The organism is Bacillus sp. FSL K6-2944 (assembly GCF_038005385.1).
Classification (GTDB): domain Bacteria; phylum Bacillota; class Bacilli; order Bacillales; family Bacillaceae_G; genus Bacillus_A; species Bacillus_A cereus.
Map to the genome: position 1 here is coordinate 401,868 of NZ_JBBOTE010000001.1, position 230,686 is coordinate 632,553.

The window sequence follows — 230,686 nt, forward strand, 5'->3', positions numbered from 1 at the left end:
CCGACAGCGGTAAACCATTTTTGGAAGGATGGAATGTTGCAATCAGGACAATTTAAGAATGGAGCTGGGCAACAAGAACGCTTCCAAAATCTTTCGAAAGATAAGGAAACCATTGTATATTGTGGTTCTGGTGTTACAGCGTGCCCAAATATCGTTGCATTAAAATTAGCTGGATTCCAAAATGTTAAATTGTATGCAGGTAGCTGGAGTGATTGGATTTCTTATCCAGAAAATCAAATTGCAAAAGAAGAAGATTAATCACTTGCATGCAAAAATAATTTGTATTAAAATAAGGTCACAAGCAAGAGATTGCTCGAAAAACTTTGTATTTTACACATTGGAAACAATGTGATAATATAACGACAAGTAAATAATACATCCTGCGGTGTACGTAACTTATTTATGTCTAAAACCGATGTTAGTTATACGGAAGCTCAATATTTAGCGACCATCATCAAGCCTTCCTTGTGGAGGAAGATGTACGGTAACTGTGAGGGCATCCACCTGCGAGTAGCGGGTTTTTGGACATTTACGAGGAACGGCACGTGCGGGGGTCTTATTTCAACTAACCTTATATAAAATTCCTACGGTGTACGTAGCTTATGCATGTCTTAAACCAATAAGTTTAATATGGAAGTTCAATATTTAAATGTAGCTAACATGCCATCTTTTTAAGAAGGAAGTTACAAACATTTGTGAGAGCATCCACCTGTGAGAGCAGGTTTATGGACATCTAGAGAGAACGGCATATGTGGGGCTATATAAAAACCTTACGTTTTATACGTAAGGTTTTTTTGTTGCATAGATATATCAATATTATCTTGATTCACCTGTGAAGTTTCCGTAATAAATGTAGCACTTTCTGTCTTCATCAATCTCTCTTGAATCTAAGGAGAACTCCATAGACATGCCGTCTCGCTGAATATATATAATATCTGAATGAAGAGATGGTAAAATTTCTTCATAGTTCCATACATCTTGACTATCTACTATGTTTGAACTCGTTTCACTTAGTTCTCTAATTTCAAAACCGATGTAGGAGTATGTAGGGTCTGAAGGGTCATTTGCGAAAACTTCTTTTTGAATATAAATAACTGCTGTTCCGTCTGGATCAACCGAAGTTGCAGTAACAACATAAGTATTTTTCTCTTTAATAAAATATTCACAAGTCATGCGTGCAATAATTTCAGAATTAGAAATATTGGCGTAGTTCCATAAAGCAGGATACCCTTTCGTTTCATCATTAAGTCGATATTCTAAGCGCATTTAATCCCTCTTCTTCCTTTTTCTTCTACTTTATCATGCCATCCTATATAATAGGAATAGAATTTAAAAAGGGGAGTGCGAAGGTGACAAAAACGAAATGGCTAGTAGGTGGTGTCGTAACGTCTTTAATGACTGGCACTTTATTTGGTTGCGCACAAGATCTTCCCCCAAAACCAAATGATAATAGTTGTTCTGATTGGGATTGGGATGATGAACTTGGGGTATGGCAGTGTGATGATAGTAGTTCAGGTTATCGTGGGCATTATTTCTATGGTGGGCGATACTATCAAAATAAATCCACTTTTAAAAATTCATCGGCGTTTAAATCGTATCAATCGTCTGCTGAATTTAAAGGTGGAATTGGAAGCGGTTCAAAGGGAGGATTTGGGGGCTAAAATATGTCGCAATACATAAGGGATCGAAAAGAATTTTATTTAAAATATCCGGATTTTTGGTCGGATTTATATGAATGTGAGTATAGTTTGTTTCATGTTTTTTCTATAACAAATCAGACTTTGGACCAATTACACTTAGCGACTGAACGAATGGGGAAAATATTTTTTAAGACTGCTAGACTGCTGCGTAATTTAAGTGACGAACAGCTTCTAGATCTTGGCTTTCCATCCGCGAGTTTATCTTTCATTAGAATGAAAGGGCTCTATCCTGAATCTGTAATTTCGCGATTTGATTTTGCTGTAACAGAGGATAACAAAATCAAAATGCTTGAGTTTAATAGTGATACACCAACTTTTATTGTGGAATGTTTTCAAATGAATGGGAAAGTATGTGGAAATCTAGGCTATGATGATCCAAACTCGGATCAAGAACGATTGCTATCTTCTGGTGTAACGAAAGCAGTAATGGAAGCGACAAAGGGATTAGATAATCCAAATGTTGTTTTTACAGCACATCATGAACATATCGAGGATTGGAATACCACTATGTATTTAAGTCAGCTATGCCATGTTGAAAATAAAGTAGTGCCAATGTCAGAACTTAGAATTACAAAGGATGCTCTAGTCGATAAAGATGGGGCGAAGATTGATGTTTTATATCGCCAAACATATCCGATAGAAGATTTAATTGAGGATCAAGATCCTGAAACAGGAGATTTGGTAGGTGTGGAATTGTTACAACTTGTAAAAGCCGGAAAGCTTTTTATAATAAATCCTTTGTCAGCATTTTTACTTCAGCCAAAATCAATTCAGTGTCTTATTTGGGGGTTAGCAGAAGAAGAGGCCTTTTATACAAATGAGGAACAACAGTGGATTAAAGAATATATGTTACCTACATATTTAGAACCAGATTTATTTTTAGGAAAAGGTTCTTTCGTTCAAAAACCTTCATTTGGGAGAGAAGGAGATACAATTACGATTCGCGATAAAGACGAAAATATTATGCTTCAAAATGCACACCAAACATATAAAGCGTCACTGCCGATATTTCAAAAGTATATCGAACTGCCAGTCGTATCCTTGGAAACAGAAAAAGGGATCGAGAAACTGTCATATGTGTTTGGTTCGTTTTTAATTGCTGGAAAAGCGAGTAGTATCGGTATTCGCGCGGGAGAAAAGATTACAGGAAATGAATCGTACTATTTACCGGTAGGTATAAAAAGGAGGGGGAAAAATGATTAATTTTTTATTATATTTAGCAGTAACACTTGGACTTTTATGTATTGGTCTGTTCTTGATGGAAGTGACAACGAAAGTTAAGGAATTTAAGTTAATGGCTCAAGGTAATAAGGCGGTAAGCTATGTGCTTGGAGGGCGATTACTTGGGTTAGCTATCGTTTTATATTCGACAGCAGCTAATTCAATTTCACTTCTTGATATGATTTCGTGGGGAGCAGTTGGGATTTTGGCTCAAATTATCGTCTTTTATTTAGCTGAGTGGCTTACACCACGCTTTAATATAAACAAAAGTCTCGAAGAAGATAATCAAGCAGTCGGTCTTTTTCTTATGTTTTTATCGCTTTCAATTGGGATTGTAATTGCTGGTTGTATAACTTATTAAAAACTTTACGTTTAAACGTAAAGTTTTTTATTTTATTCCGTAAAAGCCCGATTGGTGAGGGCTAATAATCAGTGGGGGATGAACAAAACCCCCACTGATTAAAGTTTCACTTTATATACGTTAGTTTGCCATACCATTTGAAAAAATTGTAGGCTACGGTTGACATCTATTTTAAATAAGAGTAACATTTTCAATGTAATGAAAATAAGTCTCTGTTAGGTGAGGCTCCTGTATAGAGAAATGCTACTGCCCAAAAATGTCGAGAGACGCCAATGGGTCAACAGGAATGATCGAATTAAGGTTTTTCTTAACGTAGCTGGTAATGTACCTATGCTATACAGTGCTAAAACTCGGTGAGGGAGAGGTCCGTAGATTTCTAATTATATTAGAAATCGTTTATTTGTGTATGTAATGGCCGCTACTCTCTTAAGGGTAGGGGTCTTTTTTGTTACCAAGCTATGAGTAATTTCATATTATAAACTATAAAATTAAACAAGGAGGTGAGGAGCATGTCAAATTCTGACTCGGTTCCGTTACCCATATACTTCAAATCAAAAATATATGATGTAGGCAGGAAACGATTTGTTCCTCCCTCTATATTTATCACAATATAGCGTTTATAAAGCGCGAGACACTTTCACAGTAAAGTGGATAAATTGAGAAACAAAGCGTTTCTTCCTATGTTGTAAAGGAGGAGACGATAATATGTTATATGCAAACAAAACTGTGGGTAACACGTCATATAAACTAAGTAAAAAATCAATAAAAGAACAAACAATGCTCCAAAAAAATAAAGATTTATTAATTGAAATTGCAACAAGAGATGTAAAATCTGTATTTGCATATTTTAAAACAACAAGAGACGGACTATCAATGAAAGAGGCACAAAAACGTATTCAAGTATATGGCCGAAATGAACTAACTTCAAAAAGAGCACTTCTTGCAGAAGTAATGATGAAGCTAGGTGGCATGATTCCAGGTTTTTCAAAACAACGTGTGTGTGATGAATTACAACGTGAAACGATTACTGTATCTAGAGTAGAATGTTCTAGTAGTACAGGGCTAAATAGTGAACTGAAAATGATGGAGATACCTGTGCAAGAACTTGTACCTGGAGATATGATTTTTCTTTCGGCTGGAGATGCTGTGCCAGCTGATGTACGTATTATTTATGCAGATGATTTATTAGTGAATGAGTCTGTGTTAACGGGAAACGAAGCGAATATAGAGAAGTTTGAGAGCTGCTATCACCTTGAACGTAAACGGTTTATTCCATTAAAACGGATGAAAGATTATAATCCACTTGAGCTTGAAAATGTATGTTTTAAAGGTTCGCATATTGTTAGTGGAAATGCAAAAGCTATCGTTGTTTCTACTGGAAAAAATACGTATTCAGGCATCTTGCATACTTGTTGTAGTAGAACGTCTTAATGTGTTAATGATGCTAAATATACAAAAACAATGTATAATAGACAAAGTTGAGCAAAAACGTAGAATGGTAATCTATTTATATAACCTTACGTGATAACGTAAGGTTATTATTTTTTTAATAGGAGAGGAATTATGAAAAAAGTATTATTAGTTGATGGTATGGCACTATTATTTCGTGCTTTTTACGCAACAAGTGTCTACGGACAATTTATGAAACGACAAGATGGAACCCCTACGAACGGGATTCATGGTTATATGAAACACTTATTAACAGCTACGCAAGCGATCGAACCAACACATATCGTTACATGCTGGGATATGGGAAGTACGACATTTAGAACAGAATCGTTCTCGAATTATAAAGCAAATCGTGCAGCGCCACCAGAAGAATTAATTCCTCAATTTGATTTAGTGCAAGAAATGACTGCAAAATTATCCATTCCAGTTATCGGTATGAAAGGCTACGAAGCCGATGATTGTATCGGTACGCTTGCAAAACAATATTGCAATGAAGCTGAAGTTTATATTTTAACAGGTGATACGGATTTACTTCAACTTGTTGATAAGAGCGTTACAGTCATGCTTCTGCGTAAAGGAATTGGAAATTACGAATATTACACACCGGAGAAAATCATGGAAGAAAAAGGTGTAGAGCCGTGGCAAATCGTCCATGCAAAAGCTTTCATGGGAGATACAAGTGATAATTATCCAGGGGTAAAAGGTATCGGTGAAAAAACAGCGTATAAGCTTATTCAAGAGCACGGAACAGTATCCGCTGTACTAGAAAATGTAGAATCATTAACAAAAGCGCAGCGTACGAAGATTGAAAGTGATTTAGAGAACTTAAATATTTCGTTACAATTAGCCCAAATTCACTGTGAAGTTCCAATTTCATGTTCACTAGAAGAAGGATTACACACAATGGATGAAGAAAAACTTAGATTTGTTTGTGAAGAAATGAATTGGGGAAGACCTGAAATATTAATAAATATGCTATAAATAGTTTGGGAAGAGGGATGTTGCATAAGTCGAACTTTGACTTGGTGACACCTTCTTTTTGTTTTTGTAAACAGTATGATAATAAATAAAATTATGTCGAACTCAATTTTAAATATATAAATATTTCGACAAGATATAATGATAAAAGTTGATGAAAATAATAACTTTTATCATGAAGTGAATTAATTTCAACATAGTTTTAGATAATCATTTTTTCGTGTTCACAAAGTTGTCAGAAAATAAACGAGATTTTCATATGAAGTTCAAATAGAATTCACAACAATCAATTATTATAAGAACACACAGATAATTCTTTATCTTTTATATAAACCATCCCCCAAGGAGGACAATGAAAATGAGAAAAAAAGTGAGAAAATCGTTTAAACAATTATTAATTGAAAATAAACAATCACTATTAAATAATAAAGAAAATATGAAAGAAATTGAAGAGAGAATTGAGAAACGACATGTAGCATATAGTGGTGCCAGTAATTAAATAAAATAAAAAAGATAGCCTATGTAGGCTATCTTTTTTATTTTATATTGAAAAAACGCTATTCAGCTCTTTAATTTTGTAAATATGCAAGATATTTTTATAGCGTTTTTCTATCAATATTACTCATTTTTCGAGGTTGAAATTGGTATATACCAATTTTTGAGATTTTCTATTCAAAATATTACAAAAAATGTTACAATACACTCAAATTTATACTATAAAATCATTTTAATATGAAAAATTGGAATGAAAAGAAAGGAGAGGAATATGAATAAAGATGTCGCTTTGAAATGATTATTATCATTTCATTAGGAGTTGAGGTAAAAAGATGAAAAGATACGAAGAATTGGACTCTATAAGAGGGATTTCTTCATTAGTAGTAATGATTGGTCATCATTTAATGATTTTTTCAGCATTTCAAAATTACAGTTATGAAGATAATAAACCATTTGTTGTGTATCTATTAAAAGAAACGCCTGCTCGTCTAATTTTTAGTAGTGGTAACGAATCAGTTATTATCTTTTTTGTTTTGAGCGGATTTGTTTTGTATGAATCTATTCAAAAAAACTATAGTAGCTATGGGTCATACCTTTTAAAACGTATATGCAGAATATATATTCCTTATATTGTGGCAATAATTATAGCTATTGTATGCCAGATTACAATTAGTGAATATGGTATTTCTTATTTAAGTGAATGGTTTAATCGCTCATGGACGATTGAAAGTTCTTCAAGCTTAATCGCACAACATATTTTATTGGTTGGGAAATATAATACAGATGCATATAACGGTGTGATTTGGTCACTTGTCCATGAAATGCGAATATCAATAATTTTCCCGTTAATTTTGATGATTTGCTTACGAAAAACGTTAAGGTGTTCATTACTATTATTGTTTAGTTTTAGTATATGTTCTGTCGTAATATTATTTTTGTTTCGCTCGGGCTTAACATTAACAAGCTATGCATTAACATTGCATTACACAGTACTGTTTTTACTAGGAGCACTAGTTGCGAAGTATAAAAATAATTTAATAGTTTTTTATAGTAATTGTACTAAAAACACAAAAATTGCATGGTTTTTATTTGCGATTTTACTTTTTATGTATGAAGGGCTTATAGGAGAAATTAAAGTGCTCAATAATTTTATATTTCGAGACTACGTAGTGGCGATAAGTGCATGTTTATTTGTCATATTAAGTTTGTCAATATCAACTTTGTCGTCCTTGCTACATAATAAATATTTGTTATATTTGGGGAAGATTTCTTACAGTCTTTATTTATACCATATTATATCGTTGTTTTCCCTTATATACATGCTCCATGAAATATTACCGTTGCCTATTATTTTAATTTTTTCACTTGTTTTTTCGTTTATACTTGCAATGCTTTCGTATGTATATGTAGAAAAATTTGCATTCGGAGTCGGAAAGTATGTAACAAAACAAGTGGATAGAAGAGAGAAAGGGTTATCTGTAAAGAGTGAATTGCAGGATGTTATTCAGAAAAGGGCGGTGAAATAATTGAAGCAAGAAATGAGTATAAAAGATTTTCAACAATTACTGAAAAGAAGATTCGTAACGATTATTTTAACGATGTGTTGTTTAACCGCTTCTTTAGTTCTTATCTCTATGTATGTTTTAAAGCCGTCATATCAATATTCAACGCAAATTCTTGTTGGGAATTTAGATGAGTTTAATAAGGAAAATTCAACAAATAAAACACAAGAAAATAAGCAACTAGTAACATCGTATGTTGATATTTTAAAAAGCCCATTAATTATTTCAACAGTCAAAAAAACTTTGAAATTAGAGCAATCAAGTTATGAATTAGCACAAAAAATCTCGGTTGTGAATACGGACAACTCACAAATTGTAACTGTTACAGTAAAAGATTCCAATCCGAAAATCGTGAAAGACATTGTAAAGACATTGGCAGAGCAATCACAAAAAAGCTTTCAACAGTACACAAATGTACAAGGGGTGAAAGTATTAACTGATCCTGAGTTACAGGAACAGGCTGAAAAATTGTTTCCGAAATTTCAACTGATCATTCCTATTTCTTTAATTGTTAGTTTTTTTGTTGGGATAGGTTTAGCTGTATTTCAAGATTATTTTGATGAACGTATATACACGGAACAAGATTTAGAGAAAATAACAACAGTCTCTGTTATTGGTCACATAAATATGGAACCAAATAGAAAAAAGAAACCTGCAGAGGTTGATAAAAAATCATCTATATATCGAGGTGAACATGTCGATGTTTAGGACAAAGAAGCAGCTTCCATTCAATTTGCATGATGATCTGATGAAAGAGCAGTTTTATACGGTGTATCACGAGCTGAAAAAATCCGGAAAACAACTGTTCACAGTTAGTTCAACGAAGGACAGAGGTGTTGTTGCCTCGCTTATAGTAAATATGGGTCTAGTGTTTGCGGAAATGAAAAAAAAGGTGTTACTTATTGATGTGAATTTTTCTGACCCTAAACTACATGTATTATTACAAAGTGATCACATGATAACAGTAAACGATATAATAAGCTCTTCCTCCTGCAATTATGAATCTTTTTCTAGTAATTTGTCTAATTACTTATATTGTATTCCTGCAAAAAAAACAGTACATACAGGGACGCCTTTAGTTGCTATGGATGAATTTGATAATGCGATTGCTAAGTGGAAAGAAGATTTTGATTACATTTTCGTTTATTCTTCTGAAGTATTTGAACTTCCTGCTACGCACATTATTGCAGGGAAATGCGATGGAGTGGTTTTAGCAGTTAAAAAGCAAAAAGATTCATTACGTACAGTGCAAAAAGTAATAGCGGATATTAATAGGAAAGAATGTGAATTAATAGGTATAATTTTATATTCTTGAATGTGGGGGTAACGATCCATGATTCGTGAAACAAATCAAGCCAAGTTGTATACGATTCCGGCTCAAGAAAAGCCTAGCATATTGAATCGAAGTGTAAAACGCTTGTTTGATATTATATTTTCAATCATATTGTTACTATTAACAATACCAATTATGTTGTTCTTTTGTATTATGATTACCTTAGAAACATCAGGGGCTCCAATATACTTTCAAGAACGTTTAGGTATAAACGGGAAGAAGTTTAATGTATTTAAATTAAGGTCGATGGTAAAGGATGCTGAAATGAACGGACCACAATGGGCAAAAGAACATGATCAAAGAATTACAAAAGTTGGATTGTTTATAAGAAAAACGAGAATTGATGAATTACCACAGCTCTTAAACATTTTAAGAGGAGATATGTCTTTTGTAGGCCCTAGACCAGAGAGAGAGTTTTTTTATAATGAGTTTGATGCGTATATTCCAGAATTTAAGGAACGTTTAATAGTAAAACCAGGATTAACAGGATGGGCACAAATAAATGGAGGGTATAATCTTGATCCAAAGGAAAAGTTGAGGCTGGACATGGAGTATATTGAAATGAAAACATTTCGGATGGACATCCGTATTTTATGTAAAACCGTTTTAATTGTATTGAACGGTAATGGTGCAAGATAAATATATATGTAAACAAACAACATATGTAAGTAGGTTACTTGCAAAGGAGAACTTGTATGGGTAGATCTATTCTAAGCAATATTATCCATCTACTTTATAGTACGATTTTAGCTAACCTTCTTCAGGCCGTCAGTTTAATTGTTTTAGCAAACTTTTTTAACGCACAACATTATGGGATGTTTAGTGTTGCCATAGCAGTGACGTTTGTTATGTTATTTTTTACAGACTTAGGACTTAGTAATACGTTTCTTCGAGAAGGGGCAAAGGATGGAGCAGATTTAGAGAAGATTTTATCATCGTATATAAAAATAAGGATGATTCTACTTATTCTTATTTCTATAATCGGTTATATTGCTATTCATTATATGTATGCGGATAAAAATTTAATTTATATGATGATAAACGTAATGTTTTTCATGTTAATAGGATTAACTTGGCAAAACATAGGGATTGCCTATTTTCAACTGACGGAACGTATGAAGTATATAGCGCTCATAAAAGTTGTATCAGCATCAGTTGTCATTATAATTACATGTTTTTGTATTTTCGGAGAGTTACCGGTGTATGTAACAGCTCGCTTATATGCTTTTGGGTATATGATTGGTGGTTTATTCAGTATATATATCATGAGAAGAAAGACGAAAATGAATATGAAAGTCGTAATTCATAAAGCGTTATTTTGGCAATTAACTCCCTTTATTATTAGCGGTTTTTTAATAATGAGTACGCCACAATTAGCGCCTATCTTGCTTAACTATACATTGCCATTAAGTATGGTAGGTGTTTTTGCAGTGGCGTACCGGATGCCGGCAGCTTTATATCAAGTACCAGGGGTAATTGCAGGTGCATTTTTTCCGGTGCTCTTTAAGCATTATAACCAGAATAATATAGAAGAGCATACGAAATTAAATTTACTTCAAATTAAATCAATGGCGATTGTAGGAATATGTATGACGATCGGTTTATATCATTTAGCACCATACTTTATTTCTATATTTTTTCATGAAGAATGGAGGAATGCAGTAGAGCCACTCCAAATATTATCATTTCTTATTGTGCTACAAAGTTTAAATATTGCCATTGCTGACGGTTTAACGACGAGTGGATGTCAAAATAAGAGAACTGTTGTGCAGTGTGTAGCATTGGTGATAGGTGGGGTTATGCTTTATAGCTTTAGTAGTCTTGGTGAAGTGATAGGAGCAGCATACGCTATGGTTTTATTTGAAATAGTCGCTTTAGTGGGATATATAGCAGTGAGTGTAGTGAAGAAAAAGATTGTATTCCAAATTGTAATACCGTATACAATTTATTTTGGTGTAACCTTTATTGGAGTGCAATATATATTGCATACATATCATTTAATTGCGCTTGTTCTTAATATACTAATTGTACTAGCTGCCATATTCCTATATGATTATGAGCTAAAAAAACTTCTTCTTTCTTTTATAAGAAAAATACGCAAAAAGGATTATATTACGAAACAGGGGATATAGCCTATGGAAAATAATATGAAAGTATCGATGGGATGGATTATTCTTCTAATATTATTTGTTATGTTAAGTAAATACAATTTATATATTGGATTTTCATTGAAGATATATATGATTTTTTTAGTCATATATTTTTGTTTAACAATTAAAGACTTTCATATTCAAAAATTATATTTTCATGAAGTTATATTTTTACTGTTTTATTTCATTTATTGTTTAAGTGGAATTCTTTCTATGTATTTAAATGCTAGTATTCGTATGATTTTTGGCGTGCTACTCGTTTTAGGATGCTATTTTATAATGAGAAATTTATTGGGGAATACTGAAATAGTGGTACTTGAATCATCTATTGCTTATGTAGGAGTAGTATTTAATGTTGTAAGTCTAATACTCTATATAATCGGTTTACAATACTTTAGTTTATACGGTGGAGAAGAGAGAGAAATTTTTGCTGGTTTATTAGTGGATAGAGGATATCCACGGTTAATTGGATTGCTAGATGATCCTAACATCTTTATTTTCTATAATACAATATTTTTTATGTACTATATGACGAATTTACAAAATATCACTAACATTCTAGGGTTAATTTTATGTGTTACGACGAGTTTATTAACTTTTTCAAGGGGTGGTATACTAGCGCTTGTGCTTGTCGTTTTTGTATATATATGTATGTCTAGTTTCGCTAAAAAAATAAAAATAATTATAAGTTTAGTATTGTTTAGTGTAGTTATTTTTAGTTTATCGAATAGTGTAATGGGGGGGCAATTAGATGACATATTAAATAAACGAATTTCTGATTTTTCCCATGATAATGGAAGTGGTAGATTTACATTATGGGAAGCTGCTTTTAAATATTATTTATCCAATCCATATATCGGAATCGGTGCTTTTAACTTTTCGAATTATTATGAGTATCAATTTAATGAAAAATTATATGTACACAATACATTTTTAGAAATCTTGTCTGAATCGGGTACAATTGGTTTTCTTCTATATAGCGCGTTTTTATTCATATTAATGTTCAAGCTAGCGCAGCATACTTTGTTTCGTGAAAAACCATATCTTCTATTGACTATGATTGCATTTATATTTCAGATGATGTCATTGTCACTCATTATTAACGAAGCATTCTTTTTATTTTTAGCAGTTGTTGTGAAGTATATTTCAATATATGAAGGAAGGGGAAAGATAGATGGTAAAATGTCTATCAGCACATAATGAGCCGCCTTATGTTTCTGTAATAACACCTTCTTATAATAGTATGCGATTTATAGGTGAGACAATTTTATCTGTACAGAATCAATCGTATGAAAACTGGGAAATGCTTATCGTTGATGACGGTTCAACCGACCAATCTGCCACAAAAATTAAAGATATAATAGAAGGAGACTCACGTATTAGGTTATTATCATTAAAACAAAATGTTGGTGCTGCTAAAGCTCGGAATTTAGCGATCCAAGAGGCGAGAGGAAGGTACATTGCCTTTTTAGATAGCGATGATATATGGTTGCCGCATAAATTGAAGACACAATTGTTATTTATGGAAGAAATGAATATTGCTTTTTCATATGCGTCGTATAGTTTAATTGATGAAAACGGTAATGAATTAAATCGTGAAGTGAGTGCACCAAAATCTGTTGACTATCATTATTTAGTAGGAAATACAATTATCGGTTGTTTAACAGTGATGATTGATCGTGAAAAAATTCCATATGTCGAAATGCCTAGTATACAGCCGGAAGATACAGCGTTATGGCTGAACTTATTACATGAAGGGTATGAAGCAAAAGGGATACAGCAAGTGTTAGCAAAATATAGAATTGTTACAAATTCTGTTTCTAGAAATAAAATTAGAGCAGCTTTCCGGTATTGGAAATTGTTAAGGGAACAAGAACGACTGAATTCGGTGCAAATTTTTTACTATTTTAGTAAGTATGCTTATCATGCTTATAAAAAAAATAAAATCAATGTAGTTGGGAAGACGCAATTATGAATATACTGTTGATGACAGATAAATTGATAACTGGCGGAGCCGAGAGCTATTTTTGTAAATTGGAAAGTAATTTGCGTTATGATGATTTTAAGATTTATACAGCTGCAGGTGATGGAGAACTATATGAATCTCTTACTAGAAAAGAAAATTTTATATTACTTAGTCGATGGAATCATTTGAGAAATATTTATTATTTACGAAACGAAATTTGTAAACGAAAGATAGAACTTATTCATGCAAATAGTTTGCGAATGGTATTATATGCTTTTCTAATTCAAAAGTTTATTAAAAAAAAGATGAAAATTGTTTATACGAAACATAATGTAACGATATTAGAAAAGAAAATGCCAACGCTTTTTCGTTATTTCATGAATAAATATGTGAACAATATTATTACAGTAAGTGAGTTTGAGAAGAATAATTTAATTTCAATTCATGTAGCAGAAGAAAAAATAAATACAATTTATAACGGTGTCGATATTGAAAAGTTTTTATTCCAGCAGAAAAAGAAAGAATCTACATATAAAATAGGGATATTAGCTAGATTATCCAAAGAGAAAAACCATCAACTATTTGTCAAAATTGCAAATGTGTTGAAAAAGAGAAATGATTTTATGTTTTATATTGCTGGTGATGGACCAGAGAAAGAATCGATTATGAAAGAAATAGAAAAATATGGATTACAGCAAAGGGTGAAGATGCTAGGGAATATTTCAGAGCCGCATGAGTTTATAGGGAATATGGATGCTTTACTTTTATTATCTTTTCGTGAAGTGTTTCCAATGGTAGTAATTGAAGCGATGGCTACAGGGACACCAATTGTTTCAATAGATGTTGGTGGAATACATGAAGCGGTAATAGATGGAGAATCAGGTGTTTTAATATCTGAATATTGCGAATATGAATTCGCAAGTGCACTTGAAGAACTACAAGGGGATGAACAAAGGGTAAATGATATTAGATTGAAAGCCCGAGAGAAAGCAGTGAGGTATTTCTCGTTAGCTAAAATGATAGAAGAAACGAAAAATATATATGAGTTAAACAAATGACCGGGTAGGTCGTTTGTTTTTTTTATTATAGAAACTTTTAAGAGAGAACTCACATATTATATGAAAAAAGGTAATATGAGGAGTGAATTTATTTTGTCAGAATATATTTCTTCCCAAGAAGATTGTGCGCCAGAAAGTAGCGTTCACATTGATTGTTTTGGCGCAGTTCCAAACTCGGGAAATGATAGCTCATTAGCAATTCAGCAAGCTATTGATTATTGTGTAGCGAATCGAATTTCGACGGTTAGAATTACAGGGGTAAATACGTACAAAATTGTAAAGCCGATTGTTATTAAATCAAACGTAAGATTAGAGTTAGATCCTACCGTAACGCTGCAAATTGATGGGGATTTTAATGCATTTGAGCTACAAAGTAACGCTTCGATAGTTGGTGGTACTATTCAAGTTATAAATCCATTGTTTCAATCGGCTGTCATTTATGTTTCTGGTTCACAACAAATCGAAGTACCTAATCAATCTGTTATATCAAATATAAATATAATAAATACAACTCCATCGTATAAAGGAAAAGCTATACATTTTTATTGTCAAAAGGCATGGGATTATATTAGTTTCTTTCAAGTCAAATTTATTCAAATTAAAAACTTTCAAACTGCAATATATTTGAAAACAGAGTATATAGATGATATCAATACACCTTGCTGGATTAATGCCAATGTATTTCAATCAATATTTATTGATGGATGTGTGTATGGGATTGAAGTAGATGGAAATAGTGATTTGCCAAATGAAAGTTCAGGAAATACGTTTCATGATATTCAAGTGCAATGTAGACAACAAACGAAAAAAGCAATTCGTTGCTCAGGTGCGTATAATACATTTGATTGTATGATTTGGGATACGTACCGGATGAGTAGTGAACAAATTGTCATTGAATTTTCTTCTAATTCGCATCGTAACTACCTTTTTTCAAATTTACTTTCTACAACTATTGTAGATAAAGGACAATACAATGTTTGTAAGTCTACCTATGAAGAATCTCTTCGAATTCAGTTACCGATTACGTTAAATAAACCACATTTAATAGGGAATCAAGATGATATTTTAGTAAATGCTCAGCAGAAGTATACGATTAAGCAAGTAAGTGGGAAAGTGCCTTACGGGGGGAATCTCGCAAATTGCTTTAATTTAATAGATGAACAAAGTGTAAACTATATTGACGTTCCAGATAGTAATCCAGTTGTAATTGAACTGGATTTTACGAAAAAACCAATACAAATGTTAAATTGTTTTGGAATGTATTTTGGGTGGGGAGAGAGCCCAAAGAAAATTAAAATTGAATATGCATTAAGCGCAACTGGAAGTTGGGTTATCGCGTTGGATGTTCCATTAAATGTTGGCGATACAATTATATCGAATATGAAGGCGAGTCAGTTATATAAAGTTAGAATTACATTAAGTGGTTATTCTCAAGATCATAAGCGTTTTCGAATTAATCGTATTTTTGCAAGGTCTTCTATGGAAAATGGGAACGCTTGGTTAGCGACAACTGGCGGAAGAATGTTTGGAGATATTGAAATAGAGGCAAGTAAAGGTATAATCATGAAGACTGCTAGTGGAGTGAAATGGAAAGTTACTATTAATGAAGCTGGCCAACTTATTACGACTAAGATAACTTGAGATGTTGTTTAATTGTATATCCTTGGACGAGTTACAACGTAGTGGGATATAGGTAATGAAAAAGAGATTGTAAGTTGGTTTCAACCAAACTACAATCTCTTTTTTGTTTCAATTACTTCCACCAAATCCAAGTCCAAAGGTAATTTCGTACATTTCGAGGAGTAATGCGAATGAAGCGTTCACCGTCAAAGAAGCAATTTAAATTTGGAAGTGTTTCATCTGGATTTTCTGGAACAAAAGTGACGATGTTTTCGTTACTTGTAACGGTTACTGTAATTGGTGGGTCGGTAGGCGAGACTTGAAGTTGTAACGAAATATTGGCCGTATTTTTAAATTCATTATTAACAGGTGGACTTATTACTTGTACTGTGAATAATACGATAATTGTTTCGTTTGGTTCCAAATTAGTGGCAACTAGGAAACCGATATTCGGATTCGCTAGTGGAGAGCGTTCACCGTTAATAAAGACAGTGCCGTTTATAAATTGTAAACCTGCTGGAATGGTATCTTGTAAAGAAATATTTGAGAGTGAAATTTTGGAAGTATTTGTAATGCGTACCGTGTAATCAAAATATTGATTTAAATAAGCTGAGCTGACGGAAGCATTTTTCGTGACTGTTGCAGTTATAAATTGAACTGGTATACGAACGATATTTGAATTAACAATGAAAGTAATAATTGGATCCTGTGGTGTCAACTGAAAAGCAGCGGTAACTGTTGCAGAATTTATAATTGTACTGTTTGAAGGAATAGAAGTTGCGAGAACTTGAAATGTTATAGTTGCTACTGAATCTGCAGGTAAAGAGCCGATATTAATACCAGTGTCTGGACGAACATTTGTAACGGGAGTACCGTTAATTGTTACGCTGTTTTCTATAAATGTTGTACCAGCTGGAATGCTGTCTATAACAGAAGTACTGATTGTCGGAATTGGGGAGTGATTAAATACCGCTAATGTGAATGTAATGATATCTCCTATAACGATAATAGATTTGTCAGCTGTTTTTTCAATGTCAACCATCGGATCAACGACTGTCGTTGTAACGGTATTTGTTTGTTTTGTAACTGTATTTATTTGCTTTGTAATCGTAATAGGTGGTTGGATTAGACCGACAATAGGCGTATAGGAAATAGTAGCATCGTTATTGATTGTAGATTGAAGAGTAGAAGAAGAAATTGTCACTTGGAATGTAATAATAACAGATTCATTTGGAGCAAGATTTCCTAACGTAATACCATTTTCCGGATTCGCATTAGGTTGATTGATTCCGTTAATCGTAACACTACCAATAACAAATGTCGTATCTGCTGGTGCTGTGTCTACTAAAAGAAGGTCTTCGATAATGATATTACCATTATTAGTAATCGTGATGGTATACGTTAAAGTTTGACCGGGTAAGGCACTTGTGAAATCAACAGCTTTTATCGCAATGACATTATCATTTTGGACAGTAGTTGTGACGGTGTTTGTTGTAGTCGTATTTGTAACAGGTACGTTATTTGGGTTGACTATATAGTTAAAAGTAGTAATTGCGTTGTTGTTTAGTTCATTTGGTGTTGGAATAGAAGTTACAGTTACTTGGAATGAAACGATAGCATCTTCACCAATAGTTATAGTACCAATTGGTATGCCGCTTACTGGATTCACTCCTGGAAGAGTTTCTCTGTTTACAATGACGCTATTTTCTATAAACGTAGTACCTTGAGGAATAATATCTTGAATGATTACATCATTTACTGCAACATTACCGGTTTGATTTAGTGTAATCGTATACGTTAACGTATCACCAACCGTTGCAAATGCAAGGTCAACAGCTTTATTACTATTCAAATTTGCGTGATTAATTTCTGTTGCGGCAGCTGATGAAATAATAGTTTCGGTAATAGGTGGTCGATCTGGTACCGTGTATTCATATTCAATTGTACTCGTGTTAGAGATTGGATTTGTTTGTGGAATCGAAGTAACCCGTACTTGGAATAGAATGGTTGCTGTCGTATTAGGTGGAATAGTATCAATTTGTATACCGTTAAGAGGGTTGTCATTTGGCCGAGCGTTGCCGTTCACAATAACACTATTCTCTATAAAGCTCGTATTTGCCGGGATAATATCTGTAACAATAATGTTTTCGACTTGTATATTTCCGTTATTTATGATGGAAATTGTATAAGGGATGATAGTTTGTAAGTCAGCATATTGGATAGGTGTTGTTTTTGTCGCAATTACATTAGCGGAAATAACTTCAGTGAAGGTAATATTGCTAGTCGATATTTGTTCTTCCACGTTAATTGTATAACGAGAAGTTGATTGATTTTGAACATGACCGCTAGCAGGAAGAGCTACGACGGTAACAGAAAATGTGACTGGGATAGAAATGTTAGGAGCAATCGTTCCTACAAGTATACCTACACTTGGATTGGCGTTAAGCTGAGGAATGTTATTTACTAAAACGCTACCGTCAATAAAGGTTGTTCCATCAGGTATATTGTCTGTAAATACAACAGCAGTGGCATCCGTATTCCCTGTATTCGTTAAAGTTGTTGTATAAGTTAAAATGTCACCAATCGTTACAGAGGTTAAATCAACAGTTTTAAGTGAAACGATATCAGCATCATTAATTTGAACGAAAGTAGTATTGGAAGTAGTAGATTTTTGAATTGGTGCAAAGTCAGGATTGAAAATAAAGTCGTAGACAATGTTTGCAGTATTAGGTGTTGGATTTACAGTAGGTAAATTCGTAACGGAAACTTGGAATGTTATTGTAGTCATTTGACCTGCTGCGACATTAGGAATGGAAAAGCCGATATTCGGATCTGCTGCAGGAAGTACAGTATTATTAACTATTACACTTCCTGGAATAAATACTGTTCCATCTGCTATAGTATCTGTAAAAAAGATGGAATTAGTTGTAGCCGATCCATTATTTTGAATGAATACTGTATATTCAATGGTTTCATCAATAGTAGCTAATACAGTATTAGCAGATTTTGTAGCAATAAGAATAGCATCAATAAATTGTATGTTTGTAGCATTGGAAGAGGTCGTTTCTGAAATTGGTGGTGTGCTTGGTTCTGGTCGATACTCATAGTGAATGACGGCAATATTATTAATGTTATTTTGTGGCGGTATAGAAACTACGCTTACTTGGAACGTAACAATAATCGTATTATTTGGAAGAATTATATCAAGATTGATACCGGTAATTGGATTTTCGTTAGGTCTTGGTACGCCATCTACAAGAATGCTATTTGGAACGAATGTGGTGCCAGAAGCAATTGCGTCAAGTAGGAGAGTATTTGTAATAGGTATTGTACCGGCGTTTGTAACTGCGACTGTATATGTGATGATTTGACCGATACGTGTAATGGATCTGTTAGCGGATTTAATTGCACTAACATTTGCCGTTCGCACTTCAGTATTTACTGCATTTGATAACGATCTACGCTGAATAATTGGAGAACTAGGGTCAATTTGGTATTCGTACGAAGTGTCTGAAATATTAATGACTGTATTGCCCTCTGGTATATTTGTAAGTTGTACTTGGAATGAAATAGTGACTGTTTCATTTGGTTGTATCGTGCCGAGAGTTACTCCGTTTTCAGGATTCACGCCAGGCTGAATTACATTATTTATTGCTAAGCTATCTTCAATGAATATAGTATCTTCTGGAATGTTATCAATGAACACGATATTGTTAGCCGGAACGGTTCCTATATTTTGAAGTGTATTTGTGTAGGTAATCATTTGCCCGATTGATACGAAATTTACATCCGCACTTTTAACAGAAATAATATTTGCATTTTGAAGTGATGTTGTAACAATGTTAGAATTTGCAGAGCGATTTACTGGTGGGGCTGTAGGAATACTTACATATTGGTAAGTTGCTGAAGATTGATTTACAATTTCAGTTTCATTCGGTGGATTATTTGTTTGCACTTGAAATAGTATCGTTTTGGAACTGTTTGCTGGAATTGTTCCAATCGGTATTCCGTTTTCAGGATTTACACCTGGCTGAAGGACACCATTAATTGTGACACTATCGGGAACGAATGTAGTCCCAGCAGGGATAGAATCTGTGAAATTAATATTTATTGCGTCAACATTACCGATATTTTTCACTTCAGAAATATAAAGTATAGTTCCACCGATATCTACAGTTGTTGGATTGGATGTTTTTGTAATTGCCAATTGTGCTTGCACGAAATTTGTAATAACGATATTACTAGTAGATGTTTCAGTAATAGGCGGTTGCCCTGGGTCTGGTTGGATTGTATATGTTGTATTGGATTGATTTGTAATCGATTCTTGGGAGAATGAATCGTTAATAAGAATTTGGAACGAAATAAGGTGAGTAGCGTTTGCTGCTAAAGTAGGTAAAGTAACACCTACATTTGGATTGGCATCAAGTATAGTTGTTCCGTTAAGTGTAAAACTATTTTCTACGAATGTAGTATCTTGGGGGATCGTATCTGAAAATATGAGATTAGTAGCTGGAATATTTCCTGTATTTTCTAGTGTTATTGTGTAAGTCAAAATATCACCTGTTGTTGCTTGCTGTGCATTGACTGCTTTTAAAGAAAGGATAGTCGCATCCGAAATTTGTGTGAAAGCAGGATTAGACGTAATTGTTCGAGAGATGATAGGAGCAGTTGGATCGGCGATAAAAGTATAGTCAATACGGGCTGTATTAGAAATTGGGTTTACGCTTGGAATAGATTGAACGATAACCTGGAATGTTACAGTGACGATTTCTGACGGTGTGATGGAGTTTAATGGTATTCCTACGTTAGGATCAGCATCTGGAACGGAAACGCTATTAATAGTTACGCTATTCGGAATAAAGGCAGTTCCTTCGGGGACCAAATCTGTTAAAGTAACTGTATTTGCAGTAGTATTTCCGTTATTTTGAACGACTACTGTGTAAGTGATTGTACCGTCAGTAGATTGTACGAGAGAATCTGTACTTTTAATTACGGATAATGATGCATCAACAACAGCTGTATTAACCGTATTAGACGAGGATGTTGCTGTAACAGGAGGTTGACTTGGATCGACAATATACGTGTAACTTGTAAGTGCTTGATTTATAATTGCTCCTTGTGGTGGAATAGAACTTGCAAGAAATTGGAACGTAATAGTAGCGGAATCACCTGGTGCGATAATACCAACGGGAATACCGAGAGTTGGACTTGCATCTGGAAGTGAAATCCCGTTGAGCGTAACACTATTTGGAACAAATAATGCTCCTTCAGGAACTCCGTTAATGAGTAATACAGAGTTTGCAGGGAAGTTTCCAGTATTCGTTAATGTTGCTGTATACGTAATTACATCCCCGATAGACACAATTGAACGATTTGCTTGTAAAACAGTTGTAACAGTCGCGTTATTAATTTGTGTTGAAGCGCTATTAGAATTTATCGTGCCTGTAACAGGAGGAGAGGCCGGATCAACGATGAATGTGCATTGAATAGATGCTACGTTTGTAATCGGATTTGAAGGTGGAGTTGATGTAACTATGACTTGGAAAGTAACGGTTAAGGAACTATCCGAGCTAATTGTTCCGATATTCACTCCGTTATTTGGATTTGCACCTGGAATGGTACTTCCATTTACAGCAAAACTATTTTCAACAAAGGTTGTTCCTGCTGGAACTGGGTCTGAGAAATTTACATTCGTAGCGTTTGTATTGCCGCTATTTTGAATCAAAACTGTATAAGTGATCGTATCTCCAATATTTGCAAAGGCTGTATTAGCAGTTTTTACAGCTGAAAGTATTGCTGTATTAATAGAAGTAACGAAGACATTCGTTTCCACATTTCCAGGTTGAGCCAGTAATGCATTGCCTACGTTATATTGGAAGTTAACAAATCCTAAGTTTTGGAGTTCAGGTGTGAACGTTGTTGGATTACTTACGATTTGTACTTGGAATATGATTGTAACAGTTTGATTTGGATTGATTGTATTTATGCCAACACCGTTAATAATCGAAGCGGATGGTAATGGAGTGCCATCAACAATAACTGATCCTGCAACAAATTGTGTCCACGATGGTAAAGGGTCTGAGAATATAGCGTTGTTAGCAGGAATATTGCCTGTGTTCGTAATAGTCGTTGTATACGTAATCGTATCACCAATCGTTGCAAAAGTTTTATCTCCTATTTTAATAGTATTTAAAATAGCACTTTCAATTTTTGTTGTAACGTTGTTAGAAATAATGTTTTTTGAAACTGGGGGATTAGCTGGATTAACGATATGTTGAAAGCTAACGCTAGCTTGATTAGTAATTGGATTTATAGGCGGAATTTCATTGGCGATAATGTTAAATGCTACGATGACAGATTCGTTTGGCGCGATATCACCGATTGGAACGCCTGTAATGATATCTGCATTTGGGATGCTAGTTCCGTTCAGTGTAAAGCTATTCGGTTCAAAGGAAGTTCCGTCTGGAATAAGGTCGGTAAAAATAACATTCGTTGCACTTACATTTCCGCTATTTGTAATTGTAACGGTGTAGGTAATATCCTGCCCGATATCTACCGTAGATACATTTGAATTTTTTTGTGCAGTAAGGATAGCGCTATTAATTTGTGTTGTCGTTGTATTAGATTGATTGGAAGTTGTAATAAGTGGCTGGCTAGGATCAACGACATAATGATATGTGGTAGAAGCAGAGTTAGAAATGGGATTAAGTGTTGGAAGTGTAATAACAGTTGCTTGGAATGTAACGATTGCCGTATTACCAGCATTAATGGAACCAATATTTACACCAGTTGATAAATCGGCGTTTGGAATGATTTGCCCATTAGCTGTGAAACTATTTGGAACGAAACTTAAATTGCTATCAAGAATATCGATAATAGTTACATCAGTTGCGGTCACATTTCCGGTATTAGGAAGGTTAAGTGTAAATGTTATTGTATTACCAACATCCGCAAAAGTAAGATCTGCTGTTTTGGTGCTAATAATAGTTGCGTTGTTTATTTGAAGGAGTGTAGTGTTGGAAGTAGCTGCACTTGAAACGGGAGGATTAACAGGATCAACAGTAAATTCATACGTCGTTGATGCTGTATTTGGTGCTGGGTTACTAGGGGGAATATTGTTTACTGTAACTTGAAAGACGATACTATATATTTCATTTGGTGGAAGTGTTGCAAGTAATACACCTGTATTTGGATCCGCGTTAGGTTGTAAAACGCCATCGATAGTTAATGTGTTAGGAACAAATGTGAGTCCACTTGGTAATGCATCTGTGAATACAATATTAGTTGCATCGGTATTGCCTACATTGGTAATAGAAGTAGTATAAAAAGCAGTTTGCCCGATATCTGCAAAGGATACACTTTCATTTTTCGTCATAGACAATATTGCTTCGTTAATTTGGGTTGAAACAGGATTACTAATTGAAGTTTCTGCATCAGGCGGTGAGACTAATTGATACGATGTTGATGAGAAATTTACAATTGGGTTTTGGGTTGGTAATGATGTTACAGTAACTTGGAACGAAACTGTTACTGTAGTCCCGGCTGTTATTGTCCCAATATTCACACCGTTCGATGGATCCGCCCCACTTTGAGGAACTCCATTAATAGAAAATGTGTTTGCAATAAATGTAGTGACGCTTGGCACTGTATCTGTAAATATAACATTTTGTGCAGATGAGTTTCCATTGTTTGTTAAAACGACAGTATAAGTGAGTGTGTCTCCAATACGACTAAAGGATTTATCGACTTGTTTTAATGAAAGAATGTTAGCTGTATTAATCGTAGTAAACACTGTGTTTGAAGTAACGTTTCTTGAAACGATCGGTGCATTTGGATCAGCGATAAATGTGTAAGAAGCAGTAGCGGAATTGGCTACAGGATTTTGGTTTGGTGTAGAAGTAGCAGTAACTTGAAATGCGATAGATATTGAGTTGTTAGGAGCAATTGATCCGATTGTTATACCTGTATTAGGATCGAGTTCGATGTGTGTACTGCCATTGATTGTGACACTATTCGGAATGAACGTTGTGCCGTCTGGAATAAGATCAGTGAAAGTAATATTCGTTGCATTTGTATTGCCATTATTCGTTAGAATGGTTGTATAGGTAATGGTATCACCTAGTGTTACAATTGTTTGATCGACCGATTTTACCATCGTTATCATAGCATCTAGTACCGGGTTTGTAACAATATTCGTTGAAGTAGAAGTTGTAATAGGAGTTCCGTTTGGATCGACAGTATAAGAATATAAAATTGTGTCATTACCCATAATCGAACTTGAAGGGGGAACAGAAAGAACATTTGCTTGGAAAGTAACGGTTACTGTTTCACCAGGAGCGATATTTGGTATAGTTACTCCAAGTGCTGGTTGCGCACCAGATTGCTGAACCCCATTTATTTTGACTGAGTTTGGTATAAAGGTAGTGTTAGCTGGAATTGCGCTCGTGAAAGTAATATTCGTTGCAGTCGTATTTCCTGTATTTGTAATAGTTGTTGTATACGTAATCGTATCTCCAACAGAAATGATAGATTTATCAACGCTTTTTTGGGTCGTTAATATTGCACTATTAATTGTTGTCGAAACAGCATTAGATACGTTCGTTTGTGTTACGGCAGGTTGGCTAGGATCAACTACATGTGCAAATTGTACAGAACTAAAATTAGAAATTGGATTTATACTTGGAATGTTTGTAACAAGTACGTTGAGAGTAATCACGGCCGTTCCATTTGGGTTTATATTTCCAATCTGAATCCCGTTAGATGGATTTCCGATTTGCTGTGTACCAGAATCGTTTGTAAGAGTGCCAGATATGAATGTCGTCCCATCAGGTAAAGTATCCGTGAAAATTATATTTTGTGAAGTGACATTTCCAGGGTTACTTAATGTAATTGTATAAGAAATTGTATCACCAATCGTTGCGAAAGTTTTATCTACAGATTTGATTGCCACAATTTCCCCAGAATTTATTTGTGTCGAAACAGAATTAGATGTCGTATTTCGTGAAACAAGTGGTAAATTAGGTCCTGTCATAAATTTATAATCAATAGAAGCGCCGTTTACAACCGGTGAGTTTGGTCCGCCTGGTCCAATTGTGAAAATTGGATTTGGAATGCTAACTACTTGCACACGGAAGGTAACATTTATAAAATCTCCTGCAATAATATCTCCAATTGGTATCCCGTTAGCTGGATTTACTCCAGGTAATAAAACTCCGCCTACTCGAACGCTATCTTCTATAAATACTGTGTTATTTGGAATCGGATCTGTAAAAATGATATTCGTAGCAGTTGTGTTTCCTACATTTTCTAATAAAACTGTATACGTTAAAAATGAATTTCCAGGTGCTATGTCAGAAAATAGCCGATCCACACTTTTCGTTGCTTGAATAATCGCTTCGTTAATTTGAACTAAAGTTGGATTACTTGTAGCTGTTTCTGTCACCGGCGGCTGGGTAGGATCAACAATGATCGAGTATGTCGTGCTAGACTGGTTCAAAGTTGGATTTGTAACTGGTATTGAGCCAACGATAGCTTGAAAGCTAATTGTTGTCGTTCCTCCAACTGGAATTGAGTCTAAAGAAATCCCGCTATCTGGTCTAAATCCAAGTTGTGGGATGGTATTAATTTGTACGCTATCAGGAACGAATGAAAGTTCAGGTGGTAATATATCGATAAAAACAGGTGTGTTTGCGGCAGTATTTCCGCTATTGGTGAGGGTAGTTGTATACGTAATTGTATCTCCAACAGCAGCAAAAGCACTGCTTGCAGTTTTTGTTGCGATAACAGAAGCAGTATTTACTTGTGTAAAGGTTTTATTAGATTGAACTGTTCGTGAAACTGGCGGTTCATTTATATCTACAATAAAGCTATATTGAAGCGATGATTTATTCGGGATTGGATTAGGGTTTGGAAGTGTTGTAATGTTTACTTGAAAACTGAGTGTAGCAGATGCATTTGAATTTAAGTTACCAATATTGATACCGTTTTGTGGATTTGCATTCGGAACGGTTACACCATTTATCTTAAAGCTATTTGGGATAAAGGTAGTACCGTTTGGAATTGTATCAGTAAAAATAATGTTGTTCGCAGTAGTATTTCCGTTGTTTGTAACAGCTGAAGTGAATGTAATTGTATCACCAATTGTAGCGAAAGTTGTACTAGCGCTTTTATTTATTACTAAAGTAGCGTCAATAATTGGTGTAACTGTTGTATTTGTTACAGTGCTACCAACAGCAGGAGATTGGTTTGGATTTACGGTATATTCATAATTTACAAGAGCATTATTTGTTAATGTGCCACTAGGTGGTATCGCTAAAATTTGTGCTTGAAAAGTAATGAATACAGTATCTCCTGGCGAAATATCTGCCAAGTGAACACCAAGTGATGGATCTAATCCTAGTTGTGGAACATTATTGATCGTTACGGAGTTTTGGATAAATGAAGCTCCTGCGCCAAGCCCATCTGTTAAAACAGTTGCACTAGCAGGGATATTACCTGTATTTGTTACTGCAATCGTATAAGTAACAATATCACCAATTGCAGCTGTCGGTGTATTCACAGACTTAGTAGCGACAATAGTAGCGTTATTAATTTGAGTTGTTATTACGTTACTTAACGTATTGGCGGATGCTGGAGGTAAGTTAGGATCTACGACATACTGGTACGTTGTATTATTTTGGTTCGGGATTGGATTTGGATTCGGGATAGAATTTACTTGTACTTGGAATGAGATGATTGTATTTGCATTCGGATTTATTGGGTCGATTGCAATTCCGCTTGCTGGATTGACATTAGGCAGTGTATTCCCATTTACAGTAACACTATTAGGAATAAACGATGTTCCGTTTGGAATTACATCTGTAAATATTACATTTGATGCAAGTGTGTTCCCGTTATTCGTTAAAGTAGTCGTGTACGTAATAATATCATTTACGTTAGCAAACTGTTTATCTGCAGATTTAGTAGCGGCAATTGAGGCGTTATTAATAGTTGTCTGTACAGTGTTAGAAGCAACCATCTGCATCACAGCAGGTTTGGATGGATCATACGTATATTGGAATGTTGTGCTTGATTGATTTGTAATTAGGTTTACAGCAGGGATAGTTGGTACAAAAACTTGAAATGCAACGGTGCGTGATGAATTCGCTCCTATCGTACCAATTGAAATGCCAGTGGCAGGATTTGCGTTAGCTACAGGGACATTATTAATCGTTACAGTATTAGGAATGAAGAGGGTACCCGCTGGAATGATATCTGTAAACGTTACATTAGCAGCAGAGATATTCCCGTTATTTGTTAAAATAGTTGCATATAGTATGACATCACCAACATCAGCGAAGTTTGTGCTTGTGAGTTTTGTAGCAACGATATTAGCAGTATTAATTTGTGTAGTTACTATATTGCTAGCAGTGTTTCTAACGAGAGCAGGTAAGTTTGGATCAGCGATAAAGCTATATTGAAGTGAAGCAATGTTTTGAATTGGGTTTGGTGAAGGTAGCCCATTTGCACTTATTTGAAAAACAATCGTTGTAAAACCACCTGAAGGAATGGAGCCGACTTGAAGACCGGTACTAGGGTCTGCACTTTGTTGTAAAGTACCACCTATAAAAATACTATTTGGTACGATAGTGGAGCCATTAGGGATTATATCGGTAACAATAACATTATTTGCTGTAGTATTGCCAAGATTAGCTAAAGAAATTGTATATGTGATTGGTTGCCCGACATCGGCGATAGTTAAATCTACTTCTTTGACAATCACTACATTTGCTAAATTAATTTGTGTACTTACAGTATTACTTACAGATGTTTCTATAGTTGGTGGATCGCCCGGATTTAGAATAAAGCTATACTGTGTACTAGATGAATTTAATGTTGGGTTTTGTGTTGGTAAAGAGGTGACGGTTACTTGATAAGAGACAGTAAGTGAGCCATTAGCAGCAATGGAAGGTAGTGGAACACCTATATTTGGATCTGCGTTATTTTGGAGTACACCATTAATAAGAAAAGTGTTTGGGATAAAGGTAGTACCGTCTGGATTCGTATCTACGAAAGTAGGACTATCAGCAGAAACACTTCCTGCATTCGTCAAAGTAACAGTATAAGTTAATATATCCCCTACGGTAGCGAACGCTCGGTCCACTGTTTTGGCTGAAATGACATTTGCATCGTTTACTTGAGTAAATGTAGTAGTTGAAGTAGTGTTCTTACTTACAGGTGAAGCGTTTGGATCAACGATAAAGTTATAGGAGATGGAAGCGCTATTTGAAATAGGGTTTGGATTTGGAATGCTAGTTATTACTACTTGGAATGAAGCTGTAATTGTAGTATTAGCATTGATGCTACCAATATTGATGCTAGCTGGTGTAACGCCTGGCTGAGTAACACTGTTAACTATAACGCTGTTTGGGACAAAGGCGGTTCCATTCGCAATTGAATCAGATAGTAATACATTGTTTGCTGCAACATTCCCATCGTTCGTAAGAGCGAAGGTGTAAGTTAATACATCGCCAACTTCCGCAAACGTTTTATCTACAGATTTATTAGCACGGAGATTTGCTAGTCTAATTGTTGATGTAACAGAATTAGAATTTGCTGTTTTTGAAGTCGGTGGCAAACTTGGATTTACAGTATATAGATAAGAAGCGAAGGCGTTATTAATGATAGGATTTTGGGTCGTAATATTGATGACTGTTACTTGGAAAGAAAGGGTAACAGTAGCCCCACCAGGAATTGTGCCGATAGGTAAAGCAACGAGAGAATCTACATTTTGTAAAACTCCGTTTAGTGTTACAGTACCAGGAGTCAATATCGTTCCGTTTGGAAGTGGATCTGTTAGTTGCACGTTATTAGCGGCTGTATTTCCACTGTTTGTAATAAGGATTGTATAACTTATTGTTTCGCCAATTGTAGCAAATTGTTTATTTGTTGATTTTGTTAATGTTACATTCGCATTGTTAATTTGAGTGGAAACGAGATTCGAAGAAATATTTTTTGTAACAGGTGATTGGCTAGGATTGACAGTGTATTGATAAGAAGCGCTTGATCCGTTAGATACGACATTTGACGTGGGTATTGTGTTTACTACTACTTGAAATGCAACATTTTTTGTTGTGCCGCTTGTTATGGATCCAATGTTCACGCCGGTAGCGGGATTTGCACCCACTTGTGTCGTGCCATCTATTGTTAAACTGTTTAGAACGAAAGTTGTTCCAGTAGGGATGACATCTGTAAAAATAACATTGTTCGCATTTGTATTACCTGTACCTGTAAAGGAAACGGTGTACGTTAGTGTATCACCAATATCTGCAAAATTTTTATCTACTGCTTTTGTCATTGTTACAGTAGCATTATTCACTTGAGTGGAGACAATATTTGTCGTATCAGTCCCACTTACTGCTGGTTGATTAGGTACAGGAATGTATTGATATGTTGTTGTTCCACTATTTAATATTGGGTTTGTTTGAGGGATAGAAGGAACGAGCACTTGGAATGAAATAGTAGTAGTGGAATTTGCGGCAATTGAACCAATTGTTATACCATTAGCGGGATTTGCGCCAGCTTGAGTAACTCCGTTCACAGTTACACTCCCTGGAATGAAAGTAGTCCCGCTAGGAATCGGATCCGTATATATCACATTCGTTGCAGCGATATTTCCTATATTAGCTAAGGCAATACTGTAAGTTAATGTTTCACCAATATCGGTAAAAAGTTTGTTAACTGATTTTGTTCCATTAATATCTGCAAGGTTAATTTGTGTTCCAGCAGAGTTACTTGTTGCAAGACCATTAAAAGTTGTTCCTCCGGCGATTGGTGTATATTGAAATGTAATATTAGCAGTGTTAGAGATAGGATTTTGACTTGGAAGAGAAACGACAGTAGCTTGGAAAGTTACTATACGAGAAGCACCATTATTAATTGTTCCAAGAGATATACCAGCCGCAGGATTTGCATTTGTTTGTGGTACGTTATCTACTGTTACAGTGCCGGGTATAAAAGAAGTACCATTAGGGAGACTATCTATAAAAATAGCGTTATTGGCAGGAAGAAGCCCGGTGTTAGGGATAGTAACTGTATAAGTGAGAATATCTCCAATTGCAGCAACACTTTTATTTACGCTTTTCGTTGCTTGTATATTTGGGGAGTTTATATTAATTTGTAAGCCGACTGTATTTAACATATATGCATCTCCGTTAGTAGTTAAACGGATTGCAGCGGATACTTGTGAGTTTGTTAAATAAGGAGAAATATCAATAGAAGTAATATCCCAGCCCTGTCTTCCTGCGGAAATGTTTGTACCTGTAGAAGCACTTTGATTTCGCGTTCCAAATGTCCCAGTTGTATCTAAGTTTCCTGCAGCATTATTAACTTGAGAACCGAAGAAATTATTTATGGCATTATTTGGTCCAGATAAAGCATTTAATGAACTGAAATTTGGTCCAAATAAAGCTTGATCCCCGGTTAAATCTGCATCTCCTTCGGTAGAACTTAAAAATAATCTCCCACTTACTGGTCCTCCTGAAGGTGTTAAAAATCCAGAAACAGATACATCGGCACTACCAGTTTCTGCAGAAACACGGTTACCAGCTACATAAATGGTTAAGTTTCTTGCTGGCAATGTCCCGTTTTGATAAGCGACGATAAGCGTCCATCCAGCCGAATTAATTGTTCCATTAGAAGCATCTATAGGATCTACAAGTCCAGGAACCGCTCCTGTAGTATAGGAACCAGCACCTCCCGCTTGAATAAGAGTTGTTACGTCTGCTGAACGAGTGTAAAAGCCAAATGTAATAGAGTTTGAAACGAAAGTTTGATTTGAAGCCGTAACAGCTGAAGGAGTAATCGAGTATGTTGAAACAGGTGTTGTAAAAGAAACTGGGTTTCCTAATACACTCGTAATGTTTTGATCACGAGATAAATAGTTTCCACCCCAAACGAGTTCTGCGTAAAGAATAGTACTACCAGCAGGGATATTTAAAATAGCGGTAGAACTATTTTGTGTATAGTTTAATGTTGTACCAGCAGGAAAAGTAGTTACTTGTAAAGCAGTATTCGTAGTTGCGAATGCACCAATTGCCCCGATTGTACCAGCACGGTTTTGATTGCTGATTTTACTTAAGCCTAAAGTATTACCTGTAATAGCGAGTGCGCCGTTAGTGGTGGTAGAAAATCGATTCGTAATGGGCATGTTGTCACCTCATTTACAATATAGTCTTGGTCAAAATAACATATGTGTGTGACAAATAAAGGGAAACATGTACAAGTTGATTTCGTAATAATGATTTAAATGTCTAGATAAGGGGATGGAGTATGATTGAATTGGAAATTAGAGTGGAGCGTCTTCGGAAAGAACAAATAAGCGACATTGTAGCGCTATCTTCTTATATTGGTTGGGATTATAACAGAGAAGAAATTGAGACTATTTTTAACGCAGGGATTGTATACGGTGTTTGGAATGAGAAAGAGGAACTAATTGCTAGCGCAGCAATAATATTATATGGGGAGAAATTAGCATCTATCGGAATGGTGATTGTACATCCAGATTATAAGGGGAGAGGGATTGGAAAGATAATAACGGAAGCGTGCGTTAAAAGCGTATCAGCTCATACTCCAATTATGCTTATTGCTACGGATGAAGGGAAACCTTTATATGAAAAGTTAGGATTTAGGGCAGTAAGTTATGTTTCTAAATACATATGTAACTCATACAATGCGAAACATTATTGTGTAAGAAATGAAGATTATGTGATGAATTATGAAGAGGGTGATTTAGAAAAAATAATAAAAATAGATGAATATGCGTTTGGAACAAATAGAAAAGAGTTTTTAAAGAAAAGAATTATGCAAAGTGAACAGTGTATCGTTGTAAAGGACAAGGAACAAAATGTATTAGGTTACGGTTTAAGCATACAAACACCAGAAAATAAGATAATAGGGCCGGTTGTTGCTAAAAATGATGAGATGGCAATGAGAATTGTACATGATTTAGCAAAAGGGCATAATGGTAAATTAAGAATTGATGTACTAGAAGGAAAGAAAGATTTCATGAAAGTATTAGAGATTGCTGGTTTTAAAAAGGTGAATACACCACCAATTATGATGAAAAATAGCGATCAATTATTAAAAAGGAATAATGAGTTATATAGCATTGCAGCACAAATTTTTGGGTGAAAAAGAATCCTTCTGAATGAAGGATTCTTTTTCGCTAATCACGATATTGATCATGAGTCGGCTGAAAGAGGTCTTCCTCGATATCTCTCACCATAGAAAAATGATCAACGTTATAATGACCGTGTAAAGTTTTATTGTGATGACCAATAATTTGTTCTGCAGACAATACGTTAGAATCAGTTGTTGAATGACCGTTTTTAATTAAGGTAACGTCAAATCCTTGTACAGTTGCTGCTCTAACTGCAGTGTCAATGCAATGTTCTGTTTTACATCCGCCTATAACAATATGATTAATGTTTTCTTCTTTTAAAAGTTCAAGTAAAGAAGTGCCGTAGAATGAATTGGTTGCTGCTTTATTAATAAAGATTGCAGACTGGGGTACTTGAATTTGATTATGTACTTCAAATCCTTCGCCACTACCAGAAGCAACATCGATATCTCTTACGAAAACAATAAGAGCATTTGAATCTATTGCTTTCTGCAGGGCTATATTTAGTGTAGATAATAGCTCGGTTTTACGAAAAACTTCATTTTCTTGCTCATTTCCATCAATTAATTCTTGCTGAGCGTCAATAATTAATAGTGCTTGTTTCATCGTGTCTCCCCTTTAATATGAAATAAGTTCCACTGTACATATTCCTTCAGATTGTTAGAAAATCCTCCATTGTAAGAGAAGTAGAAGATTGATTTACAAAGTTGTCAAAGAAATTTCATTCTCATAGCGTGTAAAAACATGTATGATAGGAGATGGAGAATTTTTGAGTAGGTGGGAATAACATGCAAACAGTAGAAGATTATCTTTCATTCTTACATACGAAAGGATTTAAATTATCAGAGGAAGCACAAGGGTTTATTATGTTTGGACAAGGATATACTGGTGCGTCTGATGGGATTGTGAACGCAGCAATAGAAGCCACAATTAAACATCAATTGCAGTTTGATGGTAGTTATTTCGTTGCGTTATTAGAACGATTGAAAGAGGAAGAAATTACAGATAAAAAAAGCGCTAAGGCTTTTATGCGGAAGTTACAAGCGTAACTTCACGCAGCCTGCGCTTCTTTTTTTGTTTTGGAAGGTAATTCAACAAAAATCATGCCTAGAAAAATACATAGACATCCGATAATAGCAGAAATAGAAAGTTGTTCATTTGCAACGAGAACGCCTGTTAATGCAGCAAAAACGGGCTCCATTGCGAAAATAATTGCTACTCTCGTTGGAGAAGTGTGTTTTTGTGCCGATGTTTGAATGAAAAAAGCAATAGATGTTGCAAACAGGGCAGTTAGAAAGAGTGCGAATAAAAAGGATTGATTCGTCCATAGTGATACTGAAAATAACTTTTCCCAATCTTCAAACAAGAAAGCGCAAATAGAAGAAAATATACCAACAGCTAATACTTGAGATGTGCTTAATAATAAAGGTGATATTTTTTTAGAAAAGAAGCCGTTAATAAGAATATGGGCAGCGAAAGCGACTGCACAACCAAGAACAAGTATATCTCCTATATTTAATTGGAAAGAATTAGCAGCTGTTAATAAGTACAAACCTGTTGTAGCTACAGCAATACCAAGTATGATGAAAATGGTGGCTTTTTGTTTTAAAAAGATAAATGATAAGATTGGGACCATAACAATGCTTAGCCCAGTTAAGAAACCTGCTTTTGAAGAAGTTGTATAGAGTAAGCCAAATGTTTGTAATAAATAGCCGACAAATAAGAAGAACCCAACCATTAATCCAGCTAAACTACTATGTTTTAATTCTTGTTTTGAAGTTTTCTGTGAGAAAATAATTTGAACGAATAATAAAATAATTCCAGCGAATAAAAAGCGAATACCATTAAACGTAAATGGACCAACGAAAGACATAGCGTTTTGAACGACAACAAACGTAGCTCCCCAAATAAAAGAGACAAATAATAAAGCAAGAGGAGCAATCCACTCTTTTTTCACACTCATACCCCCGTTAATTTTGTAAGATAGCTTTTCTAGCTAATTCATCAGCTACTTTATTTTGACTACTTGGAATCCACTTAATAAAAAAGAGATCGAAGTTTTTTATGTACTGCAGCGCTTCATCTAAAAGAGGTGCAAATATTTTATTTTTTGCGTATTCCTTTTCAACAGCCCGTTCGACAAGCTGGGAATCTGTACGAAAAGAGACAGTGCTATAATTATGCTCGATGCAATATTTTAATGCTAGAAGTAAAGCGCGGTATTCTGCTTCATGATTGGACATTGTTCCAAGTGGTACTGATAATTGTACAGGTGGCTGAACGCCTTTAATAAACACTCCTGCACCAGAAGGACCAGGATTTCCTTTTGATGCACCATCAATATATACTTCAATCAAAATGAGAAACCTCCAAATTATAAGATGATCCCCTACTTAAATATTTTTTTGAAGTAGGGGATAGAGTAGTTATCCGATTGTGATGCTGTAACGACATGTAAATGTTTCATTCGCTTGTAAAGATTGAATTCCCTTTTTGTCCTTGAAATCTTTTGCTGGATTTACTTCATCAGCGATGCCATACCAAGGTTCAATACATAAGAAAGGTGCGTTATCCCCTGATGTCCATACGCCAACAAATGGGAATCCATCAAATTCTACTTTTACAAATTTATTATGTTTATGAGAACGAATAGAAATTTCATCCGTATTCATATTTTCAAAAATAAGCGCATCATTTTTGAATAAATCATATGTAAGTGGCAATTCAGTCGTATTTTCAGCGATTAATTGCTTTTTGTTTGAAAGATAAGGTCCTTCTAATACGCTTGTTTCTAAGCGTTCCGAACCATTAAACGATAAGTGATAATCTGTAAATGATTCACCGTCCAATAAAGGGAAGTTGAATCCAGGATGTGCTCCGATTGAGAAGAACATCTCTTTTGAAGTAGGATTGTTTACTTCATATGTTATATGAACGCTTTGTCCATTTAGCTCATAAGAAACGAGTAATTCGAATTCGTATGGGTATTTTTTTAATGTTTCTTCATTACTAGTAACGATATAAGTGATTTTTGTTTCGCTTTGTTCTTTCACAGAGAAAGTAAGATCACGAGCGAAACCGTGTTGTGTTAATGAATATGGTTTACCGTCTACGTAGTATGTATTATCTACTAATCGACCGACAATTGGGAACAAAATTGGTGCACGGCGTCCCCAATAAGTAGAATCACCTTGCCATAAATATTCTGTGTTGTCTTCTTTTAAGCGAACGCTCTGTAATTCTGCACCTTTGTCAGAAATGGAAACGATCACTTTTTCATTTTGAATTGTTGCTGTCATGAAGTGAAACCTCCTAAATCTTTCATATGTTTCATTATACGTTGTCTAAAAGGAAAAAGGTAGTTTATGATAGGAATCTATTGACGAAAGAGGGGCTACCACGTAAAATATAATCTTGTTGCTTAAAAAACGAATAACGTGGTTCGAAACCATCCCACGTAAAAAAACTAAGGAGATTTTGTCATGAATATTAGAACTTTAGTCGGTAATGGTATTTTAGCGGCATTATATATTGCTGTTTCTATGCTTATTCAGCCATTTGGCTTTACGAATGTACAATTTCGTATTTCAGAGATGTTTAATCATCTCGTTGTATTTAACAAGAAAGCAATTTACGGAATTGTATTAGGTGTATTTTTAACGAATCTCTTTTTTTCACCTATGATCGCTTACGATTTAGTATTTGGAGTAGGGCAATCTATTCTTGCGTTAGTTGCAACGATTATTTCTATGCGATTTATTAAAGGTGTTTGGGCTCGTATGATTTTTAATACAGTTATCTTTACAATTACAATGTTTATGATTGCAATTGAACTTCATCTTGCATTGGGTTTACCATTTATGTTGTCTTGGTTAACTTGTGCAATTGGTGAATTTGTTGTCATGGCGATCGGTATGCCTGTAATGTACTGGATTAATAAGCGAGTACAATTTGAAAGATTTATGTAATAGATGAAAGAGCTATTCCTATAGGGATAGCTCTTTTTGTATGTAATCATATTGAATATAATGCTGTGACTCTAGATAAAATATAATAAAATAAAGTGAGGCTTCAATTAGCCGGATATATATAAGAAGTCTTACATAAGGGGAATGTAGTATGAAATATAAAATTCATTGGTTGTATAAAACGAAGCGTGGATTGCAGACGGAATTAACAACAGAGTATATGAACATAGAAGAAGTACTTCAATTTGCAGAGGATTTTGAGAAAACAGGAAGAGCTAAGGAACTTTTATTTTACGATGAAATGGACGCAGAATGGTCATTAAAAGAGATGAAAAAGTTAAGTAAGCAAGTAGAGGAAGAGCCCCAAGAAATACTCGTTTATTTTGATGGGGGGTATGATGTGCAAACGAAAGAAGCTGGCGTTGGTATATGTGTGTATTATAAAAAAGGAAATACAAACTACCGCATTCGCCGCAATGCATATATAGAAGGTATATATGATAATAATGAAGCGGAATATGCATCATTATTATACGGTATGAATATACTCGAGGAACTAGGGATTAAGTATGAAGCAGTTACACTTCGCGGAGACTCACAAGTGGTACTGCAGCAATTAGCCGGAGAATGGCCTTGTTATGATGAACATTTAAATCATTATTTAGACCAAATTGAGCAAAAGGCGAAGCAAATGAAATTAAAACTTATATGTGAGCCGATATCTAGAAAACAAAATAAAGAAGCACATCAATTAGCTACGCAAGCATTAGAAGGAACAAGTATTGATAGTCATAAAGAAATAACCGAATAGAGAGGTGCAAAGGTGGATAAAAAGCAACTCATTACAGAGGTAAATGACTTATTAGAAACGTATTGTGAAGGATGTTTTTTGCGAGAACATAATCGAAAGACAAATAGTAAGTATTACGCTCATTCATTTTGTATAAGGCAATGTACAGTGGGAGAAACATTGAAAAAGTATGGGGAACAGTTGTCATGAAAAAACATCCAGAGAAAATTCTCTGGATGTTTTTTAGTGTCTTGCTTCGTTTAGTTGATGCTCACATTTATTTAATTTTTTTTCCTCATTCATTAAAAATGGCTCATCTAAATCAGTTGCAACAGATTTCATAATTTCAAGCTGAGAGCGAGCTGCTTCTACAGCAGTAGTAGCATGTTCTAATGTATCTGGATCCATTGAAATTGTTGCTGATCCTACCATTTTTTGTGCTGTTTCTACACGGAATTTCACTTCTTCAAAATCATTTACTTCTGATCCCATTAATAATTCCTCCTTTGTATAGTGCGCATTTCACATAGTTTTTGCTCTGTAAAACGGAAATATACAAAGGAATAACAAAGGAGGTTACCAAGTAAGGTAACCTCCTGTTATATGTTGGATTAAAGTTTTACTACGTTAGCAGCTTGAGGTCCGCGGTTACCTTCAGTAATGTCGAAAGATACTTCTTGACCTTCTTCTAAAGCTTTGTAGCCGTCGCCTTGAATAGCAGAGAAATGTACGAATACATCGTCAGCGCCTTCCATTTCGATAAATCCAAAACCTTTTTCGTTGTTAAACCATTTTACTTTTCCTTGCATGTTACAATTCCTCCTAAAAGCGTTTACTATTTTCATTTAGTGAAATTCATTTAAAAAAAATAATATAAACTAAAAATGCTATATTCTTGAATATTCTGCTAAATGATTAATTTAAATATACACGAATTGGGAGAATTTAGTCAAGTAAGCGATTTTATTTTTTTGTATTTTTAAATAATTTTTCAGTCAAATTTTTAAATAGGTATAGGACAGGCTGAGTATATAATATTCTTAATTGAATGCTATACATAATGAGGTGAAAGAATGAATAAGTCTTACTTATTAGATAATGAAGGAATGAGAACGAGAACCGACATACCGGATTGGGTTGCAAAAGAATTTGAGATTTTTTCAAATGTTGTGTTAGAACCAACTTTTCCATGTTATTTCGGTTTAACAGCTTTGAAAAAGAATGAACTTCGTTATTCATTTCTTTCTCATAATGATTGGAGTCATTTACCACATACAATGTTATCTTTTTTAGAGTTAATGAAAGAGAGGCCGATTGTAAGAAGGGGCTTTTTCCTTTTTGTAGAACCGGAATGTGAAGAACAGCCACTCGAATATTACCGTGATTCCTTTTGGAAAGTGTTACAGTATTTACATGAAAACGATAATCAAGCATGGCCAAAGCAAATTCCTGAAGATCCAGACCATTATTTATGGGAATTTTCATTTGGTGGTGAGCCAATATTCGCATTTGGAAATGCGCCAGCTTATAAACAACGAAAAACTAGACATTTAGGGAATTCTCTCGTTATTGGGTTTCAGCCACGCACTATTTTTGATGGATTAGAGGGAGATCGTCCTAAAGGAGCATATTCAAGACAAATGGTTCGTGAGCGAGTTGAAAAGTGGGATCAATTGCCGAAACATCCTAATATTAGTCATTATGGTGACCCAGAGCATCGTGAATGGAAACAATATTTCATAGGAGACGATGTAGAGCCAATAAAAGGGAAATGTCCTTTTCTTCATAGGATAGAAAAGTAAGAGCCATCACCTAGATGGCTCTTTTGTATATTTTGGATAAAAAAGGGTATTTTATTATGAAAGCTAGTCTATTTTTTCAAATTACATCATTAACTAGTAGTAAAGAGAGTAGAAAGGATAGAGCGATGTTTGGAGCAATTATACAGCAAATCGTATTAGGTATATCATTAGCTGCGCCAGTAGGGCCGATTAATATTGAAATGTTAAAACGAGGAATTGAACGTGGGTTTTGGCACGCTTGGGTTGTTGGAATTGGTGGAATGACTGCAGATGTTTTATTTATGCTTCTCATTTATTTCGGTTTATCTTCTGTGTTTATGTATACATATGTACAAGCCTTCATGTATTGCACGGGTTTTTTCTTGTTATTTTATTTAGGATTTCAAAGTGTAAAACAAGGAATTTTCGACTCGAATATGGAATATAAAAAAGAAGAGGTAGGTGGCCTTAAGCAATCGTTTATGGCAGGATTTTTAATTGCGATATCCAATCCATTAAATCTTGTTTTTTGGTTTGGTATATACGGAAGTACACTTAGCTCATTACTTACGAAGGTAACGAAACAAGAAGCTTTTTTGTACAGTCTTTGCATTATTGTTGGTATTATTTTATGGAATTTAAATATTGCTTTTTCTGTACATTTTGGAAGAACTTTATTAAAACCAAAAGCGCTTGGCTACATAACAGCCGGAGCAGGTATTATTTTAGTAGGTTACTCTATACATTTTGCATACAAAGCTTTACAGTTGTTCACATAAGATTGAAGGGGAGATTTTTATGTATCGAACCACTATTGACGGAAAAGAAATTATAATTACGTTAGCGCCAAAAATCCGAAAAGAAATTACTGATAGAAATCCACTATATGAAGCGGTATTTCATAATGCTGCAAGATTGTTACAAACAAAGCAACCGACGTTTGCAGTAAATCATGAAATATTTGGGCTCATTATTGGAGAAGTGCAAAGAGGAGAAGTAACAGTGTTTGCAGTGGAACATATTATTCCGAAGCAAAATATATTTGGACCAAACAATTTTTTCTCGACAATAGAACAGCAGGCAAATTTGTAAAGTGAATAGAATAAGAATAGAAAAGAAATAGTCGTAACAATATGTTGCGGCTGTTTTTTTGGAAAAGGGGGAAACAAGATGAAGAAAGTGGGAAAAGAGTTCTTTTTACAACATGATATCGTTATTATGTATAGCATTCTATTTGTTTTCATTATTATTTTAAAAATGCAATTTTTTACGTGGTTTGGCATGTTAGCATGTATGTTTGGGATTGTTTTCTATACACTTAATGAATATATGACACATCGTTTTTTATTCCATATAAAGCCACCTAAAAACACATTTCTATTAAAAATGTTAAGAAGGTTGCATTATGATCACCACGTATATCCAGATGATTTAAAACTTTTGTTTTTACCTGTATGGTTTAGTATACCTAGTTTTACTATATATTTACTTATAGCATATGGTATTACAAAAAGTGTTACTATTACACTTTCATTTGGAATCGGAATGATTATTATGCTGCTTGTTTACGAATGGAAACATTATATTGCTCATAGACCGATTCGTCCCGTCACTAAGTTTGGAAGATGGCTAAAAAAACAACATATATTACACCATTATAAAAATGAAAAGTTTTGGTTTGGTGTTTCAAATCCAGTATTCGATTTTATATTTGGAACACTGAAAGACGGAAAAGATGTTGAGCTAAGCGAAACGGCTCGTAATTTAGAAAAGGAAAAAAAGACAAAAGTAGTGCGTTAAGCACTGCTTTTGTCTTAATGAGGATAAATAAGTAAAGTGTCACTTTATTTTGAAAAAGTATATTAAAAATTTAGGGAAAATTGCCGAAAAATGTCTATCAAAAAATCTTTGCATGAATGCATGGATTGTCTAAAATGAATATAAGTTTCTGAATATTTATAAAATTTAGTCTTTAGGTATACAAGGGGGAAGTGTATTTCAAGTAAGAGAGGGGATCGGTTAATGAAACGAGACGATACGTCAGCACGTAAGTTGCAAAATGAGGTGAATTATACAGAGGTCGTTCAGTCGGAAGAATTTCAATTGTTATTAAATACGAAAAAGAAGTTTATCATTCCAATGAGTATTTTCTTTTTTAGTTTTTTTATCGCATTACCTATTCTAACATCGTATTCAAAGGTGCTTAATACACCTGCATTTGGAGACGTTACATGGGCGTGGGTATTTGCTTTTTCCCAATTTATCATGACATGGGCACTATGTATGATTTATAGCAAAAAAGCAGAATCATTTGATGAAATCTCCCGAAAAATTCTACAAGATATGCAAAAAGGGAGGGGCTGAACTTGAATACTACTGCATTTGCACTATTTTTAATTATTGTTCTTGGTACGCTCGTCATAACCTATTTTGCATCGAAAAAAACGAAAAATGCGAGTGAATTTTATACGGCTGGAGGGGGATTAACTGGTTGGCAAAATGGTCTGGCCATTGCTGGAGATTACATGTCTGCTGCTTCATTTCTCGGTATAGCTGGAGCAATCGCATTAACTGGGTTTGATGGATTCTTTTATAGTATCGGTTTTTTAGTTGCTTATCTAGTTGTACTATATCTTGTTGCAGAACCGCTTAGAAATTTAGGAAAGTACACTTTGGCGGATATGATTGCAGCACGCTTTGATGCGAAAAAAGTTCGCGGAGTTGCAGCTCTTAATACGATGACGATTTCTATCTTTTATATGATTGCACAATTAGTTGGCGCGGGTGCACTTATTAAATTATTATTAGGGATTGAATATACGACATCTGTATTAATCGTTGGAACACTTATGACGGTGTATGTTATTTTTGGAGGTATGACAGCAACGAGCTGGGTACAAATCGTAAAGGCTGTATTACTTATGGCTGGTACGTTTATTATTTCTGTTATCGTTTTCGCAAAATTCAACTTCAGCGTGACTGAAATGTTCGCTCAAATGAAAACAGCTACACCTTTAAAAGATTCATTTTTAAATCCAGGTGTAAAGTATAAGGATGGTCTTGATACACTTTCTTTAAATTTAGGACTAGTACTTGGTACAGCTGGATTACCACATATACTTGTCCGCTTTTTTACAGTACGTGATGCAAAAACTGCACGTCAATCTGTCGTATATGCGACGTGGTTAATTGGTGCATTTTATATTATGACGATTTTCTTAGGATTTGGTGCGGCAGCGTTTGTAGGAAATGAAGCGATTATTAAAGCAAACCCAGCTGGTAATATGGCGGCACCTTTATTAGCCAAAGCGTTAGGTGGAGACTTCTTATTTGCTTTCGTATCAGCAATTGCTTTTGCAACGATTTTGGCTGTAGTGGCAGGTCTTGTATTAACAGCAGCATCAGCATTCGCTCATGATTTTTATAATGAAATCATTCGTAAAGGAAAATCAACGGAAAAAGAGCAAGTATCCATGGCTCGTTATGCATCTATTGGAGTAGCGATACTATCTATCATACTTGCATTATTTGCCCAAACATTAAACGTAGCATTTTTAGTATCATTAGCATTTGCAGTTGCAGCGAGTGCAAATCTACCAGTAATTTTATTTACAATATATTGGAAGCGTTTTAATACAACGGGTGCTATTTCGGGTATGATTGTAGGTCTCGTATCAGCAATTGTTCTCGTAGCGTTGAGTCCGAATGTTTGGAACCCTGTAGCTGGAAAAGCTATTTTTGTTGGGGAAGCGTTATTCCCATATACGACACCAGGAATTATTTCAATTCCACTCGGATTTCTTGCAGCATATTTAGGAACGGTTTTATCTAGTAAGAAAGAAGATGAAGCGAAATTTGATGAAATTCTAGTGAAATCTAATACTGGTCATGGCATTAGCGATGCGTCTTCACATTAAATAAAAGAGGAGCTTTTCGATAGATAAGAAAAGCTCTTTTTTCTTTTGTCATTTTCTTGTAAATATTACTGATTTGTAAGTAGGATTTGTCTTAATTTTGTGGAATGAAAATAGCAGGGAGAAATTTAAGTCATCATGGCACCAGCGCAGCTTTTGTGAAAAATAAGTTGTTATGGAAGGTGGAAGTAATGATGAAAACGAAGCAAACTGATGAATTATTAGCAAAAGATGAGCAATATGTTTGGCACGGAATGCGTCCCTTTAGTCCAAATAGTACAATGGTAGGGGCAAAAGCTGAAGGGTGCTGGGTTGAAGATATACAAGGAAAAAGATATTTAGATGGTATGAGTGGCCTTTGGTGTGTCAATAGTGGATATGGAAGAAAAGAGCTCGCAGAAGCGGCTTATAAGCAATTACAAACATTATCATACTTTCCAATGTCACAATCCCATGAGCCAGCTATAAAGCTTGCTGAAAAGTTAAATGAGTGGCTTGGGGGAGAGTATGTTATTTTCTTCTCAAATAGTGGTTCAGAAGCGAACGAAACAGCTTTTAAAATAGCAAGGCAATACTATGCTCAAAAAGGTGAACCACATCGTTATAAATTTATGTCACGTTACCGTGGGTATCACGGGAATACAATGGCGACAATGGCAGCGACGGGACAAGCGCAGCGTAGATATCAGTATGAGCCGTTTGCTTCAGGTTTTTTACACGTAACACCACCGGATTGTTACCGTATGCCTGAAATTGAAGGGCAGCATATTTATGATGTAGAATGTGTGAAAGAAGTCGATCGTGTTATGACGTGGGAATTAAGTGAAACAATTGCCGCTTTTATTATGGAACCAATTATTACAGGCGGGGGCATATTAATGCCACCACAAGACTATATGAAAGCTATTCATGAGACGTGTCAAAAACACGGTGCCTTGCTTATTAGTGATGAAGTAATTTGCGGTTTCGGTCGTACAGGAAAAGCATTTGGGTTTATGAATTATGATGTGAAGCCAGATATTATTACAATGGCAAAGGGCATTACGAGCGCATATTTACCATTATCTGCAACAGCTGTGAAAAAAGAAATATATGAGGCTTTTAAAGGTAAAGGAGAATATGAATTTTTCCGCCACATTAATACATTTGGTGGAAATCCAGCAGCTTGTGCATTAGCACTTAAAAACTTAGAGATTATGGAAAATGAAAATTTAATCGAGCGATCTGCGCAAATGGGTTCCCTTTTATTAGAGCAACTAAAAGATGAAATTGGGGAACATCCGCTTGTTGGGAATATTAGAGGAAAAGGTCTATTAGTTGGAATTGAATTAGTAAATGATAAAGAGACGAAAGAGCCAATTGATAACGACAAAATTGCAAGTGTTGTAAATGCTTGTAAAGAAAAGGGCTTAATTATAGGACGAAACGGTATGACAACAGCAGGATATAATAACGTTTTAACATTAGCGCCGCCTCTTGTTATTTCAAGTGAAGAGATTGCTTTCGTTGTTGGAACGTTGAAGACAGCGATGGAGCGTATTTAATAAATAGAGAGAGGAGCGAGCTGTAATATAAGGCTCGCTCTTGTTTAGTAGGAGGGGACTTTTAATGGAGAAATATGATCCTAACAAACATTATCACATCGGATATTATGAAGACGGATATGATTTAGAGGTGACGGCGTACAAAAGAATAAATGAACCAGTTTGGGATGCTTATATTCCGCACTATGAGGCAGACGATTTTTATAAGAAAGTGGAGGAAATGAAATTGGGTGAATATATAGATGATTATGGTATTAAGGTGTATTCATTTAGTAATGATATTAATGATGATGAAGCACGAATTATTTTTGGAAAATGGTTAAAAAAGAACGGGATTGTTTAAAGATAAAACAAAAAGGAGATTGCTATCTTATAAAATAGCAATCTCCTTTTATTATAGTAAATTTATTTACTTGCTTTCATTGCTTTATCTTTTGCACCAAAAGTGTATTTTAACATTGGTGGTGTAATCATTGTAGTTAAAATAACGACAATAACGATTGCTGTAAAGTAATCTTGTGCCAATAGACCTGAAGAAAGTCCTGTTCCTGCGATGATAAGTGCAACTTCACCACGAGAAACCATTCCAGCACCGATAATTGCAGAAGACTTAGCGTCAAATCCAGTCATTCGTGCACCGAATCCACAGCCGATTAATTTCGTTAATACAGCGATAACAGTTAATGCTAAGATGAACCAAATTTGATTGCCGATACCGTCAAATGTAATATTCATACCGATACTAACGAAGAATACGGGAACGAACATAGCGTAAGCAATTGGTTCTACTTTCTTTTCTACTTCATGTTTGTAGTTTGTTTGAGAAATTGCAATACCAGCAGCGAAAGCACCGATAATACCAGCAATTCCTAATAATTCGCCGAAATATGCGAATGAGAAACAGATGATAAGAGCCGCGCTCACGATAGACTCAGATACGCGCAGTGGTGATAACCAGCGCATAATCGCAGGAACACCTTTCCATCCGATTAAAATAATAGAAGCGAAGAATACTACTTTCTTCAAGATAACCATTGTTAAGTTAACATCATCAGTACCTAAGAAGCTCATTGCAAATGCTAATAAAATAACGACAAGAATGTCATCAAATACAGCTGCGCCCAGCATAGTTGTACTTTCACGTGTTTTCATCTTTCCTAAATCGCGAAGTGTTTGAACGGAAATACTAACACTTGTCGCACATAGAAGTAATCCTAAGAATACAGCGTTTCCTTGTTCCATTCCCATAACAAGGCCGGAAACGTAACCACCTACGAATGGAAGAATGATACCTCCGAGTGCAACTGCTAAAGAAGAATTACGATTGGCGTTTAATTCTTCTAAGTCTGTTTCAAGTCCAGCCATAAACATTAAAATAATAACCCCGACATTACTTAATTGAGTTAGAAGCTCTGAATTTTCAATCCAACCTAATACAGCTGGACCGATAACGATACCGACAATTAATTTACCTAGTACAGAAGGTTGACCTAATCTAACACTAAGATCACCAGCAAGCTTTGTACTTAATAAAATAAGTGCAATTTGAAAGAAAAATTCGAATTCCATCTGATCCTCTCCTCGTCATTTTTAATTTTATCATACGATTTCTCGGAATTTGCCTAATGAAAATATGTAAAACCCATTAAACAAAAGGGTCTGATTACAAGTTCTTTTGAACTTGTAATTTGAACCTGTAATTAATATATAATAGATTTTATAAAAAATCAATGAAAAAATGGGAGCTTTTTGAGGAAGAAGCTGTCTTATTGGGATATAAGTGTAAGAGTAGTGTGTGAATTTTATATGTATAAAATAGTATGAAGTCCTTTTCCATTACAAATAATAAATTCTACATACTATTTCACGAACTATAACTGTGAAAGGGAGGATTTATAATTTGAAGGCATTAAAAAATAACTTGTCTATTGTTGCTTTAGGTGGAGTAAATGAAATAGGAAAAAATATGTATGCTATCCAATATGAAAATGATATTGTCGTCATTGATTGTGGATCTAAATTTCCAGATGAAAGTTTATTAGGGATTGATTTAATAATTCCAGACGTCACATATTTGCAAGAAAATAAAGAAAAAATTCGCGGTTTAATAGTAACGCACGGGCATGAGGACCATATTGGCGGAATACCATATTTTTTAAAACAACTAAATGTACCAATCTATGCAACAAAGTTAACGTTAGGTTTAATTGAAATTAAATTAAAGGAACACAATCTTCAAAATGATACGGAATTAATCGTTATTCATTCAGAATCAGAAATTGATTGTGGTTCTATTAAGGCAACTTTTTTTAAAACGAACCACAGTATTCCGGATTGTCTCGGTATTGTTTTTCATACACCAGAAGGTACTGTAGTACATACAGGTGATTTTAAATTTGATTTAACACCAGTAAATAATCAACATCCTGATATTCATAAAATGGCTAAAATAGGAAGTGAAGGTGTACTAGCTTTATTATCTGAAAGCACAAATGCAGAACGTCCAGGTTTTACTCCATCAGAAAGGTCAGTAGGAGAACGGATAGAGGAAATATTTATGAAAGCAAATAGAAAAGTAATTATTTCTACGTTTGCTTCTAATGTGAATCGTGTTCAGCAAATAGTTGAAGCATGTATAAAAACAAATCGAAAACTAGCTTTGCTAGGGAGAAGTATGGTAAATGTAGTAGAGGTTGCTCTAGAGAAAGGTTATTTACATATTCCAGAAGGTATGTTGATTGAAGCAAATGAGGTAAATCGTTTAGATCCAAAGCAGGTTGCAATACTTTGTACAGGAAGTCAAGGAGAACCAATGGCAGCTTTAGCGCGTTTAGCTAGTGGAAACTATAGACAAGTGGATATTTTACCAGAAGATACGGTTATTATAGCCGCGACCCCTATCCCAGGAAATGAACGTAACGTTTCTCGAATTATCGATAATTTATTTGCATTAGGAGCAAAGGTGATTTACGGATCAGGTAGTTCTACTGGAGTGCATGTATCCGGTCATGCATATCAAGAAGAGTTGAAGTTAATGCTTACATTAATGAAGCCAAAATATTTTATTCCAATTCATGGAGAGTTTAGAATGCTACACCACCATAGTTTGTTAGCAGAATCAATTGGTATTGAAAAGGAAAATATCTTTATTGTACGTAATGGAGATGTTGTAGATATAAGTAATGAAGTGGCAATTCAATCTAGAAGAATACAGGCAGGAAATATATATGTAGATGGATTAGGAATTGGAGATGTTGGAAATGCATTATTACGTGATCGTAAACAACTTTCAGAAGATGGAATGCTCGTTATAGTTATTACTTTTAATAAAGTGGATGGAGAAATAATTTCAGGTCCAGATATTATTTCTCGTGGATTTGTCTATGTCCGTGATTCAGAAGAATTTCTAAGAGAATTAAATAAATTAGCTGTTATTACGATTAATAATTTAAAGAAAGAGAATGTGAATAGCTGGGGTATTTTGAAAAGGGAGGTAAGAGAAGCATTAGGGAAGTATATATATACAAATACAAAACGAAAGCCGATGATTCTTCCTATAATAATAGAGGTTTAATAGTAAAAAAGAATTCTCGTATGGGAATTCTTTTTTGTTTTGAAGAGAAAATGAACATATAATGAAATAAATAGAAATGGAAGGAAATAAAAGATGTTATTAAATAAACGTTTTACAATTGGAGAAATGGCGAAAATGCATAATATCGCAGAATCTACATTAAGGTATTATGATGAAAAAGGAATTTTTCATCCGTCCATTGTGGATCCTCAAACGAATTATCGTTATTATACAATCGATCAATTTTCACTGTTAGATACGATTAAATTTTTACGCCAGTTAAATATTCCGTTAAAGGAAATTAAGAAATATATTGATGAAAGAAATCCAGCATACGCACTCAATTTACTGGAAAAACAACAAGAGATGATGCTGAAGAAACAAAGAGAAATTGAGTATGCTTTGGCGAAAATGGAGCATAGAATTCATTTAATTAAGAAAGCAACAAAAGCAAAAGCTGAACAAATGGTAATTAAAGAGATTCCGCAGCGAAAAATTACAGCAATTGCGGTTGCTCCAAATACGACGGATGATATGTTTGAGTACTACATTCATTCGTTACAAAAAAATATGAGGCAAATGGATGATAGTTTATTTTCTGGAGATATTGGTGTAACTGTTGCGAAAAAAGGATTAATGCAAAATGAGTTTCAAGCATATAGCAGTGTATTTATTCTTTTGGATTATATGCCGTATGAAGTGCATACTTCAGATGAAATTAAAGAAGGTTTATATGCTTGCTCTTATCATCATGGACCGTATGAAGAAACAGATGCAACGTACAAGGAGTTACTTACATACATTGATAAAGCAGGTTACGAAGTACATGGAGATTCGATTGAGATTGGATTGATTGATTGGTCTGTAACAGAAAATCCAGAGGAGCAAGTAACAGAAATTCAAATTCCTGTAGTAAAAAAATAAGATGAACACCTTTGAATGGATTACAAATTTACATTCATTAGTATAAGTCAGTTACCTGTTTTTTTAATTCTCTCTTGACCTTCAAGTTACTTGAAGGTTTAAACTAAGAAAAGAGAGTTGAAAAAAGGAGCATATTAGAGTATGGAAGCAACAGAAAAATTAAGAGAAAAACCGATAAAAAGCTTATTTATTTCTTATTTAATACCAGCCGTTCTTGGAATGGTATTAATGCCAGTGAATATTGTAATTGACGCGGTCATGATTAGTAGAGGAGTTGGGGCGAACGGTTTAGCAGGAGTGAACGTGGCTATTCCAGCATTTTCGATTTTCTTCTCTATTTCATTATGGATCGGAATGGGCGGGGCAACGTTATACTCCATTGCATTAGGCGAAAATAAACGAGAAAGAGCAAGGTCTATTTTTACTCAATCCATGACGGTAGCAGTTGTTATCGTAGGGATTTTAGCAGCGATTTGCTTATGGAGAATAGAAGATTTAGCATACTTATTTGGTGCAAATGAAGTGATTCTACCATATGCGTTAGACTATTTACACGTATTATTAACATTTGGAATGATATACGTTTTAGAAAATATTTTAAGTACATTCATACGGAATGATGGAAATCCTAATTTAGCAATGGCTGGTCTTGTTGTAACAGCTGTATTAAATATAGTGTTTGACTATATCTTTATTTTTATCTTTGGATGGGGCGTAACAGGTGCTGCTTCAGCGACTATTCTTTCGGCAGCGATTGGTTTCCTTGTATTATTAACTCATTTCTTTAGAAAAAGTAGTATTTTAAAGTGGACGAAATTCCATTTTGAATGGGATACTGTCAAACAAATTATGGTGATTGGTTTCCCAAGTTTTACAGCAGAAAGTACGGTTGCAATCGTAACGATTGGTTTTAATATCGCATTCGTCCAATATGCAGGAGAAGTAGGAGTAGCTTCCTATGCGATGGTGAATAGTATTCATGCAATGACATTACTATTATTCTTTGGTGTTGGAGCAGCATTACAGCCAATTGCTAGTTTCCATTATGGGGCAAATTTATCAGAGAGACTTCGTGAAGGATTGAAGTTTGCTGTGAAAATTGCAGTTGTCCTCGGAGGCATTGCGATAATTGTCGGATTATTCTTCGGGAAATATATCATTGGTTTATTTGATGTTCAATCTCCAGAATTATTGGAGTTAACCTTAACAGGTATTAGCTTATTCTTTATCCAATACGTATTTTTAGGTTATAACATTGTGTATGGAGAGTATTTCCAATCAGTGCGACAAACGAAGAAATCAGTACTTATTATAATGAGCCGAGGATTACTATTTATTATTCCATTGTTATGGATTATGCCGAAATTATTTGGGATAAACGGAATTTGGCTCGTTATGCCAGTTGCAGAAGTAATGACAGCGATTATCGTATTTACGATGAATCGTATGAAACATCCTGTTCCATTAAATATGGCAGGAGAGAAAGAAGCGATATGATGAAGAAAATCCCCTTAAGCAATTAAGGGGATTTTTTTATTCCTTTAAACTAATCGCAAAAGATCCATCCGTTTCTTGAACAGAAGCAAAGGCAACGTTTTTAATATTTGTAATTCCTTTTTCCTTTAATTCTTTATATAACCATTTTTCATCTTTATGTATTAACTTTAAGTTATCATATTGAATTTGTGAATCGACGATAAGTGCAATTGGTAATCCAGCATACTTAACTTCTATGTTTAAATCTTTTGGAGTTAATGGTACAAGTTCTCTTTTTGGTAAAATACTAATAGCGCCGTTCGCTTCTAAAATAGCGTATTCAATTTCATGAACACTTGGATATCCTGCAACGCGAAGATTAGAAAGTAGTTCTGCAATGGGGTATCTACTTTTTTGTAAGTTCTCAAAAATAATATCACCATGTTTAATTAAAATGATAGGGTGTCCAAGAATAAAACGATTTAGTTTGTTGAATAGGCTTAATTTTGTAAGAAGTAAATGTAAACATGTGATAACAACCATACCGAGAAATGCTTGTAAAGCACCAGAGACGGGTATGGCCTGGAAAGCTAAATAAGATAAAAAGATTATAGCCCCAAAATCATGAGGAGTTAGTTGTGCTAACGCGGATTTACCGAGTAACTTAAGCGATAGTAAAAATAAGATAAAAAAGAACGACACGTTACATAAAAAGAGAAGCAATAGAGACACTCCTTCGTGTAAAGTTGTACTTACTATTCCCGAAAGTAATATAAATATTACCTTTCAGAGGATAAATTAGGGTTTATTGGAATCTGTCTGTATACAAACAAATAAACGGATATTATCATGAAGGAAGTAAAAGAAAATAGGAGTATATGAATATGAGAAAGAAGAAAATAATGAAGGGCATTTTAGTTGTTATAATGATTTGCGCCGTGTATGCGGGGTTTTTACAATATCACATTTATAAGCATGGGCATATGAATGCAACCTACGATGCTGATTACATAATTGTACTAGGATCGAAAGTAAATGGGACGAAACCATCTTATTCATTGCAATATCGTATTGATAAAGCAGCTGAATATTTAAAATCACATGAGAAAACAATCGCTATCGTATCTGGAGGACAAGGAAAAGGCGAAGACATTTCAGAAGCATTAGCAATGAAACAAGGACTAATAAAACAAAATATCGCAGAAGACCGCATTATAATGGAGGACAAATCTACGAGTACAGATGAGAATATTACATTCTCAAAACCGTTAATTCCAGCCGATATGAAAAAAGGTATGATTGTAACAAACGATTTTCACATGTTTAGAGCGAAAAAAATAGCGGCAAAACAAGGTTTACAATTAGAAGGTCTTCCGGCAAAAACACCGAAACCAATCATCATTCCATCGAATGTACGAGAATATTTAGCAATCACACAGTACTGGTTTATGAATCGAATATAGTGAAAGTGATCCCGGCTGAAACTTCAGGCGGGATTTAGTTTGAGGAAAATCTTACAAATATGTCACGTTCGTGAAAGGTAAAGCGATAGTTTCTAGAATGGATTCCTGACATAATGAAGATAACAAAAACTATTTAGAGGTGAGTCGGATGAAAGGAAATAATATACTATCTTCACTATGTTACTTTAGTATCTTTTTTGCACCATTTTTACTACCAATTATCGTGTACTTCGTTGCGGAAGATGAAGTGAAATACCACGCGAAAAAAGCATTTTGGTCACATATTTTCCCGTACGCAATTTTATTCGGAGGATTAGCGATATCAGGAATATTCGGTTTAGGATTCAATCAATCTGACGGTGCTGGAATTGGAATGATGATCACATATGCAGTGTTCATTCTTGTAGGAATTTACTACTTCATTTGGAATATCGTAAAAGGTATTAAAGTTTTGAAAACGGCGTAATAAGATAAGAAATAATATGATGTAAATCTGTCGGTATAATTTCATTTACCGTATTAATAAACGTTTTAAAAAGAGCAATTCAAAAAGAATTGCTCTTTTTGTGCTTATAAGTTGTGAATATTGAAAAAGATATGTTAATTTTTCATTAGGAAGAGAAAAAGGAGTGATTTTCATGAATGAGATGATACATAAAATGGAGCAACACGTTTCAGTTCGTAAATATAAAGAAGAACCTATTCCGAAAGATGTAGTAGAAAGAATGGTGCAAGCTGCGCAGCATGCTGCGTCCTCGCATTTTGTACAGGCTTATTCTGTTATATATGTAACAGATCAAGACCTAAAGATTAAACTAGCAGAGCTATCCGGAAATCGTCACGTGAAAGACTGTGCAGCATTTTTTGTTTGTTGTGCAGATTTAAAACGACTTGAAATGGCATGTGAAAAACATGGTACCGAGATAAAGCATGAAGGAGTAGAAGATTTTATCGTTGCGACAGTAGATGCTTCACTTTTTGCGCAAAACTTAGCGCTAGCAGCAGAATCGTTAGGATACGGTATTTGTTATATTGGTGGTATTCGTAATAATCCGAGAGAAGTGAGTGAACTGCTTCATTTACCTGATAAAGTATATCCTGTATTCGGAATGACAGTCGGCGTACCAGATGAAGATCATGGAGTGAAACCACGTTTACCGGTAGCAGCAGTTCTTCATGAAAATGGATATGATGAACAAAAATATGATGAATTACTAAACGAATATGATGAAACGATGAACGCGTATTATAAAGAAAGATCATCAAACAAGAAAAACGTAACATGGACGGAATCAATGAGTTCGTTTATGTCTAAAGAAAAAAGAATGCATATGAAAGAGTTCTTAAGTGAAAAAGGATTAAATAAGAAGTGAGTAAAGAGGCAAACCTGTGATGTAGGTTTGTCTTTTTGGGAAGGAGAAATACCTAAGGCCAGAAAGTTGTTTATTCTTTCTGAACTTAGGTATTTTGCTTTTTATCATATACATAGAAATAAAAATTAATAATTTTTTACAAAAGTGATAGAAAATGAGAATGAAATGCCAATAGTAAGTAAAAGCGGCATAATAGCCGCTTTTTATCGTTTTATTTAGTATTTGATTTGAAATGTTTATCTTATGAAAGAAAGATTATTGCTAATTGTAAACTGTCAATAAAGTTATTTAAGTTTTGATATGGAATACCCTGCCGGAAAATACAGCAATAATTTTGTTTGAACATATCTGTTATGGCACAATCTAAAGCATCTTCTATAACAAGTTCAAACTTTCAATAAGAAGATAACCCCCTGTACAACTTAAAAGAATGTACGTAAATATTTTAAAAATCCGTTGATTAAGCCATTTAAAAATAATTTGACCTATAAACAAACCTAAAAATACAATTGGAATGGCATAAAAACTTGATTCCCAAATGGTTTTGTTTGTGCCAGTAAAGAGTATTTGAGTTACTAGGCTAATGAAATATATAAACAAATAAAAAGCTAATGTAGTTGCTCTTAACTTCTCTTTTTCAGTATCAGTTCCTGTAAAATAAAGTAACAGGGGTGGACCGGGCATACCGATACTTGTCGTTAAAAGACCAGATAATCCACCAACTATGAAATCTCTAGATTGTGTTGATCTAACCTTAACGTTGCATATTAGCAATAATGTTAATAGTAAGAGTAGGATGCTAACTGCTAATTTAAAAGTGTTTATGTTAACGGAAATGAAAATTAAAATGCCAAAAGGAACACCAACTATACTTCCAAAAATAAACCTTTTCAGTAGAACAAAATCAACGTCCATTCTTATTTTCCAAATGAGTGAAATGGAAATAATTAAAGATAAAATAATGTTTATTTGTATAGCTTCTTGTGGTAGAAATAACATAAGTAAGAAAGGGGTTGCCATTATGGAAAAGCCAAAACCTGTACTTGCTTGCAGAATAGAAGCCACTAATATAATACATACGAAAATGAATGTTATACCCAAAACAGCCCTCCTATTTAATCAAGTTTAACTAGTTAAAGTCTATTATTTAAGTGCAATATTTCACAAACTCATTTGTATTTTAACATAAATATCTAGTTTTTTCTCAAATAGTATTGCCATATAAGGCTCTTTAACTAAAAAATCCGACTTACATTTTGAAACAATTTTATTATGGGGAAACAAATAATGAATGGGATCAAAATGTATTGATTATCATTAATTTATTCACTGAGATCCCCGCGATAAAACAAGAACAGCCATATAAAACTTACAAAAATACAGCATGTAGCTAATAAACTGCCAATCATTTGAGGAGAAAGAATTTCTAACAGCCCTCCTGTAAAAAACATCGATAACTGAATAAGAGATCCGTAAATAGAATAATGGAATGAAAAAACTTTACCTATCATATTTTCGTGTGTGTAAGTTTGAAGTAATGTCGTATCAAGTGGAACGATGATTCCTCCTGCTATACGCATACAGAATAAAGTAATGATACCGATAATAAGTTGATCGGATAGAATGAATCCGAGAAAGAAAATTCCTTGTAATAAGTAGGCCCAACCGAATACTTTTTTCATTTTTTCTTTATTATGGGATATATAAAGATTAACGAGAAGGCTTCCTATCATAAGCCCAGCCCCTTGAACCGTATATAAAATCCCAATGTTCGTATGGAAAATTTTTTCGGCATAGATCGTTAGAAGTAGTTGATAAGCGCCTCCAATAATGCCCCATGAAATGCCGACAAGAATTAATGTTAAAATGATTTTTGTTTGTAATATGTATGTATAACCACCTTTTATATCAGTGAAAAATGCTTTGTTCTTGTTACAAGTATCATGAGCAGGAATACTCATGTTATAAATAAAATAGGCTGAAATAAAGTATGATAGGCTATTTACTAAAAAAGCGAACTCAATATGTAAAGATTGTGTAAGTATCCCGCCCAAAGAAGCACCTATAATAGACATAAAACCAGTAATTGTACTAGAAAGAGAGTTAGCAGTTACGAAATGGTTTTGGTGTACGATATTTTTTAAGGCTGCTTGTTTAGCCGGCTCAAATACACAAGAAAGTACGGATAAACATATATTGGCAATGAAAATAATCTCAATTTTATAGCCTGCGAGTAAGTATGTAAGAACTAGAATTCCCCGTGTAATATCGGTGAAAATCATAATATTCTTTTTAGAGAAACGATCTACAATTAAGCCTATGAATGGACTAAGAAGAAGCTGTGGTAAACCTTTACTTATAAAAGTAAGTGCGATCATAAACGGCGATTCCGTTATGCTGTAGACAAATGTTAATAAAGCTACCGTATGGAACCAATCCCCAAGTACACTTAATGTTTGCCCATAAAATAGTTTATTGAAGTTTTTATTTGTTTTAAGAAGTGTGGAATAAGAAACTGACATAAATAGATTACTCCTTATGTAATGACGATGTTTGAATTTGTTCTTTCCACTCACTTAAATACACTTTTTCCGCTGTAGGAAGTCCAACAGGTAATTGTGCAATCAATTCTAAACTATTTCCATCAGGGTCGTTAAAGTATACGGCTGCAGGTGCTAATTCCGGAAAAACAATCGGTTCAATTGGTTCCATTCCAAAGTTTTTTCGTGCTGAAATTCCTTTTTGATTTAGCCAATGAATCGCATTTTCTAAATTATGTAAACTTACTTGAAAGGCGATATGTCGTAAAGAGGGGTGATAATTCACTTTGTATTCTGTGCCTTCCCAAAGGCCGAGCCAACTCTCATTTTCTTTAATCCAAAAGAAAGCAATATTATCGCCTCTTTTATATAATTTTAGCCCTAGTGATTCATAAAAAGGTATTGATACTTTTAAGTTGCGGACAGGTAAATGTGCTTCGTAAAGACCTCTAATCATTGTAATCCCCCCTTAGTAAAAATGTTTCTTATTCCATAGTAAACAATATGTTGTTAGTTGAAATCGCAAATAAGAGGGATATAAATTCATACGAAAGTATGAAAAAAACAGCTCAAATATGAGCTGTTTTTTTATAGTTTTTCGTTCATTTGTCAAGGGTAGGATATATTAATATCCGTATCCGCCGCCACCCCAACAGCTACATCCGATGATGATTAGAAGGATGAATAGTACGATAAGCAAAGCAAATCCACCGCCGAAACCAGCGCAACTTCCACCATAACTCATATGTTTTCCTCCTTTTTAGTAAGTTAATCTATATGGTTCATGGACTACTATATACAGTATGTTTTTTGTATAGAAAACGAGCCAGTCTCATTTATAATTAGACAAATGCCTGTAGATTCATTAGGATTGCATGTTAGTGATTTGTAAATAAACCTTTACGTAATTCATAATTTAGGCATAAAAAATAAAAAATTGTAAAAAAAACCATTTTCTTATTTTTTTATGAGAGAATATGTACTATAATTTTACAAGTAATATTATGGGAAAAGGGAGTTTTAGTATAGAGATGGAGATGGGACAATTAAAAAATAAAATAGAAAACAAAAAGAAAGAGTTAATTCAACTTGTTGCGAGACACGGATTGGATCATGATAAAGTTTTGTTATTTAGTCGTGATTTAGATATACTTATTAATAAGTTTATGAACATAAAAGACAAAGTGCATAAATAAAAAATTTATAGTTTTTTATATTAAGATGTTTCACAGAAAGGAGAGGACAGTAATTGGAACATTTACAGGAAGAATTGTATAAACAAATAAAAGAAGAAAAAGGTACAGTTACAATTTTCTTAAAGAGTGGCGTTAGAATAATAGGAGAAGTTGTTGGAGTGAATAAATTTACAGTTTTAATCTTAGTGGATGGAAAACAACAGCTTATTTCATTATTGCTTGCATGCTTCAACATCAATGCCGGCAGCAATTAACTTCTTTTCTCCATCTTGTTCAATGATTTTTTGTAATTTAGATAGGAAAGAATCAAAGTTTGTATGCTTTGCTACTTGGAATGTCATTTTATGTTCAATTGGTAGCCACGTATCAATATCAGCTTCGTTATGCTGGATTTTCACCTCAAGTTTATCGAGTGCATTAGCAACTTTTGCTTCGTACGTTTCTTTCGCTTCAAACTCCATCCATAAGTCATATAATTCCTCACCGAGAGAACCTGTTAATGTTTGTTTAATATTTAAAATAGCTTCTAGTTCATTTTTTTGTTTTTGTAGCTGTAAGTCATGACTATTCATTGTATCAAATGCAGGGATATCACCAGCTTCGGCTTCGACTAGATCGTGAATAATAACCATTTTAAGTAATTTCTCAATATTTACTTTTTGATCCAAATAAGGTTCAACTAAAATGGCCATTAGAGACATGCGCCATGTATGTTCGGCAACACTTTCTTGACGTCCGTTGGAAAGCCAGCTATGTCGCATTTCATATTTTAGTTTTTCTGCTAATGCAATGACTTGTAAAATGTTGTGTTCCATCGTGATCCTCCTCACTTATTCATACCATAATTCTAATATAGAAATGAAATGTGTCAATTTCATGAGTATATTGCGATAAACAGATGATAAGCGTATAATACATGTTATATGTGAAAACGTATTATTAAAATAAAAAAATGTTATATAAAAATGGAAAGGAAAGGGCAGAAATATGGGAGAGAAAAATCAAGTATTAGCTAGACCACAAAGAAGAAAAAGGAAGTTTGATATTTCTAGCCCAGTGGGCATTATAGTAGGTTTCATTATAGTGATAGCGGCAATTATGCTTGGCGGCGGTGGAATAAAAGCTTTCAAAAACTTTTTAGATGTTTCATCTATTTTAATTGTCATAGGGGGAACAACAGCGACAATTGTTGTGGCATATCGATTTGGAGAAATAAAAAAATATACGAAAAGCATTTTTACTGTTTTACATAGAAGAGAAGAAGATTTAGAACAGTTAACGGATTTGTTTGTTGATTTTTCGAAAAAGTCTAAAAAGCACGGCTTGCTTTCTTTAGAGGTAGATGGAGAGCAAGTGGATAATCCTTTTATTCAAAAAGGAATTCGATTAATGTTAAGCGGTTACGATGAAGATGAATTAAAAGAAGTGTTATTGAAAGATATTGAAACGGAAGTGTATGAGTTAAGAAAAGGAGCAGCATTATTAGATAAAATTGGTGATTTTGCTCCAGCTTGGGGCATGATAGGGACTTTAATTGGTCTTATCATTATGCTCCAAAACTTACAAGATACATCGCAAATTGGTACAGGGATGGCAGTTGCGATGTTAACGACATTATATGGGTCTGTACTTGCGAATATGATTGCAATCCCTCTTGCGGAAAAAGTATATCGTGGTATTGAAGATTTATATACAGAGAAGAAGTTTGTAATAGAAGCAATTTCAGAATTGTATCGTGGACAAATCCCTTCTAAATTAAAGTTGAAACTGGATACATACGTATACGAAACAAAGGTAAAAAAGGTAAAAGGAGCAGCCTAATATTTCAAGGAGTGGTATGATGAGTAAAGGACCGCAAAAGGGATCGCCTCGTTGGATGACGACTTTTACAGATTTAACGATGTTATTATTAACTTTCTTTGTATTACTAGTTGCTACATCAAAGCAAGATGCAGTAAAATTGTCAAAGATGCTTGAAAAGTTTAGTGATACGGGGCAAGTAGATGCAAAAGTAATGGAAAATACAATACCAGATATTTCACATGAAAAAAATGATGAAAAAATGATCTCAAAAAAGAGAATGGATGAATTATATAAGAAGTTAAAAGCGTATGTAGATAATAACGGTATTAGTCAAGTGAATGTATATCGGGAGGATACAGGGGTAAGCGTCGTTATAGTAGATAATTTAATATTTGATACAGGCGATGCAAACGTTAAGCCCGAAGCGAAAGGGATAATAAGTCAATTAGTTGGATTTTTTCAATCCGTACCTAACCCAATTGTTGTAGAGGGACATACAGATAGTAGACCTATTCATAACGAGAAATTCCCTTCTAATTGGGAGTTATCTTCAGCACGAGCGGCAAATATGATTCACCATTTAATTGAAGTGTATAATGTGGATGATAAAAGGCTAGCTGCGGTAGGATATGCAGACACAAAGCCAATTGTACCAAATGATTCACCGCAAAACTGGGAAAAAAACCGTCGCGTTGTTATTTATATAAAAGAGTAGTATATTATTATTTTAATAATAAAATAATAAAAATACGAAAATTCTTTTAAAAAAATATTAAATTTTATCATTTTATTTTGTATAATGAGTGAGAATGATAAGGTGAAATATTAAGATATATTTATACATAGAAGGAGAGAATTAAAAAGAATGGCACATAAAATTTTAGTAGTAGACGATGCGATGTTTATGCGAACGATGATTAAAAACTTATTAAAAAGTAATGCTGACTTTGAAGTTATCGGCGAAGCAGAGAATGGGGTAGAAGCGATTCAAAAGTATAAAGAACTTCAACCTGATATTGTAACATTAGATATTACTATGCCAGAAATGGACGGGCTTGAAGCATTAAAAGAAATTATTAAAATTGATTCAAGTGCAAAGGTTGTTATTTGTTCTGCAATGGGACAACAAGGTATGGTATTAGATGCAATTAAGGGCGGGGCAAAAGACTTTATTGTAAAGCCATTCCAAGCCGATCGTGTAATTGAAGCTTTAACAAAAGTAGCAAATAGTTAATATAGAAGGGGTGCCACAAGGAATCAAAACAGTGATAGCAGATCGACGTGTGGCCCCCTTTTTTCTCATTGTAAAACACTAAATTGTTATACATAAATGAAATGTTTGTTAGACAGGTAGGGGATAAAAATGCAAACAGATCTATTAAATATATTTTTCGAAGAGTCAGAAGAACATTTACAGTCGCTAAATGAAAATGTGCTAGTGTTAGAGCAAAATCCTGCTGATATGGATGTTGTGGGAGAAATATTCCGCTCCGCTCATACATTCAAAGGTATGTCTGCGAGTATGGAATTTACGGAGATGGCTGATTTAACGCATAAGATGGAAAATGTGTTAGATGAAATTCGTCATGGAAATATAGTTGTAAATGCGGATATTATTGATGTGATTTTTGAGTGCATTGATAATTTGGAGAAGATGGTTGCAGATGTGCAACAAGGTGGAATGGGCAATATTGATGTAGCCTCAACTAAACAGAAATTAGAAGCGTTATTGAACGGCAATGTAGAAACTCCTACGGAACATATAGAGCAAAATCATATAGACAACGATGATGCAGTTTCGCATGAAGTGCATATAACAGTTGAACAGCAAGCGATTTTAAAAGCAGTACGTGCCATTATGTGTATTGAAGCATTGCAAAATGTAGGGAATATACAAAAAACAGCTCCGAGTATTGAAGAAATTGAAGCAGATGCTTTCGGATTTGAATTTACAGTATTTATGGATACGGATTGTAGTATAGAAGAATTGAAACAAGTAGTACTTCATGTTTCTGAAATTGAGAAAGTGGAAGTAAAGCAAGGAGAACCTATATCGAAGGAAGTAGCTTCTAAAAAAGTCGTTACACAAGAAGTTGTGCAAGTAGAAGAAAAGCTACAACCAGCTGTGGCTACGCAGGTAGAATCACCAATAGAGGCAACGAATCAACCTTCAAGTGCTATGCCAGCTAAAAGTACTACAAAAACGAAAAATGCTAAAGTGGAGAATCGTTCAATTCGTGTTCAATTAGAGAAAATCGAAAGATTAATGAATATGTTTGAAGAAAGTGTAATTGAACGTGGGCGCATTGATGAATTGGCTCAAACGATTCAAAACAAGGAGCTAATTGAACATTTAAATCGATTAGGCGATATTTCAAAAGATATTCAAAATGTACTATTAAATATGCGTATGGTGCCGATTGAAACTGTGTTCAATCGTTTCCCGCGTATGGTACGTATGTTAGCGAAAGATTTAGGGAAAAAAATCGATTTACAAATTACAGGTGAAGATACTGAAGTAGATAAAATTGTTATTGATGAAATCGGTGATCCGCTCGTTCATTTAATTCGAAATGCAATCGATCACGGTGTTGAAACTGTTGAAAAACGACGTGATGCAGGTAAAAATGAGACAGGTACGATTAAATTAGAAGCCTTTCATAGTGGAAATCATGTCGTTATTCAAATTACGGATGATGGAAACGGTATTAATAAAGGGAAAGTATTAGAAAAAGCGATTAAAAATGGCGTTGTAACTGAAGCAGATGCGAATAGATTAACAGATCGTGAAGTGTTTGATCTTATTTTCCAACCAGGATTTAGTACAGCTGAAGTTGTATCAGATCTTTCTGGACGCGGTGTCGGATTAGATGTTGTAAAACATACGATTCATAGTTTAGGTGGACATTTAATTATTGATTCTGAGGAAGGAAAGGGAAGTACATTTAGAATTGAACTTCCATTAACGTTGTCTATTATTCAATCTATGCTTGTTCAAACGAATGATAAGCGTTATGCTTTACCTCTTGGAAATATCGTTGAAGCAATTCGAATTAAGAGAGAAGACATCCAATCCTTACAAGGGAAAGATGTGTTAAATTATCGTAATCAAATTATTGAAGTGAAACATTTAAGTACTGTATTTGGTGAAAAAACAGTAGATGAGGCGTTTGCGTCATATGATGGTCAAATGGTTCCTGTGTTAATTGTTCGTAACACACATCGCAGCTATGGACTTATTGTAAACACAATTATCGGTCAAAGAGAAATAGTCTTAAAGTCATTAGGTGACTTCTTTGCAGAGAGTTCTAACTATTTCTCTGGTGCGACGATTCTCGGTGATGGACGAGTGGTCCTCATTTTAAACCCAGAAGGTTTATAATAGGAATGAAGGAAAGCTCCCCACTTGTATACAATTGGGGAGCTTTTTGGCTAATTGCTACGAATCTAATAATGGGATACATAGTAACGTTTTATACTAATGAGTTTGCTAAAATAAAATAAGAGTTTATATTATTTGATAGAAAAACAGAAATGAGGAGGCAGGGAAAATGCCTGAGCAACACACAAAAGGGGATACGAGCACGATTGTGCTAGAAAAAGAAAATGAGCATTTAACGCCTCAAGAATGCGATATTCTTGGCGAAATTGCAAATATATCATTTGGTTCAGCTTCGACTGTATTATCAACAATTTTAAATAGGCAAGTAAGCATTACTGCTCCTCGCATAGAGTTGGTAGATTTATATGATTCAAGAGATGTCGAAGTTCCACATGTTGTATTAAACATTCATTTTACAAAAGGATTGGATATGGAAAACCTTCTTGTCCTTAAGCAAGATGTTGCATTATCCATTGCTGATTTAATGATGATGGGAACAGGTGAAGTGGAGGACGGAAAAGAACTTGGCGAATTAGAGCTAAGTGCTGTACAAGAAGCGATGAATCAAATGATGGGATTCGCAGCTACATCTATGTCGGAATTCTTCCAAGATACAGTAGATATGTCTCCGCCGACGATTAAAGTTGTAAAGTTATCAGAAGAAATGGAGAAAATTTCTGAAATCGATGGGAATCATACGATTGTTAAAGTGTCGTTTGATTTAAAGATAGATAATCTTGTAAACTCTAAACTTGTACAAATTGTTTCAGTTGATCATGCGAAACAAATGGTAAATAAATTAATGCAATTATCTGGTGAAGTAGAAGAAACAGTCGAACCAGCAGAAGTAGTGGAAACTGAGATTGTAGAAGAACAAGTTGAAAAAGAGCATTTAACACAAGAAGAGAAAGATGTACTTGGTGAAATTGCAAATATTTCAATTGGTTCCGCTTCAACAGTATTGTCAACGCTTTTAAATCAGCCAGTTACAATTAGTACACCAAATGTGGAAGCAATCAATGTTCGTCATTATGATGGAGTACCAGTGCCATTTGTTATTTTAAATGTCGACTTTGTTGAAGGGCTAAAGAATGAGAATGTATTCGTATTTACGAAAGATGTCGCCTTAACAATGGTAGATTTAATGATGATGGGAACAGGGGAAGTTGATCCGGAAAAAGAGCTTACTGAATTAGAACTGAGCGGTCTTAAAGAAATTATGAACCAAATGATGGGTCATGCTGCTACGGCGATGTCAGAAATGTTCCAAGAAAAAATGGACATGACGCCGCCAAATGTTAAATTTGTAACGTTAAAAGAAGAAATGGAGTATTTGGGAGAGTCAATGGAAGTGGACGAACTCGTTCAAATTACGTTCAATCTTGAAATTGGTGATCTGCTTCAATCGAAAATGTATCAAATTTTGCCAATTTCTGAAGCGAAAGAAATGGTAAGGCGACTTCTGTATCCAATGGTGGAAGAAGAAGAGATTGCCACAGAAGAAATTGAAGAAGAAAAAATTGTAGAACCAGTTGTGCAACCTATTGAATTTAAAGAAGTAAAACAAATGGAACCAGTATATATGGACACGTCCATTCTACAAAATGTAGAAATGAATGTGAAATTTGTATTTGGAAGTACAGTGAAAACGATTCAAGATATATTAAGTTTACAAGAAAATGAAGCAGTTGTGCTAGATGAGGATATTGATGAACCAATTCGTATTTATGTAAATGATGTATTAGTGGCGTATGGTGAACTTGTAAATGTAGATGGATTTTTCGGAGTAAAAGTGACGAAATCACTATAAGGCATTGAAATAGGAGTTTGAACTAGTAGATGAAAAACGTAAAGTTTTTTCTAATGAGTTGGCTAAGCATACATGTATGCTTGTTCTTCCCCTTGCAAAGTCAGGCTGAGGAACAAATTGAGTCAGATCAAAAAATAAATGAAGTGAATGTACAAGAAGAAAATAAGGAATCTCAAGAATCGTCAGAGCAAGTGGAAACGAAGCAAGATGAAGAGAAACAAAAAGAAGCAGAACAACAAGAAGTAGTAAATAAACAATTGAGTGAAAGAAAGATAGAAACAGAACAGGGAATTATTACAGTAAATAAGCCGGAGCTTAAAGTTGGCGAAGAGGTGCGAATTGCTGTAGAACCAAATGGGAAAAACATTCAAAGTATGAAAGGTATATTGCAGTTACAAAAAAATGGGGAGCAATATGCGCAAGAAAGAATGTTATCTTTTGAGTATGATGAAGAAACGAAGAGCTGGGTTGCTAACTATAAAGCAGGGGATTTTGATTTGCAAGGTGATTGGAATCTTCAGCTCGTTCAAAGTTACAAAGAGAATGAGAAAGAAGAGCTCATAAAAAATGAAGTGAAAGTCCCGCTCATTCGTATTAAAAATGAAACGCCAACTATAGATAAAGAATTGCCAAAGTTACAGAAAGTTACTATTGATGAAGTAAAAGAGAACTTAGTTGAACGAAAACAGGGAGATTCTATACATATACGAGTAAAAGCATCAGATATAGAATCGGTTGTAAAAGAAGTGCGCGTTACATTAAAAGGGAAAGAAAATAAAGAGCTTTCGTTTTTATTAGACTACAACAAGCATGATATGGATTGGCAAAAAGTATTTGAAATAACAGAAGCATTGCCGGCTGGGCCATACGAATTACTTGTAGAGATAATAGATGCAGCAAGTAATAAACTTGTTGAGGAAAGTGAATATACCATTTCTGTTTTGGTGCCAAAAAATGAAGATGATAAAAAGATAGAAGAGAAAGAAGATAAATTAGATAATAAACTAGAAAATGAATTAGAAGAGAAGAAAGAAAATAAGAAGCAAGAAGATTCCAAAGTCAAAAACCCGGTTCCAGAAGAAAATTTGCCAGTTGTTCAAATTCCGAAGCGAGATGAGAAAGTAAATAAGTTTATAAAAGAACCGTTGGAAGAGAAAGAGGAATTTACTTACGTTATAAAAGAGCCGTTCGAAGACAACAAGGAAGTACATAAGGCGAAGGACCAAAAAGAGAAAAATAACAAACAAGTTGCCTCTAAAAAGAAAGAACAAAAAGAAGAACCGAAAGACAAGAAAGAAGAAAAAGGTGAACAGGGAGTGCAAGCTTCTGATGTGTTTACTATCATGTCAGGTTTATTCGTACTGTTTTTAGTTTTAAAGAGTAATAAAGAATGGGGCTAATTATTTCATAGTAGTGGAGGCGCTTAAATGGAGATTAAACGTACGACAATTGAAGATAAGGCGTTACAACCATTAAAACAGCCTGCAGCTATTTCGGAGCATGAAATCCAGAAAGAACGAAAGCGTAGCAATTTAGTGTTTACTGGACAGTCTAAAATTATTTCGAAAAATAATGAAATAGGTATTTTACTTGCAAGTTTAAGTGATGGAAAGATTATGAAGGAAATGCTTTCTAAAGAGATGGATACAGTGTTACAACTTTTTAAAAAGTTACACACGTTATCTGGAGAAGGAAAGCAAACAGAAAAAATATTTGAACAAGTAATTAGAAGCCTACAAGGGCTTGTTAAGCAGGCGCATATAAAAGAACTTCCTTTGTTAGATGGAACATATGATTTCGCTGAAGTACAACTATCATTTGGTAGAAAAGTACATATTCCGTTACTAGATGTGAGTGCACTTATCTCTAGAGTGGAAAGTGATTCTTCAGAAGGAAATATAAATTTGATGGTAACGGTTATTACTGCTTATATAACGAAATTGTCTAACGAAACAATTTTAATTAGTGTTACAGACCGCATTGCTAAAGATCGGGATGTAAGTGTATGGAGAGCGCTTGCGGAAATGAACATGACACAATTATCACAGGCATTGAAACAAACGATGCAAGAACATAAATGGTCTATGACGCTTCTTTTTCTCTTTGTATGGATTGTCGGTATTATTTTAATTCGAGTTATGTAAAAAGGTCGTCACTCCATTGTGACGACCTCTTTTATATTTTTTCGTAGAAGAATGTATCAAATCGCTGAAGATTGTAACGCTCGGGTGTTAAAATTTGTTCCGTACTACCAACAAATAGTACACCGCCTTTTCGTAAAGAACGACTAAATTTTTCGTAAAGTTTTACTCTTGCTTCTTCTGTGAAATATATCATTACATTGCGACAAATAATCAAATCATAATTTGTATCGAATGACTGCATTAAAAGGTCATGTTGTTTAAACGAGACGTTTTGTTTAATGTTTTGATGCAATGAATATAGATCATTCTCTTTTGTGAAATGACGTTCTTTCAAATCATTAGGTAATTCCTTTAACGAACGTTCTGTATATTGACCACGTTTTGCGATTTCTAAAATATGAAAATCAAGATCTGTTGCTTGAATTTCAAAACGAAATGGAGCAAGATGCTTCGATAAAATTAAAGAGAGTGTATACGGTTCTTCACCAGCAGCGCAAGCGGCACTCCATACCTTTAATTTTCCGCTATTTTGTTCGAGTAATTTTGGTAGTGCTTTCGACTCTAAAGTTTGCCATCGTTCTTTATTTCTAAAAAACTCTGAAACGTTAATTGTAATATAGTCAATAAAATTTAAAAATAAATTTTGATCAGCGCGTAATTTGTTTAAAAAATTAGTGTAGTTTTCGAAGCCTTTTCTCGAAATGAAAGCATCGATTCTACGGCGCATTCTATCTTGTTTATATGAAGCGATGTCCATATTGAATTGTTGTTTAAAACTCGCGATAAAATGATCATAATCTTGTTCAATTATCATATTTACAATGGGCACAATAATGATATTGTGCCTCCCCCTTTACATCATACGAATTTTTTGTTCAAAGCTTTTTTTCATTTGCTTTTCATGTAATCCTGGTAAATCATAAATGACAGCATCAATACCTGCTTCTTTTGCAACATCGACAGGGATGACAGATGTATGTTTGTCCCCATTATAAAAACAGAGAACTAAATCAGTGTCTTCAATAATTTGTTTAACAAAAAACATATAATCTGATCGGTAAATGGAGTCAGAAGGATGATCAAAAGCAACATATTCGGCTCCGTGTTTTTTTAAGTAATCAACGACTTCTTGGAATTCATCTGTAATTGCTTGCAATGGTTGCAGCGTGTAAAGGCATAAATTTTGAGCGAGTCTTTCATTCTCAACGAAAAAACGAAGAACCTCATTTTCAATAGATTTATAACATAATATGTAAATTTTATGTTTGTGAGCATAGTCAGTTAAAAATTTTTTAATTTCTTCTTGATCTAATGCTGTTAATTGATTTGAACCACAAAGGAAAATATTCATAGAATTGTGCCACCTCATGCTAAATTGTAACATATCTTTTATAAAAAATAACTGCAAAATATTACTGTTCAGAGTATAATTATAAATAACTGGATTTTACGATTAAGTTTAGGAAGAAATAAAAAAATAAATAGGTGATATATATGCTACGTTCTATCTCGCATAATCCAATTTTATCGCATATACCGCCTGCTACTCAAATGCCGAAAGAAGCAAATGTCAGGACAGGACTTGCATTTTCGGATAATTTGCATGCAGATCCGAAAAAAGATAAATTACTAGAACAAATGGAAGCGTTTGTCGATAATATTGGAGAAATTAAAGAGAAAATTGAAATGGAATTAACGCTTGATAATGTAATGGAATACAAAAACACAGTAAAATCATTTTTGAATTTCTACGTTGATAATGTATTGCAGTATAAAGATGTCATGTCTCGTCACCCACGTTACGGATATTCACAGAAAATGACGATTGTGAAACAGGCAGAAATGGGATTGAATGAATTAGAAGATGTGATGAATCTAATTAATACGAAAACAGGACATTTAGAAATGTTAAATCAAATTGGAGAAATCCATGGTTTAATTGTGAATTTAGTCTTGTAAAAGGAAGGAAGCTATATGTACATACAATTATATGAAAAACTCGTTATTATTCAAAAAGCGTATGAAAATATTCAAGCGCTTGGAGAGCAAATATATGAGAATTTAAAAAATAAAAATGTAAATGCAGTTCAAAAGTTGCAAGTAGAGCAATTGCAGTACATTGATGGTTTAAAAGGGTTATCAAGCTCATTTGAAGAAATGGTTGTTCAGTTCTGTAAAGAACAAGGAGTTGAATCGTTTCGTGTCAGTGCGTTATTTTCGTATTTTTCTCAAGAAGAAATTGAAAAAATGAAAGAATTACAAAAAAATGTAACTGAATTAGAAGAGAATGTAAAAATGATTCTTTTGAAAAATCAATATTACTTAAACGTACTATTAAAAACTACAGAAAGTATTGTGGATTCTGTTTCTGAATACAACTTAGAGCGAAACAATAATTCGCAAATCTTTATGAACGAACTATTGTAAAGGAGAAGTGAAGCTTTATGAGATTATCTGATTATAATACACCGCTATCGGGTATGTTAGCGGCTCAAATGGGGTTACAAACAACGAAACAAAACTTGTCTAACATTCATACACCGGGTTATGTGCGTCAAATGGTGAATTACGGATCTGTTGGAGCAAGCAATGGTCATACGCCAGAACAGAGAATTGGTTACGGTGTACAAACGCTAGGTGTTGACCGTATTACTGATGAGGTAAAAACGAAGCAGTTTAATGATCAATTATCTCAGCTCTCTTACTATAACTACATGAATTCGACTTTATCCCGTGTAGAGTCTATGGTTGGAACGACAGGGAAGAATTCATTATCTAGTTTAATGGACGGTTTCTTTAATGCCTTTCGTGAAGTAGCAAAAAATCCAGAGCAACCAAACTACTACGATACATTAATTTCTGAAACGGGGAAGTTCACAAGTCAAGTGAATCGTCTTGCGAAAAACTTAGATACAGTGGAAGCACAGACAGCAGAAGATATTGAAGCGCATGTTAATGAATTTAATCGTCTTGCTGCTAGTTTAGCAGAAGCGAATCATAAAATTGGACAAGCGGGTACACAAGTGCCGAATCAACTTTTAGACGAACGAGATCGCATCGTTACAGAGATGTCTAAGTATGCAAACATCGAAGTATCTTATGAATCTATGAATCCTAATATCGCGAGTGTTAGAATGAATGGTATTTTAACAGTAAATGGACAAGATACATATCCACTTCAATTAAATAAAGAAAAAGATCCAATGTCAGTTGAGATTTACGGTTCAGAGATCTCTGTAACTAGCGGGGCGATAAAATCAGCGATTGATACGAAAGCGAAGATTGTTGAATATAAAAAAAATCTCGAAGACTTAATGAGTTCGATGAAAAATCAAGTGAATACAGTGATGGGAAAAGATTTCTTCGTTGGAGATTATGCGAAGGATATGAAGTTAAATCCAGAATTCCAAAAAGATGTTTCGAAAATGAAAATGTCTGCTGAAACAGCAAATAAACTAGCAGCAGTTACAGATGACGATTATAAAGAAGGTCTTTCTTATAAACAAGCATTAGACCAATTTATAGTTCGTGTTGCATCTGATAAAAGTGCAGTAAATGGTTATCAAAAAATTCATGGCGACTTACTAGAAGGTATTCAACAAGAAAAAATGAGCGTTGAAGGTGTAAATATGGAAGAGGAAATGGTAAATTTAATGGCCTTCCAAAAATATTTCGTCGCAAACTCTAAAGCTATTACTACGATGAATGAAGTGTTTGATAGTCTATTTTCGATTATTCGATAAGTGATAATAATTGATTGGAAATATATAAGGAGGAGATAGAAATGAGAGTATCTACATTTCAAAATGCAAACTGGGCAAAGAATCAGTTAATGGATTTGAATGTGCAACAACAATACCATAGAAACCAAGTAACTTCAGGGAAGAAAAATCTTCTTATGAGTGAAGATCCACTTGCAGCGAGTAAATCATTTGCGATTCAACATTCATTGGCGAATATTGAACAAATGCAAAAAGATATAGCGGACTCTAGAAATGTGCTAAGTCAAACAGAAAACACATTGCAGGGTATTGTGAAATCTTTAACGAGGGTGGATCAATTAACTATACAAGCATTAAATGGAACGAATAGTGAAAAAGAGTTGAAAGCAATTGGAGCAGAGTTAGACCAACTGGTAAAACAAGTTGTGTATTTAGCAAATACAAAAGAACAAGGACGTTACATTTTTGGTGGGGACAGTGCAGAAAAGCCCCCGTTTACAGATGAGGGGACATACCAAGGTGGCGGAAATGATGTAATGTGGAAGCTGAACGATGGTTATGAAATTAAAGCTTTTCGTAAAAGTGAGGATTTATTAACTCCTGTAATTCAAACGTTAGTAAAGATGAAAGATGCTATGCAAAGTGGTGATCAAAACACGTTGAAACCGTTATTGGAGGGGAATAAGAAAAACTTAGACAATGTTATTAATCGTACGACGGAAGTCGGTTCAACGATGAATACTATTGATACGTTTAAGACGATTTTAAGTGAACAAAATTTAGCGCTTCAAGAAAATCGTAAAGAAATTGAAGATGTTGATTTAGCGGTAGCGATTTCCGATTTAGCTTATATAAATGCGACGTATGAGGCGACACTTAAGGCAGTTAGTACGATGAGTAAAACGAGCATTTTAGATTACATGTAAAAAATAAGGAGTGGGAAATATGGCAGGGACTTTAACGGGTATTGGTGATAGACAACAGATTTGGAACCTTGGTAATAATATGATTGATACCTCAAAACTTGTAGAATTAGAATTGCAAACTTTGGAAATGAAGAAGACACCGTATAATAACCAAAAACAGTTGCTAACAACTGAACGAAATGTATATGCAAGTATGAAAAAAGAATTTGGAAACTTTTTGCAAGTTTTTAAAGATTTAAATGAATTTAAAGGTAATGAAAAGAAAACAACTCTAACCAAAGAGGGGTTTGTTACTGCACAGGCAGATGCAGCAGCGATTGCTGGAACATATACTGTTACAGTCGAAAAAATTGCGGAACGCCATCAAATTACAACAAAACCAGTTGATAAAATAGACTTAGATGCAAAAATTGAAAAAGATGTTACGTTTGGTATTAATGGTAAAGAAGTTAAAGTTTCAAAGGACATGACTTATAAAGAGTTAGTAAATAAAATTAATAATGGAAATTATGGCGTGTCTGTATATTCATTGGGGGGACAATTGTTCTTTACATCTACTACAGCTGGGGAAAAAGGAGCAATAAATTTAGTAGATGGCAAAGAAGGTTTTTTAGAAGAAATAGGCTTAGTGAAGTCATCTATAGATAAGGATAATAACAAGGTATTTACGGTTGCCCATGAAATAACAGCAGCTACAAATGCTGAATATACGATAAATGGGATTAAAGATTCGAGTGTATCTAATAAAATTGATACGATTCCAGGTTTAATAATTAATTTAGAAAAAGTAACTACAGAACCTATCAAGATTACTGTTGAGGATTCAAATATAAAAGACTCCATTGATTTAATCAAAAAAATGAAGGATGAATATAATAAAGCTGTTTCAACTTTAGATTTATTTGCTGGTGAAAATGGAGCTGTACAAGGAAGTAGTATTGCATTTTCAATTAGTAATACAATGACAAATATATTTAGATATTCACAAGATGGAAAGTTTTTAAATGATTTCGGAATTCAAGTGGACAAAAGTGGGAATATGACTCTAGATGAAGAGAAATTAAAAAATGCTTTTAAAGAGGATCAAGAAACAGTGAAGCAATTTTTCTTTGGTTTTACTGGTTTAGGCCATGATATGGAGAAAAAATTAAATGGAATCTTTGGAGATGAAGGAGTTATAGGAAAACGCTCAAAAAGTATTGAAAAGCAAGTAAAAGATTTGGATGATAAAATAAGAGATATTGACAAAGTAAATAAAGAGAAACAAATAACTATTATTGATAAATATTCTAAGTTAGAAAGCACGCTAGCCGCACTGGATAACCAATTAAAAACAATTAAAGCAATGACAAAACAAAAAAGTGATGATTAATGAAAGTTGAGGAAGTGATCGTATGCAAGCATGGCAACGTTATATGCAAAATGATATTATGACGAGTAATCCGATTAAAAATACAATTTTTATTTATGAAAGATGTATTGTAGAGTTCCGTAATTTAGAAGAGATTTTACATACTTTTAAACTACAAGAAGGGGACGCACTTCTTGAAAAATTAGAACGTATTTTTGAAGAACTAAAGCTTCAATTAAATCCTGAGATTACGAAAGATTTATATGATAGTCTCTATGGGTTATACGATTGGATTAGCATTCAAATTCAAACGATGAAAGTAACGCGTGAAGCGAAAGATATTGATGCAATTGTGAAAGTGTTACAAGATTTAATAGACGGTTACCGTGGAGCACTTGAAAATGAACAATGATATTTATCGGACGTTTGTCAGCTGTTTTAATGAAATCGGTGAATTGCAAGTGTCAGACAGAGAGTTTGCTGAGAAGAGTGAGATGTTAAATCGCTGGATGATGACATTGGATGAAGAAACGCGTGCGCAAGTTGCAGCAGAAGTAAGCCCGTTCATTATTAAGGCAGCTCAGCACATTCGAGATAAGCAAAAGATTTTGGAAGAAATGATAATGGCAAATGATGGGCGAATGAAGGCTAATTCATTTTACGGTAAATATTAATAATAACGTCTGGAAACAGATTCCCCTTTTAAAAGGGGGTCTATTCCTTCGTTTACATAAAGAACTCCGCTGATTGAGGTTTCATTTTATGACTGTGATGAAAAAATAATAGTAATCTAAATAATAGAAAAATGGACTTTAGTTTATAGTTTATATATTGAAATGTTCTATAGATTACTATGTGTATACAGTTTTTTGCATTCTTTTTTATATTTTTGTATTTTTCTAAAGACAACAATGAAAAAATGGAATAAAATATGTAAGGGTACATAATAGTAAATATTTTAATAAACGCATATAAGAAAATGAATAATAAAGTGAAACTTCTATCAGTGGATCATTACGTTAGAAAAGGAAGGGTGTGGAATATGCCAGATTTAGTGAGTGATGTAAGCCATTATATGAATTATTTAGTGACGAAACGAAATACTGTTTCTAGTAATATTGCAAATGCGAATACACCTGGCTATAAAGCACAAGATGTAACATTTGCTGAGCAGATGAATAAAAGTAGTGCGTTATATAAAAATAATGCGGCTGATTTACAGAGCAATCCAGATTTATATCAAACGAATGAAATGCACTTACCGACAGTAAATACGAAAAATACATATGCAAAGATTCAAACAAAATCAATGCAAACGAATAAAGACGGAAATAGTGTGGATGTAACGACAGAAATGCTAGATTTAATGAAAGCAAATCAGTTATACGGTATTTCAATTAACGCAATTAATACACAATATGCAATTAACCAAGCGGCACGCGGACGTTAAAAGTAGAAGGAGAGACAACGGATGTTTCAGGCAATTAATGCAAGTGGCTCAGGGCTAACGACAGCGAGAAAGTGGATGGAAGTTACTTCTAACAATATTGTAAATGCAAATACGACGGCGGCTCCGGGGGCAGATTTATATGAGCGTCGTAGTGTGGTGTTAGAATCAAACAATAGTTTTGCAAGTATGTTAGATGGGGCTCCTACTAATGGAGTAAAAATAAAAAGTATTGAAGCAGACAAAACGGAAAATTTAGTGTATGATCCGACGCATCCGCACGCAAATGAAGAAGGATATGTACGTTATCCAAATATTGATGTAACTGCTGAAATGACGAATGTAATGGTTGCTCAAAAAATGTATGAAGCGAATACGAGTGTATTAAATGCGAATAAAAAAATGCTTGATAAAGATTTAGAAATCGGCCGAGGATAAGGGGGAAGATAGTAATATGAAAATTCAACCAATGTTACATACACAACCATTTGGAGCAATTCAGTCAATTGGTGCACCGAAAACTTCTCAAACATCTGTAGTTGAGGGGAAAAAGTTTATTGATTTATTGGAAGATATGAATCAAACACAAAACAATGCACAAACAGCAGTATATGATTTACTAACTAAAGGGGTAGGAGAAACACATGACGTTTTAATTCAGCAAAAGAAAGCTGAGTCTCAAATGAAAACGGCTGCTCTCGTACGTGATAATCTTATTGAAAATTATAAGTCACTAATTAATATGCAAATTTAGGAAAGTGGACGGGTGTGTTTAAATGGAAAAGATGAAAAATGTTATCCAATCGTTAAAAACGTGGCATAAGTTAGTAATCGGTGCTGCGCTTTTAGCGATTGTAACAGGAGCACTTTTATATTTCACCTTGCCAGATAAATATGTTGTTGTATATCAAAATTTAAATGATACAGATAAACAAGAGATTACAGCAGAATTATCGAAGTTAGGTGTCGATTACCAATTAGCGGCCGATGGTTCAATTCGTGTGCAAAAGAATGATGCTCCATGGGTTCGAAAAGAAATGAATGGGATGGGCTTACCGTTTAATTCGAAAAGCGGTGAAGAAATTTTATTAGAAAGCTCTCTCGGTTCAAGTGAACAAGATAAAAAAATGAAGCAAATTGTCGGTACGAAGAAGCAATTGGAACAAGATATTGTAAGAAACTTTGCGACAGTTGAAACGGCAAATGTTCAAATTACATTGCCTGAAAAAGAGACAATTTTTGATGAAGAAAAAGCGAAAGGAACAGCGGCGATTACGGTTGGAGTGAAACGTGGACAATTGTTAACAGCTGATCAAGTTGCAGGTATACAGCAAATGATTAGTGCAGCGGTTCCTGGTGTGAAAGCAGAAGAAGTAAGTGTTATTGATAGTAAAAAAGGTGTTATCTCAAAAGGAGCAGATGAAGCACATTCTAGTAGTTCCTCTTCTTATGAGAAAGAAGTAGAGATGCAGCACCAACTTGAAGGTAAATTAAAGCAAGATATTGATGCAACGTTAATGACGATGTTTAAACCGAATGAATATAAAGTGAATACGAAAGTATCTGTAAACTACGATGAAGTTACACGTCAGTCAGAGAAGTATGGTGATAAAGGTGTACTTCGTAGTAAACAAGAGCAAGAGGAAAGCTCTACTGCGCAAGAAGGGGCAGATACGAAGCAAGGTGCTGGCTGGTATTACAGCGAACGGTGAAGTGCCAAACTACGGTACGAACAATAATCAAAATGGTAAAGTTGTCTACGATAATAAAAATGGCAACAAAATCGAAAACTATGAAATAGATAAAACAGTTGAAACAATTAAGAAACACCCAGAATTAACGAAAACAAATGTTGTTGTATGGGTAGATAATGATACGTTAGTAAAACGAAGAATTGATATGACTACTTTCAAAGAAGCAATTGGAACAGCGGCAGGACTTCAAGCTGATCCGAACGGTAACTTTATAAATGGTCAAGTTAACGTTGTAACTGTTCAGTTCGATCAGCCGAAAGCTGAAAAAGAGAAAGAGCCAGAAAAAAGTGGTATGAACTGGTGGTTATTCGGTGGAATTACAGCTGGCTTATTAGCAATCGGTGGTCTAGTATGGTTCTTATTAGCAAGACGTAAGAGAAAGAAAGAAGAAGAGGAATATGAAGAATACTTAGCAGAAGATGAAATTGCTGCAAGTAATGAAAGTATCTTGGAAATTCCTGAAGAAAAAATAGTGCCAGAGCCAAAACCTGAACCAGAAGAACCGAAAGAACCAACGTTAGATGAACAAGTGCAGGATGCTACGAAAGAACATGTAGAAGGTACTGCAAAAGTAATTAAAAAATGGTTAAACGGACAGTAAGGGAGGAACAACGATGTTAGATGAAATCTCCTCCAAAGAAAAAGCTGCCATCCTCATTCGTACATTAGACGAAGGGGTGGCAGCAAAAGTCATTGAATATATGACAGCTGAGGAAAAAGAAGTATTACTTCGTGAAATTGCGAAGTTTCGTGTATATAAACCAGAAACGTTAGAGAATGTACTAGGAGAGTTCTTATATGAACTAAATGTAAAAGAATTGAACTTAGTCACTCCAGATAAAGAGTATATTCGTCGTATATTTAAAAACATGCCAGAAGACGAACTGGAAAAATTATTGGAAGACCTTTGGTATAACAAAGATAATCCATTTGAATTCTTAAATTCACTTACAGATTTAGAACCACTTCTTACAGTGCTTAATGATGAGTCACCACAAACAATTGCAATTATCGCTTCTTATATTAAACCGCAACTTGCGTCTCAATTAATTGAGAGATTGCCAGATCATAAGCGAGTAGAAACGGTAATGGGTATTGCGAAACTAGAACAAGTTGATGGTGAATTAATTAATCAAATTGGTGAGTTGTTAAAAACGAAATTAAATAATATGGCATTTAGTGCAATTAATAAAACTGATGGCTTGAAAACAATCGTAAACATTTTAAATAATGTTTCACGAGGTGTTGAAAAAACAGTCTTTCAAAAACTGGATGAAGTCGATTATGAGTTATCTGAGAAAATTAAAGAAAATATGTTTGTCTTTGAAGACTTACTTGGTCTTGAAGATCTTGCGCTTCGCCGTGTATTAGAAGAAATTACAGATAACGGTGTTCTTGCGAAAGCACTTAAAATTGCAAAAGAAGAAATTAAAGAGAAATTATTTACATGTATGTCTTCAAACCGTAAAGAGATGATTCTAGAAGAATTAGATGGCTTAGGACCGCTTAAGATGACGGATGCTGAAAAAGCGCAGCAAACGATCACTGATACAGTGAAAAAGCTAGAGAAAGAAGGAAGAATTATCGTTCAAAGAGGTGAAGAGGATGTCCTTATTTAAAAACAGAATTCCGAAGAATTCTGTTTCTTTTTCTGAAGAAACGTATGAATTACAATTTCCAAAACCAGCTTCAGTCCAAATAGAAGAGGAAGAATTACAAGCAGATCATGCAGAGCTTCGCGCCCAGCAAGAATCATTACATATGGAAATGAATCAGCTAAGGCAAGAGCAGCAAATGCTAGAACGAGAGCGTCAGCAGTTATTACAAGATAAAGAACAATTTCAAATGCATATTCATGAACAAATGGAACAGATGGAAGCAGCGCGTGTGCAGTTTCAAAAAGAACAACAAGAAATAGCATATGAATGGACAGAGTTATGATGGGATCAATCATTTCATTTAGCAGAAAAAATCGTGAATCAAGCGGTAGATTCACGATTGCTTGATGTGCTACCTATTTTAACTGGCATCGTGCAAACATTGCCAACTTCGTTTGAAAAATTAATCATTACAGTACATCCAGAAACGTTTGAACGTATTCAAGAAGAGAAGGAGAATACGAAAGAATATTGGTTACTACAATTAGTAGAATGGAAATATGATTTCTCCCTGCAGTTTGGTGAATTTGTTCTGGAAGAAGAGAAAGAGTTCTTTGAATTTAAATTTGCACCTATATTTGCGAAACTTCGTCAGAAATGGGAAGAAGAGAAGTTATTTGAGGAGCAAAATGTATGAGCCGCCTGTTAATGAATGAGAACGAAAAATGGAATAAGTTCATTGAAACACCGCTGTATACGAAAGTAGGCAAAGTTCATAGTGTACAAGAACAGTTTTTCGTAGCAAAAGGGCCGAAAGCGAAGATCGGAGATGTTTGCTTCGTTGGAGAACATAACGTCTTATGTGAAGTGATTGCTATTGAAAAAGAAAATAATATGCTACTTCCATTTGAACAGACAGAAAAAGTATGTTATGGAGATTCAGTGACACTAGTTTCAGAAGATGTTGTTGTACCACGTGGTAATCACTTGCTCGGAAAAGTGTTAAGTGCAAATGGTGAAGTGTTAAATGAGGAAGCTGAAAACATTCCATTACAGAAAATAAAACTAGATGCACCGCCTATACATGCATTTGAACGTGAAGAGATTACCGATGTATTTGAAACAGGAATAAAATCAATTGATTCTATGCTAACAATTGGTATCGGTCAAAAGATTGGTATTTTTGCTGGGTCAGGTGTTGGTAAATCAACTTTACTTGGAATGATAGCAAAAAATGCAAAAGCTGATATAAACGTTATTAGTTTAGTAGGAGAACGTGGCCGGGAAGTAAAAGACTTTATTCGAAAAGAGTTAGGCGAGGAAGGGATGCGAAAAAGCGTCGTTGTTGTAGCGACGTCAGATGAAAGTCACCTTATGCAACTTCGTGCAGCGAAACTTGCAACGTCTATTGCTGAATACTTCCGTGATCAAGGCAATAACGTATTACTTATGATGGACTCTGTTACTCGTTTTGCCGATGCACGAAGAAGTGTTGATATTGCTGTTAAAGAGTTACCGATTGGTGGTAAAACACTGTTAATGGAAAGTTATATGAAGAAGTTGTTAGAGCGTTCCGGAAAAACACAAAAGGGATCTATAACAGGTATTTATACGGTGCTTGTTGATGGGGACGATTTAAATGGTCCTGTACCAGATTTAGCACGTGGTATTTTAGATGGACATATCGTATTAAAGCGTGAGCTTGCAACGCTTAGTCATTATCCTGCAATTTCAGTATTAGATTCAGTAAGTAGGATTATGGAAGAAATTGTTTCGCCACATCATTGGCAACTTGCAAATGAAATGAGAAAGATTTTATCAATTTATAAAGAAAATGAATTGTATTTTAAGCTAGGAACGATTCAAGAAAATGAAGAAAATGCTTATATTTTTGAATGTAAAAATAAAGTAGAAGGCATAAATACATTTTTAAAGCAAGGTCGATCGGATAGTTTCCAATTTGATGATATCGTTGAAGCGATACAGCATATAGTATAAGGCCTCTGCATAAGAGGTCTTATTTTTTTGTTTTTTAATATTTCACAGATTTTTTTGGAAAAAAACTATATAATAGAAAAAGAGAACGTTATAATAGAAAGGGGTTATGAAAACAGGTGGATAAACAGCAGTACGACACAATAAAATTGCAAATAAATCAAGAAAAAGAACATATTTTAAAAGAAGTGTATGAATTAACAGCTGAAAAAAGAAAAATAGAACAAAAAAAAGAATATGATTTATATGTTGTGAAATCGCGTAGTAAAGTCGTACAAACTGGGCAACGTATTATGGCTGGTATGCTTTCTTCACATACGTTTTCACCTGAAAGAATAGAAGAATGGAATCGGAAAATTAAAAAAACGGAAGGTTTTATTCAAAAAAATGAAAGTCTTTTAGAGCAAGTAAAAGAAAAAGAACGTGTCATTGATGAGATGTATCAAGAAGATTGCAAAAAGCTTGCGAAAGCACAAGAAAAGCTGGAAGAAAAAATGCTTCTGGATTTGAAAATGTGTATGAATGGATGAGGTGAATGTAGTGATACAGTCTGTATTACCGGTGCAACAAAGTTTACCTCCGCAAAAAGAAAAAGGGCTAGAAGTACAATCAAAAAATGAAGATTCTTCATTCGATCGTACGATGAGAATGGAAAATAAAAAACAGCCGCAAACGGAGAAAACGAAACGAGAAGAAGCACCAAAAGAAGAGAGAAAAGATTATATTCTTTCTAAAAAATCGGTAACGGAAGAAGAACCTATTGTAAAGAAAGAAGAAAAAAAAGAGACAGAACAGTTGTTATTAGCTGTATCTGAGCAAATGGTTGCAATTGAGCAATTACATGTGCAGCCGGAATTGTTATATCAATACATACAAAAAATACAAGAGCTATATAAAGAATATGGCAATATTAAACTTAATGAATTACCTGCAGCTGAATTACAACAATTACAAGAACTTCTTTCAAATATGAATATCAAAAATGCTATATGTTTAGAAGATACAATGCAAATGGTATTAGACAAAATGAAGATGCCAGAGCAAGCGATGCAAGCATTGAAGGCTGTAGAAACAGAAACTTGTAATATTGCAAAGGAACAAGAAGAGTTTAAAGACGTAGATCTTCCGAAACTTGAGAGCGATGATACAAAGGTAGAGTTGCCTGAGGTTGATGCATTAAACGATTCGAGCTCTGCAGGTGCAGAATTATTAAATAAAACGACGAGTACCGAACAAGTAGGGAAATCAAATAGTGGTGCTGAGAAAGTTTCATTACCTGACTTAGGAAAGAAAATGGAAGCGCAAGTAGAAGCGTTGCAAAAATTTGTAGTGAAACAAGAACGTGTTTTATTCCAGTTAAATCCAGAAAAACTTGGTACATTAACAGTGTTTATGAAAAAACACGGAGATCAAATTGACGTTCACGTAGAAATGGAAAAACACGATGCGAAAAAACGTGTTGAAATCATTTTTGATGAATTGAGATTAAAGTTAAAAGAAAAAGAAATCAATATTCAAATTAGCTATTCAGATAAAGATGAAAATCGTAAAGAACAGCGAGAACAAGAGCAAAGGCAAAAACAGAAATTAGCAAATACAAATCATGAAAAACAACAATCAACAGAATTTGCGGGATTATTGGAGGAATAAAGCGTGCCAACAGTTGGATTAAATACAACGAGTACAAATCATATTCCGTTACAAACAGGAGCGCAAAAAAGTAATGTACCTGTTAATGGTGTACAATCGCCAGTGCAACAAAGTAATGGAGTTTCAGCAGGAGCACAAAAGACTCCTGGGGTAATGGGGAAAGATGATTTCTTAAAATTGTTTTTATCAAGTTTCCAACATCAAGATCCATTTAATGCGATGGATATGAATCAAATGATGAATCAGACAGCGCAGTTATCTCTTATGGAACAAGTACAGAATATGACGAAAGCAGTAGATAAGCTGCAATCAACGATGTATTCAACAGCACTTGATGGTGGAATGAAGTTTTTAGGGAAATACGTAAGAGGTGTTGACGGTGACGGAAACAAAGTAACCGGTCAAGTAGAAACGGTTCGTCTTGCGGAAAATAACGATGTACAGCTCGTTATTAATAATAAAGTTGTCTCTCTTCGTTTCGTTGAGAGAGTGTCTGATAAACCGATTGGGGAAACGAACCCAGAAGACGCAAAGAAAGACGATCAAAAAGTAACTGAAGAAGTAAAAACTACAAATTTATAAGGAGTGTCCATACGTTATGATTAAAGCGTTATATACAAGTATTACAGGGATGAATGCAACACAAAATGCATTAAGTGTAACTTCAAATAATATTGCCAATGCACAAACAGTAGGTTATAAAAAACAAAAAGCAATGTTTGATGATTTACTATATAACAATTCGATTGGTGCAAAAGGTGACGGTAAATACGCAGGAACGAATCCGAAAAGTATTGGTAACGGTGTGAAAATGAGTGGTACTGTTACGGATTATAGTGATGGTACAATTACGTTAACAGGTGGCAAAACACAAGCCGCAATGGAAGGTAATGGTTTCTTCGTTGTAGGTGATTCAAAAGGCGGAAATATGGAATTTACTCGTAAAGGTACGTTTGGGATATCTTCAGATTACTATATTACGAATACTGAAGGTCAATACGTATTTGCCTACCCTGCAAATGAGGCAACTGGTGAAGTTGATTTATCTGGAATTCCAGGACCGTTGCAAATTCCAATGGGAACAGCAATTGGTGGTATTCGAACATCGAAAGGGACAATTAAAGGGAATATTCCAACTGGTGAAAAACAAATTACACAAGATTTACCTGTATATGATAATGCGGGGAATACATGGACAATGCGTGTAGAGTTTAAACAAACGAGTGAACATAACTATACATATAAAGTACAAATGCGCAATGACTCGAAAAAAGAAACAGAGTTTAAAGATGTTCCAGGTGCAGGTGGTAATATGACATTTGATGCTGTTGGAAATCCAAATCCGAAAGAGCAAGGAGCCAATATTCCATTTGATGGCGGCTCTATAAAATTAGACTTAAGTCATTTAACAAATCATCCAACAGATAAAACATTATCAGTAACAGACGTAGATGGTAGAGCAGCAGCGACGGTTAAAGATTGCTTCATTGCTGATGGTGGATATGTGATGGTAAAATATTCTGATGGAAGTATGAAATCTGCAGGTCAATTAGCTGTTGCGATGTTCCCGAACGAAGGCGGACTAATGAAAACAGGTAATGGTAACTATACAGCAACGAATACAACAGGTATTTTAGCTCTTGGTGCATCTGGTCAAAACGGTGCAGGTAAAGTACGTGGTGGTGCACAAGAAGGTGCAAACGTAGATTTATCTGTAGAATTCGTTGACTTAATGTTATACCAACGCGGATTCCAAGGAAATGCGAAAGTAATTAAAGTTTCAGATGAAGTATTAAATGAAGTTGTAAACTTAATTCGATAATATATCGTAAGGAAAAAATGTAATGGAGTAGAAAGGGTTTTTTATTCGTATGACAAGACAAGAGCGAATTTTACAATTGCCTTTTTTCGAAAATAAACGTGAACTTGCCGAGCAAGTATTAAAAATAGAACGAGAAGAGCATGTATATTTACCAGATCAATTTGAAATTAAGCAAGTGCCTCCGTATTCATTTGGTGAAAAACAAGCAATCATTGGCCGTATCCATGAGTTTTATTTCATAAGTGTTGGTAGCGATAGCGTTTGGAAGTATCAACTGTTTAAGGATGAGATGAAGTGTCGTGAGTTTTTTGTTATGTTGCCAAATATTACGGATCAGCAAATAGCGTTTTGGTTTAATAACATAGAGTTATTGAAAGGTTCTTAAAAGCACTTTTTAGGTTTTGAGAGAGGACCTGGCGATGTTTTGGAGCGGTTAGTGCCTAATAGAGTCCCGACCGATGTGTAAGACCAGAGATATGTAGAGTTACTAGAGTAGTATGGTAGTGTAAGAAGTGGTAATATAAAAGAGTTTTAAGTTAATTTAAGGTAGTTGTAGTATACAATTAGACTGAATTTCTATAAAAGGAGAGGTGAGGAGGATGGCGCAAAATAAGTATCGCGTTACATTCATTTCGCCGAGTGAGGTTGAGCAGCGAACTGTAATGGCGGCGAATAGTTTGCCAGATTTAATTCGTAAAGTAGAAAGTATTATCGCAGATCCAAACGGTTATTTTGTAAACGATAAAAAAAATAATTGCTATTTTAAAGTGATTAAAGAAAATGTTACGTTTATTCAATATGAGTTACTATTTTCGGATAAGGAAATTCATATTGAAAAATTAAAACATATAGCACCAGTGGTATTAAAACGATTATTTAAAAAAATAAATGACCCGGAACTATATGCACTCGCGCTACTTGATGTTGATATAGCAACGAAAGAATATGTGCTAGCAGAAATGAATTCTGAGCTGAGAATAAGAGTAGAGACAGAGCTTTCGAAAAAATGGGAAGCAATGCCGACAGAAATTGTAGGGGCGCAAGAAGTGTTATTAGAAGCACTTGCTTCTTTTATACAAGATTAATTGTTTTTTAATAAAATGAATCGATCGACTATCTATATTTTTTATATAGGTAGTTGACTTTTTCTCTTTTATAAAGCTTAATAATTAGATATACGGAATTAATGGAAGGGGAGCGACACCTTTATGTCACAAGCACAAAGTATTTTATTAGAAAGCGGAACAAATGAATTAGAGATTGTTACGTACACTGTTGGTGAAAACCTATTTAGTATTAATGTAATGAAAGTACGTGAAATCATTAATCCATTCCCTGTTACAACTGTGCCAGAATCTCATCATGCAGTTGAAGGTGTTGTTCAAGTACGTGGTGAAATTTTACCTGTTATTAACTTGGCAATGGCTCTTAATTTAAAGTCAACAAAGCCACTTGATCAAACGAAATTTATCATCTCAGAATTAAACCAAATGAAAGTTATTTTCCGCGTTGATGAAGTGCATCGTATTCAACGTATTTCGTGGGAACAAATTGATGAACCAGCTTCATTATCTATGGGACTAGAAGAAACGACATCTGGTATTGTAAAACTAGATGGCAAAATCATCTTACTATTAGATTATGAAAAAATTGTATGTGAAATTAGCGGCACTGGTTATGACAATAAATCAATTGCAGGGTTAGAACAAAAAACAGATCGAGCTGAAAAAGTAATTTATATTGCAGAAGATTCAGCGATGCTTCGCCAAATATTAGAAGAAACATTATCATCAGCTGGATATACGAAAATGAACTTCTTCAGCAATGGTGCAGAAGCGTTAGCACAAATTGAAAAATTAGCGAAAGAGCAAGGTGAAAAAATGTTTGAACATATTCACCTGCTAATTACGGATATTGAAATGCCAAAAATGGATGGACATCATTTAACGAAAGTGGTTAAGGATAGTGAAGTAATGAATCGTTTACCAGTCATTATTTTCTCTTCATTAATTACAAATGAATTATTCCATAAAGGTGAAGCTGTAGGAGCAAATGCTCAAGTAAGTAAGCCAGATATTCAAGAGTTAATTGGTTTAGTTGATAAGTTAGTACTTTAAAAGCTTCTTTTTAGCCAGAATAGAAGCTCTAGTCAAGTGTTGAGCGGTCAGTGCTTAATAGAGTCCCATGCGATGTGAGTTCAGAGGTATGAAGTAGTTTTATGTAAGAAGAAGTAAGACTTTGATTGAGGATTTGAAGACTGGGTTTATAACTCTATTCTGTTAGAGAGAGGAAGGAATTAGCCAATGCTACATATGGCTAATTCCTTTTTAGTATTCTATACTTTAAGCTGGCAGAAAAATGAAAGGTTTCTGGGGTGTTTGGTGCTGTATGTATGAAAATTCTTCATTTGAAGATTTTTGATTTAAAAATATAAGCAAACGCATTTTCAATGGTTATTTTATTAATATTTCGTGGTAACGCAAATTTTTTCGGTGAAAAAACATTCAAAATACCATATAATATAATTAAATGTAATTAATATGCAATTTTGCATATTAATAAAAACATTTTCCAATTTTTTATACTTTCTATACATTTTTGTATGTTTATTATTTGACAGATAATTTTGAACTGTTATAATATGGATATGTAAAAATTGCTATTTTCTTAAAAGACATGGGAGTCAGATGAGAATTGTGAAAGGATGAGGGGGAGTGGCACAGATTATGTATCACCACACAGCAATTAATGTATTAGGTCTTTTACAAAACATGTCAAATAATAAAATGAACGATATGCAACTAGAGGTGGAATTTAAAAAAATAGAAAAAGAATTCCAAGTAAAGTATGAAGAATTAGTTGATTTACATAATAGAATAGTATTATTTCAAATAGATATAGAAAAAAATGGCGGGATGCGAGCATATGAAAAATCAGCAATTACATGGCTGAAGTCTGAACTAGAGCTATTGTATGAAGTGTATCAATTTTGTCAACGTCACGGTTTAAACATTTTAAATATTTCAAAATACGTAAGTAAAAATGAACTAAATCTTTTTCCAAAAACAGAAAGTCAATTGCAAAATACGTATTATAAATTGAAAAAACGTGAAATACCGTTTGAAAATATTGAAAAGCAAAAACCAGGACGAAAGCGAAAATATATACCAGTAAAAGAGACGATTGTTGCAAGAAAACAAAAAAATGAGTACGAATTAAAAGAAGAAATCCAGCATAAAGAGGATGAAAAAAATCTTGTAACAGTTATATCTGGTATCGTTGATAACTTTGAAACAATTAATCAATGTAGTGAAAGGAAAGAAGACGAACTACATCAGTTTATGGAAGGTATTTATAAGCTTTCTAGCATGGCAGCAGGGCGTTCTAGAGAAGCAAAGAATACACGTAGCTTAGAAGGTGAATTGCAGTCGTTACAACTAGAAAATGAAAGGCTAAAACGAGAGAAAGAAGAGCTTGTACAAGATATTAAAGGCATGACGCAGCTTTTAATTCATTTCATTACAAGTTCTGATATCGATCAAATTCGTAAATTACCAACTTTCGTACAAGATTGTAAAATGGAATTACATAAACTAGGGCTATATAATGCACAAGACGGTAAAATGAAAATAATGGTTGATCGTAGTGGACAAGTTATGACCGTAACACAGTAATAAAATTTGGGTACAAAATAAAAGGGAGATACATAGTTTATATGTATTTCCCTTTTATTTTGTATGTGCTGTAAAAAAAGTATCTACCCTTAAGTATTTGTATATAATAGCTAATATGAAAGGTACTAACCAAAAGGTGAATGTATAGACTTTTTCTAAAAGGTTAAGAGATGAAATATTTGTATTCAGGGCCAAAGCTGAAAAGGGATTAAACAATGCTGTTCTTATATATTTACCAAACTAGAACAAGTATCTAAATTATTTAGTGGAATTACGGAGTGAGTAATTAGAAATTGTTTCTTAAAAAAGGACAAAGGTTATGTTCGTGTATTTTGAGATGAAATAGTTATTAAAATGAATAATATTATTCTCTTCATCATATTTCACTTCTGTAATAAGGTAGAAAAACAGCTACGTTTTTATTGTGCAAATTAAGAGGGACGAAAAATTGCTATTAATCGTTCAAGTCCTTTTACATGTTATAAACAGAATATGATATGACCTGATTAGAGTATATGTTATATCTCTGTAATGAGGGAGAAGGAGAATTTGAAAATCGGCTGTGATGAAAAAGAATGAAAAGCCAATAATACTCGATCAAACAGTAATTTTAGTTGTTATCTAAGGTATTAAAAATATATCACTAAATTCTTTACAGAAGGCAATGCCTTAGTAATATGGTTAGGTCTAATATTAAACAGTAGCAAGTAATGAAAAAGAGGCGATGGATACAATTAAACTAACTGACGTTGTAACCGGTAATATTGTAAAATTCTATTGGTTGTAGCTTTAAAAGGAAAAGAGTTAGCTACAGCAGAAGTGGTGAAAGATATGACAATTATATGGGAACTTATTAGTGGTAGCGGATGGAACAGTATATATTAATATCTAAAATAAAAATTAATAAGAAAGTCTATATTCAGTAAAGAAGTATGGTCAGCAAGTAACAACGACACAGTTTAAAAAAGGACATATAGAAGTGATATTCTTTGGATAATAAATATAGTAACTGGTGACGTATATGTAATTGTAACAAAGCTGAAAAAATGAAAGTAAACGTGTAAGAAAAAATTATATTTGCTGAATGAGGGTGAGATTATATTTTTGTTATAAAGATAGAGATAGAAAAAAGTGTATTATAGCTAAATAAATATATATAGTAGCGATATTTTTCTAATTTCTGAATAAAAGATGGTTTGACTTCAAATTTTTAAAATGTATTTTTCTGTTAATTATATTCTCGACACATCGATAATTGGGTGTTTAAAATCGCATTTTCGAATATTTTTATATAAATATTAAATCATTTTTAAAAAAAGCGTTAAAAAAATAGTAAAATGGTAATATAATGATTAAAGGTTATACATTTAGTATAAATAAAGGAGAAAAATTATAATGAAGCCTTTTCTATCAGCTTGTTTAATTGTAAAAAATGAAGAAGAAATGTTAAGGAAATGTTTAGAGTCTCTGAGAATGGTAGTAGAGGAGATTATTGTTGTTGATACAGGATCAACAGATTCAACAAAAGAAATTGCAAAACAATTTACAGATAAAGTATATGATTTTGAGTGGACGAATGATTTTTCTGAGGCACGTAATTTTGCGGCATCTAAAGCAAATGGGGAATGGATTGTTGCAATTGATGCTGATGAGTGTGTCGACCCTGATAATTTCAAAGAAGCTATAAATGAAATAAAATCCCACCAAAATAAATTTAATATGTATTTAGTGGAAATTACTAGTTTTTCAGGGACGTTAGGAGAAAATACAACTGTTAATCAAATGCCAAGAATATATATAAATGATGGCACGATTTGTTATAAGCGTGCTATTCATGAACAATTGGAAGCTGCAGAAGGAGAGCTAAGAGTATCTTTATCATCTCTTAAAGTCTATCATTATGGATATTTATTAAATGTAGTGGTAAAACAAAATAAAGAAAATCGTAATATACAAATTATAGAAAAAGAAATGAATAAAGAGGATAATATAGCTTTCTCTTATTTTAATTACGGACAAGAGCTTCGAAGGTTAAACAAGCAAGAAGAAGCCCTAAATCATTTTATTAAAGCGTATACATGTAAAAAAAGTGTTGATGAAGGTTGGGTGCGTACATGTTTATTTTATATTATAGAATGTTTAGTTATGCTAAAACGTTTTGAAGAAGCGTTAGAAATTGTAGGTGATACAGAGGAGTTGTGGCCCTTGGCTCCAGATTTTACATTTTGGAAAGGAGAAATTTATTTTTTACAAAAACGTTACGATGATGCAAAAGAGATTTATCAAAATATTCTAGTAAACAACGAAATATATACAGATATAATCTATCATTTTGATCGAAAAACATTTTTACCACACGAACGACTTGGACAAATTTATGAAATTGAAAATAATGAAGGAGAAGCAATTAATCACTATATACAGGCATTAAATGAAAACTCTTTATCAGTTAGAATTGCTACAAAAATTGTACATATGCTATGTAAATACTATAGACCACAAGAAGTGTATGAATTTATTAATAATCAAAATTTAATTAAGACGAATATAATACGTATAGAAATTATGAAATGTTTATTGCATTTAGGGTATGTAGAGTTGGCGACTCTATTGGCAGATGATATGGAAGATGGAAAAGGGAATTTAATAAATATAATACAGATAAAAGTAGATATGATTACTACTATGAAGGATGCAATTATTATTTTTGAAACAGAAGATTTATTACTGGGAATTCAAAATGGAGTGTTTGATCTAGCTGATTTATGTATTTTGTATGAAATTACAAAAGATAAACGTATAAAAGATGTTATGAGGCATTCGAATTTTTCTCACGTATTTGAGTTTTTATTTGAAGAACCCAAAGCGATTCAAGAAATAAAAGAAGAAGAGTATCTAGTATTGTTGGATAGAGCTTGTCGCTATAATAAACCAGATTTCGTAGAGAAATTGATTTCATATAAACATTTTCTTAAGAAAAATAGTGATGCGAAAATTGCAGACGTATTTTATACAAATGAATACGAGGATATCGCAATTGATTTTTATCAATTAGCGGATGAGAAAGATATAACAGAGCAAGGCTATGTAAATATAATTGAATGGTTAATTAAAAATAATAATACTGAAGAGGCGTATCGTATTGCAGTAGAAGCAGTTGATAAATATAGTAAGGATTTCCGCTTTTATAAATATGCCATTGAGTTAATGGAGGAAGATAGAGAAGGAATTATGATGAAAGGACTTAAAATGTTTTCAAATAGTAACTGGTTGAGAAAGAATCTAATACTATCTATTTAAAACTATAATTGAGAGCAGCTGTAAAAAGAAATATAACATAAAAATAGGCTCTCTAATTATCATTGTCCTATCAGGTTGAATCCTTCTTTATTGGAAGGATTCAGGGGGAACAGTAGAGCTAAAATTTTATGAGTAAATAGTCTTTTTTATCTTTTCTTTGTATATTTAGAGAAAGAGGTTTGAAAATAAAAATGAAAAGAGTTCTTACTTATGGTACGTTTGATTTATTGCACATAGGTCATGTTAATTTATTAAAAAGAGCGAAAGAGTTAGGAGACCATTTGATAGTCGGATTATCTACAGATGAATTTAATAAGATAAAAAATAAAAATTCATGCTATAAATACAAAAGTCGAAAAGAAATTTTACAAGCAATTAGATATGTAGATCAGATTATACCTGAAGAAAGTTGGGAACAAAAAGTTCAGGATGTATTAAAATATGATATTGATATTTTTGTTATAGGAGAAGATTGGAAAGGAAGTTTTGATTATTTGAAAAGCCACTGTCAAGTTATATATCTACCTAGAACACCAGGGATATCAACTACCCAAATAAAAAATAATATGGTTACATAGCAAAAAAATGAAAGTTATATTTTGCTACAAGGAGAAAAATTATGAAGAAAAGAATACTTATTGGAAGTCCAATAAATCAAAAGGAAAACATATTAAAAGAGTTTTTAATGTCATTACAAGAATTAGAAACTGATGAATTAGAAGTTAGTTATTACTTCATAGATGATAATGAGGAATCTAATTCTAGTGCATTACTTGAAAAGTTTGCACTAGAAAAAGAAAATGTTTTGGTGCTTGAAGAGAAAAATTTACAAACATATCAACGTGATGAAAATAGTCACTATTGGAATGAAGATTTAATATGGAAAGTAGCAAAATACAAAAATAAAATAATAGATAAGATGTTAGAAGAAGAGTATGATTACTTATTTTTCGTTGATTCGGATTTAGTTTTACATCCCAAGACTTTACAACATTTAGTTCAATTAAATAAAGATATTGTGGCAGAAATATTTTGGACAAAATGGGAGAAAAATAATGTGGAGTTGCCCCAAGTATGGCTCTATGATCATTATACATTGTATGAACATCATAGAGAAGAAGTGTTAGAAGAAAAAGAAATCCAAAGGCGTACACTTGAATTTTTAAATATGTTAAAAAAGCCAGGGGTATATGAAGTTGGAGGATTGGGAGCTTGTACACTATTTAGTAGGTCAGCCCTTGAAAAAGGGGTTAATTTTTCAAAAATCAAAAATGTAACTATGTGGGGAGAAGACCGACATCTATCTATTAGAGCAGCTGCGTTAGGAATTAGATTATTTGTAGACAGTCATTTCCCTGCATACCATATTTATCGGGATTCAGAATTAAAAGGTGTAAAAAATTATAAACAGCAATACCGCAAACAAATGGAGACGAAAGTAAAAGATTATATTTTGGATACTGTGATAACGGTGATGGAAATGTATTTGGATATAGGGATATCGCCATTTGAAGAAGAGAATCGAAATACTTCGGTTTCAAAAATGTTTTTATCATTGTTAAAAAATCAAAATGAATTACAGCTAGTTACAAAAAAAAGTGGGAATTTTAATGTATGTTATCCACAAGTAATTGCAATGGAACATAATCAGAATAAAGCTACTGTTAAATTAGAATTAATAAAATCTATTCATATAGGTAACGATGCTAGTGAAAATTTAATATGTTATGTAGATTTAATTAAGGAGGATAATGAATGGATTGTAAATGAATTACATCTAGAACCTCAAAAAAAGGAATATAGTTCATCTGGCGCTGTAAAGAAGAAAAAAATAACATTAGTATATACATCAAATAGTGGTTCAAACACAATCGCATTATATAAGAATATCCCATCGAAAGTAAAAGATAAACATACAATAGAGTTAATCCGGCAAGAAATGACTGATGAATACATTCAGAAGATAGTTTCAAGTGATGTGGTTGTTATAACAGAAGGGAATTATTTCCTAAATAAAAAAATGTTTAATCCCCAACAAATAATTATTGATTTATGGCATGGTTTTCCTATGAAAGCGATGGGATTTGTTGATAACAGTGAGGTAAATAAGAATAGGTTTTCTAAAATATGGGATCAAGTGAATTATACGACATCTTACTCAAATCTTTATAATAAAGTAATGAATCAATGTATTAAAATTGATCCTAATAAATACGTTGTTACAGGACAGCCTCGTAATGATTTATTGTTTAAAAAAGAAAGTAGAGAAAATTTATTTCAAGTGTTAGATAAACCAGATCAAGGCAAAAATGTTATTTTTTATATGCCTACATATCGTTCCACTTCTAATCATAGGAAAGATGGAAACAGAAGCTGGGAAAACCTATTTGATTTTGAAACATTCAATATTAGCGAGTTTAAGAAATTTTTACAAGAAAAAAATTGTGAGATCATTGTAAAGTTACATCCAGCAGAAGAGTATAAAGTACGTCAAATTATTGAGAATATATCTGGAGTACATTTATTAACTGATAGTATGCTAGCGTCTAAGGGTGTAGATTTATATGAAGTACTGGGGGCCACTGATTTATTAATTACAGATTATTCGTCAGTATATTTTGATTACCTACTATTAGATAAGCCGATTATATTCACACCAGTTGATTATAAAGAATATGAAGAAAATCGTGGCTTTTTATTGAGTCCATATGAAGAATGGACGCCTGGGCCAAAGGCAATAACTCAAAAATCACTACAAATGAAAATAGAGGAGGAGCTGAAAAATAAAAATCAGTACCAAAAAATGCGTCGGAATATTAAGGGAAGGGTACATCAATATCAGGATGCAAAATCTATTCAAAGGGTTTGGGATTTAATAGAAAGGGTATTATAATAGTGGTATATTTATAACCATTAGCAGTCATAAGGACACTGCCTTTTTTATATAATGAATTTAAAGAAAGATTACGTTGTTTGACTATAGAGCGAAGCTTTATAGATGTTAAAGAAATGCGGGCTTATCTCACCGCATCCCGTCAAAAAATCAAAAATAGCTCTCCACTTAACCAAAATGAACTGCACCCCAATTGTTAGACACAGTCTAACAATTGGAGGTGCAGTTTTTCTATGGCTAAATTTACAGCTGATGAAAAAATACAAATCGTTCTACGTTATTTGAACGGAAATGAAAGTTATCGAGAAATGGGTAGATCGCTCGGTGTAAGTGACACAAGCATTTTGAATTGGGTAAACCAATATAAACAGAATGGTCTGGAAGCTTTTCTAAAACGATGTACAAATTATACACAACAATTTAAACTAGACGTACTAAACTTTATGATTGAAAAGGGTATGTCCTTATTTGAGACGGCAGCTATCTTTAATATTCCTGCCCCTTCAACGATTTCTGTTTGGAAAAAACAGCTCGAAACACAAGGAATTGATGCCCTTCGATCTAAGAAAAAGGGGCGTCCATCCATGAAAAAAGATTCAAATAAACAATTAAAACAATCTTTAGCTGAAGGGTCAGTCGAAGCACTTGAAGCACGCATTAAACAGCTTGAGATGGAAAATGAGTACTTAAAAAAGTTAAATGCCTTAGTTCAAAACAAGGAAAAATCACAAAACAAGACAAAGCGCAAGTAGTCTATGAATTAAGGCATAAATATTCGGTGAAGGCACTTGTGGAGCTAGCTACTATTCCTCGAAGCACGTATTATGATTTAGTAAAGAAAATGCGTCGTCCAGATGTAGATGCCGATTTGAAAGCCGAGATTAAAGCGATTTATGAGGAAAATGAAGGTCGTTATGGTTACCGTCGCATTCGTGATGAATTAACGAATCGTGGTCAGAAAGTGAATCACAAGAAGGTTCAACGCATTATGAAAGAGCTTGGATTAAAGTGTGTTGTGCGTATGAAGAAATATAAATCCTATAAAGGAAAAGTTGGTAGAATTGCACCAAATATTTTAGAGCGTAATTTCTACACAGATGCCCCGAATCAAAAATGGGTAACGGACATCACAGAGTTTAAATTGTTTGGAGAGAAACTGTATGTATTACCTGTATTAGATTTGTATAATGGTGAAATTATTACCTATACAATTGGTTCTAGACCGACGTATTCGCTTGTTTCAGACATGTTAGAGAAAGCATTGGAACGTTTACCTGAAACCCATCAGCTACTGATGCATTCGGATCAAGGATGGCATTATTAAATGAGACAGTACGTCCGGACACTTGAATCAAGAGCTATCGTCCAGATTATGTCTCGAAAAGGCAACTGTTACGACAACGCAGTAATAGAAAATTTCTTTGGGATTATGAAGTCGGAGTTCCTCTACATAAAAGAATTTGAAAATGTAGAGCACTTTAAAATAGAATTAGAAAAATATATAGATTATTATAATACGAAACGGATTAAGGCAAAATTAAAAATGAGCCCGGTACAATACCGGACTCATTTGGATCAAGCTGCCTAATGAAATAACCGTGTCTAACTTTTAGGGGTCACTTCAAAAAGGGCTAGTGGAGGGCTATTTTTCTAAATTCTATTATTTTATATTGTTTTTTCATTAAAATCAAAAAAAGATTCCAGAGCGTTAGGAAGCCCTTTAGGGTTCCTAACGCTCTGAATAAAAAATAAAATTTAAATATATAGATATCTTATAAAAAATAATAGATTGTGTCAAAAGAAGAAATAATTTGTTTAGAGTAGGTGGTGTGTGTTAGGGATAACGAAAAGTTATTCCTGTAAATATTATTGTTAGAGTCTGAACAATTTTCCGAGGATTCAAAAGTAGTTAGAGTTATCACGTGGCAAAGTTCGATTGAAAAATATAAGTTTTAAAAAAGTAAAGTTAGTAAATGTTTCAATCTTTTAAAGAAGAAATTTAACATGATGGAATTTATCTATATTAATTAGTGTATATATATTAAAAGGTAGCTTATATTATTCTATAGCTTTCATGAGTATACGCTAGTAAAAACATCAAAATCTATCACATATAGGAACAGGTAAGGCTCTAGTTTTAGGTATTTGCTTAGGAAAAAATAAACGGTTGGAAGTCCGGAACTACCATTTTGAATTATAATATTAGATCTTTTCTATACGTAAAATAACAAATTTATAGAGTCCACATGAATCAAAAAAATACCTATCTTGGAGGATAAATAATAGAGGATTTATAGTAGAGATTGTTATTTTCTTAAAGAAATTGTGTGGGATTTTTTTGTTCGATTTTTAAATATTTATTTTTAAATATTTATTTTTAAAGAAAACGTCCTCAATTGAGGACGTTTTTTAGAGGTAAGTAAATTATTGTAATAATTTACTTACCATTTGTGGAGTTTGGTTTGCTTGAGAAAGCATACTAATACCAGCTTCATTTAAAATTTTGAATTTAGTCATTTCAGACATTTCTTTCGCCATATCTGCATCTTCAATTTGAGAAGCTGAAGATGCCATGTTAGTTGCTTGGTTATTTAAGTTTTCAACGTTACGATCTAAACGATTTAAGGTAGCACCAAGAGTTGCTCGATTACCAGCTACTTGAGTAAGTGCTGCATCAATAGCCGAAATAGCTGCTAAAGCAGAAGATGAAGAGTCAATAGCTATACCTTTAGTTCCGGCAGCAACTCCTAAGTTTGATGCTGTAGTATTAGATAAATTAATAGAAATCTGTTTGCTAGAAGCTGCAGTATCAAGAGTTTCAATTTTAATTTCTGTACCTTTTGCACCTTTTGTACCGATTGTAATAGATGCTGTTCCAGCTAATAAGTTTTTGTCATTAAATTCTGTGTTATTAGCAATGTAGTCAATTTGTTCTTGTAATTCTGCAAATTCTTTTTGTAAAGAAGATTGGTTTTTATCAGTGTTTGTTCCGTTTGAAGATTGAACGGCAATGTCACGCATACGAGTTAAAATGTTTGATACAGAATTCATTGCAGATTCTGCAGTACGGATTAATGACATTCCGTCTTGTGTGTTTTGTGAAGCCTTTTCTAAACCGCTTTGACGAGCACGCATACGAGTTGCGATAGCAAGCCCAGCAGCATCATCAGCTGCACTATTAATGCGTTTACCGCTTGATAAACGGTTCATAGAAACGTTCATTTTGTCTTGGTTTTGGCGCATGTACTCTTGCGTACGCATGCTGTTAATGTTTGTATTAATTCTCATGTTAAGAAACCCCCATTTTTTTATATTGACTTTTCTGCAAATTGAAAAACGGTAATATGCGAAAAAATCAATTTCGAGATTTATTGTAATCCTTGTTATAGCGGGTGTCAACTAAAAATTCGAATTAATAAATATAAAAAAATAACAGTTTAACAATATATTCATTTTTTTATTACATAATTATTAAAAGGATTATTGCAAACTTTAAAAAAAAACTCTAATATTAGATTATCTTTGTTTACCGAAAAGGTGATATTATGATAGTTGGAAATATAGTAAAAGAAGTGCTTGCATATAAGAAAGGACAAATTCAGCAAAAGCTAAGTAGTCCACAAGCATTCGTTAGTAGTCGTTTTCAAGAGAAGTTGCAGAGTGAGCCTGCGAAGGAGACGAAAGAAACTACGCAGCCGGCAAAAGTAGAAGATATGAGTCAGCCGGTACAATCTACGAAAATAGAAGCGGTTGTTAATAAGCAGGTAGAAACTATTAATAAAGTAGAGGAAGCGAGTAAGTCTGAAGAAAAGGCTGAAACGAAGAAAGCAGATGAAGTGCAAGTTGTGCAAAAAGAGTTTGAACGACGTTTCCCAGAAACGAAAAATGAGGCTGTTGATACGTGGGGATTAACGAAGAAGTATAATATTCAAAAAATACGTTCTTTCAATGAAGGGAAGTATGAGGATATTATTGATCGAGTAAGTCGTACATATGGAATTCCGAAAACGTTAATTCAAAAAATGATTGAAGTAGAGTCTAATTTTAATCCGAAAACGGTATCACATGCAGGTGCGATGGGTCTTATGCAGCTTATGCCAGCGAATGTGAAGGAAATGGGTGTGAAGAATCCATTTTCACCAGCTGAAAGTATTGAAGGTGGCGTGAAAGAGTTAAGCGGTTATTTAAAGAAAAATAACGGCGACTTAGTATTGGCGCTTGCTTCTTATAATGCTGGTCCTGGTAATGTGAGAAAGTACGGAGGCGTACCGCCATTTAAAGAAACGCAAGGATATATTAAAAAAATATTAAATATCGACGTTTCAAAATAAGAAGTTTCATATATAGAGAGAACATGAAATTTTCGTGAACATGATATGGGAGTTGGCTAGATTTGAAATTACAAGATGATATTCCGTTAACAATTTATTTTGAAATCGGAAATACGAAAAAGAAAATTGAAGATCTGCTTCATATTACGAAAGGTACATTGTATCGTCTTGAAAATTCAACGAAAAATACGGTGCGTCTTATGCTTGAGAATGAAGAGATTGGAACCGGAAAGATTTTGACGAAGAATGGAAAGATGTACGTTGAAATCGTTGAATTGAAAAGGTAGGGAAGGGGATTGTCATGAGTGGCGAAAAATTAAGCCAAGAGCAAATTGATGCCCTGCTGAAGGCGGTAAATGAAGGCGAGGAAATGCCAGCTTTCGCACAAGAAGCAGGAAAGCAAGAGAAATTTCAAGAGTATGATTTTAATAGACCAGAGAAGTTCGGTGTTGAGCATTTACGTAGTTTGCAAGCGATTGCTTCTACGTTTGGGAAACAGACGTCACAGACGTTATCAGCGCGTATGCGTATTCCAATTGAACTAGAGCCTTCAACGGTTGAGCAAGTTCCATTTACGAGTGAGTATGTGGAGAAAATGCCGAAAGATTATTATTTATATTGCGTAATTGATCTCGGTTTACCAGAGCTTGGAGAAATTGTTATTGAGATTGATTTAGCATTCGTTATTTATATTCATGAATGTTGGCTTGGCGGAGATAGTAAACGTAACTTTACGATGCGTAGACCGTTAACAGCGTTTGAGTTTTTAACGCTTGATAATATATTCTTGCTTCTTTGTAAAAATTTAGAGCAATCATTTGAAAGTGTTGTTGCGATTGAACCGAAATTTGTAACGACAGAAACAGATCCGAATGCACTAAAGATTACGACAGCGAGCGATATTATTTCATTACTTAACGTAAATATGAAAACAGATTTTTGGAATACGACGGTGCGTATCGGAATTCCATTCTTATCTGTTGAAGAAATTATGGATAAGTTAACGTCTGAAAATATTGTCGAACATTCTTCAGATAAACGTAAAAAGTATACGTCTGAAGTAGAAGTGAAAGTAAATCAAGTGTACAAACCTGTTCACGTTGCAATTGGTGAGCAGAAAATGACAATGAGTGAGATTGAACAAATTGAAGAAGGCGATATTATTCCGCTTCATACGAAAGTTTCGGATGAATTACTTGGTTATGTAGATGGAAAGCATAAATTTAATTGTTTTATTGGAAAAGATGGAACGCGTAAGGCGCTCCTATTTAAAAGTTTTGTAGAGTAGGAGGATCCATATGAAGCATGAAGTATCTCCCGTGTCATTAATGGGATTAGAAGATTTTGCAGGAAAGCGAAATGAAGCAGGTAAAGCACATATTGATACTGTTTCAGATATTTCGATTGAACTTGGTGTAAAGCTTGGAAAGTCATCTATTACACTTGGTGATGTGAAGCAGTTAAAAGTTGGCGATGTTCTGGAAGTAGAGAAAAACTTAGGACATAAAGTAGATGTGTATTTAAGTAATATGAAAGTCGGCATCGGTGAAGCAATCGTAATGGACGAGAAATTCGGTATTATCATTTCTGAAATTGAAGCTGATAAGAAACAAGCGGCGCTTATGAAAGCGCAAAGTCAAATGCAAGATAAAGAGTAGAGGAGGAGTCATATGTCGTATATGACGACCTTATTTCAAGTCGTTTTACTGTTTGGTGCGCTCGGTTACGGTGCATATTATATGACGAAAAAGACGCGCAAACAGCAGTTTTTTAAGCAGGGTGAAAATGGCCATATTCAAGTAAAAGACGGCGTGTATTTAAATCATCAAACGAGTGCCTTTTTATTTGAAGTGGACGGAAAGCAAGTGTTCACTGTTATTAGTAATAACGGTGTACAGTCTGTGCAATTAACCGGAACAGGAAATCAGTTTCAACAAGCACTAGAAGACGCGGTGAAGAGTGAAACGAAAAAAGTAGAGGATCCATCATGAGAATAAAGAAACAGTTATCATTATTAGCCGTTATTTTCGTATTTTCTATCGTTTTTTTAATTATTTTTGTAAATCCAGCGTATGCAGCCCCGAACGGTTTTATTAATTTCGAAAATGGAAAAGAATTTACGAGTAATTCAAGTGTACAACTATTTGCGCTCGTTACCCTTTTATCATTATCTTCTTCTATCGTTCTATTATTTACACATTTTACTTATTTTATGATCGTTCTAGGGATTACACGTCAAGGACTTGGGGTAATGAGTTTACCTCCAAACCAAGTACTTGTTGGACTTGCATTATTTTTATCACTCTTTACGATGCAGCCTGTATTCGGGCAACTGAAGAGCGATGTATGGGATCCAATGACGAAAGAGAAAATAACAGTAAGCCAAGCTGCGGAAACAACAGCTCCAATTATGAAAGATTATATGGCGAAGCATACGTATAAGCATGATTTAAAAATGCTGTTGAAAGTACGCGGAGAAGAGCTGCCGAAGGATTTAAAGGATCTTTCATTATTTACACTTGTACCATCTTTTACGTTAACGCAAATTCAAAAGGGACTGTTAACAGGGATGTTCATTTACTTAGCGTTCGTGTTTATAGATTTAATTATTAGTACACTTTTAATGTACCTAGGGATGATGATGGTACCGCCGATGATTTTAAGTTTACCGTTTAAAATACTCGTTTTCGTATATTTAGGTGGATATACAAAAATCGTCGATATAATGTTTAAAACTGTAGGTTAAGTATGTTGTTTATAATTTAAGGTTTATGTGAAACTAAAGTAGAAACGTATATTTATAATTAGACGTATCATGCGATTATGCATATGTACGATAGGAGTCAAAAGTTAATGAACATAACACCTATTACAGAAATTTTTCAAACTTTTTTTTATAAAGGATTTGAAATTGTACTACCTGTAGCGGGCGTCAGCCTAATTGTTGTTGTTATTATTTCAGTTTTAATGGCAATGATGCAAATTCAAGAACAAACTTTAACGTTTTTGCCAAAGATGGCAACAATTATTTTAGTCATTATTATTGTAGGTCCATGGATGTTTCAGGAAATAATAACTTTGATTTTAGATTTATATGACAAGATTCCAACGTTATTGCGTTCTTATTGAAAAAAGGTGATATAAGATGAATATGGAATTATGGTTAAACACTTTTTTTGCTTTTTGTCGTATTACCTCTTTTTTGTTTTTTTTACCGTTTTTTTCAGGGAAATCAGTTCCAGCAATGGCGAAAGTTACATTTGGATTAGGATTATCAATTACAGTAGCAGATAAAATTGATCTTCCTTTGATGACAACAAATGGAGAGGTTGTTGCGTATGCAGCAACCCAGCTAGTAATTGGTTTATCCTTAGCAAAGATTATTGAAATGTTACTAAATATACCGAAAATGGCTGGGCACATAATAGATTTTGATATCGGATTTTCACAATCTAGTTTATTTGACGTAAATAGTGGTACACAATCGACGCTTATTGCGACGATTTTTGACATGTTTTTTGTTATTATATTTGTTTCTCTTGGTGGTATTAATTATTTCGTTGCAACAATCTTGAAATCTTTCGAATATACAGAGGCAATTTCAAAGTTGTTAACAACGAATTTTCTCGATAGCCTTTTAGCAACATTGTTATTTGCGATAACATCTGCTGTTGAGATTGCATTACCAATTATGGGAACTCTATTTATTATTAATTTTGTTTTAATTTTAATTGCGAAGAATGCCCAACAACTTAATGTATTTATGAATGCATTTTTAATTAAAATTACATGTGGTATTTTGTTTATTGCGATGAGTGTACCGATGCTCGGTTATGTGTTTAAAAATATGACGGATGTATTACTTGAAGAATATACGAAACTATTTAACTTTTTCTTAACGAAGTAGGGGGACGCGCATGGCAAAGGATAATAAAACAGAAAAGGCCACCCCGCAGAAGCGTAAAAAATCGCGTGAAGAAGGGAATATTGCCCGGAGTAAAGATTTAAATAATTTATTTTCCATTCTCGTATTAGCAGTTGTCGTTTATTTCTTCGGAGATTGGCTAGGGTATGAGATTGCAAATTCCGTAGCGGTGCTGTTTGATCAAATTGGAAAAAATACAGATTCAACCGAGTATTTTTATTTAATGGGGATTTTATTACTGAAAGTATCAGCTCCGATATTAATACTCGTATACGCTTTTCATTTATTCAATTATATGATTCAAGTCGGCTTCCTATTTTCTTCTAAAGTCATTAAACCGAAAGCGTCACGTATTAATCCGAAAAACTATTTTACGAGACTGTTTAGTCGTAAAAGTTTAGTAGATATTTTGAAATCACTGTTTTATATGGGATTAATCGGTTACGTCGCTTACGTTCTCTTTAAAAAGAATTTAGAGAAAATTGTCAGTATGATTGGATTTAACTGGACTGCATCACTTACTGAAATTATTAGGGAAATTAAATTTATTTTCTTAGCAATTTTAATTATTTTAATCGTTCTTTCTATTATTGATTTCATTTATCAAAAATGGGAGTACGAGCAAGATATTAAGATGAAAAAAGAAGAAGTGAAACAAGAGCATAAAGATAATGAAGGGGACCCGCAAGTTAAAGGGAAACGAAAAAACTTTATGCATGCAATCTTGCAAGGAACAATTGCGAAGAAGATGGATGGCGCAACGTTTATTGTAAACAACCCGACTCATATTTCGGTCGTACTTCGTTACAATAAACACGTTGATGCAGCACCAATTGTCGTTGCAAAAGGGGAAGATGAGCTCGCATTATATATACGAACGCTTGCCCGTGAACAAGAAATACCAATGGTGGAAAACCGTCCACTTGCTCGTTCTTTATATTATCAAGTCGAGGAAGATGAGACGATTCCAGAAGATTTATACGTAGCTGTAATTGAAGTTATGCGCTATTTAATTCAGACGAACGAACTTGAAGTATAATAGCGCGTTTGGAGGAGATCTCTTTGTTTAAGATAGATTCTGCAAGAACCTATTTTTCTATCTTTTTAGCAGCGTCATTCGTAGTGGCGCTCTTAATTCCACTTCCACCATTTATACTTGATATCATTATCGTTTTTCTACTAAGTATGTCAGTACTTATTTATATGCGAGCGACAAGTATTAACGAGTGGGATGAATTAAAGTCATTTCCGACGATGTTGTTATTAATCGGGATTTTCCGCGTATCGATTAACGTTTCGACGACGCGAGCGATTTTGACAGACGGAAATGCCGGTCATGTTATTGAAGAGTTCGGCCAGTTCGTAATTGGCGGAAACTTATTAATTGGTATCGTTATTTTTACAGTATTAATCATATTCCAGTTTATCGTTGCAAACGGTGCATCGCGTACAGCTGAAGTAGCAGCTCGTTTTACACTTGATTCTTTACCAGGGAAACAAATGTCTATCGATGCTGATTTAAACCAGCGTATTATTTCAGAAAAAGATGCACAAGCAAAACGAAAAAAATTAAATATGGAAACAGAGTTTTACGGAGCGATGGATGGTGCCGGGAAGTTCATTAAAGGGGACGTTATTTTCGGGATTGTCATTTTATTCGTAAACATTATTTTCGGTTTAATTGTCGGAATGATGCAGCAAGGAATGAGCTTTGCAGATGCGGCTCTTCATTATACACAGTTAACTGTCGGTGACGGAATCGTAAACCAAATTGGATCGCTTATGCTTGCGATTTCAACTGGTATTATCGTAACGCGTATATTTGATGGTTCACCGGATACGGTAACGGAAGGAATCTTTAAAGAGTTATTAGCACATGAAGTTGTTGTATATGCGCTCGGTGGTTTGTTTATCGCAATGGGTATTTTTACTCCGCTACCGTTTCTACCATTCGCACTCGTTGGTGGAACGATTATCTTCTTGGGCATTCGTAATAAAAATCGAATAAAGAAAGAAAAAGAAGACGAGCTTCAAAAAGAAATAGAAATGATTCAAGGCGAAGATGAGCAACTGCAACAAGTGGAAGATTCATTTGGAGTATTTACGGATAAATATCCAATTATAGTAGAACTCGGTTTAGATTTAGCAGCACTTGTAAAGCAGAAAATTAACGGGGAAACAGCTCGTGATAAAGTTGTTCTTATGAGGAAGTCGATTATTACTGACCTCGGTATTAATGTTCCTGGAATTAACTTTAAAGATAATACGAGTTTTAGACCACGCGGACGTTACATTATTCGTATTAAAGGTGCGAAGGCGGCTGAGGGTGTTTTAAAATCAGGTTATTTATTAGCATTGAAAACGCCAAACGTAATGGCTGATTTAGATGCAGAGCCAGCGAAAGATCCAATTTTCGGTGAAGATGGATATTGGATTTTAGAGCATATGGTGCAAGATGCACAAATGAAAGGCTATCAAGTGTTAGAGCCACTTAGCATATTAATTACACATTTAGATGTTGTCGTTAGACGTAATCTTCACGAATTAATTCAGCGCCAACATGTAAAAGATTTAATTAATTCGCTTGAAAATGATAATGGCGTTCTATTAGAAGAGATTAAGAAGAAAGAAATTGATTTATCACTCGTTCAAAATGTTATTAAACAACTTCTAAAAGAAGGTATTTCTATTCGTGATTTACCAACAATTATTGAAGGTATTATTGACGGCAAAGAAATTTATCAAAACCACGTTGACGGTGTGACATCATTTGTTCGTGAATGTATTTCAAAAGTTATTTGTGAAAATGCGAAAAATCCAGACGGAAAAATATATGCAGCGCTCTTCTCTGATTCAATCGAGTTAGATGCGGATGTTGTGAATAATTCATATCAAGGTTACTTATTAAACTGGGATTTAGATTTAGAAACACGTGTCGTTGAGCAAGTGCAGCGCGTCTTTAAACAAGCACGTTTAATGGGAAGAGAACCAGTGTTATTAACACGTAGAAAAGATTTTAGATTTGCGATTGTAAGACTGCTAGAACGTTATCAAGTGGAAGCACAAGTACTTTGTATTAGCGAATTAGCACCAGAAATTGTTGTGGATCAAATTGCCTATATTGAATAGTAGGGGGTGAAGTAATGGAAAGTACAGAAAAGAAAGAAGCGTTAATGCGAATAAAAGCAGCTTCGAAAAATGAATTGTATCGAAAGTTATTTGACCAATATGGTACAGATTATTATTACGTTGTCGATGAAAGTGTAAAACGAAATATACCGTTTTTTTGGAAAAAGGATTATGAAATGTTAGTTGCTTTTCCAGAAGAAAAACAGGAAGAAGTGAATGAAGGTACAGCTCAATTTCATGAACAGTTAATGGATGTTGTGAATGATCCTTCAGAACAAATTGTGAAGGCGAATGGAATTCAATCAGTACTGCACAATTTAGAAAATGTAACGACTCCTATGTCATACGCGGCGATGCAAACAGGAAATAGTGAAGAATGGGCAAGAAAAAAAGAGAAACTATTAAAGCTGTTTGAAAAAGGAATCGTCGTTGTGAAACCGATGAAAGAAACGGAAGTAACGAAAGTAACGAAAAAGAAAAAAGTTGTGAAACAAGTCGTTCCAGTAAAGAAAGAAGAAGTAGTTCCAAAGAAAGAAAATCAAGAATCTGTACCGTTTATTATTCAAAAAGTAATTCGGATGCTAGAACAAAACGATGTGGAACAATATTTCATTCATGCATATGCTGAAAAGTTAAAAATAAAGTTTGAAAATGCAACGATGATTACGGAAGAAGAAGTTATCAGGTACATATTGGAAGATATGAAATCTCATTTCAATACGGAAAACGTCTTTGAAAAAGAAGTACAAACAATTGCATTAATCGGTCCAACTGGCGTTGGTAAAACGACGACACTCGCGAAAATGGCATGGCAATTTCACGGTAAGAAAAAAACAGTTGGTTTTATAACGACAGATCATTCGCGCATAGGAACAGTACAGCAATTGCAAGATAACGTAAAGACAATTGGATCTGAAGTAATTGCTGTGCGTGATGAAGCTGCAATGACAAGAGCGCTTACGTATTTTAAAGAAGAAGCACGCGTCGATTATATTTTAATTGATACAGCTGGAAAAAATTATCGTACGTCAGAAACAGTAGAAGAAATGATTGAAACGATGGGACAAGTAGAACCAGATTATATTTGTTTAACGTTATCAGCTTCAATGAAAAGTAAAGATATGATTGAAATTATTACAAACTTTAAAGATATTCATATAGATGGTATTGTGTTTACGAAATTTGATGAAACAGCAAGTAGTGGCGAATTGTTGAAAATTCCAGCAGTATCATCAGCTCCTATTGTATTAATGACAGATGGCCAAGACATAAAGAAAAATATACATATCGCTACAGCGGAACATTTAGCAAAACAAATGTTACAAACATCGTAGAAAAGAGGTGAAGAATAAGGCGCTTGCCTTATTCAAACGAATATGAACGGTCTTTATATAGGTTCTATGGGCATGATGAATTACATGCAGCGCATTAATGTTCATTCGAATAACGTTGCAAATGCTCAAACGACAGGATTTAAAGCAGAAAATATGACGTCTAAAGTATTTGATGTACAAGACACATATCGCCGCGGAGATGGGGCGGTAACAAATATCGGTTCGGTCGATTACGCTGTAGTACCAGCTGCAACGCATGTGAATTTAGTACAAGGAAATATACAAATGACAAATAGCGCTACAGATTTCTTTTTAGATGACGGCGCGGCCGGCACAACATCATTTTTTGTTACTTCTAAAAATGATGAAACGTTTTTAACGAGAGATGGTAGTTTCACATTAAATAGTGATCGATATTTACAAACATCTTCAGGTGCTTTCGTAATGGGAGAGAATAATGAGCGTATTCGTATTCCAGAAGGAGCAAAGGTTGCTGTACAAGCAGACGGTACATTATATGATGAAGTAACACAAAATAATATTGCTCGTTTGCAAACAAAAACAGTAGATGCAGAAACGAATGCACGTCTCGTACAACGTGAAAACAAAAGCTTTACACTAGCAGAAGGAAACATTGCTAATTTACCGAACGGAACAGGAATAGTAAAAAATCATATGCTAGAAAATTCAAATGTAGATATGACGAAAGAGATGGCAGATCTTATGACAGATCAAAAGATGATTCAAGCATCACAGCGTGTTATGACGTCATTTGATAAAATTTATGAAAAAGAAGCGAATGAAATATTGAGATAGTGGACTCCTAATAAAGGAGTCTTTTATTAATTTTAAATTTCAGAATTATCAATTGACTTTATGGAGCTTCTTTTTTATATTAGTAGGTATAACTATAACTACTAAAGAGGTGAGAGTATGGCAACGGCATTATATTTAGAAGATGCATACAAAACGAGTTGCGAAACAGAAGTGATAAGAGTAGAAGGGAATAAAGTATTTGTAAAAGAAACAATTTTTTATCCAACTGGTGGAGGACAGGAATGTGATACGGGTGTCATTGTACAAGATGGGTCTGTATTTGAAGTTGAAAAAGTAAAGAAGGAGCAAGGAGAAATAGTTCACTATATAAAAGATGAAGCACAAGTAAAGTTAGGTCCAGTTAAATTAGAGATAAATTGGGAAAGGCGTCATAATTTAATGCGTCATCACTCTTTACTGCATCTTATCGGAGCTGTTGTTTATGAAAAGTATGGAGCTCTATGCACTGGAAATCAAATTTATCCTGATAAAGCACGTATCGATTTTAATGAGTTACAAGAGTTATCGAGCGTGGAAGTAGAAGAAATTGTTGAGGAAGTGAATAAACTTATTAAGCAAAATAAAGAAATTTCCACTCGTTATATGAGCCGCGAAGAAGCAGAAAATGCTGTAGGAATGATTAAAACAGCAATAAATCTTCTGCCAACTACTATCCAAGAAATCCGCATTGTTACAATTGAAAATTTAGACGAACAAGCTTGTGGAGGCACACATGTGAAAAATACGAGTGAAATAGGAACACTTGTTATTGATAAAGTAAAAAGTAAAGGGAAGCAAAATCGTCGTTTTGAAGTAAGGGCGATTTAGATTGTGAGGGGTTACCGATGGATGAAATTATAAAGGAATTACAAAAGTTAGGATTTTCTCAGTATGAATGTAAAGCGTATATTGGACTACTAAAACATTCCCCAGTAACGGGCTATGAAGTGAGTAAACAAACAGGAGTACCCCGTTCTATGATTTACGAGGTACTCGGTAAGTTAATGGATAAAGGAGCAGTGCATATTGTACCTTCTGAACCAGTTAAATATGTACCAGTACCAGCTACCGAATTAATGAATCGAATGCGAAAAGACTTTGAAAAGTCCTTTGAATTTTTAGATGAGAAATTAAATTGTTTAGAACAAGAGCGACAAATAGATGTAATTTCGCATATTCGTTCAAATGATCGTGTTTTGAAAGAAATATGCAATATAATTAGTAGAGCTAAGGAAGAGTTATGGGTTTCTGTATGGGAAGAACAAGTGCATGAAATTGAACCATACATTCATCAAAAGGAAGAGGAAGGCGTACATATATTTTCAATCTTATTTGGAGCTCCAGAAACAAAAATAGGAGCGACGTTTCATCATAATTATATGACGCCCCACGTTGTTGAAAAGAGAATGGGTGGTCATTTAACTGTTATTGCTCGTGATGGAGAGGAAGTATTAATTGCGAACTTCTCAAATGATAGCACTTCATGGGCCGTTACAACGTATGACCCAGCGCTAGTTCTCGTTGCTACAGAGTATGTGCGGCACGATATTATGGTTGAAGAAATCACAAAGGAATTTGGAGCTGATAAGTTAGATACGTTATGGCGTGAAAATATAGATTTAGTTCATGTCGTAACAGGAAAACGAACTTTAGAAGGAATGGAGGATGATAGAGATGAGTAAAGCTGAGGCACATGTAGCTTTGCAGAGCGACGATACATTTCAGCAAGGAGTAAAAGATTGTTTACCAACTGTATTTGGTTATTTGAGCATCGGTATAGCAGCTGGTGTAATTGCAAAAACAGCAGGTTTTTCTATCATTGAAATTGCATTTATGTCGACTTTAATTTATGCAGGTTCTGCCCAATTTATATTAGCTGGTATGTATGCAGCCGGTGCTCCTGCTTCCGCAATTATTTTTACTGTGTTTTTTGTTAATTTACGCCATTTATTAATGAGTGCTGCCCTCGCACCGTACTTTACGAAACTACCTCTATTAAAAAACGTCATTATTGGTTCGCAAATTACAGATGAAACGTTCGGCGTCGCAGTGCAGCATGCAGCGCAAAAAGGATATTTAGGCGAAAGATGGATGATTGGGCTAAATGTAACGGCTTATTTAAACTGGATTCTTGCTACCATTATTGGTGGTCTGTTTGGTGAGTGGATACCAGATCCACATACATACGGGATGGATTATGCATTACCAGCGATGTTTATCGGATTATTTGTACTTCAGCTCATAAGTAGTAAACCAAAGCTAGCAATTCATTTAAGTGTTGCAATTGTAGCGATTATACTTGCATACGTTTCACACCTATTTATGCCAGATAGTATAGCGGTTATTATCGCAACCTTACTAGCTGCGACGATTGGAGTGGTGATTGAAAAATGGAAATGAGATTAGATGTATTATTACTTTTACTAGCAGCAGGAGCTGTTACACTCGTGCCACGTATTTTACCTCTACTCGTATTTAGCAAACTACAAATTCCAGACTGGGGTTTAAAATGGTTAAATTACATACCAATTGCAATATTAGCAGCACTTTTAGCACAAGTATTATTTATGCATGAGACGGTGCAATGGGATTACCTGATCGCAGCAATTCCAACATTTCTTGTAGCCATATATACTCGTAGTTTATTAGGTACAGTATTAACAGGAGTGGTTGTGATTATTTTGTTACGTTTCTTTTTCTAAAAAGGATTACGCTCATATAATAGCGAAAAGTGTAATAACATGAAAATATAGGGGTGGTGTTATGATACTTTTAACGATAGGAGCAATTTTGTTAACGTTGTTTATTTTCTTTATTATCGGTTTCGTTACGTTTATGATGTTTGTTGATAAGGCGACACCTCAAATATATTATACACCTTGTGAATCAGTGACAGTGAAAACTAAAGGTAAACATAGAAGGAAGAAAAGTTGAAAGTTGGCTTTTCTTCCTTCTTCTATTACATCCCCAAAAGAACTAACAACAATAACCCAAATAAAAAACTAATAAAGGAAAGAAGAACGATACATATGGACAATACACGATTATTTCTCCATTCGCGCAAGAAAGTTATAAAACCTAAAATACAAAGGAAAAACCAAATGGGTAGGAATAGGAACTCACTAATTTTCTCGGGAAGTAACGCATAAAAAGTTGATAAATATAAAATCCAATTTGTAAAAAAAAATGCAAACGATAATAGATTGTAAGTAGGGCCGTTTGGAAAACTCCCCCTTTTTTACGGTTACGAAAATAATAGTTAGCACTGAGAAAAAGGCAATGAATATGAAAATAAGTAAGAGTAATGTAAGTGTCATTTACATCTCCTGTATAAGAGTGTTTTTTACAAGAAATGAATCTATTACATTATATGCTTGTTTTGTAGAGTGCCCGTTATATTTTTCAGTGTACGGATTTAGAAATCCATGTTCACCGTGTAGTTGTTTTATTTCTAATAAAGGGTTATTCTGTTGCTGCAATGTTTGAATGAAAGCGGATACTGAAAAACTAGCTTCTTTTTCAGGGAATATAAGTAGTGTAGCGCATGTAGGCTTTATGTGAACATAGTCACGTATACGGGAACCGTAGCATCCGATAATAAAATCTATTTTCGGATTGTTACTACATAGCCATGAGATGGTAGCTCCAACACTAAAGCCGATAAGTCCAATATGTGTGTAACGACTAGAAAGATGAGTAATGAATGTTTCAATTTGCTTTTTTCCATCTTCAAATCCAATATGGTTCATAAAAAAATGATATGCTTTTTCTTCATCAATATAATGAAATGCAGGTTGCGATTGTAGCAGATTAGGACAGAATACATCTATATGAGATGAAGTAAAGTGCTGGGTAACGTGATGCATATGGTCGTTCACACCATATATTTCATGAACAATAACGAGAGCTAATTTTTCCTTCATAGTTATAAAGTACCTCTATGAAACTTAATTTCTTTCTCAACAAGACAAATACGCAGGTGGAAGTTTTCATACCATTGCTCACGACCTCTTTTTTTCGCTTCTTTATGTAAGGTGTTCTTTTTCCAATTTTCAATCGCATCAAGTGATTCCCAATAAGAAATTGTTATTCCGAGTCCAGAATTACCTCTTGCACTTTCTACACCTAAAAATCCAGGTTGTTGCTTTGCAAGTTTCTCCATTTCTTCGGCAACGGTATTATAGTCTGTTGTATCATTTGATAAATTAGAAGTGAATATAACTGCATAATAAGGCTTGTTTTTTTCTAAAGTAGATGCCATTATTTTTCCTCCTTAATGTATAGTACGAATAATTAATCCATAGTTTGTATTTTAGCAGGTCACAAAAAGAAAAGAAGTAGAAAATTCTTATTTTTTCAGCTCATGTAAAATAAAGGGTTGAAGAAATTTATAATAAGTAATCTGAAAGAAGAAAAATGCCACTTCAAAAGAGAAGTGGCATTTCTTATATTTCCTCTAAGCTATTAACTGGAACAGTTAATTCGCGTCCTGGGTTTTTTACTTCATATATGCGGGCGGTTTCATTGCTTTCATCGACGTGTTGAATCATAACAGGCATGCCTTGAAAATTGACATTGGCTTGTTCTGCTGACATAGAAAGCTCTTTTGCACGTTGTATATTCATTTATATTCCTCCCATCATTATTATCTTTGCTAAAAAAGAGGAATAATATACCATTTAGAGACATTCTTAAAGTTTTTGTATTATTTGTAATGTTTCTTTAATAAATGAAGAAAAGATGGAATCAGGATAACCATCTATCGTTTGAACTGCTTCTTTTGCTTCTTTCAGAGCAGCTGGTTTATCTTGAAGTTTTATATGACACAGGGCACGATAAGACCCAGCTGTTAATACCCACGATTGATCAAGTGGATGACTCATATAATCTGGTATGGTAGCGTGTTTTAATATTGCCAAAGCTTCCTTATAACGTTTTAAGCCATACAAAGATTTTCCTTTTTCAAGATAATATAATCCATCGTCTTGAAAGATTGGTTCATCTTTTAGTTTTTCTCGGAATTGTTCTAGATGTTCTAATGCGATTGTATATTCATTAGTAATTGTGTTGTAGTAGTAAGCTTTTAAAATATCAATAATCGCAATGGATAGAATATCTTCTGTAAAAATGGCAAATTGCTCCGATTTTTTTATGTAATATAAATACTGTTCTTTATCAGCTGTAATGACTTTTTGGTAAGATAAAATGCGATAAAATTCATCTGTTTTATAATACACTTGATGTTTTTTTGAAAATGCAAGTGCATCTAAAATGACTTTTTCACATTTTTCATAATTACCGTATGCGAGTAAAATAATTGCTTCTTTTAAATATAATTGTATATGTGTAATAAGATCCATTTCTAAATTCTTCGCTTTATATTCATCACGAATTGTAGCAATCATCTGTAAACATTCTTTATATTTTTTACGTTTGAAGAGCATATAGTAAAACAGTAGTTTCGTTTCAGTGCTTTCTCGATATACAGTATATTTTTCAAATATAGAAACAGCAGTTTCAACGTAATATTCAATATGATAATCGTTCATAATAGTTGCTCCTGTTAGGAACTGTTTATATAAGCGAGCTGTATTTAAAGTAGAAGGTAGCTCTGTTTGAACGATAGGTAGTAAAGTCTTGTATACTTCATCGCATTTATTTGCCTTTATTAGTTGCTCCATTTTTTGAATGAGTTCTACAATTTCTCCTTCATCTTCTTCTAATAAAAAGCTCGTTTCACATTCAAGTTTTTCCGCAATATATTGTAATGTTTTCATAGAAGGTGTAGCTTTTCCATTTTCAATTTGACTAAGCATACTTTTTGTCAGTTCCGAACCTGCCAGTGCTGTTTGCGTAAGCTTTTTTTCTTTTCGTAATGCTTTAATTTTTTCGCCGAGAGTTGCCATATTGTTGCTCCTTTATATTTAAAAAGTTTAATTGTATTTAACTTTTTGTTGTGAAAATTGGAAAGTTGATTATATAATAAGTTTAACACAATTTAACTTTTAAGGGGAGAGAGTCAAAAATGGAAGATATAAGTATAGGACAACATGATTCAAGAATGAAGATTGCAACGAGAAATATCATTTTAATGATGATTGGAAAAATGACGTCTTTATTAGGCGCAGGTATTTATACGTTCGCAATGGGGTTATATGTATTAAAGACTACTGGTTCAGGGATGGGGTTTGCAACTACGCTCGTTTGCGGATCACTTCCAAGGATGATCTGTGGCCCAATTGCTGGTGCTGTAGCAGACCGTGTGAATCGAAAATGGCTTGTCATTGGTACTGATTTATTAAGTAGCTTAACGATGCTTAGTATGTTTATTCTTGCTACTATATTTGGACCATCACTTCTTTTTATTTATATTTCAGCAGCATTATTATCAATTTGTGCAAGTTTTTATTCTGTTGCATTAACTTCGTCTATTCCGAGTTTAGTAGATGAAGGACGTATTCAAAAAGCGAGTGCTTTAAATCAAACGGCGGCTTCTTTATCAAATATTTTAGGACCGATTATTGGCGGAGTTGTATATGGTTTCTTTTCAATTAAATCGTTTTTCCTATTAAATAGTATTACGTTCTTTTTAGCGGTTATTTTGCAATTATTTATCGTATTTGATTTATATAAAAAAGAAGTGGCTGAGAGTACAGAGCATTTCTTGACGAGTATAAAAGAAGGTTTTTTATATGTAAAAAGACAACATGAAATATATGGTTTAATGAAAATAGCATTGTGGGTAAACTTTTTTGCGTGTGGTCTAACAGTTGCACTTCCTTACATTATCGTCCATACATTGCATTTATCTTCAAAGCAACTCGGTACTGTAGAAGGAATGTTAGCAGTCGGGATGCTAATGGGAGCGATTGCTTTATCAGTGCGTAAAGAAGTGAATACTCCGTTTCGTTCTATTTATACTGGACTGTTTTTGTTTGCAGGTTTAAGTTTATGTACAGTCTTTCCGTTGTTAGTTATCATTCCAAAAGTAGCAAGTTTTATTTACTATATTGCTTTTATGATGTTAACTGGTATAGCAATTATGATTGTAAACATTCCAATGCAAGTACATATGCAAAAAACGACAGATCCGAGCTACCTAGGGCGTGTGTTTGGCCTACTTGAAACAATTGCGACTGCAATCGCACCACTTGGTATGATTGTATATGGACTACTATTAGATATGTTGCCAACTAGCATTGTTATGATGACAATAGGCGGAGGGTTATTGTTAGTTGTATTAGTTGGAGTAAAGCAACATATGGCGAAAAAACAAGTAGATGTGTCCGCTTAAAAATAAGAAAATAATGAAAATTCGACTTATCATTATAAAAGTGACCGAATTAGTATTTTAGTTTTTGAAACTCTTTTTCATGTATGTTAAAGTAAAGTGAGCTTGCAAAGAAAAGGAGACAACAGCATGAAAAAATTAAGTTTTGTTATGCTTTTTCTATTAGTCGTAATGGCTGGATGTAGCAATTATGACACATATATTGAAACAGGTATGCAATCATTGAAAGATGAAAAGTATAGTGATGCAACAATGTGGTTCGAAAAAGCAGAAAAAGAGAAATCAGGAAACGAAGCGAAATCATATAAAGAAGTTGCTGAGAAAATGGATCACGGAGCAACAGCATTAAAAGACGGTAAGTATTTAGAAGCGAAAGACATTGCAAATGAAGTGTTACAAAAGAAAAAAGATGATGAACTTGAAAAAGCTGTAACATCAAATGCAGAGAATATGCTTCAAAAAGCAAAAGATGTGGAAGAGAAAGTAAATGAAAGAGTGGCAAAGCGTAGAAAGGTAGAAGAAGAAGGAATCGATAAACTTATTAAAGCTGTCGATAGTATAGATGAAGTGAAAGAAAAAGAGAAGAAAGTATCAGAAGCATTAGATAAGGCTGAAGAGGCGCAAGCAAAAATTGAGGCAAAGAAAAATAAATAGATTTATAGTTTAAAAGGCTGTCGTGCATAACGACAGCCTTTTAATTTTTTGTTGTAAATGAAGTGATGCTTTGTAGTAAAAAAGAAATGATTTTAGAATTCCATCTGTCCTCATGATGAATCGTATAAATATTACGCTGAAATTCAAATTCAGGGATTGGTATATAGCATAGCTCATTTCGTTGTATTTCTTGCTCGATAGCAAGTTTAGAAATAAAGGCAATTCCATTACCATATTTTAAAATTTGTTTCATCGTTTCTAATGAGTCTAATTCAATTTCAGATTGGAATGTAATGTTGTGCGCCAACGTCCATTGTGTAAGTAAATCTCTCGTTGTAGATGGATTACGATGCAATAGTATGCGTTCCTTTTCGATATTTTGTAACGATACATTGTCTTTCTTTGAAAAATGATGTTCTTTGGAAAAGGCAAGAACAAGTGTATCGGGCATTATATTCGTTTGTTTTAAAAGTGGTTCATCAAATGGAGCAGCGGAAATTATCCCAAGATCGATTTCGTGATTTTGTAGCATCATTCGAATTTCAGGGGCTGTTTTCACTAGTAGCGTTATTTTTATATTGGGAAATTCGCATTGAAATTGATGAACGACTTCTGGCAAAAGATAAGTCGCTGGTACATAACTAGCGCCGATTGTTATAGCACCTTTATGAAAATCTTTAAACTCTTGCGTGACACGTCTAGCTTCTTTCATAAGCGCATCTATTTTACAAGCATAATGGTGCAAAGCCTCACCAGCCTCTGTTAAGAAATACCTTCCAGAACGTAATTCAAATAAAGACACACCGAGTTCTTCTTCTAAGCTTTTTATATGAAATGTAATAGTTGGTTGTTTAACGCTAAGTTTTTCTGCAACGATTGTAAGCTTTTTGTATTTCTTAATAAGTACTACAATTTCTAATTTTAAGAGATTCATTATGAATTGCCGCCTTTTTTATTTTAACTATAGAAAAAATCTATAGAAATAAATAGTTTATTAGAAGTTTTTTAATTTAATCTTTACAGTACATTAACATTGAGTATAAATCTTCCATATAGAATGAAAGCAGGTTAAGAATGAGGGGAGAGAGGTGAAGCAATGGATATTACAATTAGTGGATTAGAAAAGACATTTGGAAAAATACAGGCGTTAAAGCCGTTGCAGATTGTAATGAAACAAGGGGAATTCACTACACTTTTAGGACCTTCGGGGTGTGGGAAAACGACTTTACTTAGAATGATAGCAGGACTTGAAGAACCGGATAAAGGAGAAATATATTTTGGAGACCAGTGCATGTATTCTGCTACAAAAAAGATAAAGACATCTCCTCATGAACGGAATATCGGTATGGTATTTCAAGATTTTGCTTTATGGCCGCACATGACTGTTTTTGAAAATGTTGCATTTGGTTTAAGGGCTACAAAGCAAACGAATCATTTACGAGAAAAAGTAGAAGATGCGATAAAGCGAGTTCGCCTGCAAGGTATGGAGAAACGGTATCCACACGAACTTTCTGGTGGACAGCAACAACGTGTCGCATTCGCTAGAGCAATTGTAACAAAACCTCACTTTATTTTGTTTGATGAACCGCTAAGTGCACTCGATGCAATTTTGCGAGAAGAAATGAGAATAGAGCTTATGGATATCGTTCATTCCATTGGTTTAACTGCACTGTATGTCACTCACGATCAAATAGAAGCAATGTCAATGTCAGACCAAATTATTGTCATGAAACAAGGAGAAGTATTACAAAAAGGAACACCGGAAGATATTTATGTGAAACCGTCTCATGAATTTGTTGCCAAATTTGTTGGTAAGGCGAATTGGCTTGTAGAGGGTGAAAAAATGATTCGTCCAGAGCATGTGAGTTGGACAAAAAATGATGTGTGCGAAATGTATACAGGTGAAATTCAGCACGTTACATATGTAGGAGAACGTTATGAAGTGAAAGTAAATATGGGGACTTTAGGCATCTGGACAGCCTATCACAATAGTAAGCTAAGCATCGGTAAACCAGTATCGTTATATGTGCCAAAAAAATGTATTCATCATATAGGGGGAGAATCGTATGAAGAAATTCAGTTCGCTTAAGTCTTTATTTGTATGTACTTTATTATTTTCGGCTGTAGTAACAGGGTGTAGTTCAAAGACAGGTAATGCAGATGCAAAAAGTAAAAATACGAATGAAAAGAAAATTGTTGTATATAGTGCAGGACCAAAAGGGTTAGCAGAAAAAATTCAAAAAGACTTTGAAAAGAAAACTGGTATAAAGGTGGAAATGTTTCAAGGGACAACTGGTAAAATTTTAGCGAGAATGGAAGCTGAAAAGAAAAATCCAGTCGTTGATGTAGTCGTACTTGCATCATTACCAGCGATGGAAGGATTAAAGAAAGAGGGTCAAACGTTAGCTTATAAAGAAGCGAAACAAGCTGATAAGCTGCGTTCTGAATGGTCAGATGATAAAGGACATTATTTCGGGTATAGTGCTTCAGCATTAGGGATTGTGTACAATACAAAAAATGTGAAGACAGCGCCTGAAGATTGGAGCGATATAACGAAAGGAGAATGGAAAGGGAAAGTGAATCTTCCAGATCCAGCACTTTCAGGTTCAGCTTTAGACTTTGTAACAGGATACGTGAAAAAGAATGGACAAGATGGATGGAATTTATTTGAGCAGCTTAAGAAAAATGAAGTTACAGTAGCAGGAGCAAATCAGGAAGCGTTAGACCCAGTTGTAACAGGTGCGAAAGATATGGTCATTGCGGGTGTTGATTATATGACGTATAGCGCAAAAGCAAAGGGTGAACCTGTTGATATTGTATATCCAAAAAGCGGAACAGTTATTAGCCCACGTGCAGCTGGGATTATGAAGGATAGTAAAAATGTTGAAGGTGCAAAAGAGTTTATTGATTATTTATTATCCGATGATGTACAAAAACAAGTTTCTAAAGCGTATTTATTGCCTGGTAGAACAGATATAAAAGCTGAAAATAGACCAAATGTAGAAGAGATTCCAGTATTAAATATTGATTGGAAAACAGTTGAGAAAGAGCAAGATGAAATAGGAAAACAATTTAAGAAAGTATTTCAATAAGATGGTGATTCCATGGTAAATCGATTCGTATCAGTAAGACAAGTTGGAATGACGGTAGCGTTATTACTTGTGGCGATGTTAATCGTCATTCCACTTTTTCTTATTTTATTTTCTAGTGTATATGAAAATAGCAGTTGGAATTTTTTAAAGCCTTTTGAAGTGATGCAGAGTGGTGGATTAGCGGGAATTTTTCTAAATTCGATGCTTCTAGGTGTACTCGTTGTAATAGGAGCTACAATATTTGCATTTCCATTGGCGTTTATTATGAGCAAAACAGATGTAGGAAAGTATAGTAAGTTAGATATTGTTTTTATGATTCCATTTATGACACCGCCGTATATTGGATCGATGGGCTGGATTTTGTTCATGCAACCTAACGGCTATTTTGAACAATTTTTTCCTATGCTAAAGACAGTTTCATCATCGTTTTTTAGTTTAGGAGGTATGGTCTTAATTATGAGTCTGCATTTATTCCCATTTCTTTATTTCATGCTGAAAAATACGTTACTTCAGATTGGGAGTAGTAAAGAAGAAGCTGCAGCAGTTCATGGCGGAAGTTTTTTCTATCGTTTAAGAAAAATAATATTGCCGTTATTAGTATCAAGCTATGTAATGGGGGCTTTACTCATTTTCGTAAAGACGATTGCTGAATTTGGAACACCGGCTACATTCGGACGTAGAATAGGATTCCACGTGTTAACATCAGAAATTCATAAATTTATTTCGAGTTGGCCTATTGATTTTAGTAGTGCAACAGCATTATCTTCTTTATTACTTAGTGCTTGTATGCTCATTTGGTATATGCAAAATGTATTGAATCGAAAGTATTCATATGCAATGGTTAGTGGAAAAGGTGTGAAATCTAAAAGATATACTTTGTCTATATTTACGCGCGTTGTAGCATGGATGTATGTAATTGGTTTATTAATCGTATCAATTGGAATTCCATACTTTTCTATACTTATTGCTTCTTTGTCAAAATTAAGAGGCGGCGGTTTACATGTAAATAACTTTACAACAAGCCATTATGAGGCATTGTTTACAATGGGATCTCCAGGATTAGAGGCTTTATGGAATAGTTTTCTTTTTTCACTCGTAACAGCGATTATTGCGGTAATGATTGGAGTCTTTTTGGCACTTATGATTCGAAAGGGGAAAAAACCTCTGAAAAATGGCTTGATATGTGCGGTATGTTACCGAATATGGTACCAGGAATTGTTATGGTTGTAGGTCTTATTCTATTTTGGAATTCACCATATATGCCTATGTCAATTTATAATACACCAATCATGGTTATCATAACGTATGTTGTTCTGTTTTTACCTTACACGGTGCAATATGTAAAATCATCACTCGGACAAATTGATGATTCTCTCATGCAGGCAGGAAGTGTTTTTTCTGGAAATTATATTTATATTTTTAGAAAAATAATATTGCCTCTTATTATCCCAGGTATTCTTGCTGGATGGGCGATGACATTTACAATTTCGATAAGAGAGTTAGTAGCATCGCTTCTCGTATTACCTCCATCAGTAGAAACGTCAGCAACGTTTATTTTTGCCCAATTTGAACAGGGTGAAGTATCTATAGGCATGGCGATGGCTGTTGTTTCTGTTGGACTTACAACAATATGCTTATTACTGCTACAACATATGGAGCAAAAACGAAAAGGGGTAGTATGATGAGAGTGGAAGTATGGGGAGGAGCAGGAGAATACGGTCGCTCCTGCTATTTTGTAAAAAATAAAGAGACGAAAATATTATTTGATTGTGGTATTAATCGATCTTATGAGGATAGTTATCCAAAAATAGAGAGAGAAGCTGTTCCATTTTTAGATGCGGTATTTTTATCACATATTCATGAAGATCATACGATGGGTTTACCTTTATTAGCGAAGTATGGCTATAAGAAAAAAATTTGGACGACTCGTTATACAAAGGAGCAACTGCCGTTATATTATGAAAAATGGAGAAACTATAATGCGATGCAAGGGTGGAATTTACCTTATAGCGACCAACATATAAAAGATTTAAATTATGTATGTATTGATGAGATTAGTAATCCAAATGAATGGATACAAATTACTCCTACATTGCGGTTTCAATGGGGATATAGTGGGCATGTATTAGGAGCTGTTTGGTTTTTAGTTGATATGTGTAATACATACGTATTTTATTCAGGCGACTATTCAGCAGATTCTAATATACTACGAGCTAATTTACCTGAGAAATTGGGCTACAATATAAAAATCGCAATTGTGGATGCCGCTTATCACACAGATGATGTTTCGCAAAATGAACGTGTAAACGAACTATGTGCAGAAATTGAACGAGTTATGCAAAATAAAGGAATAGCATTATTACCGCTTCCACAACTTGGTAGGGCGCAAGATATAGTATTGTATTTATATGAACGATATAAAGAATTTCCGCTTATAGTGGATAAAGAAATTTTGGCTGGATTTGAAGAGATGTTCGTATATAAAGATTGGATAAAAAATAATGAAGAATTTAAATGGATTATGGAGAGTTTAAAAAGAAACATAATAGTGATGGATAATGACATTAGTATGCAAAATAGTTACGGAATAGTTGTAATGAGTGATGCGAATATGCAAACGAAACGAGCGCAGTTATATTATGAACAACTTCGGAATGAAAAGCGAAATGCCGTTATTTTTACTGGGCATATTGCGAAAGGGAGTTTTGCAGAAAAAGTTATGAAAGAGCATGTAGGTAAAGAATGTAGGGTGAAGCGAGTTCCATATAAAGTTCACCAAAGTATAAGAGACGTTAAAGAGATGTTAAATACATTATTACCAGAACATACGGTGCTAGTGCACGCTTTGAAAGAGGATACGGATCGATTACAACAAAAGCTAAGTTCAGCAGGATATGAAAATGTATATTCACTTGCAATGGAACGTATAGAAGTCATTTAAAATGCAAAGGGGATAGGTATATGAAAAAAGTATTTGTATTCGTAAGCATTTTCTTTTGTTGTTTCCTTTATAACGTTAAGGAAGGGTTTGCTGCTAGTCCAATGAAACCTAGCTTTGAAGTAAAGTTATTATTGAAGCCAGAACAAGTATTAGGTGATAACAAAGAGATGAAGCAAGAGGTGTTAGAACATTTCCAGGCTGGTACAAAATATGAAAGAATACAAGTGCAATTTTTAGATACTGCGAATAAAAGTTTAAGCGAGGAAGGTTGGTTTGCTAGAATTCGAAAGAAAGAATTTAGTAAAGATTTTGAACTAACATATAAAAAAAGATATCCTATTCCAAATGGTGTAATTCAAGATGCACTAGAAGTAGCTAAAAAAGAAGGATTCGATAGTAATACGGATAGTTATGAGGCGGAAATAGATTGGGGATTTGAGAAGAAAACATTAAGCATTTCAAATAAGAAAAGTTACAGTGCTAAAGGATATGGAATACTTGATTTACCAAATAAACAAGCTGCTCAAAACATGTTAATAGAAAAATTACCAGGGAAAATGAACAAATGGTTGTATACAAATTGGGGAGAAGAGATGTTAAAGAATTCCCGTATTTACGGTCCTGTATTAATGAAACGATATACAGGAGAGTTTGAAAACATAAAAGCAAATATTGAAATTTGGCCATTAAGTAATACAGGGAAATTAGAAGATGACTTCGTAATAGAAGTGTCATTTAAAACAAATGAAGAAAGTATTGCGACAAAACAAAGGGAATTATTAATGGCGAGTTTAGAGAAAAAAGGCTGGTTGTTACCGAAAGATAGTTTGAAGACAGAGCTTATTTTTCAGTAAATAGTAAAAAGGAATCCATATGCCATGGATTCCTTTTTATATATGAGTATTAAGCTAAATCAGCTGACACAAACATATCACTATTTTGAAGGTTTTTAGAGCGTAAACTATAAGCAACTACCTTCTTTTTATATTGTTTTACAACATCAACATGCTCTTCATGACTATAAATATAAAATGTAAAATCTTTTTTACCACGTTTTGCATTGATAATTAAAGGAGTGCCTTCATTATAGGGTGGTGCATAATAGCGATCTAAAAATAAACCTTCGTTAAAATCATGAATAATTTTTGATTTCTGTTCGCCTACTAAGTTATTTCCGTTCATTGTAACAGTCACATTCTCTTCTTCGAGTTGTGGATGTGTTTCAAAGCGACTAATAATGGATTCAATAACAGAATTAGGAAGGCTAGAAACGATAATTTTAAATGCTCCAAATACAACTAACATTACAATAAACCAAGTCGTCATAGTATATCATCCCCTTTATTCTATTTAATAATATAACTCATATGGTAATAGTACATATGGTGAAGTTTTGTATAATTTGTGAAAAATATGCCATTTTCACGAACGAAATGTTAGAAAAATCAATTTTGTTACAAAAAGTTGAAATCGAAGTATTTTAAAAGAAAAAGGTTTATAATAAAAATATAACTAATAACCACATTACTAATTATAAGGAAGTGTAACTATGAGTACTGTAGCAATCGTATATGGTATTATTCTTTCCACAATTATTGTTTTGTTTTTTGTTGGGGTTTCACGTTATATTCATAAATGGAAAGAAGGCGTTGCGAAATTAAATCACATTGAAGAAGAACTTAGTGATTTAATGTTACATCATGGTAAGTAAACATTTATTTTTTAACTAAAAAATGTGAAGGATATCACAAAGCATGCTTTCCTAATGAAGGCGTGTTTTTTTGTTGTTTAAGAAAAGAAGTGTTTTTGTATAAATAATCTAATTATTACTTAAAAAGGGAAATTTATTTAGTATAATATATAATATATTTATTTTAGGGGGAGTATCATGAGGGGATTAAAAGTTGTTGGAATTATAGCTGGAATTACTATAGTAGGCTGTATAGCTTTCTTTTCAGTGAAGGAATATGTCAATTCCAAAGAAGACTCTAATTATGTGCTAAATTACATAAAAGAACATAAGGATGATAAAACAACTTCTTTAATTGTTAAAAGAAATGGTGAAACATTGACATCAATAAATGAAAAAGAAAAACTACCGCTAGCAAGTATGTCGAAAATCATTATAGCAATTGAATATGCTAAGCAAGTAGATGAAGGGAAAATAAGAAAAGACGAGCAAATTTCATTGAAAGAATTAGAAAAATACTATGTGAAAAATACTGATGGTGGTGCACACCCTGCATGGCTAGATGATGTAAAAGTTAAAGAGTTAGTGAAGGGTGGTCAAACTTCTTTAGAAGAAGTAGTGAAAGGAATGATCCATTATAGTTCGAATGCGAATGCATCATATTTATTAGACAAGCTTGGAGCAGCGCGGATAAATGAAAGTTTGAAAGAGTTAGGCTTAAATAGTCACGATGAATTTTATCCAACGTATACAGGGGCATTATATATGAGGGGCTATGTTGAAAAAGAACTGCATATTCCTCAAAATAAAGCATTGGACAAGCTACGTAATATGTCTAATGATGAATATGTTAAGCATGTATGGCAAATACATGAATGGATGAAAGACGAGAAAGAATGGACAAAACGCGAGATATCTTTAAAAGCCGATATGGACTTTCAGCGTATTTGGTCAGATCGGTTTATAGGTGCAAATGCGAAGGATTACATGAGTTTACTGGAAAAGATAAATAGCAGAAATTATTTTACACCACAAATGCAAGGTGAGATTGAGAATATATTTAAAGGAACCGTAGGAGAGGGTATGTTCGAATTTGCTGGACAGAAAGGTGGTTCTACTGCATTTGTATTAACAAATAGTTTCTATGGTACTGATAAAAAAGGGAATAAGATTGAGATTGTCTTTATGATGAACAATTTGAGTGAAAAAGCATTTGAAAAGCTTCTAAGTAATATGGATTACTTTATTCGAGATATTGTCATAAGTGAGGAATTCAGAAATAAATTATAATGAAATAATTTTATTATGTAAACAAAGGGGCACTTATGAAAAGTGCTTTTTTGTAATACAGGATTTTCCAATCTTATTATTGAATATAAATTGAAAATAAGAAAGGAGGTTGAAAAATGACAACAATATATTTCGTTCGCCATGCCCATTCTACATATACAAAAGAAGAACGGGAACGACCTTTATCTGAAAAAGGGCACTGTGATGCAGAGAATGTAACACATTTATTAAAAGATAAACATATTGATGTTGTTATTTCTAGTCCGTACAAAAGAGCAATCCAAACTGTACAAGGAATTGCGAATACATATAAATTATCAATACAAACAGAAGAAGATTTGCGTGAAAGATTATTGAGCACAGAGCCAGTACCAAATTTTAATGATGCTATGCAGAATGTGTGGGAAGATTGGAGTTTTGCATACGAAGGCGGAGAATCGAATGATATCGCACAAAGGCGCGCTGTAATATGTATGCAAAATATATTAAAACAATATGAAGGTAAGAATATTGTAATAGGTACGCATGGAAATATTATGGTATTACTCATGAATTATTTTAATTCGAAATATGATTTTGAGTTTTGGAAAACACTTCATATGCCTGATGTGTATAAATTAAATTTTGATAAAAATCGTTTCATTTCTGCTGAAAGAATAGAGAAAACAGGTCATCGGTTAAATATTTTGTAAAAGTTTATCAAAAAAAGAGGAAAGAGAGAAGTTATTGTAGAAGTATGACTTTGTAACATAAAAAATATATGTTAAAGGAGGCTGTTTACATGTTTGAGAAAGAGAAAGAAGGGCTTATTGAAGTTCAAAACGTATATGAAATTGCACCAGAAGATGGAACAATCATTGGTATGGCAACGGAAGAAGAAATGGAAATTGCTGCTGAACTAGAGTTACAGTACTATGCCCATTCTCGTTTGTTAGAAGCAAATATTCAGTTAGACGGTTCCTCCTACAAAGAGTTACTTCAGGAGTTCCAGGAGTACGAAAGAAAATCAATGAGCTTTTGGCGAGCGATACATAAACGTTTAGCTGTGCCATGGGCGTGGGTACTACGTATTGATGTTGCGAATGGCCCTATATATGTAAGTAATGGAAGTTCATATTACGAAGAAATCGATGATGAAGAAGATTATGAATAGATAAGTAAGGAAGCAGCTTTAGTTGCTTCCTTTTTTTATTTGTAAGAAATGAATCGCCTCAATAATAATATCTGGTCGATCATTTTCTATACCGTGACTAGCATGTTCGGCAAGAATATATTGGCTGTTAGTTGAGAGGTGTAATTGTTCGTGAATTAGTTCTTGCCACATTGCTTCAAGTTGTGTTGCTTCCTCTTTTGGCATGCCACCATTAGTCAATTGAGTAATAGAATATTGAGGATCTCTACCGATAACGATTAATGGTATTTCTAATGTTTTACATAGCTCTTTTAGTGAGAGAGCACAGTTTTTCCACTCCGATAGTTCAGAAGCTGTCGCTTTATATAATGAAGGCGAGGTAGAGAATTCAATTTGCTGTTTTGATTGATCGGTGAGAATAGGTTTTAGTTCGTTATAAAGTGTGTCTACATCCATTTTTGAATACATATTATATTTTTGAAACCAAACATCATCAGAATCAGTTTGATCAGAAATTGGTAAATGAAGTTCATCTAAACGGTGTAAGTTCATCGAAGTAGAATCAACTAAAATAAGTGCTTGCAGCTTATCTTCATGTAACATCGCAAAATGTTGTGCACATAATCCTCCATAGGAATGACCGATTAGAATAAATGGTTCTTGAATAGCTAGTTTGTTTAGTAACATATGTAGCTCTTTTGTAACTTGCCTTATTGTACGCGGCTGATTGCCTAAATCACTTTTTCCGTAACCTGGGCGATGGTATGAAACAACTGTAAAGTGCTCTGAAAGCTTTTCAATAATAGGAAACCAATCATAAAATGAGCAAGTCATTCCGGTTTGAATGACTACAGTTTGTTTACCATCTCCTTTTATATGTACTTCTATATTTTGCCCCATTATTTCTACAAATTTATGAATGTTAATTCCTCCTAAGCTTGAAATAATTTTTGACAAGCAAAAACGATACACCAAACACCTATACCAAGTAGGACAGATGTACTAAGTGTAAATGAATTTTTTAAACCAATATAGACAATAAATAATAGTAGTGCTGATGCGGGGAATCCATATAATACCCCTAAAGCAAATTGACTCAATTCTTGTTTATTTCCGCCTTCGAATGAAATCCAAAATAAACTAAGTAAACTCACGAGAGGAAGGGCAGCAATAAAGCCACCTATCGTACTGTAATGTTTAGCGACTTCAGTGATAACGCCGATAATAAGTGCCGAAACGATTATTTTAACGAGGAAATGCATATTTTGCCTCCTTCGCTAATAAGGAAAATGCTTTTTCAATTAATTGTTGTTCTTCTGTTGATAACTGTGATTCTAATATTTTTATCTTTTCTTTATCTAGTAAAATATGTTTTTCTAATACTTTAATTCCTTCAATTGTTAATGTAAGGTTTACCACTCTTTCATCTTTTTTATTTCTCTCTTTAACGATGAAACCCTTTTGAATAAGGCGTTTTATATGTTCAGATGCTGTGTTATGAGAAAGACTAAGCTCAGTAGCGACTTTTCCAATTGTTATATCTTTCTCACGAGAAACGATTTGTAAAATACGAATTGCTTGGTGGGAAAGGTTGTCCTCGTATTCGTATCGTAAGTGATAATAAATGCTCTCCCAATGTTGATTAATGTTGTACATAATAATAAATCTCCTTTTTATATCGTATAGTAAGATATATTCGTGATTTCAGAAATAAAACCCTTTTATTTGGATAAAAAATGTTGAAAAAGTTTATTTTTATTGAAATATAAGGTAATCTATGTGTAAAGGTATACATTTAGCAAGAGAGAGGATGATAGCTGTGAATACATTCAAATGGATTAGTCATGAACAGATGTATGTAGATGAAATACATGTTGAAAAATGTGGTCCTCTTTCAGTCGGCGTATATGGGGGAAATCAAGAGAGTGATGCATATGAACGAGGAGATGCGGTGCTGGCTTGGTGGGATCCTGAATTACAATTTGAATTTGTTATGATTTTTGATACACATCACAAAACAAAAAATATAGATTATATAATAGAAGCGATTTCGGAAAGAAAAGAAAAACTAAAAGAGTTATTCTCATATCCAATACATTTAGCTTTCCATCATACACATATGTACTTATTAGCGTTATTTACAGATGAGTTATTTATTAAAAAGTGTGATCAAGATGATGAGGAACTCGCTTGCTTAATTTGTTTACGAAAAGGCGAATTTTTATATTGGTTATCAGTTGGTGATTGTTTCGCGTATTTATTCCATTCTGAGAAAACGAAAAATGGAAAAGGACGATTAAATAAACGGAAGAATTACGAATATATTGGCAGGAAAAATATTTTTGCAGCAAATACACCTTGCTTTACGTCAGGTGTAAGAGGATTAGAAAAAGGAATGAATCACATTGTAATGGCAACGGACGGTATTTTAGAGTGTGACAAACGAAGGTTTGATGATGATCAATCTTTAGTAGAAATATTACACGACGGAAATAGCTTGCAGATTGAGCCCGTATTAACAAATGTACTGCAGTGGAAAGGTAGAGACTGTGCCACGATTATTGGATGGTCTATTGATACTGATAATAAACAATGTGCTAATTAATATAAAAGGAGTTCAAGGTTTTTATCCTTGAACTCCTTTTTGTTAAGCAATATGGATGTGATATGTTTTTAACCATTCATTTACTTGTAGCATATACTCCATGGCACTTCTTGCTTCAAAATTGTTAATCTCTTTATTACTTTGATCAGCAATTGAAAGTAAGATGGAATGGTTAATAAGTGAGAAAATAGGATTGTTTTTATTGCTACACATATCAAGTGTTAAATTACGGATTGTTTGTAAGTAGTGTGGATCTTGTGAAGTTGGATAAGCGCTTTTTCTTCTATTACGTACATCGTCAGGTAAAGCTGGTTGTAGTGCTCTACGTAAAATGCCTTTTTCAATATTATCAATACTTTTTATGTTGAAAGGAACATTCCATAAATATTCAACTAATCTATAATCGCAAAACGGTACACGAACTTCAAATCCAACAGCCATACTCATACGATCTTTACGGTCAAGTAAGAAAGGAAGGAATCGTGTTAAAAATAAATAAAACATTTGGCGTTGTTTCGCGGATTTTTTACTTTCCCCTTCAAGAGTAGGTACTTCAAGTATCGCTTCTTGGAATCGTGTATCAATATAGTTTTCGAGATTACATTGGTTACTTACTTCATTTAGTAGAAGAGGAGATGTATTTTTCCAATTTGTTAGCCAAGGAAACTTATCTACATATAGTAATTCTTCTTGATGAAACCAAGGGTATCCACCGAATACTTCATCAGCCGATTCACCGGATAAAGCTACGGTCGCATCTTTTTTCATTTCGCAAAATAGTAAATATAGTGAAGTTTCCATTTCACCAGCACTCGGTAAATCTTTCGCATGAAGGGGAACGAATAAGTGATTTGCTAATTCTTCAGCATTCACAATAATATCATGATGCGCTGTCCCTACATGTTCAGAAACGCGTTTTACCCAAGGAGCGTCTAAACCAGTGCGAGCAAATGTCAGCTCGAAATCTTTTGCACTATTTACAAAGTCAACGGAATACGTATGAAGTGTTTTATTTTCCGCAGCAAATTCTTTACCCGCAAGTGCAGTAATACCGCTAGAGTCTAATCCGCCTGATAACATACAAACGAGAGGAACATCGGCAATTAATTGTCTTTTTACTGTATCTTGTAAAATAGATAAAATATGCGAAGATGTATCTTCTATAGAGTCTGTATGGAACTTACTTTCTAAATTCCAATACTTCGTAACTACTTTTTTATGACGTGTAAATGTTATAGAATGTCCAGCACGTACTTCTTGAATATGTTTAAAGACGCCACATCCTGGAGTGCGAAATAAGCCTAATCCAAATATTTCATTTATTCCACCCGCATCAAGTTCAGCAGGGACAGATGGATGCGCTAATAATGCTTTAATTTCAGAGCCGAAAATAATACTGTCATTTCTTTCTGTGTAAAAGAGTGGTTTTACACCTAAATGATCTCGTGCTAAAAACAATTGTTGCTTCTGATCATCCCATAAGGCAAAAGCGAAAATTCCGTTTAAATATCGCACGCAGTCTTCTTTCCATTCTAAATAAGCATGTAGTAATACTTCTGTATCTGAATGGGTTTCAAATGCATGCCCACATTTTTGAAGCTGCTCTTTAAGTTCACGGAAATTATAAATTTCTCCATTATAGGTAAGAGCATACGTATAATCACCAGCACGGAATGTCTTCGGCTGTGTCCCGCCTTCTGGATCAATTACAATTAAACGCCGGTGTGCAAAGGCCGCATGAGGTGAAAACCAAAATCCTTCAGCATCTGGACCACGATGCTCAATACTATTTGCCATCTTTTTTAAAATAACATGTTGATTTGAAAGGTCTTCCTTCCAATCTACCCAACCTGTAATTCCACACATACACATCTCATCTCCTAAATTAAAATAGTAGATTAACGAAATAAAATGTACACTAAGTTAAAAAGTGACTATATAAATAGTGTACTACATGAATTAAATTACAGACTTGAGAAAATTTTCTTTGAACGCATAGTTATGTGAGACAATGGCTAAGGGAAAGTATTCCATTACATACAAAAAATAAAAAGATGAGAGAAAAAATTTTCTCAGACGTTATATAGGGTGTAAAAGCTTTTACAAAACAATAAGGGGAATCGCTACATGAAATCAAATGAGAAAAATTTTATAAAAAGATTACAGCGGCAAAAAGAAGACGCGTTAGAATTTGTTGTCGATACATACTTACCACTCATAAAGGGGATCACGCATAAAGTTCTACTTCCCATTCAAAATGATGGACTCATAGAGGAATGTATAAACGATATATTTCTTTCCATTTGGAATAACGCAAATAAATTTCATGGAGAGCCGAGTGATTTTAAAAAGTGGATTGCAGCGATTGCAAAGTTTAAAGCAATTGATTATTACCGGAAATCGACTAAAACGGTAGAAATCATTTCAGATGAGTTTCATATCAGTACAGAAAAATCAGCAGAAGACGAATTAATCGTTATGGAAGATAGGGAAGAATTATTGAAGCTCATTAATCAATTAGAACCGCTAGATCAAAAGGTGTTCATTATGAAATATTTACTTGGTATGAAGACAGAGGAAATAGGTGACAAGTTAGGATTAACTCGGGCAGCAATTGATAATCGAGTGTACCGTGGGAAAAAGAAACTACAACAAAATGCTACGAATATTAGTTTTGGAGGTAGTGCAATATGAAAGACATTTATGAACTATTAAATGATATTGATATAGACGAAAAAGAACTAGAAGAAATTGAGGCTTCTGAAATTGAAAAGGAAAAAGTAAAACGAAATGTAAAACAATCGATACGTACGAAGAAAAAGATGAAAAGTTGGAAAAAAGGTGTGGCTGCTGCATCTATTTTAGTAGGATTATCAGTTGCAACACTCGGTATCGGATTTCCTACATATGCGGGGGGATTGCCAATTGTAGGGGACATATTCCGATTTTTAGATAATGGTAGAACAGGGTTATATGAAAATTATAAAGAATTTTCGACTGAGTTGAATATGACGAGAGAGAGTAGTGGAGTTAAGGTTACAATTAATGATGTAATTTCTGATGGCAGAACATTATCTATAACGTATTCACTGGAAAGTGAGCAGGAATTAGGGGAGGATCCTATCATATTAGGGGGATTGGATATAATGGACGCTCATGGTAGTTCAGGCAGTGGTAAAATGACTAAAGTTAATGAAAAAAAGTATGTAGGTATGGTAACAACGACGCATCATGATAGCAATAAAAAGGACAAAGTAAACTTTAGATGGAATATAGAGAGAATAGAGATGCCAGATAGGAAAAAATCAATACAAGGTAATTGGAATTTCGCCTTAACTGTAAAATCAGTGGATAGTAAAGAGAGAACAATTGGTGGGAGTTCGGAAAAAGAAGGTATAAAAGCAAATATGGAAAAGGTCGCAATATCGCCAGTTTCATTTATTCTTTATTACAATCAAGAGGTTTCTAAGGGCGCGAGGAAAGAATGGGATAGTGTAGATGTTGAATTGACGGTTAAGGATGATTTAGGGAATATTTATTCGGGTGAAGGAAATGGGGGAAGTGGCAACGATCCTTACAATATCCATTGGAGTGCCACCTTCCAAAAACTAAACGAAAATGCAACAAAGCTTATCGTTACACCTCGTGTGCACTTGCGAGTACATACACCTGAAAATCATGGTGGAGTAGAGTATGTGAATGGGAAAGAGAAGAAAATAGAAGTGCCGAAAAAAGAAGCGAAGAGTAAAGATATTGTGTTAGATGATATTGTCATTGATTTAAAGAAATAAAAGAGAGACTGCCTAAAACCATTTAGGCAGTCTCTTTTTCGTTAAGAACTAGTAACGAGCAATGCATGCGGATGCTGCGTTTTATATTCATCTTTCCACGGAATGTTTAGTTGTTCCCATGATTCGCCGCTATCATTGGATTGAAAGACGCCATTGTTATTTAACGTGTAGAACGTATGTGGTTCGGCTTCGTTTGTAGCAAACATCGAAATGACTGTACCGATTGCAGATGGTAGTCCTTGTTGTACTTGCTGGAACGGAGTATCTTTCGTTTTTCGATAAATATAAGATTCATAAGGGATACGATGATGAGCGAGATCAGCACTTGGCGCAGCAGAAACGAGAATCGTATCACAATCAGCTGGATCGATAGCCATGCTGTATAAATAATGATGTTCAAGTCCTGCACTACATGAGATCCAACTGTTTCCATTGTTATAACTCTCAAGATAAGCACGATCAGGTCCGCCCATAAATCCGTCACCACATGATGCATAAAGGCGATTTGGTGCTTTAGGGTGCATAAGTAATTGATGAGCATCGATAGGAGCACCGAATTTTTTATCAATCCATGTATGCCCTTTATCGTTACTTTGAATAACAGCACCAGCTTCGATTGAAACGTGTATTGTATTAGGGTTATTTGGGTCAACTGTAATCCAGCGTACGTGATGGGTAAAAGGTCTAGGCGGAAATGCCCACGTATAAGAAGATAATAATGATTTCATATTTTTAAGTTCAGTCCACGTTTCACCACCATTTTCAGAGCGAAATAAAGCGCTCGGTTCTGTGCCGACATAAACGACACCATATCCGTTCACTTGTTCATTTGAGCTTATTGTTATGGAAGTGATAGAGGAGTGCAAAATACCATCTTCTTTAGGGAAATCAAAGTAACGATAAGAATCTCCAATTGGTCTCCATGAATCCCCGCTATCGTCGCTTAACCATAGACCTCGTCCGAATGTTCCGCAATATACACGGTTTGGGCGGAACGGATCAACAGCGATACAGGTAGGTTGCATATTTTGTAAGTGGTAAGTCGTTTCATAGTTATCATATTGTTCTTTCACTACAACAAGTTCACGTTCCATACAGAGAAATAAACGTTTCATTTTAGTAACCTCCTTAAAAAGTCTTTCATTAGTAAACAATATGAAAATAAAAAAGAAGTAGTCTTGTTTTTATTTGAGAAAAAGGGATTGTCTAAAAAGTAGCGAAGTGTGTATACAGAGGAAGCGGGCGTTTACAATCAGTTGATTCGGGATAAAGATGGGGAGTTTGTTTCATACTAACATACAGATATTGTACTTAAAGGAGTATAAGTATGGGACATTCGCATGATCATGGTCATTCAAAAAATAAAAAGGCATTACTAATTGCCTTCCTACTAACAACAAGTTTTATGATTGCAGAAGTTGTTGGTGGATTTGTAACAAATAGCTTAGCACTACTATCTGACGCGGGGCATATGCTAAGTGATGCAGTATCTTTAGCTTTAAGTTTACTTGCGTTTAAGCTCGGAGAAAAAACAGCAACAACTGTGAAAACATATGGATATAAGCGAGTCGAAATGTTAGCAGCATTATGTAACGGTGTCGTTCTTATTGTCATTTCGGTATACATTTTTATTGAAGCAATCCGTCGTTTTAAAGAACCAGTTGAGATTGCTAGTAATGGGATGCTCATTATTGCAGTCCTTGGTCTGCTTATTAATATTTTATCAGCTTGGATATTAATGAGAGGCGGAGATGTGAAAGGTAATTTGAATTTAAGAAGTGCTTTCCTGCACGTACTAGGCGATTTATTGGGTTCCGTCGGAGCGATTATTGCTGCGTTACTTATTAAATTTTTCGGATGGACTGCTGCAGATGCGATTGCTAGTATTCTTGTGTCTATTTTAGTCATTATTAGTGGATGGCGTGTAACACGTGATACGGTTCATATATTAATGGAAGGTGCACCACAGCACATAAATGTTGAAGAGGTAAAAAGTACATTATTAAATATTCCGATTGTCAAAGAAGTTCATGATTTGCACATATGGTCTGTCACATCGGATTTTCAAGTATTAACTTGCCACTTGATTATTAAAGGGAATGAAACGCAAAGTGTATTAAAAGAGGCTACGTATGTATTAAAGGAGAAGTTTCATGTAGAACATGTCACCATTCAAGTAGAAATAGATGGTGAATTTCATCACGATGAGACAACTTGCAAAGTATGAAAGAAAAAGGATAAGAAAAAGTGTCATAACATTTTTCGCACGGCATACATATATATAATGTGGCCACAAATACTTTGCAAGGTAAATATTTCATGAAATTACTTTACTTATAAAGAGTCATCTTTTATAATCAAAAGTGGTAATTGATAAAGATTATCATTTTCAATAATCGTAGAAAGGAGTTTTTTAAAAGATGAGTAGTCAACTCCGTTTTGCTGTTGAAAATCGTAAGAGGCATTTAATTGATGAGTTAATTGGAGCAGGTGTGTTTAAGATTCGCGACCGACAATTATACGAGCTGTCTTTAGAGGAATTGGAAAAAGAGTACGAAGATATGGAAGATTATGCAAATATTCAGGCGTAGCTATATAGATTAGTAAAAGGAGAGCTGGTTACGATTTTGTGTAACCAGCTCTCTTTTTATTTCGTAGAAATTATTTTTTGTATTTCTTTCATGGGACGGAGCCAGTTTTGGGTCATTATTTGTTCCATTTGTTTTTCGTCCTGCTTCTGTAATGCTTGAATGATAGAGTGATGTTCTTCAATAGATTGACTTGCTGGAACAAAGTTTTGGAAAAACAAATATTCAAGACGTAAAACGTGAAGTTGCATATTTTCTAGAAAGGGTTCAATATATTGGTTTTTAGCAATAGAAGAAATTGTATTGTGGAATTGTATATCTAATTTTAAAGCTTGTTTTGCGTTTTTTTTCTCTATAGAGTGCTGAAAATGATCATTTATTTCAGAAAGTATTTGAATATCAGCGTCTGTAATGTTTTGAAGAGCTTGCTTTCCTATAATAGAGTGAAGACCAGCCATCGTTTCATAAATGATAGATACGTCGTCTAACTTAATAGGAGCAATTTTCGTTTTTTGCCCTGGTACCATTTCCACTAATCCAGAAAGCTCTAATATTTGAAGTGCTTCCCTTACAGGTGTTCTGCTTACTCCTAGTGCCTCAGCCAATTCCCCATCATTAATTTTTTCATTGGGCTTCAGTACACCTTCAATAATCCAATTTTGTAGTTGATTTAAAACGAGTGATTTTGCTGAAATTCTTCCTGGTTTTTTATAATTTTGAGGGACAGGCATAGTGAATTCAATCCTTTCATTGTATATTTTCCTTTTTTGCATGAACAAGCTTTAATTTTTGTTTCCCTTCATCCGGTTTTTGGCTTAAGATGAGCACCATTACAATGACACAAAAAGCGCCTAATAACTGAAAAGATTGAAATGGCACGTGCAATATAAGTACAGAAGAAATAATAGCTGCGAGTGGTTCTGTGCAACCAAATAATGTTGTTTCTTTCGGAGTCAGGTATCGTATGCTGTCTAAGTATAAATAAAAGGCAATAAGTGTCCCGAAAATGACGACAAATATGATGAGCGGTAGGGTACTTAGTTTTACATATTTCATAGTTGATAATAAAATGAATTCGTTTGTAGAAATAAAGTGTACAATCGTTACACCAATACCCCCAATAATCATGCCCCATCCAACGATAACGGAGGAAGACCATTTTTCTAACAATTCCTTTGAATATAAACTATAAAAAGCGAGAGATAATCCAGATAAAATACCCCAAATAATAGCTGGTGTAGAAACAGCCAAGTTATGAACAGACCCGTTTGTTAGTAAGAGAAAAGTGCCTACTAATGAAAGGGTAATTGAAATGAAATCAATTTTTGATGGACGAACGTTCCATTTGAAAAGTAAGTATACAGTGATGAATATAGGAGCTAAATATTGTAATAATGTTGCCACGGCAGCATTTCCCTCTTTAATTGAAGCGAAATACGTATACTGTACAGCAAGCATACCGAATAGACCAAACAAAATCATTTTAATAGCATCAGATTTTTGTTTCCAAATGCCAAATATCTCTTTTTTTCTCGTTCCGAATGAGGAAATAATGAGCAAAATAATTCCAGATATAAGTAAGCGGATCGTAACTAACCATTCGGTTGAAACATTGTCATATTGAAAAAGCTGTTGTGCAGCTGTACCAGACAAGCCCCATAAACAAGCACCGATTATGACCATTATAATTCCTTTTAATCGATTTGAATCCATATGATTTAAAATTCTCCTTTCTAAAAATATAAATTGAATACAATATGCAATATATCACAGAATAACTCGTTAATAAACTGAAATTTCTAATTTTATTTTTTTTATGTATAGTAAAATATTGTAGAGGAGGGGGAGTATATGTTAGCAGGATTTTTAGTTTGTTTATTTGTTGGGTTACTTATCATTTTTTTAGGGTATCAAATACATGTGAAAAAGAGGTTGTTTTTGTTAGCAGGATATCAAGAAGAAACGTTTGTTGGAGATAAAAATAAATTAGCGAAGCTTTCAGGAGCATTTTCTTATATAGTTGGAGTTGCTACTATAATATTACCGCTTGGCTTGGAAAAAATAGGGGATGTAGTTGGTATCGTATATGCTATATTAATTGTTTTAGGTACAATTGTATTTCTAATTAAAGCAAACCTATTAAATAAGAGTGCTATAAAGTAAAAAGGCTTCATTCTACTGAAGCCTTTTATTAATTATTATGAAGTATAAGTAAAAGCCGGAATAGGATCAATAAATGTATTCCACTTTTGTCCCATTTCCTTTTCTGTTAATAGACAATCATCTAATGATTGTTCAATCACAGAACGATTCATATCAATACCGATAAATACGAGCTCAGTTATTCGATCTCCATATCGCTCGTCCCAGTTTTTTAATACTTCTGGTTCTTCTGCAATCATTTGATTTCTTTCAGTTTCAGGTAATGCGGCTATCCATTCACCGGCTCCTTGAATTGTAATAGAGGAACCTGCTTGAGATAGAAGCCCTATCATATTATTACGAGATGCCAGCCAGAAGAATCCTTTAGCTCTTACAACATCTAAAGGCCATTTTTCTAGCCAATTCATAAGGCGCTCGGGATGGAAAGGATATTTGCGGCGGTAAACAAAGGAATTGATACTGTATTCTTCCGTTTCCGGTGTATGATGTTCACTATTTAATTCTTGTATCCAGCCGGCCGATTGACTAGCTTCTTCATAATTAAATAGATTTGTGTTTAAAATTTCTTGTAATGGTACTTTGCTAAACGAAGCTTCAAGAATTTTTGCATTAGGATTTAATTTTTTTAGTAAATGATGAAGCTCTATCACATCTTCTTTTTCTAGCAAATCTATTTTATTAAGAATAATTACGTTTGCAAACTCAATTTGATCTATTAATAAATCAATAACTTCCCGGGTATCATTCTCATCGATTGCTTGTTTTCGGTCTAATAAACTTTCTCCGTCTGCAAAATCATCCCAAAACCTATTTGCATCTACAACTGTAACCATCGTATCGAGGCGACAATTTTTTGTTAAATCAATGTTAAGAACTTCGTCTGTATAAGTAAATGTTTGAGCAACTGGAATAGGCTCACTTATACCAGAAGATTCAATAATAATATAGTCAATATCACCATTTTCAACAAGACGATTCACTTCTATCATTAAATCTTCTCGTAGTGTACAACAAATACAGCCATTTTGAATTTCTACTAGTTTTTCCTCCGTACGTGAAAAACCACCCTTTTTTATAAGAGATGCATCAATGTTTACTTCGCTCATGTCATTAACGATGACAGCTACTTTTAAGTTATTCTTATTAGTCAAAATGTGATGTAGTAAGGTAGTTTTTCCAGATCCTAAAAAACCACTTAATACAGTGATAGGTACTTTTTTCATGAAATGATCTCTCCTTTAAATCGTAATGATTACGTTTTATGTTAAACGATGGGAAAAGAAAAAGCAAGAATAAATCATAATGATTACGATTTAAGAATAGAAATAGACTATAAAATTTGTGCTGTAGTATGGAGCATTTGGACAAGCACATGTTTACATATAAATAAAATGGAGGCGAGAAGCTTGGTCTTTAATAGAGTTTCAAAAGAATTAGTAGGCATAGCTCTTATCGCTATGTTTCTCTTTTTATTATTTTTTGTAGATTTTACAAGTCTAGCAAATTTGCACAAAAATATGCCACAGGAATGGTTGAATGTGAATACAGTATTTTTAAGTATCATTTTTGAAGCAATACCCTTTATTTTATTAGGGGTAATTGTTTCTTCATGTATTCAAGTGTTTGTGACAGAAGATATGATTCAAAAAGTAATGCCGAAATCTCCGATTGTTGCAATGATTCCGGCAGTATTTGTGGGAGTTCTTTTTCCAATGTGTGAATGTGTCATTATACCAATTGTAAGAAGGCTCATTCAAAAGGGGTTACCACTTCATGTAGGCATTGTTATTTTACTGAGTGCACCCATTATGAATCCAGTTGTTCTTTTATCTACTGTATATGCGTTTCCAAAAAATGATTACGTTGTATATGCACGCTTTGGGATAACAATTTTAGTTGCTCTATTCATAGGTCTAATTGTGTATTATTGCTATCGCGAAAGAAATGTTTTAAAAGATATAGAGGTTTCAGTTCAAACAAGCAATAAAAAGAGTTGGAAAGATGTTATGAATCATATTGTAGATGAGTTTTTTGATACTGGTAAGTATTTATTGATTGGTGCTTTTTTAGCAAGTGTATTTCAAACGTTTTTTGATCGGAATGTACTGGATGCAGTAGCACATAACGAAGTAATTGCCCCCTTTATTATGATGGGATTTGGTTATGTTTTATCAATTTGCTCTGCAGCCGATGCTTTTATAGCGGCATCTTTTGGACATGTTTTCTCGGTAAAGGCACTTCTCGCATTTCTTGTATTTGGGCCTATGCTTGATATGAAAAATACGTTAATGCTATTTGCATATTTTCAAAAGAGATTTGTATTCTTTTTGATCGGAATTGTCATTGCATCTGTGTATACCATCCTGCAAATCATAATGTTATAGGAGGTGAGAAAGAATGGAGAAAGAGGAGCAGAAGGCGTATCATCGCTATATACGTGGCATTATTTTAATTGGTTTAGCAATGCTCTTATTTAAACTACTTGTAACAGGGAATATTTATAATTTTATCGCTCCAAAAATGATTAAATTTACGTATATAGCTTTTGTAGTAATTTTAATTTTTGGTATTGTACAAGTTTGGAGAGATGGAAGAGAAAAACAGCATGATTGTAATTGTTGTAAACATCATACAACATCAAAATCAGGGATAAAAAGTTTCTTTGTATATGTTTTATTTGTCGTTCCGATAGTTAGTGCTTTTCTCTTTGGAAGTGTAACAATTGATGGAAGTTTAGCAGGAAAAAGGGGTATGAATCAAAGTGTACAGTCGAGAAGTCTAGAAAGGAACGAAAAAGAGGGGAAACAGGTTAAGTTTGATGGGCGAGAAGTATCAGTTGATCCAGAAGAAACATCAAATTTAGCAACGACTTATAAAACGGAAGAGCAAGTAGTAAAAAGTATGTTAGGACAGCGTAAACTACAAGTAAAGGATAAGGATTATGTTCAAACAATGAATGTAATTGGTCAAAATGTCAATTGGTTTAAAGGGAAAGAAATTACATTCTTAGGGTTTATATATAAGGATAAAGATGTGACGGGTAATAAAGCAGTAGTGGCTCGATATGGTATAACTTGTTGTATTGCGGATGCATCAGTCTGGGGGATGATTGTTACCGGGAAAAATATTGAAAAAATTCCAGAAGAAACATGGGTGAAAATAACAGGATTATTAGATGAAACGACATATAAAGGAACAGTCTTTCCACTTGTAAAAGTAAACAAAATCGAGAAAATTAATAAGCCAACTGACCCATATGTATATGATGCTTTACCTCAATAGAAAAGAATAAATTCTTCATATTTTCATGAAATAGAATCATAATCATGGCAATAAAAAAATAAAGATAAGAGTAATTTGGTTTGTTAAAAATATGTGCAGAAGGAGTTATGCGATGAACTGGGTTACTCATAAACCATCATTTGAATTTGAAACATTTAGTCCTATTATTCGGTCACAATCTGCGTGGAGTGGACATTTAGATTTTGCATATGACTTAGTACGATTTGAAAAACCGGAAACTTTAGTTGAGTTAGGTACACATCTAGGTGCTTCTTTCTTCAGTTTTTGTCAAGGAGTAAAAGATGGAGGGTTATCGACTAAATGCTTTGCAGTAGATACTTGGGCTGGAGATGGGCATACAGGTCCATATGGAGAAGGGGTTTTTCAAATAGTAGAAAAAGTAGTGAGCGATAACTACCTTAATATAGGAAATTTAATTCGATCTACTTTTGATGATGCTGTAGACCGGTTTCAAGATGAAACGATAAATCTGTTGCATATTGATGGCTATCATACGTATGAAGCTGTTTCTCACGATTATAATACATGGCTACCGAAAGTCGCGAAAAACGGTATTGTATTATTTCATGATATTGAAGTTAGAAGTGGTGATTTCGGCGTGTATAAGTTTTGGGATGAGGTAAAAGCGAAGTGCCCTCATTTTCAATTTGCGCATTCATATGGACTGGGAGTGTTATTTCCGAAGGGTTGTAGTGATAAGTTTGAGGAAATACTTAAAAATAAAGAAGAAATACAAAATATGTATAAATAAAGATAGGGCATACATCATTTTAAGGATGTGTGCCCTATTTTTTGCGTAGAAAATAATGGTGTGAATTAAAAAGTTAAGATAGTTGTAAAAAGTTTTGTTGCAGCAAATATTAAAAAAGTTAGTATGGGATTGTTCCTTGTAAATAAAGTGAAGCTTTAATATGTTCATATCGATTCGGAATTTTACAGTAGTTAATTTCTTACCTAAGTGCTTTGCACTTACTGAATTTTAAGGCGGAGGTCTTATTGGCCGAAAATATCGGGATAAATAAAAATACAACATTTTTTATATTTTTCATTGCGAAAAACGTAATCTACTTTTACAATAGAAAGGGTTGTGAATATATTATACTGGAAAAATAAATCGAAATAATATGAAAATTTTGTTTTGTCTTCGCTAATTGTATATTACATACATGTAAGACGACATACGTCATGTTATCGACTTGTAAGGAGAGAAAAAAATGAAAAGTGTAAGATTACCATCGATGCTAGAAATCATAGTTCTTTTATTACTATTTCTTGCTGTTGTCTTTTCCTTCCAAACGATTTTTGATCTCCCAATTCAATTAGCGCTATTTATTTCATGGTTTTTAGTAATTGCGCTTGGATTAAGATTAGGATTTCGTTATCAAGAATTGCAAGATGCAATTACGAAAGGGATTTCTAACGGATTAGAAGCAATACTGATTTTAGTTGCAGTAGGTGCTTTAATTGGAACGTGGATTGCTGGTGGGGTAGTACCAACATTAATCTATTATGGATTAGAATTTATTCACCCTAGCATATTCCTATTAGCAACATTAATTATTTGTTCTATAACTTCTATCGCAACAGGAACGTCTTGGGGAACAGTGGGAACAGCAGGTATTGCTATGATGGCGATTGGTGAAGGACTTGGTTTACCACTTCCGCTTGTTGCTGGTGCAGTTCTTTCAGGAGCTTATTTCGGCGATAAATTATCACCACTTTCTGATAGCACAGTTCTTGCAGCTTCTATGGCGAAAGTAGATGTTATTGCTCACGTTCGAGCTATGCTCGTATTAGATGTTCCGGCTTATATTATTACTAGTATTATGTTTACTGTAGCTGGTTGGATGTATGGCGGCGATAATGTAGATTTGAATCGAGTAGAATTTTTAAAAGAAGCTTTATTAAAGCAATTTGATATTAAAATATGGATGCTTGTTCCGGCGGTCATTGTTATCGTTCTATTAGCGATGAAGAAACCGTCTATGCCAACAATTGCAATGGGAGCTTTAATTGGTGCAATTTGGGCAACTCTTTTCCAAGGGATGAACTTTGGAGAGGCGATTGGAACAGCTTATAACGGATTCTCAATTCAATCTGGTGTTGAGTTTGTTGACAAGTTATTAAACCGTGGTGGAATTAACGGCATGCTTGGCTCAGTAGCCGTTATTATTTTCGGTTTAGGATTTGGTGGATTACTTGAAAAACTAGGTGTTTTAAAAGTAATCGTATCAAAATTTGAGAAGAAATTAAATTCTGCAGGTAATGTAACATTGTCTACATTAATCGTGGCATTCTTAGCTAATATATTTGGTTGTGCGATGTATGTATCACTAATTTTAACACCAAAAATTATGGAAGATAGCTATGATAAATTAAAAATAGACCGTCGTGTATTAGCGCGTAACTCAGAAGTAGGTGGAACGTTAACTTCAGGTATGGTTCCATGGTCTGATAATGGTATTTTTATGGCTGGTATTTTAGGTGTAGCAACGTTCTCATACGTTCCGTTTATGTGGTTAAGCTTCGTATCGTTAATTTTAGCAGTTATTTACGGATATACAGGCAAATTCATCTGGTATGTAGATGATGCAGATAAAGGAAAGCAAGCATCATAAAATAAAAATCACCTTCTACAATATGTAGAAGGTGATTTTTTTATTTTTTAATAGCATTTGCTGAAGTTATTTCATTCTCATATTTAGCAATTTTTTGTTGTATCTTTTTTAAGTTTTTTTCAGTGTCTTGCATGAGCTGTAAGACATTGGTCTCCTGTTGTTTCATTAATGCTAACCTTTGAAGGATGGTAGATTCTCCTTCCATAGACCAGTCGATAAATTGTTTTATTTTTTGAATTGGCATACTGGTGTTTTTTAAACACAAAATCATTTCTAAATATTTCAGTGCTTCTTCATCAAAAACTCGATCTCCTTTTTCGTTTCTTTGCAGAAAAGGAAACAGTCCTTGTTTATCGTAATAACGTATTTGAGAAATAGTTAAATGTTGCATTTTGGCGACTTGCCCAATTGTATAATACATATCATTCATCCTTTTATTACCAAGGTATAATGCCATCTTTGTTAAGTATTTTACCATTATAGTTTGTTTCACTTAATGCATATTTAATAATAATTTTAGCACTTTCAGTGGTTGTATGGCCACCAGGGGAATTTCCATTAAGATCCGTAGTTGTAAAACCAGGAGTTACCCCAAATACTTCTGGACCGTTAGTGGCAAATTCTTTACTAAAAGCTAATGTTAAAGCATTAATAGCTGTTTTGGAAGAATTATATCCTAGTGTATTAATTGGATGTGTTTCACCATTAGCAAACATTGTTAGTGAGGCCATGTCAGTTGTTACATTTATTATTTTACTGTTGCTTGAATTCTTTAATAATGGTAAAAAGGCTTGCATCATTTGGAAAGTTCCAAAAAAATTAACTTCAAATCCTTGGCGTAAAGTTTCAATATTTAATTCACTAGGTAGTGTATTGAAGTCTAGCGCTATGCCTGCGTTATTAATTAATAAATGTAAGTGGTCAGTCATTTCGTAAATTTTCTTTATTGCTTCTTGAATGGATTGTGAATTTGAAATATCTACTTGAATATAGGAAACGTTTGAAACATTTAAAGATTCTACGGCTTGTTGTCCAAGTTGTTCATTACGAGCACCTAAAAATACGTGATAATCTTTTTCTGCTAATTGACGAACAAGTTCATATCCAATTCCTTTATTTGCACCTGTTATAAAAGCATATTTTTTCATATTGAATTCCTCCAGTAGTGTTATAGTAGGTTACAATGGAAAGGATACAGCCTAAACTTAAGTTTAGGTCAAGAGGAATTTTTTAAAATAAATATAGAATATCTATATATAAGAGTGAGAATTCTTATCATTTAAGAGAAAGTCTGTTATTATAAGAGATGTAGGTATTATATTTTCAAGGGGATGAAAACATGGAGTACAGAATTGAAAGAGATACATTAGGAGAAATAAAAGTTCCAGCTGATAAATTATGGGCAGCACAAACACAACGTAGTAAAGAAAACTTTCCAATTGGAACAGAGCAAATGCCACTTGAAATTGTAAAAGCATTTGCAATTTTAAAGAAGAGTGCAGCGCTTAGCAATCAAAAATTAGGAAAGCTATCAGAAGAAAAAGCAGAAGCAATTGTAGAAGCTGCGGATGAAGTGATTGCAGGGAAATGGAATGAACATTTTCCGCTTGTCGTATGGCAAACAGGTAGTGGTACACAGTCAAACATGAATGTGAATGAAGTAATTGCAAATCGTGGGAATCAAATTTTGAAAGAGAAGGGATCTGACGTACATATTCATCCGAATGATGATGTGAACATGTCACAAAGTTCAAATGATACATTTCCAACGGCGCTTCATGTAGCTTGTGTAATCGCAGTAGAAAATCACGTATTACCAGCAATTACGAAATTAAAAGAAACTTTAGTAGAAAAAGTAACTGCATTTGAACATATCATAAAAATTGGTCGTACACATTTACAAGATGCAACGCCGTTAACTTTAGGGCAAGAAATTAGCGGATGGCACCGTATGCTTGAAAAAACAGAGCGTATGATTGCAGAGAGCAATACATATATGAAAGAGTTAGCAATTGGTGGAACTGCGGTTGGAACAGGTATCAATGCTCATCCTAAATTTGGTGAGATGGTATCAGAGGAAATTAGTCAATTTACAGGTAAACAATTTGTTTCTGCACCAAATAAGTTCCATGCATTAACGAGCCATGATGAAGTTGTATATACTCACGGTGCATTAAAAGCATTAGCTGCGGATTTAATGAAAATCGCTAACGATGTACGTTGGCTTGCAAGTGGTCCACGTAGTGGTCTTGGAGAAATTATTATTCCAGCAAATGAACCGGGAAGCTCTATTATGCCAGGGAAAGTAAATCCAACGCAAAGTGAAGCATTAACGATGGTTGTAGCGCAAGTGATGGGGAATGATGCAACAATCGGATTTGCTGCGAGCCAAGGTAACTTTGAGTTAAATGTATTTAAACCTGTTATTGCTTATAACTTCTTACAATCAGCTCACTTATTAGCGGATGCAATTGTTTCGTTTAATGACAATTGTGCAGTTGGTATTGAAGCAGATGAAGAAGTAATTAATGAAAATGTGAATCGTTCACTAATGCTTGTAACAGCGCTAAACCCACATATCGGATATGAAAATGCAGCGAAAATTGCGAAGCATGCTCATAAAGAAGGGTTAACTTTAAAAGAAGCAGCATTGCAATCTGGGCTACTAACAGAAGAGCAATTTGATGAAATTGTAGATCCAAAGAAAATGATTGCTCCAAAAGAGTAATAGAGAAAGCCAAGGTTCTTAGTATAGAATCTTGGCTTTTTTGATGTTCATTTTTATGTTTCATCTACTTGCAATACTACAAGCTTCAAAATATATTATTTGTTAGCAGGCGTATTCATTACTTTCATCTGTGGGCAGTTCTCTTTTAAGAGTGAAATGAATTTTTCTTCTTCTAGTGGTACGAAAGTGGTCACTGAGTCAAATAAATTGTAATGGATTTCTAATTGTTGTCTAGTCCATTTTTTTGAATGAAGTTTTTTACCAGAGTATTTAACGTGACGAATATCTTCAAATGGAATTTCAGTATGAAAAATGAAACCGTGTTTTACAACAAGAGATGATTCCGTTATGTTGTAGTGAGAGAAATAGAATGAAGAAAGATTCACGATATTTAATAGCATCATGAGAGTGAAAAAAATAGAATTTTCATTTTGGAAGAATAACGAAACGAAAAAAATAATTATAAATAATGTAATGAAAATGACGTGGAATGGATTTTTTTTCGCTTTAAATTTCAAGTTAGTCACCTCGGTATACTTGTTCTTTAACTAAATTAAATCATAACATTGTGATAAAACGTGTGAATATGCAGAATTGCATATTCGCGCGTTTTATTATTCATGTAAAATTTCTTGATGGGATAAATTCAAAAGAAGTTTTGTAATAGTGGAGTGGCATAAAGTGACTTACAAGAATAGAAAGATAGCGTTAGTCATAATTAGTTGTATGATCATTATGAGTAGTTGTGCTAATAAATTTGTTGAAGATAGAAATCGAAAGCATACATTTGTACAAGCAAGTAAGGTTTTAGTAGAGACTGTAAATAGAATATATAAAAAGTAAAGGATGTTTTCTTATACGAAAACATCTTTTTTGTAGTTAAAATTGAATACTGAAGTTTTGGAATGAGTGAATACCAGTTCCATATTCACTAATCGCATATGTATTCTGTGCAATTTGTTTAACGGTAAACTAAGGGTCTTAAAGAATATTTATGTTCTATTTCACATCCTATAAAATGAATTTGTATAAACATATTCGCTTTTCGTTGTATTAAACCCTTTTGTTAGATGTTTTTATAAAAGTTTATAAAATGGGCAAACGAAACGTTGAAATGTTTGTTTGTGTTGTGATAAGATGATGAAGTGATAACAAACGATATATTGATTTGTTTGGTTTTAAATAAACATTTTGAAGGAGTGTTTAGTATGAGTGATATTTCAGAGAAGTTTTGGGATGCGTCAATAGAGGAATTAAAGAAAGGGTATGTGTTTGATGAAGAAAAAGAGGAGTACATTTGCTTAGCTTGTGGTGAAACATTTATTAAAGGTGTTATTTATCAAGATAACCAAATTTTGTATGAAGCAGAGAAGTTCGTCCAATTGCATATTCAAAATGAGCATACGTCTATGTTTGATTATTTGTTAAATATGGATAAGAAATTTACTGGTTTAACGGATTTACAAAAGAAAATGGTTCAGTTTTTCCATATGGGACTGAATGATAAAGAAATTGTAAAAGAGATGGATGGCGGAAGTACATCAACAATTCGTAATCATCGATTTACACTGCGAGAGAAAATGAAGCAAGCAAAAGTATTTTTAGCGCTAATGGAATTATCAGAAGAAAAATCAAAAGTACAAACGAAATTTGTGCCAATTCATAGAACAGCAACGATGGTGGATGATCGATACAATATTACGGAAGAAGAAAATGATGAAGTATTAAAAGCTCATTTTACAGAAGGATTAGATGGACCTCTCTCTAAATTTCCGAAGAAACAAAAGCGTAAATTAATTATATTGCGCCATTTAGTGAAGAAGTTTGATAGTAATAAAAAGTATACTGAAAAAGAAGTAAATACAGTGATAGAAAATGTATACCCTGATTTTGTAACTTTAAGAAGATATTTAATCGAATATGGATTTTTAGATCGAACAGCTGATGGAAGTCAATATTGGGTGAAGTTATAATCATACGAAAAGAAAATGAATAGAAGCACAGTATTATAACAACTATACAAAGAGATAGAGATTGAAAATAGATGTTTAATAAAAGGAGAAATGAAATTTGAAACCACCTGCAGATAACAATAAAGAAGGTGCGGAGTCACATAAGTTGGAAAGTGAGAGTAAACCGATTTGGAAATCGATGTCGATGTTTTTAGTACCGTTATTATTAAGTAATGTACTACAATCAGTTGGACAATTATTTGGTATGGTAGTAGTAGGAAGATGGCTTGGAGTTAATGATTTAGCGGCTATATCAGCATTCTTCCCATTATTTTTCTTGCTCGTTTCATTTGTAATTGGTATCGGTTCAGGAAGCTCTATTTTAATTGGTCAGGCGTTTGGTGCTAAAAACGAAGATCGTTTAAAAGCTATCGTTGGTACGACGTTGACGTTTACCTTTATTATTGGAGTTGTGTTGGCGATAATAGGCAGTATTTTTGCAATGGATATTATGCGTCTAATGGGAACGCCAGAAAATATTATTGAAATAAGTGTACATTATGCACGGATTTTATTTATATCGATGCCAGTATTATTTTTATATTTCGCATATACAACATTTATGAGAGGTACAGGAGATTCTAAAACGCCATTTTACTTTTTAATTGTAAGTACTGCGCTAAATATGATCTTATTACCGATTCTTATTTTTGGATGGTTAGGAGCTCCGAAATTAGATGTGTATGGAGCGGCCTATGCATCTGTTATATCTACAGTTATTACGTTTATTGTCATGCTTGTGTATTTAAAGAAGAAAAATCACCCATTACAACTAGATGGAACGGTTAGAAAATACCTTCGAATGGATGGGGAGTTATTAAAGCTATTACTAAGGCTCGGTATTCCAGCGAGTATTAATATGATATTAGTTTCATTATCTGAAATTGCCGTAATCGCATTTGTAAATCGTTACGGTTCGGATGCAACAGCTGCTTACGGCGTTGTGAATCAAGTTGCAAGTTATGTACAAATGCCAGCAGTTAGCCTTGGTATTACAGTTTCCATTTTTGCGGCACAATCGATTGGTGCGAATCAATTTGATCGATTACAGAAAGTTGTGAAGGCCGGAATTATTATGAACTACGTCATCGGTGGTGTGTTAATATCTCTTATTTACGTATTCTCAAGAGACATTTTATCACTATTTTTAACGAGTCAAACTACAATTGAAATTGCTCATAGCTTAGTTATGATTACATTATGGAGTTATTTAATTTTCGGTCATGCACAAATTATTAGTGCGACAATGCGAGCGAGCGGTACAGTACTTTGGCCAACTGTTATTGGAGTTGTTTCAATTTGGCTTGTAGAAGTACCCGTAGCATATTATCTTTCTTACCATACAAGTCTTGGAATAGAAGGCATTTGGATCGGGTATCCAGCAGCATTTATTGTCAGCTTAATATTACAGTATGCATATTATAAGCTTTCATGGCAAAAGAAACGAATTACACGATTAGTTAGTTAAATAGAAAAATGTCCCTAAGTTATTAGACTTAGGGACATTTTTTCGTAAGTTCAGGTTTATAAATAGCTTTTTAAAGTTATATCAAAATGTTGTCTAATGAGTGTTTTATCACTCATATAAAACTCCCACGCTCTTTCCGGTTCACCGATAATCTCAAAGGATTCCTCTGTAATATATAAAGCGCAATTATCCTCCAGTGCAATTCCTTCTATATTCCCTTGATGATTTTGTAAAAAGGAATGGAAGGCGTTCATTCTGTTTAATTGATTATAATGTGGACAAAATCTTTTATTAACAATACCCCATCCGTTACTCTCTATATAACCAGAACCTTCATAATCTGATCGGATACTAGACGTGAACCAACACATAGCACCAGCGCTATAACCAGCAATAAGTGTTCCTTGCTGCAGAGCCAATAATAATTTTTCATCGAGTCTATGTTCTTTCCATTGCGTAAGCATGTGAATATAGTTCCCGCCACCTAAATAAATTAAATCGGCTGAATGAATCATCTCGTCTATTTCATACTTTGAAGGTGAATCTGTTGTAGTACGTAAAATTTGTACTTCACAATGTAATTGTTTTTCAAAAGTGTCTAAAAATAATTTTATATAGCTTTCATCATCATGACTAGCCGTTGGAATAAACAATATTTTTGGGTACTGTTTATTTGTTAATTCTATAAGGCGTTCATTAATAGGCAAGTGATTTGAATCTTGTAAATCACCGCCACCAATGACAGCTAATTTCATAGTAAAGCACCACCTAATTATTTTTGTTATATAAAAATTCGATAGAAGAGAGTTACATTCCTTCCGTAATGTAATCAATAATTAGAAAATGTAGCTTAAGTATATCGGAATAGTAAAGAAACTACTGACTATATATACCAATGCATTAGAAACCATACATTGATATATAATATTTCATACTAATGTTTCAAAATATGGAAAAAATATGTTTAAATAGATATAATGACGCATTGATTCATATTGAATTTATACTTATATTTTAAAAGGGTATCGGAAATAATAGCGATTTTTTAAAACAGTTTTTACTTTTAATAGGAAGTTGTATTACAATATGTTAAAATTATTTCAATATATTTATTTAATATGAAATACAAAGAAGGAGAGTGAAAAAAGTGGATTTTCGATTTGAATTTACAACGAAGCTGAAAGAATACTTAGACGATGAGAAGGATGAAAAAATAATAAAAGATGGACACAGAGATGTAATTTTTCACTATTTATATGCGTTAGAGACTGAAATTGGCGTTGTTAAAAATCCTAATTTTACTTTTTTTGCATCAGGAAGACGTTCACATATAGTGTTAGAAAACGTTGAATTTAAAACAGAAGTAAATGTAAAAAGTAATATAATTGAAATTACAAAAATAGTGGATAATGTAGCTATTCCGTTAGATACTATCGTAGCGAAAGATCGGGAATTATTTGCACTTGGACGTAATGAGAAGTTTAGTGTACAAATATTAGAGCAGTATCTTTTTGATACATTTGGAGAAAAATTAGGTTTAAAATGAATGGAATAGCCTATGTATTTATGGGTAGTTAATTTTCATATATATCATTTACGTTTGACCTTTCATTTAATTTATACTACAATTCGTAGTGTGAAAGGAGTTGTACAATGTTTACTCAAAACTATAAGTTAAATGAGCACGGGTTAAATCATTTCTTTGGACCGCTTGAAGCGAAAATTATGGAGATTGTTTGGTCTAGCGATGGTATTACTATTAAAGAAGTGCAGCAGAAATTAAGTGAAGAATCACCTGTGAATTTTAACACTGTTATGACAGTTATGAACAGGTTAGTAGAGAAATTACACTTAGAAAAACAGACTGTGAAAAGAAGTGGTATATATCGTGCTGTACAAACAAAAGAAGAATTCTTATCCAATCAAACGAAGAAAATGACACAGGAATTGATGGGGGAATTTGGAGATTTAGTTGTAAATCATATGTTAGATGAGTTAGAGCAGGCTGATCCGACTTTAATAAAAAAGTTAGAAGACAAATTGAGTCAGTTAAAAAGAGAGGATTAATGAAATGAAATGGCAAATGCGTAAAATCGTATTGTTAGCAGTAATTGTTAGTATCCTCTTTTTCAGTATGTTAGTGTATTACGTTACATATCCATTTCTGTTTCAAAATAAGATGTTCCTTCTTTCAAATTTTTGTTTGTTCCAGTTAGAAAAACATATGAAAGAATTATCGCTGATTCGTATTATAATCGCTGGATTATTACTACTTACTGTATTAATCGTGTGCAAAAGAATTTGGCGACAATTTTTCTATAGTAAAAAATTACAAAAAGTACTTATCCCTTTCGTCCGAAAAAGAAAACAAATATATATATTGCCGACTACGGAAGTTGCGGCATTTACAATTGGGCTATTTCGTCCGAAAGTTGTCATGTCGGAAGGGTTGCTTCAAACATTTTCAGATGAAGAAATTGATGCGATTATTTTCCATGAAGAATATCATCAAAAGAATTGGGATCCGCTAAAATTATTTTGTTTTACGCTATTAGCAGAAGGAATGATGTACATACCGATATTAAAAGGGTTGTTACAGCGATATCATACGTATCAGGAGCTAGCTGCTGATAAATATGCGATGCGAAAAATGGAATCTTCATTTGAGTTAGGTAGCGCGTTATTAAAATTAATTAAAATAAAGACAATGGAAAATCGATGTGTTACAGCTTCATTTGCAAAAACAGCAATAAATTTACGAATCGAGCAAGTGTTAAATGAAAAGGTTGTTAAGCTTACTATTCCGTTACATACGAATTCGGTATATGTAACAGTAGGTTTATTCTGTATGTCGGTTGTACTTATTGTCGGAGAGTGCATATAGCCTCTTTTTTTAAGAATAAACACTACTCATCGTAGTGTTTAAGGGGGAATAAAATGAATGCAGCAGATTTAACAATTTGGCTTGTGGCTGGGGCGGGAGTATTGTCATTTATATCACCGTGCTCTTTACCGCTATATCCATCTTATTTATCTTATATTACAGGTGTGTCTATCCAAGATTTAAAAGAAAATCGTGGGATTATGCAAAAATCAGCGATTATACATACAGTATTTTTTATGATCGGATTTTCGGTTATATTTTACGCGTTAGGTTTATCGGTAAGCTGGATTGGAATAACATTTTCATCTAACCAAAAATTGATTCAACAAATTGGTGGGATTTTTATTGTTTTAATGGGGCTATTTATGACGGGCTTGTTTCAGCCTAAGTGGCTTATGGCAGAGAAAAAGGTGCAGTATAGAAGTAAATCGACTGGATATATTCGCTCGATTTTAGTCGGTATGACATATGCAGCGGGTTGGACGCCATGTGTTGGACCGATATTTTCAGCTGTACTCATGCTTGGCGCGACGAATCCTGAAGGGGCGCTTCTTTATATTACAGCGTATACTCTTGGGTTTGCGGTTCCATTTTTCGTGATGGCATTCTTTATTGGGAAGGTAAAATGGATTGTTACATATGCCAATGTCATGATGAAAATTGGCGGTGGAATGATGATTGTAACAGGTATTTTATTGTATACAAATCAAATGACGAAAATTACAGCATTCTTTATTCGTCTATTCGGTGGATTTACAGGTTTTTAAAAATGAGGAGGAAGAAAAGTGAAGAAAATAATTGCTATTATATTAGTAGGGGCACTCGTTTGGGCGGGGGTTAACTTTTATAATTCAAAGAAAGAAGAGAAGGAAAGAAAAGCGAAACAAGCAGAGTTACAGGAGAAAGAAGTATTACCACAAGTCGGTTTTAAAGCACCTAGCATCACATTAAAAGGATTAGACGGAAAGTTACAGTCGTTAAATGATGCCAAGGGAAAACCGTATATTATTAATTTTTGGGCATCATGGTGTGGGCCGTGTGAAATGGAGGCACCTGACTTAGTTCATATGTATGATAAATATAAAAAGGATGTTGAAATTTTTGCGGTGAATGCAACTGTTAGTGACCCAGTACAAGAAGCAAGCGCATTTGCTAATCGTTATGGTTTTGAGTTTCCTGTTCTACTAGATATGGACGGAGTAGCTGGACTAGATTATAAAGTATTCTCTTTACCGACGACATTTTTTGTTAATAAAGATGGAATTATAGTAGATCATGTACGAGGTGTATTACCACCAGATCAATTAGAAAAGAAATTTAAGAAATTGATTGAGAATTAAAAGGAGATTTGGTGACGATGGAGTGGATTGTGAGGTTACAACCCATATCTCTTATAATTGGAAGTCTATTTGGTTTTATGTTGATGAAACGAAAGATGAAGTATCAAAATGTATCATATGAAAAAATGATGGATGCCGTAACAAATGCTTTTCTTATCATCGTATTTGTATGGAAGTTTGCACCAGCAATTTTAAATCCTGTATGGGCTTTTGGGGCGCCGGTGCAAGCAATATTAGCTATTGGAAGTATGCAACATATTGTAGTAGGATGCGTAATTGCGAGTGTATACATTGTTTGGAAAAGTAAAAAGGAACAATTTTTGCTTCGTATTTTACTTGATGTACTCCCTTTTGGATTGTGTGTGTGCATTATCTTTTATTTTCTATTCCATCATGAAGTAGGTGTACAAACGACACTACCATGGGGAATGAATATATATGAATCTAAATTTTTATATCATCCTATTTTCGTATATGAGATCATCCTTGCTCTTTGTATAATGGGCTTGTTATGGATGAAAAATGAAAGGCTCGGAAATGGAAAGAATATAAGTATTTTTCTAATTGTTGAGGGGTTTGCTCATATTATTATTTCGCTTGTTAGTGAACAAAATTCGGTTCTGTTTGGTCTATCAGCACAGCAAATAATGAGCTTTTGTATTATTAGTTTAGGGATTTTGTTGGTGCCTAAAAAATAAAAAATAGCCATTAACGGATATTCCCCGTACATGGCTATTTTTTTATTACATATATTAAAAAATCGGCGGAGTAACAGAAAATAAGACTACCGCATTTTTCTCAAAATGATTCACCCATTTATGCTTTAAATAAGCAGGTATTTTTACACTGTCGCCAGTTTCTAATACGTATTCTTCCTCATTTAAATATAATGTGATTTTCCCATCTAAGACAAATGCTAATTCTTCTCCTTTATGTTCTAGCACATTTTCTGATGAAGCTGTATTAGGCGGGACGGTCATAATTGCTGTTGCTAAATTTCCAGTGAAATCAGGTGAAAGCATTTCATATGATAAATTATCAATAATCATTTTCTTTCGTTTATGGGAACGTACAATTAAATCGTCTGTATTTGTATCTTCAAGTAAAAAGCTAAATGTTGGCACATCAAGAGCTTTAGCAAGCACTTTTAATGTTTGGATAGAAGGGTTAGCGGACCCGCGCTCAATTTGACTTAACATTGATGGTGTAATATCGGCCATTTTTGCTAGTTCTTTACTAGTTAAACCTTTTTCTTTTCTTTGTTTTTCAATTTTTTTACCAATATCTATATTTTCCATAATGAAAATCTCCTTAATAATTATTAAATTATATTTAAATAAATTAAATTAAAATTAACTTAATGGGATTATTTGTGTTAAACTATATTAAAATTAATTTAATTATAATTTATTGTATGGTGAGCTACAAGGATATAAGGAGGAAACAAAATGAAAGAAATAGGGGCATTACAAGCAGAATATCCATTAGTGAATAAGCTTATTGCAACAGAAGAAGTATTTTGGATAAATCCAAACATAGAAAAGTATGAAACAGCAATAAAAGATTCACCACTTAATGAAGAGAATGTAAAAGATGCGGAAGAGAGATTAAAGCGTTTTGCACCATATATTGCGAAAGTTTTTCCTGAAACGAAAGGGGCGAACGGCATAATCGAATCACCTTTAGTGAAAATACCTTCTATGAAAGAAGCTTTAGAGAGAAAATATGAGCAACCTATTTTAGGAGAATTATTATTAAAATGTGATAGTCATCTTCCAATATCAGGATCAATTAAAGCTAGGGGCGGTATTTATGAAGTGTTGAAACATGCTGAGCAACTAGCATTGCAGCACGGAATGGTAACAGAAGAAGATAATTATTCCGTTTTAGATAGTGATACATGTAGAGAGTTTTTCTCGAAATATTCAATTGCAGTAGGTTCTACAGGGAATTTAGGACTTAGCATAGGGATTATGAGTGCGAATCTAGGTTTTAATGTAACTGTTCATATGTCAGCAGACGCAAAAGAATGGAAGAAAGATTTATTAAGAAGTAAAGGTGTAAACGTTATTGAATATGAAGATGATTATAGCAAAGCAGTAGAAGAAGGAAGAAGACAAGCGGATGCGGATCCTAGCTGTTATTTTGTAGACGATGAAAACTCGCATGATTTATTTTTAGGATACGCAGTAGCAGCATCACGATTACAAAAGCAATTAGAAGAGTTAGAGGTTGTAGTAGATGAAAATCATCCTTTATTTGTTTATCTTCCGTGCGGAGTAGGAGGAGGACCTGGCGGAGTAGCATTCGGTTTAAAGTTATTGTATAAAGATAATGTTCATTGTTACTTTGCAGAGCCAACACATTCTCCTTGTATGTTACTCGGCTTAATGACAGGCCTTCATGACAAAATTTCCGTTCAAGATATCGGAATTGATAATGTAACAGATGCGGATGGACTTGCGGTAGGAAGGCCATCTGGATTTGTCGGTAAAACGATGGAACCATTTTTGAGTGGGAATTACACAGTAAGCGATGAAGAGTTATATAGATTGTTAAAAGAGCTAGCTGATACGGAGAATATTTATTTAGAGCCTTCTGCACTAGCAGGTATGATAGGGCCAGTGAAAGTATGTAAAGAAGATGAGTATTTACAAAAGCTACAGTTAACAGAGAAGGTGAAAAAAGGTACTCATATTGTGTGGGGAACGGGTGGAAGTATGGTTCCAAACGATATAATGGATGAATATTATAGGAAAGGTTTGGAATTAACGATATAAGAAAAATGAGGCTAGTTGTAGCCTCATTTTTTCATGTACATAAAAATCTTTGTTATTTTCACAATAGTTCTTTATAGTATATATAAAGGATAACTAATATTGAATAAATACAACAAAAAGCTTTATTTTACATAATAAGAGGATGTGTATACGATGTCATTACAGACTAAATATATAGCGGGTATTTCGCTTGGGGTTATGGGTGTCGGCTTTGCGGCTTCTATCCCTTTTCAAGGAACGATAGCTGGAGAGATTATACAAGGGGGATTTGAAGCTGGGTTAGTTGGCGGGCTTGCAGATTGGTTCGCAGTTACAGCATTATTCCGTCACCCGATGGGAATACCAATTCCGCATACAGCTTTGTTACCTAAAAATCGTAAACGAGTAACGAAAGGGCTCATCAATACGTTAGAAAATGAATGGCTGACGAAAGAAAGTATTACGAATAAAGTAAAAGAGATGCAGTTAGCACAAATGGTACTGCAAATTGCTGAGAGAGAAATGCAGTCTGATGCTGTGAAAAAGGGGATTGTAACGATTGCAGAGAAAGCAATTGTTACAATAGATACAGAAAAGTTAGCTGTTATTATTGAAAAAGAATTAAAAACATATTTGCATACAATTAATACAAGTAACATTTTACAAGTGCTTGTTGATCAATTAGTTGTGCAAGAATATGATGAAAAGACACTTGATTACATTTTAGTAAAAGTGAAAGATTGGACAGCGCAAGATGAAGCACGCTACCAGCTCGGTAGTTTAGGTATGAAGGCGATGGAAAATATAAAAGTAGATGGATTCTTACAGTTTACATTGAAATCGTTTATGAATATTGTAGATGAAGATAAAATTGGCGGCATTTTGCAGAAGTTTATTATTAGCAATATTAACAGCTTACAAGATGCAGATAATAGCACGAGACAACTTATATTAGCGAAAATTCGTCAAGAAATTATAAATGTAAAAGAAAATGAAGCGTTACTACAAGAATTAGAAAATTGGAAAGAAAAATGGATTGCCAATTGGAATGCTACTGACAAAATAAAAGAGATGCTAGAGCAAGTACAGCAAAGAGCAGTTGCTTTTGTAAATAATGAAGAATTTGCTGATAAATATGTTATTCCATTTTTACAAAAACAAATGAATAAAATAAAAGAAGATGAACAGACAGTTCAAAAAATAGAAGATTGGTTACAAAAACAAGTTGTAAGTCTTGTTGAGAAGAACCATTCGAAAATTGGTAAGCTTGTACAAGAAAATCTTGATAAGTTAGATGATAAGACGTTAATCGAAATGATTGAAAATAACGTCGGTAAAGATTTACAGTGGATCCGAGTAAACGGGGCGGTTTGCGGATTTATGATTGGATTAGTGTTAGAAGGAATTAAAGCGATTATATGAGAAAAACCTTCCGCAATTGCGGAAGGTTTTTTATTTTTCGAGAACACTCATATTCAAATTATAAGCTTTCTCAATATTTAACTTGTACGTCCCATTTCCAGTTTTAATCGAATTTTTATACCAATGTTCTTGGGTGTTTAATTCTGGATGTTCTTCTGAAGAAGTATTTTCGTTTTTCGTTAAATCTTCTACTTGTTCCCAAGGTGTACTTCCATGTGTTTCTTTTTGATTCGTTACTGCTGTTAAAGATACATCACTTTCTTTTGCAAGATGGACAGACACTCTTGAGCTTTCCTGTACAAACCAATTATTTTGTAATTGACCTGGATAAAGAGATAGTTCGTTATTGGAAGCACGGATTTCCACATTTTTATTTTGCGGAAGAACAAGCGTTGGTTTCACCTGTGGTGCTGAATTAAATAACGTATGCTGAACAGGTAATGATTTTAAAGTGATATACATCGTTTCTCCAGCCGTTTGAACTGAAAGGAAATCATCTCGTTTTAAATTGAGTTTTTCATTTGCTTTCGTTGTCATTTCATAAGTTCCCAAAAGATGAATTTGATTTGTATTATTTCCCTCTATCGTTAGAGGTTGATGGCCTGCATCTACTACGATTTTTTTGATAGATTCAGGTATATCAAATTGTCCGTCTGGAATATTACTCGTTTGCCTCGTTGTGTTAATAGAGTGACGAACTTCTTCTAGTAATCCAGTTGATAATAAACAGTAAAAAGCAATTCCGACGCTTCCTAAAACACCGATAAAGAAAATACTAAAAATATCATATTTAATAAATGATTGTTCCTTCTTAGAAAATAGAAGGTATAGTAAAACTTCAGCTCCAAGTATGATAAGTAAAACTGGCCACCATGCAGTTAGTGTATCTAATACTTGAATTCCTTTTACGACTGAAAATAGTAAAAAGCACCCTAACGATATAATAGAAAGCCCCATTGAGAATGTTCCAACACGCCAAGTCCTCATTCGCTTGTCCCACCTTTGTTTTCTTTATTTCCAAGTAACAATTTAAAGCCGCCGCCAATTAAAAGGAGCGCAACGATAGATGTCTGGAAATAGCGATAATATAGTTCACTAAGATGAATATTAAATATAGTTACAAAATAATCATTCAAAATAGGAAGGACTGTTTGATTTAATAAATAATAACCACCGAGTGTAATTAATCCGATACCGATCCATCTTTGATGATTTATAAAATAATCGATAATGGGTTCGTCTTGTACTCGTTCTTTTCCGTATTTTGCTGTTTGCTGTAACGCATCAAAAAAGCTATAGAACCAAATGATTGGTACTAAAAATAAAAACGCAGAAAGTCTTAATAAGTCGAGTAAATAAATAGATAGTAAAAAGGCTGCCATAAGCTGAAGACCACGGCGTTGTAAACCTAAATACATATGACCTGCTCCAGGGAACATCGCTAAAATAGAAGCAAATGTTTTACTTTTCTTTCCTTGCTCTCGATGTTCTTCAAAATCTTCGAAAATAGTACGGTCAATTAATTGCTCGTCGCGTTCTTTTTTCTGTAGTTGCTGAACAACGTCAAAGAAATTATAAATCCATAAAACAGGTAACGTAATAAGAAAGATAAGGAAACTTTCTTGAGATGTTAATAATGTCACAAATATAATCATGCTGCCTAAGCCAGCGCAAGCGACTAAAAACGTAAGACCGCGTTGCATAAGTCCTAATTGGAAATGGCCAAGTCCAGGGATGATGGATAGGAGAATGATATAAAATCGTTCGCTCTCTTTAGAGGAATTTATCAATTCTCCAGCTTCTTGTTTTTTCGTTTGTTTTATAATGGTGATAACTAAATCTAGTAAGTTAATTACCCATAGAACAGCTAGTAAAAATAGAGAAAGAAAAGCAATATCACGTTCTCTTACTACTATGGTACAAAATACTGCAAAGGAGAATAGAAATAAAGATCCTCCGCTATATAAAATAAACCGTCCTAGCTTTTTTAAGTATAAATGTCCAAGCCCAGGAATTAGCCCTAATACAAGTGCTAAAAAGGGGTTTTTATTCATGCTTTAAACCTCCGTCCTTTTTTGATGTATCTACCGATTTGTTTACAATTTGTTGTGAGATAGAAGACTCGTTATGTTTTGAAGATTTCTCGAAATTTGATGTCGCTGTAAAAATATATTGGAATAAACCACTTACCATAAAAATAATTGTAGCTGCAGTCGCAATTATGTAGTGAATAATTGTGCGTTTTAGTGAGTTTGTTTTTATATTTTCATTAGGTTGTAGCGTTTCAAAATTAATTTGCGTCATAACTTCGTTCGTAAATGAATCATCATTTATCATTGGAAGGTTTTCATGTTGTTCATCAATACTTTCCATATAAAGTGTTAAACAATGATCACATTCGTAAAGATGTTCTTCCATAGATTCACGTTTATTGTTTTCTATAAAATCTAATGTATAATTGCGCCAATCTTCTTTTGAATAATGCATCATAGAAACTCTTCCTCCTTCCAATGTTTTTTAATCCATTTTCGTGCCCGATACAGTTTCATTTCGACTGTTTTTACTTCGATGTTTTCCTGTAAAGCAATTTCTTGATAACTTTTTTCTTCTAAGTAATGTGCGAGAACGACGTCACGGTAATTTTCGGGAAGTTCTCTCAGTTTTTGAGCAATGAGTAATTTCTGCTCTTTCGTCAATAATAAAGCCTCAATATTATGAGAGGACTTTATATTTTCCTCAGCTTCTTTACATAAGGAGAGTTCTTCACTTTCTCTAGCTTTCTTCCTCTTATAATCAATAGCGTGATTGGTGGCAATACGCGCCATCCACGTTTTTAATCCGCGAAATTGATAATTTGGGAGAGAGGTGTGAATTTTTACGAATACTTCTTGTGTAACATCTTTCGCATCTTCTTCATGTCTTAAAATAGAAAAGATAACTTGAAAAATATAGTGACGATATGTTTGTACAAGGATACGAAAAGCATGCTCGCTTCCTTGCTGTGCTTTTTCAATTAATTGTTTTTCCTCAATGGGTCTCTCCCTCCTTTTTGACGCATTCTATTATATAGACGTAAAGAATGATAAGTCACCCTACACATATTGTAAAAAAAAGAATAATATATTTTTTGCAGGAGAGCTAGATGAAAAAAGGTGTGAAAAAATGGTAAAGAGAAGTATATAATGAGCAAGTAGGAAATGTTACACGGAGAAAGGATGTGAATGTTAGTAGGGGAAGGGCCATACTAACAAACATGAAAATTAAAATATTAATAGCGGATGATAACTCTTTTATTAGAGAGGGCATGAAAATTATTTTAAATACATACGAAGAGTTCGAAGTAGTAGATACTGTAAATGATGGGGAAGAAGCTGTAGCATATTGTAAAAAGCATGAAGTTGATATTGCTCTTTTAGATGTTCGCATGCCAAATATGAACGGGGTAGAGGCGACGAAGTTCATTTGTGAAGAGACGAAAACAAAACCGCTTATTTTAACGACGTTTGATGATGATGAATATATTTTGGATGCAGTAAAAAACGGAGCGAAAGGTTATTTGTTAAAAAATAACGATCCGGAGCGTATTCGTGATGCGATAAAAGGAGTATATAACGGTCAAACTGTTATGCAAGATGTTGTCCTCGATAAAATTAAGTCTAATTTAATGGAAAGTAAAGAGGAAGAATGTAAAATTGATAAGAGCCTTTTCACAGAAAGGGAGCTTAGTATTATCGCATTAATTGCAAAAGGTTTCTCGAATAAAGAAATTTCGAAACAGCTTTTTATATCTGAAGGAACAATTGCAAATTATATTACGTCAGTTTTAGGGAAAACTGGACTTGAACATCGCACACAAATTGCGATTTATTACTTAACAGGGAAAGTAGATTAGTGATATGGAATTTTGGCTAACTGTAAGTAAATTAATTGTCTTTTTATATATTGTGTTTAGTTATATTTACGCAAATGTAGTAAATTTACCTTGGGTTATATTTACTTTACTTATTTACCTCTCTGTAAACGTAATGATTTCTATATTTAAAAAAGATACGTATAAAAAATTATTAATCTGTATGTCAATTGGCATAATTATGTTATTTACATGGAGGGTTCATCCATTTTTTATTTTGTTTTTACCTTTGAACTTATACGAAATTACATTCCATTACATAGAAAAGAATTGGCCACGCTTTGTTGTTATGATGCTCCCAATTACGATTGCAGATGAAAGTATTCGAATGACTTATGGATTAATTGTTGCATTTTCTTTTCTCGTTTTAACTATAGCAGATCGATATATATCGCGTGTAGTAAAGCTTGAATCGCAAAATGATAAGATGCGAAAAGATATGCAACGACTTACGAAAAGCTTACATGAAAATAAAGAGTACATAAGACAATCTGAATACACATTTAAGCTAGAAGAGAGAAATCGGTTATCGCAAGAAATTCATGATAAAATTGGTCACTCGATGACGGGTGCACTTATTCAAATGGAAGCAGCAAAAAGGTTAATGGAAATAGATAAAGAAAAATCTGCGGAGTTATTACAAAATGCAATTCACATTTCAAAAGATGGAATTGAAAGTATTCGCATTACATTAAAAAATATGAAGCCTCCAACTGAGCAAATTGGCATTCATCGTATGAAATTATTCATAGAGGAATTTGCCGGTAAGAATGATGTGAATATTCCTTTTGTATACAAAGGGAACTTAGATATGATTTCTCCCATTCAGTGGAAAATTATCGGTGAGAATGTTACAGAAGCACTAACAAATGCAATGAAATATGCTGATGCGACAGTTATTTCTATAGATATTCATGTACTTAACAAGATGGTTAAGGTGCAAGTGAAGGATAACGGAAAAGGGGTAGCTCTTGTTAAAAAAGGTCTCGGTATTATGGGGATGGAGGAGCGAACGGCGTCTGTAAACGGAAAAATTATTGTAGATGGGACAAGTGGTTTTTCAGTAACGATGTTGTTGCCAATATAAAGAGAATGGTACGAGGATGAACCATCTCATATGAAAAAAGTGAATATTCTCATGTGAAAAGAATGAACTTCTGCACTGAGCAGGTTCATTCTTTTTGTTTATACTAAAAGCAGAGAAACCGAAATAGGGGTGAAAATGATGAATACATTAGAAATTAAAAATTTAACGAAAAAATTTGGTGATTTCATCGCAGTTGATAATATGTCTTTATCTATTAAAGAAGGAGAAATATTTGGCTTTTTAGGATCAAATGGTGCTGGTAAGAGTACAACGATAAATATGATTGCTGGTTTGTTAAGAAGTAATGAAGGTGAGATTAGCATACTAGGAAAAAATATAAAGAAACATAATCGATTTGCGAAAATGAATATCGGTATTGTTCCGCAAGATATTGCGATTTATGAAGAGTTAACTGCCTATGAAAATGTGAAATTCTTTGCTGGATTGTACGGGTTACGAGGAGCCGAATTAAAAGCTAGGGTAGAGGAAGCTCTTCAATTTGTAGGACTTAGTGATAAACAGAAAAGCTATCCGAAGAACTTTTCTGGTGGGATGAAGCGAAGACTGAATATCGCTTGTGCAATTGCTCATAGACCGAAGTTAATTATTATGGATGAGCCGACAGTTGGAATTGATCCACAGTCAAGAAACTACATTTTGCAGTCAGTACGTAAATTAAATGAAATGGGAAGTACAATTATTTATACGAGTCACTACATGGAAGAGGTAGAAGAGATTTGTACGAAAATAGCGATAGTAGATCACGGTAAAGTAATTGCAGAAGGTACGAAAGAACAGTTAAAAGCAATTATTACTGACACGAAAGATATTTGGATTGAAGTGAAATCGGTAGAGAATTTAGATGTAGAAAAATTAAAAGAGATAAACGGTGTGAAAGCAGTTCAAATTGAAGAAAACGTAATTAAAGTGAATTCTGATGCGGGATTAAATAATTTAAATAAAATCATTCAACACTGTATCAATCATGATATTGAAATTCGTTCATTAGAGGAGCAGGCTCCCAACTTAGAAACAGTATTCCTTACATTGACAGGAAGAAACTTACGAGATAAATAAAAAGTAAATGAAGAAAAGGTAAAGGGAGGTTCATCAATTGAACATCTTCAATATTGCAATTATGCATATTAAAAGAGATTTCAGAGACGTAAGAACTTTAGTTTTTATGTTAGCATTTCCGATTGTGCTTATGCTTGTGTTAGGAACAGCGTTAACCAACGCATTTAATAGTGATAGTCATTCGATTAAAGATATACAAGTGCTATATAAAGATGAAGCGAGTAGCACGTTTTCTCAATCATTTGAAGCATTTACGAAAGAAGTGGATAAATCAGGTATTCATTTTAAACAAGCTTCCGGCAGTATAGATGGGAAAGAAGAAGTGAAGCAAAATAAATATGCCGCTTATGTAGAGTTAAATAAAGATGGTGCAAAATTTTATGGGAGTGACAAAAGTAGTATTGAGGGAAGTATTGTGGAAGGAATGCTTACAACATTTGTTGATAAGTACAATGTAGCGGTCGAAGTTGCAAAAGTAGATCCTACTAAGGTTAGTACGGTTATTTCAAACGGAAATCATAATGATTATATAAAAGAAACATCTTTACAAGCTGCGAAAAAACCAGGTTCTATGGATTACTATGCGGTTGTAATGACAACGATGATTGCACTATATGCTGCGATGGGAGCGAGTTCTTTAATTCGAGGAGAACGAATACGTAAAACAGGAGATCGTCTCATTGCTGCACCTATAAGTAAAGCTGAAATATTCATTGGAAAAGTACTTGGTAGCCTAGTAGCAAATGCCCTGTGCATATTACTCGTCATGTTATTTAGTAAATTTGTTTTTCAAGCGAATTGGGGCGACCATCTTGGAATTATATTTCTTATTTTATTAACACAAGTCTTTCTAGCAATTAGCTTCGGTTTAGGAGTCGGATATATCACGAAAACAGCTGAAGCGTCTAGGGCAATTATTATGGTTGTTGTGCAATTAGCTTCTATTTTTGGAGGTGCATATTTCGTAGTAGAAGAAAATTTCGTTACGAATTTATCGCCATTAACTTGGGCAAATACAGCTGTTATGAAAATTATTTATGCAAATGATGTAGGGGCAGCACTACCAGTCATTTCTTTAAACATTGGAATTTCAGCACTCTTTTTATTAATTGCAATTATTGCATTACGTAGACGGGAGGGGCTATAGCATGAAGGATATTTTATGGCTCATACAAAAAACGTTATCTGTGCTTTTGAAAAATAAAAAAAGTTTACTCATTATAATTAGCTTGCCGATAATAGGGACGCTCATTTCCTTTTCGATATATGGAAATGCAGGGCAAGGAACGTTAAATATCGGGATTGTAAATAAAGAAAATGAGCCAATAGCAAATGATACGATAAAGTTTTTAGAAGGATTAAATCATGTGAATGTGAGTAAGGTTAAGGAGTCTGAAGTAGAAGATAAACTCACTTCCAAAAAACTTGATGGAGTTATTACATTAGATTCTGGTTTTTCAAAAAGTGTTCGAGAAGGGAAACCAGAGCATATTGAAATTTCATCGATTAAAGGTGATCAAGTAACAGGATTTATAAAATCATATTTATATAATTATATTGATAATATAGCAGCTATTAGTAAAGTAGCAGGAACAGATCAAAGTACATTCGACAATATGTACGCAGGGTATCAAAAAAGTTCATTTAAAATGAAAACTGAGACGCTAGAAGATACTTCGAAAAATAAAGATATGACAAATCAAACGATGGGTTACCTTATTATGTTTATGCTGTTTTCAGCAGCGAACTTATCAGGTCATATTTTAAAAGAAAAAGAGAATAGAACGTACTTTAGACTATTATCAACGCCGATAGATGGGAAGAAGTTCATATTATCTAATGTCGGGGTAAATATGATAATACTAACAGTACAAATTTTGATTACAATCCTATTCCTAACGAATGTTTTTCATACGAATATCAATATGCCTTTCATAGTGATGATGGGCGTACTAATGCTATTTGCATTAATCGCAATTGGAATATCATTAGTCCTTGTAGCTTTTTCGAAAAACTCAGCATCGGCAAATACGATGCAAAACATGGTCATTGTACCAACATGCTTACTAGCGGGTTGTTATTTCCCATATGACATTATGCCAAGTGCAGTACAAAAAGTAGCTAATTTTCTTCCACAGCGCTGGTTGTTAGACACAGTATCGAAACTACAACAAGGAATACCATTCTCGGAGTTGTATTTAAACATTTTAATTTTATTCGCTTTCGCAATTGCATTCTTCTTAATTGCTATTTATAAGTTTGGAAGAAATAATGATGCGAGGAATTTTGTTTAATGTGAAAAGGATGTGACGTTAAGTCACATCCTTTTTTGTATGAAGCATGAAATCTAAATTTGAATGACAAAATAGAAAGGTGGAAAGAAAATGATCGGAAGGAAATCAAAATGATTAAAAAAATATTGCGAGTTACTTCTATTGCTATTGCTATTTTCGTTTTTATTTTAATTTGGATGCATATTGACGTTACACTCGGAAGAAAAATGGAAGCCGGGAAAAACATGCCGACAGAGTATGCGCCTCATTATAGTGACTTTCAATTATATGTGGAAGGAAAGTCTTTTTATAAACAATTATTTACTGATATAAGAGAAGCCAAAAGCTCCATTTACACTTATTTCTTCATTTTGTCGGATGATAAAAGTAGTCATACTTTTTTAAACTTATTAAAAGAGAAGGCAAAAGAAGGAGTAAACGTCTATTTATCAGTTGATCGCATTAATGATTTATCATTTGAAAGAAAGATGATAAATGAATTGCGGGAAAGTGGTGTGCATTTTACATATAGTAGAAAACCTGCATTGCCATTCGGATTTTATTCACTTCACCATCGTAATCATCGCCGTATTACGACGATTGATGGGGAGATTGGCTATACAGGCGGATTTAATATAGGAGATGAGTACTTAGGGAAAGATAAGCGATTTGGATATTGGCGTGATTATCATGTACGGCTTAAAGGAGAAGGAGCAAAAGATTTAGAAGAGCAGTTTGCTTTAGATTGGAAACGAGATACGAAAGAAGAGATAAAGAGGAGTACGAATAAAGCTAGTGAAGGGAATACATTACATACTATGACTAGTTACAATGGGCATTACGTTGCTGAAAAATATATAGAGCTCATAAAACAAGCTCAGCACTCCATTGTAATTGCAACGCCGTATTTTATAGCAAAAAATAAAGAATCCATGAATGCTTTAATCGCAGCACAAAAGCGTGGTGTTACAGTAAAAATACTTTGGTCATATAAACCAGATCTACCTCTTATAAAAGAAGCGGCGTATCCATACATACGTCAAGCTGTTAATAATGGGATTACTGTATATGGGTATAAAAAAGGAATGTTCCATGGCAAATTAATGCTTATTGATAATGAATTAACCGTTATTGGTACAACAAACTTTACTTCGCGTAGCTTCAATATAAATGATGAAATGAATTTTTATATTTATGGTGGTCCTATTGTAGGACAAGTTAATAAGGCGTTAACAGAGGATTTTCATGATTCGAAAGAAATGACGAAAGAGTTTTTTGAAAAGTTATCTTTTTGGGAGCGTTGTAAGGAGAAAGTGGCGGGATTGGTTGACTTCTATTTGTGATGATGAATTAGGAAAGGGTGCCTACAAAAGGCACCCTTTTTTGGTGGGAAATCATTATTTTTCATGCACCAACATCGTAACATCATCATTAATCAACGTCCCCACATGTTCGCCTAAACATATTTTTTTCATGACTCCAGGCTCATCAAAGTTAAAGACATGTGCTGGTAAATTGTAGTCACGGGCAAGCAGTAATGCCGCTTGATCCATAACTTGTATATTTTGTCTAACGACATCATTATAGTTTAGTTTGCTGTACATTTTTGCTGATTTGTTATGCTTTGGATCACTTGTAAAAACACCGTCGACACCTTGTTTTGCGACTAATATGGCATCGCTATTCATTTCAATAGCTCTTTGTACGCTTGGATAATCTGTCGTCACGAACGGTTGCCCGTTTCCGCCTCCAAAGATAACGATATAGCCGTTATCTAAATGGTGGACTGCACGCAAGCGAATGTATGGTTCAGCTACTGCATTAAACGGGATGGAAGTCATAACGCGTACTTCTCTATTTGTTTTACTTGTTAAAACACCGCGAAGCATTAAGCTGTTAATGATTGTACCTAACGTACCGATATTATCAGCTTCTACTCGATCGATTCCCCATTCTTCAGCTAGATGCCCCCTAAAAATGTTACCGCCACCAATGACGATGGATACTTCGATACCTAAATCAACAATGGATAAAATTTCGTTTGCGATATGTTCTAATCGTTTGGAGTTAAAGCTATTTCCAGTTTGATCGGCAAGTGCACCGCCGCTTAATTTAATTAAGACACGTTTATATGGTCTCATAACAATTCCCCCTATATAGATCGCAATAAAAAAGGAACAAAGGCGAATGCCTTTGTTCCTTTTTAAGAAAATGAAAAAGAAAAGAAGAAGATAGGACGAATTGCTTTGTATAGTTTTTCATAACATCCACTCCTTTTCATTTTGATTTGTTTTAAGTATATATCTTTTTGATTATACGAAACAATCTGATTACTTATCAAGTTTATTTTATCGTTTTTTAACAAAATGGTGTCAATGAAAAAAAGAAGAAAAATATTTGAATTTTTTGTGACGAACTTGTAGGTTTTTGTATGATTTTGTAGGTTCGCTTATAAGATGTGTGAGTAGCTTTTATAAATTCAAATTGAAAGCGTTCGCATGAAGGGGATGAACATAAATGAAAAAATTCGGATTGGCAACACAAATTTTTGTCGCGCTTGTTTTAGGGATTGTAGTAGGGGCAGTCTTTTATGGCAATAAAACGGCGATTTCTTATATCACACCAATTGGGGATATATTTATTCACTTAATTAAAATGATTGTAGTACCAATTGTTATTTCAGCATTAATTGTTGCAGTAGCTGGTGTAGGAGATATGAAAAAGCTTGGGAAACTAGGCGGTAAGACAATTCTTTATTTCGAAATTATTACGACGATTGCTATTTTAATGGGATTACTTGCAGCGAATATATTCCAACCAGGTACTGGCGTTGATATGAGTAATTTACAGCAAAGTGATATTTCTTCTTATAAACAAACTGCAGATGCAACAGAGAAGAAAGGTTTTGCTGAGACAATTGTTCATATTGTACCGAAAAACGTATTTGAATCGATTGCACAAGGTGACCTATTACCGATTATATTCTTCTCAGTACTATTCGGCTTAGGAGTTGCAGCAATTGGAGAAAAAGGAAAGCCAGTCTTTAACTTCTTTGAAGGTGTACTCGAAGCCATGTTTTGGGTTACAAATCAAGTTATGAAATTTGCACCATTTGGTGTATTCGCATTAATTGCCGTTACGGTTGCAAAATTTGGTGTAGCAACATTACTTCCGCTAGGAAAACTAGTGCTAGCTGTATACGTAACTGTTATACTATTCGTTGTGATTGTATTAGGTATTAATGCACGAATGGTTGGAGTAAACATTTTTACATTAATGAAAATTTTAAAAGAAGAACTGATTCTTTCGTTTACGACAGCAAGTTCAGAAGCTGTTTTACCTAATATAATGAGAAAAATGGAAGAGTTCGGTTGTCCAAAGGCAGTTGCCTCTTTCGTAATTCCGACAGGTTATACATTTAACTTGACTGGATCGGCTATTTATCAAGCGTTAGCGGCATTATTTGTTGCACAAATGTACGGTGTGCACATGTCACTAACGGAGCAAATAACGTTATTATTCGTTCTCATGTTAACATCCAAAGGTATGGCGGGAGTTCCAGGTGCATCATTCGTTGTTGTATTAGCAACGTTAGGTTCGATGGGGCTACCACTAGAAGGTATTGCGTTAATTGCGGGAATTGACCGCATTTTAGATATGATTCGCTCATCTGTCAATGTATTAGGAAATGCATTAGCGGCCATTGTTATGTCGAAGTGGGAAGGCGAATTCGATAATGAGAAAGCAAAACAATATGTAGAAACAGTCAAAGAAACAAAAGCAGCATAAGAAATCGTTAAGGAGTGAATAATCATGGCAACATTAACTGAAGTTAAAAATGGTGTTCGAATTGAAAAAGATTTTTTAGGTGAAAAAGAAGTACCAAACTATGCATACTACGGCGTACAAACAATGCGTGCAGTTGAAAACTTCCCAATTACAGGATACAAAATCCATGAAGGCTTAATTAGAGCGTTCGCAATTGTAAAAAAAGCAGCAGCGCTTGCGAATACAGATGTAGGAAGATTGGAATTGAACAAGGGCGGTGCGATCGCAGAGGCTGCTCAAGAAATTCTTGATGGAAAATGGCATGATCATTTCATCGTAGATCCAATCCAAGGCGGAGCGGGTACTTCAATGAACATGAATGCAAATGAAGTCATTGCCAATCGTGCTCTTGAATTATTAGGGATGGAAAAGGGAGACTATCATTATATTAGTCCAAATAGTCATGTAAACATGGCGCAATCAACAAACGATGCATTCCCAACAGCGATTCATATCGCTACATTAAACGCATTAGAAGGTTTATTACAAACGATGGGTTATATGCACGATGTATTTGAATTAAAAACAGAACAGTTTGATCATGTGATTAAAATGGGTCGTACACATTTACAAGATGCTGTGCCAATCCGTCTTGGACAAGAATTTAAAGCATACTCTCGCGTACTTGAACGTGATATGAAACGAATTCAACAATCGCGTCAACATTTATATGAAGTAAATATGGGGGCAACTGCAGTTGGTACAGGCTTAAATGCAGATCCAGAATACATTGAAGCAGTTGTAAAACATTTAGCTGCAATCAGTGAATTACCGCTTGTTGGTGCAGAAGATTTAGTAGATGCGACGCAAAATACGGATGCGTATACTGAAGTATCTGCAGCACTGAAAGTATGTATGATGAATATGTCTAAAATTGCGAATGACCTTCGCTTAATGGCATCAGGTCCACGTGTTGGTTTAGCAGAAATTATGTTACCAGCTCGTCAACCAGGTTCATCTATTATGCCAGGGAAAGTAAATCCTGTTATGCCAGAAGTTATTAATCAAATTGCGTTCCAAGTAATAGGTAATGATCATACAATTTGCCTTGCTTCAGAAGCAGGACAATTAGAATTAAACGTGATGGAACCAGTACTTGTTTTCAACTTACTGCAATCGATTAGCATTATGAATAACGGTTTCCGTGCCTTTACAGATAATTGCTTAAAAGGAATTGAAGCGAATGAAGATCGCTTAAAAGAGTATGTTGAGAAAAGTGTAGGAATTATTACAGCCGTGAACCCTCATATCGGTTATGAAGCAGCAGCTCGCGTTGCGAAAGAAGCAATTGCAACAGGCCAATCCGTTCGAGAACTTTGTGTGAAAAATGGTGTATTGTCACAAGAAGACTTAGAGTTAATTCTAGATCCATTCGAAATGACACACCCAGGGATTGCAGGAGCAACTCTTTTAAAGAAAAATTAAAAGAAGAGGGGGACAATCCCCTCTTTTTTGTTTACAATATAGAAATGCTATATATGAATAGAGGTAGGGATGTTATGAGCAAGTTTACAGTAGCTTCTAATGGTGCATTAGAAACAACATTAAGAGGAGCAGAAGTATTATCAACACCACTTTTAAATAAAGGGGTAGCTTTCAAACAAAATGAAAGAGAAGAGTTAGGTTTAAAAGGGTTATTACCGCCAGCGGTTTTAACGTTAGAAGAACAGGCACGCCGAGCATACGAACAATTTAGTTCTCAGCCGGATGATTTATTAAAGAATGTATACTTAACTGCGTTACATGATCGAAATGAAGTATTATTTTATCGTATATTAACAGATCATTTACGTGAAATGTTACCGATTGTATATACACCAACTGTCGGTGTAGCAATTCAAAGATATAGTCATGAATATCGTAAACCACGTGGTGTTTATTTATCAATTAACGATCCATCAGGTATCGAAGAAGCATTCACGAATATCGGTGCAACAGCTGAGAACATTGATTTAGTCGTTGTAACAGATGGAGAAGGCATATTAGGAATTGGTGACTGGGGCGTTGGTGGTATTAACATCGCAATCGGAAAGCTAGCTGTTTATACGGCCGCAGTTGGAATCGATCCTAGCCGTGTATTACCGGTAATTTTAGATGTAGGTACAAACCGTGAGGAGCTATTAAACAATCCATTTTATATTGGAAATCGTCACCCTCGTATAACAGGTGAAGCTTACGATGAATTTATTGATACGTTTGTACAAGCGGTAAACAAACAATTCCCGAAAGCACTTTTACATTGGGAAGACTTTAGTTCTCGTAACGCACGAAAAATTTTAGATAAATACCGTCATGATGTTTGTACGTTTAATGATGATATTCAAGGTACAGGTGCAGTTTCACTTGCGGCAGTATTATCGGCAGTGAAAGCTTCTGGTGTACCGCTAAGTGAACACCGCGTTGTTGTATTTGGTGCTGGTACGGCTGGAATCGGTATCGCAGATCAAGTTAGAGATGCGATGGTCCGCGTAGGCGTATCTGAAGAAGAATCATATAAGCGTTTCTGGTGTATTGATCGTAACGGGTTAGTTACAGATAATATGGAAGATCTTCTTGATTTCCAAATTCCGTACGCAAGAAAAGAAGCAGAAGTAAGTGGGTGGAAGCAAAATGATGTGATCGGACTTGCTGAAGTTGTGAAACATGTAAAACCGACAATTTTAATTGGTACATCTACTGTTGCAGGTGCATTTAAAGAAGCGATTATTAAAGAAATGGCTTCTCACGTAGAAAGACCAATTATTTTACCAATGTCGAATCCGACGCCACTTGCTGAAGCAAAACCAGCAGATTTAATCGAGTGGACAGAAGGAAGAGCGTTAGTTGCAACAGGAAGTCCATTTGAACCAGTTACATATAACGGTGTAACGTATGTGATTGGACAATCAAATAATGCACTTATTTTCCCAGGGCTTGGTCTTGGAACAATTGTAGTACGAGCAAGCGTCATGACGGATGGAATGTTCGCAGCGGCTGCTGAAGCAGTTGCAAGTATGGTAGATACAAGTCAGCCAGGAGCACCTATTTTACCAGAGGTCGAAGAATTACGTAATATCTCAGAAATGGTTGCAATTGAAGTAGCGAAAGTTGCAGTTGCCGAAGGTGTTGCAAGAGTGAACTTAAGTGATAACGATATCAAGATGGCAGTGCAAGAAGCAATGTGGAAGCCAGAGTATCGCCAAATAAAAGCGGTAGAAAAGGTTAGAATATAGAAAAAAAGCCCGTTTATAACAATAAGCGGGCTTTCACTTTTACTACTGAAAAAAAGTATAGGAAGTGTCACCTTTGAATTGGAATCAATTATGGAAGAAAGATATGTCCCTTTTAATTATATTAATGGTCGTTGTTCCGATTGCTGGGGAGCTGAACTTTCATCCCTTTAATGATACGTTTCGAGTTAGCTTCGGTACACCGCTATTCTTCTTTTTATTATTATTTTTAAGAAGAGTACCAGCAGGAGTTGCAGGTATTCTTGTTGGTATATCTGTAGTCTTATTCCGAGTATGTCTTGACTGGATCATGCAAGGTTCATTTCATATGACAGAATCATTTTATTTGCGTTATCCTGTGTTCTTCTATTATTTTATTTATGGCAGTTTTTTTTCGCTTTGTAGGGTAAATAAGTTCCATCAGAAACCAATCATTATTGGATGCCTTGGAATTTCAATTGAAATTGTTGCAAGTATGTCAGAACTTGCGTTTTATCACATGTTAGTACTAGGTACAACAATAACGATTTCTGAAGTGAATAAACTTATTATTATTGCTATTTTTCGTAGTTTCTTTGCACTTGGTTTTTTAAATATGATGAATTTATATGAAACGAAATTAAAAGAATCGCAAGTTCGAAAAGAAAATGAAAATATGTTAATGCATCTTTCTAATTTATATGTGGAATCTGTTCATTTGAAAAAGACGTTACAAAATGCGGAGTTAATTACACAAGAAGCATATCAACTATATCGAAATTTACAAGTAAGCGCTGATTCAAGTAGTAAAACAGCATTGAAAATAGCGGGGGAAGTGCATGAAATAAAAAAGGATAATCAAAGGATATTTGCAGGATTATCTAAACTGTTATTAGATAAAAATGTGGCTGAATATGTAGAAGGACATGAGTTAGCAGAGATGATTGTTAGAATAAACGAGAAGTATGCTGAAATGCTAGAAAAGGATATACGTTTTTCTAAACATATAGAAGGTGAGCATGCTGCATACCACGTGTATACAGTGCTATCAATTTTTAATAACTTAGTTGCAAATGCAGTTGAAGCAATTGAAGATAAAGGTTTCGTTATTATTAAGCTATATAAAAGAAATCAGCATATATTTTTTGAAGTAATTGACGATGGACCTGGTATTACACAAAAGTATAAGAAATTAGTATTTAAGCCAGGATTTACTTCCAAGTATGATCAAACGGGAACACCGTCAACTGGTATTGGGCTTTCTTACATAAATGAAATGGTAACAGAGCTAGGCGGAGAAGTGAGATTAGAAGGCCGAGAAAATAAAAGAGGATGTAAGTTTATCGTTTGTTTACCAGAGGGTAGTTTAAAGCGGGAAGGGGAATAGATTTGTTTTATTATATCGTAGACGATGATGAAGTTTTCCGTTCGATGCTTTCGCAAATTATTGAAGATGGAGATCTTGGAGAAGTAATTGGTGAGGCGGATGACGGAGCTTTTATTGAAGCGGATCAACTAAATTTTAAAAAAGTAGATATTTTATTTATTGATTTGTTGATGCCGATGAGGGACGGAATTGAAACAGTTCGTCACATTGCGTCAACTTTCACGGGGAAAATCATTATGATTTCTCAAGTGGAATCGAAGCAGCTTATAGGTGAGGCATATACACTTGGTGTAGAATATTATATTACAAAACCATTAAACAAAATCGAAGTTGTATCTGTTGTACGCAAAGTGATGGAGCGTATTAGATTGGAGCGTTCTATACATGATATTCAAAAATCATTGAATAACGTGTTTCAGTGGGAAAAGCCGCAATTGCGTACTGAACCAGTGCAAGAAGGAAAAAAGATAGGGGATTTAGGACGCTTTTTACTATCAGAACTCGGTATTGCGGGAGAGAATGGAAGTAAAGATTTACTTAGTATGCTGGAATATTTATATGGTCAAGAAAAGGCACAGACATTTGAGTTTGGCTTTCCTGCGTTAAAAGAAATTTTTCATCATATTACGATAAGGAAATTAGGGGATCTAGCTTTAGAGGCGGATATTGATAAAGAGAAAAAAGCGTCTGAACAAAGAGTACGTCGAGCTATTTATCAGTCGTTAAATCATTTGGCTTCTTTAGGATTAACAGACTTTTCAAATCCAAAATTTGAAAGCTATGCTCCAAAATTTTTCGATTTTACCGTAGTTAGAAAACGGATGACAGAAATGACGAAAGATGAACTCGCATCTTCTGGTCATACGCGAATTAATACGAAGAAGTTTATTCAAGTGTTGTATTTTGAGGCGAAGAGGTTGATGGAGATAGAGTGAAGAAGATGCTTATAAATAAGCATCTTCTTTTGTTAAATCAACATTTTATATTTTCTCGTGGAGCATGTAAAATGTTAAGTAAGAGAAAATGGTTTTATATTAAGGAAGTGTCAAAGCGATGAGTTTCACATTGAATAAATCGATTATTAAAGAAGTGTGCGGAGAGACCTCATATAAAAGAGGTGAAGCCTATTATAAATCAAATAAAGTGATAATAGATCATTACGATGAAAATAAAGAAATTTGTGAGGCGACAGTAAAAGGGAACGAGGATTTCCATGTTACAGTAGCAAAAGCCAAAAAGGGTGATGTTGTTGCAAAATGTAGTTGTCCTTCATTAGCGTCTTTTCAAACGTACTGTCAACATGTTGCAGCAGTATTAATACAAATAAACTATAATCAACAAACAGGTGGAATGAGCTCCACTAGTAGCAGAAATGATCAATTGACAAGTGGTATGTTTCAGCTGTTTGCAGACAAACCACTGAGGCCAAAAAGTAAACAACACCGTTTTGATACACGTGAAATATTAGATATTGAGTTTATATGTACACCAGTTGCTACGAGAAGTGGTGGGGCTCTTCTTGGAATTCAATTGAAACTTGCCAAAGTGTATTTCATAAATCATATTAGAGAATTTCTTTCTAAGGTGGAGAAAAGAGAGTCTTTGCATTGTTCAAATGAATTTACATATACACCAGATGTACATAGTTTTAAACAAGAAACGGATGCGATTATTCAGCAGCTCATTAAAATGTATCATAACGAAAAAATGTATGAAGATACGCTAGAAGTACACGCGAAACAAGATGAAAGTATGATATTTATACCACCAGCTTCATGGAAAGATATGCTCTTTTCACTTTCTAAAGCTGAATATGTACAGCTGAAACAAAATGAACAACTGTTTCAGGGATTACAAGTTTCAAAAGGGTTGTTGCCGTTACACTTTGAATTTACGAAGGGAAATAATGGCGGATTTACACTTCATATAGAGGGTTTAAATCGTGTACAAGTTATGGATATGTATAACAATGCACTTTACGATGGGAAATTATATCACTTACACATTGAAGATTGTATGCGACTTATTGAATTACAAAAGATGATGAGTCGCTCAAATAGTAATCAGTTTTATATTCCAGAAAGTAAGATGGAACATTTCGTCACGAAAGTTGTACCAGGATTAATGAAGCTCGGAACTGTACACATTGATGAAGTAATATCGGATCGTGTTGAAACACCTTCGCTAAAAGCGAAATTGTATTTAGACCGCGTGAAAAATCGCTTATTAGCAGGTCTTGAATTTCACTATGGGAACGTCATGATTAATCCGCTAGAAGAGGATGGACAGCCGTCTGTTTTTAATCGTGATGAGAAAAAGGAAAAAGAGATTTTAGACATTATGAGTGAAAGTGCTTTTGCAAAAACAGAAGGCGGTTACTTTATGCATAATGAAGAAGCTGAGTATAATTTTTTATATCACGTTGTGCCAACATTAAAAGGTTTAGTTGATATTTATGCGACTACAGCAATCAAATTGCGAATTAGTAAAGGGGATGCAGTTCCTCTTATTAGAGTGAGAAGAAAAGAAAGAATTGATTGGTTGTCATTTCGTTTTGATATAAAAGGAATACCAGAAGCAGAAATTAAAGGTGTATTAGCGGCCCTTGAAGAGAAACGTAAATATTATCGATTGGCGAATGGTTCGTTTTTATCGCTAGAGAGTAAAGAGTTTAATGAAATTAATCAGTTTATAAAAGAATCAGGTATTCGGAAAGAATTTTTACATGGAGAAGAGGTAAATGTTCCGCTTATTCGAAGTGTAAAATGGATGAACGGACTTCATGAAGGCAATGTTTTAAGTTTGGATGATTCTGTTCAAGAGTTAGTAGAAAACATTCAAAACCCGAAAAAATTAAAGTTTGCTGTGCCAAATACTTTAAATGCAGAAATGAGAAAGTATCAAGTATATGGGTTCGAATGGATGAAAACACTTGCTCATTACCGTTTTGGCGGTATTTTAGCAGATGATATGGGACTTGGAAAAACGTTGCAAAGCATTGCTTTTATAGATTCTGTTTTGACTGAGATTCGAGAAAAGAAACTGCCAATATTAGTCGTTTCACCATCATCTCTTGTTTATAATTGGTTTAGTGAATTGAAAAAATTCGCCCCGCATATTAGAGCAGTTATTGTAGATGGAAACCAAGCAGAGCGCCGGAAAATTTTGAAAGATATAACGGAATTTGATGTCGTAATCACGTCATATCCATTACTGAGAAGAGATATAAGATTATATGCAAGACCATTTCATACACTATTTCTTGATGAAGCACAGGCGTTTAAAAACCCTACAACGCAAACGGCAAGAGCTGTGAAAACAATTCAAGCTGAATACCGTTTCGGACTAACTGGTACACCTGTAGAAAATTCATTAGAAGAGCTATGGTCTATCTTCCATGTCGTCTTCCCGGAATTATTACCAGGAAGAAAAGAGTTCGGTGATTTAAGGCGTGAAGATATAGCGAAGCGAGTGAAACCATTCGTATTAAGACGATTAAAAGGGGACGTATTAAATGAGTTGCCAGAGAAAATAGAGCACTTACAATCATCGGAGCTATTACCCGATCAAAAGAGTCTTTATGCTGCTTATTTAGCGAAGCTAAGGGAAGAAACGTTAAAGCATTTAGACAAAGATACGTTACGTAAAAATAAAATTAGAATTTTAGCTGGTTTAACGAGATTGCGACAAATTTGTTGCCATCCTGCTTTATTTGTTGATGATTACAAAGGAAGTTCAGCTAAATTTGAACAACTGTTAGAGATTTTAGAGGAATGTAGAAGTACAGGGAAGAGAATATTAATTTTTTCTCAATTTACGAAGATGCTTTCCATTATTGGTCGTGAGTTAAATCGACAAGCAATTCCATACTTTTATTTAGACGGGAGTACACCAGCGCAGGATCGTGTAGAGCTGTGCGATCGGTTTAACGAAGGAGAAGGAGATCTATTTCTCATTTCTTTAAAAGCTGGTGGTACCGGACTTAATTTAACTGGTGCAGATACAGTAATATTATATGATTTATGGTGGAATCCAGCTGTTGAACAACAAGCGGCCGATAGGGCGTATCGAATGGGACAAAAAAATACAGTGCAAGTTATAAAGCTAGTAGCTCAGGGAACAATTGAGGAGAAAATGCATGAACTGCAAGAAAGTAAGAAAAATTTAATCGCTGAAGTGATTGAGCCGGGAGAAGAGAAATTGTCCTCAATCACAGAGGAAGAAATTCGAGATATTTTAATGATTTAATATAAAAAAGCTATGCCTTCAAATTTATGAGGGCATAGCTTTTTTGTTGTAATAATTATATTTTGTTTTGTACAAAGTAAAGAAATCAAATGTTATTTAAATTACTTCTTTGTACCTTTACTTTTGTAGGGTTTGGCAGCTGCCTTTTTCTTTGCACTTGATTGCCAACGGTTCCATCCTTTACTTCCTGTACCTTGTCCTACACCTTTTTTCGGTTTTGCTTTCGTTTTACTCATATGATCACTCCGTTATATAAAAAATCTTATTTAATAATAGCCAATGTTTTAGAAAAATATTCTGGATAAATGACTATGTTTGTTTTAAGTAAAAACAAACTGCTTGAATGCTATAGTATATCATGAAATTGCAAGTAAACTGAAAGGAATTATAAAGAAAATGAAAATAATAAGAAATACTGCGGATTCTATATTCCGAACGATCACATTAATTATTGTGTATACGTTAGTTTCGGTCAGTGAAACATTTTTTGGAATGACGAGGCAGAAAAAGTAAAGATGTTAAATTAACAACAATCAATAAAGCCGTAAAATAAAGAATTGAAAAATATTTTAAAACTTTTTGTTGACTTTCTTTATTTTTTGTATAGAATAATCATTAATAAAATGTTTCAGAGATGTGACAACAAAACGACTATGAAAGGACGAGTAGTAGTAGGACGTAGTTTAAGCGAGTCAGGGGTGGTGTGAGCCTGATACGAAGCCTATTATGAAGAACCTCCTGGAGTTGCTAACCGAAATCCTTTATAGGAAAGTAGACTTAGCCGGGAACTTCGCCGTTACAAGAAGAACAGTATCGAGATATTTCATCTCCGTATTGTATAAGTGAGCAACCTCTGTTGCTAATTTGGGTGGTACCGCGGAACCAAAGCCTTTCGTCCCAGTTTTTTGGGAAAGAAGGGCTTTTTTTGTTGGCTTCTTTTCACAACATCCAAACATTTTAGGAGGAAACCACCATGTATCAATCATTAATGACAGTAAGAGAGACTCAAATTGCAATTAAGGAAGTTAAAACATTTTTCGAGGACCAATTAGCAAAACGCCTTGAACTATTCCGCGTATCTGCACCATTATTCGTAACGAAAAAATCAGGATTAAACGATCACCTAAACGGTGTAGAACGTCCAATTGAATTTGATATGTTACATTCAGGAGAAGAATTAGAAATTGTTCATTCACTAGCGAAATGGAAACGATTTGCATTACATGAATACGGATATGAAGCTGGTGAAGGTTTATATACAAACATGAACGCGATTCGTCGTGATGAAGAACTTGATGCAACGCATTCCATTTATGTTGACCAATGGGATTGGGAAAAAATCGTTCAAAAAGAATGGCGTACTGTTGAATACTTACAAAAAACAGTACAAACAATTTATGGAATATTCAAAGATTTAGAAGATCACTTATTTGAAAAATATCCGTTCCTTGGAAAGTATTTACCGGAAGAAATTGTTTTCGTTACTTCTCAAGAATTAGAAGATAAATATCCAGAATTAACACCGAAAGATCGTGAACATGCAATTGCAAAAGAACACGGTGCAGTCTTCATTATCGGAATTGGTGATGCACTTCGTTCAGGTGAAAAGCATGACGGACGCGCAGCTGATTATGACGATTGGAAATTAAACGGTGACATTTTATTCTGGCACCCAGTACTACAATCTTCATTTGAGTTATCATCAATGGGAATTCGTGTTGATAGTAAATCACTTGATGAGCAGTTAACGAAAACTGGTGAAGACTTCAAACGTGAGTATGATTTCCATAAAGGTATACTAGAAGACGTACTACCATTAACAATCGGCGGTGGCATTGGACAATCAAGAATGTGCATGTACTTCTTACGTAAAGCACATATCGGTGAAGTTCAATCTTCTGTATGGCCTGACGATTTACGTGAAGCTTGCAAGAAAGAAAACATTCATCTGTTTTAATAGAAGTAAGGGAATAGCTTAAATATAGAGCTATTCCCTCTTTTTTATAAAACATTACTTATTTATTACCGAGTTCTTCTGCTAAACCGATTAAAATTCCTTCGACTCCACGAATGTAGCAGAGACGATACGAGTTCTCGTACTGAACTACTTCGCCAACGAGCTCTGCACCATGCTTAGTGAGTCTCGATACCATTTCGTCAATATCCTCGACAGTGAACATGACGCGTAGATAACCGAGGGCGTTTACAGGAGCTGTTCGGTGATCTGCTATAGTAGGAGGGGTGAGAAATCGCGAAAGTTCAATTCGGCTGTGGCCATCTGGAGTGACCATCATAGCAATCTCTACGCACTGAGAACCGAGTCCAGTTACGCGACCAGCCCATTCACCTTCGACATTTGCTCGACCTTCGAGATTCAAGCCAATCTCCTCAAAGAAAGAGATTGCGTTATCAAGGGATTCTACAACGATGCTGACATTGTCCATTCGTAGTAATTTGTTTTTTGCCATAGTCTTATCTCCTTATGTATAAAAGTTTATTATTTAATTATCCTCATAATTATACTACTAAGTAGTTACAAATTCCTTTCAGTCAAAAACACCTTGTCACAGTATAGGAAAATGTGACAAGGTGTTTTTTAATATATCATATAGCATCTTGTTAACGAATAGCTTTTTATTTAATAGGAAGGAAGTAGATTAATATGTTTTTTTATAAGCGTTACTAAACATATCAAATTAGCTCATTTGCACGAAAGGCTCAATTTTCGCCATAAATGATTGATGCAGCGCCTCAACGCCTGTTACTAAATGAAGGCGGTCAATAACGACAGACACTTTAATTTCTGATGTACTTACCATTTTAATATGAATATCTTCTTCTTTTAAAGTAGTGAACATATTTGCAGCGACACCTGGGTTAGATACCATGCCAGATCCTACGATTGATACTTTTGCTAAGTGATTTTCATGTTCTACAGATTCGTAGTGAAGAGTTTCTTGATTTTGTTCCAATACTTCTAATGTTTCTCTTAAATCATTCGAGTGAATGGAGAAGGAGAGATGAACAGTTCCTTCATTTGTAATACTTTGAATGATGATATCTACATTAATATGTGCCGCTGCTAATGTAGAGAAAACAGTTGAAAGTGAACCTTGTTCTAATCCTTTCACTGTGATGCGTGTAATATTATCTTCAAATGCAATACCTTTAACGATTGATTGTTGTTCCATGTTACATTCTCCTTTTACAATTGTTCCGTTTTCTTGTTCCATACTTGAGCGAACTTCTAAAACTACGTTATGATTTTTAGCAAACTCAACAGCACGCGGGTGTAATACGCCAGCACCGAGGTTTGCAAGTTCTAACATTTCGTCATAAGAAATTTCATCTAATTTATAAGCATCTTTTACAACTCGTGGATCCGTCGTATATACGCCGGTCACATCTGTGTAAATATCACATTTTTTTGCGTTTAGTGCAGCAGCTAATGCGACAGCAGTTGTATCAGAACCGCCTCGTCCAAGCGTTGTAATTTCAAAATCTTCACTGACTCCTTGGAAACCAGCTACAATAACAATCGTACCTTCAGCAAGATAAGATTGAATACGATCTGTATGAATGTCAGTAATCCGTGCACTACTATGTACAGATTCTGTCGTAATACCAGCTTGCCACCCTGTTAATGAAATTGCATGATAGCCTTTTGCTTGCAGTGCCATTGTTAATAATGAAATAGTTACTTGTTCTCCTGTAGATAGAAGCATATCCATTTCACGTTTACTTGGATTTTCTGTGATAGCGTTAGCGAGTGCGACAAGTTCATCTGTGCTTTTTCCCATTGCTGAAACGACAGAGACAATGCTATGACCTCGTTCATATTCTTCAATAATTAAATTTGCTACATGTTGAATGCGTTCGACGCTTCCGACAGAAGTGCCACCGAATTTTTGAACAATTGTTTCCATTACAGATTCCTTCTTTCGTCTATTTTTAAGAATAGATTAGGAAATATATAAATCCCAATACTCCTGTAGTTACCAGAAAGACAAACAAAAAACACCATCTCAAATAAGTGAGGATGGTGCTGTTACAGGAAAAGGGAAACAGAAAACGGAGCTAATAAAAAAACCGCCAAAAAAGGAATATCATAAAAAATGATATCTCTTTTTTGTAGATAGCTCTTCATACGTACACGTCTGTACATATGACAGTTCTGTTTCTATTCGAAAACAGCCCCAATTGATAAATGCAGAGAAACTTATCAATTTCGGCAATACTTCCTTTCATCTAAGTTCATAGACATCTCTGTGTCTCCATTAGAATACTCATAAGTATCGCAACCTCTATCTCACGTTTTAGGCGAGAGTGTTTGATTTATGAAGTTGTTGGTAACATTTGTTTTATAATAATTTAAATTTTTCGGGGAATCAAGTGTTTTATATATATTTTAAAAATTCTTTCTTTTTTCTGAGGAAGTTTGTGAAAAATGTAGCAAAATAAATTCATTGCATGTACATTAAACTTATAGTGCGAGGAGGTGGGAGAATGAAAAGGAAACAGCCTATTTATGTTGCGACAAAAATGAACACGACGATGGGAAAATTATGGGAATATACGCAAGAACCAGATATACATACAGAGTGGGATGCTCGCTTTACTGAAATTTCGTATTTAGAGAAAAAAGAAGGAGAACCACAGAAGTTTTTGTATAAAACAAAGATTGGATTTGGGTTTGAAATAGCTGGAGAAGGGGAATCAATAGGTGAAATAAGAAAAGATATTTTAACGCAGTTATGCAATTGGATGGAAACGAAAATGAAATTGTAGATTATTTTGGCGAACCACATTTACTCGTTTCTACACTGCATTTTCATATCGATGAGTTAGGGGCAATGCATATTTCTTCAAAGAAACAATGGTTTTATATGTTTGGAAGAAATATGCCGTTACCAAAATTTTTGTATGGTGAAGCAAAAATTGTTGAAAGTTATGATGCAACACTACAGTGTTTTCGAATTCATGTACAAGTACGAAACCCGTTAATTGGCTCGCTTTTTTCATATAAGGGAACATTTGTGGAAAGGAAATAAACGATATGAAAAATATAATATTTGGGCTTGCTTGTTATGTTGTTTTTCTAATATATGAGTGGTCGAATATAAATCCTGTTGAAGCAATTATATTATTGTCTGTTTTATTATTTATACCAATGTCACTTTGTATTATTGATAAAAGAAAAAGAGATGGATCGTATTTATTATTTTATAAATTCGTATCGTTTTTATATCCAATCGCAGCAATTTGTGCAATGCTAGCTTTCGTCACAAATTACAATGTATTTGCGCTAGTTTGGTTTGTATATACAGGAATTGTTGCGTTATTTGGTGTAAGTAGATTGCTAGAAAGAGGATGGAAGCCGTTAGAAGAAATCGTCATAGATAGTTCGTTTATTTATTTGTTTTTAGGTGGTTTTTGGTTTTTTGCTTCAGTAGCAAAACTTTCAATTATGCATTTTAGCTCTGACATTGTTTTACTCACAGCAGCGCATTTTCATTATTCGGCGTTTCTATTGCCATTATCAGCTGGTTTAATAGGGAGAAAAAGAGAAAAGAGAAGTAAAGTATATGATGCTATTATGTTTATCATCATGATTTCACCTATGACAGTTGCAATAGGAATTACATACTCGAGAATATTTGAATTTTTTGCAGTGCTCCTATATTTATGTGCCATTTATGGATATGGATTTTACGTTTGGAGAGCAAAATTTAATGCTATCAGTGCAAAGATTCTTTTAATCGTTTCGTCTAGTACACTCATGGTTACAATTATGTTCTCACTTATATATTCATACGGAAATTTGAAGCATGTAATGACGATTACAATTGCTCAAATGGTTTGGATTCACGGTGTTGTCAACGGAATTGGAGTAGCGTTACCGGCATTTGTCGGCTGGATGATCGAAAAGAGTGTTCCGAATTATAAATACTATGGGAAACCAATGAGTAAATTAAGAGGAAGTGTGGCAATTGGTGAGGCTTTTTTATATAGCGGCAATTTAGTAGGCAGTAAGGAATACAACGGTTTAGTTGATCAAATAACTGATTTTCATAGTGAGTCATTTGACGTGACGAAGGTACCTTTAAGTATTATTCGTTTTTATGAAAATACAACAGAGTATGAGTTGCAATCAAATATTAAATGGGCTCGTTGGTTCCGCCTATTTGCATTTTGTTATGAGAAAATGAGCAAGCATGTAGGACAAATACATTTAGGGATGGGCGGCAATTGGGAAACGATGCATGGCTCTATCATTAGTGTAATAGATGAGAAAGATGGAAGAGAGAATGTAAGGGCTTGGATAAGGAAAAATGAAGCAGGTGAATCTATTTTTGTAGCTCTTTATTCAAAGCATACAAATAAGAATGAGACATATATGAATATCGCCTTACCTTTACCTTATTCGAATATGACTGGTATTTTGAAACTATATAATGATAATCATGATTTAATCATTACTAGTAAGTTAAGAGAAAATGGCCAGGGAGATGAGGGGATTTATTTACATACTCGGTTCTTAACAATCCGTTTACCGTTAGCAGAGACTTTCATCATTACAGAGGGTAAGGATAAAATGTTAACAGCTCATCATAGCATGTGGCTATTTGGACTTGAATTTTTACATATTCATTATAAGATTGAAAAAATTGCACAGAAGTAAGAAAGGCTTGGATGGGTTTCCAAGCTTTTTTATGTATGGGTAATTGTCATAGAAATTTGTTTATTTAGCTCATTATCCCAAACACGTTGAATTTCAAAAGTGCCTGTTTCAAAAAATAATGGGAATCTTTCTTTAAACCAAGTTTGCATAGGTAGCTTTAGTGCTGTATTGATTGGTATCCATAATAATTCACCCTCAGGAGGATTCAAAAGAAGTTCACCTTCAAATGAGTCTGTCCAATAGTTAAATACCATATATCGAACATTACCTTTCGGATTGACATATTCATCTAATCCTTTAAAAGTTAAATTGGAAACAAGTAATCCAGTTTCTTCTTTTACTTCTCTTATAGCGGCTTGAACGATACTTTCGGGGAAATCTACTTTGCCGCCAGGAGCGATGTAGCCAGGGAAACCTCGATGGCTGGGGCGTTTTATGAGTAAAATTTCATTGTTACGTTGGATCATACACATTGTATAGATCTGATGTTCGATGTTATGTGAATTTGGAGGCATAATGATGTATTCTCCTTTATATTTTTTTGATAATTTTACCATAACATAATTGTTTCTTATATAATTAGAAATGGAATGTTATAAATTTTCAGTTATATATTATAAATTCTATAGTCATTCGAAAAGAGGGGAGAGACATGCAAGGAGAAATACAAAAGGAGAAAAGTTTAGGTTATATTGGAAAATTATTATTACCAGTTAAAGTATCAACGCACTTTAAGTTTTTATGGATTGGACAATTACTCTCGGCCTTAGGTAGTTCGATAACTATGGTCATACTTCCAGTTGTTGTGTATTCATTAACTGGTTCAACAGTTGTAATGGGGATGACGATGGCAATGTACATGCTACCTAATATTCTTGCTTTACCGTTTGCGGGTTTAATTGTAGACCGAATTGATCGGGTTAGGTTAATGTTATTTACGGATATAATCCGCTGTATATTAATGCTATTACTTGCATCGCTTATATTTATGGATTTATTAACAATTACGATTTTATATATTCTCGTTGCCATATACGGACTTATGGAAGGGATATTCCAACCAGCATATTCTGCTGTAAGGGCGAAAGTATTCGTCCCTGAAATTCGTAATGCAGCTAACGCACTCACTCAAATGAGTAATCAAGGTATACGATTAATTGGGCCAGCACTTGGTGGGTTAATCGTATCGGTTGCATCTGCAGGGATAGGTTTCGGACTAGATGCAGCAACGTACTTATTATCATTTTTATGTTTATTATTTTTAAAAGAAATTAAGTTTAAAAAAGTAAAACCCATTGAAAAGAGTAAGCTTAATTACAAACAAGAGTTTATGGAAGGTGTTTTAGTTTTAAAAAGTCATCCGTGGCTGTGGATTACAATTTTAGTTTTTTCTTTTATAAATATTTGTTATGCCGGCATTATCGTCGTATTAATTCCATGGTTATTTAATGTTCATCATCATTTTGAAGCTTACGTATATGGACTTGGCATGGCCTTTTCTGGTGGTGGGGCTGTAATTGCCGCATTAATATTTGGTGGGAAAGAGCTGTGGCATAAGAGAGGATTACTGGCTTATGGAGGTGTTTTAATGAGTGGCATTGCTTTATTAATTATGCCATTCATTTCTTGGGCACCCGCTTTAATATTCTTAATGGCAATTGAAGGATTTGGCATGATGATATTTGGACTCATTTGGGAAACGAGTTTACAGGAGCTTGTACCAGAAGAAGCATTCGGAAGAGTGGCAAGCCTTGATATGTTGGGTTCTTTTGCTTTATTGCCATTAGGATACGTAGTTGTAGGCTGGTTAGCTACTGTCATAGGTGGCGAGATAACTATTATAACACTAGCTAGTTTAGTAATTTTAACAATTGGAATAGCATTGTCTGTACCGAGTATTCGTCGATTTAATTGATTATATGGGAAAAGAGGGCTAGACCTATATAGAAAATAACTTAGCATATAATCAACTAGTATTAATAAAACATCTTTGTAATGAAAAGCCTTCCATACACATTTGGCACAAAAAAATTAGTATGGAAGCAACAAAAATAGAAATCACAAAAGAAGTGACGGAAGCGATACAAGTAGGTTTCAAAAAAGAAGAATAAGCCCTAAAGAAATTAGGACTTATTCTTCATTAAATACAAATGTTTGTTTCATTTTTTTACCTTCATTTACCGGATGGCCGTTATAAGAGCAATTCTTTTCTTCCCAAGTGATCACAACTTTAAAATTATGACTATTAAAGTCTAATGGGAATACCATGTAGTCAAAGCTTGTATGACTTTTAGAAATGTTTTCATTAGGTGTAGAAGGTTTAAAGGTAGCTTTAGAGGTAGGATTGTTATCAAGTATTTCCACAGATACATTTGATACATCATGACCGATGTTTTTTACGAGTAAACTATACGTATCAAATACACCTTGTTTTGGCTGGATTGCTTGCTTGTTTGGATTATGGGATTTATCAATTTCGACATACCATTGTTTAGACTTTGACGCAATCGGCAGTGACTGAAATGTGTAAGCACTAGCTTGCATTGGTAGTGCTAAACATATAAGCGTAAAGAGAGTTAATATTTTTCGTTTCATTTTTTTTAGAGCTCCCATTCTTTAATGGATTTACTTGTTATTATCTTCTTTTTACGAGTTAATATACCATATAATGTAAAGTGGTTATTGTGAGTAGTGAATCAATATCTTATTCACTACTCTTATAGCTAACATAATTACGTATGAAGTAAGAAAGAATAAATTTGTTTTTTCTATACTTAGATTACTGCCCTTTTTAAAAGGGCTATTTTTACGTTTTAATAAAAAGAATATACTAAGAATTCCGTATAAATTATTTATTTTAATGTAGTTAAATGTGCTTGTATATGTGAAATTAGAGAGGGAAGCTGTGTAGAGATGTTTCTACACAGCTATTTAGGATATGAAAAAATTACCAAAAATATGTTAAAATAACATTGTCATACAACAAGGGGGATTTGTTTTATGGAAAATGGACATCTTGCTAAAGTAGACTTAACGAAAAAAATTGAATCAAAATCTAAGTACAATAAGAAATTAGAAAAATATCAAAGGCGCTTATTAGCATTACAACAAATTTTGAAAGAAGAAAAAATCGCGGTTATGCTTGTTATGGAAGGATGGGATGCGGCTGGTAAAGGTGGGGCAATTAAGCGGGTGACGGAACATCTTGACCCACGTGGGTTCCAAGTAGATCCAATTGGAGCGCCTGCACCTCATGAAAAACGTTACCATTATTTGCAACGTTTCTGGCGCAAAATTCCACAGTACGGGCAAATTACCATTTTTGATCGCTCATGGTACGGTCGTGTGTTAGTTGAGCGTGTTGAAGGTTTTGCTACAAAGGAAGAGTGGATGAGAGCATATGATGAGATTAATGATTTTGAAAAACTACTAACAGATGACCATTACATAATGGGGAAGTTCTTCTACCATATAAGTAAAGAGGAACAGTTAAAGAGATTTAAAGATAGAGAGAAAAATCCTTTGAAAAGATGGAAAATTACAGACGAAGATTGGCGTAATCGTGAAAAATGGGATGAATATGTTGAAGCGATGGAAGACATGTTTGAAAAAACAAGTAAGCCAAATGCGAAGTGGCATATTATTGAAAGTAACGATAAATTGTATGCTCGTGTGAAAACGTTAAAAATTATTATTTCATTCATTGAGGATTATTTCTTAGAACATGGTATAGAATTGCCTTCTTATTATTATGAAATGAAAGAGGATATTGAAGTTTTGCAAGATGTAGGTGTGAAAGAGTAAAAAAGAAAATGGCCCTGTGAATTGGTGAAACCAAATTCTGGGGCTTTTTTATTTAGAAACATTTTACAATTAACAGAATAAGGTATATAATCAATAATCATATTAACATTATTAATATGATTATTGATTATATAATGTGTGGGGGTTTTACTTTGAAGGGAAGAGATGTTGTTTTAGGTTTATTAATGGAAAAGGAATTGTCTGGTTACGATATTAAAATTGTGTTTGAAGACGTATTTACTCATTTTTTTGATGGAAGTTTTGGAATGATTTATCCAACGTTACGACAATTGGAGAATGAAGGGAAAATAAAAAAAGAGGTTGTCATGCAAGAGGGGAAACCGAATAAGAAAATGTACTTTATTACAGATGAAGGACGTGAAGAGTTTTATCAATACATGCAGACGCCTGTAGAGAAGGATGTTTTACGTTCGGATTTTTTAATGAGAATGTATTTTGGTAACTATAGTGATGATGTAACAATAAAAAAATGGATTAAAGATGAAATTGAAAGAAAAGAAGCGTACATTGCAGATCTTCGATTGAAATATGAAAAGTGGAGAGTAGGTATTACTTTCGTCGAAGAAATTTCACTAGATGTAGGTATTGCATCGTATAGTGCACAAGTGGAGACTTTGAAGAAAAAATTAGAAGAGTTAGAGGCGAAAGAAAACAATAAAACAGAAGAATGAAAAACGCGTTCACAATAAATAAAGGGGTATATAAAGATGGAGCAATCAAAGGGTATTAAGATTGTCTTTTTAATGTGTCTAGGTATCTTTCTTTGTATGATTGATACGACAATTATGAATATAGCTTTACCGGCAATACAATCGAGTGTAAATACTTCGTTAGAAAATATGTCTTGGGTATTAAATGTTTATACAATGACGATTGCAGTACTTGCCATTCCGTTAGGGCGGATAGCTGATATCTTTGGAAAAGCAAAGATGTATATTCTGGGTCTGGTGATTTTTGGTGGTGGATCGGTACTTTGCGCTTTTGCTAATACAGGTGATTTTCTTATTTTTTCTCGTTTTATACAAAGTATTGGGGCAGCGATTTTATTTCCAACAAGTATGGTAATTGGTGTATCAGCTATGCCATTAGCTAAAAGGCATGTTGCGCTTGCGATTTTAGGAGTAACACAAGGATTGTCAGCTGCTATGGGACCAGTAATAGGTGGAATTATTACGCAAAATTTAGGATGGAGATGGGTGTTCTTCGTTAATGTTCCGGTTTGTATAATAGGAATCGTGTTATGTTGCATCATGCTACAAATAAAAAATGAAGAACGTATTATCTCAAAAATAGATTGGATAGGACTACTATTAAGTAGCACAGCAATTTTTTCATTTACTCTCATATTAGTAAAAGGTAATACATGGGGATGGCAAAGTAATATTGCTTTGTCTTGTTATGCAATTAGCACTATTTCTCTTATTCTATTTATTTTAGTAGAACGAAAGATTCATAACCCAATGGTGAATTTAAAGTTATTTCAAGATCGAATGTTTGTCGGAGCGTCGATCGTTGTTATATTGAGTAATTTATTTTTAATTGGAGTTACTGTATTGCTTCCAACGTTCTTGACGAAACTACAGGGTCGAACGGAAATTGAAGCGGCTTTTTTAGTGACACCTATTTCAGCAATGATATTTTTTGTCTCACCAGTTGCAGCAACTTTAATTAAAAAACTCGGAAAAGTAACTATTATTTTGTCAGGATTTCTTGTTATGGGGCTTTCCTACTATTGGTTGCAAATGATTGATGTTCATTCAACAAATATAGAAATTATTATTCCATGTATGATATTAGGTGTTGGATATGGTTTAGTAGTGGGGCCAATTACAGTTTTAAGTGCGTCTTCGTTTGAAGGAGAATTGTTAACTGCTTCTCAAAGTGTTGTATCAATGTTACGACAAGTTGGAATTGTATTGGCAGTCGCAATATTTGTCTCTAACTTAACTCACAATTTAACTGTAAATAAAGAAAAAGTATATCGTTATGCAGAAGAAAAGGTGCGTACTATTCATGTGAATAGTACTGAGCAAACTGAAATTTTACAAATGACTAAAGAGAAAATAGAGAATCAAAGTTTAGAGTCGAATATAAATAAGAAACAAAATGCAATGACAATGGGATTAAGTAAAGAGAAAAAGGAAGAATTGATTCGCGACAAGACGGATGAAATATTAAGAAAAGTTCCAGTAGAATATAGAGATGTAAAAAGAGAAGAAGTTATGAGGAAAGTGACAAAAGAAGTTGAAAAACAAGGGGAAAGTATAAAGAAAGAGGTACTCACATTTTCAAATGATGTGAATCATTATGCCAAGAATCAGATGGCTATGAGTTTTACAGATTTATATAAAGCAAGTGTGCCAATTATTTTAATTTGTGCTTTCGTAAGTTTGTTGTTTTGGGAAGGGAAAGCTTTGAGTAAAAAGAGAAAGGGAAGGATAGTAGAAGAAGCGTAAAGGAAAACAGGCTGCTATTAGCCTGTTTTCCTTACGTTAGTATGAAAAATCTGGATTTAATTCTTTAAATTTATGACTATAATGCCTTTTATTATTAAAACCAACAAAATCAATTCCGACGCAAGATTCTAAATTTCCGTCTACAATCGTAGAATCCACGAAGCTTAAATGTTTTAATTTTTGTAGTTCTTTAATGAATTGTAGATTTTGTATGTTACCACAACTTGATAAGATGAGAGTTTCTAATTCCGTTAAATAGCGCAAATATTCGTGGTTTTTAAGCTTACTGCAATGGTCGAATTCGATGTGTTTTAAAGTTGAAGCATTGTTTTCAATTTCATCAATATGCTCTAAATTTCTTAAATAATTGAGTTCTAAATGCTTTAATTTAGGTAATGACCTACATCCTTTTAATGAATTAATGTTCCCTTGTGTAATGCTTAGTTTTTCAATTTTTTGTAAAGACATTAATTCTTCAAGGTTCTTTTGTTTCGGTTTGTATTTCCAAATGTATAGTTCTTTTAAGTTAGGACAAGATTCGAAGCCTTTAATGTTTTTATTACACTTTATGTGAAGTTCCTCTAAATTTGTAAAGCTTTCTAACTCTGTTAAGTTTAGTGGAACTTGTGGTTCTTCTAGTGATAAAGATTTTAAGTTTTTTAATTTATATAGGGCTGAATAATCAGTAATATATATACTACTAATGTGTAAGCTTTCAATTTGCGGGCAGTGTTCAAGAAAATTAATATGGTGCAAACTATACCTAAGATCATTAATGTAAACATCAGTAAAGTTGTTTGTATTAATGAAGTCTACGTATTCATCCAGTCTGTTTTCATGGATTTGTACTGTGCCATCCATAACTAAAAAGTTTTGTGGTTTCTTTTTGATAGATATTTGTAAAGGATTCATGTATTGAAATATTTCTGTCTTGTTTTCTAAAATAGTTTCAACACTTCTTTTGACAGTTGGAACATTGTCTCTTTGTTTGTAAGCTATTAAGGTTGACTTTATTTCTGACGGATCTGCTAATAAAATTTTTGGAGCCATTTCATATAGTACATCTTCATTTGCAGGTATACAGCTAACCATTGCATCAAGTGCTATTAAACTTAAAGGGTGTCCTTTTGTTAGCCAAGACTTAATTCGTCTCCAAGTTAGTTGTGATACTGCAGCTAATCGCGCCCAATCGTTATGAAATGATACTGCATGTTCCTCTATCCAATCTAATGTTTCTGAGGATTGAAAAGAATGCAGACAAATGAAGGAAGTGGTCGGAAGCTCACTTTTTAATACTGTTTTTAGCCTTTCTATTACTAAAGGAAAGGCTTCTTCAAATGGTAAACAATAAGCTGCAGCGTGAGAAAGAGGTGCAAGTAAATCTTCATCAAATGCCTTCCACAGTTTTCTTATCCAATCTGAGGCGAATTCTCCTAGTATACATATAACAATCTCAAGTAATCTAGTTTTAATTACACCATTCATTGTGTTTGAAAAGCGGTTTATAACAGCATCTAGTACTTCGTTTTGATCGTACCTATTAAGAGCTTCAATTTCTGCTTCTTGAAGAAACCATCTAGTCATGGTGTAATCAAGTAATTCCTCTAAACTAGAGCGAACTTCTTCTAAAGTGGGCACGGGTGTAAGTTTGTGCTCATTCATCTCTAATTTTGGTTGCTTCGCTTTACCATCTTCTTCATAAAAACTATCATGCAAATAATATTTATAAGGTGAGTGAATCATTACAAGGTGGTACCATTCTTTAGGATGTAAAGATAACGAAATAAGACGCTCATGACATTGGTTACATAATTTATAAGGTTGATTTGCTTGATCGGATTCTTCTATTTTATATACTGGATCATGTTTGCAAGCTTCACATAATTCTACTGTTTTTTTCATTGTTTCCTCCTTGCCTATTGTGAATAGTAGTATTTTTAATATAGCATGGGATAAGTCGAGTATGATTAGAAAGTTTTTTAGAATGAAAGGAAGGAATGGAAAATGCCATTGAATATGTAACGTTATACATAGTACATTAACAAGAGGGATTAATTTTAAAAGGAGGATGGGGAATTGCTAGATAAGGCAGGGGCTTTAATAGATAATCATGTGTACACAGAAGAAGAGCAACAAAAACTATACAAACGAACGTTAATAATCGTCAGCATTTCACAAATGTTTGGCGGTGCAGGACTAGCTGCTGGTATTACAGTGGGAGCACTTCTTGCGCAGCAAATGCTTGGAACAGATGCATTTGCAGGATTACCAACTGCTATGTTTACATTAGGATCGGCATTAGCAGCTTTCATAGTAGGGAAGCTTTCGCAACGATATGGACGCCGAATAGGTCTTGCAACAGGGTTTATAGTAGGCGGATTTGGAGCAATTGGTGTTGTAATGGCAGCTTTAACAAATAGTATTATTCTTTTACTTATTTCTTTACTCATATATGGTGCCGGTACAGCCACGAATCTACAAGCTCGTTATGCAGGTACAGATTTAGCAGATAAGAAGCAGAGAGCAACGGCTGTTAGTATTACGATGGTAATGACGACTTTCGGTGCAGTTGCAGGACCAAATTTAGTAGGGGTAATGGGAAGTTTTGCTCATTCAATTGGAGTTCCTAAACTTGCAGGTCCGTTCATACTATCGGCAGCAGCATTTATACTGGCGGGTCTAGTTCTTTTTGTTATGCTTCGTCCAGATCCTTTGATTATTGCTAACATAATAGAAAGATATAAACAGGAACATACATATAAAGGACAACCAATAACAGAAGAAGCGAAAGAAAATAAACGAGGTATTACAGTTGGAGCAATCGTAATGATACTTACGCAAATAGTGATGGTTGCGATTATGACGATGACGCCAGTTCATATGGGACACCACGGTCACGGTTTAAGTGCAGTAGGACTTGTGATAGGTTTTCATGTAGGTGCAATGTATCTTCCATCTCTCGTTACAGGAATGTTAATCGATAAAATTGGCCGAACTACAATGAGCATAGCTGGTGGAGTGATTTTACTTGCAGCGGGTGTCATAGCTGCGATAGCGCCAAGTGATTCTTTATTATTATTAATCGTTGCTCTGTCTTTACTTGGGCTAGGATGGAACCTCGGATTGATAAGTGGTACAGCACAAATCGTTGATTCCACAACACCGTCTACACGTGCTAAAACACAAGGGAAAATAGATGTTTTTATTGCGCTAGCTGGAGCTTCTGGTGGAGCAATGTCAGGTATGGTAGTAGCGAATTCAAGTTATGCGGCATTGTCATTGGCTGGAGGCGTGTTAGCGTTATTACTTATTCCTGTTGTGATATGGTCTCGAAAAGGGGCAAGAAATTAAATGAAAAAGAGGTTCTAGTTACTGACTAGAACCTCTTTTTATACACTTAAATTAAATTCCACTCTACAATAAGCCCTAAATGCGTAAGTCCGCCACCAAATCCGTATAGTAAAAGTGTGTCTCCGTTATTTAATTTTCCTTCTTTTATAGCTAAATTTAAAGCGAGTGGAATGGTGACTGAAGAGGTATTCCCCATATATTCCACGCTCGTTAATGTTTTTTGTATTGGAATTTGAGATTTTTCGCAAATAGATTCGATCATTCGTAAGTTAGCGCTGTGGGGTATGAACCAGTCTATATCATCTACTTGCATATTTACGGTATGTAATAAATTTTTTATGCCTTTTGGTACTGTGCGTGTTGCCCATTTATATACTTCTCTTCCATTTTGAACGATTTTTTCATTTGTTTGCAGTGGTGTGCCATTCATAGTAGTAGATAAGTTTGTTCTATATAGATGAATGCCGCCATCACCGTTTGTTCCCATGTGAGCAGCGATAAAGCTTGGGGTGTTTTCATCTCTTTCTAATAAAATAGCTCCAGCACCATCACCGAATAAAATACAGGTCGTTCTATCGGTATAATCAGTAACTTTAGATAATGTCTCTGTCGCTACGACAAGTACTTTTTCATGTGATCCAGAAGTGATTAAGCTATTACCGACGTGTAGTCCATATGTAAAACCAGCACAAGTTGCATTTAAATCAAAAGCTAGTGTATGAGGTATGTTGAAGTATTGTTGTATTTGGCAAGCAACACTAGGGAAAACGTAATCAGCAGTAGTAGTAGCGACAATGATACAGTCGACATCTTCTAAGTTTTTCTTATATGTTGTACATAAATTTTCAATTGCTTTAATGGCTAAGTTTGAGGAGTATTCTTCGCCGCTAGCGATTCTTCTTTCCTTCATTCCTGTTCTTTGTACAATCCATTCATCATTCGTATGGACCATCTTTTCTAAATCGTTATTAGACAATATTTGATCTGGAACATAAGTACCAATTGCAGTAATACGAGATTTAGAATGCATAGGAACATCTCCTAACTTTTATTTTTATAACCTGATACTAATATTAGGTTATAAAAATGTCAATAAAGATTTTTGTTGTATTAAAACGATAATACTTAACTTACTATGAAGGAATTTGGCGAGTGCTGTAAAAATAATATACGAGAAGTTTCTAAAATTGATAATTGCTTTTGTTATTTTTATTGTGAGAAAAACTCGCAAAAAATGACGATTAAAGTAAAAATATAAAGATTTTCTTTAGTGTGATATAGGTTGTTAAAACTTGTGAAAGCGAATTACTTATGCTACACTTTATGTAACTTAAAATGAACGGAGGGGCTTCCTTTGATCTTAATCAGATTACGTCTCAATACTTTGTGCCAATAATTGAATAGCGCTCAAAGGCTCTGTCTGTGTACAGAGTGAACGGGATTGGTCTGCCTATTTTAAAGGAACCCTTTATTAAGCTTATATGTGAAAAAGAGGGAGGGACGAATACGCCCTCTTTTTGTTTTGCCTTTATAAATAGAATGGGATTGTATAAGTGAACACTTACTGTGGATACGTATACAATCTTGGGACTTTTTGACTATAAAATAGGATGAAAGCATAGCTTTCTTCTATTTCTTTGGTGAACCCTTATCCGTTTACGAAAACACAGGCAGCGACCTGTGTTTTTTATTTTACGTAATCGAAATGGAGGAATAAATATATGGAAGAAGTATTACAAAGAGCAGTTTTAGTTGGAGTAAATGTAGGTAATGAAGATGATTTTGCATATTCGATGGAAGAGTTAACAAATCTTGCGGAAGCTTGTGATGTAGAGGTAATTGGGCAAGTAACGCAAAATTTACAACGAGTAAATCCATCGCATTATATCGGAAAAGGAAAGATTGAAGAAGTTGCAGCGTATGTACAAGAAATAGATGCGAATATGGTTATCTTTAATGATGAATTATCTCCTTCACAAATTCGAAATTTAGAAGAGGATTTAGATTGTAAGGTAATTGATCGTACCATTTTAATTTTAGATATTTTTGCGCAACGTGCGAAAACGAAAGAAGCACAGCTACAAGTAGAAGTAGCACACCTTCAGTACATGATGCCTCGTTTAATCGGTCTTCGTGAATCGTTAGGGAGACAGAGCGGCGGCGTTGGTACGAAAAATAAAGGTGTCGGTGAAAAGAAGTTAGAGTTAGACCGTCGTAAAATTGAAGAACAAATTTCAGTTTTGAATAAAGATTTAGAAGCGCTCGTTGCCCAGCGTCAAACGCAACGAAAGCAGCGTAAGAAAAATGAAATACCTGTTGTAGCATTAGTAGGTTATACGAATGCAGGAAAGTCAACGACGATGAATGCAATGCTTGAAATTTATAATGGTACAGAAGAAAAACAAGTATTTGAAAAAGATATGTTATTCGCGACGTTAGAAACATCTGTACGAAATATTGATTTGCCAGATAATAAATCATTTTTATTAACAGATACAGTTGGATTTGTAAGTAAATTACCACATCATCTTGTGAAGGCGTTCCGTTCAACGTTAGAAGAAGTAGCGGAAGCAGACCTACTTATTCACGTTGTAGATTACGCAAATCCAAATTATGAACAATTAATTGATATTACAAATGAAACGTTAAAGAAAATTGGAGTAGAAAATATTCCAACGATCTATGCTTATAATAAATCAGATATGGTAGATGTTGAAATTCCGAAAGTGCAAGAAGATCGCGTTTATTTATCAGCGAAGAAACATGTTGGAATGGAAGAACTTGTAGAAATGATTCGCTCACACATCTATAAAGAATATACGAAGTGTGAAATGTTAATTCCATATGATCAAGGACAGGTAGTTTCGTATTTCAATAATCATGCACACGTTTTATCTACGAGTTACGAAAACGAAGGTACCAAATTACAAATAGAATGTAAGACGAGTGATTACGAGAAGTATAAGCATTTTGCAATTTAATGTAAGAGGCAACCCAGTATGTGATTGGGTTGTCTTTTTTTTGTACTGTTTTACCGCTGAAAGTTACAAGGATGCAAGCCAATGACGGGAGTTAAGTTATATTTCTGGAAAAAGAAATGAAAGCAGTATAGAATAGAAATGTTTCAAAAGTCAGAATTTATTACACCTACTGTAATAAATATATATTTTGTACAGAAAGGGGAGATTCACATATGCAGGCAGTTTCACACAAAAAAACTGTAGAAACACCGACAATATATCGAATTTTATTTGCGATTAGCTTTGGGCATTTTTTAAATGATTCGATGCAAGCAGTTGTGCCGGCGTTGTTTCCTATTTTGGAAAAAACGATGAATTTATCCTATATGCAAGTAGGGTGGATTGCGTTTGCATTAAATATGACGTCATCGATTATGCAACCGGTGTTTGGTATGTATTCAGATAAGAAGCCGTCACCATTTTTATTACCACTCGGCATGTTTTCAAGTATGCTTGGAATGATTGGACTCGCGTTTGCACCAAACTTTATTATTGTTATTATTTCTGTTTTATTTATTGGTTTAGGTTCCGCAGTCTTTCATCCAGAAGGCGCTCGTGTTGCGTATATGGCGGCAGGTGCAAAACGAGGGTTAGCGCAAGCGATTTATCAAGTTGGGGGAAACACGGGGAATTCTCTAGCTCCTATTTTTACAGCGCTAATTTTCGTTCCACTCGGTCAAATTGGTTCATTAGGTTTTACAGCATTTGCAGCAGTAGGAATTGCATTATTCATTTTCGTATCGAATTGGTACAAAAATGAATTAGCAACCGGTGCTGTAAGAAGGAAGAAGAGGGCTGCACTTGAGGCGGAAAATGCAATTGTAAGTACACACATTAAATTCGTTATTATACTTCTTGTTTTTCTTACTTTTGTACGCTCTTGGTACGGTGCTGGTATCGGGAATTTCTATCAATTTTACTTAATAGAGCATTACAGTTTATCTATAAAAAATGCCCAGTATTTCGTATTCGCATTTATGATTGCTGGTGTGTTAGGCACTTTCTTCGGAGGACCGTTAGCAGATCGATTTGGTAAGAAAAATATCATCGTATTTTCAATGTTAGGTTCAGCGCCACTTGCACTGTTATTACCACATGTCTCACTTGTGTGGGTCGTACCGTTATTTTTATGTATCGGTTTTATTAGTTCAAGTAGTTTTAGTGTAATTGTTGTATATGCACAAGAGCTTGTGCCTGGAAAAGTGGGAATGGTGTCAGGATTAATCGTAGGTCTTGCATTTGGACTTGGAGCATTAGGTGCTGTAGTTCTTGGGAAATTAGCAGATATATATAGCCTGCAATTTATTATGCTATTATGTAGTTGTCTACCATTAATTGGACTCACTTCATGGTTACTGCCAAGTGATAAGAAAACGATAGAATAGGGGATGCGCTATGAAATTGTGTGAAAACGTTACGGAATTAATAGGAGATACACCTGTCGTCCGATTATCTAAATTTATTCCGGAAGACGCAGCAGATGTGTATGTGAAACTAGAAATGTTTAATCCATCGCGCAGTGTGAAAGACCGTGCTGCTTATAATTTACTTCACGTTGCAGAAGAAAATGGTCTCATCAAACCAGGAGATACAATTATTGAACCGACAAGCGGGAATACAGGGATTGGTTTAGCGATGAATGCAGCAGCTAAAGGGTATAAAGCGATTTTAATTATGCCAGATAATATGTCAAAAGAGCGTATTAATTTATTGAAAGCATACGGAGCAGAAGTAGTTTTAACACCAGCAGAACAAAGAATGCCAGGAGCAATTGCGAAGGCGTTAGAACTGCAAAAACAAATACCGAATAGTTTTATCCCGCAACAATTTGAAAATCCAGCTAATCCGAATATTCACCGTTATACGACTGCACTTGAAATTTACGAACAAATGGATGGAGAGCTTGATGCTTTTGTTGCAACGGCAGGAACAGGCGGAACGATTACAGGGACTGGTGAAACGTTAAAAGAGAAATTGCCAAACTTATATATTGCAGTAGTGGAACCGAAAGGATCTCCCGTTTTATCCGGTGGTGTACCAGGTCCTCATAAACTAGTAGGAACAAGCCCAGGATTTATTCCGAAAAACTTAAATACAGAAGTGTATAACGAAATTATTCAAATTGCAGATGAAGAGGCTTTAACGACAATGAGAAACTTAGCTAGACAAGAAGGGTTATTAGTTGGGCCATCTTCTGGAGCATCTGTTTACGCTGCAATCATGATAGCGAAACGCCTAGGCGTTGGTAAAAAAGTTTTATGTATTGCGCCTGATACAGGTGAACGTTATTTAAGCATGGGGTTATTTGAATAAAAAGGATAGAAACACCTTAATAGTGAATAGCTGCTATTAAGGTGTTTGTTTTATGGAATGAAGAGGGGGAGAAGAACAATGAAACTATTAAAACCAATCCATGAATATAGTGAGCATATTACGGCGTATAGACAAGCGTTTTTACACTCAGGGGAACAACCACATGGAAGTAGTTCTTTACAAAACTTTGATTCTCTTGATGAATGGTTTGAAAAAGTGAGTAAACAAGAACTAGGAGAAAATTTACTAGCTAATCGAGTGCCATCTAGTCAGTTTTTAAGTTTTGAACAAGGGGAACTTATAGGTTTTGTGAATATTAGACATAGATTAAATCCAGAATTATTACGGGAAAGCGGTCATATTGGATATAGTGTCCATCCGAATAAACGTCGCCACGGTTACGCTACGAAACAACTACAACTTGCATTAGCTGAAGCGCAAAAATTAGGATTGCAGAAAGTATTAATAACTTGCGATAAATCCAATATCGGTTCTGCTAAAACGATTCAAAAGGTTGGAGGTGTGTTAGAAAATGAAGTAGTTTCTTCTCGTACTGGTGAAGTTATTCAGCGCTATTGGATACAAATATGATTAAGTAGGAATTTGAAAAGGTAATGCAAGCTGTAATATCGAAATAGATAAATGAAATATAGGGGATTACTGCAATTTTAGGGGGAAATGAAATGGGATTAAAAGAGAAAGCGATAGAGATGTCAGAGATTTATAGGAAAAATCCGAAAGTAGAAGCTATTATTTTAGCGGGTTCAGTAGCTAGAAAGCTTGAAGATGAACATTCAGATATAGAATTACATATTTTATGGTCAACACCGCCAGAAGATGAGGATCGTAGGGCCCCTATTCATCATATTGATGGGACAATATTATCGTATCATCCGTATGAGGAAGAAGAATGGTCGGAAACGTATTTAACGAAAGAGGGAATTAAATTAGAGATTAGTAACTTTTTAACAGAGACAGTAGAGAAAGTGATTTCGGATGTGGTGGATCAATATGATATAAGTTATGAAAAACAATGTATTGTATCATCCATTCATGATGGTGTTAGTTTGTATGGAGAAGGGAAAGTGAATGAATTAAAAGAAAAAGTAGCGGCATATTCAGATGAACTAGCAAAACGGATGATTTCAGAAAATCTATGGTTAAGTAATCGTTGGCACAATCGAAAGGCGCTTTTAAAACGGAAAGATTGGCTTATGCTTTATGACGTTATTTGCGAAGTACAAAGGAACATATTCGGTGTTTTATTTGGTTTGAATAAAATGTACGTACATCATCCAGCGTTTAAATGGATGCCTAATAATGTGGAACGAATGACTATTAAACCTGAAAAATTATATGAACGTATGGCGGACACATTAATAGGGAATCCAGAAAAAAGTGTGCAGGAGTTAGAGTTGCTGATAGAAGAAGTGTTGCAACAAGTTCATACATACGCGCCAGGAGTAAATGTGGATGAGCAAGAAAAATCTATTTTTTATTTTGTGAAATAGAAAATAGTAATAAGGGGGAAGTTATGGGGTTTTTTAATAGGTTTTTTAAAAAAGTTGAAAAAGTAAATGAGCAAGAAGCTACTCTTCATGAATTAAGTGAAGAATTGTATGTTGAATCATCGGTAGAGGAAGCGACTAGTTACTGGGTATCAATGGCACAAAATATAATTGTTAATGCTGTAAAAGCGGCTGACAATGATGTGGAACGTGCCTTCGTGTTATTGAATTTGAAGAAAGGTGAGGCTTCATTTGATATTTTTTATCAAATAAATGGGCAATTGTATTTCTGGGATCAGCTAGGAAATGAGACGATAAGAAATAGAATTCAGAACGAGTTGTTACCGCAAGCTCCAGAAGTTTCAAATGCAGTAAATGAGCAATTTCGTGGAGCTGATCACCCTATAATTTCGTTCGCACAATTGCAGTTTGAATGGGAAACGAAAGCCTGGTTCTCACATATAATTTGGGAAGATAGCCTTGCTGCTCAATTGCCCAAAAATCAAATTCTAAATGAATGGTTTCGTGTAATTAAAGAAGAAACGAAAAATAGACCACTGGATAGTGATGCGAAATTTTCTTGGTATCCATCAAACTCTTAAAAAATGAATACAGAGAGACAGGTTATGTTTCTAGATGATTTGTATTATTGAATAAGTATCAATAATACGTAATTCTTTTTCTATTGCCTGTTAGAATTCGTTATGTACTAAGCTACTTGTTTTCTAAACTAAAACTTATATTTCGAATTTTTAAATAGATTGTAATACATAAAAATTCGAAATATAAGTTGACACTATTTTTAATGTGTGATAAAAATGATAGTAATCAATTCGGAAAATAATATTTGGGCAATGAAAGGGTATAGTAGTGAATATCTCCCTATTTCAGAGAGCTGATGGTTGGTGTGAATCAGTATATAGATTATTCATGAAGTTCGTCCTGGAGCATCTTTCATAAATCTCATATTTTGAGGAAATGAAAGACGGTAGTTTATACCGTTATCAAATAAAGTGGTGAAGATTTTTTCACAACTAGGGTGGTACCGCGATATTTATCGTCCCTACGTATTTACGTAGGGACGTTTTTTATTTAGGTCCTAACTTTGGTGTGGCTTCATAACTAGGGTGGTACCGCGATATTTTATCGTCCCTACGTTTTTGCGTAGGGGCGTTTTTATTTAGGTGGTTTCTTAGTGTTCTTCACAACTAGGGTGGTACCGCGATAATTTTGTCGTCCCTACGTATTTACGTAGGGGCGTTTTTTTATTATTAGGGAGGAAGTGAACGTATTAGAAAAGAGTATTGATAGAACAATATAAATACCGAATTGTAACAAAGAAAAAGAGATAGAGAGGAGATTAACAAATGAATTCACAGCAATGGACATCGAAATTAGGTTTCGTATTAGCTGCAGCAGGTTCGGCAATTGGTCTTGGGGCGATTTGGAAATTCCCATATATGGCCGGCATTGGAGGAGGCGGAGCGTTCTTCCTAATTTTCATCGGTTTCACATTATTAATTGGTTTACCGCTATTATTAGCTGAATTTGTTATTGGAAGAAGTACACAAAAAGAGGCTGTCGATGCATATAGAGAGATTGCTCCTAAAACGTTATGGCCTTGGTTAGGTAAATTAGGAATTGTAACATGTTTCATATTACTTTCTTTCTACAGTGTTGTAGGAGGCTGGATTTTATTATATTTATGGAATGCAATTACAGGTAGACTATGGGAAGGAAATGGAGCATACGAAGCTACGTTTGGTGAAATCATTTCCAATCCATATTTAGCAGTTGGATCACAGCTATTATTCATCCTTATTACTATTTTCATCGTAAGTAAAGGTGTACAAAATGGTGTTGAAAAAGTAAATAAATATTTCATGCCAGCACTATTCGTTTTATTCTTTGTATTAATCGTTCGTGCACTTACGTTAGATGGTGCTGGAGAAGGCGTTCGTTTCTTCTTACAACCTGATTTCTCACATGTAACATCAGAAGTTATTTTATACGCAATGGGGCAATCGTTCTTCTCATTATCTGTTGGGGTAGCCGTTATGGTAACGTATAGCTCATACTTACCGAAAGAAGAAAGCTTACCACGTTCAGCATTTTCTATCGTAGCCTTAACTCTTGTTATTACATTACTTGCAGGACTTGCAATTTTCCCAGTTGTGTTCGCATTTGGGATGGAACCATCTCAAGGACCAGGACTATTATTTATCGTATTGCCAGCTATTTTCAGTAAAATGGCATTCGGAAAATTATTCTTCATCGTTTTCTTATTACTATTCTTCTTCGCTACGATTACATCAGCAATTTCGATGTTAGAAATTAGTGTTGCATCGTTAACATCAAAAGGTAAAGGGAAACGTGAAAAAATGGCCTTAATCGTAGGGTTATTAATCTTCGTTGTTGGGGTACCATCAGCATTATCATTCGGTATATTAAGTGATCTGAAGATTTTCGGGAAGACAGTCTTTGATTTAGCGGACTATGCAGTAAGTAACGTATTAATGCCACTTGGTGTATTATTAGTTTCTATCTTTGTTCCTTTAAAAATGAAGAAAGATGTATTAATGAAAGAGCTAGGTGTAAGTAAAAATAAAGGTTATAAACTATTCGTATTATGGTTATTCTTACTTCGTTATATCGCACCAATTGCGATTATTATCGTATTCTTAAATGTACTTGGCATTATATAAAAAGAAAGGTAGCGTATCATACAAAGATACGCTACCTTTTTATTTTGCTCTTTTTTGCAATTCATTTACTGTTACGAACTGATAGCCCTTCTTAGATAAAGAATCTAAAATACCTTCAATCGTTTGTAAATTTTCATTAGACTCATCATACATAGAGTGCAGTAAAATGATAGAACCTGGTTTTACATTTTTATTAACGTATTTAATTTTATCAGCCGCAGATTTATAAAAAGTATCGGGCTCAAGATCCCATGTGATTGTTTCGATATTGTTTTTATTTAAATAATATGGCAGCCCTATTAACTTCTTACCGTTAGGGGGCCTAAAATCAATTTCGTCTGTAAATCCTGTTTGGCGGATTAATGAATTCGTTTTTTCTATTTCATCTTTAATAAAAGAAGGTGTTTTGAAAACCATTCTATTATGAGAATATGTATGGTTTCCAAGTTGGTGCCCAGATTGCGCGATAGCTTCTCCTAACGATAAATTTTGCTCTAATTCATTTCCAATTAAAAAGAAAGTAGCTTTAGCGTTGTATTTATCTAGTAGCGGTAATATTTGTTTTACATTGTTAGTAGGGCCATCATCAAAAGTTAAAGCAATCACTTTTTCATTTGTTTCTACGCGTTGTGTTAAATCTCCAAATAATTGAAAGCTTCTTGCGTTCATCAATTTGTATGTTCCGAATAATGCCGTGATAATAAAGAATAGTGTAACGATTGTAATGATAATTTTTTTCTTCATAATGTAACCTCACAATGATTTTTAATTCAGTTAAAAAGTATTATATCAAACTAAGTAATTTCGTGCTTTAAGAAGGGTGTGGATGCAAGGAGAAGGAATTTATCATATAATAAAATGCAAAAGGTATATTAGGAGGTGTTTATATGGCGATTATAATTCAATTGCCAGACACTGCAACGTCTCATGCAAAGCCAAGTATGGAAATGGCGATACTTTGCGTGAGGTAGACAAGTAATATACAATCGCCTATATGAGCTCGTATCATTTTTTATATTTGGCTTTGCACCTTATTGAAATGAACCATAAAAAATAAGGGGCGAGCAGAAATGAAATACGTAAAAGCTAATGCTGTTTTACCAGAGAGTTTAATTACTGAAATTCAAAAGTATATACAAGGTGAAACAATTTACATTCCGAAACAAGAAACGAAACATTATAAATGGGGTACACGATCTGGCGGAAGAAAACAACTAGATGAAAGAAATAAAGCAATTAAAGAAGCGTTTAAAAGTGGGATTGCTATTCATCAACTTGCAGAAGAATATTTTCTTTCTGGGGAAACGATTAAAAAGATTGTGTATTCTAAATAAGAGGAAAAGAGTCTGATTCATATATTACTTTGAATCAGACTCTTTTTGTTTTATGTGTATTGGATATATGAGGTGTGAACGGGCATGATAATAGAAAAAATGTGCCGTTTTTTTATTAAATGGTATACAGAGCACTTGAAAAGTAGAAAGGTGAACATATATGAATCATATTGGACAAATAACGATAGAGCTTTTAGTTGGTTTTTTTGTTCTATTAATTGCTACAAAAATATTAGGGAAAACACAAATATCTCAGCTAACGCCATTTGATTTTATTTCTGCAATCGTCCTAGGTGAGCTCGTTGGAAATTCAATATATGATCCTAAAATTAAAGTATGGTCTATTTTATATTCAGTATTTGTTTGGGTAATTTTAATTTATACTATAGAAGTGATAACACAAAAAGTAAGAGGAACAAGAAGGTTTTTTGAAGGGTATCCTTCAATTATTATTCGTAACGGAAAGATTGATCGTGAACAATTAAGCGTAAATCATTTGGATATAAACCAATTACAACAAATGCTTAGGCAACAAAAAGATATATTTTCAATCAGAGAAGTTGAATATATGATATTGGAACCGAACGGAAACATAAGCGTTCTGAAAAAAAGTAAATACGAATCTCCTACTATAAATGATTTAAGTTTAAAACATAAGCCTGTATACTTACCAATTTCATTAATTAGTGATGGAAAAGTAGTTAAGGATAATTTGAGGGAAGCGGGATTTGATGAAGGATGGCTTTATAAACAAATAAAGCAAAAAGGAATTACTAAATTTGAAGACGTATTATATGCGGAATGGAAAACAGATGATGGCTTCTTTTGTCAGGAAATGCAGCGGTAGAGAATAAGTGATATATGTAATGTTTGTTTCTAAGTTATCTTTTACATATCAAAAAATGTAATCATTGTATACAATAAAACTAGATCAACAATTTGTATGGAGTGATAAAGATGGAAGCGTTTATTAGAAGTGATCAATATAATTTTATAAAATCACAAGCTTATATTTTAGCAAACGGGCATGCAACGGCAAATGATAGAGGTGTAATTCAAGCGTTAAAATCGCTTGCGATTGAAAAGATAATACATGTATTTGAGAATTTAACGGATGAACAGAAAGAGTTAATTGATACGGTATTAACAGTTCAAAATAGAGAAGATGCAGAATCATTTTTAATGAAAATAAATCCGTATGTAATTCCGTTTCAAGAAGTTACAGCACAAACATTAAAAAAATTATTTCCTAAAGCGAAAAAGTTAAAACTTCCTGATATGGAAGAAATGGATATGAAAGAAATATCTTATTTAAGCTGGATTGATAAGGGGTCAAGCAGGAAATTTATTATAGCGAAAAATGATAAAAATAAATTTGTTGGTCTGCAAGGAACGTTCCAAAGTTTAAATAAAAAAAGCATTTGTTCGTTATGTCATGGACATGAAGAAGTAGGAATGTTTTTAGTTGAAATTAAAGGCGATGTACCAGGAACTTTCGTTAAAAAGGGAAACTACATTTGCAAAGATGGTGTAGCTTGCAATCAGAATATGAAGTCACTTGATAAATTACATGATTTTATTGAGCGATTGAAGAAATAACGAGAAAACCTCTAGTATTTAAACTGGAGGTTTTTATTTTTTGAAGAAGTAAAATAAGCTTTCTTTGTAAATGTAGATTTATAATGAAATTTGATAAAAATATCTATTATGATACAGTTGCTTATATGCAAGGAGGTAAAACATGGATTACCTTTTATCGAAAGAAAAAGTGAAGCGATGGCCCAAAGATATGATAGCGGCGGGGCGTTTTCATACAGTTGGCCTGAAATCGGATGGCACGGTAGTAGCGGTGGGCCGGAATAAAGAAGGGGAATGTAATGTAAGTGGCTGGCGAGATATTGAAGCAGTCGCAGTGGGCAATGTTCATATGGCAACGAACACGGGTAATGCTCATACAATCGGTCTTACATGTGACAGTACTGCGGTAGCACTGGGGTGGAATAAGCATGAACAATGTGATGTAAACGATTGGCATAATATTGTAGCGGTTGCGGCAGGGTGGCGTCGTACTATTGGCCTGAAATCGGATGGCACGGTAGTAGCGGTGGGCCGAAATAAAGAAGGAGAATGCAATGTAAGCAGTTGGCAAGGTATTGTGGCAGTCACAGCGGGTGACTGGCATACAGTCGGTCTTAAATTGGACGGCACATTGACGACTGTGGGGAATAATCGATATGGTCAATGCAATGTAAGTAGCTGGCGAGGTATTGTAGCGGTCAGGGCTGGGTATCTTCATACTGTTGGTCTTAAACGAGACGGTACGGTGACAGCAGTGGGGAATGATAAACATAACCAGTGTGATGTAAGTGGCTGGCGAGATATTGTAGCAATAGCGGCTGGTACGAATCATACAATCGGACTTAAATCAAACGGTACCGTGGTGGCAGTGGGTTGGAATGAGTATGGTCAATGTAACGTAAGTGATTGGAGAGATATTGTAGCGATAGCGGCTGGTTGTGCACATACAGTCGGACTAAAATCAGACGGCACGGTGATCGCGGTAGGTAATAATGAATTTGGCCAATGCGATGTAGTTAGTTGGCGCGACATTCGGTTACCTGGCAAATAGTCAATTTACAATAAATCATTAGTAATATTATTCTATTTTAGGAGTAATTATGGAATAGGATATGTAGAAAATAATTAAACTTAAATCTGCTGAATAAGAATCTCTTTTGAAAAGGGATTCTTATTATTTTTCATAAAATGAGGGTGTAAATGGAATTTTTGAACAAATTTTATTTCAAAATTACAGTAGAAGATATAAATTAAAAAGTATAGAGGAGATAAAGGAATGCTTAAAAGGTTTTTACTTTCTTTACCGGATGTTTTACTTATATGTATCGTTCTCTACATAATGTACACAAATTCTTTTAGTTTTGGACAGATGCTAGTAATTTCCATTGCAATCGGAATTATTGGTGGTCTTGCTATTAGAATTTGTAAGGATGTATTCACGTATATAAGATGGACAATTAAACAAAGAAAAAATTGAATATGTTTAATAGTTATTAGGAGGGAATGAAATGACTAAGAAAAAGAATAGAGTGAAAAACGAGATAGTACTTTGGTCACTAACAGCAATTGTTCTGTTAATTGTATGGTACTTTTATCAAAAATAAAAACGCAACGTACTAAAAAAGCACGATGCGTTTTTATTATTTTTTTTGCCAATTTTCTTTTATAAAGTCTTCACGCCCAGATTCTTTTTGCTCAGTAGCATATTTCTCTGGATTCTTTTTATAGAAATGTTGGTGGTATTCCTCTGCTTCGTAAAAAGGTGCAGCAGGACGAATTTCAGTCACGATTGGATCTTTAAACATACCGCTTTCTGCAAGAGCTTGTTTTGATTTTTCAGCAAGCCCTTTTTGTGTTTCGTTATGATAAAAAATAGCGGTACGATAAGATGGACCACGGTCAAAAAATTGTCCACCATCATCAGTTGGATCGATTTGTGGCCAATATAAGTCTAGTAATTTCTGATAAGGAAAAATAGAAGGATCGAATGTAATTTGAACAACTTCTAAATGTCCAGATGTTCCAGCTTTTACTTGTTCATATGTTGGGTTTTCTACATGACCTCCTGCATAGCCAGAAAGTACTTTATGAATACCAGGAAGTTCATCAAATGGTTTTACCATGCACCAAAAGCAACCGCCTGCGAAGGTTGCGAGTTCGTATGTTTTTTCGGACATTGCTGTAATCCTCCTAAATGTATATGTTTTATATAGTATTATATAAATTGTTTTATTGCGCAATAAAAAAGATTTGAAAATATATGTTTTTTACAAACAAGATCCTCCGCTCACATCAATTAATTGTCCAGTAACCCAGCGGCTGTCTGGAGAAGCAAGGAATGCAGCAGTATCGGCAATGTCTTCTACTTCACCTAAGCGATTGAAAGCGGAAATAGTAGTAGCGTACTGCTTCATCATCGGGTCGCTCAAGAGTTCTGCATTCATATCTGTTTTAATAAATCCTGGAAGTATTGCATTCACCGTTATTCCTCGTGCTCCAAGCTGTTTTGCTAGCGTAAAAGTCATTGTATTAATAGCGCCTTTCGTCATACTATATGCAACAAAATCAGGTAAAGAAATGCGGGTGGCAGCGGATGAAATATTAATAATTCGGCTATTGTCACGTAAACGTGGTAGTGCTAGTTGAATGATAAAGAATGGAGCTTTTGCATTTACTGAAACCATTCTATCAAAAAACTGTTCAGTCGTTTCTTCAATAAAAGCACCAGGACCAATGCCAGCATTGTTTATTAAAATATCAAATTGTGTTTCACCAGTGCGCTTTTGTAATTCAGTATCTAAAGCGTTATAAAGGTTTTCTACACCGTGTAAGGATTCTAGATTTGCGCCGATAGAAAAAGCTTGGCCACCATCTGATCGAATTTCATGAACAGTTTCTTCAGCGTCATCTTTTCGACTACCGTAATGAACAGCAACCAATGCACCGTCATTTGCTAAACGTTTAGCGATCGCTCGTCCAATTCCTCGGCTTGCTCCTGTAACTAACGCTACTTTCCCTTTTAACATAGTTTCCTCATCTCCTCATAAACTTTATAAGTTTTTCTTTATGTAGTAATGCAAACATACTTAAGTAATATATGAGTGTATGTAAGTAATGCATTCCAATTTTGATTTGAGAAAAAATAAATAGAATGAATTTTGATTTTTTTGAAAAAAACATATTGACAACGAAAAGAACAACGTCCTATAATACGTGTAACAAATAAAAGTTAATTAAGAATTTTCTAACTTTATATGTTGTATATGCAAAGAAGAGGAAAGTAGATGATTATGATCGTTTCAGAGAGCTACTCCAAGGCTGTGAGGGTAGTAACAATCGAATCATTGAAGATCACCTCGGAGCATCGCTTGCGAAAGGGAAACTGAGTAGAGGGCGGCGGCATCGTCTCCGGTAAAAGGACGGAGGTCTGATTGGACCTACAAAGCTTATATTTCGTGAGAAGTATAAGGAAGCTGAGTGGTAACGCGAAACTCTCGCCTCAGCAATCAAAGCTACTAAATTGTAGTAGTTGATTGCTGAGGCGAGAGTTTTTATTTTTAAAAATAGAATAAGAGAATGCGTAGAAGAGGAGAGTAAATGATAAAGATTGTTTCAGAGAGCTGCCCCGAGGCTGTGAGGGTGGTAACAATTCACTCATTGAAAATCACCTTGGAGCACTACTTTTGAAAACTAGTAAAAAGTAGCGGGGTTGTTCCCGATAGAAAAACAAAAGTCTAATTGGACTTGCAGAGCTTATATTTCGTGAGAAGTATAAGGAAGCTGAGTGGTACCACGATTCCCTCGTCTCAGCAATGGATTGCTACAAGTATGTAAGTAATCGATTGTTGAGACGAGTATATTTTTAAGGTTTATATACTGAATATTCTGTTAAAAATACTCATCTCAGCAATCGATGTAGAAATAGATTGCAAAAAATAGAGAAAAAAAGAGGAGCGATGTGAGATGGGAAACCAGTACATTTACATGAATGGGGAATTTGTAGAAAAAGAAAAGGCAGTTGTTTCAGTATATGATCACGGTTTTTTATACGGAGACGGTGTATTTGAAGGGATTCGTAGTTACGGAGGAAATGTATTTTGTTTAAAAGAACATGTGAAACGATTGTATGAATCAGCGAAATCTATTTTACTAACAATTCCAATGACGGTAGAAGAAATGGAAGAAGCAGTTTTACATACACTCCAAAAAAACGAATATACTGATGCTTACATTCGCTTAATTGTCTCAAGAGGAAAAGGTGACTTAGGGCTCGATCCGAGAAGTTGTGTGAAGCCGAGCGTAATTATCATTGCAGAACAATTAAAGTTATTCCCACAAGAATTTTATGATAATGGGCTAAGCGTTGTATCTGTTGCATCAAGACGTAATACGCCAGATGCGTTAGATCCACGTATTAAGTCAATGAATTATTTAAATAACGTACTTGTAAAAATTGAAGCAGCACAAGCAGGAGTGTTAGAGGCTCTTATGTTAAATCAACAAGGATATGTTTGTGAAGGTTCTGGTGATAATGTTTTCGTTGTGAAAGATGGAAAAGTATTAACCCCGCCATCCTATTTAGGAGCATTAGAAGGTATTACGAGAAATAGTGTTATCGAGCTATGTGAGCGACTGAGTATTCCGTGTGAGGAAAGACCGTTCACTCGCCATGATGTATATGTAGCGGATGAAGTATTTTTAACAGGAACAGCAGCGGAGTTAATTCCAGTTGTAAAAGTTGATTCCAGAGAAATTGGAGATGGGAAACCAGGAAGTGTAACGAAACAATTGACCGAAGAATTTAAAAAATTAACGAGAGAAAGAGGAGTACGTGTTCCCGGGCTGACGGAAAGCTTAGCGTAAATAAGGAGAGGAGTTAATGGAAATGAAGCAGCAGTATACAGCGTATGAGAAATTACAGTATGAAGAAATGACAGGCGCTGGGCACGTGATTCAATGTTTGAAGAAATTGGGTGTAACGACCGTTTTCGGCTATCCAGGCGGAGCGATTTTACCAGTATACGATGCGTTATACGAAAGTGGTTTGAAACATGTTTTAACTCGTCATGAACAAGCTGCCATTCATGCGGCTGAAGGATATGCGAGAGCTTCTGGAAAGGTTGGGGTAGTCTTTGCTACCTCTGGCCCAGGGGCGACAAATTTAGTTACGGGTTTAGCAGACGCTTATATGGATTCGATTCCTTTAGTTGTCATTACCGGGCAAGTTGCAACGCCTTTAATTGGTAAAGATGGATTTCAAGAAGCGGATGTTGTCGGAATTACAGTACCTGTTACGAAGCATAATTACCAGGTTCGTGATGTGAATCATGTATCACGAATTGTGCAAGAAGCTTTTTATATCGCCAAAAGCGGGCGCCCGGGACCAGTATTAATTGATATTCCAAAAGATGTTCAAAATGCAAAAGTCACCAGTTTCTTTAATGAAGAAGTTGATATTCCGGGGTACAAACCAGAACTTGTACCAGACAGCATGAAACTTAGAGAGGTGGCTAAAGCAATTTCAAAATCTAAGCGTCCACTTCTTTATATTGGAGGAGGTGTCATTCATTCAGGTGGATCCGATGAACTCTTCGAATTCGCAAGGGAGAACCGTATTCCAGTCGTTTCAACTTTAATGGGGCTTGGTGCATATCCACCGGATGATTCATTGTTTCTAGGGATGCTTGGTATGCATGGGACATACGCTGCTAATATGGCGGTAACAGAATGTGATTTACTACTTGCATTAGGTGTTCGCTTCGATGATCGTGTAACAGGAAAATTAGAACTTTTTTCTCCGCACTCGAAAAAAGTACATATTGATATTGATTCTTCTGAGTTTCATAAAAATGTAACTGTAGAACATCCGATTGTTGGTGATGTAAAAAAAGCGTTACACATGCTGTTACATATGTCTATTTATACACAAACAGACGAATGGCTTCAGAAAGTAAAGACATGGAAAGAAGAATATCCACTTTCTTATAAGCAAAAAGAATCTGAGTTAAAACCACAGCATGTGATCAACTTAGTAAGTGAATTAACGAATGGTGAAGCGATTGTCACAACAGAAGTAGGTCAGCATCAAATGTGGGCTGCTCACTTCTATAAAGCAAGAAAACCTCGGACGTTCCTTACCTCTGGAGGATTAGGAACGATGGGGTTTGGTTTTCCAGCAGCAATTGGTGCTCAGCTAGCTAAAAAAGAAGAACTTGTCATTTGTATTGCAGGTGACGCTTCTTTTCAAATGAACATTCAAGAACTACAAACAATTGCTGAAAATAACATCCCTGTAAAAGTATTTATCATAAATAACAAATTTTTAGGGATGGTAAGGCAATGGCAAGAAATGTTTTATGAAAATCGTTTATCAGAATCAAAAATTGGATCACCAGATTTTGTGAAAGTAGCAGAAGCTTATGGAGTAAAGGGATTAAGAGCAACAAATTCAACCGAGGCAAAACAAGTGATGTTAGAAGCATTTGCTTATGAAGGTCCTGTCGTAGTTGATTTTTGTGTAGAAGAAGGTGAAAACGTATTTCCGATGGTTCCGCCAAACAAAGGGAATAACGAAATGATTATGAAGAGGTGGGAAGAATGAGTCATACTTTTTCACTCGTTATTCATAACGAGTCAAGCGTCTTATTACGTATAAGTGGGATTTTTGTTCGGCGTGGTTATTATATTTCTTCTTTACATTTAAAAGAAAGAGATACTAGTGGTGTTTCTGAAATGAAACTCACAGCAGTTTGTACTGAAAATGAAGCGACATTACTTGTTAGTCAGTTGAAAAAATTAATTGATGTTCTGCAAGTAAATAAATTATAAGGAGTGTATGGAATATGAAAACATATTATGAAAAAGATGCAAATGTAGAGTTATTACAAGGAAAAACTGTTGCAGTAGTTGGTTATGGATCACAAGGTCATGCGCAAGCACAAAATTTACGTGATTCTGGTGTAGAGGTTGTAGTTGGTGTTCGTCCTGGTAAGTCGTATGAAGTAGCGAAAGCGGATGGATTTGAAGTAATGTCTGTTTCAGAAGCGGTTCGAACCGCACAAGTTGTACAAATGTTATTGCCAGATGAACAGCAAGCTCATGTGTATAAAGCAGAGGTAGAAGAGAATCTTCGTGAAGGACAAATGTTACTTTTCTCACATGGATTTAACATTCACTTCGGACAAATTAATCCGCCAAGTTACGTAGATGTAGCGATGGTCGCGCCAAAAAGTCCAGGTCATCTCGTTCGCCGTGTATTTCAAGAAGGAAATGGTGTTCCAGCATTAGTCGCAGTGCATCAAGATGCGACGGGAACAGCGCTACATGTAGCACTGGCGTATGCAAAAGGTGTAGGGTGTACACGTGCGGGGGTAATTGAAACGACATTCCAAGAAGAAACCGAAACGGATTTATTCGGTGAGCAAGCTGTACTTTGCGGCGGGGTAACTGCACTTGTGAAGGCCGGGTTCGAAACGTTAACGGAAGGTGGATATCGTCCTGAAATTGCATACTTTGAATGTTTGCATGAATTAAAGCTAATTGTTGACTTAATGTACGAAGGTGGATTAACGACTATGCGCCATTCTATTTCAGATACGGCAGAGTTTGGAGATTATGTAACAGGATCGAGAATTGTTACAGATGAAACGAAGAAGGAAATGAAGCGTGTTCTGACAGAAATTCAGCAAGGTGAATTTGCGAAGAAATGGATTTTAGAAAATCAAGCAGGGCGTCCGACGTATAACGCAATGAAAAAAGCAGAACAAAATCATCAATTAGAAAAAGTGGGAGCAGAGCTTCGTGAAATGATGAGCTGGATTCATGCACCGAAAGAATTAGTAAAGAAATAGAGTAAGAGAGTATAAATGAAAAATATGTAAGAGGGGATTTGACAAGATGAGAAGTGACATGATTAAAAAAGGTTTTGATAAAGCACCGCACCGTAGTTTATTAAAAGCAACTGGTTTGAAAGATGAAGATTTTGATAAACCTTTCATAGCGATTTGTAATTCTTTTATTGAAATTATTCCAGGGCATAAACACTTGAACGAGTTTGGGAAACTTGTAAAAGAGGCAGTTCGCGCGGCAGGTATGGTACCATTCGAATTCAATACAATTGGAGTTGACGATGGTATTGCGATGGGACATATCGGTATGCGTTATTCTCTTCCGAGTCGTGAAATTATTGCAGATTCAGTAGAAACGGTTGTAAATGCACACTGGTTTGACGGCATGATTTGTATCCCAAACTGTGACAAAATTACACCAGGTATGATGATGGCTGCACTACGTATTAATATTCCGACTGTGTTTGTTTCAGGCGGCCCGATGGCGGCTGGAAAAACGTCAAAAGGAGAAGTTGTTGATTTAAGCTCTGTTTTTGAAGGGGTAGGAGCTTATCAATCTGGGAAAATTTCAGAAGAAGAATTAAAAGATATTGAAGATCATGGCTGTCCATCTTGTGGCTCTTGTTCGGGTATGTTTACCGCGAACTCTATGAATTGTTTATGTGAAGTATTAGGTTTAGCTCTTCCTGGTAACGGGAGTATTTTAGCAATTGATCCAAGACGTGAAGAGTTAATTAAACAAGCAGCAGAGAAATTGAAAATTTTAATTGAAAGAGATATTAAGCCGCGTGATATTGTAACAGAAGAAGCAATTGACGATGCTTTTGCACTTGATATGGCGATGGGTGGATCAACGAATACAGTATTACATACGCTAGCACTCGCACAAGAGGCAGGACTAGATTATGATATGAACCGTATTGATGCAGTTTCAAGACGTGTACCTCATTTATGTAAAGTAAGTCCAGCCTCAAATTGGCATATGGAAGATATTGATCGTGCGGGCGGGATTAGTGCAATTTTGAAAGAGATGAGCCGGAAAGAAGGAGTACTTCATCTTGATCGAATAACTGCTACTGGGCAAACATTAAGAGAAAATATCGCTGAGGCAGAGATTAAAGATAAGGAGGTTATTCACTCTCTCGAAAACCCTCATAGTGAAGAGGGGGGCTTACGTATATTAAAAGGAAATCTTGCTAAAGATGGAGCGGTTATTAAAAGCGGTGCAACAGAGGTAAAGCGTTTTGAAGGGCCTTGCGTTATTTTTAATTCACAAGATGAGGCACTTGCGGGCATTATGCTTGGGAAAGTGAAAAAAGGAGATGTAGTTGTCATTCGTTATGAAGGACCAAGAGGTGGCCCTGGTATGCCAGAAATGTTAGCCCCAACATCAGCAATTGCTGGAATGGGATTAGGTGCTGAGGTTGCATTATTAACAGATGGACGTTTTTCTGGAGCTTCACGTGGAATTTCAGTAGGACATATTTCACCAGAAGCAGCAGCGGGCGGGATGATTGCACTTCTTGAACAAGGGGATATTGTATGTATTGATGTTGAAGAACGCTTGCTAGAAGTAAGGGTGAGTGATGAGGAATTAGAAAAGCGTAAAAAAGAATGGAAACGACCAGAACCAAAAGTGAAAACTGGCTGGCTTGGACGTTATGCACAAATGGTAACATCGGCGAATACAGGGGCTGTTCTGAAAATCCCACATTTTGATTGAGCCAATTTAAAAGAGATAAGGATGATATATAATGGTGCAAAAGGTAAAGGAGAGAGTGAAAATTGAAGATATCTTAATGGCCCATAATTGCATGAAAGATATCGTTATTAAAACACCGTTACAACGTGATACAGTTTTATCTGAGAAATATGATTGTGACGTTTATGTAAAACGAGAAGACTTACAATTAATTCGCTCTTTCAAAATTCGTGGTGCATACAATTTGATTCAAAGTTTACCGAAAGAAAAGTTACAAAACGGTGTTGTTTGTGCAAGTGCTGGTAATCATGCGCAAGGAGTTGCTTACACGTGTAATTTATTGAAGATTCCGTCAAAAATATTTATGCCCACAACAACACCGAAACAAAAAGTATCACAAGTACAATTTTTCGGTGGTGATTTCGCAGAGATTGTATTAGTTGGTGATACATTCGATAGCTCTTTCCAAGAAGCACAGTGTTATTGTGAAGAAAATAGAATGACATTTGTTCATCCGTTTGATGATCCGTATGTAGTTGCTGGTCAAGGGACAGTGGCAGTTGAAATTATGCATGATATGGAGAAACCGGTTGATTATATCTTTACAGCAATCGGTGGTGGTGGATTAGCATCAGGAGTTGGTACATATGTAAAAGGTGTTAGTCCTACTACAAAGGTTATTGGTGTAGAGCCAATGGGAGCTGCATCTATGAAAGAGGCTTTTCTTCAAAATGAAAATGTAGCATTGGAGAAAATAGATAGCTTTGTTGATGGGGCAGCTGTTAAAAAAGTAGGAAAGTTAACATTTGAAACTTGTAAAGATGTAATTGACGATATTATTTTAGTACCAGAGGGGAAAGTTTGTACGACGATTTTAGAACTGTATAAGAAAAATGCGATTGTAGCTGAACCGGCTGGTGCACTCTCTATTGCAGCGCTTGATTTATATAGAGATGAAATAAAAGGTAAAACAGTTGTATGTACGCTAAGTGGTGGAAATAATGATATTGATAGAATGCAAGAAATGAAAGAGCGTTCGCTCATTTATGAAGGACTGAAACATTACTTTATCATTGAATTTCCGCAGCGTTCAGGTGCGCTAAGAGAATTTCTTGATAAAGGATTAGGACCAGAAGATGACATTACGCGCTTTGAGTATATTAAGAAACATAATAAAGAAAATGGTCCAGCATTAGTCGGCGTAGAATTAAAACATAAAGAAGATTATGAGCAATTAATTACTCGCTTTAAAGAAAATAATATTCAATTTATGGAACTTAATAAAAACCCTGTTTTGTTTGATTTGCTTATTTAATAGAAGGAAAGAGTTAGAATGTAAATAAAAAAGATAGATACAAGCGAGGGAATATAGTGCTTGTTCTATCTTTTTTATAGTTAAACTAGGTACTCATTAAATTCAAGAAGAATAAAGCTAGCTAACCAAAAGAGTATCGCAATACGAATGATTACATACATTGTAAATTCAAAAGGAGTAAGATTTCTCTCTCGCTTTATTTTTTTAAATAGTCTCACAGAATAAAAGGAACATAAAAGCAGGATTGCTATAGACATTTTATAGATGTTTTCTAAGAGGTTTATATTTTCTAATAACTCTTTCAGCATGTTTATCACCTATTCTGTAAAGTATATTACAGAGAAATAGATCTTGAGCTGTCTAGTTTCGTTTGTTTTTTATTTTCCCTGTATCATCAATTTCTACATCAGTTGAAATTGTTTGTAAATATTGAAGAGCTTTTTTCTTTTCTCCTTCATTTACAGGGGAAACTTGGTTGTTGCGAATGATATAAGGATTGAATGACATTTGGACATCCTTTCCTTTAAAAGTTAAAGTTAATACGCCAGTTTCAGCGCTTTTCCCATTCACATAACTCGGGAATAAAAAGTTACCTAATGAGTAAGCGATAGGAACTTTATTATAATACTCAAACCCTTGTAACCAATGTGGATGGCTCCCGACAATTGCGTTAGCTCCTGCTTCAACCATTTTAGGTACATATTGCTTTTGGTATTCTACCGGACGATTTGATTTTTCAACGCCCCAATGCATATAGACGATTAAATAGTCTGCATCTTTCTTTTGTTCTTTAATTGTTTTTGTTACAAGATTTAAATCATAGCCATTCGCAACGCCAGGTTTATTCTCACCAGCTACCCAATTAGAATCAGGCATAAATCGAACGAAGGAAAGAAATTTAAACTTTTTCCCTTTTACGGTCATTTCTCGTGCTGTATATGCATCTTTCGCATTTTTTCCGGCTCCAATGTAAGGGAACTTTAATTTTTCTACGTGAGAAATCGTATCTAATAATCCATCTTGCCCATAATCAAGTGTGTGGTTATTCCCAATATTTACGATGTCATATCCAGTGTTTTTAATAGCTTGTAGTGTAGATGGATCACTTTTAATCCAAAACAGTTGCCCAGGTGCTTTCTTTTCTTTCGTTGTAAATGCCGACTCTAAATTCACAAAAGAAATATCAGCTTTTTTTATTTCTTCTTTTACATGTTGGAATGGGTAATCAGCCCCATTCTTTTCGATTATAGGACGTAATTGCCAATCAAACATTGTATCACCAGAGAAGGTGAGTGTGATTTCTTGGTCTTCTATTTTCTTTTCGCTTTTTGAAGCGGTTTTACTAGATTTGTTTTGCAAATCGGGTTTGTCTTTTGCTTTTGAAATAAAAGAGTAATTGATTAATAAAACAATCGGTGTAATGAAAAAGGCTATTAACAAAAATCGTTTTAGTAAAGTTTTCATATATACCTTCCCTTTTAATATTATCCCGCAATTAAATTAACACTGAATCTATTAAAGGTAATTAAAGTTACAAAAAATAGCGGGTTATGTAGTGGAAAACATTTGTTAATATTCTCAATATTAAGTTAACATATAGATAACCTGTAAATCAATGTATAAACCAAAATATAGAAATAAAGAATTCGAAGGGTGAAGAATGAGAAATGGTTATATTAGGAGCAGTTGTAAATGGAATTTGTATTATATTTGGTACTTTACTTGGTAAATTATTTAGTAGGATTCCAGAAAGTATGAAAGGGACGATAATGCACGCAATCGGTTTAGCGGTTACTGTGCTTGGGCTTCAAATGGCATTAAAAAGTGAAAACTTTCTTGTTGTCATACTGAGTTTAGTGATTGGTACGGTAATTGGAGAATGGTTACAATTAGAAGAAAAGTTAAAACATTTAGGGGATTGGCTAGAAAATAAAGTTGGATCGAAAGGGAAAGGTAGCATATCAGAAGGTTTTGTAACAGCTACTTTAATTTTTGCAATTGGCGCGATGGGGATACTTGGTGCACTTGACAGTGGGATTCGCGGAAATCATGATATTTTATTTACAAAGGCGATTATCGATGGATTTATTTCTATTATATTAACGACAACTCTAGGAATTGGCGTAGTATTTTCGGCAATTCCAGTTGTTTTATATGAAGGTGGTATTGCAGTTTTTGCAACACAAATTAATAGTTTTGTCCCGAAAGAATTAATGAACCAATTTATAGTGGAGATGACGGCTACGGGCGGCATTATGATATCTGCTATTGGATTGAACTTGCTTAGTATTATTAAAATCAAGGTGGCAAATTTACTTCCAGGTATATTGGTAGTGGGTGTAATTGTTTCAATTATTTATGGTTACGGTTTGTTAGTAAATTAGTAGAGGATGGAAACACATATGGAGGAATTTCAATTTACAAAACGTGTGCATAAAATATTGGAGATTGCAGCAAAAGAGAGTGAGTATAACATAATTCACCCAGTCCATCTGTTTATAGGTATGTGTAAAGAAGGTACAGGAGTTTGCGCTGAGTTATTTATGTATTTGTTTCACAAAGTCGGTCCAGATTTTTTAGAAAAACTTTCGTTACGAAAACAATTCGATTTACATAATCAAGAGTATAAAAAAATAGGGCAATATAAACTATCTTATAAGGCGATAGAAATTTTACAAATAGCGAAGAAACGTATGGAACGCTTTCAGCAAGTAGTAGTAAATGAAGGACATGTTATGTATGCATTATTTCATATAGATACAAATATTGGTGGATTTATACATACACAAATGCAAGAAGATATATTACGTATTACAGCTGCACCGAGAGACTTAGCGGTTGATTTAAATAGTTTTAAATCTATTTATAATACATTATTTTGTCATGTAAGAAGAGTTAGTCCTTCTGATTTTGATAAGTTATCACGATTTGTAGTGGATGAATTTGGTGAACGGTGGTTACAGTCGGTTGATTATGGATTTCGGACATATAACGAAAAGTTACCTATCTATATTGCACAGCAGGAGGAAGTAATAGTTGGTTTCGCCTGTTACGATGTAGTGAGAGGAAAGAAAGGCTTGTTTGGTCCAATGGGCATAGCGAAACAAAATCGTGTGAAAGGTGTAGGAAAAGAATTATTGCATCATTGTTTATATAATATGAAGCAAGATGGATATGAATATGCGATTATTGGACAAGCAGGTCCCATTGAGTTTTACGAGAGAAATTGTAATGCTCGTTTAATACCGATAGATAATAAGTAACCAACTTCATATAGAGGAGTTGGTTTTATTATGAAAATGATGTAGAGATGTAGTGTTTTTTACTAGAAAATAGCGGGTTTTGTAGTAAATCTTGCATATAAAGCAAATTACTAAACTTTTTACAAGAAAGGGTGTAGAATGGGTATCTAAAGAAAGAAGGTGTGAAAATGGCCAGCTGGAAACGGAATTTAATGATTTGTTGGCTAGGTTGTTTTACCACTGCAGCCGGTATGAGTTTAGTAATTCCTTTCTTATCTTTTTATATTGAGGAATTAGGAGTAACTGGCACTTCAAGCATTGCACAGTGGTCGGGACTTGCATTTGGTGTAACATTTTTAATGGGTGCGATCGTATCGCCAATATGGGGAAAGCTTGGTGATATACATGGACGGAAATTGATGCTTATTCGTGCTAGCCTCGGTATGGCGATTATTATGACGCTTATGGGGTTTGTAACGGATGTGTATCAACTAGTCGCACTAAGATTTTTAATGGGAGCAGTATCTGGTTTCCTTTCAACAGCGATGACATTTATTGCAGCAGAAACTCCGAAAGAACATTCAGGTTGGGCGATTTCCACAATTTCAACTGGTGGTGTGAGCGGTTCGTTACTTGGCCCATTACTTGGCGGTTATTTGTCTGAGTTAATTGGAATGCGTCATGTCTTTCTTGTTACGGGAGCTTTTTTATTCCTTTCCTTTCTCATCGTTTTTTTCTTCCTGCATGAAGAAAATCACTCTGCTCAAGCAAAAAAAACACAGCCGAAAAAAGTATGGACGATGGTCCCAGCGAAGCATTTAATTATTAGTTTATTTGTAACAACATTTATTATTCAACTTGCTAATGTGTCAGTTCAACCAATTGTTACATTGTACGTGAAAAATTTAGTAGGTCCTCATACTGCACATATTGAAACAATTGCGGGTGCAGTTATGTCAGCGACAGGATTAGCAGTTATTTTGGCAGCACCAAGACTAGGAAGATTATCAGATCATATCGGTCCTCAAAAAACGTTAGTTGTAGCGTTATTTGCTGCAGGAATTATTTTTATCCCGCAAGCATTTGTAACGTCAGCTTGGCAACTATTAATTCTTCGATTTTTATTAGGTATCGCACAAGCAGGATTATTACCTTCCGTACAAACTCTACTAAAACAACATACACCAACCCATGTTACGGGACGAATATTTGGATATAATCAATCATTTCAGTTTTTAGGAAATATGATTGGTCCAGTGCTCGGGGGACAAATTGCAGCGCATGTAGGTTTCCAATATGTTTTCCTCTCTACATCTTCACTATTATTTATTGCGTGTATTTGGGTTTATTTTCATAATAAGAACGAAGAGGTATCAGAGAAACGACATTTGGAAGTTAGTTAACTAAGTGAATGAAAAAGAAAAAGGATGAAGCAGCATGTGCTTCATCCTTTTCTTTAAAATCGAAGACAAAGATAACTTAATGTACCAAGCTCGTAACTACGGTGAATGACTTCACCGCTATTTTCACCACTTCCCATAGCGATAAATAAAGGAACAAAATGTTCTGCTCTTGGTACTGCTAATTGTGCATGAGGAGCATTTTTCTCCCAATTAAACAATGCATCTTTATCGTTATCCTGCATATGTTTAATAATCCAATCATCAAATTCAATTGCCCATTTTTCAGGTGTAGTTTGATTCCATTTCAGTGCTCGTAAATTATGAACGGTAACGCCACTCCCGATTACTAAAATATCTTCTTGTCCGAGTCCTTTAAGTGCTTCTCCAATTTCAAATTGTTCTTTTGCAGAAAGGAATGGATTGACTGATATTTGCACGACAGGAATATTTGCTTCTGGATACATGCGGTGCAGGAGTGTCCATGAACCATGATCTAAACCTCTCGTCATATTATGATGGACTGAAATACCTTTGTTCTTAAATTTTGTTTCTAAAATAGATGCAATATGAGAAGAGCCTTTCGCACGATATTTGATTTCGTATAACTCAGGGGGAAAACCTCCAAAATCATAAATTGTTTCATACTCGTTATCTGATGAGGAAATCGTTAATACTTCACTTTCCCAATGAGCAGTGAAAATAACAATTGCTTTCGGTTTATATGTTTCTCCAAGTGTTTTTAAAAATCGTGTATAGTCTGTATCTTGAATAGCGAGCATAGGCGAACCATGTGCTAAAAATAATGATGGCATCATAATAGTAGGAACCTCCTAAAAATTATATAGTTACTTTATGTAAGTAACTATATAATTTTATTTTGAATTCGTCAAGAAATTAGTTTAAAAGCAAGTCTGAAAAATACATCATTTGTCATAATGAAAGCAATTACATATAATATAAAATAAGAAAAGTGAATGGATATTCATTTTCTTAAAGCTATACATAATAGAGTTGGGGGCTGACGAAATGAATGTACAGGAAAGTTTCGTTACGGCATTGGATGGATCGGAAATTTATTTGCGTAAGTGGTTACCAGAAGGAGATCCGAGAGGAATTATTCAAATTGCACATGGCATGACAGAGCATGCAGGGGTGTATACAGAATTTGTAGATGCTTTATTGGAAGCAGGGTATGGTGTTTATGCGCATGATCATAAAGGACATGGGAAAACAGTAAAAAAAGAAGAAGACTATGGTCATTTTGAACCAAATATAGGGTGGAATCAAGTTGTATCGGATGTTATCTTTGTTTCAGAAAAGATAAAAGAAGAGCAGTCAAGTCCTTTGTTTTTACTTGGACATAGTATGGGTTCTTTTTTATCAAGACGTGCTGTACAACTTAGAGGCGAATTATATGATGGATTTCTGATTTCAGGAACAGGTGGAAATCCAGGGCTTTTAGGAGCTATTGGTCATAAAGTAGCAACAATCGAAATGAAATTGCGCGGGGCAAAAACGAAAAGTCCAATGTTAAACTTTTTATCTTTCGGAAACTTCAATTCGAACTTTAAGCCAAATCGTACAAAATTTGATTGGTTATCTTCAGATAATAATCAAGTTGATAAATATATTGCGGATCCGTTATGTGGTTTCATTTGTACGACGAGTTTTTACCGAGAATTATTTTCTGGAGTATTAGAAGTAAATAAACTAGAAGAATACAAGAAGACGCCAAAGAATCTTCCAATACATATATTCTCTGGTGATCGTGATCCTGTTGGCGATATGGGGAAAGGTGTAAAAGAAGTATATGAAAACTATAAAAAATGTGGTGTGAAAGACGTGACACTACGTTTATATGAAAATGGTAGACATGAAATGTTTCATGAAGTAAATAAGGATGAAGTATTTAAAGATTTAATTTCGTGGTTAGATGCGCATAATAAATGAGAAAGATAATCCCAAACTGTTTGTAGTTTGGGATTATTTATTATACAGAAATAGGGGCAATAAATTCTTAAATTCACTTTACTTAATAAAAAATAAAAAAATATTGTATGAGAGGAAACCTCACTTTTCTGAAGTGAGGTTTTTTGTAGTAACGAAGTAATAGTGAATAAAACTAATTTTAAAAGTAATTTAAAATTAAACTTTTTATAAAGCAACAGATGCTCGTTCATAATAGTAGTATAATAGTGAATGAGGTGTTAATAGAATGGAAGATAGAACGTTAGGTTTATTACTAGATGTTGTTGGGGAACTATTTTCAGATGAAATTTCAATTGCTGTTTCGAATACGAAAGAATATATTTACTATCGGCCAAGTAAACGAATTGATTTAAAGATTAGTGTCGGGGATCCTATAAAGGAAGGAACGATTGCTCATAAAGCGATGGTGATGAATCAAAAAACATCTGAGTTTATGGATCGGGATGTTTTTGGTATTCCTTATCATGGAATGGCTGTACCATTTTCAAACAATGGAAAGCTTGAAGGGTGCGTGACGGCAATTTATCCAGCTTTAACGGATGGAAAGTCAGTTGTTACTTTAAAAACAACAGACGGCTGGATTCCGGTTCCTTTTTCAAAGGTTATGTATTTAGAGGCTAAAGATAAAAAGACGTATGTGAATTCAGAAGAGTTATCAGGAACACATAAATACTCTCTGCAAGAATTCGAATACTTGCTTCCGAAAGATTCATTTATTAGATGTCACCGTTCGTTTATTGTAAATGTTAATCATATTAAAGCGATTTATCCTGATACCCATTCTACTTTTGTACTTTCGATGGATAATGGTGAGAGAGTACCAGTTAGTCAATCATACGCTAGTTATTTCCGTAAACTTCTAGGATTCTAAATTTTTCTGCTTTAGAACCTAGATTTGCTGTTCTGTCTGAATTTTCGGCATTGTATACTAAAATCCCTATTTTGATAGTGTTAATGTGTAAAATAATTATGAATATTCAATGAGAGAGGGATTACATATGGAGAACAATTTAGATAGAATCAGAGATCAACGTCTAAAAGATCGGGTAGTTACACCTGAAGAAGCAGCTTCCTGGATTCAAAGTGGAATGACTTTAGGCTTAAGTGGGTTTACACGTGCAGGTGATGTAAAAGCAGTCCCATTTGCGCTTGTAAATCGAGTTAAGAATGATGAATCTTTTAAAGTAAATGTTTATACTGGGGCTTCTTTAGGATCGGATGTAGACAAATTATTTGCTGAGGCAGGAATTTTAGGGAAAAGATTACCTTTCCAAGCTGACGCTACTATGCGAAAAGGAATTAATAACGGAGACTTTTTATTTGTGGATCAACACTTGTCTCATACAGCAGAGTTACTCCGTGCTGACGTTCTGGATATAGATTTCGCTATTTTGGAAGCGGTTGCGATTACAGAGGACGGAATGATTATTCCAACCACTTCAATTGGAAATTCCTTAGCGTTTTCCTTAAATGCTAAGTCTATTATTATTGAAATGAATATGGCTCAATCCGCGCAATTAGAGGGGCTACATGATCTATATGAACCAGGTAAACAAGGGGAGAGGCTTCCAATTCCGCTTGTGAAAACAGATGACCGAATTGGAACAATCGGTATTCCAATTGATCCTGAAAAAGTAAAGGGAATTGTGTTTACGAATCAATTGGATTCGCCATCGACAATTGTTCCTCCGGATGAAGAAACTGTTATTATGGCACAGCATTTAATAGAATTCCTTCGAGAAGAAGTCAAAGTAGGCCGATTAACAAATCGTTTAGCGCCGTTACAATCAGGAATTGGTTCAGTGGCTAACGCCGTATTGCATGGAATGTTAGATTCAGAATTTGAAGATTTAGAAGTATATTCCGAGGTTTTACAAGATGCAGTTTTTGATCTTATGGATGCTGGAAAAGTCAATTTTGCTTCTTGTTGTTCTATCACGCTTTCTGAAGAGAAAATGCAACAAGTATTTTCTAACTTTGAAAAATATCGTGACAAATTAATGATGCGTCCACAAGAGATTTCCAATCATCCTGAAATTATTCGTCGCCTTGGATTAATCTCAATTAATACTGCATTAGAATTAGATATATACGGAAATGTTAACTCTACTCACGTTTTAGGTACAAAAATGATGAATGGTATTGGTGGGTCTGGCGATTTTGCAAGAAATGCTCGCCTAGCTATCTTTGTTACTAAATCGATTGCGAAAGGTGGTAACATTTCAAGTATCGTTCCTTTCGTTTCTCATGTAGACCATACTGAACATGATGTAGATGTTATCGTCACTGAACAGGGATATGCCGACTTAAGGGGACTTGCGCCAAGAGAAAGAGTGGAACTTATTATTGAGAATTGCGCACATCCAATGTATCGTGAACAGCTACGAGCTTATTACGAAGAAGCAAAAATAAGAGGTGGACAAACTCCTCATATTTTAGAAAAAGCTTTTTCTTGGCATACGAACTATGCTAAAAATGGAACAATGCTTGAAGCGGTAGTAGAAACTGTATAGGTTTGTATCGTACGAAATAGTAAAACGAATGAGTGAGCTTGAAGATTAAATTTTAGAAAAAGAGAACGCCAACTTTTAGGGATGGCGTTCTTTTTCTTTAAAAAAATTGTTGAAAGTCGTACTGATTATAATAAAGATTTATAAAATCAATTTCTATTTTATGGAAATTAAAGGTTTTTTTGAAGTGCTTTCCGAATCAATTTAGTAGTGTACATATTGAAAGTGAGGAAAAAGAATCATGAAGATAAGAGAAGCATTATTAAGTGAAGCAAATGAATTAAGTGAACTCGCACTACATTCAAAAGCAACGTGGAATTATAGTGAAGAATTCATACTTGCTTGTAAGGAAGATTTAACAATTACGGAAGAGTACATAAAAAATAATTTTGTATATGTTTTAGTAAACGATAATGCGAAGATTGGTTTTTTCTCATTTTTACGTAATGATAAAGCTCTCGATTTCTTGTACATTCATCCTCATTACAAAGGAAAAGGTTACGGGAAAATACTTTGGGAGTATGTAATAGAAAAAGCCAATGAACTAGGATTAAAAAGTTTTACAATTGATAGTGATCCGAATGCAAAAGGATATTACTTGAAAATGGGAGCACAGTTAATAGGAGAGACACCATCAACTATCTTTAAGGGGCGTGTACTGCCTCTTTTGAAATATGATGTGTAAAACTATTAATAGTAGGGGAAGATTAGAATGGATGATGTAAAGGAAAAAAGAATATATGAAGCACTAATAAAATCGTGGTCGATTGAAACGAGTTCAAAGTGGACAATTGAAAACCCAGCAAAGGGACAATGTGGTGTTACAGCTCTTGTCGTTCAAGACATATACGGAGGAGAAATTAAAAAGACAAAAGTAAGAGAGGTATGGCACTTTTATAACTTTATAGATGGGCAGAGATTTGATTTTACAGAGACTCAATTCAATGGGAAATTGAATTATATGGATGAAAAGTCAAATCGGGAAGAAGCATTTGCAGATACAAATGAAAAGCAATATAACATTTTGAAGGGAAAAATAACGAAAGAATTAAAATTATCTTTTGACTCTTAATCTTTAGTAAGTTACTATAATGGTGGTAACTTATTAAAGGGAACTTCATAGAGTTGAAAGGGGAAATACTTTTGAAAACAACTTATGTAAACGCTACAATTGTAACGATGAATGAACAAAACGAAGTGATAGAAAATGGATATATCATTGTAGAAAATGATCAAATTATAGATGTAAAGAGCGGAGAATTCGCTAATGAATTTGAAGTAGATGAAGTAATTGACATGAAAGGAAAGTGGGTTTTACCAGGGCTTGTAAATACACATACACACGTTGTAATGAGTCTCCTAAGAGGTATTGGAGATGATATGTTATTACAGCCATGGCTTGAGACGAGAATTTGGCCACTGGAAAGTCAATTTACTCCCCAAATTGCGGTCGCTAGTACGGAATTAGGATTACTTGAGATGGTGAAAAGTGGTACAACATCATTCTCTGACATGTTTAATCCAATTGGAGTAGATCAAGACGCAATTATGGAAACGGTATCAAGGAGCGGGATGCGAGCTGCTGTTTCAAGGACTTTATTTAGCTTCGGAACGAAAGACGATGAAAAGAAAGCGATTGAAGAAGCTGAGAAATATGTGAAGCGTTACTATAACGAAAGTGGCATGTTAACTACGATGGTTGCACCACATAGTCCATATACATGTAGTACAGAATTGTTAGAAGAGTGCGCACGGATTGCAGTAGAGAATCAAACGATGGTTCATATCCATCTTTCTGAAACAGAGCGTGAAGTACGTGATATTGAAGCACAGTATGGAAAACGTCCAGTAGAATATGCAGCGAGCTGCGGATTGTTTAAACGCCCAACAGTTATTGCACACGGTGTAGTATTAAATGACGATGAGCGTGCATTTTTAGCAGAACATGATGTTCGAGTAGCACATAACCCAAATAGTAATTTAAAACTAGGTTCTGGTATAGCGAATGTAAAAGCGATGCTAGAAGCAGGAATAAAAGTAGGAATTGCAACAGATAGTGTTGCATCTAACAATAATTTAGACATGTTTGAAGAAATGCGCATAGCGACTTTATTACAAAAAGGTATTCACCAAGATGCAACAGCATTACCAGTTGAAACAGCTCTTTCTCTTGCGACAAAAGGAGCTGCGGAAGTAATCGGGATGAAACAAACAGGGTCACTAGAAGCTGGTAAGTGTGCTGATTTTATTACGATTGACCCGTCTAACAAGCCGCATCTACAACCAGCAGATGAAGTGTTATCACACCTTGTATATGCTGCGAGTGGTAAAGATATAAGCGATGTAATTATTAACGGAAAACGTGTCGTTTGGAATGGCGAATGTAAAACGTTAGATGAAGAGCGTATTATATTTGAAGCAAGTCGTTATAAACGAGGTCTGCAAAGATAGATAATTATGTGGCAGTTGAAAAAGCTATCCTTTTAAAAGGATAGCTTTTTTCTTGAACGAATAAATATTCAAAAGAATGTCGCATCTTTCTGTTAGTATTTCTGCTATAATATATTACGCTTTATAATATTTTATATTTAAGGAGAACAACTCATGAAGCGAAAAAAGAGCCATTTAATGGTAATGGCACTTGTTACATCTTTATTATTAACAGCTTGTAATAATAAAGCGAATAAAAGTGATACAGAGGTTAAAAAACAAGTGTTAAATGTAACAGTATCAGAAGAAATTCCTTCTCTGGACACTGCGAAAACAATGGATGGTACATCAGCCCACGTTATGCAGAATATATTTGAGGGGTTATATGTATTAAATGATCAAGATCAGCCTATTCCAGCAGTAGCAAGATCGTTTAAAAGAAGTGAAGATGGTAAGAAATATACATTTGATTTGCGTAAAGATGCAAAATGGTCAAATGGAGACAGTGTGACAGCAAATGATTTTATATTTGCATGGAAACGTGCAATTAATCCTGAAACGGCATCTCAATATGCATACATGCTCTTTTATGTGAAAAATGCGAAAGAGATTAATAAGGGAACAATGCCTCTTGATGCACTTGGGGTTAAAGCAATAAATAATTATACGTTAGAAGTTGAACTCGAACAGCCAGTTCCGTATTTTTTACAGTTGTTAGCACTACCTATATACTTACCACAGCATGAATTATTTTTGAACGAACAAGGAAACAATTATGCATTGGAACCTAGTAATCTCATATATAACGGTCCATTTGTATTAGAAAAATGGAAGCATGAACAAGAGTTTCAATTAAAGAAGAATGCTACATATTGGGATCGAAAGAAAGTGAAATTAGACGAAATAAACTTTCATATCGTAAAGGATACAATGACAGCTGTAAATTTATATGAAGCCGGAGATTTAGATCGAGTACCTATTAATTCGCAAGTTGTAGACAAGTATAAAGGGAATAAGGAATTACATATGTCGAGTGATCCTGGAATTGCTATGCTTCGTTTTAATGAAAAAAATAACGCGTTAGCAAATAAAAAGGTGCGTCAATCTATTTCATTAGCGTTAAATAAAGATGATTTCGTTGCTCACTTTATTAATAACGGAGCAAAACCTGCAAGTGGACTTGTACCAGTTGGTCATGTAAATGAAGTGACTGGTAAAGATTTTAGAAAAGAAAATGGAGATATTTCCTCATATGATTTGCAAAATGCGAAAAAACTTTGGGAAGAAGCGAAAAAAGAGCTTGGGGTAGAACAAGTAAACCTAGAGTTCTTAACGTTCGAACAAGATAACGCAATACGTATGGCAGAATATATAAAAGGTGATTTAGAGAAGAATTTGCAAGGGTTAACGATACAAATTAAACAACAGCCATTTAAGCAAAAATTACAGTTAGAACAAATAGGTGATTACGATATAACTATGGCAAATTGGGGACCTGACTATAAAGACCCAATTAGTTATTTAGAGTTATTTACGACAGGGAATCCGAATAATAAAATGAATTATTCTAATGTTCGTTACGATGAATTAATAAAGAAAGCGAAAACGGATTTTGTACTAGATACGGAAAATCGATGGAAAGCGTTGCGAGAAGCCGAGCAGGTATTATTAGAAGATGCTGCGGTGGCGCCGCTTTATCATATTGGCTCAGCATATGTACAAAAGGATTATGTAAAAGGAATTGAAAAGCATCAATTTGGTGGTATTTATACTTATAAGAATGCTTATATTGCTAATGAATAAATAAAAAAAACCTTACTTTTTAAAAGTAAGGTTTTTTTTACAGAGGACCGGGAAATCCTTTGGTGGTGTTCCTAGCATATAAAGAAGAGAAGTGCAAAATTGTAGTTACACATTCATAAGAAGTTGCAACAAATAATATTGAGCAGTTTGTTTAAGTAAAGAGAAGAATAGAAATATAGCATACAAGGAATAAGGGAATGTAGTACAGATCAGCATACAAGCATTTTCTTTCTGTAACTATGTTTGTTTTTAATTATATAAAAAAATATTAGGTTATATATTTTGTCCTTGGTATACTTAAAAGGTAATTTGGGGTATTAAGATGAATTGATAGAGGTGTTTGTGTGGAATTATTTGAGTATTATAAAAAAGGGGGCGGTTTAAGTGTTTAATTGGGACAGGGATTTTTCTCTTTGGATTATATTGTCTGTATAATAGTTGGGGTGATGTTAATTGGGGAGAAATAATATTTATGGTTATAGCTTCGTTTGTTTTTGGGGGATTGGATTTTGGCAATTAAGAAAAGGGAACTTATTAGAAGAGAATATAGCTAAAAATGATTTGAAGTTTTGGGATATTGATACTTATGTTTTACTAGAATTACCTCAAAATAATAAACATTACGGTTTATATACTCCCGATGGGGCCTATATAGTAGGAACAACTATGGTTTCAACTGATATAATTTCTTCAAAATTACCTTTTTTAAAAAACAAGCAAGTTATTGGATTGGAAGCAAAGGATGGGGAAACTCTTGCATATTTTCATAGTGAAGTTGAAAACTATGATTGGGCTATTTATGACTCAAATTATAATTGTGTAGGTATGTTTAAAGAAAATATGATACAAGGATTTGGAATGGTACGTGGTTCTTTAATGAATGAAAAAGAGATAAGACTTTCTGAAGTAGAAGTTGAATTTGATTTTTTCGAAACTTCTTTTCGTACAATGGATAACCGGATATTAATAAACTGTAAAAGAGGATATATGCCTTTGGAATGGAGCGAAAGATTCGGATTAAATGTACCTATTATTAAATTAGGTAATAATATTTCTAATGCTGAAAAGATATTTGGTTTAGGGGTTCTTTTCTATATTTTAGAAACAATTAAAGTAAGAAAAAGTAGGGTTTTTAATGATTAGAGTTTCAAAAATTATTTAAAAAAGAAATTGAAGAAAAGCAGTGATTCTTTTTAGGTGTTGGTGTTTTTGAAATAGTCAAAGAATGAATCTTAATTCACATATACATAAAAAAGGGGAATTTCTATGAAATCATTACGTTTATTTATGATTCTCACTCTTGTTGTATTGTTAAGCGCGTGCAATACAGCGACACAAGTTACAAAGGTTCAAAAAAATGGCGAAACGACTTTAAAAATTGGTTCTCTGCAAGGGTATTACGATGTACAAACACTTAAAGCTGAAAAAGGAAATGTGGAAATCCCTTATGAAGCAGCTGTTGAAGAAGGTACGATTTTATTACAAGTTACAAAAGATGATAAG

General features: G+C 34.3%; 219 protein-coding genes, 2 other RNA genes, 8 pseudogenes, 3 riboswitches and 3 other annotated features (2 of these 235 only partly in view). Of the genes and pseudogenes, 173 read left to right on the plus strand and 56 right to left on the minus strand.

The genetic code is table 11. The annotated features are described in order from the left end of the window. The 3 genes from MHH55_RS02205 to ssrS (MHH55_RS02215) all read left to right on the plus strand — a co-directional run. Positions 1 to 258, plus strand: partial view of a sulfurtransferase gene (locus tag MHH55_RS02205; RefSeq protein WP_000637560.1) — the 3' end only. The gene continues 576 nt to the left of window position 1, outside the view; 258 of the gene's 834 nt are visible here — the last part of the coding sequence; its start codon lies off the left edge, out of view; its stop codon occupies positions 256 to 258. 116 nt (positions 259 to 374) lie between these two features. Next, a non-coding RNA gene (gene ssrS, locus MHH55_RS02210) (6S RNA) lies at positions 375 to 557 on the plus strand. Between the two features lie 21 nt (positions 558 to 578). Further along, positions 579 to 762: non-coding RNA, 6S RNA (gene ssrS, locus MHH55_RS02215), on the plus strand. Between the two features lie 54 nt (positions 763 to 816). Here ssrS (MHH55_RS02215) and MHH55_RS02220 read toward each other — a convergent pair. Next, positions 817 to 1,266: a hypothetical protein gene (locus MHH55_RS02220; protein ID WP_001235523.1), complete on the minus strand. Its 450-nt coding sequence runs from the start codon at positions 1,264 to 1,266 to the stop codon at positions 817 to 819. Between the two features lie 83 nt (positions 1,267 to 1,349). Here MHH55_RS02220 and MHH55_RS02225 point away from each other — a divergent pair, with 83 nt between their 5' ends. From MHH55_RS02225 to MHH55_RS02295, 15 genes are all read left to right on the plus strand, one after another. Then, positions 1,350 to 1,661, plus strand: coding sequence for a hypothetical protein (locus MHH55_RS02225; protein ID WP_000169030.1), 312 nt, complete (start codon positions 1,350 to 1,352; stop codon positions 1,659 to 1,661). Positions 1,662 to 1,664: 3 nt separating this feature from the next. After that, on the plus strand, positions 1,665 to 2,903 hold the full coding sequence (locus tag MHH55_RS02230; RefSeq protein WP_000084933.1) for a glutathionylspermidine synthase family protein: 1,239 nt from the start codon (positions 1,665 to 1,667) through the stop codon (positions 2,901 to 2,903). Continuing rightward, positions 2,896 to 3,282 (plus strand): DUF350 domain-containing protein, encoded by a 387-nt coding sequence (locus MHH55_RS02235; RefSeq protein ID WP_000606857.1) that lies wholly within the window; start codon positions 2,896 to 2,898, stop codon positions 3,280 to 3,282. Before MHH55_RS02230 ends, MHH55_RS02235 begins: the two co-directional genes overlap by 8 nt. A gap of 204 nt (positions 3,283 to 3,486) precedes the next feature. After that, positions 3,487 to 3,652, plus strand: a riboswitch (M-box (ykoK) riboswitch). Positions 3,653 to 3,987: 335 nt separating this feature from the next. Next, positions 3,988 to 4,713: a P-type ATPase gene (locus MHH55_RS02240; protein ID WP_000964949.1), complete on the plus strand. Its 726-nt coding sequence runs from the start codon at positions 3,988 to 3,990 to the stop codon at positions 4,711 to 4,713. 132 nt (positions 4,714 to 4,845) lie between these two features. Further along, the gene (locus MHH55_RS02245) at positions 4,846 to 5,712 is read left to right on the plus strand and encodes a 5'-3' exonuclease (protein WP_000757075.1); all 867 of its coding nucleotides are present in this window, start codon (positions 4,846 to 4,848) and stop codon (positions 5,710 to 5,712) included. Positions 5,713 to 6,067: 355 nt separating this feature from the next. After that, positions 6,068 to 6,208, plus strand: a complete 141-nt coding sequence (locus MHH55_RS02250) for an FbpB family small basic protein (protein WP_001228048.1) — start codon at positions 6,068 to 6,070, stop codon at positions 6,206 to 6,208. Between the two features lie 328 nt (positions 6,209 to 6,536). Beyond that, on the plus strand, positions 6,537 to 7,730 hold the full coding sequence (locus tag MHH55_RS02255; protein WP_000833054.1) for an acyltransferase family protein: 1,194 nt from the start codon (positions 6,537 to 6,539) through the stop codon (positions 7,728 to 7,730). Further along, complete coding sequence (locus MHH55_RS02260) at positions 7,731 to 8,474, plus strand: YveK family protein (protein ID WP_078186166.1); 744 nt, start codon at positions 7,731 to 7,733, stop codon at positions 8,472 to 8,474. Beyond that, on the plus strand, positions 8,461 to 9,081 hold the full coding sequence (locus MHH55_RS02265) for a CpsD/CapB family tyrosine-protein kinase (RefSeq protein WP_002100874.1): 621 nt from the start codon (positions 8,461 to 8,463) through the stop codon (positions 9,079 to 9,081). The genes MHH55_RS02260 and MHH55_RS02265 overlap by 14 nt, the downstream gene beginning before the upstream one ends. Positions 9,082 to 9,099: 18 nt before the next feature. After that, a complete protein-coding gene (locus tag MHH55_RS02270; protein WP_000617648.1) occupies positions 9,100 to 9,738 on the plus strand; it encodes a sugar transferase in 639 nt (212 codons plus the stop codon). 56 nt (positions 9,739 to 9,794) lie between these two features. After that, a complete protein-coding gene (locus MHH55_RS02275; protein ID WP_139362394.1) occupies positions 9,795 to 11,231 on the plus strand; it encodes an oligosaccharide flippase family protein in 1,437 nt (478 codons plus the stop codon). 3 nt (positions 11,232 to 11,234) lie between these two features. Next, entirely contained in the window at positions 11,235 to 12,449 is a 1,215-nt protein-coding gene (locus MHH55_RS02280; RefSeq protein WP_000429874.1) for an O-antigen ligase family protein, read from the plus strand. Further along, on the plus strand, positions 12,424 to 13,224 hold the full coding sequence (locus MHH55_RS02285; protein ID WP_000237687.1) for a glycosyltransferase family 2 protein: 801 nt from the start codon (positions 12,424 to 12,426) through the stop codon (positions 13,222 to 13,224). Before MHH55_RS02280 ends, MHH55_RS02285 begins: the two co-directional genes overlap by 26 nt. After that, the gene (locus tag MHH55_RS02290) at positions 13,221 to 14,273 is read left to right on the plus strand and encodes a glycosyltransferase family 4 protein (RefSeq protein ID WP_001023706.1); all 1,053 of its coding nucleotides are present in this window, start codon (positions 13,221 to 13,223) and stop codon (positions 14,271 to 14,273) included. Before MHH55_RS02285 ends, MHH55_RS02290 begins: the two co-directional genes overlap by 4 nt. A gap of 93 nt (positions 14,274 to 14,366) precedes the next feature. Then, positions 14,367 to 15,914, plus strand: a complete 1,548-nt coding sequence (locus tag MHH55_RS02295) for a hypothetical protein (RefSeq protein ID WP_000006056.1) — start codon at positions 14,367 to 14,369, stop codon at positions 15,912 to 15,914. A 112-nt stretch (positions 15,915 to 16,026) separates the two neighbouring features. On the opposite strand, the gene MHH55_RS02300 is transcribed toward MHH55_RS02295, so the two are convergent. Next, positions 16,027 to 31,080: a DUF7507 domain-containing protein gene (locus MHH55_RS02300; protein WP_078186164.1), complete on the minus strand. Its 15,054-nt coding sequence runs from the start codon at positions 31,078 to 31,080 to the stop codon at positions 16,027 to 16,029. Between the two features lie 122 nt (positions 31,081 to 31,202). Here MHH55_RS02300 and MHH55_RS02305 point away from each other — a divergent pair, with 122 nt between their 5' ends. Beyond that, the gene (locus tag MHH55_RS02305; protein WP_074554079.1) at positions 31,203 to 32,063 is read left to right on the plus strand and encodes a GNAT family N-acetyltransferase; all 861 of its coding nucleotides are present in this window, start codon (positions 31,203 to 31,205) and stop codon (positions 32,061 to 32,063) included. A 34-nt stretch (positions 32,064 to 32,097) separates the two neighbouring features. On the opposite strand, the gene MHH55_RS02310 is transcribed toward MHH55_RS02305, so the two are convergent. After that, on the minus strand, positions 32,098 to 32,658 hold the full coding sequence (locus MHH55_RS02310; RefSeq protein ID WP_000806319.1) for a cysteine hydrolase family protein: 561 nt from the start codon (positions 32,656 to 32,658) through the stop codon (positions 32,098 to 32,100). 182 nt (positions 32,659 to 32,840) lie between these two features. Here MHH55_RS02310 and MHH55_RS02315 point away from each other — a divergent pair, with 182 nt between their 5' ends. Beyond that, positions 32,841 to 33,101: a DUF6123 family protein gene (locus MHH55_RS02315; RefSeq protein ID WP_001195212.1), complete on the plus strand. Its 261-nt coding sequence runs from the start codon at positions 32,841 to 32,843 to the stop codon at positions 33,099 to 33,101. A gap of 2 nt (positions 33,102 to 33,103) precedes the next feature. Here MHH55_RS02315 and MHH55_RS02320 read toward each other — a convergent pair whose 3' ends face one another. The 3 genes from MHH55_RS02320 to MHH55_RS02330 all read right to left on the minus strand — a co-directional run bounded on the left by MHH55_RS02320 (position 33,104) and on the right by MHH55_RS02330 (position 35,351). Next, positions 33,104 to 34,009 (minus strand): DMT family transporter, encoded by a 906-nt coding sequence (locus MHH55_RS02320; RefSeq protein ID WP_130055540.1) that lies wholly within the window; start codon positions 34,007 to 34,009, stop codon positions 33,104 to 33,106. Positions 34,010 to 34,022: 13 nt separating this feature from the next. Beyond that, positions 34,023 to 34,409 carry a reverse transcriptase-like protein gene (locus tag MHH55_RS02325; protein ID WP_000573880.1) on the minus strand — a complete coding sequence of 129 codons (387 nt, stop codon included), beginning with the start codon at positions 34,407 to 34,409 and terminating at the stop codon, positions 34,023 to 34,025. Positions 34,410 to 34,478: 69 nt separating this feature from the next. Continuing rightward, positions 34,479 to 35,351 carry an aldose 1-epimerase family protein gene (locus MHH55_RS02330; protein ID WP_074554083.1) on the minus strand — a complete coding sequence of 291 codons (873 nt, stop codon included), beginning with the start codon at positions 35,349 to 35,351 and terminating at the stop codon, positions 34,479 to 34,481. A gap of 132 nt (positions 35,352 to 35,483) precedes the next feature. Beyond that, a riboswitch (PreQ1 riboswitch) is annotated at positions 35,484 to 35,528 on the plus strand. 6 nt (positions 35,529 to 35,534) lie between these two features. Between MHH55_RS02330 and MHH55_RS02335 the strand changes: the two genes are divergently transcribed. From MHH55_RS02335 to MHH55_RS02345, 3 genes are all read left to right on the plus strand, one after another. Beyond that, positions 35,535 to 36,020: a QueT transporter family protein gene (locus MHH55_RS02335; protein ID WP_001026474.1), complete on the plus strand. Its 486-nt coding sequence runs from the start codon at positions 35,535 to 35,537 to the stop codon at positions 36,018 to 36,020. 151 nt (positions 36,021 to 36,171) lie between these two features. Then, positions 36,172 to 36,831 (plus strand): ribonuclease H family protein, encoded by a 660-nt coding sequence (locus tag MHH55_RS02340; protein ID WP_000875547.1) that lies wholly within the window; start codon positions 36,172 to 36,174, stop codon positions 36,829 to 36,831. Positions 36,832 to 36,843: 12 nt separating this feature from the next. After that, on the plus strand, positions 36,844 to 37,020 hold the full coding sequence (locus tag MHH55_RS02345; protein WP_000358801.1) for a zinc-finger domain-containing protein: 177 nt from the start codon (positions 36,844 to 36,846) through the stop codon (positions 37,018 to 37,020). A 33-nt stretch (positions 37,021 to 37,053) separates the two neighbouring features. On the opposite strand, the gene MHH55_RS02350 is transcribed toward MHH55_RS02345, so the two are convergent. Both MHH55_RS02350 and cspB read right to left on the minus strand, forming a co-directional pair. Next, the gene (locus MHH55_RS02350; protein WP_000534392.1) at positions 37,054 to 37,302 is read right to left on the minus strand and encodes a DUF2564 family protein; all 249 of its coding nucleotides are present in this window, start codon (positions 37,300 to 37,302) and stop codon (positions 37,054 to 37,056) included. 119 nt (positions 37,303 to 37,421) lie between these two features. Beyond that, entirely contained in the window at positions 37,422 to 37,619 is a 198-nt protein-coding gene (cspB, locus tag MHH55_RS02355; RefSeq protein WP_001161731.1) for a cold shock-like protein CspB, read from the minus strand. A 264-nt stretch (positions 37,620 to 37,883) separates the two neighbouring features. Here cspB and MHH55_RS02360 point away from each other — a divergent pair, with 264 nt between their 5' ends. From MHH55_RS02360 to MHH55_RS02395, 8 genes are all read left to right on the plus strand, one after another. Then, entirely contained in the window at positions 37,884 to 38,612 is a 729-nt protein-coding gene (locus tag MHH55_RS02360; RefSeq protein ID WP_001043767.1) for a YqcI/YcgG family protein, read from the plus strand. 14 nt (positions 38,613 to 38,626) lie between these two features. Beyond that, on the plus strand, positions 38,627 to 39,370 hold the full coding sequence (locus tag MHH55_RS02365; protein WP_001196841.1) for a LysE family transporter: 744 nt from the start codon (positions 38,627 to 38,629) through the stop codon (positions 39,368 to 39,370). A gap of 19 nt (positions 39,371 to 39,389) precedes the next feature. Then, on the plus strand, positions 39,390 to 39,683 hold the full coding sequence (locus MHH55_RS02370; protein ID WP_000286361.1) for a hypothetical protein: 294 nt from the start codon (positions 39,390 to 39,392) through the stop codon (positions 39,681 to 39,683). Between the two features lie 78 nt (positions 39,684 to 39,761). Beyond that, entirely contained in the window at positions 39,762 to 40,391 is a 630-nt protein-coding gene (locus MHH55_RS02375) for a sterol desaturase family protein (protein ID WP_000755401.1), read from the plus strand. Positions 40,392 to 40,613: 222 nt separating this feature from the next. Then, entirely contained in the window at positions 40,614 to 40,955 is a 342-nt protein-coding gene (locus MHH55_RS02380) for a DUF485 domain-containing protein (protein WP_000817366.1), read from the plus strand. A 2-nt stretch (positions 40,956 to 40,957) separates the two neighbouring features. Continuing rightward, on the plus strand, positions 40,958 to 42,508 hold the full coding sequence (locus MHH55_RS02385) for a solute symporter family protein (RefSeq protein WP_001098240.1): 1,551 nt from the start codon (positions 40,958 to 40,960) through the stop codon (positions 42,506 to 42,508). A 191-nt stretch (positions 42,509 to 42,699) separates the two neighbouring features. Beyond that, positions 42,700 to 44,049 carry an aspartate aminotransferase family protein gene (locus MHH55_RS02390; protein ID WP_130055541.1) on the plus strand — a complete coding sequence of 450 codons (1,350 nt, stop codon included), beginning with the start codon at positions 42,700 to 42,702 and terminating at the stop codon, positions 44,047 to 44,049. Between the two features lie 64 nt (positions 44,050 to 44,113). Beyond that, positions 44,114 to 44,392, plus strand: coding sequence for a DUF3986 family protein (locus MHH55_RS02395; protein WP_074554087.1), 279 nt, complete (start codon positions 44,114 to 44,116; stop codon positions 44,390 to 44,392). Positions 44,393 to 44,454: 62 nt separating this feature from the next. Here the strand turns inward: MHH55_RS02395 and MHH55_RS02400 are convergent, their stop codons facing one another. Further along, positions 44,455 to 45,618: a cation:proton antiporter gene (locus tag MHH55_RS02400; protein ID WP_078186163.1), complete on the minus strand. Its 1,164-nt coding sequence runs from the start codon at positions 45,616 to 45,618 to the stop codon at positions 44,455 to 44,457. Between the two features lie 331 nt (positions 45,619 to 45,949). Between MHH55_RS02400 and MHH55_RS02405 the strand changes: the two genes are divergently transcribed. The 3 genes from MHH55_RS02405 (at position 45,950) to MHH55_RS02415 (ending at position 50,044) form a co-directional block, all read left to right on the plus strand. Then, on the plus strand, positions 45,950 to 47,623 hold the full coding sequence (locus MHH55_RS02405; protein WP_000645618.1) for a ribonuclease J: 1,674 nt from the start codon (positions 45,950 to 45,952) through the stop codon (positions 47,621 to 47,623). A 93-nt stretch (positions 47,624 to 47,716) separates the two neighbouring features. Beyond that, the gene (locus tag MHH55_RS02410; protein ID WP_000925934.1) at positions 47,717 to 48,547 is read left to right on the plus strand and encodes a MerR family transcriptional regulator; all 831 of its coding nucleotides are present in this window, start codon (positions 47,717 to 47,719) and stop codon (positions 48,545 to 48,547) included. Between the two features lie 141 nt (positions 48,548 to 48,688). Continuing rightward, complete coding sequence (locus MHH55_RS02415; protein WP_078186162.1) at positions 48,689 to 50,044, plus strand: MATE family efflux transporter; 1,356 nt, start codon at positions 48,689 to 48,691, stop codon at positions 50,042 to 50,044. A 36-nt stretch (positions 50,045 to 50,080) separates the two neighbouring features. On the opposite strand, the gene MHH55_RS02420 is transcribed toward MHH55_RS02415, so the two are convergent. After that, entirely contained in the window at positions 50,081 to 50,746 is a 666-nt protein-coding gene (locus MHH55_RS02420; RefSeq protein WP_000923924.1) for a DUF421 domain-containing protein, read from the minus strand. A gap of 161 nt (positions 50,747 to 50,907) precedes the next feature. Here MHH55_RS02420 and MHH55_RS02425 point away from each other — a divergent pair, with 161 nt between their 5' ends. From MHH55_RS02425 to nfsA, 3 genes are all read left to right on the plus strand, one after another. After that, positions 50,908 to 51,486 carry a YdcF family protein gene (locus tag MHH55_RS02425; RefSeq protein ID WP_001227676.1) on the plus strand — a complete coding sequence of 193 codons (579 nt, stop codon included), beginning with the start codon at positions 50,908 to 50,910 and terminating at the stop codon, positions 51,484 to 51,486. Between the two features lie 148 nt (positions 51,487 to 51,634). Beyond that, positions 51,635 to 51,952: a DUF4870 domain-containing protein gene (locus tag MHH55_RS02430; RefSeq protein WP_000678038.1), complete on the plus strand. Its 318-nt coding sequence runs from the start codon at positions 51,635 to 51,637 to the stop codon at positions 51,950 to 51,952. A gap of 172 nt (positions 51,953 to 52,124) precedes the next feature. Then, the gene (gene nfsA, locus MHH55_RS02435; protein ID WP_001004524.1) at positions 52,125 to 52,859 is read left to right on the plus strand and encodes an oxygen-insensitive NADPH nitroreductase; all 735 of its coding nucleotides are present in this window, start codon (positions 52,125 to 52,127) and stop codon (positions 52,857 to 52,859) included. Positions 52,860 to 53,234: 375 nt separating this feature from the next. Here nfsA and MHH55_RS02440 read toward each other — a convergent pair whose 3' ends face one another. From MHH55_RS02440 to MHH55_RS02455, 4 genes are all read right to left on the minus strand, one after another. After that, positions 53,235 to 53,960 carry a sulfite exporter TauE/SafE family protein gene (locus MHH55_RS02440; protein WP_046392533.1) on the minus strand — a complete coding sequence of 242 codons (726 nt, stop codon included), beginning with the start codon at positions 53,958 to 53,960 and terminating at the stop codon, positions 53,235 to 53,237. Positions 53,961 to 54,181: 221 nt separating this feature from the next. Continuing rightward, the gene (locus MHH55_RS02445; protein WP_000117055.1) at positions 54,182 to 55,381 is read right to left on the minus strand and encodes an MFS transporter; all 1,200 of its coding nucleotides are present in this window, start codon (positions 55,379 to 55,381) and stop codon (positions 54,182 to 54,184) included. A 7-nt stretch (positions 55,382 to 55,388) separates the two neighbouring features. Beyond that, positions 55,389 to 55,856 (minus strand): VOC family protein, encoded by a 468-nt coding sequence (locus tag MHH55_RS02450; RefSeq protein ID WP_000617955.1) that lies wholly within the window; start codon positions 55,854 to 55,856, stop codon positions 55,389 to 55,391. 168 nt (positions 55,857 to 56,024) lie between these two features. Next, positions 56,025 to 56,144, minus strand: a complete 120-nt coding sequence (locus MHH55_RS02455) for a YjcZ family sporulation protein (RefSeq protein ID WP_000120179.1) — start codon at positions 56,142 to 56,144, stop codon at positions 56,025 to 56,027. A gap of 232 nt (positions 56,145 to 56,376) precedes the next feature. On the opposite strand from MHH55_RS02455, the gene MHH55_RS02460 reads away from it, so the two are divergent. Both MHH55_RS02460 and MHH55_RS02465 read left to right on the plus strand, forming a co-directional pair. Continuing rightward, positions 56,377 to 56,595 (plus strand): aspartyl-phosphate phosphatase Spo0E family protein, encoded by a 219-nt coding sequence (locus MHH55_RS02460; protein WP_000291688.1) that lies wholly within the window; start codon positions 56,377 to 56,379, stop codon positions 56,593 to 56,595. Between the two features lie 53 nt (positions 56,596 to 56,648). Beyond that, the gene (locus tag MHH55_RS02465) at positions 56,649 to 56,849 is read left to right on the plus strand and encodes an RNA chaperone Hfq (protein WP_078186161.1); all 201 of its coding nucleotides are present in this window, start codon (positions 56,649 to 56,651) and stop codon (positions 56,847 to 56,849) included. Here the strand turns inward: MHH55_RS02465 and MHH55_RS02470 are convergent. Then, positions 56,808 to 57,410: an HD domain-containing protein gene (locus MHH55_RS02470; protein WP_000400752.1), complete on the minus strand. Its 603-nt coding sequence runs from the start codon at positions 57,408 to 57,410 to the stop codon at positions 56,808 to 56,810. The genes MHH55_RS02465 and MHH55_RS02470 overlap by 42 nt on opposite strands. Before the next feature lie 172 nt (positions 57,411 to 57,582). Here MHH55_RS02470 and MHH55_RS02475 point away from each other — a divergent pair, with 172 nt between their 5' ends. The 7 genes from MHH55_RS02475 to MHH55_RS02505 all read left to right on the plus strand — a co-directional run bounded on the left by MHH55_RS02475 (position 57,583) and on the right by MHH55_RS02505 (position 65,734). Next, positions 57,583 to 58,416 (plus strand): flagellar motor protein MotP, encoded by an 834-nt coding sequence (locus tag MHH55_RS02475; RefSeq protein ID WP_000504191.1) that lies wholly within the window; start codon positions 57,583 to 57,585, stop codon positions 58,414 to 58,416. Positions 58,417 to 58,435: 19 nt separating this feature from the next. Further along, entirely contained in the window at positions 58,436 to 59,113 is a 678-nt protein-coding gene (locus MHH55_RS02480) for an OmpA family protein (protein ID WP_000033627.1), read from the plus strand. A gap of 150 nt (positions 59,114 to 59,263) precedes the next feature. Then, on the plus strand, positions 59,264 to 59,632 hold the full coding sequence (locus MHH55_RS02485) for a response regulator (RefSeq protein WP_000940565.1): 369 nt from the start codon (positions 59,264 to 59,266) through the stop codon (positions 59,630 to 59,632). Between the two features lie 129 nt (positions 59,633 to 59,761). After that, complete coding sequence (locus MHH55_RS02490; RefSeq protein ID WP_001192608.1) at positions 59,762 to 61,780, plus strand: chemotaxis protein CheA; 2,019 nt, start codon at positions 59,762 to 59,764, stop codon at positions 61,778 to 61,780. Positions 61,781 to 61,949: 169 nt separating this feature from the next. After that, a complete protein-coding gene (locus MHH55_RS02495) occupies positions 61,950 to 63,590 on the plus strand; it encodes a flagellar motor switch protein (protein ID WP_078186160.1) in 1,641 nt (546 codons plus the stop codon). A gap of 29 nt (positions 63,591 to 63,619) precedes the next feature. Continuing rightward, on the plus strand, positions 63,620 to 64,990 hold the full coding sequence (locus MHH55_RS02500) for a transglycosylase (RefSeq protein ID WP_048538190.1): 1,371 nt from the start codon (positions 63,620 to 63,622) through the stop codon (positions 64,988 to 64,990). A gap of 27 nt (positions 64,991 to 65,017) precedes the next feature. Next, positions 65,018 to 65,734: a hypothetical protein gene (locus MHH55_RS02505; RefSeq protein WP_000403951.1), complete on the plus strand. Its 717-nt coding sequence runs from the start codon at positions 65,018 to 65,020 to the stop codon at positions 65,732 to 65,734. A gap of 31 nt (positions 65,735 to 65,765) precedes the next feature. Here the strand turns inward: MHH55_RS02505 and MHH55_RS02510 are convergent, their stop codons facing one another. Both MHH55_RS02510 and MHH55_RS02515 read right to left on the minus strand, forming a co-directional pair. Next, the gene (locus tag MHH55_RS02510; RefSeq protein WP_017657446.1) at positions 65,766 to 66,548 is read right to left on the minus strand and encodes a CheR family methyltransferase; all 783 of its coding nucleotides are present in this window, start codon (positions 66,546 to 66,548) and stop codon (positions 65,766 to 65,768) included. A gap of 39 nt (positions 66,549 to 66,587) precedes the next feature. Next, positions 66,588 to 67,085: a flagellar motor switch protein FliG gene (locus MHH55_RS02515; RefSeq protein WP_001020110.1), complete on the minus strand. Its 498-nt coding sequence runs from the start codon at positions 67,083 to 67,085 to the stop codon at positions 66,588 to 66,590. A 143-nt stretch (positions 67,086 to 67,228) separates the two neighbouring features. Between MHH55_RS02515 and MHH55_RS02520 the strand changes: the two genes are divergently transcribed. The 26 genes and pseudogenes from MHH55_RS02520 (at position 67,229) to MHH55_RS02645 (ending at position 93,454) form a co-directional block, all read left to right on the plus strand. After that, positions 67,229 to 67,693, plus strand: coding sequence for a YaaR family protein (locus MHH55_RS02520; protein ID WP_000946323.1), 465 nt, complete (start codon positions 67,229 to 67,231; stop codon positions 67,691 to 67,693). 15 nt (positions 67,694 to 67,708) lie between these two features. Continuing rightward, the gene (locus MHH55_RS02525) at positions 67,709 to 68,161 is read left to right on the plus strand and encodes a hypothetical protein (RefSeq protein WP_000275879.1); all 453 of its coding nucleotides are present in this window, start codon (positions 67,709 to 67,711) and stop codon (positions 68,159 to 68,161) included. A 17-nt stretch (positions 68,162 to 68,178) separates the two neighbouring features. After that, a complete protein-coding gene (flgK, locus tag MHH55_RS02530; protein WP_001239715.1) occupies positions 68,179 to 69,477 on the plus strand; it encodes a flagellar hook-associated protein FlgK in 1,299 nt (432 codons plus the stop codon). Positions 69,478 to 69,518: 41 nt separating this feature from the next. Then, on the plus strand, positions 69,519 to 70,382 hold the full coding sequence (locus MHH55_RS02535) for a flagellar hook-associated protein 3 (protein ID WP_074619167.1): 864 nt from the start codon (positions 69,519 to 69,521) through the stop codon (positions 70,380 to 70,382). A 19-nt stretch (positions 70,383 to 70,401) separates the two neighbouring features. After that, positions 70,402 to 71,754: a flagellar hook-associated protein 2 gene (locus MHH55_RS02540; protein ID WP_061113514.1), complete on the plus strand. Its 1,353-nt coding sequence runs from the start codon at positions 70,402 to 70,404 to the stop codon at positions 71,752 to 71,754. Positions 71,755 to 71,776: 22 nt separating this feature from the next. Further along, the gene (locus MHH55_RS02545; protein ID WP_048558875.1) at positions 71,777 to 72,145 is read left to right on the plus strand and encodes a flagellar export chaperone FliS; all 369 of its coding nucleotides are present in this window, start codon (positions 71,777 to 71,779) and stop codon (positions 72,143 to 72,145) included. Continuing rightward, complete coding sequence (locus MHH55_RS02550) at positions 72,135 to 72,407, plus strand: flagellar biosynthesis protein FlgG (protein ID WP_139362393.1); 273 nt, start codon at positions 72,135 to 72,137, stop codon at positions 72,405 to 72,407. Before MHH55_RS02545 ends, MHH55_RS02550 begins: the two co-directional genes overlap by 11 nt. Positions 72,408 to 72,712: 305 nt before the next feature. Beyond that, the gene (gene flgB, locus MHH55_RS02555) at positions 72,713 to 73,183 is read left to right on the plus strand and encodes a flagellar basal body rod protein FlgB (protein WP_139362483.1); all 471 of its coding nucleotides are present in this window, start codon (positions 72,713 to 72,715) and stop codon (positions 73,181 to 73,183) included. A 21-nt stretch (positions 73,184 to 73,204) separates the two neighbouring features. Further along, entirely contained in the window at positions 73,205 to 73,618 is a 414-nt protein-coding gene (gene flgC / locus MHH55_RS02560; protein ID WP_000484680.1) for a flagellar basal body rod protein FlgC, read from the plus strand. Between the two features lie 16 nt (positions 73,619 to 73,634). After that, the gene (gene fliE / locus MHH55_RS02565; RefSeq protein ID WP_000701672.1) at positions 73,635 to 73,934 is read left to right on the plus strand and encodes a flagellar hook-basal body complex protein FliE; all 300 of its coding nucleotides are present in this window, start codon (positions 73,635 to 73,637) and stop codon (positions 73,932 to 73,934) included. A gap of 22 nt (positions 73,935 to 73,956) precedes the next feature. Next, positions 73,957 to 75,535, plus strand: a pseudogene (fliF, locus tag MHH55_RS02570) (flagellar basal-body MS-ring/collar protein FliF). A gap of 13 nt (positions 75,536 to 75,548) precedes the next feature. Beyond that, on the plus strand, positions 75,549 to 76,553 hold the full coding sequence (gene fliG / locus MHH55_RS02575) for a flagellar motor switch protein FliG (RefSeq protein ID WP_078187118.1): 1,005 nt from the start codon (positions 75,549 to 75,551) through the stop codon (positions 76,551 to 76,553). Next, positions 76,540 to 77,229: pseudogene (locus tag MHH55_RS02580) on the plus strand (FliH/SctL family protein). Before fliG ends, MHH55_RS02580 begins: the two are co-directional and overlap by 14 nt. Further along, positions 77,226 to 78,530: a flagellar protein export ATPase FliI gene (gene fliI, locus MHH55_RS02585; RefSeq protein ID WP_000088693.1), complete on the plus strand. Its 1,305-nt coding sequence runs from the start codon at positions 77,226 to 77,228 to the stop codon at positions 78,528 to 78,530. The pseudogene MHH55_RS02580 and the gene fliI overlap by 4 nt, the downstream one beginning before the upstream one ends. Positions 78,531 to 78,646: 116 nt before the next feature. Continuing rightward, positions 78,647 to 79,057 (plus strand): hypothetical protein, encoded by a 411-nt coding sequence (locus MHH55_RS02590; RefSeq protein WP_000360855.1) that lies wholly within the window; start codon positions 78,647 to 78,649, stop codon positions 79,055 to 79,057. 10 nt (positions 79,058 to 79,067) lie between these two features. Then, positions 79,068 to 80,177, plus strand: a complete 1,110-nt coding sequence (locus MHH55_RS02595) for a flagellar hook-length control protein FliK (protein WP_139362482.1) — start codon at positions 79,068 to 79,070, stop codon at positions 80,175 to 80,177. A 3-nt stretch (positions 80,178 to 80,180) separates the two neighbouring features. Next, positions 80,181 to 80,759: a flagellar hook assembly protein FlgD gene (locus tag MHH55_RS02600; RefSeq protein WP_078187116.1), complete on the plus strand. Its 579-nt coding sequence runs from the start codon at positions 80,181 to 80,183 to the stop codon at positions 80,757 to 80,759. Between the two features lie 16 nt (positions 80,760 to 80,775). Next, a complete protein-coding gene (locus MHH55_RS02605) occupies positions 80,776 to 81,999 on the plus strand; it encodes a flagellar hook protein FlgE (protein ID WP_000588320.1) in 1,224 nt (407 codons plus the stop codon). Between the two features lie 49 nt (positions 82,000 to 82,048). Then, positions 82,049 to 82,384 (plus strand): DUF3964 family protein, encoded by a 336-nt coding sequence (locus MHH55_RS02610; RefSeq protein ID WP_000198166.1) that lies wholly within the window; start codon positions 82,049 to 82,051, stop codon positions 82,382 to 82,384. Between the two features lie 214 nt (positions 82,385 to 82,598). Beyond that, complete coding sequence (locus MHH55_RS02615) at positions 82,599 to 83,084, plus strand: hypothetical protein (protein ID WP_000068304.1); 486 nt, start codon at positions 82,599 to 82,601, stop codon at positions 83,082 to 83,084. 123 nt (positions 83,085 to 83,207) lie between these two features. Further along, positions 83,208 to 84,116: a chemotaxis protein gene (locus MHH55_RS02620; RefSeq protein ID WP_000075943.1), complete on the plus strand. Its 909-nt coding sequence runs from the start codon at positions 83,208 to 83,210 to the stop codon at positions 84,114 to 84,116. Between the two features lie 609 nt (positions 84,117 to 84,725). Next, entirely contained in the window at positions 84,726 to 85,673 is a 948-nt protein-coding gene (locus MHH55_RS02625) for a DNA-binding domain-containing protein (RefSeq protein WP_061113509.1), read from the plus strand. A gap of 1,395 nt (positions 85,674 to 87,068) precedes the next feature. Then, the gene (locus MHH55_RS02630) at positions 87,069 to 88,973 is read left to right on the plus strand and encodes a tetratricopeptide repeat-containing glycosyltransferase family 2 protein (RefSeq protein WP_074619170.1); all 1,905 of its coding nucleotides are present in this window, start codon (positions 87,069 to 87,071) and stop codon (positions 88,971 to 88,973) included. 191 nt (positions 88,974 to 89,164) lie between these two features. Next, complete coding sequence (gene tagD / locus MHH55_RS02635) at positions 89,165 to 89,551, plus strand: glycerol-3-phosphate cytidylyltransferase (protein ID WP_063264171.1); 387 nt, start codon at positions 89,165 to 89,167, stop codon at positions 89,549 to 89,551. Positions 89,552 to 89,592: 41 nt separating this feature from the next. Then, entirely contained in the window at positions 89,593 to 91,866 is a 2,274-nt protein-coding gene (locus MHH55_RS02640; protein ID WP_063264172.1) for a CDP-glycerol glycerophosphotransferase family protein, read from the plus strand. A 233-nt stretch (positions 91,867 to 92,099) separates the two neighbouring features. After that, positions 92,100 to 93,454, plus strand: a pseudogene (locus MHH55_RS02645) (IS3 family transposase). A gap of 836 nt (positions 93,455 to 94,290) precedes the next feature. Here MHH55_RS02645 and MHH55_RS02650 read toward each other — a convergent pair. Next, entirely contained in the window at positions 94,291 to 95,154 is an 864-nt protein-coding gene (locus MHH55_RS02650; protein WP_061113441.1) for a flagellin N-terminal helical domain-containing protein, read from the minus strand. A 257-nt stretch (positions 95,155 to 95,411) separates the two neighbouring features. Between MHH55_RS02650 and MHH55_RS02655 the strand changes: the two genes are divergently transcribed. From MHH55_RS02655 to MHH55_RS02735, 17 genes are all read left to right on the plus strand, one after another. Continuing rightward, entirely contained in the window at positions 95,412 to 96,197 is a 786-nt protein-coding gene (locus MHH55_RS02655; RefSeq protein WP_061113442.1) for a lytic transglycosylase domain-containing protein, read from the plus strand. A gap of 62 nt (positions 96,198 to 96,259) precedes the next feature. Next, positions 96,260 to 96,484: a flagellar motor switch protein FliN gene (locus MHH55_RS02660; protein ID WP_000775712.1), complete on the plus strand. Its 225-nt coding sequence runs from the start codon at positions 96,260 to 96,262 to the stop codon at positions 96,482 to 96,484. Between the two features lie 14 nt (positions 96,485 to 96,498). Then, complete coding sequence (fliM, locus tag MHH55_RS02665) at positions 96,499 to 97,485, plus strand: flagellar motor switch protein FliM (protein WP_000012360.1); 987 nt, start codon at positions 96,499 to 96,501, stop codon at positions 97,483 to 97,485. A 10-nt stretch (positions 97,486 to 97,495) separates the two neighbouring features. Next, entirely contained in the window at positions 97,496 to 97,855 is a 360-nt protein-coding gene (gene fliN, locus MHH55_RS02670; protein ID WP_000680010.1) for a flagellar motor switch protein FliN, read from the plus strand. A gap of 12 nt (positions 97,856 to 97,867) precedes the next feature. After that, the gene (locus MHH55_RS02675) at positions 97,868 to 98,188 is read left to right on the plus strand and encodes a hypothetical protein (protein WP_000121176.1); all 321 of its coding nucleotides are present in this window, start codon (positions 97,868 to 97,870) and stop codon (positions 98,186 to 98,188) included. After that, positions 98,185 to 98,943 carry a flagellar type III secretion system pore protein FliP gene (locus MHH55_RS02680; protein ID WP_078186211.1) on the plus strand — a complete coding sequence of 253 codons (759 nt, stop codon included), beginning with the start codon at positions 98,185 to 98,187 and terminating at the stop codon, positions 98,941 to 98,943. The genes MHH55_RS02675 and MHH55_RS02680 overlap by 4 nt, the downstream gene beginning before the upstream one ends. A gap of 107 nt (positions 98,944 to 99,050) precedes the next feature. Then, positions 99,051 to 99,326, plus strand: a complete 276-nt coding sequence (locus MHH55_RS02685) for a flagellar biosynthetic protein FliQ (protein ID WP_016122230.1) — start codon at positions 99,051 to 99,053, stop codon at positions 99,324 to 99,326. A 16-nt stretch (positions 99,327 to 99,342) separates the two neighbouring features. Continuing rightward, the gene (locus MHH55_RS02690; protein WP_061113444.1) at positions 99,343 to 100,104 is read left to right on the plus strand and encodes a flagellar biosynthetic protein FliR; all 762 of its coding nucleotides are present in this window, start codon (positions 99,343 to 99,345) and stop codon (positions 100,102 to 100,104) included. A 10-nt stretch (positions 100,105 to 100,114) separates the two neighbouring features. Then, complete coding sequence (gene flhB, locus MHH55_RS02695; protein WP_001030111.1) at positions 100,115 to 101,161, plus strand: flagellar type III secretion system protein FlhB; 1,047 nt, start codon at positions 100,115 to 100,117, stop codon at positions 101,159 to 101,161. A gap of 23 nt (positions 101,162 to 101,184) precedes the next feature. Then, a complete protein-coding gene (gene flhA / locus MHH55_RS02700) occupies positions 101,185 to 103,251 on the plus strand; it encodes a flagellar biosynthesis protein FlhA (RefSeq protein ID WP_078186210.1) in 2,067 nt (688 codons plus the stop codon). 14 nt (positions 103,252 to 103,265) lie between these two features. Beyond that, a complete protein-coding gene (flhF, locus tag MHH55_RS02705) occupies positions 103,266 to 104,585 on the plus strand; it encodes a flagellar biosynthesis protein FlhF (protein WP_048538196.1) in 1,320 nt (439 codons plus the stop codon). A gap of 42 nt (positions 104,586 to 104,627) precedes the next feature. Then, entirely contained in the window at positions 104,628 to 105,401 is a 774-nt protein-coding gene (locus MHH55_RS02710; RefSeq protein ID WP_001013934.1) for a flagellar basal-body rod protein FlgG, read from the plus strand. Positions 105,402 to 105,518: 117 nt separating this feature from the next. After that, positions 105,519 to 106,229, plus strand: coding sequence for an alanyl-tRNA editing protein (locus MHH55_RS02715; RefSeq protein WP_000179557.1), 711 nt, complete (start codon positions 105,519 to 105,521; stop codon positions 106,227 to 106,229). A 17-nt stretch (positions 106,230 to 106,246) separates the two neighbouring features. After that, positions 106,247 to 107,083 carry a TrmB family transcriptional regulator gene (locus MHH55_RS02720; protein ID WP_000343362.1) on the plus strand — a complete coding sequence of 279 codons (837 nt, stop codon included), beginning with the start codon at positions 106,247 to 106,249 and terminating at the stop codon, positions 107,081 to 107,083. Beyond that, complete coding sequence (locus MHH55_RS02725; protein WP_000029972.1) at positions 107,076 to 107,801, plus strand: AzlC family ABC transporter permease; 726 nt, start codon at positions 107,076 to 107,078, stop codon at positions 107,799 to 107,801. The genes MHH55_RS02720 and MHH55_RS02725 overlap by 8 nt, the downstream gene beginning before the upstream one ends. Continuing rightward, complete coding sequence (locus tag MHH55_RS02730) at positions 107,792 to 108,103, plus strand: AzlD domain-containing protein (protein WP_000425946.1); 312 nt, start codon at positions 107,792 to 107,794, stop codon at positions 108,101 to 108,103. The genes MHH55_RS02725 and MHH55_RS02730 overlap by 10 nt, the downstream gene beginning before the upstream one ends. 61 nt (positions 108,104 to 108,164) lie before the next feature. Beyond that, the gene (locus MHH55_RS02735) at positions 108,165 to 108,335 is read left to right on the plus strand and encodes a DUF3951 domain-containing protein (protein ID WP_000602244.1); all 171 of its coding nucleotides are present in this window, start codon (positions 108,165 to 108,167) and stop codon (positions 108,333 to 108,335) included. Between the two features lie 25 nt (positions 108,336 to 108,360). Here MHH55_RS02735 and MHH55_RS02740 read toward each other — a convergent pair. From MHH55_RS02740 to MHH55_RS02760, 5 genes and pseudogenes are all read right to left on the minus strand, one after another. Then, positions 108,361 to 108,718 (minus strand): annotated as a pseudogene (locus MHH55_RS02740) (hypothetical protein). After that, entirely contained in the window at positions 108,719 to 109,324 is a 606-nt protein-coding gene (locus MHH55_RS02745; RefSeq protein ID WP_000660128.1) for a dienelactone hydrolase family protein, read from the minus strand. 2 nt (positions 109,325 to 109,326) lie between these two features. Beyond that, positions 109,327 to 109,662 (minus strand): antibiotic biosynthesis monooxygenase family protein, encoded by a 336-nt coding sequence (locus MHH55_RS02750; RefSeq protein WP_000168853.1) that lies wholly within the window; start codon positions 109,660 to 109,662, stop codon positions 109,327 to 109,329. A gap of 184 nt (positions 109,663 to 109,846) precedes the next feature. Then, the gene (locus MHH55_RS02755) at positions 109,847 to 110,026 is read right to left on the minus strand and encodes an H-type small acid-soluble spore protein (protein ID WP_001025737.1); all 180 of its coding nucleotides are present in this window, start codon (positions 110,024 to 110,026) and stop codon (positions 109,847 to 109,849) included. A 66-nt stretch (positions 110,027 to 110,092) separates the two neighbouring features. Continuing rightward, positions 110,093 to 111,307, minus strand: coding sequence for a helix-turn-helix domain-containing protein (locus tag MHH55_RS02760; RefSeq protein ID WP_048538197.1), 1,215 nt, complete (start codon positions 111,305 to 111,307; stop codon positions 110,093 to 110,095). Between the two features lie 119 nt (positions 111,308 to 111,426). Here MHH55_RS02760 and MHH55_RS02765 point away from each other — a divergent pair, with 119 nt between their 5' ends. Both MHH55_RS02765 and MHH55_RS02770 read left to right on the plus strand, forming a co-directional pair. After that, entirely contained in the window at positions 111,427 to 112,695 is a 1,269-nt protein-coding gene (locus tag MHH55_RS02765; protein WP_000389503.1) for an MFS transporter, read from the plus strand. A 126-nt stretch (positions 112,696 to 112,821) separates the two neighbouring features. Continuing rightward, complete coding sequence (locus tag MHH55_RS02770; RefSeq protein WP_000736438.1) at positions 112,822 to 113,346, plus strand: DUF4398 domain-containing protein; 525 nt, start codon at positions 112,822 to 112,824, stop codon at positions 113,344 to 113,346. Between the two features lie 40 nt (positions 113,347 to 113,386). Here MHH55_RS02770 and MHH55_RS02775 read toward each other — a convergent pair whose 3' ends face one another. Beyond that, the gene (locus MHH55_RS02775; RefSeq protein WP_001050626.1) at positions 113,387 to 114,280 is read right to left on the minus strand and encodes a LysR family transcriptional regulator; all 894 of its coding nucleotides are present in this window, start codon (positions 114,278 to 114,280) and stop codon (positions 113,387 to 113,389) included. A gap of 162 nt (positions 114,281 to 114,442) precedes the next feature. On the opposite strand from MHH55_RS02775, the gene MHH55_RS02780 reads away from it, so the two are divergent. The 5 genes and pseudogenes from MHH55_RS02780 (at position 114,443) to MHH55_RS02800 (ending at position 120,233) form a co-directional block, all read left to right on the plus strand. Continuing rightward, positions 114,443 to 115,435 (plus strand): ABC transporter ATP-binding protein, encoded by a 993-nt coding sequence (locus MHH55_RS02780; RefSeq protein WP_000355540.1) that lies wholly within the window; start codon positions 114,443 to 114,445, stop codon positions 115,433 to 115,435. Next, on the plus strand, positions 115,413 to 116,438 hold the full coding sequence (locus MHH55_RS02785; RefSeq protein ID WP_000714684.1) for an ABC transporter substrate-binding protein: 1,026 nt from the start codon (positions 115,413 to 115,415) through the stop codon (positions 116,436 to 116,438). Before MHH55_RS02780 ends, MHH55_RS02785 begins: the two co-directional genes overlap by 23 nt. Positions 116,439 to 116,450: 12 nt before the next feature. Beyond that, positions 116,451 to 118,120: pseudogene (locus tag MHH55_RS02790) on the plus strand (ABC transporter permease). Further along, on the plus strand, positions 118,117 to 119,379 hold the full coding sequence (locus MHH55_RS02795) for an MBL fold metallo-hydrolase (protein WP_033666100.1): 1,263 nt from the start codon (positions 118,117 to 118,119) through the stop codon (positions 119,377 to 119,379). The pseudogene MHH55_RS02790 and the gene MHH55_RS02795 overlap by 4 nt, the downstream one beginning before the upstream one ends. 20 nt (positions 119,380 to 119,399) lie before the next feature. Next, positions 119,400 to 120,233 (plus strand): hypothetical protein, encoded by an 834-nt coding sequence (locus MHH55_RS02800; protein WP_000755315.1) that lies wholly within the window; start codon positions 119,400 to 119,402, stop codon positions 120,231 to 120,233. Between the two features lie 49 nt (positions 120,234 to 120,282). Here MHH55_RS02800 and MHH55_RS02805 read toward each other — a convergent pair whose 3' ends face one another. After that, positions 120,283 to 120,705, minus strand: coding sequence for a YfmQ family protein (locus MHH55_RS02805; RefSeq protein ID WP_000214582.1), 423 nt, complete (start codon positions 120,703 to 120,705; stop codon positions 120,283 to 120,285). A gap of 41 nt (positions 120,706 to 120,746) precedes the next feature. On the opposite strand from MHH55_RS02805, the gene MHH55_RS02810 reads away from it, so the two are divergent. From MHH55_RS02810 to MHH55_RS02830, 5 genes are all read left to right on the plus strand, one after another. Further along, the gene (locus MHH55_RS02810) at positions 120,747 to 120,863 is read left to right on the plus strand and encodes a hypothetical protein (RefSeq protein ID WP_001987133.1); all 117 of its coding nucleotides are present in this window, start codon (positions 120,747 to 120,749) and stop codon (positions 120,861 to 120,863) included. Between the two features lie 65 nt (positions 120,864 to 120,928). Further along, positions 120,929 to 121,090, plus strand: a complete 162-nt coding sequence (locus tag MHH55_RS02815; RefSeq protein WP_000108701.1) for a hypothetical protein — start codon at positions 120,929 to 120,931, stop codon at positions 121,088 to 121,090. Between the two features lie 177 nt (positions 121,091 to 121,267). Further along, entirely contained in the window at positions 121,268 to 122,359 is a 1,092-nt protein-coding gene (locus MHH55_RS02820) for a serine hydrolase (protein ID WP_001214667.1), read from the plus strand. 116 nt (positions 122,360 to 122,475) lie between these two features. Continuing rightward, positions 122,476 to 123,051 (plus strand): histidine phosphatase family protein, encoded by a 576-nt coding sequence (locus MHH55_RS02825; protein WP_000208261.1) that lies wholly within the window; start codon positions 122,476 to 122,478, stop codon positions 123,049 to 123,051. An 89-nt stretch (positions 123,052 to 123,140) separates the two neighbouring features. Further along, positions 123,141 to 123,512 (plus strand): hypothetical protein, encoded by a 372-nt coding sequence (locus MHH55_RS02830; RefSeq protein ID WP_000461779.1) that lies wholly within the window; start codon positions 123,141 to 123,143, stop codon positions 123,510 to 123,512. A gap of 18 nt (positions 123,513 to 123,530) precedes the next feature. Here MHH55_RS02830 and MHH55_RS02835 read toward each other — a convergent pair whose 3' ends face one another. Genes MHH55_RS02835 through MHH55_RS02845 form a run of 3 tightly spaced genes read right to left on the minus strand, consistent with a single transcriptional unit; the run spans position 123,531 to position 125,147 of the window. Next, positions 123,531 to 124,463, minus strand: coding sequence for an alpha/beta fold hydrolase (locus tag MHH55_RS02835; RefSeq protein WP_002179077.1), 933 nt, complete (start codon positions 124,461 to 124,463; stop codon positions 123,531 to 123,533). Further along, positions 124,424 to 124,753: a DUF3147 family protein gene (locus MHH55_RS02840; protein ID WP_000545608.1), complete on the minus strand. Its 330-nt coding sequence runs from the start codon at positions 124,751 to 124,753 to the stop codon at positions 124,424 to 124,426. The genes MHH55_RS02835 and MHH55_RS02840 overlap by 40 nt, the downstream gene beginning before the upstream one ends. Next, the gene (locus MHH55_RS02845; RefSeq protein ID WP_017657429.1) at positions 124,737 to 125,147 is read right to left on the minus strand and encodes a MarR family winged helix-turn-helix transcriptional regulator; all 411 of its coding nucleotides are present in this window, start codon (positions 125,145 to 125,147) and stop codon (positions 124,737 to 124,739) included. The genes MHH55_RS02840 and MHH55_RS02845 overlap by 17 nt, the downstream gene beginning before the upstream one ends. A 121-nt stretch (positions 125,148 to 125,268) precedes the next feature. Here MHH55_RS02845 and MHH55_RS02850 point away from each other — a divergent pair, with 121 nt between their 5' ends. Beyond that, positions 125,269 to 126,096: a protein phosphatase 2C domain-containing protein gene (locus MHH55_RS02850; RefSeq protein ID WP_002040904.1), complete on the plus strand. Its 828-nt coding sequence runs from the start codon at positions 125,269 to 125,271 to the stop codon at positions 126,094 to 126,096. Positions 126,097 to 126,138: 42 nt separating this feature from the next. On the opposite strand, the gene asnB is transcribed toward MHH55_RS02850, so the two are convergent. Continuing rightward, positions 126,139 to 127,962: an asparagine synthase (glutamine-hydrolyzing) gene (gene asnB / locus MHH55_RS02855; protein WP_000333931.1), complete on the minus strand. Its 1,824-nt coding sequence runs from the start codon at positions 127,960 to 127,962 to the stop codon at positions 126,139 to 126,141. Positions 127,963 to 128,223: 261 nt separating this feature from the next. Between asnB and MHH55_RS02860 the strand changes: the two genes are divergently transcribed. Next, the gene (locus MHH55_RS02860) at positions 128,224 to 128,790 is read left to right on the plus strand and encodes a sigma-70 family RNA polymerase sigma factor (protein ID WP_000840007.1); all 567 of its coding nucleotides are present in this window, start codon (positions 128,224 to 128,226) and stop codon (positions 128,788 to 128,790) included. Continuing rightward, positions 128,787 to 129,887 (plus strand): DUF4179 domain-containing protein, encoded by a 1,101-nt coding sequence (locus tag MHH55_RS02865; RefSeq protein ID WP_000653135.1) that lies wholly within the window; start codon positions 128,787 to 128,789, stop codon positions 129,885 to 129,887. Before MHH55_RS02860 ends, MHH55_RS02865 begins: the two co-directional genes overlap by 4 nt. A gap of 41 nt (positions 129,888 to 129,928) precedes the next feature. Here MHH55_RS02865 and MHH55_RS02870 read toward each other — a convergent pair whose 3' ends face one another. Continuing rightward, complete coding sequence (locus tag MHH55_RS02870) at positions 129,929 to 131,002, minus strand: WD40/YVTN/BNR-like repeat-containing protein (protein WP_078186208.1); 1,074 nt, start codon at positions 131,000 to 131,002, stop codon at positions 129,929 to 129,931. A 212-nt stretch (positions 131,003 to 131,214) separates the two neighbouring features. Here MHH55_RS02870 and MHH55_RS02875 point away from each other — a divergent pair, with 212 nt between their 5' ends. Both MHH55_RS02875 and fbpA read left to right on the plus strand, forming a co-directional pair. Further along, positions 131,215 to 132,114, plus strand: coding sequence for a cation diffusion facilitator family transporter (locus MHH55_RS02875; RefSeq protein ID WP_000510038.1), 900 nt, complete (start codon positions 131,215 to 131,217; stop codon positions 132,112 to 132,114). A 193-nt stretch (positions 132,115 to 132,307) separates the two neighbouring features. Next, positions 132,308 to 132,478, plus strand: coding sequence for a Fur-regulated basic protein FbpA (gene fbpA, locus MHH55_RS02880; RefSeq protein ID WP_000098302.1), 171 nt, complete (start codon positions 132,308 to 132,310; stop codon positions 132,476 to 132,478). Positions 132,479 to 132,534: 56 nt separating this feature from the next. Here the strand turns inward: fbpA and MHH55_RS02885 are convergent, their stop codons facing one another. Both MHH55_RS02885 and MHH55_RS02890 read right to left on the minus strand, forming a co-directional pair. Beyond that, positions 132,535 to 133,206, minus strand: coding sequence for a GntR family transcriptional regulator (locus MHH55_RS02885; protein ID WP_002040907.1), 672 nt, complete (start codon positions 133,204 to 133,206; stop codon positions 132,535 to 132,537). Positions 133,207 to 133,222: 16 nt separating this feature from the next. After that, on the minus strand, positions 133,223 to 134,188 hold the full coding sequence (locus tag MHH55_RS02890; RefSeq protein ID WP_000378077.1) for a DMT family transporter: 966 nt from the start codon (positions 134,186 to 134,188) through the stop codon (positions 133,223 to 133,225). 138 nt (positions 134,189 to 134,326) lie between these two features. On the opposite strand from MHH55_RS02890, the gene MHH55_RS02895 reads away from it, so the two are divergent. Then, complete coding sequence (locus MHH55_RS02895) at positions 134,327 to 134,638, plus strand: DUF3784 domain-containing protein (RefSeq protein ID WP_078186207.1); 312 nt, start codon at positions 134,327 to 134,329, stop codon at positions 134,636 to 134,638. A 35-nt stretch (positions 134,639 to 134,673) separates the two neighbouring features. Here MHH55_RS02895 and MHH55_RS02900 read toward each other — a convergent pair whose 3' ends face one another. After that, positions 134,674 to 135,861, minus strand: coding sequence for a GTP-binding protein (locus tag MHH55_RS02900; RefSeq protein WP_000757668.1), 1,188 nt, complete (start codon positions 135,859 to 135,861; stop codon positions 134,674 to 134,676). Positions 135,862 to 136,029: 168 nt separating this feature from the next. Between MHH55_RS02900 and MHH55_RS02905 the strand changes: the two genes are divergently transcribed. The 4 genes from MHH55_RS02905 to nhaC all read left to right on the plus strand — a co-directional run bounded on the left by MHH55_RS02905 (position 136,030) and on the right by nhaC (position 140,559). Next, the gene (locus MHH55_RS02905; protein WP_170871713.1) at positions 136,030 to 137,022 is read left to right on the plus strand and encodes a permease; all 993 of its coding nucleotides are present in this window, start codon (positions 136,030 to 136,032) and stop codon (positions 137,020 to 137,022) included. Positions 137,023 to 137,035: 13 nt separating this feature from the next. After that, complete coding sequence (locus MHH55_RS02910) at positions 137,036 to 137,920, plus strand: TIGR03943 family putative permease subunit (RefSeq protein WP_000409939.1); 885 nt, start codon at positions 137,036 to 137,038, stop codon at positions 137,918 to 137,920. A 112-nt stretch (positions 137,921 to 138,032) separates the two neighbouring features. Further along, the gene (locus tag MHH55_RS02915) at positions 138,033 to 138,692 is read left to right on the plus strand and encodes a class I SAM-dependent methyltransferase (protein WP_001104669.1); all 660 of its coding nucleotides are present in this window, start codon (positions 138,033 to 138,035) and stop codon (positions 138,690 to 138,692) included. A gap of 463 nt (positions 138,693 to 139,155) precedes the next feature. After that, positions 139,156 to 140,559, plus strand: a complete 1,404-nt coding sequence (gene nhaC, locus MHH55_RS02920) for a Na+/H+ antiporter NhaC (RefSeq protein ID WP_000843992.1) — start codon at positions 139,156 to 139,158, stop codon at positions 140,557 to 140,559. 40 nt (positions 140,560 to 140,599) lie between these two features. On the opposite strand, the gene MHH55_RS02925 is transcribed toward nhaC, so the two are convergent. Both MHH55_RS02925 and MHH55_RS02930 read right to left on the minus strand, forming a co-directional pair. After that, complete coding sequence (locus tag MHH55_RS02925) at positions 140,600 to 140,980, minus strand: MerR family transcriptional regulator (RefSeq protein ID WP_000291863.1); 381 nt, start codon at positions 140,978 to 140,980, stop codon at positions 140,600 to 140,602. A 16-nt stretch (positions 140,981 to 140,996) separates the two neighbouring features. Then, positions 140,997 to 141,707: an SDR family NAD(P)-dependent oxidoreductase gene (locus MHH55_RS02930; protein ID WP_000759544.1), complete on the minus strand. Its 711-nt coding sequence runs from the start codon at positions 141,705 to 141,707 to the stop codon at positions 140,997 to 140,999. A 191-nt stretch (positions 141,708 to 141,898) separates the two neighbouring features. On the opposite strand from MHH55_RS02930, the gene fumC reads away from it, so the two are divergent. After that, on the plus strand, positions 141,899 to 143,287 hold the full coding sequence (fumC, locus tag MHH55_RS02935; protein ID WP_000456610.1) for a class II fumarate hydratase: 1,389 nt from the start codon (positions 141,899 to 141,901) through the stop codon (positions 143,285 to 143,287). A gap of 95 nt (positions 143,288 to 143,382) precedes the next feature. Here the strand turns inward: fumC and MHH55_RS02940 are convergent, their stop codons facing one another. After that, positions 143,383 to 143,805: a PH domain-containing protein gene (locus MHH55_RS02940; protein WP_000669069.1), complete on the minus strand. Its 423-nt coding sequence runs from the start codon at positions 143,803 to 143,805 to the stop codon at positions 143,383 to 143,385. Positions 143,806 to 144,495: 690 nt separating this feature from the next. Between MHH55_RS02940 and MHH55_RS02945 the strand changes: the two genes are divergently transcribed. Further along, positions 144,496 to 145,260, plus strand: coding sequence for a DUF2087 domain-containing protein (locus tag MHH55_RS02945; protein WP_001280271.1), 765 nt, complete (start codon positions 144,496 to 144,498; stop codon positions 145,258 to 145,260). A 97-nt stretch (positions 145,261 to 145,357) separates the two neighbouring features. Continuing rightward, positions 145,358 to 146,767: an MATE family efflux transporter gene (locus MHH55_RS02950; RefSeq protein WP_000804124.1), complete on the plus strand. Its 1,410-nt coding sequence runs from the start codon at positions 145,358 to 145,360 to the stop codon at positions 146,765 to 146,767. 56 nt (positions 146,768 to 146,823) lie between these two features. Here the strand turns inward: MHH55_RS02950 and MHH55_RS02955 are convergent, their stop codons facing one another. Next, complete coding sequence (locus MHH55_RS02955) at positions 146,824 to 147,522, minus strand: peptidase E (RefSeq protein WP_000762118.1); 699 nt, start codon at positions 147,520 to 147,522, stop codon at positions 146,824 to 146,826. A 392-nt stretch (positions 147,523 to 147,914) separates the two neighbouring features. Here MHH55_RS02955 and MHH55_RS02960 point away from each other — a divergent pair, with 392 nt between their 5' ends. The 6 genes from MHH55_RS02960 (at position 147,915) to MHH55_RS02985 (ending at position 151,689) form a co-directional block, all read left to right on the plus strand. Then, on the plus strand, positions 147,915 to 148,313 hold the full coding sequence (locus MHH55_RS02960; RefSeq protein WP_000347525.1) for a DUF3942 family protein: 399 nt from the start codon (positions 147,915 to 147,917) through the stop codon (positions 148,311 to 148,313). Positions 148,314 to 148,420: 107 nt separating this feature from the next. Beyond that, positions 148,421 to 148,834 carry a BlaI/MecI/CopY family transcriptional regulator gene (locus MHH55_RS02965; RefSeq protein ID WP_000495053.1) on the plus strand — a complete coding sequence of 138 codons (414 nt, stop codon included), beginning with the start codon at positions 148,421 to 148,423 and terminating at the stop codon, positions 148,832 to 148,834. A gap of 4 nt (positions 148,835 to 148,838) precedes the next feature. After that, positions 148,839 to 149,651 (plus strand): M56 family metallopeptidase, encoded by an 813-nt coding sequence (locus MHH55_RS02970; RefSeq protein ID WP_000871940.1) that lies wholly within the window; start codon positions 148,839 to 148,841, stop codon positions 149,649 to 149,651. Positions 149,652 to 149,704: 53 nt separating this feature from the next. Beyond that, on the plus strand, positions 149,705 to 150,418 hold the full coding sequence (gene ccdA, locus MHH55_RS02975) for a cytochrome c-type biogenesis protein CcdA (protein WP_000990443.1): 714 nt from the start codon (positions 149,705 to 149,707) through the stop codon (positions 150,416 to 150,418). Positions 150,419 to 150,436: 18 nt separating this feature from the next. Beyond that, complete coding sequence (locus tag MHH55_RS02980) at positions 150,437 to 150,991, plus strand: TlpA family protein disulfide reductase (RefSeq protein WP_000719879.1); 555 nt, start codon at positions 150,437 to 150,439, stop codon at positions 150,989 to 150,991. 17 nt (positions 150,992 to 151,008) lie between these two features. Next, a complete protein-coding gene (locus MHH55_RS02985) occupies positions 151,009 to 151,689 on the plus strand; it encodes a prolipoprotein diacylglyceryl transferase family protein (RefSeq protein WP_000454848.1) in 681 nt (226 codons plus the stop codon). Between the two features lie 54 nt (positions 151,690 to 151,743). On the opposite strand, the gene MHH55_RS02990 is transcribed toward MHH55_RS02985, so the two are convergent. Then, positions 151,744 to 152,289, minus strand: a complete 546-nt coding sequence (locus MHH55_RS02990) for a helix-turn-helix domain-containing protein (RefSeq protein WP_000427638.1) — start codon at positions 152,287 to 152,289, stop codon at positions 151,744 to 151,746. Positions 152,290 to 152,439: 150 nt separating this feature from the next. Between MHH55_RS02990 and MHH55_RS02995 the strand changes: the two genes are divergently transcribed. Both MHH55_RS02995 and MHH55_RS03000 read left to right on the plus strand, forming a co-directional pair. Further along, on the plus strand, positions 152,440 to 153,771 hold the full coding sequence (locus tag MHH55_RS02995; protein ID WP_000658538.1) for a D-serine ammonia-lyase: 1,332 nt from the start codon (positions 152,440 to 152,442) through the stop codon (positions 153,769 to 153,771). 153 nt (positions 153,772 to 153,924) lie between these two features. Then, positions 153,925 to 155,172: a DUF445 domain-containing protein gene (locus MHH55_RS03000; protein WP_000058300.1), complete on the plus strand. Its 1,248-nt coding sequence runs from the start codon at positions 153,925 to 153,927 to the stop codon at positions 155,170 to 155,172. Between the two features lie 30 nt (positions 155,173 to 155,202). Here the strand turns inward: MHH55_RS03000 and exsE are convergent, their stop codons facing one another. Genes exsE through MHH55_RS03020 form a run of 4 tightly spaced genes read right to left on the minus strand, consistent with a single transcriptional unit; the run spans position 155,203 to position 158,204 of the window. Next, on the minus strand, positions 155,203 to 156,159 hold the full coding sequence (gene exsE, locus MHH55_RS03005) for an exosporium protein ExsE (protein ID WP_001261429.1): 957 nt from the start codon (positions 156,157 to 156,159) through the stop codon (positions 155,203 to 155,205). Next, the gene (locus MHH55_RS03010) at positions 156,156 to 157,226 is read right to left on the minus strand and encodes a hypothetical protein (RefSeq protein ID WP_078186206.1); all 1,071 of its coding nucleotides are present in this window, start codon (positions 157,224 to 157,226) and stop codon (positions 156,156 to 156,158) included. The genes exsE and MHH55_RS03010 overlap by 4 nt, the downstream gene beginning before the upstream one ends. Next, positions 157,219 to 157,662, minus strand: coding sequence for a hypothetical protein (locus MHH55_RS03015; RefSeq protein ID WP_000972341.1), 444 nt, complete (start codon positions 157,660 to 157,662; stop codon positions 157,219 to 157,221). Before MHH55_RS03015 ends, MHH55_RS03010 begins: the two co-directional genes overlap by 8 nt. After that, positions 157,659 to 158,204 carry an RNA polymerase sigma factor gene (locus MHH55_RS03020; RefSeq protein WP_256737415.1) on the minus strand — a complete coding sequence of 182 codons (546 nt, stop codon included), beginning with the start codon at positions 158,202 to 158,204 and terminating at the stop codon, positions 157,659 to 157,661. Before MHH55_RS03020 ends, MHH55_RS03015 begins: the two co-directional genes overlap by 4 nt. Before the next feature lie 221 nt (positions 158,205 to 158,425). On the opposite strand from MHH55_RS03020, the gene MHH55_RS03025 reads away from it, so the two are divergent. The 6 genes from MHH55_RS03025 to cls all read left to right on the plus strand — a co-directional run bounded on the left by MHH55_RS03025 (position 158,426) and on the right by cls (position 164,862). Further along, entirely contained in the window at positions 158,426 to 159,064 is a 639-nt protein-coding gene (locus tag MHH55_RS03025; RefSeq protein WP_000694093.1) for a response regulator transcription factor, read from the plus strand. Positions 159,065 to 159,068: 4 nt separating this feature from the next. Beyond that, the gene (locus tag MHH55_RS03030; protein WP_000397690.1) at positions 159,069 to 160,169 is read left to right on the plus strand and encodes a sensor histidine kinase; all 1,101 of its coding nucleotides are present in this window, start codon (positions 159,069 to 159,071) and stop codon (positions 160,167 to 160,169) included. Between the two features lie 138 nt (positions 160,170 to 160,307). After that, entirely contained in the window at positions 160,308 to 161,246 is a 939-nt protein-coding gene (locus MHH55_RS03035; protein ID WP_001093818.1) for an ABC transporter ATP-binding protein, read from the plus strand. Positions 161,247 to 161,283: 37 nt separating this feature from the next. Beyond that, the gene (locus tag MHH55_RS03040) at positions 161,284 to 162,393 is read left to right on the plus strand and encodes an ABC transporter permease (RefSeq protein ID WP_078186205.1); all 1,110 of its coding nucleotides are present in this window, start codon (positions 161,284 to 161,286) and stop codon (positions 162,391 to 162,393) included. Position 162,394: 1 nt separating this feature from the next. Continuing rightward, positions 162,395 to 163,540 (plus strand): ABC transporter permease, encoded by a 1,146-nt coding sequence (locus tag MHH55_RS03045; RefSeq protein ID WP_078186204.1) that lies wholly within the window; start codon positions 162,395 to 162,397, stop codon positions 163,538 to 163,540. 110 nt (positions 163,541 to 163,650) lie between these two features. After that, positions 163,651 to 164,862 carry a cardiolipin synthase gene (gene cls, locus MHH55_RS03050; protein WP_134266062.1) on the plus strand — a complete coding sequence of 404 codons (1,212 nt, stop codon included), beginning with the start codon at positions 163,651 to 163,653 and terminating at the stop codon, positions 164,860 to 164,862. A 54-nt stretch (positions 164,863 to 164,916) separates the two neighbouring features. On the opposite strand, the gene pyrH is transcribed toward cls, so the two are convergent. After that, positions 164,917 to 165,660 (minus strand): UMP kinase, encoded by a 744-nt coding sequence (gene pyrH, locus MHH55_RS03055; protein ID WP_001248059.1) that lies wholly within the window; start codon positions 165,658 to 165,660, stop codon positions 164,917 to 164,919. 376 nt (positions 165,661 to 166,036) lie between these two features. On the opposite strand from pyrH, the gene MHH55_RS03060 reads away from it, so the two are divergent. The 6 genes from MHH55_RS03060 (at position 166,037) to MHH55_RS03085 (ending at position 176,170) form a co-directional block, all read left to right on the plus strand. Beyond that, on the plus strand, positions 166,037 to 167,308 hold the full coding sequence (locus tag MHH55_RS03060) for a cation:dicarboxylate symporter family transporter (protein WP_000713293.1): 1,272 nt from the start codon (positions 166,037 to 166,039) through the stop codon (positions 167,306 to 167,308). Between the two features lie 24 nt (positions 167,309 to 167,332). Beyond that, entirely contained in the window at positions 167,333 to 168,772 is a 1,440-nt protein-coding gene (aspA, locus tag MHH55_RS03065) for an aspartate ammonia-lyase (RefSeq protein WP_078186203.1), read from the plus strand. Between the two features lie 74 nt (positions 168,773 to 168,846). Further along, positions 168,847 to 170,559, plus strand: a complete 1,713-nt coding sequence (malS, locus tag MHH55_RS03070; RefSeq protein ID WP_139362401.1) for an oxaloacetate-decarboxylating malate dehydrogenase — start codon at positions 168,847 to 168,849, stop codon at positions 170,557 to 170,559. A gap of 64 nt (positions 170,560 to 170,623) precedes the next feature. After that, positions 170,624 to 171,922, plus strand: a complete 1,299-nt coding sequence (locus MHH55_RS03075; RefSeq protein ID WP_078186202.1) for a sensor histidine kinase — start codon at positions 170,624 to 170,626, stop codon at positions 171,920 to 171,922. A 2-nt stretch (positions 171,923 to 171,924) separates the two neighbouring features. Then, positions 171,925 to 172,857, plus strand: coding sequence for a response regulator (locus tag MHH55_RS03080; RefSeq protein ID WP_000500302.1), 933 nt, complete (start codon positions 171,925 to 171,927; stop codon positions 172,855 to 172,857). A 118-nt stretch (positions 172,858 to 172,975) separates the two neighbouring features. Beyond that, the gene (locus MHH55_RS03085; protein WP_078186201.1) at positions 172,976 to 176,170 is read left to right on the plus strand and encodes a DEAD/DEAH box helicase; all 3,195 of its coding nucleotides are present in this window, start codon (positions 172,976 to 172,978) and stop codon (positions 176,168 to 176,170) included. 101 nt (positions 176,171 to 176,271) lie between these two features. Here the strand turns inward: MHH55_RS03085 and MHH55_RS03090 are convergent, their stop codons facing one another. Next, entirely contained in the window at positions 176,272 to 176,406 is a 135-nt protein-coding gene (locus MHH55_RS03090; protein ID WP_000047588.1) for a DUF3934 domain-containing protein, read from the minus strand. A 408-nt stretch (positions 176,407 to 176,814) separates the two neighbouring features. Then, positions 176,815 to 177,073 (plus strand) — a binding site (T-box leader). 70 nt (positions 177,074 to 177,143) lie between these two features. On the opposite strand from MHH55_RS03090, the gene asnA reads away from it, so the two are divergent. Beyond that, entirely contained in the window at positions 177,144 to 178,127 is a 984-nt protein-coding gene (gene asnA / locus MHH55_RS03095) for an aspartate--ammonia ligase (RefSeq protein ID WP_000284917.1), read from the plus strand. 58 nt (positions 178,128 to 178,185) lie between these two features. Here the strand turns inward: asnA and MHH55_RS03100 are convergent, their stop codons facing one another. Further along, positions 178,186 to 178,638 (minus strand): VOC family protein, encoded by a 453-nt coding sequence (locus tag MHH55_RS03100; RefSeq protein WP_001107259.1) that lies wholly within the window; start codon positions 178,636 to 178,638, stop codon positions 178,186 to 178,188. A 228-nt stretch (positions 178,639 to 178,866) separates the two neighbouring features. Continuing rightward, entirely contained in the window at positions 178,867 to 180,096 is a 1,230-nt protein-coding gene (locus MHH55_RS03105; RefSeq protein ID WP_000448039.1) for an aspartate kinase, read from the minus strand. A 202-nt stretch (positions 180,097 to 180,298) separates the two neighbouring features. Next, a riboswitch (Lysine riboswitch) is annotated at positions 180,299 to 180,485 on the minus strand. A 191-nt stretch (positions 180,486 to 180,676) separates the two neighbouring features. On the opposite strand from MHH55_RS03105, the pseudogene MHH55_RS03110 reads away from it, so the two are divergent. The 3 genes and pseudogenes from MHH55_RS03110 to MHH55_RS03120 form a co-directional block, all read left to right on the plus strand. Continuing rightward, positions 180,677 to 180,955, plus strand: a pseudogene (locus MHH55_RS03110) (hypothetical protein); the annotation flags it as partial. Beyond that, a pseudogene (locus tag MHH55_RS03115) lies at positions 180,898 to 181,221 on the plus strand (DUF4166 domain-containing protein); the annotation flags it as partial. The pseudogenes MHH55_RS03110 and MHH55_RS03115, both read left to right, overlap by 58 nt. Positions 181,222 to 181,226: 5 nt before the next feature. Continuing rightward, on the plus strand, positions 181,227 to 182,852 hold the full coding sequence (locus MHH55_RS03120; RefSeq protein WP_078186199.1) for a YndJ family protein: 1,626 nt from the start codon (positions 181,227 to 181,229) through the stop codon (positions 182,850 to 182,852). 29 nt (positions 182,853 to 182,881) lie between these two features. On the opposite strand, the gene MHH55_RS03125 is transcribed toward MHH55_RS03120, so the two are convergent. After that, entirely contained in the window at positions 182,882 to 183,367 is a 486-nt protein-coding gene (locus MHH55_RS03125) for an 8-oxo-dGTP diphosphatase (protein WP_001134945.1), read from the minus strand. A gap of 137 nt (positions 183,368 to 183,504) precedes the next feature. On the opposite strand from MHH55_RS03125, the gene MHH55_RS03130 reads away from it, so the two are divergent. Then, the gene (locus MHH55_RS03130; RefSeq protein WP_001161164.1) at positions 183,505 to 184,767 is read left to right on the plus strand and encodes an MFS transporter; all 1,263 of its coding nucleotides are present in this window, start codon (positions 183,505 to 183,507) and stop codon (positions 184,765 to 184,767) included. 215 nt (positions 184,768 to 184,982) lie between these two features. Here the strand turns inward: MHH55_RS03130 and MHH55_RS03135 are convergent, their stop codons facing one another. Further along, complete coding sequence (locus MHH55_RS03135) at positions 184,983 to 185,447, minus strand: hypothetical protein (RefSeq protein ID WP_078186198.1); 465 nt, start codon at positions 185,445 to 185,447, stop codon at positions 184,983 to 184,985. Between the two features lie 405 nt (positions 185,448 to 185,852). Here MHH55_RS03135 and MHH55_RS03140 point away from each other — a divergent pair, with 405 nt between their 5' ends. The 3 genes from MHH55_RS03140 (at position 185,853) to MHH55_RS03150 (ending at position 189,133) form a co-directional block, all read left to right on the plus strand. Then, the gene (locus tag MHH55_RS03140) at positions 185,853 to 186,656 is read left to right on the plus strand and encodes a polyphosphate kinase 2 family protein (RefSeq protein ID WP_000427315.1); all 804 of its coding nucleotides are present in this window, start codon (positions 185,853 to 185,855) and stop codon (positions 186,654 to 186,656) included. Positions 186,657 to 186,808: 152 nt separating this feature from the next. Further along, positions 186,809 to 187,348, plus strand: a complete 540-nt coding sequence (locus MHH55_RS03145; RefSeq protein WP_000678333.1) for a PadR family transcriptional regulator — start codon at positions 186,809 to 186,811, stop codon at positions 187,346 to 187,348. Positions 187,349 to 187,384: 36 nt separating this feature from the next. Then, positions 187,385 to 189,133, plus strand: coding sequence for an MFS transporter (locus MHH55_RS03150; protein ID WP_075677421.1), 1,749 nt, complete (start codon positions 187,385 to 187,387; stop codon positions 189,131 to 189,133). 36 nt (positions 189,134 to 189,169) lie between these two features. Here MHH55_RS03150 and MHH55_RS03155 read toward each other — a convergent pair whose 3' ends face one another. Continuing rightward, positions 189,170 to 191,035 (minus strand): hypothetical protein, encoded by a 1,866-nt coding sequence (locus tag MHH55_RS03155; RefSeq protein WP_078186197.1) that lies wholly within the window; start codon positions 191,033 to 191,035, stop codon positions 189,170 to 189,172. A gap of 174 nt (positions 191,036 to 191,209) precedes the next feature. On the opposite strand from MHH55_RS03155, the gene MHH55_RS03160 reads away from it, so the two are divergent. Further along, positions 191,210 to 192,484, plus strand: a complete 1,275-nt coding sequence (locus MHH55_RS03160; protein WP_000884513.1) for an MFS transporter — start codon at positions 191,210 to 191,212, stop codon at positions 192,482 to 192,484. A gap of 46 nt (positions 192,485 to 192,530) precedes the next feature. Here MHH55_RS03160 and MHH55_RS03165 read toward each other — a convergent pair whose 3' ends face one another. Continuing rightward, positions 192,531 to 193,514, minus strand: coding sequence for a ketoacyl-ACP synthase III (locus MHH55_RS03165; protein WP_000555760.1), 984 nt, complete (start codon positions 193,512 to 193,514; stop codon positions 192,531 to 192,533). Positions 193,515 to 194,205: 691 nt separating this feature from the next. Here MHH55_RS03165 and hflX point away from each other — a divergent pair. From hflX to MHH55_RS03200, 7 genes are all read left to right on the plus strand, one after another. After that, complete coding sequence (hflX, locus tag MHH55_RS03170; protein ID WP_000393285.1) at positions 194,206 to 195,465, plus strand: GTPase HflX; 1,260 nt, start codon at positions 194,206 to 194,208, stop codon at positions 195,463 to 195,465. A 212-nt stretch (positions 195,466 to 195,677) separates the two neighbouring features. Continuing rightward, complete coding sequence (locus MHH55_RS03175; protein WP_078186196.1) at positions 195,678 to 196,889, plus strand: MFS transporter; 1,212 nt, start codon at positions 195,678 to 195,680, stop codon at positions 196,887 to 196,889. Positions 196,890 to 196,899: 10 nt separating this feature from the next. Further along, positions 196,900 to 197,817: a cysteine synthase A gene (gene cysK, locus MHH55_RS03180; protein ID WP_000762273.1), complete on the plus strand. Its 918-nt coding sequence runs from the start codon at positions 196,900 to 196,902 to the stop codon at positions 197,815 to 197,817. Between the two features lie 78 nt (positions 197,818 to 197,895). Then, entirely contained in the window at positions 197,896 to 198,408 is a 513-nt protein-coding gene (locus tag MHH55_RS03185; RefSeq protein ID WP_075677417.1) for a GNAT family N-acetyltransferase, read from the plus strand. A 92-nt stretch (positions 198,409 to 198,500) separates the two neighbouring features. After that, a complete protein-coding gene (locus MHH55_RS03190; RefSeq protein WP_000523174.1) occupies positions 198,501 to 199,328 on the plus strand; it encodes a DUF4037 domain-containing protein in 828 nt (275 codons plus the stop codon). 23 nt (positions 199,329 to 199,351) lie between these two features. Further along, positions 199,352 to 199,927, plus strand: coding sequence for a hypothetical protein (locus MHH55_RS03195; RefSeq protein ID WP_075677413.1), 576 nt, complete (start codon positions 199,352 to 199,354; stop codon positions 199,925 to 199,927). A 243-nt stretch (positions 199,928 to 200,170) separates the two neighbouring features. Then, positions 200,171 to 200,393, plus strand: a binding site (T-box leader). Between the two features lie 299 nt (positions 200,394 to 200,692). Beyond that, on the plus strand, positions 200,693 to 202,030 hold the full coding sequence (locus MHH55_RS03200) for a sodium-dependent transporter (RefSeq protein ID WP_001088187.1): 1,338 nt from the start codon (positions 200,693 to 200,695) through the stop codon (positions 202,028 to 202,030). A gap of 39 nt (positions 202,031 to 202,069) precedes the next feature. On the opposite strand, the gene MHH55_RS03205 is transcribed toward MHH55_RS03200, so the two are convergent. Continuing rightward, on the minus strand, positions 202,070 to 202,774 hold the full coding sequence (locus MHH55_RS03205) for a polysaccharide deacetylase family protein (RefSeq protein ID WP_000726858.1): 705 nt from the start codon (positions 202,772 to 202,774) through the stop codon (positions 202,070 to 202,072). A gap of 326 nt (positions 202,775 to 203,100) precedes the next feature. Here MHH55_RS03205 and MHH55_RS03210 point away from each other — a divergent pair, with 326 nt between their 5' ends. The 5 genes from MHH55_RS03210 (at position 203,101) to MHH55_RS03230 (ending at position 206,419) form a co-directional block, all read left to right on the plus strand. After that, positions 203,101 to 203,364: a CD3324 family protein gene (locus MHH55_RS03210; RefSeq protein WP_000878325.1), complete on the plus strand. Its 264-nt coding sequence runs from the start codon at positions 203,101 to 203,103 to the stop codon at positions 203,362 to 203,364. A gap of 160 nt (positions 203,365 to 203,524) precedes the next feature. Continuing rightward, positions 203,525 to 204,211 (plus strand): DUF421 domain-containing protein, encoded by a 687-nt coding sequence (locus MHH55_RS03215; protein ID WP_001015543.1) that lies wholly within the window; start codon positions 203,525 to 203,527, stop codon positions 204,209 to 204,211. Between the two features lie 110 nt (positions 204,212 to 204,321). Beyond that, positions 204,322 to 204,963: a FusB/FusC family EF-G-binding protein gene (locus tag MHH55_RS03220; protein ID WP_000387072.1), complete on the plus strand. Its 642-nt coding sequence runs from the start codon at positions 204,322 to 204,324 to the stop codon at positions 204,961 to 204,963. Positions 204,964 to 205,105: 142 nt separating this feature from the next. Beyond that, the gene (locus MHH55_RS03225; protein WP_074047767.1) at positions 205,106 to 205,993 is read left to right on the plus strand and encodes an RCC1 domain-containing protein; all 888 of its coding nucleotides are present in this window, start codon (positions 205,106 to 205,108) and stop codon (positions 205,991 to 205,993) included. A 225-nt stretch (positions 205,994 to 206,218) separates the two neighbouring features. Then, positions 206,219 to 206,419, plus strand: coding sequence for a hypothetical protein (locus MHH55_RS03230; RefSeq protein ID WP_000919314.1), 201 nt, complete (start codon positions 206,219 to 206,221; stop codon positions 206,417 to 206,419). Between the two features lie 163 nt (positions 206,420 to 206,582). On the opposite strand, the gene msrA is transcribed toward MHH55_RS03230, so the two are convergent. Both msrA and MHH55_RS03240 read right to left on the minus strand, forming a co-directional pair. Further along, positions 206,583 to 207,119, minus strand: coding sequence for a peptide-methionine (S)-S-oxide reductase MsrA (msrA, locus tag MHH55_RS03235; protein WP_001291883.1), 537 nt, complete (start codon positions 207,117 to 207,119; stop codon positions 206,583 to 206,585). Between the two features lie 90 nt (positions 207,120 to 207,209). Beyond that, the gene (locus MHH55_RS03240; RefSeq protein ID WP_000911822.1) at positions 207,210 to 207,968 is read right to left on the minus strand and encodes an SDR family oxidoreductase; all 759 of its coding nucleotides are present in this window, start codon (positions 207,966 to 207,968) and stop codon (positions 207,210 to 207,212) included. A 546-nt stretch (positions 207,969 to 208,514) separates the two neighbouring features. After that, positions 208,515 to 208,754 (plus strand) — a binding site (T-box leader). Between the two features lie 151 nt (positions 208,755 to 208,905). On the opposite strand from MHH55_RS03240, the gene ilvE reads away from it, so the two are divergent. Genes ilvE through ilvA form a run of 6 tightly spaced genes read left to right on the plus strand, consistent with a single transcriptional unit; the run spans position 208,906 to position 215,806 of the window. Next, positions 208,906 to 209,805 carry a branched-chain-amino-acid transaminase gene (gene ilvE, locus MHH55_RS03245; protein WP_000528161.1) on the plus strand — a complete coding sequence of 300 codons (900 nt, stop codon included), beginning with the start codon at positions 208,906 to 208,908 and terminating at the stop codon, positions 209,803 to 209,805. A 22-nt stretch (positions 209,806 to 209,827) separates the two neighbouring features. Next, positions 209,828 to 211,543, plus strand: a complete 1,716-nt coding sequence (gene ilvB, locus MHH55_RS03250) for an acetolactate synthase large subunit (RefSeq protein ID WP_002182646.1) — start codon at positions 209,828 to 209,830, stop codon at positions 211,541 to 211,543. Continuing rightward, positions 211,540 to 211,770 (plus strand): ACT domain-containing protein, encoded by a 231-nt coding sequence (locus MHH55_RS03255; RefSeq protein ID WP_139362400.1) that lies wholly within the window; start codon positions 211,540 to 211,542, stop codon positions 211,768 to 211,770. Before ilvB ends, MHH55_RS03255 begins: the two co-directional genes overlap by 4 nt. Before the next feature lie 14 nt (positions 211,771 to 211,784). Continuing rightward, on the plus strand, positions 211,785 to 212,792 hold the full coding sequence (gene ilvC / locus MHH55_RS03260) for a ketol-acid reductoisomerase (protein WP_000861143.1): 1,008 nt from the start codon (positions 211,785 to 211,787) through the stop codon (positions 212,790 to 212,792). A gap of 46 nt (positions 212,793 to 212,838) precedes the next feature. Further along, positions 212,839 to 214,512 carry a dihydroxy-acid dehydratase gene (gene ilvD / locus MHH55_RS03265; RefSeq protein ID WP_001255814.1) on the plus strand — a complete coding sequence of 558 codons (1,674 nt, stop codon included), beginning with the start codon at positions 212,839 to 212,841 and terminating at the stop codon, positions 214,510 to 214,512. 31 nt (positions 214,513 to 214,543) lie between these two features. Next, positions 214,544 to 215,806 (plus strand): threonine ammonia-lyase IlvA, encoded by a 1,263-nt coding sequence (gene ilvA, locus MHH55_RS03270; protein ID WP_000250327.1) that lies wholly within the window; start codon positions 214,544 to 214,546, stop codon positions 215,804 to 215,806. Positions 215,807 to 215,886: 80 nt separating this feature from the next. On the opposite strand, the gene MHH55_RS03275 is transcribed toward ilvA, so the two are convergent. Both MHH55_RS03275 and MHH55_RS03280 read right to left on the minus strand, forming a co-directional pair. Next, positions 215,887 to 216,114, minus strand: a complete 228-nt coding sequence (locus tag MHH55_RS03275; RefSeq protein WP_000910604.1) for a hypothetical protein — start codon at positions 216,112 to 216,114, stop codon at positions 215,887 to 215,889. A gap of 52 nt (positions 216,115 to 216,166) precedes the next feature. Further along, the gene (locus MHH55_RS03280; RefSeq protein WP_000854536.1) at positions 216,167 to 217,270 is read right to left on the minus strand and encodes a CapA family protein; all 1,104 of its coding nucleotides are present in this window, start codon (positions 217,268 to 217,270) and stop codon (positions 216,167 to 216,169) included. Positions 217,271 to 217,473: 203 nt separating this feature from the next. On the opposite strand from MHH55_RS03280, the gene MHH55_RS03285 reads away from it, so the two are divergent. The 3 genes from MHH55_RS03285 to MHH55_RS03295 all read left to right on the plus strand — a co-directional run bounded on the left by MHH55_RS03285 (position 217,474) and on the right by MHH55_RS03295 (position 220,451). Further along, entirely contained in the window at positions 217,474 to 218,190 is a 717-nt protein-coding gene (locus tag MHH55_RS03285) for a DUF554 domain-containing protein (protein ID WP_000236030.1), read from the plus strand. Between the two features lie 18 nt (positions 218,191 to 218,208). Then, the gene (locus tag MHH55_RS03290) at positions 218,209 to 219,069 is read left to right on the plus strand and encodes a GNAT family N-acetyltransferase (RefSeq protein ID WP_078186194.1); all 861 of its coding nucleotides are present in this window, start codon (positions 218,209 to 218,211) and stop codon (positions 219,067 to 219,069) included. Between the two features lie 167 nt (positions 219,070 to 219,236). Continuing rightward, on the plus strand, positions 219,237 to 220,451 hold the full coding sequence (locus MHH55_RS03295) for a multidrug efflux MFS transporter (RefSeq protein WP_078186193.1): 1,215 nt from the start codon (positions 219,237 to 219,239) through the stop codon (positions 220,449 to 220,451). 53 nt (positions 220,452 to 220,504) lie between these two features. Here MHH55_RS03295 and MHH55_RS03300 read toward each other — a convergent pair whose 3' ends face one another. Beyond that, complete coding sequence (locus tag MHH55_RS03300; RefSeq protein WP_078186192.1) at positions 220,505 to 221,266, minus strand: DODA-type extradiol aromatic ring-opening family dioxygenase; 762 nt, start codon at positions 221,264 to 221,266, stop codon at positions 220,505 to 220,507. Between the two features lie 211 nt (positions 221,267 to 221,477). On the opposite strand from MHH55_RS03300, the gene MHH55_RS03305 reads away from it, so the two are divergent. The 9 genes and pseudogenes from MHH55_RS03305 to MHH55_RS03345 form a co-directional block, all read left to right on the plus strand. Next, positions 221,478 to 222,401 carry an alpha/beta hydrolase gene (locus MHH55_RS03305; protein ID WP_001102581.1) on the plus strand — a complete coding sequence of 308 codons (924 nt, stop codon included), beginning with the start codon at positions 221,478 to 221,480 and terminating at the stop codon, positions 222,399 to 222,401. 265 nt (positions 222,402 to 222,666) lie between these two features. Beyond that, positions 222,667 to 223,311: a LytTR family DNA-binding domain-containing protein gene (locus MHH55_RS03310; protein WP_078186191.1), complete on the plus strand. Its 645-nt coding sequence runs from the start codon at positions 222,667 to 222,669 to the stop codon at positions 223,309 to 223,311. Positions 223,312 to 223,438: 127 nt separating this feature from the next. Then, positions 223,439 to 224,953: an acetyl-CoA hydrolase/transferase family protein gene (locus MHH55_RS03315; protein ID WP_000429812.1), complete on the plus strand. Its 1,515-nt coding sequence runs from the start codon at positions 223,439 to 223,441 to the stop codon at positions 224,951 to 224,953. A 238-nt stretch (positions 224,954 to 225,191) separates the two neighbouring features. Next, positions 225,192 to 225,635 (plus strand): GNAT family N-acetyltransferase, encoded by a 444-nt coding sequence (locus MHH55_RS03320; RefSeq protein WP_063219840.1) that lies wholly within the window; start codon positions 225,192 to 225,194, stop codon positions 225,633 to 225,635. A 27-nt stretch (positions 225,636 to 225,662) separates the two neighbouring features. Beyond that, positions 225,663 to 226,022, plus strand: a complete 360-nt coding sequence (locus MHH55_RS03325; protein ID WP_000342907.1) for a YunG family protein — start codon at positions 225,663 to 225,665, stop codon at positions 226,020 to 226,022. 53 nt (positions 226,023 to 226,075) lie between these two features. Next, positions 226,076 to 227,401: a bifunctional S-methyl-5'-thioadenosine deaminase/S-adenosylhomocysteine deaminase gene (locus MHH55_RS03330; protein ID WP_139362399.1), complete on the plus strand. Its 1,326-nt coding sequence runs from the start codon at positions 226,076 to 226,078 to the stop codon at positions 227,399 to 227,401. A 153-nt stretch (positions 227,402 to 227,554) separates the two neighbouring features. After that, positions 227,555 to 229,183, plus strand: coding sequence for a peptide ABC transporter substrate-binding protein (locus tag MHH55_RS03335; protein WP_078186189.1), 1,629 nt, complete (start codon positions 227,555 to 227,557; stop codon positions 229,181 to 229,183). Between the two features lie 344 nt (positions 229,184 to 229,527). After that, positions 229,528 to 230,326, plus strand: a pseudogene (locus MHH55_RS03340) (ABC transporter ATP-binding protein). Between the two features lie 123 nt (positions 230,327 to 230,449). Next, positions 230,450 to 230,686 carry the 5' portion of a BA_1872 family lipoprotein gene (locus MHH55_RS03345; RefSeq protein WP_000838922.1) on the plus strand. Its footprint extends 144 nt past the window's final position, so 237 of the gene's 381 nt are visible here — the first part of the coding sequence; the start codon lies at positions 230,450 to 230,452; the stop codon falls past the right edge of the window.

Excerpts from the sequence above, each read along its gene's own strand:
- MHH55_RS02220 (WP_001235523.1), bottom strand. The coding sequence starts at position 1,266 with ATGCGCTTAGAATATCGACTTAATGATGAAACGAAAGGGTATCCTGCT.
- MHH55_RS02230 (WP_000084933.1), top strand. The coding sequence starts at position 1,665 with ATGTCGCAATACATAAGGGATCGAAAAGAATTTTATTTAAAATATCCG.
- MHH55_RS02235 (WP_000606857.1), top strand. The coding sequence starts at position 2,896 with ATGATTAATTTTTTATTATATTTAGCAGTAACACTTGGACTTTTATGT.
- MHH55_RS02240 (WP_000964949.1), top strand. The coding sequence starts at position 3,988 with ATGTTATATGCAAACAAAACTGTGGGTAACACGTCATATAAACTAAGT.
- MHH55_RS02245 (WP_000757075.1), top strand. The coding sequence starts at position 4,846 with ATGAAAAAAGTATTATTAGTTGATGGTATGGCACTATTATTTCGTGCT.
- MHH55_RS02250 (WP_001228048.1), top strand. The coding sequence starts at position 6,068 with ATGAGAAAAAAAGTGAGAAAATCGTTTAAACAATTATTAATTGAAAAT.
- MHH55_RS02255 (WP_000833054.1), top strand. The coding sequence starts at position 6,537 with ATGAAAAGATACGAAGAATTGGACTCTATAAGAGGGATTTCTTCATTA.
- MHH55_RS02265 (WP_002100874.1), top strand. The coding sequence starts at position 8,461 with ATGTCGATGTTTAGGACAAAGAAGCAGCTTCCATTCAATTTGCATGAT.
- MHH55_RS02270 (WP_000617648.1), top strand. The coding sequence starts at position 9,100 with ATGATTCGTGAAACAAATCAAGCCAAGTTGTATACGATTCCGGCTCAA.
- MHH55_RS02275 (WP_139362394.1), top strand. The coding sequence starts at position 9,795 with ATGGGTAGATCTATTCTAAGCAATATTATCCATCTACTTTATAGTACG.
- MHH55_RS02280 (WP_000429874.1), top strand. The coding sequence starts at position 11,235 with ATGGAAAATAATATGAAAGTATCGATGGGATGGATTATTCTTCTAATA.
- MHH55_RS02285 (WP_000237687.1), top strand. The coding sequence starts at position 12,424 with ATGGTAAAATGTCTATCAGCACATAATGAGCCGCCTTATGTTTCTGTA.
- MHH55_RS02290 (WP_001023706.1), top strand. The coding sequence starts at position 13,221 with ATGAATATACTGTTGATGACAGATAAATTGATAACTGGCGGAGCCGAG.
- MHH55_RS02300 (WP_078186164.1), bottom strand. The coding sequence starts at position 31,080 with ATGCCCATTACGAATCGATTTTCTACCACCACTAACGGCGCACTCGCT.
- MHH55_RS02305 (WP_074554079.1), top strand. The coding sequence starts at position 31,203 with ATGATTGAATTGGAAATTAGAGTGGAGCGTCTTCGGAAAGAACAAATA.
- MHH55_RS02310 (WP_000806319.1), bottom strand. The coding sequence starts at position 32,658 with ATGAAACAAGCACTATTAATTATTGACGCTCAGCAAGAATTAATTGAT.
- MHH55_RS02315 (WP_001195212.1), top strand. The coding sequence starts at position 32,841 with ATGCAAACAGTAGAAGATTATCTTTCATTCTTACATACGAAAGGATTT.
- MHH55_RS02330 (WP_074554083.1), bottom strand. The coding sequence starts at position 35,351 with ATGACAGCAACAATTCAAAATGAAAAAGTGATCGTTTCCATTTCTGAC.
- MHH55_RS02335 (WP_001026474.1), top strand. The coding sequence starts at position 35,535 with ATGAATATTAGAACTTTAGTCGGTAATGGTATTTTAGCGGCATTATAT.
- MHH55_RS02340 (WP_000875547.1), top strand. The coding sequence starts at position 36,172 with ATGAAATATAAAATTCATTGGTTGTATAAAACGAAGCGTGGATTGCAG.
- MHH55_RS02350 (WP_000534392.1), bottom strand. The coding sequence starts at position 37,302 with ATGGGATCAGAAGTAAATGATTTTGAAGAAGTGAAATTCCGTGTAGAA.
- cspB (WP_001161731.1), bottom strand. The coding sequence starts at position 37,619 with ATGCAAGGAAAAGTAAAATGGTTTAACAACGAAAAAGGTTTTGGATTT.
- MHH55_RS02360 (WP_001043767.1), top strand. The coding sequence starts at position 37,884 with ATGAATAAGTCTTACTTATTAGATAATGAAGGAATGAGAACGAGAACC.
- MHH55_RS02365 (WP_001196841.1), top strand. The coding sequence starts at position 38,627 with ATGGCTCTTTTGTATATTTTGGATAAAAAAGGGTATTTTATTATGAAA.
- MHH55_RS02370 (WP_000286361.1), top strand. The coding sequence starts at position 39,390 with ATGTATCGAACCACTATTGACGGAAAAGAAATTATAATTACGTTAGCG.
- MHH55_RS02375 (WP_000755401.1), top strand. The coding sequence starts at position 39,762 with ATGAAGAAAGTGGGAAAAGAGTTCTTTTTACAACATGATATCGTTATT.
- MHH55_RS02380 (WP_000817366.1), top strand. The coding sequence starts at position 40,614 with ATGAAACGAGACGATACGTCAGCACGTAAGTTGCAAAATGAGGTGAAT.
- MHH55_RS02390 (WP_130055541.1), top strand. The coding sequence starts at position 42,700 with ATGAAAACGAAGCAAACTGATGAATTATTAGCAAAAGATGAGCAATAT.
- MHH55_RS02395 (WP_074554087.1), top strand. The coding sequence starts at position 44,114 with ATGGAGAAATATGATCCTAACAAACATTATCACATCGGATATTATGAA.
- MHH55_RS02400 (WP_078186163.1), bottom strand. The coding sequence starts at position 45,618 with ATGGAATTCGAATTTTTCTTTCAAATTGCACTTATTTTATTAAGTACA.
- MHH55_RS02410 (WP_000925934.1), top strand. The coding sequence starts at position 47,717 with ATGTTATTAAATAAACGTTTTACAATTGGAGAAATGGCGAAAATGCAT.
- MHH55_RS02415 (WP_078186162.1), top strand. The coding sequence starts at position 48,689 with ATGGAAGCAACAGAAAAATTAAGAGAAAAACCGATAAAAAGCTTATTT.
- MHH55_RS02425 (WP_001227676.1), top strand. The coding sequence starts at position 50,908 with ATGAGAAAGAAGAAAATAATGAAGGGCATTTTAGTTGTTATAATGATT.
- MHH55_RS02430 (WP_000678038.1), top strand. The coding sequence starts at position 51,635 with ATGAAAGGAAATAATATACTATCTTCACTATGTTACTTTAGTATCTTT.
- nfsA (WP_001004524.1), top strand. The coding sequence starts at position 52,125 with ATGAATGAGATGATACATAAAATGGAGCAACACGTTTCAGTTCGTAAA.
- MHH55_RS02445 (WP_000117055.1), bottom strand. The coding sequence starts at position 55,381 with ATGTCAGTTTCTTATTCCACACTTCTTAAAACAAATAAAAACTTCAAT.
- MHH55_RS02450 (WP_000617955.1), bottom strand. The coding sequence starts at position 55,856 with ATGATTAGAGGTCTTTACGAAGCACATTTACCTGTCCGCAACTTAAAA.
- MHH55_RS02455 (WP_000120179.1), bottom strand. The coding sequence starts at position 56,144 with ATGAGTTATGGTGGAAGTTGCGCTGGTTTCGGCGGTGGATTTGCTTTG.
- MHH55_RS02460 (WP_000291688.1), top strand. The coding sequence starts at position 56,377 with ATGTACTATAATTTTACAAGTAATATTATGGGAAAAGGGAGTTTTAGT.
- MHH55_RS02470 (WP_000400752.1), bottom strand. The coding sequence starts at position 57,410 with ATGGAACACAACATTTTACAAGTCATTGCATTAGCAGAAAAACTAAAA.
- MHH55_RS02475 (WP_000504191.1), top strand. The coding sequence starts at position 57,583 with ATGGGAGAGAAAAATCAAGTATTAGCTAGACCACAAAGAAGAAAAAGG.
- MHH55_RS02480 (WP_000033627.1), top strand. The coding sequence starts at position 58,436 with ATGAGTAAAGGACCGCAAAAGGGATCGCCTCGTTGGATGACGACTTTT.
- MHH55_RS02485 (WP_000940565.1), top strand. The coding sequence starts at position 59,264 with ATGGCACATAAAATTTTAGTAGTAGACGATGCGATGTTTATGCGAACG.
- MHH55_RS02490 (WP_001192608.1), top strand. The coding sequence starts at position 59,762 with ATGCAAACAGATCTATTAAATATATTTTTCGAAGAGTCAGAAGAACAT.
- MHH55_RS02495 (WP_078186160.1), top strand. The coding sequence starts at position 61,950 with ATGCCTGAGCAACACACAAAAGGGGATACGAGCACGATTGTGCTAGAA.
- MHH55_RS02500 (WP_048538190.1), top strand. The coding sequence starts at position 63,620 with ATGAAAAACGTAAAGTTTTTTCTAATGAGTTGGCTAAGCATACATGTA.
- MHH55_RS02505 (WP_000403951.1), top strand. The coding sequence starts at position 65,018 with ATGGAGATTAAACGTACGACAATTGAAGATAAGGCGTTACAACCATTA.
- MHH55_RS02510 (WP_017657446.1), bottom strand. The coding sequence starts at position 66,548 with ATGATAATTGAACAAGATTATGATCATTTTATCGCGAGTTTTAAACAA.
- MHH55_RS02515 (WP_001020110.1), bottom strand. The coding sequence starts at position 67,085 with ATGAATATTTTCCTTTGTGGTTCAAATCAATTAACAGCATTAGATCAA.
- MHH55_RS02520 (WP_000946323.1), top strand. The coding sequence starts at position 67,229 with ATGCTACGTTCTATCTCGCATAATCCAATTTTATCGCATATACCGCCT.
- MHH55_RS02525 (WP_000275879.1), top strand. The coding sequence starts at position 67,709 with ATGTACATACAATTATATGAAAAACTCGTTATTATTCAAAAAGCGTAT.
- flgK (WP_001239715.1), top strand. The coding sequence starts at position 68,179 with ATGAGATTATCTGATTATAATACACCGCTATCGGGTATGTTAGCGGCT.
- MHH55_RS02535 (WP_074619167.1), top strand. The coding sequence starts at position 69,519 with ATGAGAGTATCTACATTTCAAAATGCAAACTGGGCAAAGAATCAGTTA.
- MHH55_RS02540 (WP_061113514.1), top strand. The coding sequence starts at position 70,402 with ATGGCAGGGACTTTAACGGGTATTGGTGATAGACAACAGATTTGGAAC.
- MHH55_RS02545 (WP_048558875.1), top strand. The coding sequence starts at position 71,777 with ATGCAAGCATGGCAACGTTATATGCAAAATGATATTATGACGAGTAAT.
- MHH55_RS02550 (WP_139362393.1), top strand. The coding sequence starts at position 72,135 with ATGAACAATGATATTTATCGGACGTTTGTCAGCTGTTTTAATGAAATC.
- flgB (WP_139362483.1), top strand. The coding sequence starts at position 72,713 with ATGAATAATAAAGTGAAACTTCTATCAGTGGATCATTACGTTAGAAAA.
- flgC (WP_000484680.1), top strand. The coding sequence starts at position 73,205 with ATGTTTCAGGCAATTAATGCAAGTGGCTCAGGGCTAACGACAGCGAGA.
- fliE (WP_000701672.1), top strand. The coding sequence starts at position 73,635 with ATGAAAATTCAACCAATGTTACATACACAACCATTTGGAGCAATTCAG.
- fliG (WP_078187118.1), top strand. The coding sequence starts at position 75,549 with ATGTTAGATGAAATCTCCTCCAAAGAAAAAGCTGCCATCCTCATTCGT.
- fliI (WP_000088693.1), top strand. The coding sequence starts at position 77,226 with ATGAGCCGCCTGTTAATGAATGAGAACGAAAAATGGAATAAGTTCATT.
- MHH55_RS02605 (WP_000588320.1), top strand. The coding sequence starts at position 80,776 with ATGATTAAAGCGTTATATACAAGTATTACAGGGATGAATGCAACACAA.
- MHH55_RS02610 (WP_000198166.1), top strand. The coding sequence starts at position 82,049 with ATGACAAGACAAGAGCGAATTTTACAATTGCCTTTTTTCGAAAATAAA.
- MHH55_RS02615 (WP_000068304.1), top strand. The coding sequence starts at position 82,599 with ATGGCGCAAAATAAGTATCGCGTTACATTCATTTCGCCGAGTGAGGTT.
- MHH55_RS02620 (WP_000075943.1), top strand. The coding sequence starts at position 83,208 with ATGTCACAAGCACAAAGTATTTTATTAGAAAGCGGAACAAATGAATTA.
- MHH55_RS02625 (WP_061113509.1), top strand. The coding sequence starts at position 84,726 with ATGTATCACCACACAGCAATTAATGTATTAGGTCTTTTACAAAACATG.
- MHH55_RS02630 (WP_074619170.1), top strand. The coding sequence starts at position 87,069 with ATGAAGCCTTTTCTATCAGCTTGTTTAATTGTAAAAAATGAAGAAGAA.
- tagD (WP_063264171.1), top strand. The coding sequence starts at position 89,165 with ATGAAAAGAGTTCTTACTTATGGTACGTTTGATTTATTGCACATAGGT.
- MHH55_RS02640 (WP_063264172.1), top strand. The coding sequence starts at position 89,593 with ATGAAGAAAAGAATACTTATTGGAAGTCCAATAAATCAAAAGGAAAAC.
- MHH55_RS02650 (WP_061113441.1), bottom strand. The coding sequence starts at position 95,154 with ATGAGAATTAATACAAACATTAACAGCATGCGTACGCAAGAGTACATG.
- MHH55_RS02655 (WP_061113442.1), top strand. The coding sequence starts at position 95,412 with ATGATAGTTGGAAATATAGTAAAAGAAGTGCTTGCATATAAGAAAGGA.
- fliM (WP_000012360.1), top strand. The coding sequence starts at position 96,499 with ATGAGTGGCGAAAAATTAAGCCAAGAGCAAATTGATGCCCTGCTGAAG.
- fliN (WP_000680010.1), top strand. The coding sequence starts at position 97,496 with ATGAAGCATGAAGTATCTCCCGTGTCATTAATGGGATTAGAAGATTTT.
- MHH55_RS02675 (WP_000121176.1), top strand. The coding sequence starts at position 97,868 with ATGTCGTATATGACGACCTTATTTCAAGTCGTTTTACTGTTTGGTGCG.
- MHH55_RS02680 (WP_078186211.1), top strand. The coding sequence starts at position 98,185 with ATGAGAATAAAGAAACAGTTATCATTATTAGCCGTTATTTTCGTATTT.
- MHH55_RS02685 (WP_016122230.1), top strand. The coding sequence starts at position 99,051 with ATGAACATAACACCTATTACAGAAATTTTTCAAACTTTTTTTTATAAA.
- MHH55_RS02690 (WP_061113444.1), top strand. The coding sequence starts at position 99,343 with ATGAATATGGAATTATGGTTAAACACTTTTTTTGCTTTTTGTCGTATT.
- flhB (WP_001030111.1), top strand. The coding sequence starts at position 100,115 with ATGGCAAAGGATAATAAAACAGAAAAGGCCACCCCGCAGAAGCGTAAA.
- flhF (WP_048538196.1), top strand. The coding sequence starts at position 103,266 with ATGGAAAGTACAGAAAAGAAAGAAGCGTTAATGCGAATAAAAGCAGCT.
- MHH55_RS02710 (WP_001013934.1), top strand. The coding sequence starts at position 104,628 with ATGAACGGTCTTTATATAGGTTCTATGGGCATGATGAATTACATGCAG.
- MHH55_RS02715 (WP_000179557.1), top strand. The coding sequence starts at position 105,519 with ATGGCAACGGCATTATATTTAGAAGATGCATACAAAACGAGTTGCGAA.
- MHH55_RS02720 (WP_000343362.1), top strand. The coding sequence starts at position 106,247 with ATGGATGAAATTATAAAGGAATTACAAAAGTTAGGATTTTCTCAGTAT.
- MHH55_RS02725 (WP_000029972.1), top strand. The coding sequence starts at position 107,076 with ATGAGTAAAGCTGAGGCACATGTAGCTTTGCAGAGCGACGATACATTT.
- MHH55_RS02730 (WP_000425946.1), top strand. The coding sequence starts at position 107,792 with ATGGAAATGAGATTAGATGTATTATTACTTTTACTAGCAGCAGGAGCT.
- MHH55_RS02735 (WP_000602244.1), top strand. The coding sequence starts at position 108,165 with ATGATACTTTTAACGATAGGAGCAATTTTGTTAACGTTGTTTATTTTC.
- MHH55_RS02745 (WP_000660128.1), bottom strand. The coding sequence starts at position 109,324 with ATGAAGGAAAAATTAGCTCTCGTTATTGTTCATGAAATATATGGTGTG.
- MHH55_RS02750 (WP_000168853.1), bottom strand. The coding sequence starts at position 109,662 with ATGGCATCTACTTTAGAAAAAAACAAGCCTTATTATGCAGTTATATTC.
- MHH55_RS02755 (WP_001025737.1), bottom strand. The coding sequence starts at position 110,026 with ATGAATATACAACGTGCAAAAGAGCTTTCTATGTCAGCAGAACAAGCC.
- MHH55_RS02760 (WP_048538197.1), bottom strand. The coding sequence starts at position 111,307 with ATGGCAACTCTCGGCGAAAAAATTAAAGCATTACGAAAAGAAAAAAAG.
- MHH55_RS02765 (WP_000389503.1), top strand. The coding sequence starts at position 111,427 with ATGGAAGATATAAGTATAGGACAACATGATTCAAGAATGAAGATTGCA.
- MHH55_RS02770 (WP_000736438.1), top strand. The coding sequence starts at position 112,822 with ATGAAAAAATTAAGTTTTGTTATGCTTTTTCTATTAGTCGTAATGGCT.
- MHH55_RS02775 (WP_001050626.1), bottom strand. The coding sequence starts at position 114,280 with ATGAATCTCTTAAAATTAGAAATTGTAGTACTTATTAAGAAATACAAA.
- MHH55_RS02780 (WP_000355540.1), top strand. The coding sequence starts at position 114,443 with ATGGATATTACAATTAGTGGATTAGAAAAGACATTTGGAAAAATACAG.
- MHH55_RS02785 (WP_000714684.1), top strand. The coding sequence starts at position 115,413 with ATGAAGAAATTCAGTTCGCTTAAGTCTTTATTTGTATGTACTTTATTA.
- MHH55_RS02795 (WP_033666100.1), top strand. The coding sequence starts at position 118,117 with ATGATGAGAGTGGAAGTATGGGGAGGAGCAGGAGAATACGGTCGCTCC.
- MHH55_RS02800 (WP_000755315.1), top strand. The coding sequence starts at position 119,400 with ATGAAAAAAGTATTTGTATTCGTAAGCATTTTCTTTTGTTGTTTCCTT.
- MHH55_RS02805 (WP_000214582.1), bottom strand. The coding sequence starts at position 120,705 with ATGACGACTTGGTTTATTGTAATGTTAGTTGTATTTGGAGCATTTAAA.
- MHH55_RS02810 (WP_001987133.1), top strand. The coding sequence starts at position 120,747 with ATGGTAATAGTACATATGGTGAAGTTTTGTATAATTTGTGAAAAATAT.
- MHH55_RS02815 (WP_000108701.1), top strand. The coding sequence starts at position 120,929 with ATGAGTACTGTAGCAATCGTATATGGTATTATTCTTTCCACAATTATT.
- MHH55_RS02820 (WP_001214667.1), top strand. The coding sequence starts at position 121,268 with ATGAGGGGATTAAAAGTTGTTGGAATTATAGCTGGAATTACTATAGTA.
- MHH55_RS02825 (WP_000208261.1), top strand. The coding sequence starts at position 122,476 with ATGACAACAATATATTTCGTTCGCCATGCCCATTCTACATATACAAAA.
- MHH55_RS02830 (WP_000461779.1), top strand. The coding sequence starts at position 123,141 with ATGTTTGAGAAAGAGAAAGAAGGGCTTATTGAAGTTCAAAACGTATAT.
- MHH55_RS02840 (WP_000545608.1), bottom strand. The coding sequence starts at position 124,753 with ATGCATTTCCTCGTTAAAATAATCGTTTCGGCACTTATTATCGGCGTT.
- MHH55_RS02845 (WP_017657429.1), bottom strand. The coding sequence starts at position 125,147 with ATGTACAACATTAATCAACATTGGGAGAGCATTTATTATCACTTACGA.
- MHH55_RS02850 (WP_002040904.1), top strand. The coding sequence starts at position 125,269 with ATGTGTAAAGGTATACATTTAGCAAGAGAGAGGATGATAGCTGTGAAT.
- asnB (WP_000333931.1), bottom strand. The coding sequence starts at position 127,962 with ATGTGTGGAATTACAGGTTGGGTAGATTGGAAGGAAGACCTTTCAAAT.
- MHH55_RS02860 (WP_000840007.1), top strand. The coding sequence starts at position 128,224 with ATGAAATCAAATGAGAAAAATTTTATAAAAAGATTACAGCGGCAAAAA.
- MHH55_RS02865 (WP_000653135.1), top strand. The coding sequence starts at position 128,787 with ATGAAAGACATTTATGAACTATTAAATGATATTGATATAGACGAAAAA.
- MHH55_RS02870 (WP_078186208.1), bottom strand. The coding sequence starts at position 131,002 with ATGAAACGTTTATTTCTCTGTATGGAACGTGAACTTGTTGTAGTGAAA.
- MHH55_RS02875 (WP_000510038.1), top strand. The coding sequence starts at position 131,215 with ATGGGACATTCGCATGATCATGGTCATTCAAAAAATAAAAAGGCATTA.
- fbpA (WP_000098302.1), top strand. The coding sequence starts at position 132,308 with ATGAGTAGTCAACTCCGTTTTGCTGTTGAAAATCGTAAGAGGCATTTA.
- MHH55_RS02885 (WP_002040907.1), bottom strand. The coding sequence starts at position 133,206 with ATGCCTGTCCCTCAAAATTATAAAAAACCAGGAAGAATTTCAGCAAAA.
- MHH55_RS02890 (WP_000378077.1), bottom strand. The coding sequence starts at position 134,188 with ATGGATTCAAATCGATTAAAAGGAATTATAATGGTCATAATCGGTGCT.
- MHH55_RS02895 (WP_078186207.1), top strand. The coding sequence starts at position 134,327 with ATGTTAGCAGGATTTTTAGTTTGTTTATTTGTTGGGTTACTTATCATT.
- MHH55_RS02900 (WP_000757668.1), bottom strand. The coding sequence starts at position 135,861 with ATGAAAAAAGTACCTATCACTGTATTAAGTGGTTTTTTAGGATCTGGA.
- MHH55_RS02905 (WP_170871713.1), top strand. The coding sequence starts at position 136,030 with ATGGAGGCGAGAAGCTTGGTCTTTAATAGAGTTTCAAAAGAATTAGTA.
- MHH55_RS02910 (WP_000409939.1), top strand. The coding sequence starts at position 137,036 with ATGGAGAAAGAGGAGCAGAAGGCGTATCATCGCTATATACGTGGCATT.
- MHH55_RS02915 (WP_001104669.1), top strand. The coding sequence starts at position 138,033 with ATGAACTGGGTTACTCATAAACCATCATTTGAATTTGAAACATTTAGT.
- nhaC (WP_000843992.1), top strand. The coding sequence starts at position 139,156 with ATGAAAAGTGTAAGATTACCATCGATGCTAGAAATCATAGTTCTTTTA.
- MHH55_RS02925 (WP_000291863.1), bottom strand. The coding sequence starts at position 140,980 with ATGTATTATACAATTGGGCAAGTCGCCAAAATGCAACATTTAACTATT.
- MHH55_RS02930 (WP_000759544.1), bottom strand. The coding sequence starts at position 141,707 with ATGAAAAAATATGCTTTTATAACAGGTGCAAATAAAGGAATTGGATAT.
- fumC (WP_000456610.1), top strand. The coding sequence starts at position 141,899 with ATGGAGTACAGAATTGAAAGAGATACATTAGGAGAAATAAAAGTTCCA.
- MHH55_RS02945 (WP_001280271.1), top strand. The coding sequence starts at position 144,496 with ATGAGTGATATTTCAGAGAAGTTTTGGGATGCGTCAATAGAGGAATTA.
- MHH55_RS02955 (WP_000762118.1), bottom strand. The coding sequence starts at position 147,522 with ATGAAATTAGCTGTCATTGGTGGCGGTGATTTACAAGATTCAAATCAC.
- MHH55_RS02965 (WP_000495053.1), top strand. The coding sequence starts at position 148,421 with ATGTTTACTCAAAACTATAAGTTAAATGAGCACGGGTTAAATCATTTC.
- MHH55_RS02970 (WP_000871940.1), top strand. The coding sequence starts at position 148,839 with ATGAAATGGCAAATGCGTAAAATCGTATTGTTAGCAGTAATTGTTAGT.
- ccdA (WP_000990443.1), top strand. The coding sequence starts at position 149,705 with ATGAATGCAGCAGATTTAACAATTTGGCTTGTGGCTGGGGCGGGAGTA.
- MHH55_RS02985 (WP_000454848.1), top strand. The coding sequence starts at position 151,009 with ATGGAGTGGATTGTGAGGTTACAACCCATATCTCTTATAATTGGAAGT.
- MHH55_RS02990 (WP_000427638.1), bottom strand. The coding sequence starts at position 152,289 with ATGGAAAATATAGATATTGGTAAAAAAATTGAAAAACAAAGAAAAGAA.
- MHH55_RS02995 (WP_000658538.1), top strand. The coding sequence starts at position 152,440 with ATGAAAGAAATAGGGGCATTACAAGCAGAATATCCATTAGTGAATAAG.
- MHH55_RS03000 (WP_000058300.1), top strand. The coding sequence starts at position 153,925 with ATGTCATTACAGACTAAATATATAGCGGGTATTTCGCTTGGGGTTATG.
- exsE (WP_001261429.1), bottom strand. The coding sequence starts at position 156,159 with ATGAGGACTTGGCGTGTTGGAACATTCTCAATGGGGCTTTCTATTATA.
- MHH55_RS03010 (WP_078186206.1), bottom strand. The coding sequence starts at position 157,226 with ATGAATAAAAACCCCTTTTTAGCACTTGTATTAGGGCTAATTCCTGGG.
- MHH55_RS03015 (WP_000972341.1), bottom strand. The coding sequence starts at position 157,662 with ATGATGCATTATTCAAAAGAAGATTGGCGCAATTATACATTAGATTTT.
- MHH55_RS03025 (WP_000694093.1), top strand. The coding sequence starts at position 158,426 with ATGAAAATTAAAATATTAATAGCGGATGATAACTCTTTTATTAGAGAG.
- MHH55_RS03030 (WP_000397690.1), top strand. The coding sequence starts at position 159,069 with ATGGAATTTTGGCTAACTGTAAGTAAATTAATTGTCTTTTTATATATT.
- MHH55_RS03035 (WP_001093818.1), top strand. The coding sequence starts at position 160,308 with ATGAATACATTAGAAATTAAAAATTTAACGAAAAAATTTGGTGATTTC.
- MHH55_RS03045 (WP_078186204.1), top strand. The coding sequence starts at position 162,395 with ATGAAGGATATTTTATGGCTCATACAAAAAACGTTATCTGTGCTTTTG.
- cls (WP_134266062.1), top strand. The coding sequence starts at position 163,651 with ATGATTAAAAAAATATTGCGAGTTACTTCTATTGCTATTGCTATTTTC.
- pyrH (WP_001248059.1), bottom strand. The coding sequence starts at position 165,660 with ATGAGACCATATAAACGTGTCTTAATTAAATTAAGCGGCGGTGCACTT.
- MHH55_RS03060 (WP_000713293.1), top strand. The coding sequence starts at position 166,037 with ATGAAAAAATTCGGATTGGCAACACAAATTTTTGTCGCGCTTGTTTTA.
- aspA (WP_078186203.1), top strand. The coding sequence starts at position 167,333 with ATGGCAACATTAACTGAAGTTAAAAATGGTGTTCGAATTGAAAAAGAT.
- malS (WP_139362401.1), top strand. The coding sequence starts at position 168,847 with ATGAGCAAGTTTACAGTAGCTTCTAATGGTGCATTAGAAACAACATTA.
- MHH55_RS03085 (WP_078186201.1), top strand. The coding sequence starts at position 172,976 with ATGAGTTTCACATTGAATAAATCGATTATTAAAGAAGTGTGCGGAGAG.
- MHH55_RS03090 (WP_000047588.1), bottom strand. The coding sequence starts at position 176,406 with ATGAGTAAAACGAAAGCAAAACCGAAAAAAGGTGTAGGACAAGGTACA.
- asnA (WP_000284917.1), top strand. The coding sequence starts at position 177,144 with ATGTATCAATCATTAATGACAGTAAGAGAGACTCAAATTGCAATTAAG.
- MHH55_RS03100 (WP_001107259.1), bottom strand. The coding sequence starts at position 178,638 with ATGGCAAAAAACAAATTACTACGAATGGACAATGTCAGCATCGTTGTA.
- MHH55_RS03105 (WP_000448039.1), bottom strand. The coding sequence starts at position 180,096 with ATGGAAACAATTGTTCAAAAATTCGGTGGCACTTCTGTCGGAAGCGTC.
- MHH55_RS03120 (WP_078186199.1), top strand. The coding sequence starts at position 181,227 with ATGAAAAATATAATATTTGGGCTTGCTTGTTATGTTGTTTTTCTAATA.
- MHH55_RS03125 (WP_001134945.1), bottom strand. The coding sequence starts at position 183,367 with ATGCCTCCAAATTCACATAACATCGAACATCAGATCTATACAATGTGT.
- MHH55_RS03130 (WP_001161164.1), top strand. The coding sequence starts at position 183,505 with ATGCAAGGAGAAATACAAAAGGAGAAAAGTTTAGGTTATATTGGAAAA.
- MHH55_RS03135 (WP_078186198.1), bottom strand. The coding sequence starts at position 185,447 with ATGAAACGAAAAATATTAACTCTCTTTACGCTTATATGTTTAGCACTA.
- MHH55_RS03140 (WP_000427315.1), top strand. The coding sequence starts at position 185,853 with ATGGAAAATGGACATCTTGCTAAAGTAGACTTAACGAAAAAAATTGAA.
- MHH55_RS03150 (WP_075677421.1), top strand. The coding sequence starts at position 187,385 with ATGGAGCAATCAAAGGGTATTAAGATTGTCTTTTTAATGTGTCTAGGT.
- MHH55_RS03155 (WP_078186197.1), bottom strand. The coding sequence starts at position 191,035 with ATGAAAAAAACAGTAGAATTATGTGAAGCTTGCAAACATGATCCAGTA.
- MHH55_RS03165 (WP_000555760.1), bottom strand. The coding sequence starts at position 193,514 with ATGCATTCTAAATCTCGTATTACTGCAATTGGTACTTATGTTCCAGAT.
- hflX (WP_000393285.1), top strand. The coding sequence starts at position 194,206 with ATGGAAGAAGTATTACAAAGAGCAGTTTTAGTTGGAGTAAATGTAGGT.
- MHH55_RS03175 (WP_078186196.1), top strand. The coding sequence starts at position 195,678 with ATGCAGGCAGTTTCACACAAAAAAACTGTAGAAACACCGACAATATAT.
- cysK (WP_000762273.1), top strand. The coding sequence starts at position 196,900 with ATGAAATTGTGTGAAAACGTTACGGAATTAATAGGAGATACACCTGTC.
- MHH55_RS03185 (WP_075677417.1), top strand. The coding sequence starts at position 197,896 with ATGAAACTATTAAAACCAATCCATGAATATAGTGAGCATATTACGGCG.
- MHH55_RS03190 (WP_000523174.1), top strand. The coding sequence starts at position 198,501 with ATGGGATTAAAAGAGAAAGCGATAGAGATGTCAGAGATTTATAGGAAA.
- MHH55_RS03195 (WP_075677413.1), top strand. The coding sequence starts at position 199,352 with ATGGGGTTTTTTAATAGGTTTTTTAAAAAAGTTGAAAAAGTAAATGAG.
- MHH55_RS03200 (WP_001088187.1), top strand. The coding sequence starts at position 200,693 with ATGAATTCACAGCAATGGACATCGAAATTAGGTTTCGTATTAGCTGCA.
- MHH55_RS03205 (WP_000726858.1), bottom strand. The coding sequence starts at position 202,774 with ATGAAGAAAAAAATTATCATTACAATCGTTACACTATTCTTTATTATC.
- MHH55_RS03210 (WP_000878325.1), top strand. The coding sequence starts at position 203,101 with ATGAAATACGTAAAAGCTAATGCTGTTTTACCAGAGAGTTTAATTACT.
- MHH55_RS03215 (WP_001015543.1), top strand. The coding sequence starts at position 203,525 with ATGAATCATATTGGACAAATAACGATAGAGCTTTTAGTTGGTTTTTTT.
- MHH55_RS03220 (WP_000387072.1), top strand. The coding sequence starts at position 204,322 with ATGGAAGCGTTTATTAGAAGTGATCAATATAATTTTATAAAATCACAA.
- MHH55_RS03225 (WP_074047767.1), top strand. The coding sequence starts at position 205,106 with ATGGATTACCTTTTATCGAAAGAAAAAGTGAAGCGATGGCCCAAAGAT.
- MHH55_RS03230 (WP_000919314.1), top strand. The coding sequence starts at position 206,219 with ATGCTTAAAAGGTTTTTACTTTCTTTACCGGATGTTTTACTTATATGT.
- msrA (WP_001291883.1), bottom strand. The coding sequence starts at position 207,119 with ATGTCCGAAAAAACATACGAACTCGCAACCTTCGCAGGCGGTTGCTTT.
- MHH55_RS03240 (WP_000911822.1), bottom strand. The coding sequence starts at position 207,968 with ATGTTAAAAGGGAAAGTAGCGTTAGTTACAGGAGCAAGCCGAGGAATT.
- ilvE (WP_000528161.1), top strand. The coding sequence starts at position 208,906 with ATGGGAAACCAGTACATTTACATGAATGGGGAATTTGTAGAAAAAGAA.
- ilvB (WP_002182646.1), top strand. The coding sequence starts at position 209,828 with ATGAAGCAGCAGTATACAGCGTATGAGAAATTACAGTATGAAGAAATG.
- MHH55_RS03255 (WP_139362400.1), top strand. The coding sequence starts at position 211,540 with ATGAGTCATACTTTTTCACTCGTTATTCATAACGAGTCAAGCGTCTTA.
- ilvC (WP_000861143.1), top strand. The coding sequence starts at position 211,785 with ATGAAAACATATTATGAAAAAGATGCAAATGTAGAGTTATTACAAGGA.
- ilvD (WP_001255814.1), top strand. The coding sequence starts at position 212,839 with ATGAGAAGTGACATGATTAAAAAAGGTTTTGATAAAGCACCGCACCGT.
- ilvA (WP_000250327.1), top strand. The coding sequence starts at position 214,544 with ATGGTGCAAAAGGTAAAGGAGAGAGTGAAAATTGAAGATATCTTAATG.
- MHH55_RS03275 (WP_000910604.1), bottom strand. The coding sequence starts at position 216,114 with ATGCTGAAAGAGTTATTAGAAAATATAAACCTCTTAGAAAACATCTAT.
- MHH55_RS03280 (WP_000854536.1), bottom strand. The coding sequence starts at position 217,270 with ATGAAAACTTTACTAAAACGATTTTTGTTAATAGCCTTTTTCATTACA.
- MHH55_RS03285 (WP_000236030.1), top strand. The coding sequence starts at position 217,474 with ATGGTTATATTAGGAGCAGTTGTAAATGGAATTTGTATTATATTTGGT.
- MHH55_RS03290 (WP_078186194.1), top strand. The coding sequence starts at position 218,209 with ATGGAGGAATTTCAATTTACAAAACGTGTGCATAAAATATTGGAGATT.
- MHH55_RS03295 (WP_078186193.1), top strand. The coding sequence starts at position 219,237 with ATGGCCAGCTGGAAACGGAATTTAATGATTTGTTGGCTAGGTTGTTTT.
- MHH55_RS03300 (WP_078186192.1), bottom strand. The coding sequence starts at position 221,266 with ATGATGCCATCATTATTTTTAGCACATGGTTCGCCTATGCTCGCTATT.
- MHH55_RS03305 (WP_001102581.1), top strand. The coding sequence starts at position 221,478 with ATGAATGTACAGGAAAGTTTCGTTACGGCATTGGATGGATCGGAAATT.
- MHH55_RS03310 (WP_078186191.1), top strand. The coding sequence starts at position 222,667 with ATGGAAGATAGAACGTTAGGTTTATTACTAGATGTTGTTGGGGAACTA.
- MHH55_RS03315 (WP_000429812.1), top strand. The coding sequence starts at position 223,439 with ATGGAGAACAATTTAGATAGAATCAGAGATCAACGTCTAAAAGATCGG.
- MHH55_RS03320 (WP_063219840.1), top strand. The coding sequence starts at position 225,192 with ATGAAGATAAGAGAAGCATTATTAAGTGAAGCAAATGAATTAAGTGAA.
- MHH55_RS03325 (WP_000342907.1), top strand. The coding sequence starts at position 225,663 with ATGGATGATGTAAAGGAAAAAAGAATATATGAAGCACTAATAAAATCG.
- MHH55_RS03335 (WP_078186189.1), top strand. The coding sequence starts at position 227,555 with ATGAAGCGAAAAAAGAGCCATTTAATGGTAATGGCACTTGTTACATCT.